General features: G+C 63.7%; 216 protein-coding genes, 1 other RNA gene, 1 pseudogene and 2 riboswitches (1 of these 220 cut by a window edge). Of the genes and pseudogenes, 106 read left to right on the top strand and 112 right to left on the bottom strand.

All coding sequences use genetic code 11. The features are described from left to right. Window positions 1-673: the 5' portion of an AsmA family protein gene (locus tag BM408_RS11050; RefSeq protein ID WP_092129911.1), read on the bottom strand. 653 nt of this gene lie to the left of the window's left edge; only the first 673 of its 1326 coding nucleotides appear in the window; it begins with the start codon at window positions 671-673; its stop codon lies beyond the left edge, outside the window. 143 nt (window positions 674-816) lie between these two features. Here BM408_RS11050 and BM408_RS11045 point away from each other — a divergent pair, with 143 nt between their 5' ends. Together BM408_RS11045 and BM408_RS11040 are read left to right on the top strand one after the other, a co-directional pair. Next, window positions 817-1239 carry a hotdog fold thioesterase gene (locus BM408_RS11045; protein ID WP_092129910.1) on the top strand — a complete coding sequence of 141 codons (423 nt, stop codon included), beginning with the start codon at window positions 817-819 and terminating at the stop codon, window positions 1237-1239. 236 nt (window positions 1240-1475) lie between these two features. Further along, window positions 1476-2420: a CysB family HTH-type transcriptional regulator gene (locus BM408_RS11040; RefSeq protein WP_092129909.1), complete on the top strand. Its 945-nt coding sequence runs from the start codon at window positions 1476-1478 to the stop codon at window positions 2418-2420. Window positions 2421-2432: 12 nt separating this feature from the next. On the opposite strand, the gene BM408_RS11035 is transcribed toward BM408_RS11040, so the two are convergent. Beyond that, window positions 2433-3248: a mechanosensitive ion channel family protein gene (locus BM408_RS11035; protein ID WP_092129908.1), complete on the bottom strand. Its 816-nt coding sequence runs from the start codon at window positions 3246-3248 to the stop codon at window positions 2433-2435. A gap of 129 nt (window positions 3249-3377) precedes the next feature. Continuing rightward, complete coding sequence (locus BM408_RS11030; RefSeq protein WP_092129907.1) at window positions 3378-3944, bottom strand: cob(I)yrinic acid a,c-diamide adenosyltransferase; 567 nt, start codon at window positions 3942-3944, stop codon at window positions 3378-3380. 190 nt (window positions 3945-4134) lie between these two features. On the opposite strand from BM408_RS11030, the gene BM408_RS11025 reads away from it, so the two are divergent. Then, window positions 4135-4530, top strand: coding sequence for an EF-hand domain-containing protein (locus tag BM408_RS11025; RefSeq protein WP_092129906.1), 396 nt, complete (start codon window positions 4135-4137; stop codon window positions 4528-4530). Between the two features lie 151 nt (window positions 4531-4681). Then, window positions 4682-6106 (top strand): FAD-binding oxidoreductase, encoded by a 1425-nt coding sequence (locus BM408_RS11020; RefSeq protein ID WP_092129905.1) that lies wholly within the window; start codon window positions 4682-4684, stop codon window positions 6104-6106. 55 nt (window positions 6107-6161) lie between these two features. Here BM408_RS11020 and BM408_RS11015 read toward each other — a convergent pair whose 3' ends face one another. The 9 genes from BM408_RS11015 to BM408_RS10975 all read right to left on the bottom strand — a co-directional run bounded on the left by BM408_RS11015 (window position 6162) and on the right by BM408_RS10975 (window position 14052). Further along, window positions 6162-7097, bottom strand: a complete 936-nt coding sequence (locus tag BM408_RS11015) for a ParB/RepB/Spo0J family partition protein (protein WP_092129904.1) — start codon at window positions 7095-7097, stop codon at window positions 6162-6164. Between the two features lie 21 nt (window positions 7098-7118). Next, the gene (locus BM408_RS11010) at window positions 7119-8417 is read right to left on the bottom strand and encodes a serine hydrolase domain-containing protein (RefSeq protein WP_092129903.1); all 1299 of its coding nucleotides are present in this window, start codon (window positions 8415-8417) and stop codon (window positions 7119-7121) included. Beyond that, entirely contained in the window at window positions 8414-8974 is a 561-nt protein-coding gene (locus tag BM408_RS11005) for an RBBP9/YdeN family alpha/beta hydrolase (protein WP_092129902.1), read from the bottom strand. Before BM408_RS11005 ends, BM408_RS11010 begins: the two co-directional genes overlap by 4 nt. A 98-nt stretch (window positions 8975-9072) precedes the next feature. Beyond that, window positions 9073-9843 (bottom strand): ParA family protein, encoded by a 771-nt coding sequence (locus BM408_RS11000; RefSeq protein WP_092129901.1) that lies wholly within the window; start codon window positions 9841-9843, stop codon window positions 9073-9075. A 26-nt stretch (window positions 9844-9869) separates the two neighbouring features. Beyond that, a complete protein-coding gene (locus BM408_RS10995; protein WP_092129900.1) occupies window positions 9870-10496 on the bottom strand; it encodes a LysE family translocator in 627 nt (208 codons plus the stop codon). 153 nt (window positions 10497-10649) lie between these two features. Next, complete coding sequence (rsmG, locus tag BM408_RS10990; protein WP_092129899.1) at window positions 10650-11318, bottom strand: 16S rRNA (guanine(527)-N(7))-methyltransferase RsmG; 669 nt, start codon at window positions 11316-11318, stop codon at window positions 10650-10652. Further along, the gene (mnmG, locus tag BM408_RS10985; RefSeq protein WP_092129898.1) at window positions 11318-13303 is read right to left on the bottom strand and encodes a tRNA uridine-5-carboxymethylaminomethyl(34) synthesis enzyme MnmG; all 1986 of its coding nucleotides are present in this window, start codon (window positions 13301-13303) and stop codon (window positions 11318-11320) included. The genes rsmG and mnmG overlap by 1 nt, the downstream gene beginning before the upstream one ends. A gap of 9 nt (window positions 13304-13312) precedes the next feature. After that, window positions 13313-13813 carry a type II toxin-antitoxin system VapC family toxin gene (locus BM408_RS10980; protein WP_092129897.1) on the bottom strand — a complete coding sequence of 167 codons (501 nt, stop codon included), beginning with the start codon at window positions 13811-13813 and terminating at the stop codon, window positions 13313-13315. After that, complete coding sequence (locus BM408_RS10975; protein WP_092130076.1) at window positions 13807-14052, bottom strand: type II toxin-antitoxin system Phd/YefM family antitoxin; 246 nt, start codon at window positions 14050-14052, stop codon at window positions 13807-13809. Before BM408_RS10975 ends, BM408_RS10980 begins: the two co-directional genes overlap by 7 nt. A gap of 101 nt (window positions 14053-14153) precedes the next feature. Here BM408_RS10975 and BM408_RS10970 point away from each other — a divergent pair, with 101 nt between their 5' ends. Next, the gene (locus BM408_RS10970; protein WP_092129896.1) at window positions 14154-14747 is read left to right on the top strand and encodes an NADPH-dependent FMN reductase; all 594 of its coding nucleotides are present in this window, start codon (window positions 14154-14156) and stop codon (window positions 14745-14747) included. Here the strand turns inward: BM408_RS10970 and BM408_RS10965 are convergent, their stop codons facing one another. Next, entirely contained in the window at window positions 14748-15377 is a 630-nt protein-coding gene (locus BM408_RS10965; RefSeq protein WP_092129895.1) for an FMN-dependent NADH-azoreductase, read from the bottom strand. A gap of 13 nt (window positions 15378-15390) precedes the next feature. Continuing rightward, the gene (locus tag BM408_RS10960) at window positions 15391-15714 is read right to left on the bottom strand and encodes a DMT family transporter (RefSeq protein WP_092129894.1); all 324 of its coding nucleotides are present in this window, start codon (window positions 15712-15714) and stop codon (window positions 15391-15393) included. A 103-nt stretch (window positions 15715-15817) separates the two neighbouring features. Between BM408_RS10960 and BM408_RS10955 the strand changes: the two genes are divergently transcribed. The 3 genes from BM408_RS10955 (at window position 15818) to BM408_RS10945 (ending at window position 17637) form a co-directional block, all read left to right on the top strand. After that, window positions 15818-16204 (top strand): winged helix-turn-helix transcriptional regulator, encoded by a 387-nt coding sequence (locus BM408_RS10955; RefSeq protein ID WP_092129893.1) that lies wholly within the window; start codon window positions 15818-15820, stop codon window positions 16202-16204. Between the two features lie 118 nt (window positions 16205-16322). Next, window positions 16323-17333, top strand: coding sequence for a Bug family tripartite tricarboxylate transporter substrate binding protein (locus tag BM408_RS10950; RefSeq protein ID WP_092129892.1), 1011 nt, complete (start codon window positions 16323-16325; stop codon window positions 17331-17333). A 40-nt stretch (window positions 17334-17373) separates the two neighbouring features. Then, window positions 17374-17637, top strand: a complete 264-nt coding sequence (locus tag BM408_RS10945) for a YkgJ family cysteine cluster protein (RefSeq protein WP_092129891.1) — start codon at window positions 17374-17376, stop codon at window positions 17635-17637. 2 nt (window positions 17638-17639) lie between these two features. Here BM408_RS10945 and BM408_RS10940 read toward each other — a convergent pair whose 3' ends face one another. Continuing rightward, window positions 17640-18353 carry a Crp/Fnr family transcriptional regulator gene (locus BM408_RS10940; protein WP_254774775.1) on the bottom strand — a complete coding sequence of 238 codons (714 nt, stop codon included), beginning with the start codon at window positions 18351-18353 and terminating at the stop codon, window positions 17640-17642. A 110-nt stretch (window positions 18354-18463) separates the two neighbouring features. Here BM408_RS10940 and BM408_RS10935 point away from each other — a divergent pair, with 110 nt between their 5' ends. Beyond that, window positions 18464-19234 (top strand): class II aldolase/adducin family protein, encoded by a 771-nt coding sequence (locus BM408_RS10935; RefSeq protein WP_092129890.1) that lies wholly within the window; start codon window positions 18464-18466, stop codon window positions 19232-19234. After that, a complete protein-coding gene (locus tag BM408_RS10930; protein ID WP_092129889.1) occupies window positions 19231-20109 on the top strand; it encodes a bile acid:sodium symporter family protein in 879 nt (292 codons plus the stop codon). The genes BM408_RS10935 and BM408_RS10930 overlap by 4 nt, the downstream gene beginning before the upstream one ends. Here the strand turns inward: BM408_RS10930 and BM408_RS10925 are convergent. From BM408_RS10925 to BM408_RS10910, 4 genes are all read right to left on the bottom strand, one after another. Further along, window positions 20106-20951 carry a transglutaminase-like domain-containing protein gene (locus BM408_RS10925; protein ID WP_092129888.1) on the bottom strand — a complete coding sequence of 282 codons (846 nt, stop codon included), beginning with the start codon at window positions 20949-20951 and terminating at the stop codon, window positions 20106-20108. The two genes, BM408_RS10930 and BM408_RS10925, sit on opposite strands and share 4 nt — an antisense overlap. 19 nt (window positions 20952-20970) lie before the next feature. After that, window positions 20971-21297, bottom strand: a complete 327-nt coding sequence (locus tag BM408_RS10920) for a hypothetical protein (RefSeq protein WP_092129887.1) — start codon at window positions 21295-21297, stop codon at window positions 20971-20973. Continuing rightward, entirely contained in the window at window positions 21298-21483 is a 186-nt protein-coding gene (locus BM408_RS10915) for a DUF1328 family protein (RefSeq protein ID WP_092129886.1), read from the bottom strand. A gap of 177 nt (window positions 21484-21660) precedes the next feature. Further along, the gene (locus BM408_RS10910; protein ID WP_092129885.1) at window positions 21661-23013 is read right to left on the bottom strand and encodes an AsmA family protein; all 1353 of its coding nucleotides are present in this window, start codon (window positions 23011-23013) and stop codon (window positions 21661-21663) included. A 132-nt stretch (window positions 23014-23145) separates the two neighbouring features. Here BM408_RS10910 and gstA point away from each other — a divergent pair, with 132 nt between their 5' ends. From gstA to BM408_RS10860, 10 genes are all read left to right on the top strand, one after another. After that, window positions 23146-23754 (top strand): glutathione transferase GstA, encoded by a 609-nt coding sequence (gene gstA / locus BM408_RS10905; protein ID WP_092129884.1) that lies wholly within the window; start codon window positions 23146-23148, stop codon window positions 23752-23754. A gap of 403 nt (window positions 23755-24157) precedes the next feature. Beyond that, window positions 24158-25264, top strand: coding sequence for an alkene reductase (locus BM408_RS10900; RefSeq protein WP_092129883.1), 1107 nt, complete (start codon window positions 24158-24160; stop codon window positions 25262-25264). A 135-nt stretch (window positions 25265-25399) separates the two neighbouring features. Next, window positions 25400-28678, top strand: coding sequence for an autotransporter outer membrane beta-barrel domain-containing protein (locus BM408_RS10895; RefSeq protein WP_092129882.1), 3279 nt, complete (start codon window positions 25400-25402; stop codon window positions 28676-28678). 22 nt (window positions 28679-28700) lie between these two features. Then, window positions 28701-29564: an alpha/beta fold hydrolase gene (locus BM408_RS10890; protein ID WP_092129881.1), complete on the top strand. Its 864-nt coding sequence runs from the start codon at window positions 28701-28703 to the stop codon at window positions 29562-29564. 38 nt (window positions 29565-29602) lie between these two features. Continuing rightward, the gene (gene creB / locus BM408_RS10885) at window positions 29603-30346 is read left to right on the top strand and encodes a two-component system response regulator CreB (RefSeq protein WP_092129880.1); all 744 of its coding nucleotides are present in this window, start codon (window positions 29603-29605) and stop codon (window positions 30344-30346) included. Continuing rightward, window positions 30343-31779 carry a two-component system sensor histidine kinase CreC gene (gene creC, locus BM408_RS10880; protein WP_092129879.1) on the top strand — a complete coding sequence of 479 codons (1437 nt, stop codon included), beginning with the start codon at window positions 30343-30345 and terminating at the stop codon, window positions 31777-31779. Before creB ends, creC begins: the two co-directional genes overlap by 4 nt. 148 nt (window positions 31780-31927) lie before the next feature. Continuing rightward, window positions 31928-34030, top strand: a complete 2103-nt coding sequence (locus tag BM408_RS10875) for a VIT and vWA domain-containing protein (RefSeq protein ID WP_092129878.1) — start codon at window positions 31928-31930, stop codon at window positions 34028-34030. Between the two features lie 29 nt (window positions 34031-34059). Then, window positions 34060-34941, top strand: a complete 882-nt coding sequence (gene xrtQ / locus BM408_RS10870; RefSeq protein WP_254774773.1) for an exosortase Q — start codon at window positions 34060-34062, stop codon at window positions 34939-34941. Continuing rightward, on the top strand, window positions 34934-35560 hold the full coding sequence (locus BM408_RS10865; protein ID WP_092129877.1) for a hypothetical protein: 627 nt from the start codon (window positions 34934-34936) through the stop codon (window positions 35558-35560). The genes xrtQ and BM408_RS10865 overlap by 8 nt, the downstream gene beginning before the upstream one ends. Then, window positions 35557-36834 carry a biosynthetic peptidoglycan transglycosylase gene (locus BM408_RS10860; protein ID WP_254774772.1) on the top strand — a complete coding sequence of 426 codons (1278 nt, stop codon included), beginning with the start codon at window positions 35557-35559 and terminating at the stop codon, window positions 36832-36834. Before BM408_RS10865 ends, BM408_RS10860 begins: the two co-directional genes overlap by 4 nt. A 7-nt stretch (window positions 36835-36841) precedes the next feature. On the opposite strand, the gene thiE is transcribed toward BM408_RS10860, so the two are convergent. From thiE to BM408_RS10830, 6 genes are all read right to left on the bottom strand, one after another. Then, window positions 36842-37477 carry a thiamine phosphate synthase gene (gene thiE, locus BM408_RS10855; protein WP_092129876.1) on the bottom strand — a complete coding sequence of 212 codons (636 nt, stop codon included), beginning with the start codon at window positions 37475-37477 and terminating at the stop codon, window positions 36842-36844. Between the two features lie 11 nt (window positions 37478-37488). Next, window positions 37489-38310 carry a thiazole synthase gene (locus tag BM408_RS10850; RefSeq protein WP_092129875.1) on the bottom strand — a complete coding sequence of 274 codons (822 nt, stop codon included), beginning with the start codon at window positions 38308-38310 and terminating at the stop codon, window positions 37489-37491. Further along, window positions 38311-38532, bottom strand: a complete 222-nt coding sequence (gene thiS / locus BM408_RS10845; protein ID WP_254774771.1) for a sulfur carrier protein ThiS — start codon at window positions 38530-38532, stop codon at window positions 38311-38313. Next, window positions 38529-39620 carry a glycine oxidase ThiO gene (thiO, locus tag BM408_RS10840; RefSeq protein ID WP_092129873.1) on the bottom strand — a complete coding sequence of 364 codons (1092 nt, stop codon included), beginning with the start codon at window positions 39618-39620 and terminating at the stop codon, window positions 38529-38531. Before thiO ends, thiS begins: the two co-directional genes overlap by 4 nt. A 22-nt stretch (window positions 39621-39642) precedes the next feature. Then, on the bottom strand, window positions 39643-41562 hold the full coding sequence (gene thiC, locus BM408_RS10835) for a phosphomethylpyrimidine synthase ThiC (RefSeq protein WP_092129872.1): 1920 nt from the start codon (window positions 41560-41562) through the stop codon (window positions 39643-39645). Window positions 41563-41643: 81 nt separating this feature from the next. Next, window positions 41644-41767, bottom strand: a riboswitch (TPP riboswitch). Between the two features lie 77 nt (window positions 41768-41844). Continuing rightward, entirely contained in the window at window positions 41845-42909 is a 1065-nt protein-coding gene (locus BM408_RS10830) for a LacI family DNA-binding transcriptional regulator (protein ID WP_092129871.1), read from the bottom strand. Window positions 42910-43023: 114 nt separating this feature from the next. Between BM408_RS10830 and BM408_RS10825 the strand changes: the two genes are divergently transcribed. From BM408_RS10825 to BM408_RS10795, 7 genes are all read left to right on the top strand, one after another. Further along, window positions 43024-44043, top strand: coding sequence for a TRAP transporter substrate-binding protein (locus BM408_RS10825; protein ID WP_092129870.1), 1020 nt, complete (start codon window positions 43024-43026; stop codon window positions 44041-44043). Window positions 44044-44216: 173 nt separating this feature from the next. Then, a complete protein-coding gene (locus tag BM408_RS10820; RefSeq protein WP_092129869.1) occupies window positions 44217-46100 on the top strand; it encodes a TRAP transporter large permease in 1884 nt (627 codons plus the stop codon). A 28-nt stretch (window positions 46101-46128) separates the two neighbouring features. Continuing rightward, on the top strand, window positions 46129-46668 hold the full coding sequence (locus BM408_RS10815; protein WP_092129868.1) for a VOC family protein: 540 nt from the start codon (window positions 46129-46131) through the stop codon (window positions 46666-46668). Between the two features lie 8 nt (window positions 46669-46676). Further along, window positions 46677-47963 carry a ribulose-bisphosphate carboxylase large subunit family protein gene (locus BM408_RS10810; RefSeq protein ID WP_092129866.1) on the top strand — a complete coding sequence of 429 codons (1287 nt, stop codon included), beginning with the start codon at window positions 46677-46679 and terminating at the stop codon, window positions 47961-47963. Between the two features lie 3 nt (window positions 47964-47966). After that, on the top strand, window positions 47967-49271 hold the full coding sequence (locus tag BM408_RS10805) for a four-carbon acid sugar kinase family protein (RefSeq protein WP_092129864.1): 1305 nt from the start codon (window positions 47967-47969) through the stop codon (window positions 49269-49271). Window positions 49272-49442: 171 nt separating this feature from the next. Further along, on the top strand, window positions 49443-50003 hold the full coding sequence (locus tag BM408_RS10800) for a Spy/CpxP family protein refolding chaperone (RefSeq protein WP_092129862.1): 561 nt from the start codon (window positions 49443-49445) through the stop codon (window positions 50001-50003). Between the two features lie 159 nt (window positions 50004-50162). After that, window positions 50163-51233: a flavodoxin family protein gene (locus BM408_RS10795; protein ID WP_092129860.1), complete on the top strand. Its 1071-nt coding sequence runs from the start codon at window positions 50163-50165 to the stop codon at window positions 51231-51233. 129 nt (window positions 51234-51362) lie between these two features. On the opposite strand, the gene BM408_RS10790 is transcribed toward BM408_RS10795, so the two are convergent. Both BM408_RS10790 and BM408_RS10785 read right to left on the bottom strand, forming a co-directional pair. Continuing rightward, a complete protein-coding gene (locus BM408_RS10790) occupies window positions 51363-51899 on the bottom strand; it encodes a hypothetical protein (protein WP_092129858.1) in 537 nt (178 codons plus the stop codon). A 76-nt stretch (window positions 51900-51975) separates the two neighbouring features. Further along, entirely contained in the window at window positions 51976-52299 is a 324-nt protein-coding gene (locus tag BM408_RS10785; protein WP_092129856.1) for a hypothetical protein, read from the bottom strand. 477 nt (window positions 52300-52776) lie between these two features. Between BM408_RS10785 and BM408_RS10780 the strand changes: the two genes are divergently transcribed. From BM408_RS10780 to BM408_RS10765, 4 genes are all read left to right on the top strand, one after another. After that, window positions 52777-53580: an endonuclease/exonuclease/phosphatase family protein gene (locus tag BM408_RS10780; RefSeq protein ID WP_092130072.1), complete on the top strand. Its 804-nt coding sequence runs from the start codon at window positions 52777-52779 to the stop codon at window positions 53578-53580. Between the two features lie 2 nt (window positions 53581-53582). Next, complete coding sequence (gene clsB / locus BM408_RS10775; protein WP_092129854.1) at window positions 53583-54878, top strand: cardiolipin synthase ClsB; 1296 nt, start codon at window positions 53583-53585, stop codon at window positions 54876-54878. 7 nt (window positions 54879-54885) lie between these two features. After that, window positions 54886-55881, top strand: coding sequence for a lysylphosphatidylglycerol synthase domain-containing protein (locus tag BM408_RS10770; RefSeq protein ID WP_092129852.1), 996 nt, complete (start codon window positions 54886-54888; stop codon window positions 55879-55881). Between the two features lie 259 nt (window positions 55882-56140). Beyond that, a complete protein-coding gene (locus BM408_RS10765; RefSeq protein ID WP_092129850.1) occupies window positions 56141-57100 on the top strand; it encodes a TIGR03915 family putative DNA repair protein in 960 nt (319 codons plus the stop codon). A 37-nt stretch (window positions 57101-57137) separates the two neighbouring features. Here BM408_RS10765 and BM408_RS22730 read toward each other — a convergent pair whose 3' ends face one another. The 3 genes from BM408_RS22730 to BM408_RS10755 form a co-directional block, all read right to left on the bottom strand. Further along, window positions 57138-57503: a hypothetical protein gene (locus BM408_RS22730; protein ID WP_139237333.1), complete on the bottom strand. Its 366-nt coding sequence runs from the start codon at window positions 57501-57503 to the stop codon at window positions 57138-57140. Window positions 57504-57603: 100 nt separating this feature from the next. Continuing rightward, a complete protein-coding gene (locus BM408_RS10760; RefSeq protein WP_092129848.1) occupies window positions 57604-58032 on the bottom strand; it encodes a PPC domain-containing DNA-binding protein in 429 nt (142 codons plus the stop codon). A 134-nt stretch (window positions 58033-58166) separates the two neighbouring features. Next, window positions 58167-59324 (bottom strand): metallophosphoesterase, encoded by a 1158-nt coding sequence (locus BM408_RS10755; protein WP_092130071.1) that lies wholly within the window; start codon window positions 59322-59324, stop codon window positions 58167-58169. Between the two features lie 274 nt (window positions 59325-59598). Between BM408_RS10755 and minC the strand changes: the two genes are divergently transcribed. The 3 genes from minC (at window position 59599) to minE (ending at window position 61529) form a co-directional block, all read left to right on the top strand. Then, window positions 59599-60381, top strand: coding sequence for a septum site-determining protein MinC (gene minC / locus BM408_RS10750; protein ID WP_092129846.1), 783 nt, complete (start codon window positions 59599-59601; stop codon window positions 60379-60381). Window positions 60382-60446: 65 nt separating this feature from the next. Next, window positions 60447-61265: a septum site-determining protein MinD gene (gene minD, locus BM408_RS10745; RefSeq protein WP_092129844.1), complete on the top strand. Its 819-nt coding sequence runs from the start codon at window positions 60447-60449 to the stop codon at window positions 61263-61265. A 3-nt stretch (window positions 61266-61268) separates the two neighbouring features. Continuing rightward, the gene (minE, locus tag BM408_RS10740) at window positions 61269-61529 is read left to right on the top strand and encodes a cell division topological specificity factor MinE (RefSeq protein WP_092129842.1); all 261 of its coding nucleotides are present in this window, start codon (window positions 61269-61271) and stop codon (window positions 61527-61529) included. Between the two features lie 329 nt (window positions 61530-61858). Here minE and BM408_RS10735 read toward each other — a convergent pair whose 3' ends face one another. Then, a complete protein-coding gene (locus BM408_RS10735; RefSeq protein WP_092129840.1) occupies window positions 61859-62698 on the bottom strand; it encodes an inositol oxygenase family protein in 840 nt (279 codons plus the stop codon). A 116-nt stretch (window positions 62699-62814) separates the two neighbouring features. Here BM408_RS10735 and BM408_RS10730 point away from each other — a divergent pair, with 116 nt between their 5' ends. Beyond that, a complete protein-coding gene (locus BM408_RS10730; protein ID WP_092129838.1) occupies window positions 62815-63630 on the top strand; it encodes an alpha/beta fold hydrolase in 816 nt (271 codons plus the stop codon). Window positions 63631-63671: 41 nt separating this feature from the next. Further along, complete coding sequence (locus tag BM408_RS10725; protein WP_092129836.1) at window positions 63672-64511, top strand: alpha/beta hydrolase family protein; 840 nt, start codon at window positions 63672-63674, stop codon at window positions 64509-64511. A 37-nt stretch (window positions 64512-64548) separates the two neighbouring features. Here BM408_RS10725 and BM408_RS10720 read toward each other — a convergent pair whose 3' ends face one another. From BM408_RS10720 to BM408_RS10705, 4 genes are all read right to left on the bottom strand, one after another. Further along, on the bottom strand, window positions 64549-64770 hold the full coding sequence (locus BM408_RS10720) for a hypothetical protein (RefSeq protein WP_092129834.1): 222 nt from the start codon (window positions 64768-64770) through the stop codon (window positions 64549-64551). 218 nt (window positions 64771-64988) lie between these two features. Then, complete coding sequence (locus tag BM408_RS10715) at window positions 64989-65261, bottom strand: hypothetical protein (RefSeq protein WP_371327009.1); 273 nt, start codon at window positions 65259-65261, stop codon at window positions 64989-64991. Between the two features lie 173 nt (window positions 65262-65434). Next, on the bottom strand, window positions 65435-65848 hold the full coding sequence (locus BM408_RS10710; RefSeq protein WP_092129832.1) for a VOC family protein: 414 nt from the start codon (window positions 65846-65848) through the stop codon (window positions 65435-65437). Between the two features lie 96 nt (window positions 65849-65944). Beyond that, window positions 65945-66394 (bottom strand): hypothetical protein, encoded by a 450-nt coding sequence (locus tag BM408_RS10705; protein ID WP_175541754.1) that lies wholly within the window; start codon window positions 66392-66394, stop codon window positions 65945-65947. A 271-nt stretch (window positions 66395-66665) separates the two neighbouring features. Here BM408_RS10705 and dcm point away from each other — a divergent pair, with 271 nt between their 5' ends. The 3 genes from dcm to BM408_RS10690 all read left to right on the top strand — a co-directional run bounded on the left by dcm (window position 66666) and on the right by BM408_RS10690 (window position 69954). Beyond that, on the top strand, window positions 66666-67934 hold the full coding sequence (gene dcm / locus BM408_RS10700) for a DNA (cytosine-5-)-methyltransferase (RefSeq protein ID WP_092129830.1): 1269 nt from the start codon (window positions 66666-66668) through the stop codon (window positions 67932-67934). Between the two features lie 139 nt (window positions 67935-68073). Further along, complete coding sequence (locus tag BM408_RS10695; RefSeq protein WP_175541753.1) at window positions 68074-69492, top strand: type II restriction endonuclease; 1419 nt, start codon at window positions 68074-68076, stop codon at window positions 69490-69492. Window positions 69493-69495: 3 nt separating this feature from the next. After that, complete coding sequence (locus tag BM408_RS10690; RefSeq protein WP_092129826.1) at window positions 69496-69954, top strand: very short patch repair endonuclease; 459 nt, start codon at window positions 69496-69498, stop codon at window positions 69952-69954. A gap of 81 nt (window positions 69955-70035) precedes the next feature. On the opposite strand, the pseudogene BM408_RS10685 reads toward BM408_RS10690, so the two are convergent. The 5 genes and pseudogenes from BM408_RS10685 to dnaA all read right to left on the bottom strand — a co-directional run bounded on the left by BM408_RS10685 (window position 70036) and on the right by dnaA (window position 76631). Beyond that, a pseudogene (locus BM408_RS10685) lies at window positions 70036-70654 on the bottom strand (PolC-type DNA polymerase III). 132 nt (window positions 70655-70786) lie between these two features. Continuing rightward, the gene (locus BM408_RS10680; protein WP_092129824.1) at window positions 70787-71044 is read right to left on the bottom strand and encodes a DUF3297 family protein; all 258 of its coding nucleotides are present in this window, start codon (window positions 71042-71044) and stop codon (window positions 70787-70789) included. A 5-nt stretch (window positions 71045-71049) separates the two neighbouring features. After that, complete coding sequence (gene gyrB, locus BM408_RS10675; protein WP_092129822.1) at window positions 71050-73674, bottom strand: DNA topoisomerase (ATP-hydrolyzing) subunit B; 2625 nt, start codon at window positions 73672-73674, stop codon at window positions 71050-71052. Between the two features lie 137 nt (window positions 73675-73811). Next, the gene (gene dnaN, locus BM408_RS10670; protein WP_092129820.1) at window positions 73812-74918 is read right to left on the bottom strand and encodes a DNA polymerase III subunit beta; all 1107 of its coding nucleotides are present in this window, start codon (window positions 74916-74918) and stop codon (window positions 73812-73814) included. 318 nt (window positions 74919-75236) lie between these two features. Beyond that, window positions 75237-76631: a chromosomal replication initiator protein DnaA gene (gene dnaA, locus BM408_RS10665; RefSeq protein WP_092129818.1), complete on the bottom strand. Its 1395-nt coding sequence runs from the start codon at window positions 76629-76631 to the stop codon at window positions 75237-75239. A 456-nt stretch (window positions 76632-77087) separates the two neighbouring features. Between dnaA and rpmH the strand changes: the two genes are divergently transcribed. The 7 genes from rpmH (at window position 77088) to BM408_RS10630 (ending at window position 82930) form a co-directional block, all read left to right on the top strand. Then, complete coding sequence (rpmH, locus tag BM408_RS10660; RefSeq protein WP_007862708.1) at window positions 77088-77222, top strand: 50S ribosomal protein L34; 135 nt, start codon at window positions 77088-77090, stop codon at window positions 77220-77222. Between the two features lie 50 nt (window positions 77223-77272). Continuing rightward, window positions 77273-77692, top strand: coding sequence for a ribonuclease P protein component (locus BM408_RS10655; RefSeq protein ID WP_092129816.1), 420 nt, complete (start codon window positions 77273-77275; stop codon window positions 77690-77692). Next, window positions 77689-78003 carry a membrane protein insertion efficiency factor YidD gene (gene yidD / locus BM408_RS10650; protein WP_092129814.1) on the top strand — a complete coding sequence of 105 codons (315 nt, stop codon included), beginning with the start codon at window positions 77689-77691 and terminating at the stop codon, window positions 78001-78003. Before BM408_RS10655 ends, yidD begins: the two co-directional genes overlap by 4 nt. Beyond that, window positions 78000-79730 (top strand): membrane protein insertase YidC, encoded by a 1731-nt coding sequence (gene yidC, locus BM408_RS10645; RefSeq protein WP_092129811.1) that lies wholly within the window; start codon window positions 78000-78002, stop codon window positions 79728-79730. Before yidD ends, yidC begins: the two co-directional genes overlap by 4 nt. Before the next feature lie 113 nt (window positions 79731-79843). Then, window positions 79844-81244, top strand: a complete 1401-nt coding sequence (mnmE, locus tag BM408_RS10640) for a tRNA uridine-5-carboxymethylaminomethyl(34) synthesis GTPase MnmE (RefSeq protein WP_092129809.1) — start codon at window positions 79844-79846, stop codon at window positions 81242-81244. A gap of 185 nt (window positions 81245-81429) precedes the next feature. Then, window positions 81430-81921 carry a Crp/Fnr family transcriptional regulator gene (locus BM408_RS10635; protein WP_092129807.1) on the top strand — a complete coding sequence of 164 codons (492 nt, stop codon included), beginning with the start codon at window positions 81430-81432 and terminating at the stop codon, window positions 81919-81921. Window positions 81922-82177: 256 nt separating this feature from the next. After that, window positions 82178-82930, top strand: coding sequence for a hypothetical protein (locus BM408_RS10630; RefSeq protein WP_092129805.1), 753 nt, complete (start codon window positions 82178-82180; stop codon window positions 82928-82930). Window positions 82931-82998: 68 nt separating this feature from the next. Here the strand turns inward: BM408_RS10630 and BM408_RS10625 are convergent, their stop codons facing one another. Both BM408_RS10625 and BM408_RS10620 read right to left on the bottom strand, forming a co-directional pair. Beyond that, window positions 82999-83571 carry an adenine phosphoribosyltransferase gene (locus BM408_RS10625; RefSeq protein ID WP_092129803.1) on the bottom strand — a complete coding sequence of 191 codons (573 nt, stop codon included), beginning with the start codon at window positions 83569-83571 and terminating at the stop codon, window positions 82999-83001. Between the two features lie 58 nt (window positions 83572-83629). Beyond that, window positions 83630-85624: a monovalent cation:proton antiporter family protein gene (locus tag BM408_RS10620; RefSeq protein ID WP_092129801.1), complete on the bottom strand. Its 1995-nt coding sequence runs from the start codon at window positions 85622-85624 to the stop codon at window positions 83630-83632. Between the two features lie 128 nt (window positions 85625-85752). On the opposite strand from BM408_RS10620, the gene BM408_RS10615 reads away from it, so the two are divergent. Genes BM408_RS10615 through BM408_RS10600 form a run of 4 tightly spaced genes read left to right on the top strand, consistent with a single transcriptional unit; the run spans window position 85753 to window position 88940 of the window. After that, window positions 85753-86745, top strand: a complete 993-nt coding sequence (locus tag BM408_RS10615; RefSeq protein ID WP_092129800.1) for a KpsF/GutQ family sugar-phosphate isomerase — start codon at window positions 85753-85755, stop codon at window positions 86743-86745. A 20-nt stretch (window positions 86746-86765) separates the two neighbouring features. Beyond that, a complete protein-coding gene (locus BM408_RS10610) occupies window positions 86766-87368 on the top strand; it encodes a KdsC family phosphatase (RefSeq protein ID WP_092130069.1) in 603 nt (200 codons plus the stop codon). Continuing rightward, on the top strand, window positions 87365-88129 hold the full coding sequence (gene lptC, locus BM408_RS10605) for an LPS export ABC transporter periplasmic protein LptC (RefSeq protein ID WP_092129798.1): 765 nt from the start codon (window positions 87365-87367) through the stop codon (window positions 88127-88129). The genes BM408_RS10610 and lptC overlap by 4 nt, the downstream gene beginning before the upstream one ends. 34 nt (window positions 88130-88163) lie before the next feature. Then, window positions 88164-88940, top strand: coding sequence for an SDR family oxidoreductase (locus BM408_RS10600; protein WP_092129796.1), 777 nt, complete (start codon window positions 88164-88166; stop codon window positions 88938-88940). A gap of 165 nt (window positions 88941-89105) precedes the next feature. Here the strand turns inward: BM408_RS10600 and BM408_RS10595 are convergent, their stop codons facing one another. From BM408_RS10595 to BM408_RS10580, 4 genes are all read right to left on the bottom strand, one after another. Next, window positions 89106-89561 carry an RNA recognition motif domain-containing protein gene (locus BM408_RS10595; RefSeq protein WP_092129794.1) on the bottom strand — a complete coding sequence of 152 codons (456 nt, stop codon included), beginning with the start codon at window positions 89559-89561 and terminating at the stop codon, window positions 89106-89108. Between the two features lie 664 nt (window positions 89562-90225). Beyond that, on the bottom strand, window positions 90226-90471 hold the full coding sequence (locus BM408_RS10590; protein ID WP_092129792.1) for a zf-HC2 domain-containing protein: 246 nt from the start codon (window positions 90469-90471) through the stop codon (window positions 90226-90228). A 55-nt stretch (window positions 90472-90526) separates the two neighbouring features. Next, complete coding sequence (locus tag BM408_RS10585; protein ID WP_092129790.1) at window positions 90527-91093, bottom strand: sigma-70 family RNA polymerase sigma factor; 567 nt, start codon at window positions 91091-91093, stop codon at window positions 90527-90529. Window positions 91094-91126: 33 nt separating this feature from the next. After that, a complete protein-coding gene (locus BM408_RS10580; protein WP_092129788.1) occupies window positions 91127-92329 on the bottom strand; it encodes an ammonium transporter in 1203 nt (400 codons plus the stop codon). A 171-nt stretch (window positions 92330-92500) separates the two neighbouring features. Next, a riboswitch (yybP-ykoY riboswitch) is annotated at window positions 92501-92674 on the top strand. A 6-nt stretch (window positions 92675-92680) separates the two neighbouring features. Between BM408_RS10580 and BM408_RS10575 the strand changes: the two genes are divergently transcribed. The 7 genes from BM408_RS10575 (at window position 92681) to otnI (ending at window position 100260) form a co-directional block, all read left to right on the top strand. Then, window positions 92681-93238, top strand: a complete 558-nt coding sequence (locus BM408_RS10575) for a TMEM165/GDT1 family protein (RefSeq protein ID WP_092129786.1) — start codon at window positions 92681-92683, stop codon at window positions 93236-93238. 136 nt (window positions 93239-93374) lie between these two features. Then, a complete protein-coding gene (locus BM408_RS10570) occupies window positions 93375-94535 on the top strand; it encodes a homoserine O-succinyltransferase MetX (protein ID WP_092130068.1) in 1161 nt (386 codons plus the stop codon). Continuing rightward, window positions 94532-95140 carry a methionine biosynthesis protein MetW gene (gene metW / locus BM408_RS10565; RefSeq protein ID WP_092129784.1) on the top strand — a complete coding sequence of 203 codons (609 nt, stop codon included), beginning with the start codon at window positions 94532-94534 and terminating at the stop codon, window positions 95138-95140. The genes BM408_RS10570 and metW overlap by 4 nt, the downstream gene beginning before the upstream one ends. Window positions 95141-95237: 97 nt before the next feature. Next, on the top strand, window positions 95238-96119 hold the full coding sequence (locus tag BM408_RS10560) for a chromate resistance protein ChrB domain-containing protein (protein WP_092130067.1): 882 nt from the start codon (window positions 95238-95240) through the stop codon (window positions 96117-96119). After that, the gene (gene chrA, locus BM408_RS10555; protein WP_092129782.1) at window positions 96116-97501 is read left to right on the top strand and encodes a chromate efflux transporter; all 1386 of its coding nucleotides are present in this window, start codon (window positions 96116-96118) and stop codon (window positions 97499-97501) included. The genes BM408_RS10560 and chrA overlap by 4 nt, the downstream gene beginning before the upstream one ends. A gap of 42 nt (window positions 97502-97543) precedes the next feature. Then, the gene (locus BM408_RS10550; protein ID WP_092129780.1) at window positions 97544-99421 is read left to right on the top strand and encodes a SulP family inorganic anion transporter; all 1878 of its coding nucleotides are present in this window, start codon (window positions 97544-97546) and stop codon (window positions 99419-99421) included. Window positions 99422-99426: 5 nt separating this feature from the next. Then, a complete protein-coding gene (otnI, locus tag BM408_RS10545) occupies window positions 99427-100260 on the top strand; it encodes a 2-oxo-tetronate isomerase (RefSeq protein ID WP_092129778.1) in 834 nt (277 codons plus the stop codon). Between the two features lie 16 nt (window positions 100261-100276). Here otnI and alkB read toward each other — a convergent pair whose 3' ends face one another. The 4 genes from alkB to BM408_RS10525 form a co-directional block, all read right to left on the bottom strand. Continuing rightward, a complete protein-coding gene (alkB, locus tag BM408_RS10540) occupies window positions 100277-100930 on the bottom strand; it encodes a DNA oxidative demethylase AlkB (protein WP_092129776.1) in 654 nt (217 codons plus the stop codon). Between the two features lie 20 nt (window positions 100931-100950). Next, window positions 100951-101694, bottom strand: coding sequence for a 2OG-Fe(II) oxygenase (locus tag BM408_RS10535; RefSeq protein ID WP_092129774.1), 744 nt, complete (start codon window positions 101692-101694; stop codon window positions 100951-100953). Between the two features lie 102 nt (window positions 101695-101796). Next, window positions 101797-102210, bottom strand: a complete 414-nt coding sequence (cueR, locus tag BM408_RS10530; protein ID WP_092129772.1) for a Cu(I)-responsive transcriptional regulator — start codon at window positions 102208-102210, stop codon at window positions 101797-101799. Next, entirely contained in the window at window positions 102203-104644 is a 2442-nt protein-coding gene (locus tag BM408_RS10525) for a heavy metal translocating P-type ATPase (protein WP_092129770.1), read from the bottom strand. The genes cueR and BM408_RS10525 overlap by 8 nt, the downstream gene beginning before the upstream one ends. A 157-nt stretch (window positions 104645-104801) precedes the next feature. On the opposite strand from BM408_RS10525, the gene BM408_RS10520 reads away from it, so the two are divergent. Together BM408_RS10520 and asd are read left to right on the top strand one after the other, a co-directional pair. Continuing rightward, window positions 104802-104990, top strand: coding sequence for a heavy-metal-associated domain-containing protein (locus BM408_RS10520; protein WP_092129768.1), 189 nt, complete (start codon window positions 104802-104804; stop codon window positions 104988-104990). 61 nt (window positions 104991-105051) lie between these two features. Beyond that, window positions 105052-105906: an archaetidylserine decarboxylase gene (gene asd / locus BM408_RS10515; protein ID WP_092129767.1), complete on the top strand. Its 855-nt coding sequence runs from the start codon at window positions 105052-105054 to the stop codon at window positions 105904-105906. Here the strand turns inward: asd and BM408_RS10510 are convergent, their stop codons facing one another. Continuing rightward, window positions 105907-106743: a DUF72 domain-containing protein gene (locus tag BM408_RS10510; protein WP_092129765.1), complete on the bottom strand. Its 837-nt coding sequence runs from the start codon at window positions 106741-106743 to the stop codon at window positions 105907-105909. 211 nt (window positions 106744-106954) lie between these two features. Here BM408_RS10510 and BM408_RS10505 point away from each other — a divergent pair, with 211 nt between their 5' ends. Continuing rightward, a complete protein-coding gene (locus BM408_RS10505) occupies window positions 106955-108430 on the top strand; it encodes a M20 family metallopeptidase (RefSeq protein ID WP_092129763.1) in 1476 nt (491 codons plus the stop codon). 82 nt (window positions 108431-108512) lie between these two features. Further along, window positions 108513-109442: an alpha/beta hydrolase gene (locus BM408_RS10500; RefSeq protein WP_092129761.1), complete on the top strand. Its 930-nt coding sequence runs from the start codon at window positions 108513-108515 to the stop codon at window positions 109440-109442. An 8-nt stretch (window positions 109443-109450) separates the two neighbouring features. On the opposite strand, the gene BM408_RS10495 is transcribed toward BM408_RS10500, so the two are convergent. From BM408_RS10495 to BM408_RS10480, 4 genes are all read right to left on the bottom strand, one after another. Continuing rightward, window positions 109451-109924, bottom strand: a complete 474-nt coding sequence (locus BM408_RS10495; protein WP_092129759.1) for a YidB family protein — start codon at window positions 109922-109924, stop codon at window positions 109451-109453. A 64-nt stretch (window positions 109925-109988) separates the two neighbouring features. Further along, window positions 109989-111158: an MFS transporter gene (locus BM408_RS10490; RefSeq protein ID WP_092129757.1), complete on the bottom strand. Its 1170-nt coding sequence runs from the start codon at window positions 111156-111158 to the stop codon at window positions 109989-109991. A gap of 31 nt (window positions 111159-111189) precedes the next feature. Continuing rightward, window positions 111190-111951 (bottom strand): 16S rRNA (uracil(1498)-N(3))-methyltransferase, encoded by a 762-nt coding sequence (locus BM408_RS10485; RefSeq protein ID WP_092129755.1) that lies wholly within the window; start codon window positions 111949-111951, stop codon window positions 111190-111192. A gap of 100 nt (window positions 111952-112051) precedes the next feature. Continuing rightward, entirely contained in the window at window positions 112052-113158 is a 1107-nt protein-coding gene (locus BM408_RS10480; RefSeq protein WP_092129753.1) for an aminoglycoside phosphotransferase family protein, read from the bottom strand. A 117-nt stretch (window positions 113159-113275) separates the two neighbouring features. Between BM408_RS10480 and BM408_RS10475 the strand changes: the two genes are divergently transcribed. The 3 genes from BM408_RS10475 (at window position 113276) to rsmA (ending at window position 118017) form a co-directional block, all read left to right on the top strand. Continuing rightward, window positions 113276-115726 carry an LPS-assembly protein LptD gene (locus BM408_RS10475; RefSeq protein WP_092129751.1) on the top strand — a complete coding sequence of 817 codons (2451 nt, stop codon included), beginning with the start codon at window positions 113276-113278 and terminating at the stop codon, window positions 115724-115726. Continuing rightward, entirely contained in the window at window positions 115719-117125 is a 1407-nt protein-coding gene (locus tag BM408_RS10470) for a peptidylprolyl isomerase (RefSeq protein ID WP_092129749.1), read from the top strand. The genes BM408_RS10475 and BM408_RS10470 overlap by 8 nt, the downstream gene beginning before the upstream one ends. A gap of 121 nt (window positions 117126-117246) precedes the next feature. Beyond that, window positions 117247-118017 carry a 16S rRNA (adenine(1518)-N(6)/adenine(1519)-N(6))-dimethyltransferase RsmA gene (gene rsmA / locus BM408_RS10465; RefSeq protein ID WP_092129747.1) on the top strand — a complete coding sequence of 257 codons (771 nt, stop codon included), beginning with the start codon at window positions 117247-117249 and terminating at the stop codon, window positions 118015-118017. 249 nt (window positions 118018-118266) lie between these two features. Here the strand turns inward: rsmA and BM408_RS10460 are convergent, their stop codons facing one another. The 11 genes from BM408_RS10460 to BM408_RS10410 form a co-directional block, all read right to left on the bottom strand. Beyond that, the gene (locus BM408_RS10460) at window positions 118267-118716 is read right to left on the bottom strand and encodes a barstar family protein (protein WP_092129745.1); all 450 of its coding nucleotides are present in this window, start codon (window positions 118714-118716) and stop codon (window positions 118267-118269) included. Between the two features lie 54 nt (window positions 118717-118770). Next, complete coding sequence (locus BM408_RS10455) at window positions 118771-119148, bottom strand: guanyl-specific ribonuclease (RefSeq protein ID WP_092129743.1); 378 nt, start codon at window positions 119146-119148, stop codon at window positions 118771-118773. 217 nt (window positions 119149-119365) lie between these two features. Beyond that, window positions 119366-121696, bottom strand: a complete 2331-nt coding sequence (locus BM408_RS10450; RefSeq protein ID WP_092129741.1) for an NADP-dependent malic enzyme — start codon at window positions 121694-121696, stop codon at window positions 119366-119368. Between the two features lie 255 nt (window positions 121697-121951). Further along, a complete protein-coding gene (locus BM408_RS10445; RefSeq protein ID WP_092129739.1) occupies window positions 121952-122668 on the bottom strand; it encodes an ABC transporter ATP-binding protein in 717 nt (238 codons plus the stop codon). Next, window positions 122661-123452, bottom strand: coding sequence for an ABC transporter ATP-binding protein (locus BM408_RS10440; RefSeq protein ID WP_092129737.1), 792 nt, complete (start codon window positions 123450-123452; stop codon window positions 122661-122663). The genes BM408_RS10445 and BM408_RS10440 overlap by 8 nt, the downstream gene beginning before the upstream one ends. Next, window positions 123449-124420 carry a branched-chain amino acid ABC transporter permease gene (locus tag BM408_RS10435; RefSeq protein WP_092129735.1) on the bottom strand — a complete coding sequence of 324 codons (972 nt, stop codon included), beginning with the start codon at window positions 124418-124420 and terminating at the stop codon, window positions 123449-123451. The genes BM408_RS10440 and BM408_RS10435 overlap by 4 nt, the downstream gene beginning before the upstream one ends. Window position 124421: 1 nt before the next feature. Then, complete coding sequence (locus tag BM408_RS10430) at window positions 124422-125294, bottom strand: branched-chain amino acid ABC transporter permease (RefSeq protein WP_092129733.1); 873 nt, start codon at window positions 125292-125294, stop codon at window positions 124422-124424. Between the two features lie 99 nt (window positions 125295-125393). Then, window positions 125394-126566 carry an ABC transporter substrate-binding protein gene (locus tag BM408_RS10425; protein WP_092129731.1) on the bottom strand — a complete coding sequence of 391 codons (1173 nt, stop codon included), beginning with the start codon at window positions 126564-126566 and terminating at the stop codon, window positions 125394-125396. Window positions 126567-126742: 176 nt separating this feature from the next. Beyond that, window positions 126743-127831, bottom strand: a complete 1089-nt coding sequence (locus tag BM408_RS10420; protein ID WP_092129729.1) for a PDR/VanB family oxidoreductase — start codon at window positions 127829-127831, stop codon at window positions 126743-126745. A 10-nt stretch (window positions 127832-127841) separates the two neighbouring features. Continuing rightward, window positions 127842-128612, bottom strand: coding sequence for a GntR family transcriptional regulator (locus BM408_RS10415; RefSeq protein ID WP_371327007.1), 771 nt, complete (start codon window positions 128610-128612; stop codon window positions 127842-127844). 23 nt (window positions 128613-128635) lie between these two features. Next, the gene (locus tag BM408_RS10410; RefSeq protein WP_092129727.1) at window positions 128636-129730 is read right to left on the bottom strand and encodes an aromatic ring-hydroxylating dioxygenase subunit alpha; all 1095 of its coding nucleotides are present in this window, start codon (window positions 129728-129730) and stop codon (window positions 128636-128638) included. A gap of 143 nt (window positions 129731-129873) precedes the next feature. On the opposite strand from BM408_RS10410, the gene BM408_RS10405 reads away from it, so the two are divergent. After that, window positions 129874-130989 carry a 5-methyltetrahydropteroyltriglutamate--homocysteine S-methyltransferase gene (locus BM408_RS10405; RefSeq protein WP_092129725.1) on the top strand — a complete coding sequence of 372 codons (1116 nt, stop codon included), beginning with the start codon at window positions 129874-129876 and terminating at the stop codon, window positions 130987-130989. Window positions 130990-131012: 23 nt separating this feature from the next. Here the strand turns inward: BM408_RS10405 and BM408_RS10400 are convergent, their stop codons facing one another. Beyond that, the gene (locus tag BM408_RS10400; protein WP_092129723.1) at window positions 131013-131249 is read right to left on the bottom strand and encodes a DUF2061 domain-containing protein; all 237 of its coding nucleotides are present in this window, start codon (window positions 131247-131249) and stop codon (window positions 131013-131015) included. A 350-nt stretch (window positions 131250-131599) separates the two neighbouring features. On the opposite strand from BM408_RS10400, the gene BM408_RS10395 reads away from it, so the two are divergent. The 9 genes from BM408_RS10395 to BM408_RS22725 all read left to right on the top strand — a co-directional run bounded on the left by BM408_RS10395 (window position 131600) and on the right by BM408_RS22725 (window position 151194). After that, on the top strand, window positions 131600-133321 hold the full coding sequence (locus tag BM408_RS10395; RefSeq protein ID WP_092129721.1) for a ShlB/FhaC/HecB family hemolysin secretion/activation protein: 1722 nt from the start codon (window positions 131600-131602) through the stop codon (window positions 133319-133321). A 42-nt stretch (window positions 133322-133363) separates the two neighbouring features. Next, window positions 133364-144319, top strand: a complete 10956-nt coding sequence (locus BM408_RS10390) for a YDG domain-containing protein (protein ID WP_175541752.1) — start codon at window positions 133364-133366, stop codon at window positions 144317-144319. 114 nt (window positions 144320-144433) lie between these two features. Further along, a complete protein-coding gene (locus BM408_RS10385) occupies window positions 144434-145468 on the top strand; it encodes an SPFH domain-containing protein (RefSeq protein WP_092129717.1) in 1035 nt (344 codons plus the stop codon). 53 nt (window positions 145469-145521) lie between these two features. Beyond that, window positions 145522-147039 carry a DUF4178 domain-containing protein gene (locus BM408_RS10380; protein WP_092129715.1) on the top strand — a complete coding sequence of 506 codons (1518 nt, stop codon included), beginning with the start codon at window positions 145522-145524 and terminating at the stop codon, window positions 147037-147039. 63 nt (window positions 147040-147102) lie between these two features. Next, the gene (locus tag BM408_RS10375) at window positions 147103-147324 is read left to right on the top strand and encodes a DUF350 domain-containing protein (protein WP_092129713.1); all 222 of its coding nucleotides are present in this window, start codon (window positions 147103-147105) and stop codon (window positions 147322-147324) included. A 59-nt stretch (window positions 147325-147383) separates the two neighbouring features. Beyond that, window positions 147384-147458, top strand: a non-coding RNA gene (locus BM408_RS10370) — sX9 sRNA. Window positions 147459-147511: 53 nt separating this feature from the next. Further along, window positions 147512-149059, top strand: a complete 1548-nt coding sequence (locus BM408_RS10365; protein WP_254774768.1) for a polyamine aminopropyltransferase — start codon at window positions 147512-147514, stop codon at window positions 149057-149059. Next, the gene (locus tag BM408_RS10360; protein WP_175541751.1) at window positions 149038-150660 is read left to right on the top strand and encodes an FAD-dependent oxidoreductase; all 1623 of its coding nucleotides are present in this window, start codon (window positions 149038-149040) and stop codon (window positions 150658-150660) included. The genes BM408_RS10365 and BM408_RS10360 overlap by 22 nt, the downstream gene beginning before the upstream one ends. Window positions 150661-150678: 18 nt before the next feature. After that, complete coding sequence (locus BM408_RS22725) at window positions 150679-151194, top strand: hypothetical protein (RefSeq protein WP_139237331.1); 516 nt, start codon at window positions 150679-150681, stop codon at window positions 151192-151194. A 136-nt stretch (window positions 151195-151330) separates the two neighbouring features. On the opposite strand, the gene BM408_RS10355 is transcribed toward BM408_RS22725, so the two are convergent. From BM408_RS10355 to speD, 5 genes are all read right to left on the bottom strand, one after another. Then, window positions 151331-152140 carry an FkbM family methyltransferase gene (locus tag BM408_RS10355; protein ID WP_092129707.1) on the bottom strand — a complete coding sequence of 270 codons (810 nt, stop codon included), beginning with the start codon at window positions 152138-152140 and terminating at the stop codon, window positions 151331-151333. 51 nt (window positions 152141-152191) lie between these two features. Next, entirely contained in the window at window positions 152192-153613 is a 1422-nt protein-coding gene (locus tag BM408_RS10350) for a hypothetical protein (RefSeq protein ID WP_139237330.1), read from the bottom strand. Window positions 153614-153726: 113 nt separating this feature from the next. Further along, a complete protein-coding gene (locus BM408_RS10345) occupies window positions 153727-155118 on the bottom strand; it encodes an aminopeptidase P N-terminal domain-containing protein (RefSeq protein WP_092129703.1) in 1392 nt (463 codons plus the stop codon). 13 nt (window positions 155119-155131) lie between these two features. Further along, window positions 155132-155887 (bottom strand): N-acetylmuramate alpha-1-phosphate uridylyltransferase MurU, encoded by a 756-nt coding sequence (murU, locus tag BM408_RS10340; protein WP_305790675.1) that lies wholly within the window; start codon window positions 155885-155887, stop codon window positions 155132-155134. Beyond that, window positions 155884-156261: an adenosylmethionine decarboxylase gene (speD, locus tag BM408_RS10335; RefSeq protein ID WP_092129701.1), complete on the bottom strand. Its 378-nt coding sequence runs from the start codon at window positions 156259-156261 to the stop codon at window positions 155884-155886. The genes murU and speD overlap by 4 nt, the downstream gene beginning before the upstream one ends. A 131-nt stretch (window positions 156262-156392) precedes the next feature. Between speD and tkt the strand changes: the two genes are divergently transcribed. Beyond that, window positions 156393-158435, top strand: a complete 2043-nt coding sequence (tkt, locus tag BM408_RS10330) for a transketolase (RefSeq protein WP_092129699.1) — start codon at window positions 156393-156395, stop codon at window positions 158433-158435. A gap of 62 nt (window positions 158436-158497) precedes the next feature. Continuing rightward, on the top strand, window positions 158498-159496 hold the full coding sequence (gap, locus tag BM408_RS10325; RefSeq protein WP_092129697.1) for a type I glyceraldehyde-3-phosphate dehydrogenase: 999 nt from the start codon (window positions 158498-158500) through the stop codon (window positions 159494-159496). 72 nt (window positions 159497-159568) lie between these two features. Here the strand turns inward: gap and BM408_RS10320 are convergent, their stop codons facing one another. Both BM408_RS10320 and BM408_RS10315 read right to left on the bottom strand, forming a co-directional pair. Further along, complete coding sequence (locus tag BM408_RS10320; RefSeq protein ID WP_092129695.1) at window positions 159569-160054, bottom strand: hypothetical protein; 486 nt, start codon at window positions 160052-160054, stop codon at window positions 159569-159571. Between the two features lie 32 nt (window positions 160055-160086). Continuing rightward, window positions 160087-160971 (bottom strand): LysR family transcriptional regulator, encoded by an 885-nt coding sequence (locus tag BM408_RS10315; protein WP_092129693.1) that lies wholly within the window; start codon window positions 160969-160971, stop codon window positions 160087-160089. A gap of 133 nt (window positions 160972-161104) precedes the next feature. Here BM408_RS10315 and BM408_RS10310 point away from each other — a divergent pair, with 133 nt between their 5' ends. Both BM408_RS10310 and dkgB read left to right on the top strand, forming a co-directional pair. Further along, window positions 161105-162307 (top strand): MFS transporter, encoded by a 1203-nt coding sequence (locus BM408_RS10310; protein WP_092129691.1) that lies wholly within the window; start codon window positions 161105-161107, stop codon window positions 162305-162307. A 46-nt stretch (window positions 162308-162353) separates the two neighbouring features. Next, window positions 162354-163178 (top strand): 2,5-didehydrogluconate reductase DkgB, encoded by an 825-nt coding sequence (gene dkgB, locus BM408_RS10305; RefSeq protein WP_092129689.1) that lies wholly within the window; start codon window positions 162354-162356, stop codon window positions 163176-163178. Window positions 163179-163212: 34 nt separating this feature from the next. On the opposite strand, the gene BM408_RS10300 is transcribed toward dkgB, so the two are convergent. The 9 genes from BM408_RS10300 to BM408_RS10260 form a co-directional block, all read right to left on the bottom strand. Further along, entirely contained in the window at window positions 163213-164259 is a 1047-nt protein-coding gene (locus tag BM408_RS10300; RefSeq protein WP_092130064.1) for a pirin family protein, read from the bottom strand. Window positions 164260-164344: 85 nt separating this feature from the next. Beyond that, window positions 164345-165106 (bottom strand): ABC transporter permease, encoded by a 762-nt coding sequence (locus BM408_RS10295; protein ID WP_092129687.1) that lies wholly within the window; start codon window positions 165104-165106, stop codon window positions 164345-164347. Further along, window positions 165103-166053, bottom strand: coding sequence for an ABC transporter ATP-binding protein (locus tag BM408_RS10290; protein ID WP_092129685.1), 951 nt, complete (start codon window positions 166051-166053; stop codon window positions 165103-165105). The genes BM408_RS10295 and BM408_RS10290 overlap by 4 nt, the downstream gene beginning before the upstream one ends. A 140-nt stretch (window positions 166054-166193) precedes the next feature. Then, on the bottom strand, window positions 166194-166700 hold the full coding sequence (locus tag BM408_RS10285; protein ID WP_254774767.1) for a DUF1579 domain-containing protein: 507 nt from the start codon (window positions 166698-166700) through the stop codon (window positions 166194-166196). Between the two features lie 45 nt (window positions 166701-166745). Further along, on the bottom strand, window positions 166746-167366 hold the full coding sequence (locus BM408_RS10280) for a glutathione S-transferase family protein (protein WP_092129683.1): 621 nt from the start codon (window positions 167364-167366) through the stop codon (window positions 166746-166748). A gap of 25 nt (window positions 167367-167391) precedes the next feature. Next, the gene (locus BM408_RS10275; RefSeq protein WP_092129681.1) at window positions 167392-167739 is read right to left on the bottom strand and encodes a YciI family protein; all 348 of its coding nucleotides are present in this window, start codon (window positions 167737-167739) and stop codon (window positions 167392-167394) included. A gap of 15 nt (window positions 167740-167754) precedes the next feature. After that, window positions 167755-168183: a VOC family protein gene (locus BM408_RS10270; protein WP_092129679.1), complete on the bottom strand. Its 429-nt coding sequence runs from the start codon at window positions 168181-168183 to the stop codon at window positions 167755-167757. Between the two features lie 53 nt (window positions 168184-168236). Further along, window positions 168237-168656 carry a nuclear transport factor 2 family protein gene (locus BM408_RS10265; RefSeq protein ID WP_092129677.1) on the bottom strand — a complete coding sequence of 140 codons (420 nt, stop codon included), beginning with the start codon at window positions 168654-168656 and terminating at the stop codon, window positions 168237-168239. A 3-nt stretch (window positions 168657-168659) separates the two neighbouring features. Then, the gene (locus BM408_RS10260) at window positions 168660-169133 is read right to left on the bottom strand and encodes a VOC family protein (protein WP_092129675.1); all 474 of its coding nucleotides are present in this window, start codon (window positions 169131-169133) and stop codon (window positions 168660-168662) included. 180 nt (window positions 169134-169313) lie between these two features. Here BM408_RS10260 and BM408_RS10255 point away from each other — a divergent pair, with 180 nt between their 5' ends. After that, window positions 169314-169973, top strand: a complete 660-nt coding sequence (locus BM408_RS10255; RefSeq protein ID WP_092129673.1) for a TetR/AcrR family transcriptional regulator — start codon at window positions 169314-169316, stop codon at window positions 169971-169973. A gap of 10 nt (window positions 169974-169983) precedes the next feature. Here BM408_RS10255 and BM408_RS10250 read toward each other — a convergent pair whose 3' ends face one another. Then, on the bottom strand, window positions 169984-170931 hold the full coding sequence (locus BM408_RS10250; protein WP_092129671.1) for a LysR family transcriptional regulator: 948 nt from the start codon (window positions 170929-170931) through the stop codon (window positions 169984-169986). 125 nt (window positions 170932-171056) lie between these two features. Here BM408_RS10250 and BM408_RS10245 point away from each other — a divergent pair, with 125 nt between their 5' ends. Beyond that, window positions 171057-172277 carry an MFS transporter gene (locus BM408_RS10245; protein WP_092129669.1) on the top strand — a complete coding sequence of 407 codons (1221 nt, stop codon included), beginning with the start codon at window positions 171057-171059 and terminating at the stop codon, window positions 172275-172277. A gap of 69 nt (window positions 172278-172346) precedes the next feature. On the opposite strand, the gene BM408_RS10240 is transcribed toward BM408_RS10245, so the two are convergent. Continuing rightward, window positions 172347-173222 (bottom strand): oxidoreductase, encoded by an 876-nt coding sequence (locus BM408_RS10240; RefSeq protein ID WP_092129667.1) that lies wholly within the window; start codon window positions 173220-173222, stop codon window positions 172347-172349. A 117-nt stretch (window positions 173223-173339) separates the two neighbouring features. Between BM408_RS10240 and BM408_RS10235 the strand changes: the two genes are divergently transcribed. Next, on the top strand, window positions 173340-174314 hold the full coding sequence (locus BM408_RS10235; RefSeq protein WP_092129665.1) for a LysR family transcriptional regulator: 975 nt from the start codon (window positions 173340-173342) through the stop codon (window positions 174312-174314). A 45-nt stretch (window positions 174315-174359) separates the two neighbouring features. Here BM408_RS10235 and BM408_RS10230 read toward each other — a convergent pair whose 3' ends face one another. Both BM408_RS10230 and BM408_RS10225 read right to left on the bottom strand, forming a co-directional pair. Then, complete coding sequence (locus BM408_RS10230; protein WP_092129663.1) at window positions 174360-175337, bottom strand: alpha/beta fold hydrolase; 978 nt, start codon at window positions 175335-175337, stop codon at window positions 174360-174362. A gap of 164 nt (window positions 175338-175501) precedes the next feature. After that, window positions 175502-176398 carry a LysR family transcriptional regulator gene (locus tag BM408_RS10225; protein WP_092129661.1) on the bottom strand — a complete coding sequence of 299 codons (897 nt, stop codon included), beginning with the start codon at window positions 176396-176398 and terminating at the stop codon, window positions 175502-175504. A 182-nt stretch (window positions 176399-176580) separates the two neighbouring features. On the opposite strand from BM408_RS10225, the gene BM408_RS10220 reads away from it, so the two are divergent. From BM408_RS10220 to BM408_RS10210, 3 genes are all read left to right on the top strand, one after another. Next, complete coding sequence (locus tag BM408_RS10220; protein WP_092129659.1) at window positions 176581-177336, top strand: glucose 1-dehydrogenase; 756 nt, start codon at window positions 176581-176583, stop codon at window positions 177334-177336. Window positions 177337-177400: 64 nt separating this feature from the next. Next, complete coding sequence (locus BM408_RS10215; protein ID WP_092130062.1) at window positions 177401-178300, top strand: SDR family oxidoreductase; 900 nt, start codon at window positions 177401-177403, stop codon at window positions 178298-178300. An 80-nt stretch (window positions 178301-178380) separates the two neighbouring features. After that, window positions 178381-178722, top strand: coding sequence for a DoxX family protein (locus tag BM408_RS10210; RefSeq protein WP_092129657.1), 342 nt, complete (start codon window positions 178381-178383; stop codon window positions 178720-178722). Between the two features lie 12 nt (window positions 178723-178734). Here BM408_RS10210 and BM408_RS10205 read toward each other — a convergent pair whose 3' ends face one another. Then, window positions 178735-179601, bottom strand: coding sequence for an AraC family transcriptional regulator (locus tag BM408_RS10205; protein ID WP_254774766.1), 867 nt, complete (start codon window positions 179599-179601; stop codon window positions 178735-178737). 166 nt (window positions 179602-179767) lie between these two features. Here BM408_RS10205 and BM408_RS10200 point away from each other — a divergent pair, with 166 nt between their 5' ends. Further along, on the top strand, window positions 179768-180322 hold the full coding sequence (locus tag BM408_RS10200) for a carboxymuconolactone decarboxylase family protein (RefSeq protein WP_092129655.1): 555 nt from the start codon (window positions 179768-179770) through the stop codon (window positions 180320-180322). 94 nt (window positions 180323-180416) lie between these two features. Next, window positions 180417-181391, top strand: coding sequence for a S1C family serine protease (locus tag BM408_RS10195; protein WP_092129653.1), 975 nt, complete (start codon window positions 180417-180419; stop codon window positions 181389-181391). A gap of 235 nt (window positions 181392-181626) precedes the next feature. Here the strand turns inward: BM408_RS10195 and BM408_RS10190 are convergent, their stop codons facing one another. Further along, a complete protein-coding gene (locus tag BM408_RS10190) occupies window positions 181627-182556 on the bottom strand; it encodes a LysR family transcriptional regulator (RefSeq protein WP_092129651.1) in 930 nt (309 codons plus the stop codon). Between the two features lie 161 nt (window positions 182557-182717). Here BM408_RS10190 and BM408_RS10185 point away from each other — a divergent pair, with 161 nt between their 5' ends. Continuing rightward, the gene (locus BM408_RS10185) at window positions 182718-183737 is read left to right on the top strand and encodes an aldo/keto reductase (protein WP_092129649.1); all 1020 of its coding nucleotides are present in this window, start codon (window positions 182718-182720) and stop codon (window positions 183735-183737) included. 160 nt (window positions 183738-183897) lie between these two features. On the opposite strand, the gene BM408_RS10180 is transcribed toward BM408_RS10185, so the two are convergent. Next, on the bottom strand, window positions 183898-184875 hold the full coding sequence (locus tag BM408_RS10180) for a GlxA family transcriptional regulator (protein WP_092129647.1): 978 nt from the start codon (window positions 184873-184875) through the stop codon (window positions 183898-183900). A 116-nt stretch (window positions 184876-184991) separates the two neighbouring features. Here BM408_RS10180 and BM408_RS10175 point away from each other — a divergent pair, with 116 nt between their 5' ends. Next, window positions 184992-185999, top strand: a complete 1008-nt coding sequence (locus tag BM408_RS10175) for an SLAC1 anion channel family protein (RefSeq protein ID WP_092129645.1) — start codon at window positions 184992-184994, stop codon at window positions 185997-185999. Here the strand turns inward: BM408_RS10175 and BM408_RS10170 are convergent, their stop codons facing one another. From BM408_RS10170 to BM408_RS10160, 3 genes are all read right to left on the bottom strand, one after another. Further along, on the bottom strand, window positions 186000-187181 hold the full coding sequence (locus tag BM408_RS10170) for an NAD(P)/FAD-dependent oxidoreductase (protein ID WP_092129643.1): 1182 nt from the start codon (window positions 187179-187181) through the stop codon (window positions 186000-186002). Between the two features lie 13 nt (window positions 187182-187194). Then, window positions 187195-189924 (bottom strand): polysaccharide deacetylase family protein, encoded by a 2730-nt coding sequence (locus tag BM408_RS10165; RefSeq protein ID WP_092129641.1) that lies wholly within the window; start codon window positions 189922-189924, stop codon window positions 187195-187197. Between the two features lie 152 nt (window positions 189925-190076). After that, on the bottom strand, window positions 190077-190322 hold the full coding sequence (locus tag BM408_RS10160; protein WP_092129639.1) for a hypothetical protein: 246 nt from the start codon (window positions 190320-190322) through the stop codon (window positions 190077-190079). 251 nt (window positions 190323-190573) lie between these two features. On the opposite strand from BM408_RS10160, the gene BM408_RS10155 reads away from it, so the two are divergent. The 6 genes from BM408_RS10155 (at window position 190574) to BM408_RS10130 (ending at window position 194069) form a co-directional block, all read left to right on the top strand. Then, window positions 190574-190945: a hypothetical protein gene (locus BM408_RS10155; RefSeq protein WP_092129637.1), complete on the top strand. Its 372-nt coding sequence runs from the start codon at window positions 190574-190576 to the stop codon at window positions 190943-190945. A gap of 19 nt (window positions 190946-190964) precedes the next feature. Continuing rightward, window positions 190965-191396: a GNAT family N-acetyltransferase gene (locus BM408_RS10150; RefSeq protein ID WP_092129635.1), complete on the top strand. Its 432-nt coding sequence runs from the start codon at window positions 190965-190967 to the stop codon at window positions 191394-191396. 38 nt (window positions 191397-191434) lie between these two features. Continuing rightward, complete coding sequence (locus tag BM408_RS10145) at window positions 191435-191635, top strand: hypothetical protein (protein ID WP_092129633.1); 201 nt, start codon at window positions 191435-191437, stop codon at window positions 191633-191635. 188 nt (window positions 191636-191823) lie between these two features. Beyond that, window positions 191824-192312: a hypothetical protein gene (locus BM408_RS10140; RefSeq protein WP_092129631.1), complete on the top strand. Its 489-nt coding sequence runs from the start codon at window positions 191824-191826 to the stop codon at window positions 192310-192312. Window positions 192313-192457: 145 nt separating this feature from the next. Beyond that, window positions 192458-193327, top strand: a complete 870-nt coding sequence (locus tag BM408_RS10135; protein WP_092129629.1) for a helix-turn-helix domain-containing protein — start codon at window positions 192458-192460, stop codon at window positions 193325-193327. 40 nt (window positions 193328-193367) lie between these two features. Further along, window positions 193368-194069: a B3/B4 domain-containing protein gene (locus tag BM408_RS10130; RefSeq protein ID WP_092129627.1), complete on the top strand. Its 702-nt coding sequence runs from the start codon at window positions 193368-193370 to the stop codon at window positions 194067-194069. A gap of 31 nt (window positions 194070-194100) precedes the next feature. On the opposite strand, the gene BM408_RS10125 is transcribed toward BM408_RS10130, so the two are convergent. Next, window positions 194101-194682, bottom strand: coding sequence for a DUF1439 domain-containing protein (locus BM408_RS10125; protein ID WP_092129625.1), 582 nt, complete (start codon window positions 194680-194682; stop codon window positions 194101-194103). 146 nt (window positions 194683-194828) lie between these two features. Between BM408_RS10125 and BM408_RS10120 the strand changes: the two genes are divergently transcribed. Further along, entirely contained in the window at window positions 194829-195248 is a 420-nt protein-coding gene (locus BM408_RS10120; RefSeq protein WP_139237329.1) for a hypothetical protein, read from the top strand. An 11-nt stretch (window positions 195249-195259) separates the two neighbouring features. Here the strand turns inward: BM408_RS10120 and BM408_RS10115 are convergent, their stop codons facing one another. Beyond that, a complete protein-coding gene (locus BM408_RS10115; protein WP_092129621.1) occupies window positions 195260-195511 on the bottom strand; it encodes a hypothetical protein in 252 nt (83 codons plus the stop codon). A 158-nt stretch (window positions 195512-195669) separates the two neighbouring features. Between BM408_RS10115 and BM408_RS10110 the strand changes: the two genes are divergently transcribed. The 3 genes from BM408_RS10110 (at window position 195670) to BM408_RS10100 (ending at window position 197665) form a co-directional block, all read left to right on the top strand. Further along, window positions 195670-196110: a universal stress protein gene (locus BM408_RS10110; protein ID WP_092129619.1), complete on the top strand. Its 441-nt coding sequence runs from the start codon at window positions 195670-195672 to the stop codon at window positions 196108-196110. A 100-nt stretch (window positions 196111-196210) separates the two neighbouring features. Continuing rightward, on the top strand, window positions 196211-196618 hold the full coding sequence (locus BM408_RS10105) for a MerR family transcriptional regulator (RefSeq protein ID WP_092129617.1): 408 nt from the start codon (window positions 196211-196213) through the stop codon (window positions 196616-196618). Window positions 196619-196666: 48 nt separating this feature from the next. After that, on the top strand, window positions 196667-197665 hold the full coding sequence (locus BM408_RS10100) for an aldo/keto reductase (protein ID WP_217649426.1): 999 nt from the start codon (window positions 196667-196669) through the stop codon (window positions 197663-197665). A gap of 26 nt (window positions 197666-197691) precedes the next feature. Here BM408_RS10100 and BM408_RS10095 read toward each other — a convergent pair whose 3' ends face one another. The 6 genes from BM408_RS10095 to BM408_RS10070 form a co-directional block, all read right to left on the bottom strand. Next, window positions 197692-198060, bottom strand: coding sequence for a hypothetical protein (locus tag BM408_RS10095; protein WP_139237328.1), 369 nt, complete (start codon window positions 198058-198060; stop codon window positions 197692-197694). A 9-nt stretch (window positions 198061-198069) separates the two neighbouring features. Further along, on the bottom strand, window positions 198070-198831 hold the full coding sequence (locus BM408_RS10090) for a tRNA-uridine aminocarboxypropyltransferase (protein WP_092129613.1): 762 nt from the start codon (window positions 198829-198831) through the stop codon (window positions 198070-198072). A 61-nt stretch (window positions 198832-198892) separates the two neighbouring features. Continuing rightward, complete coding sequence (locus tag BM408_RS10085; RefSeq protein WP_092129611.1) at window positions 198893-199105, bottom strand: KTSC domain-containing protein; 213 nt, start codon at window positions 199103-199105, stop codon at window positions 198893-198895. Further along, the gene (locus tag BM408_RS10080) at window positions 199102-200946 is read right to left on the bottom strand and encodes an ATP-binding protein (protein ID WP_092129609.1); all 1845 of its coding nucleotides are present in this window, start codon (window positions 200944-200946) and stop codon (window positions 199102-199104) included. The genes BM408_RS10085 and BM408_RS10080 overlap by 4 nt, the downstream gene beginning before the upstream one ends. Beyond that, window positions 200936-202168 carry an SIR2 family NAD-dependent protein deacylase gene (locus tag BM408_RS10075; protein ID WP_254774765.1) on the bottom strand — a complete coding sequence of 411 codons (1233 nt, stop codon included), beginning with the start codon at window positions 202166-202168 and terminating at the stop codon, window positions 200936-200938. Before BM408_RS10075 ends, BM408_RS10080 begins: the two co-directional genes overlap by 11 nt. Window positions 202169-202292: 124 nt before the next feature. After that, entirely contained in the window at window positions 202293-204113 is a 1821-nt protein-coding gene (locus BM408_RS10070) for a DEAD/DEAH box helicase (protein WP_175541750.1), read from the bottom strand. 229 nt (window positions 204114-204342) lie between these two features. On the opposite strand from BM408_RS10070, the gene BM408_RS10065 reads away from it, so the two are divergent. Beyond that, window positions 204343-204756, top strand: a complete 414-nt coding sequence (locus BM408_RS10065) for a YybH family protein (RefSeq protein WP_092129603.1) — start codon at window positions 204343-204345, stop codon at window positions 204754-204756. Between the two features lie 62 nt (window positions 204757-204818). Here BM408_RS10065 and BM408_RS10060 read toward each other — a convergent pair whose 3' ends face one another. The 3 genes from BM408_RS10060 to BM408_RS10050 form a co-directional block, all read right to left on the bottom strand. Beyond that, entirely contained in the window at window positions 204819-205448 is a 630-nt protein-coding gene (locus BM408_RS10060) for a LysE family translocator (RefSeq protein WP_092129601.1), read from the bottom strand. A 213-nt stretch (window positions 205449-205661) separates the two neighbouring features. Next, the gene (locus tag BM408_RS10055; RefSeq protein WP_092129599.1) at window positions 205662-206789 is read right to left on the bottom strand and encodes a threonine synthase; all 1128 of its coding nucleotides are present in this window, start codon (window positions 206787-206789) and stop codon (window positions 205662-205664) included. A gap of 15 nt (window positions 206790-206804) precedes the next feature. Beyond that, window positions 206805-207701, bottom strand: a complete 897-nt coding sequence (locus BM408_RS10050) for an amino acid ABC transporter substrate-binding protein (protein ID WP_092129597.1) — start codon at window positions 207699-207701, stop codon at window positions 206805-206807. A gap of 306 nt (window positions 207702-208007) precedes the next feature. On the opposite strand from BM408_RS10050, the gene BM408_RS10045 reads away from it, so the two are divergent. Further along, window positions 208008-208637, top strand: coding sequence for a helix-turn-helix transcriptional regulator (locus BM408_RS10045; RefSeq protein WP_092129595.1), 630 nt, complete (start codon window positions 208008-208010; stop codon window positions 208635-208637). Window positions 208638-208643: 6 nt separating this feature from the next. On the opposite strand, the gene BM408_RS10040 is transcribed toward BM408_RS10045, so the two are convergent. The 7 genes from BM408_RS10040 to BM408_RS10010 form a co-directional block, all read right to left on the bottom strand. Further along, entirely contained in the window at window positions 208644-209930 is a 1287-nt protein-coding gene (locus BM408_RS10040; protein ID WP_092129593.1) for a type II toxin-antitoxin system HipA family toxin, read from the bottom strand. Next, window positions 209927-210208, bottom strand: a complete 282-nt coding sequence (locus BM408_RS10035) for a helix-turn-helix domain-containing protein (protein ID WP_254774764.1) — start codon at window positions 210206-210208, stop codon at window positions 209927-209929. The genes BM408_RS10040 and BM408_RS10035 overlap by 4 nt, the downstream gene beginning before the upstream one ends. 103 nt (window positions 210209-210311) lie before the next feature. Then, window positions 210312-211634, bottom strand: a complete 1323-nt coding sequence (locus BM408_RS10030; protein WP_092129591.1) for a TRAP transporter large permease — start codon at window positions 211632-211634, stop codon at window positions 210312-210314. A 10-nt stretch (window positions 211635-211644) separates the two neighbouring features. Further along, window positions 211645-212175 (bottom strand): TRAP transporter small permease, encoded by a 531-nt coding sequence (locus tag BM408_RS10025; protein ID WP_092129589.1) that lies wholly within the window; start codon window positions 212173-212175, stop codon window positions 211645-211647. Window positions 212176-212178: 3 nt separating this feature from the next. Further along, entirely contained in the window at window positions 212179-213156 is a 978-nt protein-coding gene (gene dctP, locus BM408_RS10020; protein ID WP_092129587.1) for a TRAP transporter substrate-binding protein DctP, read from the bottom strand. Between the two features lie 67 nt (window positions 213157-213223). Then, complete coding sequence (locus tag BM408_RS10015; RefSeq protein WP_092130058.1) at window positions 213224-214765, bottom strand: indolepyruvate oxidoreductase subunit beta family protein; 1542 nt, start codon at window positions 214763-214765, stop codon at window positions 213224-213226. Between the two features lie 32 nt (window positions 214766-214797). Next, entirely contained in the window at window positions 214798-216984 is a 2187-nt protein-coding gene (locus BM408_RS10010; RefSeq protein ID WP_092129585.1) for a thiamine pyrophosphate-dependent enzyme, read from the bottom strand. Window positions 216985-217172: 188 nt separating this feature from the next. Here BM408_RS10010 and BM408_RS10005 point away from each other — a divergent pair, with 188 nt between their 5' ends. The 3 genes from BM408_RS10005 (at window position 217173) to BM408_RS09995 (ending at window position 220845) form a co-directional block, all read left to right on the top strand. Continuing rightward, a complete protein-coding gene (locus tag BM408_RS10005) occupies window positions 217173-218102 on the top strand; it encodes a LysR family transcriptional regulator (RefSeq protein WP_092129583.1) in 930 nt (309 codons plus the stop codon). 115 nt (window positions 218103-218217) lie between these two features. Continuing rightward, on the top strand, window positions 218218-220320 hold the full coding sequence (locus tag BM408_RS10000) for a D-(-)-3-hydroxybutyrate oligomer hydrolase (RefSeq protein WP_092129581.1): 2103 nt from the start codon (window positions 218218-218220) through the stop codon (window positions 220318-220320). 87 nt (window positions 220321-220407) lie between these two features. Then, the gene (locus tag BM408_RS09995) at window positions 220408-220845 is read left to right on the top strand and encodes a helix-turn-helix domain-containing protein (RefSeq protein ID WP_175541749.1); all 438 of its coding nucleotides are present in this window, start codon (window positions 220408-220410) and stop codon (window positions 220843-220845) included. A 23-nt stretch (window positions 220846-220868) separates the two neighbouring features. On the opposite strand, the gene BM408_RS09990 is transcribed toward BM408_RS09995, so the two are convergent. Continuing rightward, window positions 220869-222059 carry an MFS transporter gene (locus BM408_RS09990; protein WP_092130057.1) on the bottom strand — a complete coding sequence of 397 codons (1191 nt, stop codon included), beginning with the start codon at window positions 222057-222059 and terminating at the stop codon, window positions 220869-220871. A 261-nt stretch (window positions 222060-222320) separates the two neighbouring features. Between BM408_RS09990 and BM408_RS09985 the strand changes: the two genes are divergently transcribed. Genes BM408_RS09985 through BM408_RS09975 form a run of 3 tightly spaced genes read left to right on the top strand, consistent with a single transcriptional unit; the run spans window position 222321 to window position 225089 of the window. Beyond that, window positions 222321-223301, top strand: a complete 981-nt coding sequence (locus BM408_RS09985) for a Bug family tripartite tricarboxylate transporter substrate binding protein (RefSeq protein WP_092129577.1) — start codon at window positions 222321-222323, stop codon at window positions 223299-223301. Between the two features lie 19 nt (window positions 223302-223320). Continuing rightward, a complete protein-coding gene (locus tag BM408_RS09980; RefSeq protein WP_092129575.1) occupies window positions 223321-224211 on the top strand; it encodes an alpha/beta hydrolase in 891 nt (296 codons plus the stop codon). After that, window positions 224208-225089: an alpha/beta hydrolase gene (locus BM408_RS09975; protein ID WP_092129573.1), complete on the top strand. Its 882-nt coding sequence runs from the start codon at window positions 224208-224210 to the stop codon at window positions 225087-225089. Before BM408_RS09980 ends, BM408_RS09975 begins: the two co-directional genes overlap by 4 nt. Window positions 225090-225334 lie beyond the last annotated feature (245 nt).

Here is a 225334-nt window from a genome sequence, read left to right as displayed (position 1 = left end):
GGCCGCCGGCGCGGGTGTCCAGTTGTACATCGCCGTGCAGGGTGCCGCCGCCCACCTGGATGCGCGCGGCCCAGCGGTCGTCCGGGCCGTTCCGGGTGAGCGTGAGCTGGGTGGCATCTTTTGCGCCCGGCCGGCGCAACTCTGCCCTGCGCGGCCGCCAGCCCGGGTCGAAATCCACTTCGCCGTCGTACACAACGGGGATGCCGCGGCGCGAAATCCAGGTCACGTCGCGAAACACAAAGCGCGCCAGTGGCAGCTCTTCGGCCATGGCCGCGTCCTCTTTGGGCTGCTTGCTGCCCAGGCCGCGCAGCGACAGCTGTGGCACCACGGCGCCGTCCAGGTCGGCGCGGTCTATCTTCACGCGGCGTTGCAGCAGGGCAAAAAGGTCGGGGTAAGCGGTCAGCTTCTTGATCACAATGGGCTGGGGCTGCTCGGTGGCGGCGTCCTCCATCACCACGGCGGGCGAAGGAAAGAGGCGCCAGTGCAAGGCGCCCACGCGAACCTTGACGCCCAGGGCGGCTTCCAGCTCAGTCGAGGCGCGGCTGGCCAGTTCTTCATCGGACGGCAAGTACCGCAGTGCCGCCACCCAGGCCGCACCAACCAGCAGCAGCACAATGCCCAGCCCCACCAGCCATTTAAGTCCGCGTTTATTCCCGCTTTTTATCGAAGCCATCGAAACGTATCTTTCATCGCTTCAGCTTAAAGGCCCTTGCCTCTGTAGCCGAGGCGACAAGGGCCCCACCTTTTGTAGGCGGCAACCTTATAGTGATCGCTAACCCAGCACTCCCCGTCCCTACCTCTCCCCTGAAATCAATCATGCGCATCTGGAAGCAACCCATCTCCGTCGAACTGCTCACCGCGTCCAACGCCGACTCCGCCGTCACCCACCTGGGCATCGAGTTTCTGGAAGTCGGGGACGACTTCATCCGCGCCCGCGTGCCGGTGGACCGCCGCACGGTGCAGCCCTACGGCCTGCTGCATGGCGGCGTCTCGGTGGTGCTGGCTGAAACGCTGGGCTCCTGCGGCGCGGCCTACGCAGCCCCCGAGGGGCATCGCACCGTGGGGCTGGACATCAACGCCAACCACCTCAAAGGCACGACCAGCGGCTGGGTGACCGGCATCACGCGCCCGGTACACATAGGCCGCAGCACCCAGGTGTGGCAAATCGAGCTCACCAACGACGCCGGCGAGCTGACTTGTGTGTCGCGCAGCACCATGGCCATGTTGCTGCCGAAATAGTGCCGTTTCGGGCTGTAGTCCGCGCGGAGCTTGCGTAAGCCACTCCTGAATTAATAGCGATCGGAACCGGCTCCCAAGTCGCCAAAACTGCCTGAAAAGCCTGCGAACCGCCGTCTTAGGATGTTTTTGTGATTTAGAAGGAACAAATCAGTTGTTCTATAAATAAGGCGGCTTGCCCACAATCCGTGTTCCATCCTCCGAACACCCGCACCTCCCGCGCCCGCACCCCCGCCACCATGAACTTCCAGCAACTGCGTTCCATGCGCGAGGCCGTGCGATGCAACTTCAACCTGACGGACGTCGCCAACGCCCTGCACACCTCGCAACCCGGGGTGAGCCGGCAGATCCGCGAACTCGAAGAAGAGCTGGGCATTGAATTGTTTGTGCGCGCCGGCAAGCGCCTGACGGGCCTGACCGAGCCCGGCGCCCACGTGCTGCCCATCGTCGAGCGCCTGCTGCTGGAAAGCAGCAACCTCAAAAAAGCCGGCCAGGAATTCGTGGGCCGGGAAAACGGGCTGCTCTCCATTGCCGCCACGCACTCACAGGCGCGCTACGCCATGCCGACCGCCGTGCAAGAGTTCCGCGCCCAGTTTCCCGACGTGAAACTGCACCTGCACCAGGGCTCGCCCAAGCAGATAGCCGACATGCTGATCTCAGGCGAGGCCGATGTGGGCATTGCGACTGAAGCGCTGGGCGACTACCCGGAGCTTGTCGCCCTGCCCTGCTTTCGCTGGACGCATTCCGTCATCGTGCCGCCCGGTCACCCGCTGCTGGACAGCCCGCTCACACTGGAAAGCCTGGCGCGCTTTCCGCTGATCACCTACGACACGGGCTTAACCGGCCGCACGCACATTGACGGCGCTTTCACGCAGAGAGGCCTGGCGCCCAACATCGTGCTGACCGCGATGGACGCCGACGTCATCAAGACCTATGTGCAGCTCAACATGGGCGTGGGCATCGTGGCCTCCATCGCCTACGAGGCCGAGCGCGACACCGACTTGCGCGCGCTGGATGCCGGAAGCCTTTTCGGCATCAACTGGACCAAGCTCGCGGTGCGCCGCGGCAGTTACCTGCGCGGCTACGTGTTTGCCTTTATCGAGTCCTTCGCACCCACGCTGAACCGCGCATTGGTCGAGAAGACCTTGAGCGATGCGCCGGGCAGCGAAAACTACGACATTTAGCCCTCGGAAAGATCAGACCGGGTAGACCTTCACCGGCCGCGTCGCCACCGGGAAGCCCGCGGCACCCAGCGTGTCGGCAATCGCCATATTGGTGTCGAAGTAGACCTGCCAGTAGTGGTCGGTGTGGCAATACGGCCGCACGGCCAGCTTGGGGCCGAACTCGTTGAATTCCAGAATCTCCACGTCGACCGCGGGCGCCTTGGTGATGTTGGCCACCTTGGCGACCGACTCCTTGAGCAGGGCGATCGCCTTGTGCACATCGGCGCTGCCCGCCAGCTGCGCGGCCAGCTCGACACGGCGGTAGGGGTTGGCCGTGTAGTTCTTGATGTCGCCGCCCATGATCTTGGCATTGCCCACGATGGTCTTGACGTTGTCGGGGGTGTTGATGCCGGTGCCGAAGAGGCCGATCTCCAGCACCGTGCCTTCCACACCGCCGGCGCTGACGTATTCACCCACCTTGTAGGGCCGCAGCACCAGCAGAAAAATGCCCGCGGCAAAGTTGCTGAGCAAACCGCTCCACGCCGCGCCAATCGCCACGCCAGCACCGGCGACCAAAGCAGCGAAGCTGGTGGTCTCTACCCCGAAGTAGCCGAGGATGGCAACGACCAGCACGATGTTGAGCGCAACGGTGATAAAGCTCACCAGGTAACGCTGCACCGTGGGGTCTATCTCCTGCCGCGTCATGGCCGCGCCGACGAGACGGGTCACCAGGTGAATCAGCCAGCGGCCGATGATGAAGACAATGATCGCGCCTATGACCTTGAGGCCAAAGGCGACCAGAATCGGCTGCGCCTGTTCCACCCAGCTGCCTACTTGTGCGGTGTTCATGTATTCCCCCTGTTCAGTTGTTGATACAGGGCATCTTAGGCAGAGGCTTTGCCGGTGTAAACAAGGGAGATGAGATAGGCGTCGCGACAAGCCCACACGGGGCCGCGAGCGCCTTATGCAAGGCCTTGCTTACTCAGTCGCTGCGCGCGCCATGCGCTCACTCTTCCAGTACACATCGTCACCGCCGTTCATGCGGTTGAGCACACGCGACAGCACAAACAGCAAATCGCTCAGGCGGTTGAGGTACTGGCGCGGCGAGTCCTTGAGGGGCTCGGCCGCACCCAGGGCCACCACTGCGCGTTCAGCGCGGCGCGCCACGGTGCGGCACACGTGCGCGAGCGATGCGGCGCGCGAGCCCGCTGGCAAGATGAACTCAGCCAGGCGCGGCAAGTTCGCGTTGTGTTCGGCCAGTGCGTCATCAAGCAGCGCCACCGCTTCGGGCTTGAGCAATTCAAAGCCGGGGATGGAAAGCTCGCCGCCCAGGTTAAAGAGCTGGTGCTGCACTTCCACCAGCAAGTCGCGCACGCCTGTGGGCAGCTCCTCACACAGCAGCACGCCGATGTGCGAATTCAGTTCATCGACATCGCCCATGGCATGCACGCGCAGGCTGTCTTTGGACACACGCGTGTTGTCGCCCAGGCCGGTGGTGCCGTTGTCGCCGGTGCGCGTTGCGATCTGTGAAAGTCTGTTGGCCATGGTGCAAAGCGCGATGAAGCGCGGTCAATGAAGTCAGTGAAAGTGCATGAAGCCCAAAGCGTTACGCCGGGCAAGGAAATGTGTCGTCGTACGCCCTCATGTGAGTGAGGAAACACCCTGCAAAACTGCTGGCCGCGAGCGGCGGGCTGAGTTGCAATGGCTGCTTGTTAACTCTTGAAGGACTCTTCGCATGACCTTGCACACGACGGCAACACAGCATTCAAAACATTCTATTCCCAGCTTCGAGTTGCGCAGCGTGCTGCTGGTGGCCGCACTGGCTGTGGGCGCTGCCGGCGCCGTGCGGGCCCAAACCGCGCCGCCCTCACCTGCAAGCCCCACCAGCCCGCCTTCCAAGGTAGCCCCAGCTGCCGCGTCAGGCAATGCGGGCGCCGTTCCGCAGAACCGCGCCACCACACAGGACGTGGAAGCGGCTTTCAACCGCGCCGACGTCAACAGGGACGGCAAACTGGACCGCCAGGAAGCTGAACACTTCCCGGCTGTGGCGCAGCGCTTCGAGCAAATCGATACCAACCACGACACCTTTATCTCGCTGGCCGAGCTCGCCAAGGCCGCCGGGGGCTCCTGACGCGCCCTGCGGGGTGGCCACCACCCCGCTTTTTTCCCTTTTTCCCCCGCTTTCATGCACCCCGCAGCTCCGGCCGCGGGCTCCGGGCCTTTCAGTGGCACAAACGATGGACACGTCGTAAACTGTGCCACCGACCCGGAGACAACACAACATGAACGCCCCTCTTCCCCAGCACCTGCTCCCAGAAATCCAGCAACGTGAAACACCCGCGGCGCTGATCGACGCGCTGAAGGCGCGCTTCACTGACCGCTGCTCAACGGCGCTGGTGGTACGCGAGCAGCACGGCCGCGATGAGTCCTCCTTCGCCGCGCCGCCGCCTTCGGCCGTGGTGTTTGCCGAAAGCACGCAGGACGTGGCCGATGCGGTGAAGCTGGCGAGCCAGTACAACGTGCCGGTGATTCCCTTTGGTGTGGGCACGTCCCTTGAAGGCCACCTGCTGGCCGTGCAGGGCGGCATCAGCGTCGACGTGAGCCGCATGAACAAAGTGCTGTCGATCAACGCCGAAGACCTGACCGTCACCGTGCAACCGGGCGTGACACGCAAACAACTCAATGAAGAAGTCAAAAGCACCGGCCTCTTCTTTCCGATAGACCCGGGCGCCGACGCGACCCTGGGCGGCATGAGCGCCACGCGCGCCAGCGGCACGAATGCCGTGCGCTACGGCACCATGCGCGAGAACGTGCTGGCGCTTGAAGTCGTCACCGCCGACGGCAGCGTCATCCGCACCGGCACGCGCGCCAAAAAATCATCGGCCGGCTACGACCTCACGCGCCTCATGGTGGGCAGCGAAGGCACGCTGGGTGTGATCACCGAAGTCACCGTCAGGCTCTACCCGCTGCCCGAAGCGATCTCGGCCGCGATATGTTCGTTCCCAAGCATCGAGGCAGCGGTGCGCACCACGATTGAAGTGATCCAGCTGGGCGTGCCGATCGCACGCGTGGAGCTGATCGACCACAACACCGTGCGCATGGTGAATGCGCATTCCAAACTCACGCTGCGCGAAGAGCCCATGCTGCTGATGGAGTTTCACGGCTCGCCCAACAGCGTGAAGGAACAGGCCGAGCTGGTGCAGGAACTGGCCAGCGGCCACGGCGGCAATGCCTTTGAATGGGCCAGCACGCCGGAAGAGCGCACGCGCCTCTGGACGGCGCGGCACAACGCCTACTTCGCCGCCATCCAGTCGCGGCCAGGCTGCCGCGCGATTTCCACCGACACCTGCGTGCCGATCTCGCGCCTGGCCGACTGCCTGCTTGAGTCGGTGGCGGAAGTCGATGCCAGCGGCATTCCTTATTTCCTCGTCGGCCATGTCGGCGACGGCAATTTCCACTTCGGCTACCTGATCGACCCGACGATCCCGAAAGAGCGCGAAGTCGCCGAGGAGCTGAACCACAAGCTGGTGAGCCGCGCGCTGGCGCTGGAAGGCACTTGCACCGGCGAGCACGGTGTGGGCCTGCACAAAATGGACTTCCTGGTCACCGAAACCGGTGACGGCGCGGTCGACATGATGCGCACCATCAAGCGCGCGCTGGACCCGAAGAACATCATGAACCCGGGCAAGATTTTCTCGCTGTCCTGAGGCATAACCCAAGGGCCGGGCGGTGATTCGCCCGAGCCCCGCCCCTGTTGCGCGTTTACTTGCCGCGCAGCCGTTCGATCAGGCCGTTCAGTTCGTCCATCGACGAAAACTGGATCGCCACCTCGCCCATGTCTTCGCGCTTGCCGTTGCGCTTGACCTGCTTTTTGATGCGCACTTCCACATCGGCCATCAGCAGATCGGCGAGTTCTTCTTCCACGCGGCGGGTGTCGCGGGATTTTTCTTTGGTGGCTTTTTGCGGGGTCAATGAAAACTCGGCGCTGAGTTTTTTGACCAGGCTTTCGGCTTCACGCACCGACATCTTTTTGGCCGAAATTTGATTGGCCGCAGTGATTTGCGCCGCGCGGTCCAGGCCCAGCAGCGCGCGTGCATGGCCCATGTCCAGGTCGCCGGCCATCAGCATGGTTTGCACCGGGTCGGCCAGGTTGAGCAAACGCAGCAGGTTGGAGGCGGCGCTGCGCGAGCGGCCCACGGCCTGCGCGGCCAGCTCGTGCGTGAGGCCGAATTCCTTGACCAGGCGCTGCAGACCGTGCGCTTCTTCCAGCGGGTTGAGGTCTTCGCGCTGGATGTTTTCAATCAGCGACATCGCAGCGGCGGATTCGTCGGGCACGTCGCGCACCAGCACCGGCACGCTGTCCAGGCCCGCGAGTTTCGCCGCGCGGAAGCGCCGCTCGCCGGCGATGATTTCATATTTGCCGTCGTTGGCGCCCGAGGTCAGCCGGCGGACCAGGATGGGCTGCATGATGCCCTGCACCTTGATGGACTCGGCCAGCTCATACAGCGCGCCTTCGTCCATGCGCGTGCGCGGCTGGTACTGGCCGGCGACCATGTCGCTCAGGCGCAGCGAGGCTGGCAGGCCCGGGCTGTTGGCCGTGTTGCTGGCGTTCTCGGCATCGGTCGCGCTTTCGCTCACCTTGGGGCCTAGCAATGCTTCGAGTCCGCGGCCTAGGCCCTTGGGTTTTTTGGTGACCATGGTTTTCTTTCTTTCAATTCGTCAATTCGTTGCGGCGGGCTGGGGCGTGAGGTCGCCGCCCAGCGACTGCAGCACGCCGCGCCAGAGGGCGTCGCGCTCTTCATAAGGTTGCACGTTCTGTTGCCCGCTCGGCATGGCCCAGACCGAGGTCATCGCCATCACGATGCCGGTAGAGGGCTGCACATAAACGGTCTGGCCGTAAATGCCCTGCATTGCAAAGGTACGGGCTTTCAAAGGCATCAGCCAGAACTGGTAGCCGTAGCCGAAATACGGCGTGGCCGTGCGCGGCCGAAAGGCCGGCGGCTGGCGGGCCGGGTCGGTCGCGTCGAGCAGATAGTCGAGCGGCACGACCTGCTGCGCGCCCGGCTTGCCGGTGGTCTTGTCGATGGCGCGGCCGTCATTGGCCAGCAACTGGCCCAGACGGGCCCAGTCGCGCAGGCTGGCGTTGAAAGCGCCGTAAGCCTGCTCCTGCCCGTCGACCGAGATGCGCCAGAACGCATCGTGCTCGGCGCCCATGGGCTGCCACAGCCATTCGGTGGTGAGCACCGCCATGTTCTTGCCGGTGGCATTCACGAGGACGCGGCCCAGCACATCGGTCTCGGCGCTGGCGTAGACAAATTTTTCGCCGGCCGGCGAATGGCGATTGGTGATGGAGCGCAGCACATCCACCGGCTTGCCGCCGCCGGGTGCGCCCGAGGTGGCGCGCGAGAAACGCGAGATGTCGTCCTTGCCGTCGTAGTGCTCGGTGAATGTCAGGCCCGAGCTCATGCGCAACAGCTGGCGAACGGTGGTCGCGCCGTACGGGCTGCCGGCCAGGTCTTTCACATATTTCTCGGCCGGGTCGTCAATCGAAGCGATCAGCCCCATCGCAAGCGCCTTGCCGATGAGCAGCGAGGTCACGCTCTTGGCCATGGAGAAGGACAAAAAGCGCGCGTCGTCTTTGCGGCCGTAGCGGTACTGCTCGGTGATGATCTCGCCGTTTTTCAGCACGATCAAACCGGTGGTGCGCTGGTGGTCGAGGAAATCGGCCAGGGTGTAGGCGGTATTTTTATAGCGGTAGGCCAGCGGCGCAGGCGCTGCCGCGCGCGGCAGCGGGCTGGCTTCGGCCGGGCGCGCAACGGTACGGCCCTGCAGGCCGGGCACCTTGTCGAGCGCCGACCAGGAGCCGACGCGGTAGGGCTCGGTGTACCAGGTGCTGAGGCTGCCGATGGGGTAGCCGTTGGCCTTGTTGAGCGCGGCTTCATCGGGCTCGGCCAGCGAGGGGCCGGCGGCGAATGCGAGAGCAAACAACAAGGGGAGCGTGGCGTGCTTCATGGTCATGGCGCGGTGACGGCCGGGTTCAGATTCTGGAGTTGCTGCAGGCGGGCATGCGCTTCAGGCCAGTCGCCCAGGCCGCTGTCGGCATTGAGGTGGCCGCGCGGCCCCGCGTCGATGAACTCCGCGCCCCAGGCCGCGGCAAACTGGCGCGCGCGCTCGGGCGCGCAGAACGGGTCGTCGCTGCTGCAAAACACCACGGCGGGGAAGGGCAGCTTTTGCATAGGCACTGGCGCCCAGCCCGGCAGCATCTGGCGCACGTCGTCGCGCTCCACATCCGGCGGCGCGATCAGCAAGGCGGCTTTGACGCGCCGCGTGTTTTTCGAGTGCGAGGCCCAGGCGGCCGTCAGCATGCAACCCAGGCTGTGCGCGACCAGCACGGCCGGTTCGTCACACGAGAGCAGCACGTCTTCAAGCCGCGCGCTCCAGTCGCCACGCAGCGGCCGCATCCAGTCGTGCTGCTCGACGCGGGTGTAGCTGTGCGCAGCTTCCCAGCGGCTTTGCCAGTGGCCGGGGCCGCTGTTTTGCCAGCCGGGAAGGATCAGGACGTTGCCGGGCTTCATGTCTCGTAAAAGTATCTTGCTATGATTTTTATAGCTGCTTGTGCCCGTGCCTATTGGGTCGCAAGCACTATTTGCTTATAAACAGGCTGCAAACCGGATCACATGGCCTTGATGCGGTCCACCATCTCTTCGGCAAAAGTGATGAAGGCCTGCGCGCCCCTGGAAGACGGGTCAAACACCACGCCGGGCAGGCCGTAGCTGGGCGCTTCGGCCAGGCGCACATTGCGCGGGATCACGGTGTTGAAGACCTTGTCGGCAAAGTGCTCCTTGAGCTGGTCGCTCACCTGCTGCTGCAAGGTGATGCGCGGGTCGAACATCACGCGCAAGAGGCCGATGATCTGCAGGTCCTTGTTGAGGTTGGCGTGCACCTGCTTGATGGTGTTGACCAGGTCGGTCAGGCCTTCGAGTGCGAAGTACTCGCACTGCATGGGCACGATCACGCCGTGCGCGCAGCACAGGCCGTTAAGCGTCAGCATGCTGAGCGAGGGCGGGCAGTCGATCAGCACGAAGTCGTATTGGCTGTCGACTTCAGCCAGCGCGAGCTTCAGGCGCTTTTCGCGGCGCTCGACATCGACCAGCTCAACCTCGGCACCCGCCAGTTCGCGGTTGGCGCCCAGCACGTCGTAGCCGCACTTTTCACTGTGCACCCGCGCCTCCAGCACCGAGGCCGATTCGAGCAGCACGTCATAAACCGTCATCTCCAGCTGGCGCTTGTCCACGCCCGAGCCCATGGTGGCATTGCCTTGCGGATCCAGGTCGATCATGAGCACCCGCTGGCCGACTTTGGCCAGTCCCGCCGCCAGATTGACCGTTGTGGTTGTCTTGCCGACCCCGCCCTTTTGATTGGCTACACAGAAAATTTTTGCCATCGGCTTCTTTTAGTTATTGTGAGGAGTTACTTGGACACGGCCAGCTTGAGGCCAAAGCCGATCAGGAACACGCCCGCCAGCTTGTTCAAAATCGACGTGATTTTGGGATTGGAGCGGATACGTTCGGCCAGGTGGTAGGTGATCATCACCGAGCACAGGCCGTACAGAAAAGTCAGCCCGGCAATCGTGGCCGCCATCACGGCAAAAGTCTTCAGCCCCTGGTGCTGGGCCGGGTCGACAAACAGCGGGAAGAAAGCCATGTAAAACACGATGGCCTTGGGGTTCAGCAAGGTGATCATCATGGCTTGCTGAAAGTAGTGGCGGGGCTTGATGTTGAGCAAAGGCGCATCGCCGGGCTTGGCCATCAGCATCTTGATGCCCAGCCAGGCCAGGTAAACCGCACCTGCCCACTGGACGATATGAAAAGCCGTGGGGTACGCCGCCATGATGGCCGACACCCCGGCGACCGCCGCCCAGAGCAAAACCTGGTCGCCGGCGATCACGCCGAAAGTTGCACCCAGACCGCCCGCGATACCGCCCTTGCTGGTCGAGGTGATCAGCGCCAGGTTGCCCGGGCCGGGAATCAGCAGAAAAACAATAATGGCGACGACAAAAGCGCCGTAGTCGGCGATGCCGACGAATGAGCCCAACATGGAGGTTCTCCAGAAAGTAGAGAGAAGAGGAACCGAGTTTACGACAGGGGTGTGCCGCCGAAATGCCAAACCGGCCCGATCAAGGCCGATTTGGTGTCCGTGATGGTTTCTTTTTGTGCCCGAACAACGGGCACGGGTGCCAGGCGCAGGTTTTCAGGCCGAAGCGGCGGCGGCCTTCGCCCGCATCCAGACAATGCAGCGCTCGGCATTCAGCCCCGGAACCTGCAGTTGTTCCACGTGAAACACTTCGGCCCCGGCCGGCAAAGCGGCGATTTCATCCGCGGGGTGCTTGCCCTTCATCGCCATCCAGACACCTTGAGGCGCCAAGGCATCTGCCGACCAATTGGTGAAATCGACCAGGGAAGCAAAGGCCCGGGAGCAGATCACATCAAACGGGGTGGTGATGGTTTCAACCCGGGCATGCAGACCGGAGAGGTTGGGTAGCTTCAAAGCCAGCGCCGCCTGTTTGATAAAAGCGGCTTTTTTGGCCACGGTATCTACACAAGTCACCGCCACATTCGGGCAGCAGATGGCAATCACGACACCCGGAAGTCCGGCGCCGGAACCCACATCCAGCAAGCGGGCGCCCTGCCCCAAGCCGGCTTTTTCCAGATAAAGGCGTAAAGGCAAGACAGCCGCCAGGCTGTCGAGCAGATGGTGGGTCATCATTTCTGCCGGGTCGCGCACGGCCGTCAGGTTGTAGACCTTGGTCCACTTACCGATCAAGTCCTGGTAATCCAGCAGCTGGCCGACCTGGGCATCGCCCAGATCCAGCTGCAGCGCCTTGAGGCCGGCGCGCAATTCCTGTTCACCGACCCGCATCAGGCTTGGGCTTTTTCGGTGGAAGCATCGGCCGCCTGAAGCGGAACCGTGTTTTTCCAGAGGTTCTTTTTCAGGTGCACCAGCAGCAAGGACACGGTCGCCGGGGTAATGCCCGAGATGCGCGAAGCCAGCCCCAAGGTTTCAGGCCGGTGTTTGGCCAGGGTTTGGCGCGCCTCAAAGCTCAGGGCCGAGACCTGCAGGTAGTCCAGATCGGCGGGGAGTTTCAGGTTTTCGTAATGCGCCGCCCGCTCGACTTCTGTCTTTTGCAGGTCAATATAGCCTGCGTACTTGGCCGTGATCTCGATCTGCTCAATCACGCTTTTGGCCATATCGTCGCTGGCCGCCGCTTCAGCCGCCAGTTCGGGGTTGGCGTATTTGCCTTCTTCCAGCGACATCAGCCCGGCGTAATTCACATCCGGGCGGCGCAGCAGGTCGAGCAGGTTGTATTCGCGTTCGATGGATTTACCCAAAACCCGCTCGGCTTCAGCCGCCGGCAGGTTGTTGGGGTTGACCCAAATCGCCCGAAGCCGGGCTGTTTCACGTGAAACAGTGTCGCGCTTGCGGTTGAAGGCGTCCCAGCGGGCATCGTCCACCAGACCCAGTTCGCGGCCCTTTTCGGTCAGGCGCATGTCGGCGTTGTCCTCGCGCAGCATCAGGCGGAACTCCGCCCGGCTGGTGAACATGCGGTAAGGCTCGGTCACGCCCTTGGTAATCAGGTCGTCCACCAGCACACCCAAGTAGGCTTCGTTGCGAGCCGGCAGCCAGGCATCTTTGCCCTGGCATTGCAGCGCGGCATTGACCCCGGCGAACAAGCCCTGGGCCGCCGCCTCTTCATAACCGGTGGTGCCGTTGATTTGCCCGGCAAAGAACAGGCCGCCAATCGCCCGGGTTTCAAAACTGGATTTGAGCGCCCGCGGGTCAAAGTAGTCGTACTCAATGGCATAGCCGGGCCGCAGGATATGGGCGTTTTCCATGCCGGCCATGGAGCGCACCAGCTCGTACTGAATGTCAAAAGGCAGGCTGGTCGAGATGCCGTTGGGGTAGATCTCGTGGGTGGTCAGGCCTTCGGGCTCCAGGAAAATCTGGTGGCTTTCCTTGTCGGCAAAGCGGTTGATCTTGTCTTCCACGCTCGGGCAATAGCGCGGGCCGACGCCGTCGATCTTGCCGGTAAACATCGGGCTGCGGTCAAAACCGGAGCGGATGATGTCGTGGGTGCGCTCGTTGGTATGGGTGATCCAGCACGGCACTTGCTGCGGGTGGGCGATGCCGCCACCCATAAAACTGAACACGGGTACCGGCCCTTCGATGCCGCCGGGCATGCCGTCGCCGGGCTGCTCGGTGCACTTGCTGAAGTCGATGGTGCGGCCGTCGATGCGCGGCGGTGTACCGGTTTTGAGCCGGCCCTGCGGCAGCTTGAGCTCTTTCAGCCGGGCCGAGAGCGACACCGCCGGCGGGTCGCCCGCCCTACCGGCCGAGTAGTTGTTAAGCCCCACATGGATCTTGCCGTCCAAAAAAGTCCCGGCCGTCAGCACCACGGTGCGCGAACGAAAGCGGATGCCGACCTGCGTCACGGCGCCCACCACCCGGTCGCCTTCGACCATCAGGTCGTCGACCGCCTGCTGGAACAGCCACAAGTTGGGCTGGTTCTCCAGCCTGCGGCGAATCGCCGCCTTGTACAAAATCCGGTCGGCCTGCGCCCGGGTGGCGCGCACGGCCGGGCCCTTGGAGCTGTTCAGGATGCGGAACTGGATGCCGCCTTCGTCGGTGGCCAGCGCCATCGCGCCGCCCAGGGCGTCCACCTCTTTGACCAGGTGGCCCTTGCCGATGCCGCCGATAGACGGGTTGCAGCTCATCTGGCCTAGCGTCTCAATATTGTGCGAGAGCAGCAAAGTCTTGCAGCCCATGCGCGCCGAAGCCAGGGCGGCCTCGGTGCCGGCATGGCCGCCACCGACCACGATCACGTCAAATTCTTGGGGGTAAAACATATCCAACCTTCAGTTCTCTATCAATTCGGTGGCCAGGCCCATGCCGCGCGCCACCTGTGCCTGGCGCCTGTCCGCCGTGACGAAAAGGTCGACACGGCTGGCCAGCGCGCTGCCCACATGCAAGGCATCCATGCCGCGCAAAGGGCCCTGCTCCATCGCCGCAAACGCAAAGCGCTCGACATGGGTATCCAGCGGCACCAGGGTCATATCAGCCACATCGCGTTGCGCCGCAGCCCAGGCACGGTCAAACTCCTGCGCCGGCAAGCTGCCGTCGCGCTTGCGCCTGAGCAGCGCCGAAGCCACTTCAGTCTTGCAATGCGCGGCCACCAGCAACTCGCTGGCCGCCTCAAACAACATCAGCACCCGGTCGCGCCCGGCCTCACTGGCATAGCGCTTGGTCAGCGCCGAGGCGTCAAACATCAGCCGCGCTTCGCCGTCCCGCGCCACCGCCCGGGTAGTCGAGCCGCCCGCCGACTGGGCCACATAAGCTGCCTGCAGCCGCTTCACCATGGCGATTCATTCCGCTCGTCCAGCACCGCCTGCGACAGCGACACGCCGGGCGGCAACACCACCGGCTCAAACGGGGTTTTCCAGCTGGGCACTTTGGCGGCGTCTTCTTCGGCTTTCAGGGGGACGAGTTCGGCCACCGGCTTGCCGTGCCGGAGTATGCGGACGGTTTCGCCCTGTTCGACCAAATCGACCATGGCTGAGGCATGAGCCCGGAATTCACTGAGGGGAATGGTGCGCATTTTGTACAAAATAAAAGGTTTTGTACATTTTAACGGATTCATGCTTGCACGGTGCTCTGCGCGCAGCTTTTCACCCTGCGCCCTGTGGTGAAATCACCCTCATGACCGCCCCCCAAAAACTCCTGATCTTTGCCGGCAGCACCCGGCAAAACTCCTTTAACCGCAAACTCGCCCATGTCACGGCCGCCCTGGCGCGCGCCAGCGGCGCCGAAGTCACCCACATCGAGCTGGCCGACTTCGACATCCCCATGTACAACGCCGACCTCGAAGCCAAGGGCACGCCGCCCGACGTGATGAAGCTCAAGCAGCTGATGTACGAACACCCGGCCTGGATCATCTGCTCGCCCGAATACAACGGCAGCTACACCGCCTTGCTCAAGAACACCATCGACTGGGTGTCCAGCCCCGTCAAGAGCGACCCGGCCTGGCACGAAGGCTTCAAGTCATTTACCGGCAAAGTGGTGGGCGTGCTCAGCGCCTCGCCCGGCGCACTCGGCGGCCTGCGTTCGCAAAGCCACCTGGTGCCGCTGCTGCTGAACGCGCAATGCTGGGTCGCGCCCAAGGCATTTGCCCTGGGCCGCGCCGGGAGCGCTTTTGACGCGGACGGCAAGTTGCTCGATGAAGCGCACCTGAAGAACGTGCAGGCCGTGATCGACCAGGTGCTGTTTGCCAGCGCCCGGCTCGCGGCCCACTAATTAAAGAGCGGAGGCCAGGGCTCGGGCGCGTTCCACCGCGCCGGCCTTGTTCGCCGCCAGCTCTTCAGGCGGCACCAGCGTCGGCGCGGCGCTGATCTCCGCAGTCACTTCAATATCCAGAAAGCGAAGCCAGCGCCGCATATACGGCTTCTGGAAATCCGACGCGTCTTCATCGGGCGGCAGCGGATACGCGCCGGCGCTTGAATACACCAGCGTCGCGCTTTTGCCCGAAAGCAGCGCCTGGTAACCGGTCTGCCGCGACCAGCTCCAGTTCTGCCCCGGCAGTGTCACCACATCGATGAAGTGCTTGAGCCGGTAAGGGATACCGAAATTCCACATCGGCAGGCTGAAGAGATAACGGTCGGCCGCGTTAAAGCGCTGCGACACCTCCACCGCGCGCGCCCACAGTGCCTGCTGCGGGGCAGTCGCATTCTGCGCCCGCAGCACCGCAAACTTCGCGGCGATCATGTCGGCGTCAAAAGGCGGCAGGTCGATGTCCCAGACGTTGATCACGTCCACCGTGTCGCCGGGGTGCGCTTGCCGATAAGCCTCCAGCCAGGCGGCGGCGACGGAGCTTGATGTGGATGCCGCCTGCATGGGCGAGGCCTCGATATAAACCAGATGCGTCATGTGTTGCTCCCCCTTATGCCGCGCCGTCGAGCAGGCGCAAGCCCACCATGCCGGCCACCACCAGCGCTACACAGGTCAGGCGCAGCGCCGACGCGCTCTCGCCCATCCAGACAATGCCGATCAGCGTGACGCCGACCGAGCCTATGCCCGTCCAGATCGCGTAGGCCGTGCCGACCGGCAGCGTCTTGACGGCATGCGTCAAAAAGAAAATGCTGGCGCCGGCCGCGGCCACGCCCAGCACGCTGGGCCACAGGCGCGTCCAGCCTTCAGAGGATTTGAGGAACAAGGCCATTGCGATTTCGACAATGCTTGCGGCGAGTAAATAGAGCCAGGCCATGGTGAGTCTTTCTTTTAGGAACAGGTTGAAAGGGTTAAAGATTGATGAGCCGCCAGCTTAGGTTTACGATTACCCATAGGCAAGTACGCACCTTTTGGTAACCATGACAATTCCATCCGACCCACCCACCGACAGCTCAACTGTGTTTAGCCAGGCCTGCCCGTCGCGCCAGGCACTGGAGCTGGTCGCCAGCAAATGGGCTTTGCTGGTCATCCCGGCGCTGGCCGACGGCCCGGTGCGCAACAACGAGCTGATGCGCAAGATCGAAGGCATCTCGCAAAAGATGCTGACGCAAACCCTCAAGGAACTGGTGCGCAACGGCCTGGTGCTGCGCGCCGACCACCAGACCGTGCCGCCGCATGTGGAATACCAGCTCAGTGCGCTGGGCGAATCGCTGAGCGCGACCCTGATCCCGCTGGACAACTGGGCCGAGCGCAACCACCAGAGCCTGAAGGCCGCGCGCGAACGCTTTGATGCGTCGTTCAATTAGCGGCTCGTCCAGATCCCGCGTCGAACGCAGGGTTTGCCTCATTAGCGCAACCACGTACCCGGATGCCACACGGGGCGTCCTATATTGACCATCAACACAACGACCAGGGGACAAGACCATGACGCAGCCCACCACGCGCCGCAGCGCACTTCAATCCGGCCTCAAAGCCACCGGCGCACTCGCCGCGGTGTCGGCCTTTCCGGGGCTGCTCAGCTCGGCCCATGCGCAGTCCGCCTGGCCCAGCAAACCAATCCGCCTGCTGGTGCCTTTTGCGCCCGGCGGCAGCTCCGAGATCGTCGCGCGCTCGGCCGCCAATGAGCTCAGCAAAAGCCTGGGCCAGAACGTCTTTGTTGAAAACAAACCCGGCGCCAGCGGCAACATCGCCATGCAGGACTGCGCCGCTTCCACCGACGGCCACACCATCATCCTGGGCCACATCGGCACGCTGGCCGTCAACCCTTTCATCTTCGACAAACTGCCCTTCGACACCAACCGGGACTTCAAGGCCATCTCGCTGCTGGCCAAGGTGCCCAGCCTCTATGTGGTCAACGCCAGCGTGCCGGCCAACAACCTCAAAGAGTTCGTCGCGCTGGCCAAGGCCAAGCCCGGCCAGCTCAACTACGGCTCGGCCGGCAACGGCAGCGCCGGCCACCTGGCGTTTGAGTATCTGAAGATGGCGACCAACACCTTTGTGCTGCATGTGCCCTACCGCGGCACCGGCCCGCAACTCACCGATCTGCTGGCTGGCCGGCTTGAAGCCGCCAGCGTGGGCGCACCGGCCATCCTGGGCCATATCAAGTCGGGCAAGTTGCGCTGCATCGCCACCGGCACCAAAGAACGCCTGCCCCAGCTGCCAGATGTGCCCACTGTGGCCGAAAGCGGTTACCCCGGTTTTGAGATGACGCAGTGGTACGGCCTGAACGCGCCCGCCAACATGCCCCAAGCCAACATAGACCGCATCGCCGAAGCCTGCAGCAAAGCCATGCGCAACCCGCAAGCCACAGAACGCCTGCGCGGCGACACCGCCCAGCCCGTGGGCGACACCCCCGCGCAATACGCCGCCTTCATCAAGACCGAGCAGGCGCGCTGGAAGGAAGTGGCGGCGCGGGCGAAGATCAAACCTGATTGATCACGAAGCCAGGCCGGCGGCACCATGGACAATACAGCCCATGAACTGCCGACCCGGCTGCGGCGCCTGCTGCATCGCGCCTTCCATCAGCTCCGCCATTCCCGGCATGCCGCAAGGCAAGCCGGCCGGCGTGCGCTGCGCGCAGCTCGATGACACCAACCGCTGCCTGATCTTCGGCCGGCCTGAACGGCCCGCGGTCTGCGGGCAGCTCATGGCCTCTGCCGAGATGTGCGGCGCCGACGCGGGCAGCGCCATGGTCTGGCTGACCCGGCTTGAAAGCGACACGCGGCCTGGTGCGCACTGAAACTATCGGGACAAGTTGCCCTGCGCTTCGAGCCGCGCCGCCGACACAATCTCAATGCAGCGATAGCGCAGCGCAATCGCACCCTCCTGCACCATGGCCTTGAGCTCCACCGACAGCGTTTGCCGGCTGATGCCCAGCATCATCGCCAGCGCCTCTTGCGACACCGGCACCACCGGCCGCGCCCTGGGCGCCAGTGTGGCGTCACCGCGCGACAGCAGCAGCAGGCGGCGCGCCACGCGGGCGCGGGTTGAGCGCAGCGCCGCGTCTTCCACCATGCCGTAGAGCGAACGCACGCGCGCGGCCAGCAGCCCCGCGATCGCACGCGCAAACGGCGCGCCCTCCATCAGCGCGGCAAAGGCCGGCTGCGGCACCACCAGCACTTCCGCTGGCGACTGCGCCGTGGCGTCATGTGTGCGTGGCTGGCCGTCCATCAGCGAAATCTCGCCTATCCAGTTGCCGGCCTCCAGCACCACCAGAATGGCTTCGCGCCCATCCTCCCGCAGCGACGAGATTTTCAGCAGGCCGCCCAGCAGCCCATAAAACCCGCCGGGCGCATCGCCCTGGCGAAACAGCATTTCGCCCGGCCGCAGGCGCAACACCTCGGCAGAGGCCAGCAGCGCCTGCCGGTCCGCCAGCGGCAGCGCGCCAAACCACGGGTTGGCCGACATGCGGACCATCATGGAATGCGCTGAAGGTGTCGCGGGAACGATAGGCATATCGCCAATTGTCAAATTTTTGACAGTTCCCCGTCAAGCACCCACGTATCGTGGGCGTATCGGGCCGCAGAGTCCGCCTTTTTCGTCAAACACCACGGAGACAAATCCCGATGCACATCCCCTCCCTCAAAGAAGTCGTCAGCGCCGAAGAATGGCAGCTGCGCTGCGACCTCGCCGCCTGTTACCGCCTGGTCTCGTTCTACGGCTGGAGCGACCTGGTCTTCACCCACATCAGCGCCAAGCTGCCCGAATCGGTCTCCGGCGCGGGCAACCACCATTTCCTCATCAACCCCTACGGCCTGATGTTTGACGAGATCACGGCCTCCAGCCTGGTCAAGGTCGACGGCCAGTGCAACAAGGTGATCGACTCGCCCTTCCCGGTGAACCCGGCCGGCTTCGTCATCCACAGCGCCGTGCATGAGGCGCGCGCCGATGCCGGCTGCGTGCTGCACACCCACACCCGCGCCGGCGTCGCCGTCAGCGCGCAGAAATGCGGCGTGCTGCCCATCAGCCAGCAATCCACCTTTGTGCTGGCCTCGCTGGCGTACCACGAGTACGAAGGCGTGGCCTTTCGCGACGACGAGAAGCCGCGCCTGCAGGCCGACCTGGGCAGCGCCAACTTTTTGATGCTGCGCAACCACGGCCTGCTGGTCGTGGGCAAGACGATTGCCGACGCTTTCCTCAGCATGTACACCTTTGAAAACACCTGCCGCATCCAGCTGGATGCACAGGCGGGTGGTGAGCTCACTCAAGTCAACCCGCTCATCGTCAAAGGCGTGGCCGAAGCCATGCGCGTACAGACCGGCGGCATGGGCGGGGCTTTTGTCTGGCCTTCGCTGATCCGCAAGCTCGACAAACTCGATGAAAGCTACAAATCATGAGCGGCTCCCCCCTTGTTGCACAACTGCTGATCGTCGCACTCGCCCTGGTGATGCTGGGCCTGGGCCTGACGCTCAAGGTCGAGGACTTCACCCGGCTGCTTAAATACCCCAAGGCCGTGGTGGTGGCGCTGGTGCTGCAGGTCATCGTGCTGCCGATTGCCTGCTACGCCATCATCGTGCTGCTCAATGTGCCGCCGGTCTTTGCAGTCGGGCTGATGCTGCTGGCCGCCTCGCCCGGCGGCATTTCGGCCAACCTGTTCAGCCACCTCTTCGGCGGCAATGTGGCGATGAACATCTCGCTCACCGCCATCAACACCCTGCTGTCCATCGTCACCATGCCGGTGATCGCCAACTGGGCCATCAACACCTTCGCCAAAACCGGCCAGGTTGTGCCGCTGCAATTCGGCAAAGTCGTGGAAGTGATCGTCATCGTGCTGGTACCGGTGGCCATCGGCATGTGGCTGCGCACCGTCAAACCGGGCTGGGCCGCGCGCAGCGAGAACCCGACCAAGATCTTCAGCATCATCGTGCTGGTCGTGGTCGCAGTGGGCGCGGTCGTGAAAGAGTGGCAGGCACTCAGCGGCGGCTTTGCAGCCATCGGCCCTGCCGTGCTGGCCTTTAATCTGGTGAGCCTGCTGGCGGGCTACTATGTGGCGCGTGCAACCGGGCTGGACAAACCCATCTCAACCGCCATCAGCTACGAGATCGGCATCCACAACGCCACGCTGGCGATCTTTATCGCGCTGGCCGTGTTGAATAACTTCCAGCTGGCTTTGCCTGCGGCGATTTATTCGTTCAGCATGTACGTAACGGCAACGCTGTTTGGCCTTCTGGTGCTGAAGCGGAAGTCAGCGCCTGTAGTGGCGAACGCTTAAGCCGGCACCACCGTCAACACCGGCGGCGTGACGCTGTCGGTCGGCAGGGGCGTCACATCGCCCTGGTCGACCATCAGTTCCTTGCGTGTCATGCGCACGTCGCCAAAGATGGTGGCAAAGGCCACGTCCTTGGCGTCGCGCCCGGTACCCACGCGCACCAGCCGGTCAATCGGCGCCATACGCGTCGGGTCAAACAGCACCCAGCGGTCGTCCAGCCAGGCCTCGAACACGGCATGAAAGTCCTGCGGCGGCTCTTCAAAATGCACATAGCCCACCACCAGCCGCGCCGGAATGTTCAGCGCCCGGCACAGCGTGATACCCAGGTGCGCAAAGTCGCGGCACACACCCGCCCGTTGCACAAACACCTCTTGCGCGGTGGTGGTCGAATTGCTGAAGCCCGGCAGGTAATAAATCGACTCGTGGATCCAGTTCTCAATCGCGCGCACACGGCCTATGCCAGGCGGCAGCTGGCCAAAGAGCTGCTGCGCCGCGCGGCTCATCACGTCGGACTCGCAATAGCGGCTGGGCATCAAATAGCGCAACACATCGTCGGGCACGCCCGTCACCGGTGTTTCGTCCAGGTGCAGCGGCACGGCCACAGGGCGCAACTCCACCTGCGCGCGGTAGTTGATGCTGAGCATGCCCTTGGGCGCGTCGAGCCGGATAAAACGATTGCCGCTGCGCTCGTCGCAAAAGTTGCGCACCTTCATGCTGGGCGTGATCGTCAGGCGTTCTTCCACCACATGGTGGCCGTCATGGAAGGCGGTCTCGATGTTGAACAGGAAGTGCGCCGTGCTGTTCACCTCGTATTCCAGCAAGGATTCAATCAGGGCAGTGTGCATGGGGAAACTGGGACAAAGATCAAAGATGGGTGCGGTGGTCCGGCCGGCCGCGCTGTGGCGTGGCAAACCAGTTCTGGCAGGTGACGTAGACAATGCGCGAGGCCCGCTCCAGCACATCGGCGGAAGGCGCGGCGCGCTTGCGCGCACGCAGGCGGTTGACCAGCAAAAACTCGGCAATGCTGGCCTGAAATGACATCTTCTTTTGCGCGACGGGGTCAGGCAGCGCTGCCGGCGCACGCGGCCCCGACCACGGCTGGAACAGCCGCTGCCGGAAACGCGAGGCCATGCTGGCCGGTGGCGCAAGCGCCGCGCCGGCTTTTTCTGTGGCACCCGTGCGAGGCGTCATTTACTTCATGACCTTTTTGACCGCGCCCACACCCAATGCGGCCAGCACCACAAAAATGACCGCCAGGATCAGGAACAGGCCGAACAGGATCTTGGCAATGCCGGCGGCGCCCGCCGCCACACCGCCAAAGCCCAGGGCACCGGCAATCAGGGAAATAATCGCAAAAATAATCGCGTACTTGAGCATCTTGGCCTCCGTTGAGGTCACCGGCGCAAAGGTCGCGCGGTGATGGCTTGATGCTAAAAGTCGCGGGGCCGGCCACCCATCAGCAGCGCCCGCTAGCCGCTGTAGGACAAGGGCGCGGCGAACCGCTCACGCTATGATTTCAATAGCTGTCAATGCCCTTCTGGAAAGGGCTGCAGCTTATTTACCAAACAGACTGCGGAAGCCCTCGCCTACACGGTCGCCCAGGTTGGCGCCCGCCCCGGTGCCCACACCCGGCATCAGCACCGTGCCGATGGCCGCGCCCAGCAGCGCCGAGCGCGAGAGCGTGACTTCCGGGTTGTCCAGCGTGCCGCCCACCTGCAGCGGCACACCCACTGCGCCGCCAATGGCGCTGCCGATCTTGCTGTCGCCTGCCAGGTTCACGCTGACCTGCCCGCTCAGCGCCTTGGCGGGCGAAATCGCCACATTGCCGCTGGCGCTCAAGGCGCCCGAGCTCGCCACCAGGTTGGTCAGCTGTGCCGCCTTGCCCTGCGTGTTCACCTGGCCGGCCAGGGTGTCCAGCGGGGTCTGGCCGCCGCGGCTCAGGCCCACGGTCTTGACCGCCTTGGCCAGGTCAATCCCCTGGAGCACCGCATTGCGCACCGTAAAGGTGGTCTGGCTTTGCAGCGCATCGACCAGCGCGCCCGTGGTCGCCGCGCGGGAGTTCAGCGTGGTACTGGCTTCAAGCTTGCCGGTGAGCGACTTGCTGGGCGCCGTCAGCGCCGACACCTCCACATCGCGCGTCTGCAGCTTGCCGTGCAGCTGCAGCTCCTCGCCGGGGCGCGACGCCACGGCCGAGGGCACCTTCTTCAAACCCAGCTTGCCTTCGACCTTGCCGCCGCCCACATTGACCTGCAGCGCCCATTCGTCGCCCGCGGCCCCAGCTTTGGCTTCTTCCCGCTTGAGGCTGGCGGTCAGGCCCTCCAGGTTGCCCTTGAGCAGCTTGAGCGCCACGTCGTCGGGCAGGCCGTCGTCGCCCAGGCGGGCTTCGGCCTGCACCGTGGTGCGTGCGCCCGCGGCGCTGATCCAGGTGACCTCGTCCAGCACGGTGCGGCGCGGCAGCCAGTCCATCTGCGTCGTTTGCGGTTGTTTGTCTGCTGGGGCCGGGACTGGCGTGGCGGCTGCCGCCGGTTTCTTCTTCTTTTGCAGCAGCAGCAACACACCGTCTATGCCCTGCTGCGGCAGCACCGCGCGGCGCACCAGCAAAGTCGACACCACCAGCCGCCCCTGGAGCAGCGGCTGCCACTGCGGCCGCACTTCCACACGCTCTACCGTGATGGCGGGCTTGCTCTGCACCGAGATGCCGCTGAGCGCCACCGCCGGCAGCGGCCAGACGTCCACCGCCACGCGGTCCAGCGCCACCGGCACGCCCAGCGCGGCGCTCGCCTCGCGCTCCACGCGCTGCCTGAAATCGTCGGTGCTCACCCAGCGGTGCAGCGTAAACGCCACCACCGCCAGCAACACCATCAGGCCCAGCGCCAAAAACACCACCCATTTGAAAACTTTTGCCATGCGGCTATTGTGGCGCGCCCATGGTCCATCCGTTACCTGCGCCTTCAGCAAAAATCCGCCGTTCCGGCTAGCATCAGGGGCTCTGCGACATTCCCGCCACACTCCATCCACAACACCCAAGGACGAGACATCATGAAGCTTTATTACTCCCCCGGCGCCTGCTCCCTCTCCCCCCATATCACGCTGCATGAGTCGGGCCTGAAGTTCGAACACGTGCTGGCGCCCACCAAAACCCACCAGCTCGAAGACGGCACCGACTACTACACCATCAATCCTTTGGGTTACGTGCCCCTGCTCGAGCTGGACGACGGCACCCGCATCGCCGAAGGCCCGGCCATCGTGCAGTACATCGCCGACCAGGTGCCCGCCAAAAAACTCGCCCCCGCCAACGGCACGCTGGAGCGCTACAAGATGCAGTCCTGGCTGACCTTTGTCGGCACCGAGCTGCACAAGGGCTTCAGCCCGCTCTTTAATGCCGCCACACCGGCCGAGTACAAAACCATCGTTATTGACAAGCTGCTGTCGCGCCTGAAGTGGGTTGACAGCCAGCTGGCCGGCAAGCAGTACCTGATGGGGGATGCGTTTAGCGTGGCTGATCCTTATCTCTTTACTGTTACCAACTGGGCGCCTCGGGTTGGGGTGGATATTTCGGGTTTTGCCAACCTCGCCGCCTTCCGCGAGCGCGTCGCAGCCCGTCCGGCGGTTCAGGCTGCTATGAAGCATGAAGGCTTGCTGAAATAAGTGACGTAGCGGACGCTGGTTTTGAGTTGCATTCCGGGGCCGGGGTTGCCGGCGGCAACTCACTTTCTTTTGCTTCGCCAAAAGAAAGTAAGCAAAGAAAAGGCGACCCTGCTGTCTGCGTCCCTTCGCTTCACTACGGGCAGCCTGCGGTGCTCGGTCCAGACGGGGTCAAAAACAACTCGCCTTCGGCTCAAACAAGTTTTTGCCCTGATCCGTCTGGACCTGCGCTCCTCGGCGCAGACAGAAGGGGCAATCGGGAGCAGGGTCGGGAGCGGGGTCGGGAGCGGGGGCAAAGGCCTTGCGGGCTGTCAAATAGCATGAAATGAGCAACCCGTGTTGGGCAAGCCATTCCAAACAGGGCCAAACTGGCCCTGTTTTCAATTCAGCCCCCTCAGGACCAACCATGCCCACCTTATTCGACTCCAACAAAGCCGGTGACCTGGCCCTTGCCAACCGCATCGTGATGGCGCCGCTCACGCGCAACCGTTCGCCCAATGCGATCCCGACAGACATCGCGCAGATTTATTACGGCCAGCGTGCCAGCGCCGGCTTGCTGATCACCGAGGCTACCGCCGTCAGCCATCAGGGCCAGGGTTATGCCGACGTGCCGGGCCTCTATGGCACCGAACAGCTCGACGCCTGGAAGAAGGTCACCCACGCGGTGCATGAAAAAGGCGGCAAGATCGTTGTGCAGCTTTGGCATGTGGGCCGTGTCTCGCACAATAAACTCCAACCCGACGGCGGCAAGCCGGTTGCGCCTTCGGCCATCACGGCCAAGACCAAGACGGTGCTGATTGAGGACGGCGTGCCGACTTTTGTCGAAACCTCGGAGCCCCGCGCGCTCACGGCCGCCGAAATCCCCGGCATCGTGCACACCTTTGCCGCCGCGGCGCGCAATGCGGTTGAAACAGCCGGCTTTGACGGTGTCGAGATCCACGGCGCCAATGGTTACCTGCTGGACCAGTTCCTCAAAGACGGCAGCAACAAGCGCACCGACGACTACGGCGGCAGCATTGAAAACCGCGCCCGCCTGCTGCTGGAAATCACCCGCGCCGTCACCGACGCGGTGGGTGGCGGCAAGACCGGCATTCGCCTCTCGCCAGTCACGCCCGCCAACGACGTGCACGACAGCAACCCGCAGCCGCTGTTTGACTACGTGGTCAAGCAGCTCGCCACGCTGAACCTGGCCTACGTCCACATCATTGAAGGCGCCACCGGCGGCCCGCGTGAAATTGAAGACCGCCCCTTTGACTACAAGGCGCTGAAAGCCGCCTACCGCAACGCCGGCGGCAAGGGTGCCTGGATGGTCAACAACGGCTACGACCAGACCCTGGCCGAGCAAGCCGTGGCCGACGGCGCCGACCTGGTGGCCTTCGGCAAGCCCTACATCGCCAACCCTGACCTGGTGGAGCGCCTGCGCGTGAAAGCCCCGCTTAACACGCCCGACAAAGCCACCTTCTACGGCGGCCGCGAAAAGGGCTACACAGACTACCCGACGCTGGCGGGTTAAAAGCGACGGGCGACGGGCAACCGGCCTTCATCGCCGAAACAACAAACCCCGGGTGGCGCAAGGCCGCCCGCCGGGTTTAACGGGACCGTCACATTCGGCCGTCACGATCAGCACTTTGTTACAAAAAGTGCCTTCATGACAAACGTTCGCCGATTCCGCCCCCTGCCCATCGTTGTGGCCTTGCAAGCCCTCTTCGCCCTTCCCGCCTACGCCCAGTTCACCGTCAACACCGGCGTGACGGACACCGCCGGCAAAACCCTCGCAGGCGCGGCCGGCACCGTGCAGGCCGGCGGCACGCTGACCACCACAGGCGCAACCAGCGCCGTCACCGTCAACGCCGGCACATCGTCCATCACCAACTCCGGCACCATCAGCCAGACCGGCACCGGCCGCACGATTGACGCCAACACGGGCACGCCCAACCTCACCATCACCAACAACCTGGGCGGGCTGATCACCGCGCTGGGCGGCGAAGTGATAAGGCTGAACCGGCCCGCCGGCAGCTACATCATCAACAACCAGGGCACCATCTGGCAGATGAGCACCACGCCAGGCGGCAGCCGCGCCATCAAGGCCGACGCCGCCTTTACCTCGACCAACAACCAGATCATCAACGGCTCGGCCAGCAACACCGCGGCCATCATCCGCTCCGATGCCAATGACGCCATCCGCCTGGGCAACAACTTCACGCTGACCAACTACGGCAGCATCTTCTCTACCGGCGTGGTCAACACCAGCTGCCCCGACTACCTGAAGACACCCGTCAACCTGTGCGTGGCCGACCTCTCGGCTGCCGACGGCGTGGCGATTGAAAACGCCCGCTCCAATGTCGTCATCCTCAATTACGGCAGCATCACCGGCCCGCGCCACGGCATTGACGGCGGCGACCCCGTCGCCGCCGCGGCCGACGCCAACCTGCTCGGCGTGGACCGCCTGATCGTGACCTCGACCGGTCCCAACGGCGTGACCTTCGACAAGGTGGTCGGCGGTGTCACCACCTCGGGCGTGAAGATCGTCAACCCGGTCGTCATCAACTACGCCGGCGGCGTGATCACCGGCAACAACGGCTCCGGCGTGGGCCTGGACGGCCATGGCGTGGTCATCAACTACGGCACCATCAGCGGCAAGTACGCCGGCGCCGGCAAGGTCTATGACCACGAAGGCCTGGGCCGCACCACCAGCAACGGCGACGGCGACGGCGTGGACATCGACGGCATCGCCTACGTCGAAAACTACGGCCGCATCGAAGGCCTGGGCGCAGGCGGCTTCGACTCCGGCGGCAACCCCAATGGCGCGGACGGCATCGCCGCAGGCGGCGGCACCATCATCAACCACGCCGGCGCGGTGATCTTCGGGCAGTCCAAGGGCATCCTGGTCGACGACGGCGCCAACGGCAGCGCCATCGCGGCGCGGCGTGGCACCGCCACGGCCACTGGCGGCATCGCCAAAATCTTCAATGAAGGCACGATCACCGCCGAAAAAGGCGCGGCCATCGGCCTGGTCGGCAACTTCAACGACAGCCTCATCAACTACGCCACCGGCGTGATCACCGGCGGCAAAGACGCGGTGCGCGTCGACCAGAACGGCAGCACCACGCCGGCAGCCGCCATCCAGATGGGCGACGGCGACGACACGCTGACCAACTACGGCAAGATCGAAGGCAAGAACGGGCTGGCCATCGACATGGGCGCCGGCAACGACACCGTCTCGCTCTTTAACGGCGGCAGCACCGGCATCATCATCGGCACCGTCGACGGCGGCGCCGGCATCGACACGCTGGAAACCGGCGGCACCCAGACCTTTGCGGCGGGCGCGGTCACCGGTTTTGAAAACTTCACCGTGCGCAACGGCAGCACCACCTTCAACTACGGCCTGGGCCCGGTGGCCAATGTGCAGGTCGACAGCGGCGCCAGCCTGCAGGTCAACGGCGCACTCTCCCTGTCGGGCAACCTCACCGTCAACGGCACCTTCAAGGCATCGACCGGCGCCGATCTGCGCCCCATCACCGTCGCCGGCACCTTCACGCAGGGCGCTGCCGGCGTGCTGGAAAGCGGACTGGGCGCAGGCAACCTGGCCGACAAAATCAGCGTCACCGGCACCGCATCGATTGCCAACGGCGCCACCATTCGCCCGGTGCCGCGCGGCTACGTGAACAACGGCGCCTACACCCTGGTCTCGGCCGCCGGCGGCCTGACCGCCACGCCCGCCAGCCTGGTGGTGGCCAACACGGCCCTCGTCAACTACACGCTGGCCAAATCCGGCAATGACCTGGTGCTCAATGCCCAGCGCTCGACCACGCTGGGCGCCGTCACGCCGTCCAACCTCGGCAGCATGGGCACCACGCTGGAAGCACTGGGCCAAAGCGGCAACGCCGGCGCCAACAGCCTGTTCGCCGCGCTGGATTCATTGCCCACCACGCAAGCTGTCGGCGACGCCCTGCAGCAGATCGCGCCAGACACCAACCGCTCCGCCCAGCAGGCTTCACAGTTCGTCGCAGGCACGCTGTTCTCCGCCCTGGAAGGCCGCATGGAGTCCGCGCGCTCCGGCCCCGTGGCGCAGGCAGCCAGCGGCCTCTCCGCAGGCAATGACAGCAGCCGCCGCACATGGCTGCAAGGCACCGGCGGGCAAGGCGACCAGGACGCCCGCTCCGGCTCGCCCGGCTACAAGCTTTATTCCTACGGCATCGCCGGCGGCATGGAAACCGACCGCTCGGCCAATGAAATCATGGGCGTGTCGCTGGCCTACACACACGCCGGCGCCGACGGCAAGGGCACGGCGCAAAACGACGATGTGCGCGTCAACGCCCTCAACCTGGGCGGCTACTACAGCCAGAGCTTCAGCGACATGACGCTGGATGCCTCGGTGCTGCTGGGCTACAACAGCTACAAGAGCCAGCGCCAGATCAACTTCGCCGGCTTCTCGGAAATCGCCAAGGGCGACTACAAAGGCTGGCAGGTCGGCGGCCGGATTGAGGCGGGCTTTCCTTTCAGCATCAACCCCAGCTGGTCCGGCCGCTGGCTGGTCGGCGGCCGCGCCGGCTACCTGGCTACCGACGGCTACACCGAAACCGGCAGCGTGGCCGCACAGCGCGTGGACTCCAGCAGCGCCACCAGCCTGCAATCCGTGCTGGGCACCGAGCTGACGCACACGCTCTCCGACAACAGCACGCTGCAATTGCGCGCGCGCTACCTGCATGAGTTCGCCAACTCGCCCGACATCAAGGCTTCGTTTGTCGCCGGCGGCCCGGGCTTTACCGTGGCCGGCGCCAAACCGGGCCGCGACTCGCTGCAACTGGGCGTCGGCTGGCGCCGGGTCACGGCGCAAGGCGTGGCCATCACGCTGCGCTACGATGCGGAAGTCAAGGCCAACTACCTGGCCCACCAGTTGTCGGCCCGCGCCGTCTGGTCGTTCTAAACCCGCATTACCAGGAGCCGACATGAAGCCGCGCCTCGCCATCGCAACGCTGCTTTGTACCGGCCTGCTTTTTCTGGCTGGGTGCGCCACGACCTCTCCTGAAGCGCGGCTGCAATCGGCGCTGGCCCTGGCCGCGCCTTCAGGCTGGCAGGCCAGCCGCATTCCGGCAGCGGGCTTTCCGTTGCTGGCCCTGCATCCCAAGCCACAAGTCCCTGGCAAACCCGGCAGCGAGCTGGCCGTGTTCATTGAAGGCGACGGCCTCGCCTGGCTGGACCCGCACACACCGTCGGCCGACCCGACGCCGCGCGACCCGGTGGCCCTGCGCATGGCGCTGGCAGAGCGTTACCGCACCAGCGCCTACCTGGCCCGGCCCTGCCAGTTCGACCCCGCCATCACCGAAGGGCGCTGCCGCACCGGCCACTGGACACAAGCGCGCTATTCGCCGGAGATCATTGCCGCGATGGACGAGGGCGTTTCCAGGCTCAAACAGATGTTCGGCGCCGAACGGCTGGTGCTGGTGGGTTATTCCGGCGGCGGCACCATCGCCACACTGCTGGCCGCGCGGCGCAAGGACGTGTCGCTGCTCGTCACGGTGGCCGCAGTGCTGGACCACCAGGCATGGACGCGCGCCCTCGGCGTTTCCCCGCTCAACGGCTCACTCAATCCCATCAATGAATCGGCCAGCCTGCAAGGCCAGCGGCAAATCCATTTCACCGGGAGTGAAGACCGCGTTGCCGGCAAGACGGCCGTACAGGCTTTTGCCGACCGCTTTCCGGACCGCCCCTTCACTTCAAAGGAGCCGGCCCTCATCGAAGTTCTCGACGTCCAGGGTTTCACTCACACCTGCTGCTGGGCTGAACAGTGGCCGCGGCTCTCGCCGCTCTGAGCCCCACGGCGTGACACGCAGGCGCTACCATAGCGCCCATGCTCAACAAGCCGCGCATCCTTGTGGTCGAAGACGAGTCAGGCATCGCCGACACGATCCAGTATGTCCTCACCACCGATGGCTTTGCGCCGGTGTGGTGCAGCACGGCCCAGCAGGCTTTGCAGGAATTTGCCGCCGAAACGCCGGCCCTGGCCATTCTGGATGTGGGCCTGCCCGACCTCAACGGCTTTGAACTGTTCAAGCGCCTTCAGGCCCTGCCCGGCGGCGCGCAAGTCCCCATGTTGTTCCTGACGGCGCGCAGCGACGAGATCGACCGGGTGGTCGGCCTGGAGCTGGGCGCCGACGACTACATCGCCAAGCCTTTTTCGCCGCGCGAACTGGTGGCCCGGGTTCGCGGCATCCTGCGCCGCGCGGTCCGGCCATCGATAACGCCGATATCACCGCAGGCGGTTGCATCTGCCACGGCACCCTCCTCTTTCACCACGCCTTTTGTGCTTGACGAAGAACGCCGCCAGATCCGCTTTTACGGCCGCACCCTGGAGCTGTCGCGCTATGAGTACGGCATCCTTCGCCTGCTGGTGCTCAAGCCCGGCCGGGTCTACACGCGTGACGAACTGCTGGACAAAGTCTGGGAAGACGGCAGCGGCAGCCTGGACCGCACGGTGGACGCGCACATCAAGACACTGCGCGCCAAACTCAAAGGCGTGGCGCCGCACACCGAGCCGATCCGCACCTCGCGCGGCTCTGGCTACGCGCTGGCTGAAGACCTGCCTGCCCCGTGACCAAAAGAAACCGCATCTTCATCGGCATCCTGCTGATTTATGCGGTGGGCATCGCCTTCATGCTGTACCGTGTCGTGGCCGACATCGACCCGCGCTACCGCGAGTCGGCCGAAGAGTCGCTGGTCGAAAGCTCGCACCTGCTGGCCAGCCTGGTTGAACAGGACGTGCGCGCCGGCGCCATCGACACCACGCGGCTGGATCCCTTGTTCAAGTCGCTGTATGCGCGGCAGTTTCTCTCGCAGATCTATTCGGTCACCAAAACCCGGGTCGAGCTGCGCGCCTACGTCACCGACCGCTCGGGCCGCGTGCTGTTTCATTCCCTGGGCCAGCAGCCGGGCACCGACTTCTCGCAGTGGCGCGACGTCAGCTACACGCTGCGCGGCGACTACGGCGCGCGCACAACACCCGACGTCGAAGGCGACCCGCTCAGCTCGGTGATGTACGTGGGCGCGCCCATCCGCTGGAACAACGAGATCATCGGCGTCGCCTCGGTGGGCAAACCCGTCACGAGTTTTGGACAGTTTGTTTCTGCTGCGCGCGAAAAAACCCTTTACGTCGGCCTGGTGTCCGTGCTCGCGGTGCTGCTGCTGGCCGTCATTGTTTCCGTCTGGCTGGTGCGGCCTTTCGGCCTGATCGCCGACTACGTGCGTTATGTGCGGGCCCAGCGCTCACTCAACTTGCCGCGGCTGGGCCGGCGTGCCCTCGGCGCCCTCGGCGCGGCCTACGACGAAATGCGCGACGCCCTGGCCGGGCGCAACTATGTCGCCGACTATGTGCAGACGCTGACGCACGAAGTGAAGAGCCCCCTGTCGGCCATACGCGGCGCGGCCGAGCTGCTGCAGGAGCCGGGCATGCCGCAGGCCGAGCGTGAGCGCTTTCTGGCCAACATCAGCCGCGAGACCGGCCGCATCCAGGAGATGGTGGACCGGATGATGGAGCTCACCGCGCTGGAAACGCGCCGCTCGCTGGACAAGGTGGTGCCTGTGGCGCTCACGCCCCTGCTGGAAGAGCTGGCGGGCGCCGCGCAGGGCGCCGCCGCAGCGCGCGGCATCCGCATCAAGGTCGACGCGCCGGAAGATGCCACCGTGGAGGGCGACGCCTTTTTGCTGCGGCGCGCCGTCAGCAACCTGCTGGACAACGCCATCGACTTCTCGCCCGAGGGCGGCGAGGTTCAGCTCTCGCTTTACGGCAGCGCGCGTGTGGTGCGCATCCAGGTGCAAGACCGCGGGCAAGGCATCCCCGAGTACGCCCAGGACAAGGTGTTTGAAAAGTTCTACTCACTGGCCCGGCCCCACACCCGCAAAAAAAGCACAGGCCTGGGCTTGGCCTTCGTGAAAGAAATTGCCTCGCTTCACCACGGCCGCATCGAGCTGGCCAACGCACCGGGCGGCGGCGCACTGGCCACGCTGTCGCTGCCGCGCGCGGCGATGTAGCCGGCGGCCGGCCTTCACGGGTTCCTACGGGTTCTCACAGCACTTCACGCAGACTTCATACAGGCTTCCCGAAAGCTTCAAACCGCCTTCCCAGGCGCCGCCGATGCTTGGCTCCGTGCACTGTCGCACGCCTGCCAAGGAGCTTTTTATGGAACCCACCCCCACCCACCACAAGGCGGCAGCGCGCTGGCTGTGGGCCGCCACCGCCGCTGTCGCGGCCGTCTGCTTCATCGCCCTCGCGGTGCAACCCGCACATGCCCAGGAGGCCAGGGACGGCGCCGCCCCCCGGCAAAAAACCGAGAGCCCTTACTTCTTCGTCAAAAGCGACGAGCCCGGCCTGGACCAGCTCCCGCTCAAATCCACCCAGGTCGATGTGCGGATTTCAGGCGTCATCGCCGACGTCACCGTCACGCAGCGCTACAAAAATGAAGGCCAGCGCGCCATTGAAGCGCGCTACGTGTTCCCCGGCTCAACCCGCGCCGCCGTCTACGGCATGAACGTGCGCCTGGCCGACCGGCTGATCACCGCCAACATCCGCGAAAAGCAGCAGGCCCGCATCGAATACGACAGCGCAAAGAAGGAAGGCAAAACCGCCGCGCTGCTGGAGCAGCACCTGCCCAATGTCTTCCAGATGAATGTCGCCAACATCCTGCCCGGCGACGACATCAAGGTCGAGTTGCGCTACACCGAGCTGCTGGTGCCGCAGTCGGGCAACTACCAGTTCGTCTTTCCCACTGTCGTCGGTCCGCGCTACAACAGCCCGCAGTCCGAGCAGGCCCAGGCGAAGTGGATCAGCAAACCCTATCTGCCGGCCGGCCAGGACTCCGCCACGGCCTTCGACATCAAGGTGCAGATCGCCACGCCGATCGGCCTGAAAGAAGTGCGTTCAAGCTCCCATACCGTCGACGTGAAAAAAGACGGCGAAGGCGACCGCCACGCCAGCGTGTCGCTGCGCCCCGGCGAGGCAAAAGGCGCCAACAACCGCGACTTCATCCTCGACTACCGCCTTGCCGGTGATCGCATCGAATCGGGCGTGATGCTCTACCAGGGCGACAAAGCCAACGGCGAGAACTTCTTCCTGGCCATGATCGAGCCGCCCAAGCAGGTGACGGCGCAAACCATCAATCCGCGCGACTACATCTTCGTTGTCGACATCTCGGGCTCGATGCACGGGTTTCCACTGGAGACCGCCAAAGTCCTGCTGCGCGAGCTGATCGGTAACCTGCGCCCCAGCGACACCTTCAACGTGATGCTGTTCTCCGGCAGCAACCGCTTCCTCAGCCCCAAATCCGTGCCCGCCACCCAGGCCAATATCGAGCAGGCCATCCGCACCATCAATGAAATGGGCGGCGGCGGCAGCACCGAGCTGATCCCTGCGCTCAAGCGTGTTTACGCCGAGCCCAAGGCTGCCGACGTCTCGCGCACCGTGGTGGTGGTCACCGACGGCTACGTATCCGTCGAACGTGAAGCCTTCGAGCTGGTGCGGCGCAACCTGTCGCAGGCCAACCTCTTTTCCTTCGGCATCGGTTCCTCGGTGAACCGCCACCTGATGGAAGGCCTGGCCCGCGCCGGCATGGGCGAGCCCTTCATCATCACGCAGCCCTCCGAAGCGCCTGCTGAAGCCAAACGCTTTCGCAAGATGATCGAGTCGCCCGTGCTCACCAGCGTCAAGGCCCGCTTCGAAGGCATCGATGTCTACGACGTCGAGCCGGCCCAGTTGCCCGACGTGCTCGGCGAACGCCCGGTTGTGGTGTTCGGCAAATGGCGCGGTCCCCTGAGCGCCGGCAGCCAGGTGGTCATTGAAGGCCGCAGCGCCAACGGCCCTTACCGCAATGCCGCGCCAGTCACGGCCACGCCGGGGCAGGACATGGCCGCGCTGCGCTACCTGTGGGCCCGCCACCGCATCGCCGGCCTGTCGGACCAGGAGTCGCTGGAAGGCGGCGATGCCCATCGCCAGCGCATCACCGAGCTCGGCCTCCAGTACAACCTGCTGACCCAGTACACCAGCTTCCTGGCCGTGGACCAGGTCGTGCGCAACACACAGCCCGCGGATGCCGCCACCGTGAACCAGCCATCGCCCATGCCCCAGGGCGTGAGCAACCTGGCCATAGGCGCCGAAGTGCCCGGCACGCCCGAGCCCGCCACCTGGGGCGCCGTGATCGTGCTGCTGTCAGTACTGGCCTTGCTGGCGCGCCGCGAACGCCGCCAGCGCAGGGACAGCCGCGAGGGCGTAGTCCGCTTCACCGCGTGAACATGCCCCGGCCCTTAAGGAGAAACCCCATGACGCTGCCTGCCCTTCTTTCCATGCGCTCCATGAGCGATTTACCTCGCCTGGTCAGCGTGCCTGCCTTCGTGCGCTGGGGCATACGCATCGACACCGCGCCCGCCGGGGTCTGGCTGGCCCTGCTGGCCGCAGCCCTGTGGCCAACCTGGCTCTGGATGGGCCGGCGCATGCTGGACGGCTCGGACGACCCGCTCGGGCTGCTGGCGCTGGCCGCACTCGGCTGGCTGGCCTGGCGCAGCCGCCACAGGCTGCGTGCCGCGCCGCCCCTGGGCTGGCTCGCCGTGGCGCTGGCCGGCGCAGTGCTGGCAACTGCCGTTCAAGGCATGCTGCCGGCGCTGGCGGTGTCGCTGCTGGCATTGCTGGCGCTGGCCGCGGGCCTGGCGGCTTTTCTGCCCGCCACCGTGGCAACAGCGCCCATGTTCGGCCTGTCGGTGCTGGCCCTGCCGCTGCTGGCCTCGCTGCAGTTTTATGCGGGCTTTCCGCTACGCGTCATCACCGCCGAAGCCAGCCGCTGGCTGCTGATGGCAAGCCATGTGGTCGAACGCAGCGGCGCCAGCCTGCGCGTGGACGGCCACCTGGTCATCGTCGACGCACCCTGCTCGGGGGTGCAGATGGCCTGGTTCGGCTACTTCACCGCCTGTGCGGTCACGCTGTACCTGGCACGCGGCAACCGCGCCTTTCTCACCCGCCTGCCCGCTGTCAGCGTGCTGGTGCTGGGCGGCAACATCGTGCGCAACACCATCCTGGTGGCGGCCGAGGCCTCGGGCCGACACCTGCCCGGCTGGGCCCACGAAGGCGTCGGCCTGATCGTGCTGGCCGCAGTGTGCGGCGCGATTGCCTGGGTGATGAGCCGCCCCGAAAGGAAACGCCATGTTTGAGAACAGCTTCGTCAACCGCGTGCTGCACAAAACGCTCTGGCTGGCGCTGCTGCCCGCCTGCATGCTGTGGAGCGCGTTCGCCATGCTCTCGCGGCCGGCAGACACGGCACCGCCGCAGCAAGGCGCGGGCCGCGAGCTTCCCGCACAGTGGCAGGGCGCAACACTGCGGCCGCTGGCGCTGAGTGAAGTCGAGCAGCGCTTTACCCGGCACTTTCCCGGTACCCTGGCGCGCTTTGCCATCGAAGCGCCCCCTGCTGAAACAGCGCCTGCGCAGGGCGGCGTTGCCAATGAGTCGATTGCTGCGGGAGGCTGGCAAGTGCTGGTGCTGCGCGGCGTCGACAAACCCACCCGCATGCTGCACCCCGCCGCCGATTGCTACCAGGGCCTGGGCTACCGCATCGCGGCCCAGCAGCTGGAACTGGATCGCCAGCGGCAACTCTGGCGCTGCTTTGAAGCCACGCGCGGGCAGGCCGGCAGCGGCCAGCGCCTGAGGGTGTGCGAGCGCATCGTCGACGCCAACGGCCAGGGCTTCACCGACACCTCGGCCTGGTACTGGTCCGCCGCCATGGGCCAGTCGCAAGGCCCCTGGCAAGCCATCACCGTCGCAAGGCCGCTGTGAAACCGCGGCGGGCCAAGCTATGGGTCTGGGTGCCGCTGGGCATGCTGGCGCTGCTGGCCCTGCTGGCGTCAGCGCTCCTGGCGCTCTACTTCGTGGTCAAGGCGGTGCTCGCGCCGCTTCCCGGCGAGTGGTCCGTGCCGCTGCGCGTCGGCCCCCTGCAAATGCAGGCCGGTGTGCCAACGCTGATCCGCCTGGCCACCGCACCTTGGGTCGGGCCCCTGCTACAGGGGCGGACCTTGCCGGCGCGCACCGGGCCGGTTCACATGACCTGGCTAGCCCGCAGCCAGGTGCTGGCATTGCGCTGCGCCCCGTGCAGGGTGCAGGCCCCCGGGCTGGGCAAAGACCCTCTCACCTTTAACGAAGTGCAGCTCACCGTGCGCCGGCGCGGCGACCAGCTGGATGGCGAAGTGAGCGCCGGCAAGCTGCGCGCCACCTGGCAGGGCGTGCTGGCGCGAGACCAGCTGCGGCTGCGCCTGCAATTGCCGACGACGCCGATTGCCGACGGCTACGCGCTGTTCGGCGCGGCTATTCCCGAGCTTGCGCAGGCGCACATCGAAGGCCGCTTTGCACTACAAGCCACGCTGGTCTTGCCGGGCGCAAGCCTGAGCGTTGTCCCGCAAGTCGAGGGCTTGCAGGTCAGTGGCCTGGGCACCGAAGCGCTGGTCACCGCCCGCTCGGCCTGCGGCAAAAGCGCCAGCCGCCTCACCACCAGCAGCTGGCTCGCGCGCGCCGTGGTGGCCGCCGAGGACCAGCGCTTTTACGAACACAGCGGTTTTGACCTGACTGAACTCACCGCAGCCCTGGCCCGCAACCAGGGCGCCGGGCAAGAAGGCCGCATCGAGCGCGGCGGCAGCACGCTGTCGCAGCAGCTGGCCAAGCTGCTTGTCACCGGTGGCGAGCGCAGCCCCGTGCGCAAGCTGCGCGAGCTGCTTTACGCGGCTGAAATGGAGCGGACGCTGGGCAAGCCGCGCATCCTGCAGCTCTACCTGGCGCATGCGCCCTGGGGCCCGGGCCTTTGCGGCGCCGAGGCCGCGTCAAGGCGCTACTTTGGCCGCGCGGCCCACGAGCTCAGCCCCACGCAAGCCGCGTGGCTGGCCGCCATGCTGCACAACCCCGGGCTGGAAGCACGGCGCTGGGCAGAGACAGGCCAGATCAATGTGGCGCGCACGCAGTGGGTGATCCTGGCGATGCGCCCCCTGCCAAGCCGTCAACGCATCCGCCTGGCCGAAGAGGCAAAGCAGCTGAACTGGCCGGCGCCGGTGCTCGCGCCTTGAGGCCTGCTCAAGAGGCGGCCAGCTGCAAGCCTTGCCGCGCCGCCTGCTCAGGGTCTTGTGCCAGCGTCACCGCACTGACCACCGCCACGCCGTTCACACCGCAGGTCATCACGCCAGGCAGCAGCGCGAGTGAAATGCCGCCAATCGCCACCACCGGGTAAGGCGCTGCATCCTGCGCCAAGGTTTTCAGGCGCTCCAGCCCCACCGGCTCGTAGGGCATGACCTTGAGCGTTGTCGGGTAGATGGGGCCGATGGCCAGGTAAGAGGGTTGCACGGCTTTGGCCCGCGCCAGCTCCGCCGGTGTGTGCGTGCTCAGGCCCAGGCGTATGCCCGCATCGCGTAGCGCGGCAATGTCAGCCGTGTCCAGGTCTTCCTGGCCCAGGTGCACGCCGTAAGCGCCTGCCTGCAGCGCCAGCTGCCAGTGGTCGTTGATAAACACCTGCGCGCCCGGCACTTCGCGCCCGGCTTCAATCGCCGTGCGCACTTCCCACGCGATCTCATCCGCATCGTGGTCCGCCGACTTGATGCGCAGCTGGATGGTGCGCACACCCCAACCCAGCAGGCGCCGCACCCAGGCAGCGTTGGGCACAACAGGGTAAAAGCCGATGGGGCCGGTGAGCGGTGCGAATGCGTCTGTCTTCATGGTGATCTTTTTTAAGGCGCGTGCCAGAACGGCACACCGACTGTGGGAGTGGAAGCCTGTGCCGCCGCACGCTCAGGCATGGGCGTCGACTCATACGCCGCGCGGCCCGCGGCCACGCCGTCGGCAAAGGCGCGCGCCATGCGCACCGGGTCGCCGGCTTGAGCCACCGCGGTGTTCAGCAGCACGGCGTCAAAGCCCAGCTCCATCACCGCTGCAGCGTGCGATGGCCGGCCCAGGCCCGCATCCACCACCAGCACTGTGTCGGGCAGGCGGCGGCGCATGGTCTCCAGTGCAAAGGGGTTGAGCGGCCCCCGGCCTGTGCCTATGGGCGCGGCCCAGGGCATCACGGCCGCGCAGCCCGCATCGCGCAGACGCTGGGCAATCACCAGGTCGTCCGTGGTGTAGGCAAACACGGCAAAGCCCTCTTTGGCCAGCACCGTGGCCGCATGCACCGTGCCATGTGTGTCGGGCTGCAGCGTGTAGTCGTCACCTACAACTTCCAGTTTGATCCAGGTCGTGCCGAAGATCTCGCGCGCCATCTGCGCCAGCGTGATGGCCTCCTCAGCGCTATGGCAGCCCGCCGTGTTGGGCAGGATGTGGCAGCCCAGCGCCTGGATGCGCTGCCAGAAACTGTTGCCGCCGCCGCTTTCAGGCTGCAGGCGGCGCAGGCCCACCGTCAATACTTCGGTGCCGCTGGCGCGCACCGCGTCGCTCATTACCTGCGGCGAAGGGTAGTGCGAGGTGCCGAGAAAGAAGCGGCTCGAGATCGTGGTGCCGGCAACCGTCCAGGGTTGACCGTGGGCAATCGGAGATGAGGTCGTGGGCGTGTCCATTCAACCTCCCGTGATCGGTGTGACTATGTCGATCCGGTCGCCACTTTGCAATGCGCGTTCAGGCCATTGCGGCCGCGGCACAAAAGCGCGGTTGATTGCGCAGGCAAACGCGCCCTGCAATTCATAGCCCCGTGCAATCAGCAGCGCCTGCAAGGTGGGCGCATCCGTCTCAATGGCTTCGCCGTTCAGTGAAATCTTCATCGCGTGTTGTGGTGTTGTCATGTCACTCTCTCTTCTTTCAGGGCCTTCAGGACAGCCGTGCTTCCCGTCAATTGCTGCACCAGCCCGTCGACCAATGCCGGCGCGCACAGGTAGCCGTGGCGGTACAGGCCATTGATATGCCACACGCCGTCGCGCTGCTGCACCGTGGGCCGGTGGTCGTCCAGCGCCGGGCGCAGGGCGGCTGCCAGCCGCAACACACGCGCCTCACCAAAGGCAGGGTGCAGGCTGTGCAGGGCACTGCCCAGCTCCAGGGTAGATCTCAATGTCACCGGGCCGGTGTCTTCCGACTCCAGCTCCGTCGCGCCCACCACAAAACGGTTGCCGGGCCGCGGCGCCACATAGAGCTGGTAGCGCGGATGCATCAGGCGCACCGGGCGCTGCAAAGTCACGCCCGGGCATTCCACCGTGAGCACCTCGCCGCGCACACCGCGCAATTGCGGCCAACTCTCCTTGGCGCCAACGCCACGCGCATCGACCGTGATGTCCATTCCATAGGTCTTGCCCGCGCACTCGATGTGGTCGTCCTCCACCCCGTCGATGGCACAGCCCTCCATCCATGAGCCGCCCAGCCGGTCGATCTCAGTGGCCAGCGCCGCCATCCACTGGTCGTTGGCCAGCTGGCCCTCTCCATCCAGCAACAGCCCGCCACCGAAGCGCCCTGCCAGCGCCGGCTCGGCCACACCCAGCGCGGCTGCATCCAGTGTGTGCACCTGTGCCCGCACGGCCTCTGGCAGCTTGTGCAGCAGCAGGCCTGTGAAATGCGCCAGGGAACTCTGGTCAGGCGCGTGCGCCACCACCAGGGTTCCCTCACGGCGGAAATACACCGGCAAACCTTCAGCCGCCAGCTCGGCAATCCATTGCGGCCACAGCTGCATCGAGCGCTGGCCCATCGCAAACACCGCCTCATCCGACACCGCCAGCTCCGCCAGCGGCGACAGCATGGCCGCCGCCGTCATCGAAGCCGTGGCCACGTCATCGCGGCGGCGCGCATCGAACAGGCTCACGCGGCAGCCGGCGCGCAGCAGGCGCCAGGCCAGCGTGCGGCCAGCCAGGCCCGCGCCCGCGATGCCGATGTGCAAATTGCTCATATCAAAAACAACCCAGGAAACCTCAGGAATAAATCTCGCTGCCGCCTTCGCGGAACTCTTTGGCCTTTTCTTCAAAGCCGGTAGCGATCTGCTTGATGGGGATTGTCGCGGCTGCCGGCGCCAGTGTGGTGGTGGCCGGGTTCAGGCGCGCAAACTCGCGCACCTCCTGCGAGATTTTCATCGAACAGAACTTCGGCCCGCACATCGAGCAGAAGTGCGCCACCTTGGCGTTCTCTTTGGGCAGCGTTTCGTCGTGGTAAGCCATCGCCGTGTCGGGGTCAATCGCCAGGCGGAACTGGTCTTCCCAGCGGAACTCAAAGCGCGCTTTGGACACCGCGTTGTCCCACATCTGCGCGCCCGGGTAACCCTTGGCCAGGTCGCCCGCATGCGCGGCGATCTTGTAGGCGATCAGGCCCTGCTTCACGTCGTCGCGGTTGGGCAGGCCCAGGTGTTCCTTGGGCGTCACGTAGCACAGCATGGCCGTGCCGTACCAGCCGATGTTGGCTGCGCCCATAGCCGAAGAGATGTGGTCATAACCCGGCGAGATGTCGGTGATCAGCGGGCCCAGCGTGTAGAAAGGCGCTTCAAAACAGGCTTCGAGCTGCTTGTCGACGTTTTCCTTCACCAGTTGCAGCGGCACATGGCCGGGGCCTTCAATCATCACCTGCACATCGTGCTTCCAGGCAATCTGCGTCAGCTCGCCCAGCGTATGCAGCTCGGCAAACTGCGCTTCGTCGTTCGCGTCGGCGATCGAGCCCGGGCGCAGGCCGTCGCCCAGCGAGAAGCACACGTCATACGCCTTCATGATTTCGCAGATCTCGTCAAAGCGTTCGTAGAGGAAGCTTTCCTTGTGGTGCGACAGGCACCACTTGGCCATGATGGAGCCGCCACGCGAGACGATGCCCGTCAGGCGATTGGCGGTGAGCGGCACATAGGCCAGGCGCACACCGGCGTGGATGGTGAAGTAATCCACGCCCTGCTCGGCCTGCTCGATCAGTGTGTCGCGGAAGATCTCCCAGGTCAGGTCTTCGGCCTTGCCGTTCACCTTTTCCAGCGCCTGGTAAATCGGCACCGTGCCGATAGGCACCGGCGAGTTGCGCAAAATCCATTCACGCGTTTCATGGATGTTCTCGCCCGTCGAGAGGTCCATCACGGTGTCTGCGCCCCAGCGGATCGACCAGACCAGTTTGTCGACTTCTTCCTCAATGCTGGAGGTAACCGCCGAGTTGCCGATGTTGGCATTGACCTTGATCAGGAAGTTGCGGCCGATGATCATCGGCTCGCTCTCGGGGTGGTTGATGTTGTTCGGAATGACGGCGCGTCCGCGCGCCACTTCGTCACGCACAAATTCGGCCGTGATCTCTTTGGGAATCGCGGCATTGAAAGAATGGCCCGCCTTGGGCATGCGCTCGGTCTTAAGGCGTTCGGCCAGCTGCGCGCGCACCAGGTTCTCGCGCACCGCGATGTACTCCATCTCGGGGGTGATGATGCCCTTGCGCGCGTAATGCATCTGCGACACATTGGCACCCGCCTTGGCGCGGCGCGGCACGGGCGCATGCGCCATGCGCAGCGCGGCCAGGGCCGGGTCGTTCAGGCGCTGGCGGCCGTAGGCGCTGCTGATGCCGGCCAGGGCCTCGGTGTCCTGGCGCTCGTTGATCCAGGCGCCGCGCAAAGGCGGCAGGCCGCGCGTGATGTCGATGGGCGAAGCCGGGTCGGTGTAAACGCCCGAGGCGTCGTACAGGCGCAGCGGCGGGTTGGCCTCGCGGCGCGGCTCACCGGCGCCTTCATGCACCAGCGTGTCGGTCAGCGTGACTTCACGAAAAGGCACGCGGATGTCGGGGCGGGAGCCCTCGATATAAATCTTTGCCGAGCCCGGAAAAGGCGCGCGCGTGATGCGGCTGGTGAGGTCTTGGGTGTCAACGGTAAGTCGGGTTTTGGCCATGTGGTTCTCCAGAAGGTGGGGTGCCTGCTGGGGAGCCGGGGGTCCATCGGTGGCATCTGGGTGTGCCGCTGCGAAAGTTCCGGAGCCAATTGCGTTGTTCCCTACGCGGGGATAATCCCGATCAGGTTCAGCGGGTCTCGCATACTGCGATCTCAGCCTCGAAAGCTTCCTTACGGAAACATCCTTGGCACCCCGACAAGCTGAGGCCATTGTAGGCACGGAGCCAAGCGATGGCAAATGACCAAGGTCAAGAAGTCGACCAGGCCAGTGGGCAGCCCCGAGCTAGGGCAGGTTTTCCCTGAAGATCACCTGGCTGCGTACCGCATCAACCCCACTCATCACATCCCGCCTATCCCGCAGGTTGGTAAACATCCGCACGCAACTCATCATCGCCGTCTGCGGGCTTTGGGTAATCACCGCGTCCATGCTGCCGTCAATCAGCATCGCGCGCGTGTCGGGCGTGAGGCCGTGGCCGATAAACACCACCTTGTGCTCGCGCCCGCTCTCCTTTAACGCCCGAGCCACGCCGTCAGACGCGCCGCCGATGTTGTAAATGCCCGCGAGGTCGGGGTATTGCTCCAGCAGCGTGCGCGTCTGCTCGTAGTTCTTCTGCGCGTCGTCCTGCCCTTCGCGCAGGCCCACCACCTGCAGCGTGGGAAACATCTCTTCAATCACATGCAGGAAACCGGCTTCGCGCTCCTCATGCGCGCGGTAGCTCAGCGAGCCGGCGATCAGCGCCACCTTGCCGGCGCGCGCGCCAGGGCCGATGAAGCGGCCCACCAGGTAGCCCGCCGTACGCCCCGCCGCGCGGTTGTCCAGCCCCACATAACCGGCGCGCTGCGAGCCCGACAGGTCCGAGATCAGCGTGATGGTGGGCACGCCTTTTTCGGCCAGCTCGCTCACCGCTTCGCGCACCGCCGGGTGCTCCAGCGCCATAAAGGCAATGCCCTCGCTGCGCTTGCCCTGTTGCAGCAAGCTGGCGGCCAGCTGCTGCGGGTTGAAGCTTTCAAACAGCTCTGTACGGCACTTCACGTTAAAGGGCGTCAGGTGCTCCTGCGAATAACCCACCGTGTCGCCCAGCATGCGGATAAAGCGGTTGCTGCCGTCGGGCAGCAAAAACGTCAGGCGCATGGGCGGCGCGGCGAGCGCGGCATACAGGCCCGTCTCTGGCAGGTAGTCCATCTCGGCCGCGGCCTTGAGCACTTTTTGCGCGGTGGCCCCGCGCACGCCGGGGCGCTGGTTCAGCACGCGGTCTACAGTGGCGGTGGAAACACCCGCGGCCCGCGCAATGTCGACCACGCGAGCCCGCTGCTGCTGCCCCTCCAATCCATCAGGGATAACCCTCATACATCAAAATCCATCATTTTTCCTGTTTGACGATTGAATACCCCGCGCCTATCGTTGCGCTGCTTTCACCCAATGATGCATCAAATTGCATCAAAACAAAACTGGAGACAAACCATGACCGAAGTCACCCGCCGCAGCGTGCTGCGCACCCTGTCCGCCGCATCCGCCGCCGGCATCGCCGCCGCCCTGCCCTCCATGGCCCGCGCCGCCGAGTTCTCCTACAAGTACGGCAACAACCTGCCCGTCACCCACCCGCTCAACATCCGCGCCCAGCAGGCCGCCGACCGCATCCTCAAAGAAACCAACGGCCGGGTCGAGATCAAGATCTTCCCGAACAACCAGCTGGGCGGCGACACCGACATGCTGGCCCAGGTGCGCTCCGGCGGCATCGAGTTCTTCACACCGTCGGCCCTGGTCATCGCCACCCTGGTGCCGGTGGCCGCCATCAACGCCGTCGGTTTTGCCTTCAGCGACTACAACCAGGTCTGGGGCGCCATGGACGGCAAGCTGGGCGCGCATGTGCGCGAAGCCATCAGCAAATCGCGCCTCTATGCTTTTGAAAAGATGTGGGACAACGGCTTCCGCCAGACCACCAGCAGCAAGGCGCCCGTCACCACAGCCAAAGACATGGACGGCCTGAAGATCCGCGTGCCGGTGAGCCCGCTGTCGATCTCCATGTTCAAGGGCCTGGGCGCCGCGCCCGCCAGCCTGCAGTTCAGCGAGGTGTATTCCTCGCTGCAAACCAAGATCGTCGACGCGCAGGAAAACCCGCTGCCCATCATCCAGGTCGCCAAGCTGTACGAAGTGCAGAAGTTCTGCTCGCTGACCAACCACATCTGGGATGGCTACTGGTTCATCGCCAACGGCCGCGCGTGGGAGAAGCTGCCCGCCGACCTCAAGACCATCGTGGCCCGCGCCATCAACGAAGCCGGCCTGCAACAGCGCGACGACATCAAAAAGCTCAACGAGACCGTGGTCACCGATTTGCAGTCCAAGGGCCTCACCATCAACCGCCCGCAAGCCGATACCTTCCGTGCCAAGCTGCGTGAAGCCGGTTTTTATGGCGAGTGGAAGGAGCGTTTTGGCGCCGAGGCCTGGGGCTTGCTAGAACAGTCAGTCGGCAAACTGGCCTAAGGCTTTCCCCTCTCTTCCCCCCTCTCCCCCTGGGAGAGGGTAGGGGTGAGGGCCAGCGGCGATTGAGCAAGCGCTTTTGCTTCTGCCGCAAGCCCCCATCCCAACCTTCCCCCAGCGGGGGAAGGCGCTAAAACCAGTAGCCGCAATCCTCTCGCCCTCTTCCCGGAGACCTCATGTCCCACGCTTCCCTTCAACCGCCCGCCGACGCACCGCCCGCGAACCCGCTGAGCGGCCTCGCGCACAAGGTCGACCGCGGCCTGGGTTATGTGGTGGAGTCCATCGCCGCCGCCCTGGTGCTGGCCGAAATCATCGTGCTGTTCGCCGGCGTGGTCTCGCGCTACGTCTTCCATTCACCGCTGGTCTGGTCAGACGAGCTCGCGTCCATCATGTTCCTCTGGCTGTCGATGCTGGGTGCGGTCGTCGCGCTGCGCCGCGGCGAACACATGCGCATGACGGCGCTGGTCAACAACGTCAGCCCGCACACCCGCGCGCTGCTCGACACCATCGCCATCACCGCCTCCATCGCCTTCCTGGTGCTGGTGATTTACCCGGCGGGTGAATACGCCTATGAAGAAAGCTTCATCGTCACCGCGGCGATGGAAGTCAACAACGCCTGGCGTGCCTCGGCCATTCCGGTCGGCATGGGGCTCATGGTCGTGGTCGCCGTGCTGCGCCTCTTGCGCATCAGCACCTTCAAACAAACCGGCATCGCGCTGGCCGGCACCGCTGCCGTCGTCGCGCTGTTCTGGTTCGCGCAACCGCTGCTGCAACCGCTGGGCAAGCTCAACCTGATCATCTTCTTTGTCGTCATCGTGGCCGGCACCGTGCTGTCGGGTGTGCCTATCGCGTTCTCGTTCGCGCTGGCCACCTTCGGCTACCTCGCGCTCACCACCTCCACGCCGCTGCTAGTCATGGTCGGCCGCATGGACGAAGGCATGTCGCACATGATCCTGCTGGCGGTGCCGCTCTTTATCTTTCTGGGCGCGCTGATCGAGATGACCGGCATGGCCAAGGCCATGATCCAGTTCCTCGCCAGCCTGCTCGGCCATGTGCGCGGCGGCCTCAGCTATGTGCTGATTGGTGCGATGTACCTGGTCTCGGGTATCTCGGGCTCCAAGATCGCCGACATGGCCGCGATTGCGCCCGTGCTCTTTCCTGAAATGAAAAAGCGCGGCGCCAAGCCCGGCGACCTGGTGGCGCTGCTGTCGGCCACCGGCGCGCAGACCGAAACGATTCCGCCCTCCATCGTGCTCATCACTATCGGCTCCGTCACCGGCGTGTCGATTGCCGCGCTCTTCACCGGCGGCCTGCTGCCCGCCGTGGTGCTGGGGCTGGCGCTCTGCACCGTCGTGTGGTGGCGCTACCGCCATGAAGACCTGAGCGGCGTCGCCCGCTACAGCAAACGCGAAATCGGCAAGCTGCTGCTGATCGCCCTGCCCGCCATCATCCTGCCCTTTGTCATCCGCGCGGCAGTGGTCGAAGGCGTGGCCACCGCCACCGAGGTCTCCACCATCGGCATCATCTATTCGGTACTGGCGGGGCTCTTTCTGTACCGGCAGTTTCCGTGGCGCCGCCTCATGCCCATGCTGATCGAAACCGCCTCGCTCACCGGCGCCATCATGTTCATCATCGGCTGCGCCACCGCCATGGCCTGGGGCCTCACGCAGTCGGGTTTCTCGCAAGACCTGGCGCGCATCATGGGCAGCCTGCCCGGCGGCGCCTACGGCTTCCTCGCCGTGTCCATCGTCGCTTTTGTCATCCTGGGCAGCGTGCTCGAAGGCATCCCCGCCATCGTGCTGTTCGGCCCGCTGCTTTTTCCTATCGCCCGCATGGTCGGCGTGCATGACGTGCACTACGCCATGGTCGTGATCTTCGCCATGGGCATAGGCCTCTTCGCGCCGCCCTTCGGCGTCGGCTACTACGGCGCCTGCGCGGTCAGCAAGGTCGACCCCGACGAAGGCATTCCCTACATCTGGGCTTACATGGGCGCGCTGCTGGTCGGCCTGGCCCTGGTGGCGGCCGTGCCCTGGTTCTCTACCGGTTTCCTCAAAAACTAATCCGTCCATTTCACTGGAGCAAAACAACATGAGCAAATTTTTTGGCGAGATCCGCCAGCTGGGCTACGTCGTGCCCGACATCGAGGCCGCGATGAAGTACTGGAGCGAAACGCTTGGCGTCGGCCCCTGGTTCTACAACCCCAAGGTGCCCATCAAAAACTACAGCTACAAAGGCGAGTCGCATGAGCCGCACAACTCGGTGGCGCTGGCCAACTCAGGCTTTGTGCAGGTCGAGCTGATCCAGACGCGCAACGACGTGCCTTCGATGTACCGCGACTTCCTGCAAGCCGGCCGCACCGGGCTGCAGCACGTCGCCTACTGGACGACCAACTACGACGCCGACCTGGAGCGCCTGCTCAAACAGGGCTTCAAGCCGGTCATGAAGGGCGAGGTCGGCCAGAACGGCCGCTTCATCTACTTCGACACCGAATACCACCCCGGCACCGTGATCGAGCTCTCCGAAGTCGCCGGCCCCAAGGGCAAGATGTTCGACCTGATCCGCAGCTCCAGCGAAGGCTGGGACGGCAGCGACCCGGTGCGCCCCTTCCCAGATCTGAGCAAACTCTGAGCACCGCCATGCAAGCCGACCGCTTTGAAGCCACCTACCTGATCGAAACCCCGCTGGCGCCCGCGCAGGTGGCCGAGGTGATGGCGGGCGAGCAGTCCTGCGGCACCTTCACCCGCGTGGAGGGCGAGACCGACGAGCTGCGCCAGCGCGCCCGCGCCACCGTCGAGCAGATCGACGAGCTGGAATCCGTGAACGCGCCCAGCCTGCCCAACGCCCTGCTGGAACGCAAAGGCCATACCGGACCCAAGGGCGGCCCCTGGCGGCGCGCGCGCGTGCGCATTTCCTTCCCTGTTGCCAATATCGGCGCCAACCTGCCCACACTGGCCGCCACCGTCTCCGGCAACCTCTACGACCTGGGCGAAGCCAGCGGCCTGCGGCTTGAAAGCATGAAGCTGCCCGCCGCCTACCGCGCGCAGTTCGACATGCCCCAGGTCGGCATCGCCGGCACACGCAAGGCCACGGGCGTAGCTGCAGGCGCGCTGGTCGGCACCATCATCAAACCCAATGTCGGCTTCAGCGCCGCGCAAACCGCCGAACTGGTGGCGCGCCTGTGCGCAGCCGGTGTGGACTTCATCAAGGACGACGAAGTCTGCGCCGACCCGGCCCATGCCCCGCTGGCCCAGCGCGTGCCCGCCGTGATGGCCGTGGTGCGCGAGCACCAGCAGCGCACCGGCAAACACGTCATGGTGGCCTTCAACATCACCGATGAAACCGATGCCATGAAACGCCATGCCGACCTTGTCGAGCGCGAAGGCGGCAGCTGCGTCATGGCCAGCCTCAACTGGTGCGGCCATTCAGGCATGCAGACCCTGCGCCGCCACACCGGCCTGGCCATCCATGGCCACCGCAACGGTTATGGCGCGCTGTCGCGGCACCCGCTGCTGGGCATGTCCTTTCAGGCTTATCAAACGCTGTGGCGACTGGCAGGCGTCGACCACATGCATGTGCACGGCTTGCAGGGCAAGTTCTCGCAACCCGACGAAGAGGTCATCGAGTCGGCGCACGACTGCTACACGCCACTGACAGATGGCATCAACAGCGTGGACGATCGCGTCATGCCGGCCTTCTCGTCAGGCCAATGGGCCGGCACCGTGCCCGCCACCTGGGCCGCGGTGAAGAACGACGACCTGCTTTTTATGTCCGGCGGCGGCATCCTCGCGCACCCGGGCGGCCCGGCCGCGGGCGTCGCCAGCATCCGCCAGGCCTGGGCGGCCGCGCGTGCGGGCGTCACGCTGGCCGACCATGCGCGTGAGGCGCCAGAGCTGGCGGCCGCACTCGCCTTCTTCGGCAAGTAAACCATGGCTTCGCACGACGGCCGGCTCAAGGTGGCCTATTACGGTGACGACTTCACCGGCGCCACCGACACGCTGGCCACCGCCGCGCGAGCGGGCCTTCGCACACTGCTCTTCCTCGGCCTGCCAACCGACGCGCAACTGCAGCGCGCAGGCCCGCTCGACTGCCTGGGCATTGCCGGCGCGGCCCGTGCGATGAGCCCCGACGAAATGCGCGCTGAACTCGAACCGGTGGGCCAGCTGTTCGCGCGCCTGGGCGCGCCGGTCATGCACTACAAAACCTGCTCGACCTTCGACAGCGCACCCCACGTCGGCAGCATAGGCGCGGCCATCCGCATCCTGCAGCCGCACGCCGGCAACGCCCTGGTGCCCATCGTGGGCGGCCAGCCCAACCTCAGGCGCTACTGCGTGTTCGGCAACCTGTTCGCAGGCGCCGGTGAAAACATCCACCGCATAGACCGCCACCCCACCATGAGCCGGCACCCCGTCACGCCCATGCACGAAGCCGACCTGCGCAAGCACCTGGCCGCGCAAGGCCTGGCGCAGGTTGCGGGCGTGGACTACCCCAGCTACGACCAGGACGCCGAAGCGCTGAGCCGGCAGCTCGATGCGCTTTTGGCCCGCAAGCCTGACGCGGTCTTGCTCGACGTTGCCCACACCGGCCACCTGGCCACTGTGGGCCGGCTGATCTGGCAACGCGCACAAACCCAGCGCCTGCTGGCCGTCGGCCCCAGCAGCGTTGTGCAGGCCCTGGCCGCGCACTGGCAGGCGAATGCAGAGGCCACCACAACCCGCATCGCTGCGGCCACCGGCCCCGTGCTGGTGCTGGCCGGCAGCCTCTCGCCCATGACGGCGCTGCAGGTCCAGGCAGCCAGCTCTTACCGGCAGGTCGCACTGGACGCTGCCCGCCTTACCGGCGATGCAGACTACGCACAGCAGATGTCGGCGCAAATTGCGGGGCTGCTGGCCCAGGGCCGCCACGTGCTGGCCTGCACTTCAGCGCCAGACCCTGCGCCCGGCAGCGCCGTAGACAGCCGCGCACTCGCGCAAGCCTGTGGCGAGCTGCTGGCGCGCGTGCTCAAAGCCGCTCCCCTGCGCCGCCTCGGCATTGCCGGCGGCGACACCTCCAGCCACGCCGTGCAGGCGCTCAACGCCTGGGGCCTGTCCTACGCGGCGCAACTCGCACCCGGCGTCGCCCTGTGCCGCCTGCACAGCGACGAGGCTGCGCTCGACGGCATGGAGATCATGCTCAAGGGTGGGCAAATGGGCAGCGAAGACCTGTTCCAGACCCTGCTGCACGGCACCGCCTGACGGCGGCAGGCAGCCCAACAGGGGTGAGCGTTCAAGAAACTTTACATACCGTCATCGGCGGGCAATGGCGTGGATACACACGGCCGCCACACTTGCTTTCAACCTGAAGCCAAAAGCCGTATGTCACGGGCGATGGATTTCAGGCTTCTTCTCTTTGAAAGGAAGTTCTCCATGAAATTCGCATTCAACCGCAGTGCTTCACTCAATAGCCTCGTACTCGCCGGCCTGCTGGCAACCGCAGGCGCCGGCGCCATGGCGCAAACCCCTCCCCCCGCACCGGCCGGCTCGCCGCCCGTCGCAGGCAAACCCGCCGGCCACCACGGTGACCGCATGGCGCGCCATGACCCGGCCAAGATGCAGGCATGGATCGCCAAGCGCCAGGCCGAGCTCAAGGCCAAGCTCAAGATCACGCCCGCGCAGGAAGGCGCATGGACCAGCTACACGGCCTCCATGCAGCCGCCCGCACGCGGCGCACGCCCCACGCCTGAGCAGCGCGCCGAGTTCGACAAGCTGACTACGCCCCAGCGCATCGACAAGATGAAGGAAATGCGCACCCAGCGCATGGCCGAGATGAACGCGGCGATGGACAAACGCGGCGAAGCCACCAAGACCTTCTACGCGGCCCTGACGCCTGAGCAGCAAAAGACCTTTGACACCGAGCACAAGAAGTTCGGCCGTCACCACGGCGGCGGCCCGCGCGGCCACGGTGGCCCAGCCCCGCAAAAGGGCTAAACCCCCGGTGCGTTAAAGCGCTCCTGCCCCAGCCCGCACCGCAACCCGGTGCGGGCTTTTTTGTGCCTGGCTGAAGCCGCCCCAGACACCACCGGAAGCCCGCGTAGGACGGCATCGAAACCACCCGTTCAGACCGCGTCGCGTCACTAAACTGATTCGATGATCAAAGTACGCAAGGGCCAGGCGCCGGCCGTCCTCACGCGCAGCGCCTTCCACGAGCGCTTCATGCAGTCCTTCGTCGACCCCGCCTTCCGCAGCGAAGACGAAGCCCTGGCCCGCCTTGAGCAGGTGGCGTGGGAAGCCTATAAAGAAGGCCGCAAGGCGCCGTTCACACGCAAGGCCGGCAAGGGCTTTGCCGACCCCGAGTACGACCTGTCGACGGAGTGGCTTGCAACACGCGCAGCCCTGAAGAAGGCCCAAGCCGCGTGGAAGAAACCCGCCACGCCTTCACGCGTGCTGCTCATCTGCGGCTCGGCCCGCAACGACGGCACCTGCCCCGGCGAAATCTCCAAAACCTGGCGACTGCTGAACACCGCCAAAACCTCGCTCGAAAGCGCGGGCATGGCCTGCGATGTGCTCGACTTGAGCCTGCTCACCTCCAGCTACCACCTCAACATCCACCCCTGCAAGGGCTGCGTCTCTACCGCCATGCCGCTGTGCCACTGGCCCTGCAGCTGCTACCCCAACCACTCACTGGGGCAAACCAGCGACTGGATGGCCGAAATCTACGAACGCTGGACGGCCGCGCACGGCGTCATCATCCTCACGCCGGTGTACTGGTACCAGTCGCCCAGCCCGCTCAAGCTCATGATCGACCGCCTGGTCTGCGCCGACGGCGGCAACCCAGACCCGACCAGCACGCACGGCAAAAAGCCGTCGGAAGCCAAGGCGCTGGAAATGAACGGCTGGGACTACCCCAAGCACCTGGCCGGCCGCGCCTATGGCGTGGTGGTGCACGGCGATGTCGCCGGCATTGAGGGCGCGCGCCGCAGCCTGACGGACTGGCTGGACTGGATGGGCCTCATCGACGCCGGCACCCAGGCGCGGCTGGACCGCTTTATCGGCTACTACGAACCCTATGCCACCAGCCACAGCACGCTGGATGCCGACAAGGCCGTGCTGACCGAGGTGCGCAATGTGGCCAAGGCCGTCGCCGCTGCCGTCAAGTCACTGCGCGCCGGCACGCTTTCGCAGCCGGACAAGAGCCTGCAACGGCCACGGCCAAAATAAAAGCAAGCCGCACATAAAAAAAACCGGGCGGCAGGTTCAACCCGCGCCCGGTATTCGTAAAGTGCTTGTTATCCGGTGGCAAGAACCCAAGCGCACTTAGCGCTTGAATTCAGGCTAAGCGTCTAACGCTTACTTGGTGCCGCCGCTCAGGTCGGCGCCGCCCTGCACGCCGGCCCGCACGCCACCCTGCACACCGCCTGCAGCATTGCTCACACCGTTATAGGTGCGCTTGGCGCCGCTCTTCACGGCGCTGCCCGTGCGGGCAACGGCACGGCCCGTGCCATCTACCACGCCTGCGGCCTGGCCACCCACGTTGCTGGCGCCGGATGCATTCACGCCCACGCCCGCATTGGCGCCTGCGCCCACCCGGCCGCTGCTCATGCCGGAGCCCAGGCCGCTGTCACCGCCGCCGCTGGCGGCCGCATTGGCGCGCACACCGGCATCAATGTTGGTGTTCTGGCCGAGCGACACGCCCAAACCCGCACCCGTGTTGGCGCCAACGCCTGCTGAGCGTGTGCCCGCACCGGCATTCACGCCGACACCGGCACCCACGCCTACGCCGAGGCCCTGTGCGAACACGGCAGGGGAAGCAAACGCCGCAGCCAGCGTCAGGGCAGCAGCAACGGGAATAGAACGAATGGTGGAACGAATAGTGAACTTGGACATATCAATCTCCTTGGAAAAACGATGGGCTTGAAGGTGAGCGTGCCAAAAGGCAGCTTCTCCAGGCGGGTTGGGTTAATTACTTGGTGCCGCCGGCGGCAGGGCCTTGTGCGCCACCTGTGGAGGTGGCAGCGGCGTCACGCGCTGCGGAGTTCTTCGCGCGCTTGGCGGCGCGTTTTTCGCGCTTTTCAGCACGGGCAGCCGCACGTTCAGCCTTGGCGGCCGTGCGCGCTTCAGGTGTTGTGGGCGTGCCGCCCATCGGGGCTGCCTTGACCTGGTCCTGCGCCTTGGTGCTGCCGGGCGGCGTGGCGGTGTCGGTCTGTGCATGGACCTGAGCGCCCACGAGCAGAGCAGCGGCCATTGCAGCGGCGACAGGAATGGATTTCATGGAGAACTTCGTCATGGTTATTTCCTCTTCAGTTAAGCCCCGTTAATAAGGCGCGTTTGATAAACATGCCCTGATGTGATGACGGGGCTGATTTCAATTTAAGTGGCAAGCTGCGGTGAACTTGCCGGAGAGGCACGCCGCACCATGTAGGACACTGCGCCCGCAGCCTGTGGTTGCGCAGCCCCCTCCTCTACGGCGGCATGGAAGGCGCGCCAGCCGGGCGTGCAAATAAGTTTCTGTCCTACACCCCGGGCAAAAGCCCCAGAGACACAATCAACGCCAAGGTCAACATCAAGGTCTCTACCAAGGTGTCCGGCGGGCGCGTATCCTGTTCCTTCTTCTTTTTCTTTACACCGCGCCCCGCCACTTTTGCCTTCTCTTTTTATGCAGCCTCCTGTTCCCGACTCTTCCGATGCCTCCCGCCGCAGCGCGCCCGACGCGCTGTCCGTGGCCGTTCCCGTCAAGCCGCCCAAGGCGGGCACGCGGGTCGACATGGCCGCTGTCGAGGCCGACACGCAAACCGCCCTGGCCGCGGTGAGCCCCGAGTCCTCGTTTTCCTTCAAGGTGCTCACGGTCAACATCCACAAGGGCTTTACCTTCTTCAATCGCAAGTTCATCCTGCCCGAGCTGCGCGAAGCCGTGCGCAGCGTGGGCGCCGACGTGGTCTTCCTGCAAGAGGTCACCGGCAACCACGTCAAGCACCAGGACAAGTTCGACAACTACCCCGAAACCCCGCACTACGAATTCCTGGCCGACACCATCTGGCCGCAGTTCGCCTACGGCCGCAACGCCGTGTACACCAACGGCCACCACGGCAACGCGGTGCTGTCGAAATTTCCCATCGTGCGTTTTGAAAACCGCGACGTCTCCATCAGCGGGCCCGAGCGCCGCGGCCTGCTGCATTGCGAGCTGCAAATCCCCGGCCGCAGCGTGAATGTGCATGCCATCTGCGTGCACCTGGGGCTGATGGAGTCGCACCGCGAGCAGCAGATGGACATGCTCTGCGAGCTGGTGCGCAAAGACATTCCGCCGCATGCACCCGTGGTGGTGGCCGGCGATTTCAACGACTGGCGGCACCGCGCCCATGCGCGGCTTGAAAAAGGCGCCGAGCTGCACGAAGTCTTTGTGCAGGCCAACGGCCAGGCGGCGCGGACCTTCCCCGCGCGCCTGCCCCTGCTGCGCCTGGACCGCATTTATGTGCGCAACGCCATTGGCCATGCGCCCGTGGTGCTGCCATTGCGGCCCTGGTCGCATCTCTCTGACCATGCGCCGCTAGCGGCAGAAATCGAGCTCTAGATATGTCCAGATGGGTGAGTGGCAACCAGTTTCGCTTGCTTGAAAACGGCGAGGAGTTTTTCCCCCGCGTCTTTGAGTGCATCGCCGCGGCCAAGCGCGAAGTGATGGTGGAAACCTTCATCCTGTTTGAAGACAAGGTCGGTGAAGAGCTGCACGCGGCGCTGCATGCGGCCGCGCGGCGCGGCGTGCAGGTCGACCTGACCATAGACGGCTACGGCTCGCCCGATCTTTCGCCCGAATTCATCTCCACCCTCACGCGCGCCGGTGTGCGCATCCATGTATTTGACCCAGGCCCCAAGCTCTGGGGCTGGCGCACCAACGTGTTCCGCCGCATGCATCGCAAGATTGTGGTGGTGGATGGCGAGCGCGCCTTTGTCGGCGGCATCAATTACTCGGCCGACCACCTGGCCGACTTCGGCCCCGAGGCCAAGCAGGATTACGCGGTTGAAATCGAAGGCCCCATCGTCGGCGACATCGACACCTTTGTGCACAAAGCCCTGGCTGCAGGCCACCGCAATGCAGGCGCGGAACCGCCACCCGGCCTGCGCGAGCGTTTTACCAACCGCGCGCGTTCGCTGGCCGGCACCTGGCGCGGCGACAGCGTTCCCACACCCGTGGGCGAGGCCTCGGCGCTTTTTGTGACACGCGACAACCGCAAACACACCAACGACATCGAGCGCCACTACCGCGCCGCCATTCGCACGGCGCGCCAGCGCGTGGTGATCGCCAACGCCTATTTCTTCCCCGGCTACCGGCTGCTGCGGGAAATGCGCCACGCCGCACGGCGCGGCGTTGACGTGCGCCTCATCCTGCAGGGCGAGCCCGACATGGCCATCGTCAAGACGGCAGCCAGCATGCTGTACCACCACCTGCTGGACGCCGGCGTGCGCATTTACGAATACTGCGAGCGGCCGCTGCACGGCAAGGTCGCCGCCATCGACGACGAATGGGCCACCGTGGGCTCCAGCAACCTGGACCCGCTCAGCCTCTCGCTCAACCTCGAGGCCAATGTCGTCATCCGCGACCGCGCCTTCAACCAGCATTTGAACGAGCGGCTGGACGCGCTGATGCAGCACAGCTGCAAGCAGATTGCCCGCGAAGACCTGGTCGAATCGACCTGGTGGCGCAAGCTGCGCAGCTATTTTGTGTTTCACCTGCTGCGCCGCTACCCCGCCTGGGCCGGCTGGCTGCCGGCGCACGCGCCGCGCCTGACGCCCGCCGGCACGCTGATGCCCGCCCCCGCTGCGCCAGCCGCTTCCCCAGCTTCCAAGCCGGTGGGCCAGGCCAAACCGGTGTGAGACCCTGATGGCCCAAAGCCGCACCTTGCCAATACCCGGCCAGGCCCCCGCCCCTCACATCAGCCGTCACAAGCCCTGGTGGACCTGGCTCAAACGCGGCGCCACGCTCGTCTTCTTTGCGCTGGTCGCCGGCCTGCTCGTGTCGCAGGCCCGCACCATAGACTGGAGCCAGGTCCTCACCTCGCTAGAGGACTACCCCGTCACCGCGGCCTGGGGCGCGGTGGTGCTGATGCTGGCCAGCTTCACGCTCTACAGCTGCTTTGACTTGCTGGGCCGCCACTACACCGGCCACACCCTGCGCACCCCCACGGTGATGCTGGTGACCTTTGTGAGTTACGCCTTCAACCTCAACCTGGGCTCGCTGGTGGGCGGCGTGGCCTTTCGCTTTCGCCTCTATTCACGGCTGGGCCTGCGCAATGGCGCCATCACCCGCATCATGTCCATCAGCATGCTCGCCAACTGGATGGGCTACCTGCTGCTGGCAGGCCTGGTGTTCAGCCTCAAGCCGCCCACCCTGCCGCCCGGCTGGCCCATCACCAGTGATCACCTGCGCCTGATCGGTTGTGTGCTGCTGGCCGTTGCCGCCGGCTATCTCGCCATTTGCGCCTTCTCGCGCCGGCGCTCGCTGGGGCTGCGCGGCCATGAGATCGAGCTGCCCTCATTCCGCCTGGCCGCCCTGCAGCTGGTGATGGGCGCGGGCAACTGGCTCATCATGTCGTCGATTATTTTTATCCTGCTGCAGCACCGCATCGAGTTCTCGGCCGTCGTCAGCGTGCTGCTGCTGGCCGCCATCGCCGGCGTCATCACCCACATCCCGGCCGGGCTGGGCGTACTGGAGGCGGTGTTTGTCGCCCTGCTCTCCCACCTGATGCCGCAGGCCGAGCTGCTGGCCGCGCTGGTGGCCTACCGCGTGGTCTATTACCTGGTACCGCTGGGTGTGGCGGCGGCGACTTACCTGGTGATGGAAGCCAAAGCCAGGCAGTTACGCCGCCCGGCACGCTGATCACCCATTTCGCCTGCTTTTAGGCGGTTTTTAGGCGCCAAAGCCACAAGTTGGCCAGGGCCTTGCGCCCACTTTCACACCAAAACCCACAAACACTGTATATTGATACAGTATATTTTGGGCTTTAAGGCTGTGGCCGCCCTCCTTCCCGCTCATGGGTTACGCGCCCCCGGGAACTCGGCCTCTTTGCCTACAGGCGCGGTGCAACCCAACACCGCACCATGAAGTCTGACGTGAAGAAAGAAGAAAGGATGTACGCATGGGTGTGATGAATGACCTGCTGACGAACGACCTCTTTCCCCAGGCGCTGCTGCCCGTCACGCTGCAGGGTCAGGCAGATTACGAGGGCTTTCGCCGTGCCGCGCGCGGCATGCTCGCCCAAAACATCCTGCCCGAGCAGGTGAGCTGGCAGTGCAGCAGCACGCCATTTGGAGGCGCTGAAGGCGCCGAGGCCACCGGCCCCGCGCTCAGCGACGCACCCGCCGTCAGCGTACCGCCCGAATACGTCGCCCTTTGCCAGTTGGCCGTCATGCACAGCAGCCCCCAGCGTTTCAACCTGCTTTACCGCCTGCTGTGGCGCCTGGTGCACGAGCCCGAGCTGCGCCACAACCAGCTAGACGCCGACATGGCGCTGGCCCGCCAGATGGCCGAAGAAGTGCGCCACGACATGCAGAAAATGAAGGCCCAGCTGCGCTTTCACTCGGTGCAAGACGACACCTTCAAAAGCCGGCCCCAGGGCGGGCCGCTGCATGTAGCCTGGTTCGAGCCCGAGCACCACATCATGGACGCCGTCGCACCGCTGTTTGCCAAACGCTTTGCACACATGCGCTGGGCCATCCTCACACCCGAAGGCAGCGTCGAAGCCGACTACCTGGGCCCGCAAAACTTCGGCCACGCCCGGCATGCCGGCGGCGCAGAGTACGCCGTGGCAAAACCCCAGGAGCCGGTGGTCGCCCTGCGCTTTGGCCCGGCAGCCGGCAAAAGCGCCGCGCCCACGCCCGACGCCAGCGAGCAGCGCTGGCTCACCTTCTACGAGCAGGTCTTTCACCCCGACCGCCTGCGCCGGCGGCTGATGCAAAAAGAGCAGCCCCGCCATTACCGCAAAAGCCGGCCACGCGCCAAGCCGTCCTCCACCGGCACGCGCAACACCCATGCAGCCAGAGGCGCATCAGGTGCTTCGGGCAGCGGCCAGGCCTCCGGCCGGTCGCTGTCGATTTAGCAGCGGCGTGCGCTCAGGGCGCTGAACTCAGGGCTACTCAGGGCTGACGCGGCGCCGATGACGCCGCACCCGGCACGGGCGCTTGTCCCGGCTGGGGCAACACCGTGTCACGGCCATCACTCGTGCCCGGCGGTGTCGTCGGCCGGATGCTGGAGTCACGCGGGTCCGGCGGCGGAGGGGGTGCCTCAGGCAACTGCTCACGGAACGCCGGGTTGCGGTTGATGCGATTTGGCCGCGGCGTGCTGGGGCTGGTGGCAGGCTGCGGCTTCACCGCGGGAGCCGACGGGCCCGGCTCTGTCTGGGCTGCCGCCCAGGGAGCGGCCGCCAACATCAGCAAGGCGGCGAGCGAAACGCCAGCGCCTTGCATCACGGCAGCAGTTAATTGTTTCTTTGCTTGTTGCATGGCCATACCTCCTGGGTTGCGTGTAGTGGGTTCACTCGCCTACAAGATAGATCAACAGGCGCGCAATGAAGTTCACTTTACGCCGCTGCCCGCTGGCCCCTCAAACCGTGCGCCGGACCACCAGCTCCTTGAAGCCCGTCTGCGCATCCTGCTCCCGCGTGAACGCCCAGCCCGGCAAAGGCGCCAGCACAATCTCCGCCGTCGTGCGCACCATGCAGCCCGGCATCACATGGCCGCCCCGCACCTGGCCACGCGCGTCGGCCACGCTGGCATGCAGGTGCGCGCCGTCCGCGCTCAACGTGCCCGAGAGCGTGATCAATTCCAGCGCTTCCACCAGCACCGTGCCGCCCGGTTCCGCCGCATAGCGCAGCACCGCGCGGGAAAGACTCCCCACGGCGGAGATGACGCAAGCGGCCTGCGCGCCCTGCTCCGCCTGCAGTTGGGCGAATGCGGCGTCCAGCGCTGTGCGGAGGTCTTCGCCTGGGGCCAGGCGGAGGACCAGGGCTTGGGGGGAGCTGCTTTCCGGCATGTGGGGAGGTTAGCGGACGGGGTTGGGATTGTTCAAGCGGTTTGTTAGGTGCTATTAGATTTATAGCCGCTTAGACCCTTGTCTATTGGCCTGCAGGCCGATTTGGAGGCTTGCTCCAGCGGCCAAACCAGGCCTTAACCCGCCACCAAGCGCAAAACCGTAATCTCCGAAGGCGCCCCAAACCGCTTGGGCGGCCCCCAGTACCCCGTGCCACGGCTGGTGTAAACCCACAGGTTCTGCAGCTTGTGCAAGCCCGCAGTAAACGGCTGCTGAAACCGCACAAACAAATTCCAGGGATAAAACTGCCCGCCATGCGTGTGGCCGGAAAGCTGCAAATCAAACCCGGCCTTGGCCGCAGCAGCCGCACTGCGCGGCTGGTGCGCCAGCAGCACACGTATGGCATTCAGCGGCGCGCCACGCAAGGCCAGCTCCGGGTCGCTGCGATGCAGCGGATCAAAGTGGCCGGCGCTGTAGTCCGTCACACCCGCCAACACCAGTGGCATACCGCCCTGCGACACCTCAGCGGGCGGGCGAATCACCACATGCTGGTTGAGCAGCACCGTCAGCCCCAGGCGGCGCAGCTCATCAATCCAGGCATGCGCGCCAGAGTAGTACTCGTGATTGCCCGTCACAAAGTAAGTGCCGTGGCGTGAGGCCAGATCAGCCAGCGGCGCAACATGGTCCGCCAGCTCGCTCACCTTGCCGTCCACCAGGTCGCCGGTAATCGCCACCACGTCGGCATGCTGTGCGTTGACCTTGTCGACGATGCGGCGCAAGTACGCCGCCTTGATCGTCGGCCCCACATGGATGTCGCTGATCTGCGCCAGAGTAAAGCCCTGCAGCGCGGGCGGCAGGTTTTTGATGGGCACATCGACCTTCACCACGGCGGCGGTGCGCCGCGCATTCAAAAAGCCCAGCACAGTGATGACCACGCCCAGCAGCGGCACGGCTTCGGCCGAGGTGGTGCGCAGCCAGGCCATGGGCAAGTTGCCCGGTGCAGCCATATCCACCAGCCACAGCAGCAGCAAGCCCGCATCGCGCGCCAGCGTCAACACCAGCATCGACGAGAACAGGCCCATAAAGAGCAGGCCCACCCAGGTCAGCACGTCGGCCAGCGGCTGTTTGGCCACACGCCCGGCCATCAGGCCCAGCGGCATCACCAGCGCAGAGATCGCCAGGCCCGCCATCAACAGCCATTGACCCGTGGGGTAGGCGGCCAGCTCAGGCACAAGGCGTGCGCCAATGTAAACATGGAGCAGCGCGGTTACAAGCGCCAGAGGCAGGAAGTTCATAAAAAAGATCCAGGGTGCGAAGCCCTGCATATGGGTGCGGGCCCCGTGCATTCAATGCTTGCGTGGTTTTTTACCGCGGCGCCGGCGCACCACATCAGTGCCGCTTGATGCCGCCGCCCCGGACCACAAACGTTTCACCCACTCACAAGTGCGACAAAGCGTGCGGCTGGATACGCTGCGCCGGCGGCTACCCTCGGCGATCTTTTGATCTCTTCTTTTCTCATTCTTTTGTGCGGCCCTCGCCGGCAGCCCGTTTTCTTTTGCCCATGACTCCATGACCGTTGCCATACAGGCCACCACTCCCGCCACCTTTGAAATCAAGAGCGCCAACCTGCCCCTGGTGGCCTTGCTGCTCAAGTCCACCGACCTTGTTGCGCTGGCGCGCGAGCTTGAAGCCCGCTTTGGCGATATCCCCGACTTCTTCGACCAGGATGCGCTGATCATCGACCTCTCGCCGCTGCAAGCCGCAGCGCAGGCCGGCCAGCCTGTGGGCGAGATCGACTTCCCCTCCCTCATCACCCTGCTGGGCAGCTACCAGTTGGTGCCCATCTCCGCCAAGGGCGGCAACCCGGCGCAAATGGCCGCGGCGCTTCAGGCCGGCTTGCTGCCCGTGCCCGATGCGCACCTGGTGCCCACGCGGCCCGCGCCTGCCGCAACACCCGCAGCAGAGCCTGCACACGCACCCGTCGCCGCCCCTCCCCCGGCACCGCAAGGCGCCATGGTCATCGACAAACCCCTGCGCTCAGGCCAGCAGGTCTATGCGCGCGGCCGCGACCTGGTGGTGCTGGCCATGGTCAATGCCGGGGCTGAAGTGATTGCCGACGGCCACATCCATGTCTATGCGCCACTGCGCGGCAAAGCCATGGCCGGCGCGCGCGGCAATGCGGACGCACGCATCTTCTCGCTGGCGCTGGAGGCCGAGCTGCTGTCGATTGCCGGCGTATACCGAACCAGCGAACATCCGCTGCCTGCCGGCATGGCGGGCAAGCCGACCCAAGTGCGGCTCGTCCCCGGCGAAGAAGGCGACAAGCTGGTCATGAATGTCATGTCGGCATAAGCACGGCAATCCTCCTCCCACCCAACACCTCTCCCGATCTCTCTCGCTTCCAAGGAAATTCAAGCATGGCAAAAATCATCGTGGTCACCTCCGGCAAAGGCGGCGTGGGTAAAACCACCACCAGCGCCAGCTTTGCAACCGGCCTGGCGCTGCGCGGCCACAAAACCGCCGTCATCGACTTCGACGTGGGCCTGCGCAACCTCGATCTCATCATGGGCTGCGAGCGCCGCGTGGTGTATGACCTCATCAACGTCATCCACGGCGAAGCCACCCTCAACCAGGCCCTCATCAAAGACAAGCAATGCCACAACCTCTTTGTGCTGGCCGCCTCGCAAACCCGCGACAAGGACGCGCTTACCAAAGACGGCGTGGAAAAAGTCCTCAAAGACCTGGGCGAGATGGACTTTGAATACATCGTCTGCGACTCCCCCGCCGGCATAGAGACCGGCGCCCTCATGGCCATGCACTTTGCCGACGAGGCGCTGGTGGTGACCAACCCCGAAGTCTCCTCCGTGCGCGACTCCGACCGCATCCTCGGCATGCTCTCCAGCAAAACCAAACGCGCCATAGACGGCGGCGACCCGATCAAAGAGCACTTGCTCATCACCCGCTACAACCCCGGCCGCGTCGACCAGGGGCAGATGCTGTCGCTAGAAGACATCAAAGACATCCTGCGCATCAAACTCATAGGCGTCATCCCCGAGTCTGAGTCCGTACTGCAAGCCTCCAACCAGGGCGTGCCCGCGGTGCACCTGCAAGGCAGCGATGTGTCAGAAGCCTACAAAGACGTGGTCGACCGCTTCCTCGGCGACAAAGACAAACCCATGCGCTTCATCGACGCCCAAAAACCCGGGATCTTCAAGCGCTGGTTTGGAGGCAAATAAAGCATGGCGTCTTTTTTGTCCTTCCTCTTAGGCGAGAAAAAGAAAACCGCCAACGTCGCCAAAGAGCGGCTGCAAATCATCCTCGCCCACGAACGCACAGACCGCAGCCCCAAACCCGACTACCTGCCGGCCCTGCAACGCGACCTGATTGCAGTCATCGCCAAATACATCCCCATCAACCCCGACCACATCAAGCTGCACCTGGAACGGCAAGACAACCTGGATGTGCTGGAAGTGAAGATTGAGTTGCCGGACAAAAAGTGAAGACGGGTTAACTCCGGTATTCGGTTCCCGATCCCGAATCCGAATCCGTTCCCGCACCCGATTGCCCCTTCTGTCTGCGCCGAGGAGCACAGGGCCAGACGGATAAGGGCAAAAACTTGTTTGAGCCGAAGGCGAGTTGTTTTTGACCCCGTCTGGACCGAGCACCGCAGGCTGCCCCGGAGCGAAGCGCAGGGGACGCAGACAGTAGGGTCGCCTTTCTTTTGCTTACTTTTCTTTGGCGAAGCAAAGAAAAGTGAGTTGCCGCCGGGCAACCCCCGGCCAGCCACCCTCAACAGGGCAAGCGCCAGCCGGAACAAGAACCGGGAAAACTAGAGCTTGAGCATCGAAGGCAAATACTTAGCCATCAAGTCCTCGTAATAAGGCTTGAGCTCCGCCAACACAGGCGGCTTGTCATTCTTGGAATACAGGTCATAAGGATTGAACTTATGCACCCATTCGAGGTGAGCCGCATCCTGGGCATCGGTCAGATGCCCATACTGCCCCTCGCGGTGCCAAGCGTAGAACGAGTGATAGCGAATCATGTACAGCGCCGGCAGCGGCAGGTGCGCCTTCATCAGCTGGTACAGGTACTCGTCATGCCCCCAAGACATATGCACCGCATCCAGCCCACAGCCCGGCGCATAAATGCCGTTCTCCGTGTTGTAGCGTGCGTCGCGGCTATCGGGGTTCAGGTCAAAGTATTCCGGGTAAACAACCCGCTCTGAAAACCGGCACCCCACCGGAAACGTATCCCCCACCACCGCCCACTGCGGCTCACCAAACAGGCACAGCACCTTCCCCAGGTCATGGATAAACCCCGTCAGCACAAACCAGTCGGGGTGGCCGTCGGCGCGAATCGCTTCGGCGGTCTGCAGCAGGTGGCTGATCTGCGGCAGCTCGATGTCGGGGTCAGACTCATCCACTAGCGTATTGAGGAATTCCAGCGCCGCCCAGGGCGTCATCTCGCGCTGAGAGAACGTCAACCACTGCGCCTTCTTGGCCAGCACAAAGTCCAGCGTCTGGTGCTGGTGGTTATTGCGGTAAAAAGTGCGCACCCTGTCTATGCCCGGCTGCGCGTAGTCGCGGTAGGCGGCGCGCTCAGGCTCGCTGGCCAGCAGCGTGGTGGGGGCTAAAGGGCTGGCGGCGGCTTGCGGGGCGGCGTTCATCATGATTCAGGCATTGTAGAAAGGCCCACCGCCGCGTGCAAACCCGGCTGCAGGGCGGCAAGCACGCGGGTACGATGCCGCATACCCTCCCGGCAATCCGCCCCCAACCAAAGGCCTTCATGCGCAGCCAGCTCACCCGCCGCCTCATCACCCTCGCCCTGCTCGCCGCCACGGCCCTGCTGGGCGGCATCGCCCAGGCGCAAGACAAGATAGGTGTGCTCATGCTGCACGGCAAAAGCCCGGGCAACAACAACGACCCCAACATGAGCCGCCTCAAACCCGTGCTAGAAGGCGCGGGCATGCTGGTGCTCTACCCCGACATGCCCTGGTCGCGCGGCCGCTACCTCGACGGCAACTGGGACAAGGCCATGGCCGAGATGGCCACGCATGTGCAAAGCCTGCGCAGCCAGGGCGCCACCAAAATCGTCATCGCCGGCCACAGCATGGGCGTGCCCGCCGCCATGGGCTTTGCCGCGCGCGGCGGCGACGTGCAGGCCCTGGTGCTGCTGGCGCCCGGCCATGTTCCCGCGCGCTACTACGCCTTCCAGCAAAACACCTCGGTGCGCGAAAGCGTGGACGAAGCCCGCAAGCTGGTCGCCGCCGGCAAGGGCGATTCGCGTGAGCGCTTCAACGACATCAACCAGGGCAAGCAGCAGCCCGTGGCGGCCACCGCCAAAGACTACCTGAGCTACTTTGACCCCGCCTCAGACGCCGAGATGAGCGTCACCGCGCCGCGCATCCCGCCCGGCACGCCCGTGCTCACCGTGGTGGGTGATGAAGACGGCATCAGCAAATACGCCAAACCCTACTTTGCCGACAAGCTGCCAGCCAACCCCAAAAGCCAGTACCTCGAAGTCAAGGCCACCCACCTGACGACGCCAGTGGTCGCCAGCGAGGCGGTGGCGCAGTGGATCAAGGTGGCCACCGCGCCCTGAAGCCGCAACCCCCTTCAACATCTTCAACAAGGAGCCAGCCCATGAACCCGCTCCCCTCTGCCCGGCGCCTGTGGCTGCGTTACGCCCTGCCCGCGGGCTTGCTGCTGTGCATGGCCGTGGCCGGTCAAAGCGCCCGGGCGCAAACCGCGCCCCGCGTGGTCGACATTCCCACACGTACCGGCGTCACCCAGCGCTTTGTCTATATCGCGCCCGCCACCGCCAACCCGCCCAAGGCAGCCGTCATCCTCTTCGCCGGCGGCAACGGCGGTTTGCAGATCAACGAGAGCGGTGGTTTTGGCGGGCTGGGCGGCAACTTCCTGGTGCGCATGCGCCAGCAGTTTGCCGATGCGGGTTTTGCCGTCGCGGTAATCGATGCGCCGTCAGACAAACAGTCGCCACCCTACCTGGGCGGCAACCGGCAGCGGCCCGAGCACCGCACCGACGTGCTCGCCGTCATCGCCTGGCTCAGGCAGCAATCACCCGCACCCGTGTGGCTGGTCGGCACCAGCCGCGGCACCCAGTCAGCCGCCTACATCGCCACCGAAGCGGGCCCAACGCAAGGCGGCCCCGATGGCCTGGTGCTGACCTCCACCATCCTGGTTGACCCGGGCGGCCGCGCCGTGCCCAAAATGCCGCTTGAAAGCTTGACCATCCCCGTACTGGTGGTGCACCACGAAAACGACGGCTGCAAGGTCTGCCCTTTCAGCGAGATCCCAGCCATGATGGAAAAGCTCGCCAAAACCCCAAAAGCCGAACTCATCAGCGTGACCGGCGGCCAAAGCCGGGGCGACCCCTGCGAACCCCAGGCCTACCACGGCTTTAACGGCATAGAAGCCGACGTGGTCGGCAAGATCAGCCGCTGGATCATCGCGGCCAGGTGATCGCCGCCTGGGTCTAAATTGAACCGCTGAAGCGGGCTCAGGCTTCTTCGGAGGGATCCAGAGGCTTGTCGCCAGGGCTGTTGCCAATGGTGTCATGGCTTAGCGACAGCGTCACGCTGGCCCGCTTCTGCACCGCGTCCGTCATATCCGTATCCGGGTCCGGCGCCACTCCCCAAGCCATCGCGGTCGTCAGCACCACCAGCGAAGGAATGGCCCGCAAATAACGCGGCCGGAACAAAAAGTTGGCAATCTTCTTCATGGCATTCACCTCGGCTCAAAGTCGCCGCCAAGCCGGCAGCAGCAAAGGTTTTATCCTGCGCCGCCAGGCTTAGAGCCGTGCGTCTGCAGTGTTGCGCTATGTATCAAATTGCGCCAATGCCCGCGCGGCGCGGGCCGGCGGGCCATCTTCTTTACAGATTCAAGCCCACGCCCATGCCGGCGGTGCGGGCTTTCAGGGGCCTTTACGCGCTGTCAGCCTCAGCGCGCGCTATTGCCACCCCGGCGCGACTGCAGCTGGTTGCTGCCACCGACGTGGGATTCGCGGTCACTGCGGCTGTTGGCCGTGCGCTGGCCCTCATTGCGCTGCGTGGGCTTTTGCTCACCCACCTGGTTGAAGTCGTTCTCAACCTTGCCGCCGTGGCCCGAGGCCTTGGGCGTGCTGTCCTGCACGCTGCCGTCATCGACGGGCTTGCGCGCGCTGCCCCGCGTGTCCTGCTTGTTGGTTTTGGCGGTATTGGGCTTGTTGGCCATGGTGGGTCTCCAGATAAGGGTTTGAACAAGAGGCCGGCAAACAGCTAATCACTGGTGATGTGCTGCTGAAACCGCCCCGCGTATCAACCATTCTGGAAAGCCGAACTGCCCACCCATGTCAGACAGCACCCCATACCCAGGCGCGACAAGACGAGGCGCCCGGCAGCGTGCGGTCAACCCGCAGAGGTATCCGAAAACTGCGCCTCAATCTTGTGCCCATCCAGGTCCCGCACAAAACAGCCGTAATACTGCGGCCCATACAAAGGCCGCGGGCCAGGCGCGCCATCACCCTGCCCACCCATCTCCAGCGCCTTGGCATAAAACGCATCCACCTGCTCCTTGGACACAGCCAAAAAGCCAAAGTGCGAGCCATTGCCCACATGCGCCTTACCCCCGTCATGCGGCACCCCCACCCAAAACTCTGGATAAGCCCGCCCATAAGCAATAGCGCCAGGGTGCTCCATGATCACCTTGATCTCCATCGCGCCCAACACGGCGGTATAGAAGGCCTTGGCACGATCAAAATCGTTCGTGCCGATGGAGACGTGGGACATGATGCTTTCGGGGAGGGAGGTGGTGTTTGGCATGGGCTGTTTCCTTGTTGATTAAGAAGAAAAAGCTTAGCTTCGCCGATCTGACTTGGCAATGAATTGACCCGCAACTCTGCAGGTCATGTCAGCTCATCACATTCGGCGCAGGCGGTTCGGCAAAATCCGCCGAGCCTTGCTAGGGTTGGCGCTTAGTTGACTCACTTCGTGCCGCAACTTCGCCAGCTGCAACTGAGAGATTTCATCCAACATCGGTTGAATTTCTCTATGCCACTTGGTAAATCCGACCACCATGCCCAACGTTCCGATGCCCCCGATAACAGCACACGCCCATTTATAAAAATCCTTATCCTGCTTCGCCACTTCTATTTGACGTAACAAGATCTCGCGCCTGGCGACGTCTCGATTCGTAGGCGAAGCCATAGCCTTTAGCTCCTCTAGCTCAACGAACGCAGATGACATGAATTCGTTCGTGGTTTTCGTGTTGTAGAGAGTAGTGGCGAAACAAAATATGAAAAGCACTAATCCAAAAAGTGCGTAAAACTTAAAAATGTTGTCGGTTGGTAGCGGTACCCGGTTTTCCATAAGTGAGCCTTGATTAAGTACGGCAATAACGCCTCTCCACATGAGCTGTGACTTTGGGAGCTGTCGCGACAGTACATCGCTCACCCCAAGAAATAGCAACAGCTTCACCAACCATAACGCCAAGACGGTTTACAAGCTGAGAGGCCTGCTGGCAAGTTCAGCAGAAGCGCGCCCTATCCTGCCGCCAATTCACAACACTCAAAATAAAACCACTGGATGGATGTACAAGGGGACAAAAAGCGGACAAAATGTCCGAAATTATTCCCGCCGTATGAAAACCACTGCCCTTACCACCGCCGACCATTCCGCAGCCATCGCCTATTTGGCTGCCGCCCGTAAAACCCATAGCCAAGAATCAGTAGCCAAACATCTCAAGGTAAGTCCACGCCACTTGCGCCGCTGGGAAACAGGCGAGCTGCCCCCGCCAGCCCACATTGCAGCCGAACTGCAGCGCCTCCTCAATTTCGGCCCGCTTCCCGGCAATGGTGACTTCAAGTTCATCGACTTGTTCGCCGGCATCGGCGGCATCCGGCTGGCATTTGAAGCTATTGGCGGCGAATGCGTCTTCACAAGCGAATGGGATTCATACGCCCAGAAGACATACACAGAGAACTTCCAAGGTGGTCATTCCCTGAACGGTGACATTACTCAAATCCACGAAAAAGACATTCCTGAACACGACGTTCTGTTGGGAGGCTTCCCCTGCCAACCCTTCTCCATCGCCGGAGTTTCAAAGAAAAATGCGTTGGGAAGAGCACACGGTTTTGCCGATGCAACCCAAGGCACCCTGTTCTTTGATGTGGCGCGAATCATTGCAGAACAAAAGCCTCGCGCCTTTCTGCTCGAGAACGTCAAAAACCTTCAGTCGCATGACAAAGGGCGCACCTTTGATGTCATCCTGAAAACTCTGCGCGACGAGCTGGGCTACCAAGTTTTCTGCAAGGTAATAGATGGCGCGCACTTTGTGCCGCAGCACCGAGAACGAATCATCATCGTTGGATTCCGTGACCCCGTCATATTTGACTGGGATATGGTTACTCTGCCAGGCAAAGGCCAACATACTCTCGGCGAGATTCTTCACAAAAAGACTGGCGAGCCTGAGCTGGAGTGGGATGGGTCCAAGTATTACGACCATGCAAAACACAAAGTGCTCGACAAGTACACGCTGACTGACAAGCTCTGGGCGTATCTGCAAGCCTACAAAAAGAAGCACCAAGAAGCTGGCAATGGGTTCGGGTTCGGCCTTGTCACTCCAGACAGCGTTACCCGTACGCTGTCTGCCCGCTATTACAAGGATGGCTCCGAGATACTCGTAAGCCAAGGCAGCAAAAAGAACCCTCGTCGACTAACACCTCGGGAATGCGCGCGCCTAATGGGCTTCCCCGACAGTATGAGAATCCCGGTTTCAGATACTCGCGCGTATAAACAATTCGGCAACTCCGTTGTCGTACCCGTCATGAGCGCTGTTGCCCGTGCAATGCAGCCCTTGATTCTTGAATCTATCCGCCAGGAGCAACAGCCTATTCCCCGAGCGGCCTGACCTTGTCGCTTGAAGCGACGCTGTGACCCCTCTTTGAGGCCGTGCTATGGCCTTCGCTTTATAACGTCCACTTGATTAGATCAACTGGCGGCTCAGCTCCATGCGGGTTACATTTGCATGTCAAATCAGCCTCAAAAAAATGCCCGCCTTCACCCCAATTCAATTCGAGCTATCTGAAGAGTCTCCGGAGGATGGGGTCCTCACTGAGGACGACTTGAGACAACTAAAGTTACTCGATCGTCTCTATGAGGTGTCGGATAAGGTAGCGATCAAAAAATTATCGAAAAACGATCGCGCATGGGCTTGGCATGTCCAAGAAGGACACCAAGCCGGCTTTTACGTGCCGCTGGAGTTCAGAGGACCCTTCTTTCCCGCTGATTCAGAAATGGCACGTCGTGAAGACAAGCCGCACATCTACATGGAGGAGATTCGAGCTAAGTGGCCTGCAATCTCCGGTGAGATTCTTACGCATCTCTATCGCCGATTTACCAATAAAGGAACGGAAGGGCACCTTACTGTTCCACCAAAAAAAGCCTTTTCGGATCTGAGTCCTGCATCGTTCTTGGTCATGGGTCGCACGCGCGACGAGAATGGCCAGCTTTATTTCGAATGCCTGACCGTTGACTCTAATTCGACGGTCTATTCCCTCATCGAGGCTCGTTTTGATCTGCAGCATACATTTCTTGCAGGCGTATTTGAAGCACCAAAACCGGACACACTGCCCCAAAGTCTGGTCGATGAGCTAGATCAACTCATCGCTGAATTCATCGCCGCAATACATGCCAAGACGCTCTCCCAGCTTATTGCTAGGTATCGCCAAATACCAAACTCAAGCTTGATTGCCAAACAGGCCCAAGAGGAATGGCTTGCGAAAGACTCAGCAAACTCTTTTGACCCGTTCTCCCAAAAAACTCCCGGCAACTCACTAATGGAGTTAACCACGGAGGTTGAGTTCACGATATATCGGAGACACGAGCTTCGATATAGAGCATCCCAAGTGCTGGAGATTTTGTTTAGAGACGGCATCGCTCCTTCCACGCAGCAAATCGTCACGCGGGTCGTTCGGCATTTCATTCCGCTGTACGAGGTTATGCGCGACGCTTCCCAACAACGTCGCACTCGCGTCGGGGCTGGCTTTGAGGCTCATATAAAAAGAATGTTGGACGAAGGCCAAATTCCTTACGAAGAGCAACTTGTTGTCGGTACTCGTCGCCCAGATTTTGTATTGCCGGTTGGCAGGATGTATTTAGATAACTCACCAGATGCGCTGGTACTGGCCGCCAAAACCACTCTTCGAGAGCGCTGGAAACAAGTGCCCATGGAAGGGCGAAGCTGTTCAATATTCTTGGCAACAATGGATGAAAAGGTTACTCGTTCAGCCGTTCGTGAAATGAATGGAAAATCCGTTCTTCTGGTCGTTCCCGAAGCTTTTAAAGCTCAAGGTACTGTGGTTGAGTACGCTAAGGAACCAAACGTACTTACGTTCTCGGAATTTTTCACCGAGGAATTGATGCAGCGCAGAAAACCCATATGGGGAGCTATGGGTATTTGGAGCTAAGCCATGACTGATGTTGTTTCACCTCAGACCCGAAGTGCAATGATGTCCGGTATAAAAGGAAAAAATACCAAGCCAGAACTTATCATCCGTAAAGCATTATTCGCAGCCGGCTACCGATTTCGGCTACATCGAAAAGACCTGCCAGGCCGTCCAGATATTGTCCTCCCTAAGCGACGTATCGCTATCTTCGTACACGGTTGCTTTTGGCACTTGCATCAAAATTGTTCTCTCTCCAAGTTACCCGCGACAAGAGCTGACTTCTGGAAAAAGAAGCTCGAAGGCAACGTATATCGAGACGAGCAAGCCATTTACGCACTGCAGAAAATGGGATGGCGTGTTTTGACAGTATGGGAGTGCTTTATACGGCCCTCGCAAAGTATCGAGTCGTTAACCACGAGCCTAACCTCGTGGATTGATGGAGTCGAAAGTATTGGGGTCTTAGGCAAAGAACAACGGGTGTAGCGACTTGTGGGGCATAGCTCCCACTCTGCTCCTCGTTTTCTTCTCAGAAACGGATCCAAGGCATCGGAATAATCAAAGGCCTTACCTCACCGGCTCGGCGTATTTCGACATCAGAGCCGAGACGGCCGGCTTCGCACATCGCTGCAGCGCAAGCAGCAAAGCATGGTCAGGCCGAGTCACGCGATGACGGCTACGCAGGTCATCCTGAATCTGACCCAGCAAAGACGCCGCCATCTCCGCATCAGCCATAGCCCTGTGCGCCCGCCCGGCTTTGGGCAGGCAGTGGTAGTCGATCAGCACGCCCAGCTTGTGGCTGGGCGCGTGGGGATAAAGCCTTCTGGCGACGAGCATGGTGCAGGCGAAGGGTTGGGTGGCCTGCTCTCCTGCGCGGCTGAGTTCGGCTTCCCAGAACTTGCGGTCAAAGGAGGCGTTGTGGGCCACCATGGGGGTGTTGCCAACGAAGCGATTGGCCTCGGCCATGATTTTCTCGGCTGCTGGTGCGGCGGCGATCATGGTGTTGCTGATGCCTGTCAGGCTTTCGATGAAGGACGGGATGTAGCGGCCTGCGTTCATCAGGCTTTGGAACCCTGTCGACGACCTGGCCGTGTTCGACGAGCACGATGGCGACTTCGGTGGCGCGGTCGCCCATGGCGGGTGAGAGGCCTGTGGTTTCGAAGTCGATGACGGCAATACGGCTCATGAATGGCTCATGGTTTCTGTGACGTGACTGCCCCAATGAAAAACACCATAAAGTTCACCTGCGGGAGGTTGAAGCTTCATGGTGTTGATCATGATCGGGTAAATAGATGACTAACCCGGGCCAGGCTTTCGCCTATTTGTAAAACGACTCGACCCGCCCCTTGAGCTTGATCATCAGCGGGTTGCCTTTGCGGTCTACCTTGTTGCCGACGGGCACCTTGATCCAGCCTTCGCTGATGCAGTACTCGGCAACGTCGTTGCGTTCTTTGTCGTTAAAGCGGATGCCGATATCGTGCTCAAAGATGGCTCTGACGAAGTGCGGGCTGCGCTCGTCGGTGGAGAGGTGGTCGGGCAGCGCGGGGCGTTCTGCTGTTTTGGTTTCTTCGGTCATGGTGCTTAGACGTCGATGTTGGCGGCGCGCAGGGCGTTTTGTTCAATGAACTCGCGGCGTGGCTCGACCTCATCACCCATCAGCATGGTGAAGACGCGGTCGGCTTCGATGGCGTCGTCGATCTGTACCTTGAGCAGGCGGCGCACGGTCGGGTCCATGGTGGTTTCCCACAGCTGGGCGGGGTTCATTTCGCCCAGGCCTTTGTAGCGCTGGCGTGCGGTGGCGTTCTCAGCCTGGCCGATCAACCAGGCCATGGCCTGGCGGAAGTCGCTGATTTTTTCTTCCTTCTGGCGCTCGCCTTCGCCGCGGGTAACCTTGGCGCCTTCGCTGATGAGGCCCTTGAAGGTGGCAGCGGCTTCAGCCAGGGTGGCGTAGTCCGCGCCGTGCACAAAGTCTTGCGTGAGCACGCTGCTCTTGACGTTGCCATGGTGGCGGCGGCTGATGCGCAGGATGGGTTTGTCGGTGCGGGTGTCAAACTCGCCGGCCACTTCGGCGGGGGCGCCGGTGGTGTTGAGTTCGCGCAGCTTGGCTTGCAAGGTCACGGCTGACACTTCAGCGTCGGCCACGGTGTCCAGGTTCAGGCTCACGCCATCGGCAATGGCGCGCAGGGCTTCCGCGTCCATAAAGCCGCGCAGGCGGGCAATGACGGACTCGGCCAGCTGGTGTTTGCGGGCCAGTTCGGCCAGCGTGTCGCCGGTCAGCACGGTCTTGTCGTCGGCGCCAGGCTGCACGGAGGCATCCTTCAAGGCAATGCGCAGCAGGAAGCCGTCGAGTGCTGCCGTGTCTTTGAGGTACTGCTCTTCTTTGCCGGCCTTGACCTTGTACAGCGGTGGCTGCGCAATGTAGATGTGGCCGCGCTCGACGAGCTCGGGCATCTGGCGATAGAAAAAGGTGAGCAGCAGGGTACGGATGTGCGCGCCGTCAACGTCGGCGTCGGTCATGATGATGATGCGGTGGTAGCGCAGCTTGGCGACGTTGAAGTCGTCGGTGCCTGGCGTGCCGCCAATGCCGCCGGCCTTGCCGATGCCGGTGCCGAGCGCGGTGATCAGCGTCAAGATTTCGTTGCTGGTCAGCAGTTTCTCGTAGCGGGCTTTTTCGACGTTCAGGATCTTGCCGCGCAGGGGCAGGATGGCCTGGAATTTACGGTCACGGCCTTGTTTGGCAGAGCCGCCGGCGGAGTCACCCTCGACCAGGTAGATCTCGCACATGGCGGGGTCTTTTTCCTGGCAGTCGGCGAGCTTGCCGGGCAAGCCCATGCCGTCGAGCACGCCTTTGCGGCGCGTCATGTCGCGGGCCTTGCGGGCGGCTTCACGGGCGCGGGCAGCTTCAATGATCTTGCCGACGATGATCTTGGCGTCGTTGGGGCGCTCTTGCAGGTAGTCGTGCAACAGGCGGCTCACGATGTCTTCGACCGGGCCGCGCACTTCGCTGGAGACCAGCTTGTCTTTGGTCTGGCTTGAGAACTTGGGCTCAGGCACCTTCACGCTCAGCACGCAGCACAGGCCTTCGCGCATGTCGTCGCCGGTGACTTCCACCTTGGCTTTTTTGGCCAGCTCGCTGTCGTCGATGTATTTGTTGATGACGCGGGTCATGGCGGCGCGCAGGCCCGTCAGGTGGGTGCCGCCGTCGCGCTGGGGAATGTTGTTGGTGAAGCACAGCACTTGTTCGCTGTAGCCGCTGTTCCATTGCATGGCGACTTCAACACCGATGTTGGTGCCCTGGTCGCTGGCGCGGTCGCCCATGGCGGCAAACACGTTGGGGTGTAGAACGGTCTTGCCTTTGTTGATGAACTCGACAAAACCCTTCACACCGCCGGCGCCGGCGAAGTCGTCTTCTTTGCCTGTGCGCTCGTCTTTGAGGCGAATGCGCACGCCGTTGTTGAGGAAGCTCAGCTCGCGCAGGCGCTTGCTCAGGATTTCGTAGTGGAAATCGTTGTTCTCTTTGAAGATCTCGGTGTCGGGCAGGAAGTGGACTTCAGTGCCGCGCTTGTCGGTGTCGTCCATCACCTTCATGGGCGAGACGTCAATGCCGTTGACTTGTTCGATGATGCGGTTTTGCACAAAGCCGCGTGAGAACTCCATCACGTGCACTTTGCCGTCGCGGCGAATCGTCAGGCGCAGCATCTTGCTGAGTGCGTTCACGCAGCTCACGCCCACGCCATGCAGGCCGCCTGAAACCTTGTAGCTGTTCTGGTTGAACTTGCCGCCGGCGTGCAGCTCGGTCAAAGCGATTTCAGCGGCCGAGCGCTTGGGCTCGTGCTTGTCGTCCATCTTGATGCCAGTCGGGATGCCGCGGCCGTTGTCGGTGACGCTGACGGAGTTGTCGGTGTGGATGGTGACAACGATGTCATCGCAGTGGCCGGCCAGGGCTTCATCGATGGAGTTGTCGACGACTTCGAACACCAGGTGGTGCAAGCCGGTGCCGTCAGACGTGTCGCCGATGTACATGCCGGGACGCTTGCGCACGGCCTCCAGGCCTTCCAGGATCTGGATGGAGCCTTCGCCATAAGCTTCGGACGCGCCGGCCTGGTTGGTGTCGATCTTGGGCTGGAAATTGGAGCTTTCCTCGCCTGCTGCGCCCTCAGATACGTGCACCTGGTCGGCTTCGTTCACTTTGTTTTCTTCAGTCATATCCAGCTTCTTTTCCGATCTATTGCTCGATCTTCTATCGATCTTTTTTCGAATTGCTTCGATTTCTTCAATCTCTTGAATGACCAAACCCGCGGAAAGTCGCGGGTCTGTCTGTTGGGAGGGGCCTGTTCTGCGCGTTAAATGCGCATCGGCATCACCACGTATTTAAAGGCTGCATCGTCGGGAATGGTGAGCAGCGCGGAGCTGTTGGAGTCGGCCAGCTCGATCTTCACCATGTCCTGGTCCATGTTGGCCAGTGCGTCGATCAGGTAGGTCACGTTGAAGCCGATTTCGATGGCGTCACCGCCGTAGTCGATGTCGAGCTCGTCGACGGCTTCTTCCTGCTCGGCATTGTTGGAGGCCACGCGCAGGGTGCCGGGCTCGATGTTCAGGCGCACGCCCTTGAACTTCTCGCTGGTCAGAATCGCGGTGCGCTGCAGGCTGGCCAGCAAAGGCACGCGGCCCAGGGTGATGATGTTTTTGTGGTTCTTGGGGATCACGCGGTTGTAGTCGGGGAACTTGCCTTCGACCAGCTTGGTGACAAATTCCATGCCTTCAAAGCTGAACTTGGCCTGGTTGCCGGCAAATTGCATCTCGATGGCGCCTTCCTTGTCGCTGAGCAGGCGCTGCATTTCCAGAACCGTCTTGCGCGGCAGGATGACTTCCTGCTTGGGTACTTCAACGTCGAGCATGGCGGAGGAGAAGGCCAGGCGGTGGCCGTCGGTGGCGACCAGGCTCAGTTGCTTGCCTTCAGCGACGAACAGGATGCCGTTGAGGTAGTAGCGGATGTCATGCACCGCCATGGCGAAGGAGACCTGGTTGAGCAGCTCCTTGAGCACCTTTTGCGGCACCGAGAAGCCGGGGCCAAAGTTCGCGGCTTCCTGGACCAGGGGGAAGTCTTCAGCCGGCAGGGTTTGCAGCGTGAAGCGGCTTTTGCCGCCCTTGAGGATCAGCTTGTTTTGCGAGGACTCGAGCGACACGGTCTGGTCGCTGGGCATGGAACGCAGGATGTCGATGAGTTTGCGGGCTCCCACCGTGGTGGTGAAGTTGCCGGCGTCGCCGTCGAGATCGGCGGTGGTGCGGATCTGGATTTCAAGATCGCTCGTGGTGAGCTGCAGCTGTGCGCCGGTTTTGCGGATCAGCACGTTGGCCAGAATCGGCAAGGTGTGGCGGCGCTCCACGATGCCGGCCACGGATTGCAGTACCGACAAAACTTTATCCTGGGTTGCTTTCAGAACGATCATGACTTCCTCTGTATTTATCTTTAATTCTTTAATTCAAATTAGTAGTAGTAGATAAGGGCGGCGCCAATCTGTGGATAGCGCTATTTTCCCCTTTTTGATCAACCACTTGGCGTTTGTTTAACCATGTGTTCAGACGCCTTTGAAGTACCGTGCCGGATATGAACAACTTTCGATTGTCATCTGCTTCTGTGGATAAGCCATGGGTTGTTCAAAAGTTGTCCCCAAACTTATTGAGGGCCTGGTTTGGCCCTGCATATTGCCCGGAAACCAGGGGGATATGAGCGCTAAAGGATTCATTTCACACATGGTGGCCGCTCTTCAGCCTTTCAGGGTTTGTTCGAGCACGTGCAGCTGCTGGTTGAGCTCGGTCATTTGCTGGCGCTCTGCAGACATCTTGCGCACGGCGTGCAGCACGGTGGTGTGGTCACGGCCGCCAAAGAGCTCACCGATCTCGGGCAGGCTCTTCTGGGTCAGTTCCTTGGCCAGGTACATGGCGATCTGCCGCGGCCGGGCAATGCTGGCGGGCCGCTTCTTGGAATACATGTCGGCGACCTTGATCTTGTAATAGTCGGCGACCGTCTTCTGGATGTTTTCGACGGAAATCTGGCGGTTCTGGATGGACAGCAGGTCGCGCAGGGCCTCCCGGGCCAGCTGGATGGAGATTTCCTTCAAGTTAAAGCGTGAGTAAGCCAGGATCTTGCGCAGGGCGCCTTCAAGCTCACGCACGTTGGAGCGGACGTTTTTAGCGACAAAGAAGGCGACTTCTTCAGGCATGGAGGCGCCCTCGGCCTCGGCCTTGCGGATCAGGATGGCGACGCGCATTTCGAGCTCGGGCGGCTCGATGGCGACCGTGAGGCCGGAATCGAAGCGAGAAACCAGGCGTTCGTGGATATCCGTCAGACCCTTGGGATAAGTGTCGCTGGTCATCACAATGTGCGACTTTTTGGTCAGCAAGGCCTCGAAAGCGTTGAAAAACTCTTCCTGGGTGCGGTCCTTGTTGGCGAAGAACTGGACGTCGTCAATCAGCAGCAAATCGAGCGAGTGATAACGCTCTTTAAATTCATCAAAAGTCTTGCGCTGGTAAGCTTTAACCACATCTGAAACAAATTGTTCAGCGTGGATGTAGAGAACTTTGGCGGCCGGGTTGTCCGACAACAATTTATTGCCGATGGCGTGCATCAAATGGGTTTTGCCCAGACCGACGCCGCCATATATAAAGAGCGGGTTGTAAAGCTGCCCCAGGCTGCTGGAAACATGCAGCGCGGCGGCGCGGCCCATGCGGTTGGCCGTGCCTTCAATCAGGGTGTCGAAGGTCAGTGCGCTGTTGAGCCGGTTTTTAAACGGCGCGCCGGCGGCTTCTTCAGGAACGCCCAGGCCAATGGGTTCGGGAATTCCTGATCCTTCAAAATTTCGAACCAAAGATGACGACTTGGCGGCTACTTCACGAGGAGCAAGCGCTAACTCAAGAGGGATGCTCTGGCCGGAAACCTTCTCGAGCAGAGCGGAAATCCGGCCGGCGTATTGGGCCCGGACCCAGTCCAGTTTGAAGCGGTTACCCACCAAAACGGTGACTTTGGAGAGGTCGGGCGCGACGTCCACGACCAGAGGGCGGATCCAGGTATTGAACTGCTGTTCAGGCAGTTCCTGGGCCAGATGGTCGACGCAGCTTTGCCACAAATCCTGGCTCAGGTGTTGGACGGATGCCTCGCTCATGGCTGGTTTTGAGGGGGTTGCTGGCCTGGCAAGAGGCGCCGGGCAGCGGGTTGCTGCTTGTGGATATTGTTAATTTTGAGCACCGGTAATTGTAGTCCGGGCGGGGAGTTATCCACAAAATAATTGCTTCGGGTTTCAACCTATTTTCGGGGCCTGATTGTGGTAGTTGGACGGCCCTGAAATGGCCGTCCGGGCGCATCTCAGTCTTTACCCCAAATGGGCGGGCTAACTTGTTGCCAGCGTTGGGAAATCTGCGATAATCATGGGTTTCCCTGATTCGCAGCGGGTTTGCCCGCTTTTGAAAGACTTGCAGAGTTGGTTGTGTTGTACGGCCACCAAGATCATTTGAATCGCCCAACGGAATTTGGCTCTTGATTACCCCAACCGGGTAACCAAGTAAGGCAAAGCAAAAGGCAAAGGGGAGCTTTGTAGCTAACCGGCTAGTAGGACTCAATCATGAAACGCACATACCAACCCTCCAAAGTCAAACGCGCCCGTACGCACGGCTTCCTCACGCGCATGAAAACGCGCGGCGGCCGCGCAGTGATCGCTGCACGCCGCGCCAAAGGCCGCAAGCGCCTGGCTGTATAAGCCTGTTGTTGCTGGCCACCGCAGTTTCTTTGAACTGACGCCTGGCGCTCGTGCAGCGGCTTCAAAACCGACCACAGTTCCAGGCAGTCCTTGCCGGCGCCATTGTTGCAAAAACAACGCACTTCGCATTGCACCGCAATGCGCTGGACGCAAAGCCCGTGCAAGCCGAACCCGGCGAGCTTGTTGATACATCCAGGGCAAGGCCTCTGTTCCCCATCCAGGATGTCTGGCTCGGGGCGATGGTCCCCAAGCGCTGGGCCAAACGGGCCGTGACGCGCAACGCCATCAAACGACAAATCTATACCGTGAGCGCTGATTTTTCGCATCAGTACCCAGAGGCCGCTTATGTGGTTCGCTTGCGGCGTGATTTTTCCCGTAAAGAATTCATCAGCGCCACCTCCGATCAGCTCAAACAGGCTGTTCGCGCCGAGGTCATCGCGCTGATGCAGGCCGGGGTCAAGGCGTCATGAACCCCGTGATCGCCGCTTTCGTCCGCTTGCCGCAGACCGTTTTGATCGGCATCGTCAAAGGCTACCGCCTGCTGCTCAGCCCCTGGCTGGGCTCCGCCTGCCGGTTTGAGCCCACCTGCTCTGCTTATTCTCTTGAGGCGCTGCAACAGCATGGCGCTGCCATCGGCAGCTACCTGACCTTGCACCGCCTGGCCCGCTGCCAGCCCTGGTGCGAAGGCGGGCACGATCCGGTGCCGCCTGCCCCGATTTCACTTTTCTCCCGCCTGGTCACCCCTGTGGCCCCTACCCCTTCTAAAAAGACGCCGTCATGAACGACATCCGCCGCACCATCTTGTGGGTGATTTTTGGTTTTTCCATGGTCCTTCTGTGGGACCAATGGCAGGTTTATAACGGCCACAAGGCGACCTTCTTCCCCTCAGCCACGCAGAGCGCCAAAGCGCCCGCCGCCGGCGCGCCCGCTTCAGCGCCGGTTGCCGGTGCTGCCGCTTCTTCGGTGCCCGCGCCCCAGGCTGTCAATGCAACGCCGGCAGGCCCTGGTGCGGTGCCCACAGGCGCTGCGACCCCGGCAGCTGCGATCACCCGCGAACGTGTGGTGGTGAGCACCGATGTGCTCACGCTGACCTTCGACAGCGAAGGCGGCACCCTGGTGCACTCGACTTTCAGCAAATACAAGGAAGAAGCCAAGAAGGACGAAGGCTTTGTGCTGCTGGATGAAAGCGCCCACCGCGTTTATGTGGCGCAGACCGGCCTGGTCACGGCGCCTGGCACGACCGGAAGCTTTCCTACCCACAAAACACCGATGAAGCTGGTTCCTGGCGAGCGTTCGCTGAAGGAAGGCCTGAACGAGCTCGAGGTCAAGTTCGAGTCCGCAGACGTCGGCGGCCTCAAGCTGGTGAAGACCTATACGCTCAAGCGCGGTGCTTACGACATTGCCGTGCGCCACGACATCGTCAATACCGGCGCGGCCGCGGTGTCGCCGCAGCTGTACCTCCAGCTGGTGCGTGACGGCAACAAGCCGCCCGGAGAGTCTTCTTTCTATTCCACCTTCACCGGCCCGGCTATCTATACCGAAGCCAAGAAGTACCAGAAGGTGGAATTCAAGGACATCGAAAACAACAAGGTCGACGTCGAAAAGCAGGCAAGCAACGGCTATATCGCCATGGTGCAGCACTACTTTGCAACCGCCTGGATACTGCCGGATGGCCTCAAGCGCGACCTGCTGTTCCAGAAGGTTGCCAACAACCTGTACTCCGTCGTCATGATCACCTCGCTGGACAGCATTGCGCCCGGCGCGACCAAGACCGTTGACGCGAAGTTCTTTGTAGGCCCCCAGGAAGAAAAAACGCTGGAAGCCATTGCCCCCGGCCTCGAACTGGTCAAGGACTATGGCTGGCTCACGATTCTGGCCAAGCCCCTGTACTGGCTGCTCGACAAGCTGCACGGCTTTATCCAGAACTGGGGTTGGTCCATCGTGGCGCTGGTGCTGCTGCTCAAGATCGCCTTCTACTGGCTCAATGCCAAGGCCTACGCCAGCATGGCCAAGATGAAGGCCATCAACCCCAAGATCATGGAAATGCGCGAACGCCTGAAAGACAAGCCGCAGGAAATGCAGCAGGCGATGATGAAGATTTACAAGGAAGAAAAGGTCAACCCGATGGGCGGCTGCTTCCCCATCATGATCCAGATCCCGGTGTTCATCGCGTTGTACTGGGTGCTGCTATCCAGCGTTGAAATGCGCAATGCGCCCTGGATCTTGTGGATCCATGACCTCTCGGCGCCGGATCCTTTCTTCATCCTGCCTGTTCTGATGACGCTCACGACCATGCTGCAGACGGCGCTCAACCCCGCGCCGCCGGACCCGATGCAGGCCAAGCTGATGTGGTTCATGCCGCTGATCTTCAGCGTGATGTTCTTCTTCTTCCCGGCCGGCCTGGTGTTGTACTGGATTACCAACAACATCCTGTCCATCGCGCAGCAGTGGGTGATCAACACACGCATGGGCGTGCCGCCACAGTTCAACTTGCCGAAATTCAAGTAAACGGCGGGTGCGTCTAAAAAATTGGGCCGCTTCGCGGCCCTTTTTCTTGGGAAATAGCGGACGTGCCGCCTCTAAAGGCCAACATTCTGTTTGCCCCTTAACATCTTGTTTTAATGCTGGCCCGACACCACGACCCCATTGTTGCGATCGCCACAGCGCCTGGCCGTGGCGCTGTAGGCATCGTGCGCGTCTCCGGCAAAGATGTAGCGCCCGTGATTGCGGCCGTGTGCGGCCGAAATCTGCAAGCGCGCCAGGCGACTTACCTGCCCTTTCGCGACGCGCAGGCGCAAGTGATCGATCAGGGCCTGGCCATCCATTTCCCGGCGCCGCATTCCTACACCGGCGAAGACGTGCTGGAGCTACAAGCCCATGGCGGACCGGTGGTACTACAACTACTGCTGGCGCGCTGCCTGGAGGCCATGCCGCAGCTGCGTGTGGCGCAACCAGGCGAATTCACCGAGCGGGCTTTCCTCAACGACAAAATCGACCTCGCACAAGCCGAAGCGATTGCTGATCTGATCGACGCCAGCACCGAGACAGCGGCCCGCTCGGCCGCGCGCTCCATGTCTGGCGAGTTCTCGCTGGCGGTCAACACGCTGCTTGAGCAGTTGATCCACCTGCGCATGCTGGTGGAAGCCACGCTGGATTTCCCCGAAGAGGACATCGACTTTCTGCAAAAGGCCGATGCCAAAGGGCAGCTCGAGCGGCTGCAGGCAACGCTTGCAAGCGTGATGCAGCGCGCAACGCAAGGCGCGATCCTGCGCGAAGGCATCAAAGTGGTGATCGCCGGTCAGCCCAACGCCGGCAAGAGCTCGCTGCTCAATGCGCTGGCGGGCGCCGAACTCGCCATCGTCACACCCATTGCAGGCACCACGCGCGACAAGGTCTCGCAGCTGATTCAGATCGAAGGTGTGCCGCTTCACGTGGTGGACACCGCCGGCTTGCGCGAAGCACTGGATGAGGTGGAGAAAATCGGTGTTGAACGCGCGTGGGCCGAGATCGAAAGCGCCGATGCGGTGCTGTTCCTGCACGATCTGACGCGGCAGGAAAACGCGCGCGACAAACAGGACGCTATTAATTACATAGCGGCTGACGCACGAATAGCGGGCGTCCTGAGCCAAAAGCTGCCACAAGGCACGGCGGTTATCGATGTCTGGAACAAATCGGACCTGGCCAATGAGGCAACCCTGAAAAACACGTCAGGCGGGGTATTCATTTCTGCCAAGACCGGCGCCGGCCTGGAGGCACTGCGCCAACAGCTCCTGCAGGTGGTGGGATGGCAGGCCGCGCCTGAAGGCGTGTTCATGGCGCGCGAACGCCACGTGCGTGCGCTGCTGCAGGTCGAGCAGCAGCTCACCAAGGCACACGCGCAGATTGGAGCGGAGCAGCCGGCGCTGGACCTTCTCGCCGAGGATTTGCGCCAGGCGCAACTTCACCTCAGCGAGATCACCGGGGCCTTCACGCCGGACGACTTATTGGGCGAAATTTTTTCCAGATTCTGTATTGGAAAGTAGTAAACCCGCGACAAGCGGGCACTGCATGAGGACAAGCGGTGCCGCGATGCCAAAAACGCGTAAAAACGGTCAAAAATGGCTTTCTGTCGAGGAGAAATTACAACTCCGGATTTCCTGTATCAGGTGTAAGTGGGCGTTAAAGTCCCTTGTCGGCCTTGTAGTGCGAAGGTATCTTCCGTCCCACTATGAACGCTCCACTACCCGCCGCCATCCGTTTTGACATCCAGGGCCTGGCCCAAGCGATCTTGCACTGCCACGCCAGTGATGCATTGCGTTGTCAATTCAACCAGCCGCACTGGGACATCCTGGCCAGCTACATGCAGCCGTTTGCCCTGAACAGTGGCCAGGTGCTGATGGAGCAAGGTGCACTGGACCGCACGCTTTATTTCGTCGAAAGCGGCACGCTCAGCGTTCACTATGAAGACGAAAAAGCGCGTGTACGGATGGCCCTGGTTGGTGCCGGTACGGTGCTCGGTGAAGGCGCATTCTTCTCGCACATGCCGCGCAGCGCGACGGTGCATGCCTCCACGCCATGCAAGCTCTGGTGCCTGACGCCGATGCGCTTTCTTGAAATGGCCAACCGGCACAGCCCGATCGCGCTGGAGCTGACCATGGCCATGGGCTCGGTCATGGCCAAACGCCTTTACAACCGCCCCAAGCGCGTCGCGGTGACCTGACATACCGATCGGGCCGGGGCTGCTGGCGCAGTCATCTGACAACCGGACCCTGATTCTGGCTCTCAAACGGCAGGCGCTTAAATAGCGTCAAACCTGTGGTGGCCGTGATTTTTTACCAGACAGCCGCGCGTGTGATTCGATAAAGTAATCTGCAATATAAATCCGCTGGAAACAACAGCGGTGACGATTTGCCATATTGCTTACTGACATCCCTGCGCGCATTGGTACAAAATGCGAATTCATCACGAGAATACCCATGTCTTTTTTAAACTGGTTTTCTGGCAAGTCAAGCCAGTCCCCCAAATTTGCCGCTAACGAAGGGCAAAGACGCGCCGGTGCCACGGGGCGTGACAGGTCTTCCCCCGCTTCGGTTCCGTCGCGTTTGCCGACAGAGGGCGCCACGCCAGCCGAAACCGGAAAGCTCAAGCGCCATGCCCGCCGCGAACAGCTGTATGTCGCGATTCGTGAAGCCATGACCCGCGCCGGCGTGCTGTCTGCCAGCTACAAATTCAAAGTGCTCTCACTGGACCAGCGCGGCAACGAGTTCATCGTCATGATGGATCTGGCCAAGGCGTTTAACGGCCAGCCCGAGCAGCTCGGCGAGATTGAAACCCTGATCGTGCAAAACGCCAGGGCGCGGTTTGAGATCACGGTTCCTGCGGTCTATTGGCGTATGGACGAAATGATTGCTGTGAGCAAACCCGCCCCCTTGAGCGCCCATGACGCCGCGCAGCCGGCTTCGCAGGGGAATGCCGCGGCGCCCGCGCCGGCCAAGCCGCCCGCCCCACGTTATGAGCCCATCCAGGCCGACGAGGTAGCCGCTTTCAAGCAGGCACTGCTGGCGGCTTCCGCTGAAGGTCCTGCTGTCGCGCCTGAGAAGGGTGTCAAAGTCACGAGCGGCCCGCGTTCACCGCGTTCATACACGCTGCTCACGGGCTTTGAAGACACCGAGATGCCCGAGTCGAACTCGCCGGCGCTGAGCAGCACGCAGTACGGCGACTTGATCTGAAACTCCGGTTGTTTCTGGCTTAGGCCGTTCGAGTGTTGAGTCCGGCCTGGCCTTCACCGCCGAGCCGTTCAATGCCCGGCAAAATCAATCAAGGTGAACAAGGGCAGGTTGGCTTCGCGCAACCTGGCCGACCCGCCAAGCTCCGGCAAATCCACAATCGCAGCGCCTTCCGTCACGGTCGCGCCCAGCTTTTCCAGCAGCTTCTTTCCCGCCATCATGGTTCCGCCTGTGGCGATCAGGTCATCGATCAGCAGAACCCTGTCGCCGGGCTTGACGGCATCGGTGTGCAATTCCACCGTAGCGCTGCCGTACTCCAGCTCGTAGGTTTCCTGCACGGTCGAAAAAGGCAGCTTGCCTTTCTTGCGGATCGGTACAAAACCGACGTTGAGTTCATAGGCCACAACGGCCCCCAAAATAAACCCGCGCGCATCGAGCCCCGCCACCACATCGGGCCGCAGCGCCGGGTCCATGTAGCGGTGCACAAAAGCATCAATCAGCACACGAAACACTTTCGGGTTTTGCAGCAGCGGCGTGATGTCGCGAAACTGCACGCCCGGCGCGGGCCAGTCAGGCACGGTGCGAATGTGGTTCTTCAGGTACTGGCTGACGGTCTGGTGGTTGAGGCTGTTCAGGTCGGGCATGGTGTCTCCAAAGTGGCGGCGCGCCCGTATTGTGCCGTTCGCATCAGGAATGAACGGCTCAGGCCGGACGGCCGCGCAGCAGTTTTTCTTCGGCCTTGGCAAGGGCCTCTGGCTTGCCCGACAGCACGAGTGTGTCGCCGCCCTCCAGCAAGGCCTCATCGTGCGCCGCCACGGCCTTGCCGGTACTGCGGCGCATACTCACCACGCGCACACCGCCGGCTTCCAGCGCCATGGCGCTCAGGGGCTTGCCCAGGGACTTGATCCCCAGCGGAAGCGTGACGTTGGAGAGGCGCTCCTGCTCCAGTTCATTGACCGTGTCGTCGTCCGCACCGCGGAAATAGCCGCGCAGCAGGTTGTAGCGGGCGTCGCGCTGGTCTTGCACCACGCGGATCACTCGGCGCATGGGCACGCCCACCAGTGCCAGCGCGTGGCTGGCCAGCATCAGGCTGCCCTCGATGGCTTCCGGCACGACTTCCGTGGCGCCGGCGGTCTGCAGCTTCTCCAGGTCGTGGTCGTCCACGGTGCGCACAATCACCGGCACCGTGGGTGCATGGGCGCGCGTGTTGGCCAACACCTTCAGCGCGCTGGCCGTGTCCAGGTAGGTGATGACCACCGCACTGGCGCGGGCCAGGCCCGCCGCCATCAGGGCCTGCAGCCGCACCGCGTCGCCGAACACCACGGAGTCGCCGGCGGCGGCGGCTTGCCGCACTCGGTCGGGGTCCAGGTCCAGCGCCATGTACTGGATGCCTTCGCGCTCCAGCATGTGGCCCAGGTTCTGGCCGCAGCGGCCGTAGCCGCAGATGATCACGTGCTTGTTGGCATTGATGGATTTGCGCGCGATGGTCGTCATCTGCAGCGACTGTTGCAGCCATTCGCTGGAGACCAGCTTCATCACAATGCGGTTGCTGTACATGATGATGAAAGGCGTGGCCAACATCGACAGCACCATGCTCGCCAGGATAGGGTTGAGCAAGGCGGGCGGCACCAGGCTGTTTTGCTGCGCCAGCGTGAGTAGCACAAAACCGAACTCGCCGGCCTGCGCGAGATACAGGCCCGTACGCAGGGAAACACCGGCCGTTGCGCCCAGTGCGCGGGCCAGCGCCGTCACCAGCAACAGCTTGAACAGCACGGGCAGCGTCATCAGCAGCAGCACCAGGGGCCAGCGCTCAAGCACCAGCCGCCAGTCCAGCAGCATGCCGATACTGATGAAGAAGAGGCCCAGCAGGACATCGTGAAACGGGCGTATGTCGGTTTCGACCTGGTGTTTGTATTCCGTCTCGGAAATCAGCATGCCGGCGATGAAGGCGCCCAGCGCCAGGCTGAGCCCCGCCCGCTCGGTCAGCCAGGCCAGGGCCAGCGTGACCAGCAGCAGGTTCAGAACAAACAGCTCTTCGCTTTTGCGCCGCGCCACGATGGTGAGCCACCAGCGCATGACGCGCTGGCCGCCGGTGAGCAGCAGGCCGACCAGGACAGTCGCCTTGAGCCCGGCGATCGCCAGCGCCAGGAACAGCGTGTCGGCCGGCGCACCCAATGCGGGAATCAGCACCAGCAAAGGCACCACGGCCAAATCCTGGAACAGCAGCACGCCCATGACGCGCTTGCCGTGCTCCGACTCCAGCTCCAGCCGCTCCGACAGCAGCTTGACGACGATGGCCGTGCTGCTCATCGCAATCGCGCCGGACAAGGCCAGTGCGGTTTGCCAGCCCATCTTCCAGAGGGTGGGCGCCAGGCTGGCCAGAAAGAGCGAGCCCACCGTGGCCAGCACGATGGTCAGCACGACCTGCAGCAGGCCCAAGCCAAACACGTGGCGCCGCATGGAGCGCAGCTTGGGCAGGTTGAATTCGAGCCCGATCACGAACATCAGGAACACCACGCCGAACTCGCCCAGGTGCCGGATGCTGTCGGAGTTTTGCGCCAGCGCCAGCGCGTTGGGCCCGATAACAACCCCCACAGCGAGATAGCCGAGCATGGGCGGCAACTTGAGCGAGCGGCATGCGACCACGCCCAGCACGGCGGCCAGCAGGTACAAAAGGGTCAGCTCAAGCGCACTCATGCTTCGATGGTAGCCGAGGAAGATGCAATTACCTTGGCGGCTTTCTACTCGGGAAAGGCCGCTGGCGCGGCCTCTGGCGAGCCGCCGTGGCCCGCGTAGGCCTTTGCCCGCCTCTATAGAATGCAGCCATGAACCTTGAAGCCGTGAAATTTGATACCGGGCAGGTGCTGAGCCTTGCCCGCAAGACCTTTGAGATAGAAGCGGCGGCCGTTCAGGGTTTGGCCGGACGCGTAGGCCCCGAGTTTGCCGAGGCCGTCAAGCTGATGCTGGCGTGCACTGGCCGTGTGGTGGTCATGGGCATGGGCAAAAGCGGCCACATCGGCCGCAAGATCGCCGCCACGCTGGCATCCACCGGAACGCCCGCGATGTTTGTGCACCCTGCCGAAGCCAGCCACGGCGACCTGGGCATGATCACCGGCCAGGATGTGGTGCTGGCGATCTCCAACAGCGGCGAAAGCGAAGAGCTGACATCCATCCTGCCGGTGCTGAGCCGCCAGGGCGTGCCGATGGTGGCCATTACCGGCGGGATGCAATCCGCGCTGGCCCGCCACGCCCGCGTCGCGCTCGACAGCAGCGTGGCGCAGGAAGCCTGCCCCCTCAATCTGGCACCGACTGCCAGCACCACGGCGCAGCTCGCCCTGGGCGATGCGCTGGCGGTGGCTTTGCTGGAAGTGCGCGGCTTCAAGGAAGAAGACTTTGCCCGTTCGCACCCGGGCGGCGCATTGGGCCGCAAGCTGCTGACGCATGTGAGTGACGTGATGCGCAGCGGCGACGCAGTGCCTAAGGTGCCGCCGGACACCGCTTTCCCGGACCTCATGCGCGAGATGAGCGGCAAGGGGCTGGGCGCTTCTGCCGTGGTCGACGGCGCACAGCGTGTGTTGGGCATCTTTACCGATGGTGATTTGCGCCGCCTGGTTGAAAAAGGCGTCGACTTGCGCAGCAGCAAGGCGGGCGATGTGATGCACGCCAACCCGCGCACCGTGCGGCCGGACGCGCTGGCGGTCGAGGCGGTTGCGCTGATGGAGCAATACCGCATCACCAGCGTGCTGGTTGTCGATGAAGCCGGCGTGCTGTGCGGCGCGCTCAACACCAATGACCTGATGCGCGCCAAAGTCATCTGATGGCGCATCAGTCCGATTCCATGCCACTGCCAGCCCCTGCCCTGAATTTCGCGCCGGAGCTGCTGCTGCGCGCGCAAGGTGTGAAAGTGGCTTTTTTTGACGTGGACGGTGTGCTCACGGACGGTGGCCTGTATTTCTCTGAGTACCCCGACGGCCATGAACTGGCTCTGGCGCCTGGCGGATACCGGGCCGCAGGCGAGATCATCAAGCGCTTCAACACCCTGGACGGTCACGGCCTGAAGCTGTTGCAAAAGGCGGGCATTACCCCGGTGGTCATCACCGGCCGGGACAGCCACGTGCTGCGTGCGCGCCTGCAGGCGCTGGGCATCACGCACGCGCATTTCGGCACCGAAGACAAGCGCCCCGCGGCCGAAATCACCCTGCAGGCCCTGGGCCTGGACTGGTCTGCCGCCGCCGCCATGGGCGACGACTGGCCCGACCTGCCGGTGATGGCCCGCGCAGCGCTGAGCTGCGCGCCGGCCAATGCGCATGCGGAAGTGCGGGCCCGCGCGCACCATGTCACGCAGGCAGCGGGCGGCCACGGCGCAGCGCGCGAATTTTGCGACGTGTTGCTGGTGGCCAGCGGGCGCTACGCCGGGCTGCTGCAGGAGTACAGCGCATGAGCACCGCCCTGCAGGGGGGCGCCCCGGGCCGCGCAGGCCCTGTGCGCCAGTTGAAAAACGCCTGGCGGCGGTTTCTGCGTGTGTGGGACAGCATGGCCATCTACATGCCCTTGCTGATGATGGGCGCGCTGGCGCTGGGCACCTACTGGCTGGTGCGTAATACACCCATTTTCAGCACGCCCGAGCCGGCCAAAGAGGCGAGCCACGACATTGACTATTTCATGCGCAAGTTCACCGTGAAAACGTTTGACGAAGGCGGGCAGCTCAAGAGCGAGATCTATGGCATTGAAGCCCGGCATTTCCCCGACACCGACATCCTGGAAATCGACCAGGCACGCATCCGCAGCATCGGCATTGAAGGGCGCGTCACCACTGCCACGGCCAATCGTGCCTACACCAATGGCGACGGCTCAGAGGTGCAGCTGACGGGCAATGCCCTGGTGGTCAGAGAGGCGACCAGGGACGCCAGCGGAAAGGAAACGCCGCGCATGGAGTTTCGTGGCGAGTTTCTGCACGCCTTTTTGAACGACGAACGCGTCAAGTCGCACAAGCCCGTGCTGCTCATCCGTGGCACCGACCAGTTCACCGGCGACACCTTTGCTTATGACAACCTGGACCAGGTGGCCAACCTGAATGGCCGCGTGCGGGGAATCCTGGTTCCCCGGTCTGCCGCCAATACGGCCGGCCTCCCGACACTGAGCCTGCCGGCGCCGGCAAGCCCTGCGGCAAAACCGGCAGGCAGCGATCCGGCCGCCCGCTAACGCGCTGCCAAGTTTTCAACCCACACGGCCCACTATGTCCAGACTCGTATTCATTACCGGCGCGTCCAGCGGCATCGGTCAGGCGCTGGCCATGCGCTTTTATTCGGCGGGCTATCGCCTGGCGCTTGCCGCCCGCCGGACGGCGGAAGTCCAGGCCTGGGCTGAGGCAAACGCCATCAGCGCCGGGCGGTTTCAGGTTTACAGCGCTGATGTGTCCGACGTCGACAGCATCGTGGCGGCGGGCCAGACCTGTGTTGCGGCGCAGGGCGTGCCGGACGTGGTGATCGCCAACGCGGGCATCAGCATCGGCATGGACACCTCGGTGCGTTCTGACCTGGACGTCATGGCGCAGACCTTCGCCACCAACAACATCGGCGTAGCCGCCACGTTTCATCCCTTTATGGCGGGCATGGTGGCGCGGGGCTCCGGCACCCTGGTGGGCATCGGCAGTGTGGCCGGCATACGCGGGCTTCCCGGCCACGGCGCCTATTGCGCGAGCAAGGCGGCCGTCATCAGTTATTGCGAAAGCCTGCGCGGCGAGCTGCGCCCCAGCGGCGTGAAGGTGGTGACGATCTGCCCGGGCTATATCGACACGCCGCTGACCCAGGAAAACCGTTACGCCATGCCCTTTTTGATGAAGGCCGACGTGTTTGCCGAAAAAGCTTTCGCCACCATCCAGGCGGGGCATAGCTACCGGGTGATTCCCTGGCAAATGGGTGTGGTGGCCAAGCTGCTGCGCCTGCTGCCCAATGCGGTGTTTGACAAGGCTTTGTCGGGCCGCGCGCGCAAGCACCGCCAGGGTGAGCGCTGACCGGCTGCTTGAAGGCTTCTGGAGGCGGTGCGTTACCCGCTATCAAAACAGGAGCTGCTGGCGCCCATATTTATTGGGCTACAAAGCAAAAAGGCTTCAAAACCGAAGTCTTGAAGCCTTTCAAGCGCTCTTCAACCAGAGGCTGAAGAGAGGGTTCAGCAGGGCTTAGTAGCCGCCGCGTCCACCACCGCCGCCGCCGGAACGGCCACCGCCGCTACCGCCGCCGCCGTATGGGCTGCGGAAACCGCCGTCGCTACCGCCGCCGCCGGAGCGACCACCGCCGCCACCGCCGCCGTAACCACCGCCACCACCACCACCACCGTAGCCGCCACCACCGCCGCCGCCGAAGCCGCCGCTACGTGGAGGACGTGCTTCCATTGGGCGGGCTTCGTTCACGACAACGCTACGGCCGCCCAGAGGCTGGCCGTTCATGCCGTTGATAGCTGCCTGGGCTTCTGCATCGCTGCCCATTTCGACAAAGCCAAAGCCTTTGGAGCGACCCGTGTCGCGTTCCATCATGACTTTAGCGCTGGTGACAGCGCCGAATTGGCCAAAAGATTGTTGCAGGTCTTCGTCGCGGACCGAGTACGGCAGGTTGCCGACGTAAAGTTTGTTGCCCATGAAGGGACTCCTCTAAAACACAAAAACAAAAGCGATGGGGTCCCGAAAGCACAACAAATCTTGATACGTACCGCTGTAGCGCGCGAAACTGACCGATCACCTAACGTGTGCGAATGTTGACACCCGCACCAGCATATTATGCTTCAGTTATCCAAAACACAATCCACTATCGTTACTACCTAGACCGCGCCAGCCCGCATGAATGCTGGGTTTCAGGGCCGTTCGGCATATCGGCGCCGCAGCCGGATCCTTTGCGGACCCGCATGCGCCTGGCCCGGTTTTAGCGCAAAAACCGCCGTGTTCTTAAGTCGAACCGCTTACGCCGGCTGCCATGCCTGGCATCACCGAATATCCGCTCACTTCGATTTCCTGAAGCAGACAACTATTGTCTGATTGGATAAATCAACAAGTTAGTGCACACACCCATTGAAGGGCCGTAACCCCGAGCAATGTCGGCAGAAACCGGACGCTTGCCGGGCTGGCAATGCTGGCCTTCATGATCCGGAGAGGTTGAGGAACGCTTCCTCCAGGCACGCCAAACGCCTGCCCAATGCAAAACAAAGGGAAATAGTTACACAAAATTTCAATGACGACGGGTGCTTTAAGCGCATTTCATACGCCAAACCGCGCGTTGCGCGGCCATTGTGACGCCATCAAACGCTATTTAGCGGGGCTTGCCCGGTGTTGCAGCATCGGCGGGCGATTCGGCGCCGCCGTCATACCGCCATTGCTTCATCGCCGCCCGCAGGGTCAAAAGCTGGTTCTCAAACTTGGGGCATGCGTCGCAAGCCATGAGGTGCAGTTTCAGCGCGACGTGATCCGGCAGGTTGAGCGCGCGATCTTCACGCGCGACCAACAGGGCTGCGGCTTCCCGGCAGGTGCGTCTTAGCAGGGTGATGCGGGGTTTCACGTTGAGGGCCGGAAGTAGGAGTGAAAAAAGTCAATAAAAAATGAACGGCTGGCGATCAGGTGGCCGGCTTGCCGAACCAGTGAATGTTCAGGCACTCTTGCAAGCGCAAGCGGGCCCTGTGCAGCTGCACATACAGGTTGGTCGGCGTCAGCGAGAGTTCCTTACAGATCTCTTGCGAAGAAAGCTCCAGCCATTCGCGCATCAGGAACAACCGCCCCAGTGCGGGCGGCAAGCGCTCCATGCAGGCGTCCAGCACCTGGAAGAACTGCACCTGCTGCAGGGTCTGGTCGGGGTTGCCCCAGTCATTGGGTGTTTCGGCAAAGTGGCCGTCGGCTTTGAAGGAGAGCCGGTCCAGCTCATCCCCCTCTTCGTCAGCCTGCGCATCCGGCGCGGCCACTGTGCGCGCGTTGCTGCGAAGCAGGTCAATCACCTTGTGCTTGAGGATGCCGACCAGCCAGGTCTTGAGCTGCGAACGGTTGCCGAAGGACTGAGGCTTGGACAAGGCCGCCAGCAAAGTCTCCGACACCGCGTCTTCCGCCCATGCATCGTTGCGCAGCTGCAGGCGCGCAAAACGAAGGAGGTAGAGCCGGTGCTCCACCAGCTGTTCTTCAAAAGTAGGCATGGCCGGAAGTCTAGCGGCAGGCGGCCGCGGCTGCTACCAGTTGACTTCGCGGTCCGGCGTGGCGCCGATGCGGTGGATCGACAGATCGGCGCCTTCAAACTCTTCTTCCTGGCTGAGCCGCAGCCCCATGGTGGCCTTGAGGATGCCGTAGACGGCAAAGCCCGCGAGCAGCGCCCAGGCCACGCCCATCAGGCTGCCGATCAGCTGCGCGCCAAAGCTCACGCCGCCCAGGCCGCCGAAGGCCTGGCTGCCGAAAATACCGGCCGCAATGCCGCCCCACAGGCCGCACAGGCCGTGCAGCGGCCAGACGCCCAGCACGTCATCGATCTTCCATTTGTTTTGCGTCAGCGTGAACATCACGACGAACACGCCGCCAGCCACACCGCCCGTCACCAGCGCGCCCAGCGGATGCATCAGGTCGGAGCCCGCGCACACCGCCACCAGGCCGGCCAGCGGGCCATTGTGCACAAAGCCCGGGTCGTTTTTGCCGAAGGCCAGCGCCGCCAGCGTGCCGCCCACCATGGCCATCAGGGAGTTGACGGCGACCAGCCCGGAAATCTTGTCGATGGTCTGTGCGCTCATCACGTTAAAGCCGAACCAGCCCACGGTCAGAATCCAGGCGCCCAGCGCCAGGAAGGGAATGTTCGATGGCGGGTGGGCCGACACGGCGCCGTCCTTGCGGTAGCGGTTGCTGCGCGCGCCCAGCAAGATCACCGCCGGCAATGCCAGCCAGCCGCCGACGGCGTGAACCACGATGGAGCCCGCGAAGTCATGAAACTCTGCGCCCGTCAGCGATTTGATCCAGGCCTGCACGCCGAAATGCTGGTTCCAGACAATGCCTTCGAAGAAGGGGTAGACCAGGCCCACAATGACGGCGGTGGCGATGAGCTGCGGGTAAAAGCGCGCCCGCTCGGCAATGCCGCCTGAAATGATGGCCGGGATGGCCGCGGCAAAGGTCAGCAGAAAGAAGAACTTGACCAGCTCATAGCCGTTCCTGGCGGCCAGCTGCTCCGCGCCGACGAAGAAATGGGTGCCGTAAGCCACGCCATAACCCACCAAAAAATACACCACGGTGGACACCGAGAAGTCCACCAGGATCTTGACCAGAGCATTGACCTGGTTCTTTTTGCGAACGGTGCCCAGCTCCAGAAAGGCAAAACCGGCATGCATGGCCAGCACCATGATGCCGCCCAGCAGAATGAACAAGGCGTCCGAGCCCTGTTTTAGTGCTTCCATAAGTCCCTCTTCAGATGAAATGTGATGTATTGGTGCGTTATTGGGTCGATTCCGAGAATCGCACCAAATGCAAGCAAGAAATGCGCCACAAGCGTGCGGAAATGGCTTCCGGCGCGGTCTGGTGGGCTTTAGCGGCGGACGGATGAAGCTTTGAAAGCTAACGATATAATGCAGGCTGTCATTGGGGAGTAGCCAGCCTTTCAATCCTGAAAGGGGCTTGCGTCAACAGACTTGCTCACTCAGAGCATGGCGCAAGCGGTCTTCGGATCACGCGAGACCTTTGACTGCACAGCCTCCGCTTCAGGCCGGGGATGCCGTGCAGTCATGGGTTTTCGGCCGGAGTCTTTTTGAATGGAAGCTTTCCTCGTCTCTACGGGCATCGTCGCCCTCGCCGAAATGGGCGACAAGACGCAACTCCTCGCACTCATCCTCGCCGCCCGCTTTAAAAAGCCTTGGCCCATCGTCGCAGGCATTCTGGTCGCGACCCTGGTCAACCACGCGCTGGCCGGCGCCGCTGGCGCCTGGGTCACGACCCTGATCAGTCCGCAGGTGCTGCGCTGGATCCTGGGCGCCTCCTTCCTGGCCATGGCCGCCTGGATGCTGGTTCCCGACAAGCTCGACGCGGACGAAGATGAAAAGCCCCCGCGCTACGGCGTGTTCTTCACCACCGTCATCGTGTTCTTCCTGGCCGAGATGGGCGACAAAACGCAGATCGCCACCGTAATGCTGGCGGCGCGCTACGACGCCATCGTGGGCGTGGTGGCGGGCACCACGCTGGGCATGATGCTGGCCAACGCGCCTGTGGTCTGGCTGGGCGAGCGCGTTACGCGACTGGTGCCGCTGCGCGCTGTGCATATCGTGTCGGCACTGATCTTTGCCGGGCTTGGGCTGGCCGCGCTCTTGATGTGACCCCAGCTTGGTATACTGCCAGCAGCGCCGATTTGCTCAGCTTGCGGGCGCTTAAAAAGTACAGCTAAAGACGAACTCCAATCGACCCGGACTCGCTTTAGCGATGCCGGGTTTTTTGTTTTCTGCAGGTGATTCCTTGACACTGATTGCCACTCCGCTCAGCATGCATTTTGCAGGGGCGCTGCCTCTGCAAAGCGGCGCGTCGATACGCGCCTACGACCTGAGTTATGAGACTTACGGCGAGCTCAACGCCGACAAATCCAACGCCGTGCTGATCTGCCACGCGCTCAATGCCTCGCACCATGTGGCGGGCGTGTACCTTGACGCGCAGGGCCAGCCCATCGACAAATCCGAAGGCTGGTGGGACACCATGATCGGCCCCGGCAAGCCGGTGGACACCGATCGCTTTTTCGTGATCGGCGTCAACAACCTGGGTTCCTGCTTCGGCTCCACCGGGCCCATGCAGCCCAACCCCGACACGCAAGAGCTCTACGGCGCCGACTTCCCTGTCGTCACCGTGCAGGACTGGGTCAGCGCCCAGGCCCGCCTGCTCGACCGCCTGGGCATACAGACCCTGGCCGCCGTGATGGGCGGCAGCCTGGGCGGCATGCAGGCGCTGGCCTGGACGCTGCAATACCCCGAACGTGTGCGCCACGCCGTGGTGGTGGCCAGCGCGCCCAACCTCACCGCCGAAAACATTGCCTTCAACGAGGTGGCCCGCCGCGCCATCGTGACCGACCCCGACTTTCACGGCGGCCACTTCTACCGCCACGGCGTGCTGCCCAAACGCGGCCTGCGCATCGCCCGCATGATCGGCCACATCACCTACCTGAGCGACGACGTGATGAATGAAAAATTCGGCCGCCAGCTGCGGCAGGCTGTCGCCGAAACCGTGAAGGCCGACGCGCCCTACAAATACACCACGCAGGACATCGAGTTCGAAATCGAAAGCTACCTGCGCTACCAGGGCGACAAGTTCAGCGAGTACTTTGACGCCAACACCTATCTGCTGATCACCCGGGCGCTTGACTACTTCGACCCGGCCCGGGCTCACGGCGGCAGCCTCACCCAGGCGCTGGCCCATGTGACGGCCAAATTCCTGCTGGTGAGCTTCACGACCGACTGGCGCTTTTCCCCCGCGCGCAGCCGCGAAATCGTCAAGGCCCTGCTCGATAACCAGCGCGACGTCAGCTACGCCGAAATCGACGCGCCGCATGGGCATGATGCGTTTTTGCTGGAGGACGACCGTTATCTCGGTGTGGTGCGTTCCTACTTCCAGAGCAAGGTGGCCGTATGAACCTGCCCGTCGAACTCAATGCGCAGCCCTCGGCTGATTTGCTGTCCATCGCGCGGCTGGTGCCGCAAGGCTCTCGTGTGCTGGACTTGGGCTGCGGCACCGGCGAGCTGCTGGACTACCTGATCCGCGAACGCGGCTGCTCGGGCTACGGCGTCGAGATCAACGACGCCAACGTTCAGGCCTGCGTGGCCCGCGGCGTCAATGTGATCCAGCTCAACCTTGAAGCCGGCCTGGCGATGTTTGCTGACCGGTCATTCGACGTGGTGTTGCAGATCGACACCCTGCAGCATTTGCATAATGCCGAAACCATGCTGCGCGAAACCGCACGCGTGGGCCGCGCCGGCATTGTCGTGTTTCCCAACTTCGGCCACTGGCCCAACCGCTTGGCCGTGGCGCGCGGCCGCATGCCGGTGACCAAGGTGCTGCCCTACCAGTGGTACGACACGCCCAACATCCGCGTCGGCACGCTGCAGGACTTTGAAGCGCTCGCGCTGCAAAACCAGCTGCAGATCCTGGATTCGTTTGGCTTGCAGGAAGGCCGTGAAGTCCGCTTCTGGCCGAATGCCCGCGCCAGCCGGGCGGTCTTCAAGTTCCAGCGCAGCTAGGTCGGTGCTAGTATTCGCCCATCGGGATTTCAGCCTCCCGAATCTTCACAGATAGACGGTGTCCCGTCCAAGCGCTGGCAACTCATTGGAGTACTCCGTGGACACCTCTATCCTTTCCGTTCCCTCTGTTTCCCCGCAAGAACTCGCTGCCCGCATGGGCCGCGCGGATGCACCTTTGCTGCTCGATGTGCGGCGCGAAGCCAAATTCCGCGAGAGCCCGCACCTGATGGCCGGCGCCCGGCGCTGCGCGCCGGAAGATGTGGCGGCCTTCGCCGCTTCCCAGCCGCCACGCGAAGCCGTGGTGTATTGCGTCTACGGGCATAACGTCAGCGCAGATGCCGTCACTGAATTGCGCGCGGCGGGCTGGAATGCATACGTGTTGGCCGGTGGCATCGAGGGCGGTGAAGACGGCGCCGATACGCCGCAAAACATCGCCCAATGGCGCGCACCGCGCCCGCCCACCATCGCCAAGCGGCCCGACTGGGGGGTCACCGGCGAACAGGCCTCGCGCTGGATCACACGCGAGCGGCCCAAAATCGACCGCATCGCCTGCCCCTGGCTGATACGCCGTTTCATCGATCCCCGTGCCGAGTTCTTTTACGTGCCGACCTCGCAGGTGCTGGCTGAAGCCAAACGGCTGGGCGCCGTGGCCTACGACATTCCCGGTGCGCCGGTCTCGCATGACGGCGAGCTCTGCAGTTTTGACAGCTTGCTCAAAGCCTTTGGCCTCAATGAACCCGCGTTGAACGTGCTGGCGCGCATCGTGCGCGGCGCCGACACAGACAACCTGGAACTCGCGCCGCAATCGGCAGGCCTGCTGGCGTTCTCGCTCGGCCTGTCGCGCCTGCATGCGGACGATGACCACGCCATGCTCGAGGCAGCCATGCCGCTCTACGACGCGCTCTACGCCTGGTGCCGCGAGGCGCGGGATGAAGCACACAGCTGGAAACCACAAACCATGATCGGAGCCGCCCAGTGAGCGCTGCCTCCCCTCTGCCCTCGCCCGGCGAAAGGCCTGCGGCCGTCTCCTTTGCCGACGCGCTCAAGTTCTGGCTCAAGCTCGGCTTTATCAGTTTTGGTGGGCCCGCCGGGCAGATCGCCATCATGCACCGCGAGCTGGTCGAGCAAAAACGCTGGATCAGCGAGCGGCGCTTTCTGCACGCGCTGAACTACTGCATGCTGCTGCCCGGCCCCGAGGCGCAGCAGCTGGCCACCTACATCGGCTGGTTGATGCACCGCACCTGGGGCGGTGTGGTGGCCGGCGCGCTGTTTGTGCTGCCCTCGCTCTTCATCCTGATTGCACTCAGCTGGGTCTATGTAGCCTTTGGTGATGTGCCGCTGGTCGCGGGCCTCTTTTACGGCATCAAGCCGGCAGTCGCCGCCATCGTGCTGCAGGCCGTGCATCGCATCGGCTCGCGGTCGCTCAGGAAGCCGTCGCAGGCGCCCATCCTGTGGGCGATTGCGGTGATCAGCTTTGCCGCGATCTACCTGCTGAATGTGCCGTTTCCGCTGATCGTGCTGGCAGCGGCCATCGTCGGCTGGCTGGGCGCCCGCCATGCGCCCTCGCAGTTTGCCGGGGGCGCCGGCCACGGCGCGGCTCAGCAAGGCTACGGGCCCGCGCTGATCGACGACGACACGCCGACGCCTGAACACGCCCGCTTCAAGCCCTCACGCCTGGCGGCCGTGCTGGGCGTGGGCGCGGTCTTGTGGCTGCTGCCCATGGGGGCATTGCTGGTCGCGCAGGGCTGGAACGCCACCCTCACGCAAATGGGTTGGTTCTTTACCAAGGCCGCGCTGCTCACCTTCGGCGGGGCCTATGCGGTGCTGCCTTATGTCTACCAGGGCGCGGTGGAGCACTTTCACTGGCTGACCGGTCCGCAGATGATCGACGGCCTGGCGCTGGGCGAGACCACGCCCGGCCCGCTCATCATGGTGGTGGCCTTTGTCGGCTTTATGGGTGGCTGGGCCAAACAGGTGCTGGGGCCGGACATGGTGTTCCTCGGCGCGGCGCTGGCGGCCAGTGTGGCGACCTGGTTCACCTTTCTGCCCTCCTTCCTGTTTATCCTGGCCGGCGGGCCGCTGGTGGAGTCCACGCACGGCAAGCTGCATTTCACCGCGCCGCTCACGGCCATCACGGCGGCGGTGGTTGGCGTGATTGCCAGCCTGGCGCTGTTTTTCCTCGCGCACATTGCCCTGCGGGCCGACACCGGGGGCGCCTGGTGGGCTAGGGTGGATTTCTACGCGCTGGCCATCACGCTGGGCGCTGCGGTGGCCTTGCTGCGCTACAAGCGCGGGGTGATACAGGTCATCTTTGCGTCGGCCCTGGCCGGCCTGCTGCTGCGCCTGTCCGGCCTGGCGTAAGCATTAACGGGGCGCCGGGCGCGGTATGCTCAGGCCCTCGTGATGGAACCCTCAGCCCCCAGCGCAACCCGGTCATCGGCTCCGCTCCTGGAGCGCCTTTTCGGCGACTGGGTGCGCGAGGTCTCGCCCGTCACTTTGCGGGCCGACGCAATGGCGGGTTTGCTGGGCGCGGTGCTGGTGCTGCCGCAAGGCATTGCCTTCGCGACGCTGGCCGGCCTGCCGCCTGCCTACGGCCTCTATACCGCGGTCATTCCCTGCATCATCGCCGCGCTCTTCGGCTCCAGTCGGCATGTCATGTCGGGCCCCACCAATGCCAATTCGCTGGCCCTGTTCGCCATGCTCTCGCCGCTGGCCATGGCCTTCAGCCCGCTCTACATCCAGCTGGCGCTGGCCGTCACCGTCATGGTCGGCGTCATGCAGTGGCTGATAGGCGCGCTGCGCCTGGGCGTGCTGGCCAACTTCATTTCGCCGGCGGTGCTCTTCGGCTTTACCTCGGGCGCGGCCTTGCTGATCGCTGTGCACGCCCTGCCCGACCTGCTGGGCCTGGCGGCGGCGCCTGAACACAGCGCGGCGGCGGTGCTTGGGCATGTGCTCACACACGTCACCTCGGCCCAGCCCATGGCGCTGGGCGTTGCGGCCGTCACGCTGGGTGTTGCGCTGCTGCTGCGTCATCTGCGCCGCAACTGGCCTTACATGCTGATCGGGCTGGCGGCGGCCACCGCGCTGGCCTGGGTGTGGGGCAGTCTTCTTCACCCCGATGCCACGCCATCGGCCTCGCTGCGCACCGTGGGCCAGATCCCAGTACCCTGGCCGAAATTCGAAGTGCCGCGCATCAGCTGGGCGCAGGCCGCCGACCTGATCGGCCTGGCATTCGCGCTGACCATCGTCGCGCTGGGCCAGGCCATCTCGATCGCCAAAACGGTGGCGCTGCGTTCGGGCCAGCGCATAGACGCGAATCGCGAGTTCCGCGGGCAGGGGCTGTCCAACATCGTCGGCGGCTTTTTCTCGAGCTATGTCTCCTGCGGCTCCATGAACCGCTCCATGCCCAACCTGGAAGCCGGGGCGCGCACGCCGATGGCTTCGGTGTTTTCCGCCCTGCTGCTGCTGGCGCTCGTGGCGGTGAGTGCGCCGCTGCTCGCGCAGATCCCCATGGCCGCGCTGGCGGCGCTGCTGGTGCTGGTGGCGTTTGCCTTGCTGGACTTCGCGCGCTGGCGTCAGCTGTTCACCCTGAGCCGCAGCGACTTCGGTGTGGCCCTCGCCACCATGATGGCCACCGTCACCATACGGTTGGAGATTGCAATTTTGCTGGGCATGATTTTGTCGCTCATGTCTTTCCTCTACCGCACCTCAAAGCCCGCGATGCGCACCATGGGCTTTGACAGCCGCGGGCTGGACCGCCAGTTTGTGGTGATCGACAACAGCGTTGACGCGGGGGTCGAGATCACTCCGGCAAAAAAGACCGAGGCGCCGGCGGAAGCCTTGGCCCAGGGCTTGCCGGAATGCCCGCAACTCAAATTGCTACGCATGGAAGGCGAGGTCTACTTCGGCGCGACCCAGCACGTGGCCGACATCCTGCACGCGCTGCGCACCCAGCCCCAGCCGCAAAAACACCTGCTGGTCATGGGCAAAAGCATGAACTTCATCGATCTCGCCGGCGCCGAGCTGTGGGAGGCCGAGCTCGCTGCGCGCCGTGCCATGGGCGGCGATCTGTACTTTCATCGGCCGCGGCCCGAGGTGATCCGCATGTGGCGCAAGACCGGCTTTACCAGCGTGCTCGGGCCCGAGCACCAGTTCCCCGATAAATTCACCGCCATCGCCACCATCTTCAACAAGCTGGACCCGGAGATTTGCCGGCATTGCACCGCGCGGATATTCTGGGAATGCCAGTCCGCACCCGGCCCTGACACACCCACTTCCTGACTGCCATGCCTCAATTTGCCGCCAACCTCAGCTGGATGTACACCGAGCTACCCATGGCCGAACGCTTTGCCGCCGCTGCACGCGACGGCTTCAAGGCGGTGGAAATTCTTTCGCCCTACGCCTGGGTGCCGCAAGAACTCAAAGCCATCCTGCAGCAGCACGGCCAGCAGCTGGTGCTGTTCAACGCGCCGCCGGGTGGTACGGATGTGGCCAGCATTGAGAAGGCCTGGGCTTCCTCGCAAAAAGGCACGGCCTGCCTGCCGGGCCATGAGGCCGAGTTCCGTGCCGGCATTGCCATTGCGCTGGACTACGCGCAGGCCCTGGGTTGCCCGCGTATCCACGTGATGGCGGGCGTGTTGCCTGAAGGCATGGAGCGTGAAGCCGTGCAGCCCACCTATGTGAACAACCTGCGCGAGGCGGCCGCGCAGGCGGCCAAGGTGGGCGTGGACCTGTTGATCGAACCCATCAACCTGCGCGACATTCCGCGTTTCTTCCTGAACCGGCAAGACCACGCGCATGAAATCATCCGTGAAGTGGGCGCGGCCAACGTCAAGGTGCAGATGGATCTCTATCACTGTCAGGTTGTGGAAGGCGACCTGGCGATGAAGCTGCGCAAATACCTGCCCACTGGCCATATCGGTCATTTGCAGATTGCAGGCGCTCCGGGCCGCAATGAGCCGGATGTCGGCGAGATCAACTACCCCTACCTGTTTGCGTTGCTGGATGAACTGGGCTACAGCGGCTGGGTGGGTTGCGAGTACAAACCGCTGCGCGGCGCAGAAGCCGGCGCCACACCAGCCGGGTTGGGCTGGCTGAAAAAAATTCGCGAACGCGCCTGAGCGCGTTCGCACTCCTTCAGCGTGCGCAGCGAAATGTCAGGTTGATGCGTTGCGCGCCCAGACGCGCATGCTCGCCCTTTGCCAGCGGCGCCACACCGTGATAAGCCAGCCGCGAGGGGCCACCCCATACAGCGACGTCGCCATGCTGCAGCCGATACCGCGCGGTGCAATCACTGCGCCTCAAACCACCGAACAGAAACACCGCGGGCAGGCCTAGCGATACCGACACGATGGGCGCGTCCATGCTGCCTTCGTCCTTGTCCTGGTGCAGCGACAGCCGCGCGCCGGGTTCGTAGCGGTTGATCAGGCAGGCGTCCGGGCGGAAGTTATCGAAGCCCGCTTCTGCGGCGGCACGCAAGGCCAGCTCGGCAAAGCAGGCCGGCATGGACGGCCAGGCCTGGCCTGAAAGCGGATCTTTCGCGTCATAGCGGTAGCCGCTGCGGTCTGAGACCCAGCCCAGCGCGCCGCAGTTCGTCATGGCGACCGACATGGTGTAGCCGCCTGGCGTGACCAGGTGGCGCAGCGGTGCGGCGGCGACCACGCCTTCCACAGCTTGCAGCAAGGCCTCGTCCACCCCGAGGGCAAAGCCGCGCAGCAGCATCGCGCCCGGCGCGATCACCTCGGGCGCCACGTAAGGCGCCGGCGTTTCATCGAAAAGCCTCAGGGTCACACCATCTCCTTTACGCCGTGTTACGCCGCGTCGTGAAAAATAATGCCCAGCGTATGCCGGTGCCCGCTGCGCACCGTGCTCACGCCATGCCGCATGTTGACGCGGTAAAAACCGCGGCTGCCCTGCACCGGCCGGTGGTGCACGGCAAACACCACGGCATCGCCCTGCCGCAGCGGCACCACTTCGGGCCGCGACTGCATGCGCGGGCGTTGCTCGGTCAGCACAAATTCGCCGCCGGTGAAGTCTTCGCCAGGCCGGGACAGCAGCACCGCGACCTGGACCGGAAACACGTGTTCGCCATACAGGTCCTGGTGCAGGCAGTTGTAGTCACCCGGCCCATATTGCAAGAGCAGTGGCGTGGGCCGCTGCTGGCCGGCCTCATGGCAGCGTGCGAGGAAATCGGCATGGGCAGCGGGATAACGCACGTCAATTCCCATGGCCTGGTTCCAGGCATTGGCCACGCCAACCAGCCGGGGGTAAAGCGTGGTGCGCAGCCGGGCCACGATGTCCGGCAGCGGGTAGCTGAAGTACTGGTATTCGCCCTGGCCGAAGCCGTGGCGCTGCATCACCACGCGGCTGCGAAAGCGGCGCGCGTCGGCATACATCCCTGCCAAGGCCTGACACTCCTTTTGACTCAGCAATTGCGGGAGCACCGCGCTGCCATCGCGGTTCAGCGTCGACGTGATGCGGGCCCAGCTGTCCGTGTCGGTACCGGCATCAACCGACTCGGGCAAAAGAGAGGCTGTTTCAGAAGCAAGTGGCATGCGCTAGTCCGTGAAGGTGATGGAACGTCCATCAAGATCCCTCAGGATAAATCCGGCGGCTCGCTATCGCTCGCCGGATTCGGACATTTCATTGAAGCAACTTCAGGCCGCCAGCTCGGTCAGGATGGGGCAGTCGGGCCGGCTATTGCCCTGGCAGCAGTGCGCCAGATGGCTCAGCGTCTGCTTCATTGCTTCCATCTCGGCGATGCGGCGCTCCAGGTCGGCCACATGGGCCAGCGCGATGCGTTTGACATCCGCGCTGGCACGGCGCTTGTTTTGCCACAGCTTGAGCAGCTCGGTGATCTCGGCCATGCTGAAACCCAGCGCGCGGGCGCGGCGTATGAAGCGCAGCGTGTGCACTTCTTTTTCGCCGTACTGGCGGTAGCCCGCGTCGGTGCGGTGCACAGTGGGCAGCAGGCCCAGCGATTCATAGTGGCGGATCATCTTGGCCGACACGCCGGATTGCACGGCGGCCTGGCCGATGTTGAGGGGTCCGATCGTGATGGCATCAGTCATGGGTGTTTCCTTTCCAGCGGCGCAGCAGCAAGGCATTCATCACCACGCTGGCGCTGCTGAGCGCCATAGCCGCGCCGGCAATGACCGGGCTCAGCAGGCCCAGCGCGGCCAGCGGAATGCCGACCACGTTGTAAACAAAAGCCCAGAACAGGTTCTGGCGAATCTTGGCGTAGGTGCGGCGTGAAATGGCTATGGCATCGGCAACCAGCGCCGGGTTGCCGCGCATCAGCGTGATGCCGGCCGCATGCATGGCCACGTCGGTGCCGGTAGACATTGCAATGCCCACATCGGCGGCCGCCAGGGCTGGCGCGTCATTGATGCCGTCGCCGACCATGGCCACACGTCCGTTCTGCGCCTGCACGCCGGCCTTTAGCTGCCCGATGATGGCGGCCTTGTCCTCAGGCAGAACCTGGCTGTGCACCAGGTCTATCCCCAGTTGCTGCGCCACCGCTTCAGCACTGCCGCGGTTGTCGCCGGTCACCAAAGCGGTCTGAATGCCCAGTGCATGAAGGCGCGCAATCGCCGGCGCGGCACTGCTTTTAAGGGTGTCGCCAAATGCCATCAGTCCGAGCAATCGCGGGGTAGCGCTGATCTCGGTCAGCCACGACACCGTGCGGCCCTGGGTTTCCAGTTCTTTGGCACGCGCATTTAAGGACGTAAAAGTGGTGAGGTCCAGGCCCAGCTCCTGCATGAAGCGCGGGCTGCCGAGCCGGAGTTCACGGCCTGCCACCACGGCGGCCATGCCGCGGCCGGCAACGGCACGCAGCCCCGTTGCCGCAGGAATCTCAAGCCGCTGCTGCATCGCGCGCTGCATTACTGCGCGGGCCAGCGGATGCTCGCTACCCGACTGAATGGCGGCGGCCCAGGCCAGCAGCTCATCGGCCGTGATCGCGTGGGGCTCCAGCGCCACCAGCTCGGGCTTGCCTTCGGTCAAGGTGCCGGTCTTGTCGAAAGCTACGACTTTGACGCTGTGCGCCACCTCCAGCGCTTCCGCATCCTTGATCAGAATGCCCTGACGCGCCGCAGCCCCGGTGCCCACCATGATGGCGGTGGGCGTGGCCAGGCCCAGCGCGCAGGGGCAGGCAATCACCAGCACGGCAACCGCATTGAGAATGGCGGCCTCCCAATCCTGCGTCGCCAGGCCCCAGCCCAGCAGCGTCACCAGGGCAATGACTATCACCACGGGTACAAACACCGCGCTTACCTGGTCCACCAGGCGCTGTATCGGGGCTTTTTTGGCCTGGGCCGATTCGACCATGCGCACGATGCGGGCCAGGGTGGATTCCGCGCCTATGGCCGTGGTGTGCACCACGATCAGGCCTTCGGCGTTGACCGCGCCGCCTGTCACGCGGTCGCCTGCATGTTTGGCCACAGGCAGGCTTTCGCCGGTGATCAGCGACTCGTCCACCTGGGTGCTGCCTTCCACGATCTCGCCGTCCACCGCGATGCGTTCACCGGGGCGCACCACCACCAGGTCGCCTAGCTGTATGTCTTGCAAAGGCACATCTTCATCGCTTCCGTCGCGCCGCCGGCGCGCGGTGTCGGGCCGTAGTGCCTGCAACGCACGGATCGCCGCCGTCGTCTGGTGTTTGGCGCGCGCCTCCATCCATTTACCCAGCAACACCAGTGTGATCACAACCGCCGAGGCCTCGAAATACAAGTGGGCCATGCCATGGTCACCATGCCGCCACAGCTGATACACGCTCAGTCCGTAGGCGGCCGATGTGCCCAGCGCCACCAGCAAGTCCATATTGCCGGTACGGGCGCGCAAGGCAGCCCAGCCGGCGCGGTAAAAGCGCGCGCCCAACCAGAATTGCACCGGCGTGGCCAGCAGCCATTGCAGCCAGCCATTCAGCATCCAGTCCTTGCCGAACAGTGCGCCCACCATGGGCAGCGCCAGCGGCGCTGACAAAGCGGCGGCCAGTGCAATAGGCCACCAGGCGGTAGCGGGCTTGTCGGCAGGGGCGCCGGTAGCTGGGATTTCACGCGCCTGGTAGCCGGCCTTGGCCACTGCGGCCGTGAGCGCAGGCAATAGGGCCGCGCCACCCACCGCGCTGACTTCAGCAGTTTCTGTCGCCAGGTTGACGCTGGCCGACAGCACGCCCGGCACCTGCTTGAGGGCTTTCTCGACCCGCGACACGCAGGACGCGCAAGTCATGCCGTCTATCTGGAGTTGCAGGGATTGCTCGGCCACGCGGTAGCCCGCTTGTGTGACGGCGGCCTTCAGCGTGTCCATGCCGACGTCGCCGCGCGCCTTGAGGTTGGCCCGCTCGGTCGCAAAATTCACGCTGACATCCTGCACGCCATCGACATTGGCGAGGGAGCGCTCCACACGCGCCACGCAGGACGCGCAGCTCATGCCTTCGATGGGAAGCTGCCACTCGGTCAGTGCTGGTGCGGCGGAAGGCGTGTTCAAGGTGTGTGTGGTGTTCATGGATGGCAGTCTGAACCTTACCACCATGGGAGGGTCAAGCGCCGCAAGGCAATAGCCCTGAACGGACGCAGGATTTCCTGGGCGCCGCTTGACCCTGCCCCCATGGGAAGGTTCAGACTCTCGTCCAAAGCTGTATTAACTTTAAGGAAACAGGTTTATGGAATTCACCATCCCCGCCATGAGCTGCGGCCACTGCGCCGGCGTCATCACCCAGACCGTCAAGTCACTGGACCCGGCCGCGCAGGTCAACATCGACCTGGCATCCAAAAAGGTCGTGGTGCAGTCCTCGCAAGACCAGCCGACCGTAGCGGCGGCGCTTGCCCAGGCGGGTTATCCCGCACAGTGATCAGTCTGCACGGCGGCCGGCGTCGATAGAATGGCCCTTCCCTCACCATTCAAGCCGCCTAGTGTCCGACCGATTCGCCGTCCTTCCCCAATACCTGTTCCCCAAGCAGGCGCTGACTGCCTTTGCCGGTTTCGTGGCTTCGCGTGAGCGCGGCTGGGTCACCACCGAAATCATCCGCCGCTTTGTTGCCAAGTACCAGGTCAACATGGACGAGGCGCTCAATTCCGACATCGCCAGCTACGCCACCTTCAACGATTTCTTCACGCGCGCGCTCAAGCCCGGTGCGCGGCCCCTGGCCAGCGCCGAGCTGATTTCGCCGGTGGACGGCGCGATCAGCCAGTTCGGCGCGATCGAGAAAGACCAGATCTTCCAGGCCAAGGGCCACAGTTATTCGACCACCGCGCTGGTGGGCGGCGACGCGGCGCTGGCGGCGCAGTACCAGGACGGCCATTTCGCCACGCTCTACCTGAGCCCCAAGGATTACCACCGCATCCATATGCCCACAGGCGGCAGGCTGGTGCGCATGATTTATGTGCCGGGTGATTTGTTCTCGGTCAACCCGGTCACCGCGCGCGGCGTGCCGGGGCTGTTTGCGCGCAACGAGCGTGTGGTCTGCGTTTTTGAATCGGCGCGCGGGCCTTTTGTGTTGGTGCTGGTCGGCGCAACGATTGTCGGCAGCATGGCCACGGTGTGGCACGGCGTGGTCAACCCGCCGCGCGGCAAGGTGGTGAAGCAGTGGGACTATCCCAATGAGCCGACCTCCGCCGTCCGTTTGCAGCAGGGCGATGAAATGGGCCGCTTTTTGCTCGGCTCCACGGTGGTCATGTTGTTCCCCAAAGGGCCGCTTACGTTCAACCCTGAGTGGGCGCCTGGCCGCGGCATCCGGTTGGGTGAGGCCATGGCTTCTTACGCCTGATCAAACGGCGGGCTTAAAGCCCAGCCGGTCCAGAAAAGCCATAGCGGCCGCAGGCGCCCTCTCCTTGGCGCCATTGATGAAATACACAAACACGTCGCGCGGCTGGCCTTGTGCAGGCACGTCTTCCAGTGCCGGCAGGTCGGCCGGCGCATTGCCTGCCGCCCATTGCCGCGCACGCTCAGCCCAGGCGTCGAGTGCGCTGCCTTCGTAGCCCGTTTCCAGATCTGCATCGCTCATCATCAGCCGTGTATAGGCAAAGTCGCCCGTCAGGTCGGCAAACGACGGAAATTTGTCAGCGTCCGTAAATACCGTGGCGACCTTGTAACGGCGCGCCAGCGCCAGGTAGTCGGGCGACATGAAACTCTCGTGGCGTACGTCGACCACATGCCGCAGCGCGCGGCCGTCCACCTGTTTGGGCAGGAGCGCCAGAAATGCCTCGAAATCCTCTGGGTCAAACACCTTGCCGGGCATGAACTGCCAGACGATGGGCCCCAATTTGCGGCCCAGTTCGCTGATGCCGCTGTCGATGAAGCGCTGGATGGAGTCGCCCGCTTCGGCCAGCACCCGGCGGTTGGTGGCGTAGCGTGAGGCCTTCAGGGAAAACACGAAGTCGTCAGGTGTCTCGTCGTGCCATTTTTTGAAGCTGGCCGGTTTGAGCGTGCCGTAGTAGGTGCCGTTGACCTCGATGGCGCTGAGTTTGCGGCTGGCGTATTCCAGCTCCCGGCTGTGCGGCAGGCCGGGCGGAAAGAAGTTGCTGCGCCAGGGCTCGAAAGTCCAGCCGCCTACGCCTGCGCGGATGCGGTGGGGGGCCGGTGCGAAAGTGCTTGCTGGTGTCATGTCGGCTCCGTGATGTGCTGGCCTGTTCTCTCATCCCTCTCATCCAAATAGAGGGGATATCTTTGCCCTCGCCGGCCGGGCGCTACAGGTTGAAACCGCCAATTGCGGGTCTTCCTGAGCTCAGTGGCGCGGTCTGTGTCGGAAGCGTACAGTAGCAGGTACCGCAGCAAAACGCTGTCCTAAAAAGCTGATTTTCCCCGGAGTCCCCCCAATGAACGCCCCACTGCACCGTGAAATCCCCGCCAGCATCCTTAACGCCGCCCAGGCCCTTTCACAGGTCACCGCGCAATGGGACGGCGACATCGTCAAGCAGATCACCGACTACATCTCCATTCCCGCCAAGTCCCCCACCTTTGACAGCAACTGGGCGCAGCACGGTTATATCGACACCGTCATGCGCAATGCGGCAGCCTGGGTTGAAGCGCAAAAGGTCGAAGGCCTGACGCTCGAGGTTGTGCGGCTCGAAGGCCGCACACCGGTGCTGTTTTTTGAAATCCCGGCCACCCGCCCCGACTCGACGCAAACCGTGCTGATGTACGGCCACCTCGACAAGCAGCCCGAGTTCACCGGCTGGCGCAATGACCTGAGCCCGTGGACGGCCAAGTATGAAGACGGCAAGCTCTACGGCCGCGGCGCCGCCGATGACGGCTATGCCGTCTACGCCAGCATTGCCGCCGTGCAAGCCCTCAAGGCGCAAAACGTGCCGCACCCGCGCATCGTCGGCCTGATCGAAACCTGCGAAGAAAGCGGCTCGTACGACTTGCTGCCCTACGTCAACGCGCTGCGCGAGCGCCTGGGTGATGTCGCCCTGGTGGTGTGCCTGGACTCCGGCGCGGGCAACTACGACCAGCTGTGGCTGACGACCAGCCTGCGCGGCAATGCGGCCGGTGTGCTCAAGGTTGAAGTGCTCACCGAAGGTGTGCATTCCGGTGACGCCAGCGGCCTGGTGCCGTCGAGCTTTCGCATCATGCGCCAGGTGCTGGACCGCCTGGAAGACAGCAAGACCGGGCGTCTGCTGCCGCAAAGCTTTCACTGCGAAGTCCCGGCCGACCGCCTGGCCCAGGCGCAGGCTACCGCCAAAATCCTCGGCGAAGAAATCTACAAGCGCTTTCCGTGGGCGCACTACGACTGCGAAGGCTCCAGCGCCTTTGCCTTGCCCACGACGACCGACCCGGTCGAAGCTTTGCTCAACCGCACCTGGCGCCCTACGCTCAGCGTGACGGGCGCCGAAGGCTTTCCGGCGCTTAAGGACGCTGGCAATGTGCTGCGCCCTTACACCGCCTTCAAGCTGTCGCTGCGTTTCCCTCCGCTGATCGATGCGGCCGCGGCTGTGCAGGAACTCAAAACCCTGCTGGAAGACAACGCGCCTTACCAGGCCAAGGTCACCTTCGAAAGCAACGGCGGCGCCACCGGCTGGAACGCACCCAGCACCGTGCCCTGGTTTGAAAACGCGCTCAACGATGCCTCGCAAAGCTTTTTCGGCGCTCCCTGCGGCACCATCGGCCAGGGCGGCACCATTCCGCTGATGAACATGCTGAGCAAAGGTTTCCCCAAGGCGCAGATGATGGTTTGCGGCGTGCTGGGCCCCAAGAGCAATGCGCACGGCCCCAACGAATTCCTGAACGTGCCCTATGCCAAGAAGCTGACCGCCGCGGTCGCGCATGTGATGGCCCGCGTTCCCGGTTGATGCGGATGCACCGCCTTTCTTCGCTCCGCGGCTTGCCGGCGGTGCATGTCCCAGCTGTGCCAGGCCAGGTTTGCGCCGCCGCATGCAGTCGACAGTCCTAGCGCCCTTCACCGCCCGCGACGGCGAGAACCTGGCCCTGTACGAGTGGCCGCTGGATGCCTGGGCGCACGAGATGGGCCAATATGCGCCGCCGCCGCGCGCCATCGTGTTGCTGGTGCACGGCCTGGGCGAGCATGCCAGCCGCTATGACCACGTTGCGCACCAACTGATGGAATGGGGCTTCGCCGTGCGCGCTTACGACCAGCGCGGCCATGGCGAGTCGGGCGGCGCCCGTGGCGCGCTGCCCAATGAGACCGCGCTGCTCGATGACCTGGCCGAGGTGGTCGACGACACGCGTTTGCGCGGCATGCGCCTTCTGGAGGCGGCTTATGCGGACAGGCGGCATCCGGAGTCTTCCACACACCTGCCCCTGATCCTGCTGGGCCACAGCATGGGCGGCCTGGTTGTGAGCCGCTTTGTGTCGCTCGGCATACGCCCCGTCGAAGGCCTTGTCATGTCTTCCCCGGCGCTGGACCCGGGCCTGGGGCCCCTGCAAAAGTTTCTGCTGAGCTTCATGCCCAGGCTGGCGCCCGACCTGTGTGTGGGCAACGGCCTGGACGCGCGCTATATCTCGCACGATCAGGAGGTGGTCAGAAAATACCTGGCCGATCGGCAGGTGCACAACAGGATTTCGCCGCGCCTGGGCAAGTTCATCGCCACCGCCGGCCCGGCAACGGTGGCCGCCGCCGCCCAGTGGCATACGCCCACGCTGCTGATGTATGCCGGCGCGGACAAGCTCGTCAACCCGGCCGGCAGCCGCGCCTTTGCGGAAAACGCAGCCAACTCAGCGGCAGTCAAACCCGGAACGGTGACGGCGCGGTGTTTTGACGGGCTTTATCACGAGATCTTCAACGAAGTCGACTCGACGCCGGTGTTTGACACGCTCAAAGCCTGGCTGGACGCCCGCTTTTAGTTTTTGAATCAACGCGGTTGAAGCAGGCCGCCCAGCATTCCCATCAGATCGTCGCCGTTGCCCAGCCCTTGCGCGGGTGCCTGGCCTTCTGGCGTGAGGTGGTTGATAAGGCCCGGCAGCATCTGGGACAGCTGGCTGGCGGCGTCGGCCGGGTCCACGCCCAGCCTGGCGGCAATGTCGGACACCGTGCCCGCGCCCAGCGCGTTTGTGATCTGGTCGCCCGAAACGGGCTGGTTGGCCCCGCTGCCTATCCAGGAATTGATGGCATCGCCCAGGCCGGCTTGCTCAAACTTGCTGACCAGGCCGCCAAGGCCGCCCTGCCCGCCGTTGTTGGCCAGCATGCCGGTAACGATCTGGATCAGCTGCGGATTGCTGGCGAGCATGCCGATGAGGCCGCCCAGGCCGCCGGCGGCAGCTGCGCCTTCGCCGGGTTGCTGCGTGTTCTTGAGGACGCTGCCCAATACGGAATCGAGTAAACCCATGACAAACTCCTCGGGTGTGGTTCAGGTGTGGTGAATGAAGCGGAGCACTAGAAGCGAAAGTGGCTCAGGCATTCTGGCCCTTGCGTTGTCCGAGTGCAAGCCAGGCCAGCGCCGCCGCGGTAAGCCCCAGCGGCAGCAGTGAACCCAGGTTGAGCAGCGCCCAACCTTGCGTGGTCACTAATACGCCGGAGGCCAGCGAAGACACCGCCAGCACGGCAAAAATGCAGAAATTGAGCGCACCCTGCGCCTTGTCTTTTTCTTCCGGGCGGTAGGCGGTGAGCGCCAGCGTGGTGGCGCCGGTGAAAAGAAAATTCCAGCCCAGGCCCAGCACAAAAAGCGCGATGAGAAATTCTTTCAGCTCCACGCCCGACAGCGCAATCAGCACGCACAGCACATTGAGCGCCAATCCCACCGCCATGATGGGCAAGGTGCCGAAGCGCCGTATCAGGTGGCCGGTGAAAAAACCCGGCGCGAACATGCCGATCACATGCCACTCCAGCACCAGCGCGACGCTGGAAAACGGCAGCCCGCAGACCTGCATGGCAATCGGCGTGGCCGCCATCAGCAGGTTCATCACGCCAAAGCCCAGCGCGCCGGCGGCCGCGGCCACGATGAAGACCGGCTGCCGCATGATTTCGCCAAGGGGCCGGCCTCCGCGGGCGGTATGTGCTTCGGGCGGTGGCGGAAATTCAATGAAGGCCAGCAGCGCCATGGACAGCAGCGCCACACCGGCCAGCGCGAGGTAGGCACCCGCAAAGGGCACTTCAGTCAGGCTTTGTGTGCGCGCCGCCAGATTGGGCCCGGCGACGGCGCCCAGCAGGCCGCCCGCCATCACGAGGGAAATGGCTTTTTCACGAAACGCCGGCAGGGCGAGTTCGGCCGCGGCAAACCGGTAAAGCTGGGCATTGGCGCTGTAATAGCCCGCCACCACCGTGGCGGTCACCAGCAGCCAGAAGTTCCTGCTGTAAGCCGCATAGCAGCACAGCAGGGCCGAGGCGACAGCCACCATCAGGCCCATCTGGAAGGATATCTTGCGCCCGAAGCGCGCTTGCGTGCGCGCCACCACGGCCGTGGAGAGCGCCCCGCCCACCACATAGCCCATCACGGGCAAAGTCGCCATCCAGCCCAGCGGCGCCAGGTTCAGGCCGACCAGGCCGTTGATGGCGATAAAGGTGACGTTGTTGGTGAGAAAGAGGCCCTGGCAGATGGCCAGCAGCCAGAGGTTGCGGTTCATGGCTGCTGCTGCATCAGGTGCATCCCGTTCGTTAGACAGAGGCCAATGCCAGAAACGACAGGCAGGCCAGCGGCGCGGTTTCAGCGCGCAGCACGCGCGGGCCCAGGGTCACGGGCGTAAAACCGCTGGCGATGGCCGCGGCTTCCTCGGCGGGGCCGAGGCCGCCCTCGGGGCCGCTCAGGAAGGTCAGCGCACCGCCGCCGGCTGCCGCGACTGCTTCAGCCAATGGCCGCGTACCGCCTTGCAGCGACAGCAGCAGCCGGGCGCCGCCGTCAGCCGTGCCCTGCCCTGCGCCTTTGAGCCAGTCGGCCAGGTTGGCGGCGTCGTGAATGAGCGGCACGCGGCTGCGGCCGCATTGCTCACAGGCCGCGATGGCAACGCCGCGCCAGTGCGCCAGTTTTTTGTCGGCCCGTTCGCCCTTGACGCGCAGCACGCTGCGCTCGCACATCAGGGGCTGGATGCTGGCCACGCCCAGCTCGGCGGCCTTTTCGATCAGCCAGTCCATGCGCTCATTGGCGGGCATGCCGACGGCCAGGTGCACCGCGCGGCTGGCCTCACGCGTCGTGGCGGTGTAGGCGCCGACCATGACGTCAACCTCGCTGCGGCCCATGCGCTCAACGGTGGCGGCGAATTCACCTTCGCTGCCGGGCTGGCCGTCTCCCCGGCCGTTGAACAGCGTGAGGGCGTCGCCGGGCTGCATGCGCAAGACCTGCACATGGCGCGCCGCATGCGCGGGCAGGCTGACGGAAGTGCCGGGCGACAGGGCGATGTCGGCGTAGAAGCGGGCGGTCACGAAGTTGGCCTGGGTGTGGGTGAAGTATGGGAAAGGCGTGTTGCTATAAAAACAAGAGCTACTTGCGCAATCCTGATAAGGCTAAACGCCCTATTTGGCATCAGAAAGTGTAGCCCACGCGGGTTTCATTGCCTTCAATCTCGTCCAGCAGCACCATCAGCGGCCCGAGCTGGCGGTAGCGCGCGGCGGTGTTGCGGGCGTATTTGATGAAGCGGGGCGTATCGGCCAGGTACTTGGGCTTGCCGTCGCGCAGCGTGAGCCGCGCAAAAATACCGAGGATCTTGAGGTGGCGCTGCAAGCCCATCCACTCGACGGCGCGGTAGAACTCGCCAAAATCGTCGCCTACGGGAAGGCCCGCCTTGCGGGCCTTTTGCCAGTAGCGCACGGTGATGTCCAGCACAAAATCCTCTTCCCAGGTCAGGAAGGCATCGCGCATCAGGCTGGCGATGTCATAGGTGATGGGGCCGTAGACCGCGTCCTGGAAGTCGAGCACGCCGAGTGGCGGCGCATCCGCCTGAGCGGCCGCCGCTGCATTTGGAATCATCAGATTGCGCGGCATGAAGTCGCGGTGCACAAACACCCGTGCGCCATCGAGCGAGTTCAGGTTGCTGGCCTTGATTTGTTCGAAGATGACGTTCAGCTTGTCCTGAAGCCCGGTGTCCAGCGCGATGCCGCGGTGTTTGGCGACATACCAGTCCGGAAAGAGCGCCAGCTCGCGCGACAGCAAGGCATCGTCGTAGGGAGGCAGCACGCCGGGCTGCGAGGCGAGCTGCCAGCGCACCAGGGCGTCCACCGCATTCACATACAAGTCGTAGTGCGCAGGGGTCGGGCTGGCAATCGCGTCGACTTCGGCGGGCGGGGCGATGGCTTCCATCATGGTCTGCGCACCCAGGTCGCTCAGCAGCATGAAACCCAGCGGTTCATCCCATGCCAGCACGCGCGGGGCGATCAAGCCGGCGTCTGCCATCAGGCCGGCCACCTTGACGAAGGGTTTGCAATCTTCCTTCGCGGGCGGCGCGTCCATCACGATATAACTTGCATCGCCCGCTACGGCGTCGACCCTGAAGTAGCGGCGAAAGCTGGCGTCGGCGGAAGCCGGCCTGAGGGTATCGGCTTGCAGGTGGTGCTGGCTGGCGGCGGCCGCCAGCCAGTTGCCGAAGGCGCCGGCACGGGCGGCGTCGGCCCAGGCAATGGGAGGGAGATTCATGTTTGCGAGGCCTTTGGCCGCCCTGCGATGACGCCCTGGTCTGGCGGCGCGGGGAGGATGTGGAGGGTCATGGATAATCAGGCCTGATTTTACAAACGGGTTTATCTCACATAAACGATGCGCCGCGCATCCCCCTCGCCTTTTATTCTCTCCCCGATAGCGAACGCTGTCTCCAGGCTGATGGTTTGCGCCACGCTGGGAATGGCCGCTGCCGGGACGGCGCACGCCCAGACTGCGCCGGCGCCGGCACGTGCGGCCAAAGCCGCCACGCCGGCCGAGATGGCGCAGACCGATAGCGCGTTAAAACTGAAGTCTTCGGCCCAGCTGGCCGAAGAAGTCTCCAACGACCCGCAAGACCGGGGTCCGACGTTTGTGTATGGCGACCGCGTGTCGGGCCGGCCCGATCTGGACACCCTGATCGACGGCAACGCTGAACTGCGCCGCGGCGCGACCTCCATCCGCGCAGACCGCATCGAGTATTACCAGCCCGACGACCAGGTGAAAAGCCGCGGCAACGTCCGCATCAACCGGGCCGGCAACCGGTTTGAAGGCCCTGAGCTGGAAATCAAGCTCGACAGGTTTGAAGGCTTCTTCACCACGCCCGGCTACCGCTTCCTGAGCAACGGCGGCAACGGCCGGGCCGAGCGCGTGGACTTCCTCGACGAGAACCACCTGACGGCCCGCACCGCCACCTACACCACGTGTGAGCGTGACGACGAGGAGAGCTGGAAGCCTGCCTGGATACTGCGCGCCGACAGCTTCGAGTTCGACTTCGACAGTGAGGTCGGTGTGGCCAGGGGGGCGGTCGTCCGCTTCAAGGAAGTGCCTATCCTTGCCTTTCCCAAGTTCAGCTTTCCCCTGAGCGACAAGCGCAAGTCGGGTTTGCTGCCGCCGACCGTGAGCATGGGGTCGACCAACGGTTTTGAGTTTCGCCAGCCCTATTACTTTGACATCGCGCCCAACCGGGATGCGACGTTTTCCCCCGCGATCCTCAGCAAGCGCGGCCTGGACCTGGCGGGCGAGTTCCGCTACCTGGAGCCCAGCTACAGGGGCGAGGTGCGTGCCAACTACCTCCCGGGCGACAAGCTGCGTGACCGGGACCGCTGGTCTTATGCCTACCAGCATTCCGGCACCATCAATACCGGCCTGTCTTCCATTGGCTCCCTGGGGCTCAATCTGAACCTGAACCGGGTCAGTGACAACGATTACTGGCGTGACTTCCCGGCCCGTTCCGGTTCAACCACCCAGCGGCTGTTGTCCCAGGACGCCACCGTTTCCTGGAGCCAGGGTTATCTGGCCACTACCATGCGGACGCTGAAGTGGCAAACCCTGCAGGATGTGACTTCTCCTATCGTCCCGCCGTATGACCGTCTCCCGCAGTTCACGGCGACCTATTCGCGGGTGGATGCGCCCCTGGGGCGCCTGGGCAATGGCTTTGACTGGTCTATCGAGGGCGACTACACACGTTTTTCGGCGGACAGCAGCCTGACCAACCAGCCCAACAGCAACCGCGCATTCACCAGGTGGCAGGTCAGCCGGCCCTGGCTGTCGTCTTCGGGATTCATCACGCCCAAGATACAGCTGCATGCCACAAGCTACCAGTTTGATTCGATGCTGCCCAATGGCTCGAAAACCGCGTCGCGCGTCGTGCCGACCTTCAGCCTGGACAGCGGCCTGCAGTTTGAGCGCAATGCCAGCTTCCTGGGCCGCAGCTTTACGCAAACGCTGGAGCCGCGGGCCTTTTACGTGCGCACGCCCTACCGCGACCAGAGCCTCTTGCCCAACTACGATTCGGGCATCAACGACTTCAACTTTGCGACGGTGTTCACCGAGAACGCTTTTGTCGGCAACGACCGGATTTCAGACGCGAATCTGCTGACGCTGGGCGTGACGTCCCGTTTGCTGGATCCCGCCACCGGCGCCGAGGCCATGCGTGTCGGGGTTGCACAGCGCCTGCGGTTTGAAGACCAGCGGGTCACGCTGCCGGGTGCGCTGCCGGTCACCGACCGCATCAGCGATCTGCTGGTCGGCGCGTCGATCAATTGGGTGCCGCAATGGTCTTTTGACAGCACGGTGCAGTACAACCCGAAAACCAGGCAGTCCGAGCGGGCGTCCATCGGCGTGCGCTACAACCCCGGCAATTACCGCGTCATCAGCGCCGCATTCCGCCGCCAGCGCAACGTCAGCGAGCAAATCGACGTGGGCTGGCAATGGCCCATCAATGATTTGTGGGGCGACAAGGGCAAAGACCTGGGCGCCGGACAGGGCCAGGGCGCGGGGCGCTATTACGCTGTCGGCCGGCTCAACTACAGCGTGCTGGACAAGCGGCTTGTCGACTCGATCGTCGGCGTCGAATACGACGGCTGCTGCTGGATCGGCCGGGTCGTGCTGCAGCGCTCACAGACCGGCACGGGCACGTCGGACACGCGGATCATGTTCCAGCTGGAGCTGGTAGGCTTCTCCCGCATCGGCGCCAACCCCCTGGAAACCCTCAAGTCAAATGTTCCGCGCTACCAGTACCTGCGTGAGAAAATCGATGCTCCAAGCCGCTTTACCACTTATGACTAATACCCGTTTTTCCCCAGAATTCTTTTCGGGCTTTGCACCAGCCGCTGCAATGACGCTGGCGCTCTCGATTCTGTTGACGGCGGGAGCGCAGGCCCAGGGCCTCAGGCCCTCCGCCCCCCTGCGTTTTTCGGACCCGATCACGCGGCCGGCCCAGGGCACGGCACAACGCCAGGCCGACTTCATCGTCGCGGTGGTGAATTCCGAACCCATTACCAACAGCGAAGTCCGCCTCAAGGTGATTCGTACCGAGCAACAGATCGCCCAGCAAGGGGCAGCCATGCCGCCGCGCAGCGAGCTGGTCAAGCAACTGCTGGAGCGCATGATCAGCGACAAGGCGCAATTGCAGATGGCAACCGCCTCCGGTATCCGGATTGAAGAAAACGCCATCGACGCCGCAGTCCAGACGGTGGCCAGCCAGAACCAGGTCACGGTGGACGAGTTGCGCAGCCGCTTGAGGGCGGACGGCGTCGACTACGCCCAGTTCCGCTCTGAAGTGCGCGACGAACTGCTGGTCGGCCGCCTGCGCGCGCGTGAAGTGGATTCGAAGGTTGTTGTGACGGACCAGGAGATAGACCAGTTCCTGCGTGACCAGGGCGGCGCCAGCGCCGATGCATCGCCGGTTGCGCTCAATCTGGCCGAGATTCTGGTGGCGGTGCCCGAGAACGCTACGCCGGAACAAGTCGCCGCGCTGCAGGCCAGGGCCCAGCAGGTGGTCGACCGCGCGCGCAGCGGCACCGACTTCACAGCCCTGGCGGCCGAATTCTCTGCGTCTCCCACCCGTGCTGCCGGCGGTTTGATGGGCCTGCGCAGTGTGGACCGTTATCCTCAGCTTTTTGTGGATGCAACCCAGAGTTTGCAGGCCGGTGGCCTGGCCGGCCCCGTGCGAAGCGGCGCCGGATTCCACATCCTGAAGGTAATTGAAAAGCGGCAAGCCGGCATGCCCAGTGCGCTCGTGACGCAGACGCACTCCAGGCACATCCTGTTGCGTCTGAATGCCAGGTTGACTGAAGCTGCTGCGATCGAAAAACTGGCCGAGGTCAAAAAGCGCATTCAGGCCGGGCAAGCCGATTTTGCAGCTACGGCCCGCGAGATCAGTGAAGACGGATCGGCCAAAGAAGGCGGTGACCTGGGCTGGGTGAGCCCCGGCGTGTTTGTGCCCGAATTCGAAACAGTCATGAACGGCCTGGCGCCCAACCAGGTATCCGATCCTGTGGTGTCCCGGTTTGGCGTGCACCTGATTCAGGTGCTTGAGCGCCGTGAGACCCAGCTCTCGCAAAAAGACCAACGTGAGATCGCGCGTAATGCGCTGCGCGAGAAAAAGCAGAACGAAGCCTATGCGCTGTGGGCGCAGGACGTTCGTGGCCGCGCGTATGTGGAGTACCGTGAGCCGCCGCAGTGAGATGGCCCCCACGGTCATTCACTTCGTGTAATTCCCTGCCCCCCGAGGGGGCCGCCCGCCTGCGGCCCGGCAAAGCCGGTTCCGCGGCTCATGCTGGGTTAACGCATAAGGCCGCTCTACTGTGAAGCACATCGCACGCAAACGCTTTGGCCAGCACTTCCTGACCGACCAGGGCATCATCGAGGGCATCGTGCACGCGATTGCTCCGAAGGCCGGCCAGGCCATGGTGGAAATTGGCCCCGGCCTGGCTGCCTTGACCCAACCGCTGGTGGAGCGGCTCGGGCGCCTGACGGTCATCGAGCTGGACCGCGACCTCGCCCGGCAGTTGCGGGAGCATCCCCAATTGAATGTGGTCGAGTCAGATGTGCTGAAAGTGGACTTTAGGCAGCTGGCGGAAACTGCCGGCGCGCAGGGGCAAAAGTTGCGGGTTGTCGGCAACCTCCCGTACAACATCTCGACGCCCATCCTGTTTCACCTGCTCGATGCGGTCGACGTGATTGAAGACCAGCACTTCATGCTGCAAAAAGAAGTGATAGACCGCATGGTGGCGTCTCCTGCCACCAGCGACTATGGGCGGCTGAGCGTGATGCTGCAATGGCGCTACGCCATGGAAAACGTTCTTTTTGTGCCGCCGCAGAGTTTCGACCCGCCTCCGCGGGTAGACAGCGCGGTGGTGCGCATGGTGCCGCATGCGGTTCCGGTGGCGCTGGACGTCAAACTTCTCAGTGAACTGGTGCAAGTGGCTTTCAGCCAGCGCCGAAAGTTGCTGCGCCATACGCTGGGGCAATGGCTTGCGGCGCGGGCCTTTGGCGGTGTTTTTGATGTGCAGCGCCGGGCTGAGGAAGTGCCGGTGGCCGAGTATGTCGCCCTGGCGCAAGCGCTCGCCGGCTGAAAGGCCTTCAGCGTCCGGCATAAAAAAAGCCCGTCAGAGACGGGCTTTTTTACGGGTGCCCGGTGGGCACCGATGTCGTTTTGCTTTAAGCAGCTGCGAGCCAATAACCCGCATTAAACGGGCTGCTCATGCGCAGCGCCAGTGGTGACACGTCTACCAGTTTGTCGGTAGGCATGGCTTCTTCACCTTCTGCAACTGCTTGCTGGGCCTCATTCGCCCGATCCCCTTGGCCGATGTCTGGGGAGCGGGCTACAGAAAAGAATAGAAACATCTGAACGGTATCTTGCGATCCGCCCAGTAGTCCGAGGCGTCCCGGAAGATATCGAGCAGCTGCTCGCGCGCTTCTTTGTCAAATTTGGCGTTGGCCGGAATCTGCTCAAGCACGACGATGAAGCCGGGCTGCGGGCCGGACTTGTGGACCAGGTCCGTCATGCAGTCATACAGGGCGTCAAAATTTTTGCCGAAATGAGCAGGAAAGGTGTACTGCGCGGCAATCATGTCCAGGACGTCCTGCTTGCTCTGGGCATTGCCCAGATTGGCATACAGGAAGTGCTGGTTCAATTGTGTCGCGGCATCCTGCAGATCCTGCACACGGAAGGCCCGTATCGATTGAACGATGTTGGGACGCACGCCGCGCAACGGCGTTTCACCGTCCTTGCGCAAAGGCGTCTCGTTGTCCCGACGAAGTGGTGTATCCATCTCCGCTACTCTTTCTCTTAAGTCAAAAACTCAAAATAACAACCACAGTTCAATTTACTGAACGATTCTGCGAAAACTCGCATAGTGGTCGTCGGTGTAATAACAGGCGTCCGGAACGGCGGGTCTCATGCCACCGCAAACGATGCGCCGGGCGCCCCGGCTGCGCTCATTGGGCGTTCTGACGGTGTACTCACGGTAGTAGCCGCGATTTTTGGCGGGAAGAAGTCGCTCCCGGTTGCCAAACACCACGCCGTCCTTCTCATGCCTGAACGGCCCACCCTGGTAAATCAGCGTCATCATGTCGCGCCCCTGCGGGGGCAATTGGGCCACTGCAATGGTGTCAGCCGAGGCCGAATAAACCGGGCCTTTGGCTTGCACCATGCTGGGGATCAGCCCGCTAAGGCCTGTTGCCAAGACCAGCAGTGCTGCCATTCTGGCTGCCTGCCGATGCCCCCACCCATTGCGCAACATGAAAAAGAAGCCTTTCCTGGAGCCTAAGGTCAACCCGCCGATTTCGGGTTAACCCTTAAATTTCAAGAGAGGTAGTTTGCCGCATATGGGCAAAAAACGCAAGTGGCTGCTGAAAATTTAGGCAGTAAAGGTGGGGACTTAAGTCTCAATAAGTTAGTGCTAGCTATCTAATTGGGGCTTATCTGGCCGCATTCGCATCGGCAACAGTCAGTGCTGTCATGTTGACGATGCGGCGCACGGTAGCGGTGGCAGTCAGGATGTGCATGGGTTTGTTGGCGCCCAGCAGCACGGGGCCAATGGCGATGTTGCCGCCTGCTGCGGTCTTGAGCAGGTTGTACGAGATATTGGCCGCATCAATATTGGGCAGCACCAGCAGGTTGGCCTCGCCGGCCAGCGTGCTGTTGGGCATGATGAGCGCGCGCGCGTCGGCGTCCAGCGCCATATCGCCGTGCATTTCACCGTCAACCTCGAGCCAGGGGGCACGTTCGCGCAGCAACTCCAGTGTCCGGCGCATCTTCAATGCGCTGGGTGAGTTGGTCGAGCCGAAGTTCGAATGCGACAGCAAAGCCGCTTTGGGCTTGATGCCGAAGCGCATCATTTCTTCGGCTGCCATGGTGGTGATCTCAGCCAGCTGTTCCGCCGTCGGGTCGCAATTGACGTGCGTGTCGAGCAGGAAGACCTGGCGATTGGGCAGCAGCAAGCCGTTCATGCATGCGTAGGTGTTGACGCCTTCGCGCTTGCCGATGACCTGGTCCAGATAGTCCAGGTGATGGGCCGTCGTGCCCCAGGTGCCGCAGATCAGGCCGTCCACGTCGCCCTTGTGCAACAGCATGCCGGCGATCAAGGTGAGGCGGCGGCGCATTTCGATCTTGGCGATCTGCACCGTGACGCCGCGGCGCTCCATCATGCGGTGGTAGGTCTGCCAGAAATCGCGGTAGCGATGGTCCTGCTCGACGTTGACCACGTCGTAGTCAAGTTCTTCCTTCAGGCGCAAGCCGAATTTTTCGATGCGCTGGGCAATGATGGCGGGCCGGCCAATCAGTGTGGGCCGTGCGAGCCCTTCGTCCACCACGATCTGGCACGCGCGCAGAACGCGCTCTTCTTCGCCTTCGGCATAGGCCACACGCTTGCGGGTTGCTGCTTTGGCCGCCGCAAAGATCGGCTTCATCACGGTGCCCGAGGCGTAGACAAAGCTTTGCAGCTTCTCGCGATAGGCATTCATGTCCTGGATGGGCCGCAAGGCCACGCCGCTGTCGGCCGCAGCCTGGGCTACCGCAGGCGCGATCTTCATCATGAGGCGCGGATCGAAGGGCTTGGGAATCAGGTATTCCGGGCCGAACGCGAGTTTTTCACCCACATAGGCGGCCGCCACGACCTCGCTTTGCTCGGCTTGCGCCAGCTCGGCAATGGCGTGAACCGCAGCGATTTCCATCTCAACCGTGATGGTGGAGGCGCCGGCATCCAGTGCTCCGCGGAAGATATAAGGGAAGCACAGGACGTTGTTGACCTGATTGGGGTAATCGGTGCGGCCGGTTGCCATGATGGCGTCGTCGCGCACGGTCCGCACGTCTTCCGGTGTGATTTCCGGGTTGGGATTGGCCAGCGCCAGGATGATGGGCTTGGCAGCCATTTTGGCGACCATGTCTTTCTTGAGCACGCCGCCGGCCGACAGCCCCAGGAAAATATCCGCGCCGGCGATCACGTCGGCGAGCGTGCGCGCATCGGTCTTCTGCGCGAACTGGATCTTGTCTTCATCCATCAGCTCGGTGCGGCCTTCGTACACCACGCCGGCCAGGTCGGTCACAAACACGTTTTCGCGCTGGATGCCCAGCTTGAGCAGCAAATTCAGGCAGGCCAGGGCCGCCGCGCCCGCGCCGGACGTCACCAGTTTGACCTGGCCCGGGCCTTTGCCGACGATCTTGAGTGCATTCAGCACCGCTGCACCCACGGTGATGGCGGTGCCGTGCTGGTCGTCGTGGAACACCGGGATCTTCATGCGCTTGCGCAACTCGCGCTCTACATAAAAGCAGTCGGGCGCCTTGATGTCTTCGAGGTTGATCGCGCCGAAAGTCGGCTCAAGTGAAGCGATGATGTCGACCAGCTTGGCCGGGTCTTTTTCGTCGATTTCGATGTCGAACACGTCGACGCCGGCAAACTTCTTGAAGAGGACGCCTTTGCCTTCCATCACCGGCTTGGCGGCGAGCGGGCCGATGTCACCCAGGCCCAGCACGGCGGTGCCGTTGGTCACCACAGCCACCAGGTTGCCGCGGCTGGTGTATTTAAAGGCATTGTTCGGGTCCTTGACGATCTCTTCGCAAGGAGCCGCTACGCCGGGGGAGTAAGCCAAAGCCAGGTCGCGCTGATTGGTCAGCTGCTTGGTGGCCGCGATGGCTATCTTGCCGGGGGTAGGAAGCTCGTGGTATTCAAGTGCGGCGCGGCGCAGCTCTGCGCGTTTTTCTTCGCGGTTGGCTTCACCGTTATTGGGCGTCGCAGCGGATGGTGTCGGCATCAGGAAAGTCTCCAGCGGAAACGGTCGGGGTGACCGTCAATTTCTTGTAAGGTCTGCGATTGTAGGCCCCTGGACGGGAAAACCCTAGTAAGTGAATCTACGCAAAAAGGTGCATCGCTTTTGACTTTTCAGCACCCAAAGCCGTTTTACCGCAAAACTGTTTCACGATAGCGGCGCGTAGTCGCTTTTTGAGTGATTTAAGCGGAAAAAGCAGAGGCCGCCCGCAATGCTGCGAGTCAGCCCCCTCAGTCCTTCTCAGCGCGCCACGCCCAGCAAATGGTCCAGGCGCTCAGGCTGCTCACGCAGCGCCTGCGCCTTGCCCGTGTGCACAACCATGCCGCGGTCCAGCACCACGGCGCTGTCGGAAATGGCCAGGATGGCTTGCGGGTGTTGCTCCACGATGATGGCGCTCAGGCCTTCTTCGCGGGTGATGCGGCGTATGGCGCGCAGCAGCTCTTCCACGATGATGGGCGCCAGGCCTTCCAGCGGCTCGTCAAGCAGCAGCAGCCTTGGGTTGAGCACCAGCGCCCGGCCCACGGCCAGCATCTGCTGCTCGCCGCCCGACAGCTGTGTGCCCAGGTTGCCTTTGCGCTCGGCCAGGCGCGGGAACATCGCGTACACGCCGTCGGTGTTCCATTTGCCCGGCCGCGCCACTGCCGTCAGGTTCTCATGCACTGTCAGCGACTTGAAGATGTTGCGCTCCTGCGGCACCCAGCCTATGCCGGCCGCCGCGCGCTCATGTGAGGGCAACTGGTGCAGCGCGACCGTGGATGCGCCCGCACCGAAGCTGATGGCGCCGCCGTGCTGCCGCGTCGCGCCTGCCAGCGTGTTGATCAGTGTGGTTTTGCCGGTGCCGTTGCGTCCCAGCAGCGCCAGGGTCTGGCCTTCGCCCAGCGTGAACGACACCTCGTGCAGCACCACGGCCTCGCCGTAGCCGGCGCGCAGTTTGTCGACCTTGAGCAGCTCAGCCATGGGCCACCTCCTCCCCATGCTCCTCGCCATGGCCCAGATAGACCGCCTTGACCCGCGGATCGGCGGCGATTTCCTCGGGCTTGCCTTCAGTCAGTACCGCGCCGTTGACCAGCACCGTCATGGTGGTAGCAAAGCTGAATACCAGGTCCATATCGTGTTCAATCAGCAGCACCGACACATCGGCGGGCAGCGCGGCCACGGTTTGCAGCAGCTCCTCACGCTCACCGGCCGGCACGCCGGCTACGGGTTCGTCGAGCAGCAGCACGCGCGGCTCACAGGCCAGCGCCACCGCGATTTCGAGCAGGCGGCGCTTGCCGTAGGCCAGCACGCGGGTCGGCTGGTCCATCACCTCGCTCAGGTGAAACTGCTCCAGCAATTGTTCGCAGCGCTCGGCTACGGCCCGGTTGCGTCCCAGCGGCTGCCACCACTTCGCGCCCAGGCCCGCCTGTTGCGACACGGCCAGCGCCAGTGTCTGCAGCGGCGTGAGCGAGTCGAACAACTGGTTGATCTGGAAGGTGCGCACCATGCCGCGCTTGACGCGCTGGTGCGGCGCCAGGCGTGTGATGTCTTCGCCGTCAAGGACGATGCGGCCCTCGGTCGGTTGCAGCACGCCCGTCAGCAGGTTGACCAGCGTGGTCTTGCCCGCACCGTTGGGACCGATCAGCGCGTGGCGCGCGCCCCGCTGCAAATCCAGGCTCACGTTGTGGGTGGCGGTGATGCCGCCAAAGCGCATCACCAGGCCTTGCGCGGACAGCACCGCGTTGCCTTGCGGCGCCGCGCTCATGGCCGGCCTCCTTGCCCGCGCCGGATCCAGGTCCAGGGCCGCACCAGGCGCTCGCGCCCCACCAGCACCAGTACCACCAGGAAGAGGCCTATCCAGAAAGTCCAGTACTGCGGCGTGATGGACGACAGCGCGTCCTGCATCAGCTTGAACACAATCGCCCCGGCCACGCCGCCGTAGAGCCAGCCTACGCCGCCCACCACCAGGATCAACAGCACGTCGGCGGACCGGTGGAACTCAAACAAATCCAGCGAGGCAAAGCCCGTGGTCTGCGTCAGCAGCGCGCCCGCCGCGCCGGCCACGCCGGCCGCGACTGTGTAGACGATGGCCAGCCGGGACGCGACCGGTATGCCGATGGCCATCGCGCGCAGGCGGTTGTCGCGTATCGCTTTGAGCGTCGCGCCCAGGGGCGAATGCACCAGGCGGCGCATCAGCACGAACAAAATCAGCAGCACCGCCAGCGAATAGTAGGCGGCCGTGCGGCCCGAAAGGTCGAACTCGAAGCGGCCCAGCAGCGGGCCCATGACCACGCCTTGCAGGCCGTCGGCGCCGCCGGTCAGCCAGTCAAGCTTGTTGGCCAGTTCCAGCAGGATCAAGGCCACGCCCAGCGTGACCATGAGCCGCGTCAGGTCGCTGCCGCGCAGGATGGTGAGCGAGCAGACGGCGCCCAGCAGCGTAGCGGCGCCAATGCCCACGGCCAGGCCCACCAGCGGGTCGGGCATGACCAGCTTGGCGAACAGCGCCGCCGCGTAGCCGCCTATGCCGAAGAAGGCCGCATGGCCCAGCGAGACGATGCCGGTATAGCCCAGCACCAGGTCCAGCGACACCGCGAACAGCGCGACGATGGCGATCTCGTTGATGATGAGCGCGTGGCTGGGCAGCAGCACAGGCGCGATGAAAGCGATGAGCCAGAGCACCGGCTCCCAGGGCTTCCAGCGGCTGCTTTTGAGCAGCGATGTCTGGGTATTCATATTATTTGCCCGCCTTGCGCACAAAGAGGCCCTGCGGCCGCCAGATCAGGATCACGATCATCAGGCTGTAGACGATGAAGGCGCCGAGCTTGGGGATGTAGTACTTGCCGGCCACGTCGGCAATGCCCAGCAGCAGCGCGGCCAGCAGCGGGCCGGTGATGGACGTGGTGCCGCCCACGGCCACCACGATCAGGAAATAGATCATGAACTTGAGTGGAAAGCCCGGGTCCAGCCCCAGCACCTCGGCGCCCAGCGCGCCGCCCAGGCCAGCCAGGCCGGAGCCGATGGCGAAGGTCGAGAGGAACACGATGTTCACATTGATGCCCAGGCCGGCCGCCACGCGCTGGTCGTCGACCGAAGCGCGCAGGCGGCTGCCGAAGCGCGTGCGCGTCAGCACGTACTGCAGGCCCACCGTCAGTGCGGCGCACACCGCGATGATGAACAGCCGGTAGTGGCCCATGCCCAGTGTCCAGGCGCCGCTGCCGAGCTCGGTGCGGCCTTTGAGCCATTCGGGCAGGTGCACGATCTGCTGCGTCGAGCCGACGAAGTAGTCCACACTGGCCACCGCCATAAACACCAGGCCGATGGAAAACAGCACCTGGTCCAGGTGCGGCTTGTTGTACAGCGGCCGGTACAGCGTGCGTTCCAGCACCGCGCCCAGCAGCGCCGAGCCGATGAAGGCCAGCGGCAGGCACAGCAAGAAAGGCACGCCGAAGTGCTGCATCAGCAGCACTGTGATGTAGCCGCCGGCCATGGCGAAGGCGCCGTGCGCGAGGTTGATGAAATTCATCAAGCCCATGGTCACCGCCAGGCCGACTGCCAGGATGAACAGCAGCATGCCGTAGGCGATACCGTCAAAAAGAAGAGTGAGCATGTGTCTTTACCAGGAACACCGCGGAACCGGCTTTGCCGGGCCGCTGGTGTTGCCCCCTGCAAGGGGGAGGGCGGCTACGCCGCCTTCGGGGGTGTGCAATTACTTTGCCTTGCCGGGGTCCTTGACGTCCTTGATCACGTCAAATTCCACGTTGTAAAGCTGGCCGTCTTTCTTCTCGACCTTGCGCAGGTAGACGTCCTGCACGATGTCGCGCGTCTGCGCGTCGATAAAGATCTTGCCGCGCGGACTTTCAAACAGCTGGCCCTTCATGGCTGCGAGCAGCGCATCGCCGCCGCCCTGGCCCTTGCTGGTTTTGAGCGCTTCGTAAATCACCCGCATGCCGTCATAGCCGCCCACGGCCATGAAGTTGGGGCGCAGGCCCTTGTTCGCCTTGGAGAAAGCTTCCACGAACTTCTTGTTCATGGCCGACGGGTGCGCCGCCGAGTAGTGGTGTGAGGTCACCACGCCCAGTGCGCCGTCGCCCATGTCGTTGAGCTGGTCGTCGTCCGTCACGTCGCCGGTGGCGATCAGCCTGATGCCGGCCTTGTCCAGGCCGCGCTCGAGGAACTGTTTCATCACCGCGGCGCCCGCGCCGGACGGCACGAAGACGAACAGCGCATCAGGTTTGTTGTCCCGCACCTTTTGCAGGAAGGGCGCGAAGTCCGGATTGCGCAGCGGCACGCGCAGTGCGTCGGTCACCTGCCCGCCGTTGAAGGTCAGGCGGTCCTTGAAGAATTTTTCGGCGTCGATGCCGGGGCCGTAGTCGGACACCAGCGTGACCACCGTCTTGATGCCGTTTTTGGGCGCCCAGTCGGCCAGCGCGACCGAGACCTGCGGCAGCGTGAAGCTGCTGCGCACGATGTAGGGCGAAGCCTGCGTGATGCTCGAAGTCGCCGCCGCCATCACCACCATGGGCGTCTTGGACTGCGTGGCGATGGGCGCGGTGGCCAGGGCCGAGGGCGTGATGCCGAAGCCTGCCAGCACATTAACCTTGTCGTTGACCACCAGCTCCTGCGCCAGGCGGCGGGTAACGTCCGGCAGCGAGGTGTCGTCTTTGATGATGAGCTGGATTTTCTTGCCCGCCACGGTGTCGCCGTTTTGTGCCATGTAAAGCCGGGCGGCTGCTTCGATCTGCCGGCCGGTGGTGGCTTGCTGGCCCGTCATCGGCAGGATGAGGCCGATCTTGAAGGTGTTGTCCTGGGCCAGCACGGGGCCGGCGGCCAATGTGGCGGCCGCCAGTGCGGCGGCGGTAAGAAAGCTGCGTTTTTTCATGTTTGTCTCCTGGTGATTTTTCAGTGCTTGCCGCCTGCGGCCCGGCATGCGGCTGCAAAACGGTGCGAGTCTAGTCTGAGTGCGGTATCTGCACAAATGTTCTTTATGCGAACGCCAGCAGCGTCGTCATAAGAAGCAATTGAGAAGTAAATCGAAATCGGTACTGCCCATGGCTTTTATTCTGTCGTTGGCTGTCCCCCGGTTTGGCGCCCGCCTGCCGACGTTGCGCGATCATCGCGCGCATGGCCCGGTGATCGCACACAAGTTGTGCTGCCAAAGTCGGGCCGGTAGGAGGAGTCCAGCGTCACCGAACCCACCACGCGTGAGACACAGGCGCACAGCCGCGTGTTCCCCTGTTTCTCGTGCTCGCTCAAAAATACGTCGCGGTGGTCGATCTCGCCGTCCAGCGCCAGCACGTCCAGTGTGCACAGGCCGCACTCGCCGCGCTTGCAGTCAAACACGGCCTCCACGCCCGCCTGCTCCAGCGCGTCCAGCAGGCTGCAGTCGGCCGGCACGGTGATGTCCAGCGCGTGGCGCGGAATCCGCACGCGAAAAGCCTGCGGCGCAAGACGCCCACTGTTGCCGAAGGTCTCATAACGCAGGTCGGCCGGCGGCCGGCCCGAGGCCTCCCAGGCATGGCGCGCGGCGTCCAGCATGGGCACGGGGCCGCAGACATACATTTGCGCACCCGGCGGCAGCGCCGCGATTTCGGCGGCAAAGTTGATGCGTGTGGCGGCGGCCGCATGCAGCCGCTCGCCCAGGCAGTGCCGCAACGCATCAACGTAAGCCAGCTCGGCCTCGCTGCGCGCGCTGTACAGCATGCGCAGCGGCCTGCCCGACCGGTCACAGCGTCCGGCCAGCGCCTGGGCCATGCCAACGAGCGGCGTGATGCCTATGCCCCCGGCCACCAGCAGGTAGGCCGGCGCATTGAAGTCCAGCGGGAAATGGTTGTGCGGCCCGCTGACCTGCAGGCGATCGCCGGCGGCCAACTGCCACATCGCGCGGGAACCGCCCCGGCCGCCGTCAGCGTCGTCCAGCCGCTTCACGCCAATGCGCCATGTTTGCCCGTCAGGCTCACCGACCAGCGAGTAGAAACGCAGCTGCGGCTTGCCGTTCACGAGCAACTGCACCTGCAAGTGGCTGCCGGGTTCATGGCGCGACACACCCTCGCTGCCGGCGGGACGGATACGGAACTCGCGCACCGTCGGCGTGAGGTCTTCAAAAGAATCAATGACCGCATCGGTCCAGCTGGCGTTGCTTCGCATGGTGGTGCGCTCAGCTGCGTTTTCGGATGAGGCGCACGCCGGGCATCTGGTCCAGGTTGTGGCTGGCCACCGCGGCGCGCAGGTTGCGCTGTGCGATGCGCGAATGCTCGCGCATGATGGCCTCGGCGCGCGAGCCTTCGCGCTGCTCAATCGCGTCCAGCACCTGGCGGTGCTGGTCTTGCGCCACGATCAGCATGTCGCGCGCTCCCGGTGAGTTGGCCTGCACCACCACAAAGCCCGAAGCCGAGGCAAAGGGCAGGCTGGACACACGGTCCAGCTCCTTGGCGATCACCTCGCTGCCCGCCATCTCGCTGAGCAGCGCGTGAAAGCGCTCATTGAGGGCCACATAGCTGGAGAACGCTTCGTCGTTGAGGGCCGGCTGGCTCAGCACCGCGTCGATGCGGTTCAGGCATTCACGCGCTTCGTTCAGCACCACCGAGGGCGCGCCGCGCTCAGCCGCCAGCCGCGCCGACAGGCCTTCAATCGTGCCGCGCAGCTCTATCGCTTCGGACACGTCGCGTTCGGAGAACGTGCGCACCGCGAAGCCGCCGTTGGGCAGCGATTCCAGCAGGCCCTCCTGCTCCAGCCGCATCAGCGCCGCGCGTATCGGTGTGCGCGAAACGCCCAGCTTTTCCACGATGGACAGCTCGGCGATGCGCGCGCCGCCGGGCAGCTCGCCCGCCAGGATCATTTCGCGCAACTGCAGTTGCGCCCTCACCTGCGCGCTTTCCAGGCTGTTGGGGGTAGCGGAAGCTGTGGCTGAATTGTTGGCGGTGGCCATGTGCAGTACTTTCGTCATTCGTGTCAGGCCGCAAGGCGGATCGGGATCACCGGCGCCGGCGGCGCCTCTTGCGCGATCATGCGGTCAATCAGCCGCCGCGCCCACATGGAGCCGGCATCGATATTGAGGTTGTAGAACTTGTGGTCCGGGTGCTCGTCAATGGCGATCTGCTGGGCTTCCAGCACGAGTTCGTCCTCGCGGAAGATGCCGGCCACGCCTTCGCGCAACTGGTGCGTCAGGCGCTGCTCGCCCAGGCAGTAATTGCGCGCGAAGGCCCAGAAGTAGTGGCAGCTGCCATCGGTTTCGGGCGTCACTGTGTTCAGCACAAAGCCGTTGACGCCCTTGCTGCGGTCGCCCGGTCGCCCGTCCTCGGGCGGCGCACCCGATCCGGCTTCGGCCACGCCGACGTCGATGTTCACCGTGCAGGGCGCTTCAAATCGGATGATCTGCCAGCGGTCCACCTTGCCGCGGTAGCCGCGTGCATGTTCGATTTGCCCGGCCCAGAAAGGCGGCGCGTCAATGTTTTCCATCCAGCGTGTCACAGTGGCTGTGCGGTCGCCGTGCGTGGCCACAAAGGGCGCTTCAGCCACGGCGCGCTGGCCTATGCTGGAGCCGTGCACAAAGGTCTCGTGGGTCAGGTCCATCAGGTTGTCCACCACCAGGCGGTAGTCGCACTTCACGGTGATCAGCTTGCCGTCGCCGGCCCAGTCCGGGTCGTCGTTCCAGTGCATGTCGGGCACCAGCGCCGGGTCGGCCTTGGCCGGGTCACCGGGCCAGATCCAGATGAAGCGGTGTTTTTCCACCACCGGGAAGGCGCGTACGCAGGCCGACGGGTTCAGCGTTTCCTGGCTGGGCATATGGGTGCAGCGGCCCTGGGCGTTGTAGACCAGGCCGTGGTAGCCGCAGGTCAGCTCGTCGCCTTCCAGCGTGCCCATGGACAGCGGCAGCAACCGGTGCCAGCAGGCGTCTTCCAGTGCGGCTACCTGGCCATCGGTGCGGCGGAACATCACGATCTTTTGCTTGCAAATCGTGCGCGCCAGCAGCTTGCGGCCGACTTCCACGTCATAGGCGGCGGCATACCAGGCGTTCAGCGGAAAAGTCGATTTCGTAGCATTCATGAATACTCAATGTATACATAAATCGCTTAAAACTCCAGTAGAAGCCCAAAATTCAGGGTAAATACGGAGTTTATGTATTCAATGAGGATTGTTCTGAGTGGCATACCATGGGGCCTTGTACTTGTTAGCACGGAGACTTTCTCATGACCGCCAAACTACCCGCCCGCTACGACCACGTCGGCAGCTTTCTGCGCCCGCAATACCTGCTGGAAGCCCGCGAGCAAAAAGCCAAAGGCCAGATCACGCCCGAACAACTGCGCAAGGTCGAGGACCAGGCCATCACCGAGATCGTGAAGTTCCAGGAAGACGTGGGCCTTAAAAGCATCACCGACGGCGAATTCCGCCGCACCTACTTTCACATCGATTTCCTGGAGCAGATCGGCGGCGTGAAGACCGACATCCCGGTCACCATCCTGCGGCCCGACGGCACGATGGAACTGGCGCCGCCTGTGATGCGCGTCATCGACAAGGTTCGCCATGTCAAGGACATCCAGCTCGCCGACTTCCAGTACCTCAAGAGCCAGGTCAGCGCGGGCAACACGCCCAAGGTCACCATCCCCTCGCCCACCATGCTGCACTTTCGCGGCGGCCGCGCCGGCATCAGCAAGGAAGCCTATCCCGAGCTGGACCCGGCCTTTTATGACGACGTGGCCAAAGCCTATGGCGACGAGCTGCGCAGCCTGGCCGCCGCCGGTTGCACCTATGTGCAGATGGACGACACCAACCTGGCCTACCTGTGCGACGAGAAGATGCGCGAAGCGGCGCGCCAGCGCGGCGATGACCCCAATGAGCTGCCGCACCGCTACGCCAAGTTCATCAACAAGGTCGTTGCGCAAAAACCCGCCGGCATGACGCTGGCCATGCACCTGTGCCGCGGCAACTTCAAAAGCACACATGCTGCGGCCGGCAACTACGAGCCGGTGGCCGAGGCGCTGCTTAAGGAGATGGACCTGGACGCCTACTTCCTCGAGTACGACGACAGCCGCAGCGGCGACTTCCGCCCGCTGCGCTACCTGCCCAAGGGCAAGACGGTGGTGCTGGGCCTGGTCACTACCAAGTTCGGCGAGATGGAAAGCAAAGACGACCTCAAACGCCGTATCGAAGACGCCGCCAAATACGCGCCGCTGGAGCAGCTGGCGCTGTCACCGCAGTGCGGCTTCAGCAGCACGGTGCACGGCAACAACATCGCCGTGGAGGCGCAGCGCAACAAGCTGCGGCTGGTGGTCGAGACCGCACGCGAGGTCTGGGGCACGGCCTGAGCCGCGCGTAGCCCCCCGTCGCGCTAGGCGCGAGCCGCCACGGGGTCGGCCACGCGCTGGCCGCCCCAGCGCTGCCAGGCTTTTTCATGGAAGAAAAAGGCAAAAGCCTGCACGGTCGGCTCCAGCAGGCTCAGTGTGATCGCGAGCAGGAAATTGCCCGTCACCGCATAGGCCACCAGCGCCGCCACCGTCACGTGCACCACGTAATAACTGGCGGTCTTCTTCAAAGTCGGCAGGTTGGTGCGTACAAGTTCAGTCATTGGCGGCTCCTTCAAAATAGCTAAAAGCAATTGATTCTTAGTCAATGGTAGTTATTGACTAATCTTTGCGCCAATTGATTTGAGCTAAGCCATCCATAGGCCGGCCGGCTCCGTGGCCGGTTAATTGCGCACAAGACCGTGTGCTTACACATCGAAACATCTAGGCGCCGCTCATCCCTGCTTGCGCTCCGGCCGTCAAATAAGTGTGAAAAAACAAACACATACGAGGTAAACCGACGTAATTTCGGAGGAAAGCGTTGGACATGATGAGTCCAAAAGACTACAACCAGAGAGCAACATTTTGTTGCACTCTGATCTGAAAGGTCCTGCTCTTGTCTTGTCCCCCTGTTATGGCGCTCCGGCTTCTGGTCTGGGGGATATTTGGCGCGTTTGCCGCCGGGGCTGCGCCCGTGCTTGCGCAGGCAAGGGTCGATGTGCGGCCCGACGCCGGCACTTTGCTGGAGTCGCCAAGCCCCTTACCCCTGCTCCCGCCCCGCAGCAGCCCGCCGCTGGAGCTGCGCCAGCCCCAGGCCGCAGTGCCCGCTGCGGGCACTGTGCTCACCACGCCGGCGGCCTTCAGCTTTACCGGCAACACGGTTTTCTCCGGCGAGCTGCTCGCCGCCTTGCTGGCGAGCCGGCTTAACCAGGCCACAGACCTCGCCGGCCTGACCGAAGCGGCCAACACCATCAGTGCCTACTACCGGCAAAAAGGCTACCTGCTCACACAGGCCTACCTGCCCCAGCAGGTCTTTCCCGCCCAGGGCGGAACCATCACCATCGCCGTCCTCGAAGCGCGCGTGGGCCGCGTCACCGTGCGGGTAGAGGGCGCGGGCATTTCACAGGCTTTCGCCGAAGACCTGGTGGTCGGGCAGCTCCGGCCGGGCGATGCCGTCACTGAATACGCACTCGACAAACCCGTGCTGCTGCTGCGCGACCTGGCGGGCTACGAGGCCGGCGCCACCGTGCAGCCAGGCGAGCGCCCGGGCCAGGCCGATGTGCTGGTCACCGTGCAGGCCAAAGGCCCGCGCTTTGACGGCTCCGTGAGCGTGGACAACCACGGCGCGCGCGCGGCCGGCGCGGCACGCGCGGTGCTCAACGGCAACGTCAACAACCTGCTGGGCCGCGGCGACGTGCTGGCCTTGAGCGTGCAGCAAAGCGATCAAGCCGGCTCGGAGCTGTACCGCCTGGGCTACACCCTGCCGGTCGGCGCCTACGGCACCCGCGTTGCCCTCAGTGCGGCGCGCCTTGACTACGCGCTGGGCAAACAATTCGAGGCGCTGGGCGCCAGCGGCCGGGCTGACATCGTCGGCCTCAGCGTGTCCCACCCCCTGCTGCGCGGGCGCACGACAAATCTGTACGGCTTTGTCAGCGCGGAGCAAAAAACGCTGGTGGACGAAATACGCACCCCGGTACTGAAAAGCGAGCGCGACATCCTGGCGCTCCGGGTCGGTCTGGCCGGCAATTTCACCGACAGCCTGGCGGGCGGCAGCGGCCTGAACAGCTACACAGCCAACGCCACCTTCGGCCGCCTCACGCTCAATGCGGCCGACCAGTTGCTGGACGACGGCCTGGGCGGTCTGCGCACCGCAGGCGGCTTCAGCAAGCTGAACCTGGAATACCAGCGCGGCCAGTACCTTGATTCGGCCGTGAGCTTTCACTTTGCAGCCCAGGCCCAGCTGGCATCGAAAAATCTCAGCTCCGCCGAAAAAATGGTGCTGGGCGGGCCCAGCGGCGTGCGCGGCTACCCCGTGGGCGAAGGCGTGGGTGACGCCGGCTTCCTGCTGAACCTTGAGTCGCGCTACCAGTTCCCGCAAGCGCCCTGGGGCGAGCCGCTGAACCTGCTCGCCTTTTACGACTTCGGCCGCGTGCACTTCAACCAGAACGGCGCCACCGTACCCGGCAACGCCAACACGCTGAGCCTGGGCTCCTTCGGTGTGGGCGCCACGCTGGGCCGCCCCGGCAAGTTCCTCGTCAAAACCTACCTGGCCTGGCGCACCACGCCTGCGCAGCCTTCTACCGGTGACCCGGACCGCGCGCCCCGCGCCTGGCTCTCGGCCCAAACCTGGTTTTAACCGGGCTCACTCCGATCTGACCCCGACCTCTGAATGCCCACCATGACCGCACCCGCTGCTTCGACCCACGCCGCTTACCGCCCCTGGTCCGTGCGCACCGTGGTGGTCCGCCTGTCCCGCAAACTCTCGGCCACATACCGCATTCGCAGCGGCCGCCGGCTGTCACACCTGCTGGCTGTTTTGCTGGCTGCCGTGTCGCCCTGGGCTACAGCACTTCCTGAAGGCGGCCAGGTGGTGGCCGGGCAAGCCAGCGTCAGCACACCCTCGGCCAACGCCATGGTGGTCAACCAGTCCAGCGACAAGGCGGTGCTGAACTGGCAAAGCTTCAACATCGGCGCGGGCCAGTCCATGCAGTTCGTGCAGCCCGGCGCCTCTTCCGTTGCGCTTAACCGCGTTATCGGCAACGGCGCCTCGTCCATCTTCGGCTCACTGAGTGCCAACGGCCAGGTCTTCCTCATCAACCCCTCCGGCGTCATGTTCGCGCCCGGTGCGCAGGTCAATGTGGGCGGCCTGGTGGCTTCCAGCCTGGATATCAGCAACGGCGACTTCATGGCCGGGCGCTACAGCTTCAGCGGCATTGGCGCGGGCGCCGTCAGCAACCATGGCAGCATCAATGCCGCACGCGGCGGCTATGTGCTGCTGGCCGCGCCGCAAGTCACCAACACCGGCGCCATCAGCGCCGAGGCCGGCTCTGTGGGCCTGCTGGCGGGCTCCCGCGTGTCGGTCGACACCTCGGGTGTGGGGCTTGTCCGCTTCTCGGTAGACGCCGCAGCCGCGCAGGCCGCCATCAACAACAGCGGCAGCATCACCGCCACAGGCGGTAATGTCGCCGTGCTGGCCAGTGCCATGGGCGACGCGATGGCGACGGTGGTCAACCAGTCCGGCGTGATACGCGCCAACTCGGCTTCTGAGCGCAACGGCATGATCGTGCTGAGCGGCGGCGCCACCGGCGTGGTGCAGGTCTCCGGCACGCTTGACGCCAGCGGCACGGCCCCCGGCCAAAGCGGCGGTACGGTACAGGTGCTGGGCGACAAGGTGGCGCTGAACGCCGGCGCGTCCATTGACGTCTCCGGCCCCGCCGGCGGCGGCACGGCGCTGGTGGGCGGCGACTACCAGGGCGGCAATGCGGCCGTGCAGAATGCCTCGCGCACCTACATCGCGGCAGATGCCTCGATACGCGCCGACGCCACAGACAGCGGCAAGGGCGGCAAGGTCGTGGTTTGGGCCAACGGCGACACGCGCCACAGCGGCGCCATCAGCGCGCGCGGCGGTGCGAACGGCGGCGACGGCGGTTTTGTCGAAGTCTCGGGCAAACAGCAGCTGGACCTGCGCGGCAGCATTGATGTGGCCGCCCCCGCAGGCACCGGCGGCACGGTGCTGCTGGATCCACAGGACATCGTCCTCAACACCACGGCGCAGCCCTCGCCACCCAACAACGCCGACGGCACGCCCGACGTGGCCTTCGCGGATCCTCCTGCCGCTGGCACCTACACCGTCCAGGTCGCCGACGTGACCGGCTACAGCGAGCTCTACCTGCAGGCCACAAACAACATCACCCTGGCCAACGCATTGGCCATGGCTTCGGGTGGCAAGGTCCGCTTTGAAGCCGGCAACACGATTGCCCTCAATGCCGCGCTGACAGCCTCCGGCGGCGTCAACCTCTCCGCCGCCAGCATCACCAGCACCGCAGCCGGCACCATCACCACCACCGGCGCGGGCAACACCAATGCGGGCAGCGTCGCCCTCCTCGCCACCGGCGTCATCAATCTTGCTGGCGCCATCACCGCCACCGGCGGCACGGCCAGTGCCGGCAACGCGGGCCGCAGCGGCGGCGTTGTCAGCATCACGGGCGCGGGCGTCACGACAGCTGCCATCACGGCCAACGGCTCTGCCGGATCGGGCGCAGGCCAAACCGGCGGCGCGGGCGGCAGCATCAGCGTCACCTCCACCAACGGCATCGCCGCCACAGGCACGCTCACGGCCAGCGGTGGCGCAGGCGGAGCCGGCCCATCGGTGGGCGGCAACGCGGGCAGCATCACGCTGTCCAACAGCGCCGTGGGCAATATCGCCGTCGCCGGCTTGACGGCGAGCACCGGCAATGCGCTGACCACGGGCGCGGGCGGCGTGGCCGGCAGCATTTCGGTGACCAACAGCGCCACGGGCGCCAGCCTGGGCACCGGCAACATCACCACCGTGGGCGGCAACAACGGCGACGGCGGCGCAATCACGCTCAACTCCGCCGGCGCATTGAGCGCGGGCACCGTCACCAGCACCGGCGGCACGGCGCTGGCCAATACCTCAGGCCGCAATGCCGGCGCGATCAACATCACGGCGGCCGGCGCCATCGCTGCCCTCGGCGCTGTGACAGCCAGCGGCACCGCCGGCACCACGGCCGGCAACGGCGGTAACGCGGGCGCAATCACCATAGGCGCCACAGGCGGTATTGCCGGCGCGGCCATCACGGCCAGCGGCGGCGCAGGCGTGGGCGCCAGTGGCTCGGGCGGCAATGCCGGCGCCATTGCGGTCACCAACAACACAAGCGGCAACATCGTCACGGCGAACCTGACGGCGCAAACCGGCGCGGCCACGGGCACAGGCGTGGGCGGCACGGCCGGCAGCATCAACATCACCAACAATGCGGCCGGCGCAGACCTGAACACCCTGGCCATCAACACGGCGGGCGGCGCGGGCGGCAACGGCGGCGCGGTCACGCTGGCCTCGCAGGCCGGCGTCACGGTGACCGGCGCATTGGGCACCAGCGGCACGGTGCTGGCCGCGGGCACGCGCGCCGGCAGCAACGCCGGCAACATCACGATCACCGGCGTCAACCGCTCCGTCACCGGCCTCATCACTGCCAGCGGCAGCGTGGGCAACGGCGCGGGCCAGGCCGGCGGCAATGCCGGTGTGGTGAGCATCACCGGCGGCGGCACGCTGGGCACGAACAACATCACTGCCTCGACAGGCGGCGCCACCACCACGGGCGCAGGCGGCACGGCCGGCGGCATCACACTCAGCGGCAGCGCCGTGACGGCCGGCGCGCTGACCACCACAGGCGGCGCCAATGGTCACGGCGGCGCGGTGAGCGTCACATCGACCTCTGGCGTGTTGACGACGGGCGCCATCATTGCCAGCGGCGGCGCGGCCAATGCCGGTACGGCCGGCCGCAATGCGGGCGCCGTGACATTGCAGGCCACCGGCGGCTTGCTGACCGGCACGACTATCACCGCCAGCGGCACGGGCGGCACACTCACGGGTGACCAGGCCGGCGGCAACGGCGCGGCGATTTCCATCACCGGCGACAACGGCATCACCGTCACCAATCTCGCAGCCAGCGGCGGCGCCGGCGTGGGCACGAATGCCGCGGGCGGCAACGCCGGCAGCATCACCGTCAACAACAGCGGCAGCGGCAATGTCGCCACCGGCACCCTGATCGCGCAAACCGGCAATGCAGTGGGCACAGGCGCGGGCGGCACAGCCGGCAGCGTCAGCGTCACCAACACCGCTGCTGCAGGAACGCTTTCTACCGCAGCCATCACCACCACCGGCGGCACCAAAGGCAATGGCGGCAATGTGAGCCTGTCGGCTTTGGGCCAGGTGTCCATCGTCAACAACAACATCGTCACCAGCGGCGGCGCCACCATCAGCGGCCTGGCCGGCCGCAATGCCGGCACCGTCACCATCAGCGGCGGCGGCCTCAACATGGGCACAGGCACCATCACGGCCTCAGGCGGTGCGGCTGCAGCCACGTCCAATCAAAAGGGCGGCAGCGGCGCGGCCATCAGCATCACAACGACCGATGCGGTGACGGCCGCCGCCCTCACCGCAAGCGGCGGCGCAGGCGGCACGACCAACGGCGACGGCGGTGACGCCGGCAGCATCACCGTGCTGAACAATTCAACAACGACAGGCGCCATCGGGCTGGGCGCCCTCACGGCGCGCACCGGTGCGGCGCTGGGCACAGGCGCGGGCGGCGCGGCCGGCAGCATCAGCGTCACCAACAATGCAGCCGGCGCCAACCTGAGCACCCTGGCCATCGACAGCAGCGGCGGCGCGGGCGGTAACGGCGGCGCGGTCACCTTGGCCTCACAGGCCGGCGTCACCGTCACCGGCACGCTAAACACCAGCGGCACAGTGCTGGCCGCGGGCACACGCGCCGGCAGCAACGCAGGCAACATCACCGTCACCGGCGCCAACCGCTCCGTCACCGGCCTCATCACCGCCAGCGGCAGCGTGGCCAACGGCACCAACCAGGCCGGCGGCAATGCCGGCGTGGTCAGCCTGACCGGCAGCGGCACGCTGGGCGCGGCCGCGGGCATCACCGCCTCAACGGGCGGCGCCACCGGCACAGGCGCAGGCGGCACGGCCGGCAGCATCACACTGACTGGCACAGCGGTAACGACCGGCGCCTTGACCACCACAGGCGGCGCCAATGGCCACGGCGGCGCGGTGAGCGCCACGTCGACAGCCGGCGTGTTGACGACCGGCGCCATCATCGCCAGCGGCGGCGCGGCCAATGCCGCCACCGCCGGCCGCAACGCGGGCGCTGTGACGCTGCAGGCCACAGGCGGCCTGCTCACGGCCACCACCGTCACTGCCAGCGGCACGGGCGGAACGCTCACGGGCGACCAGGCCGGCGGCAACGGCGCGGCAATTTCCATCACCGGCAACAGCGGTGTCACCGTCACCAACCTCGCCGCCAGCGGCGGGGCCGCGGCCGGCACCAACGCGGCTGGCGGCAACGCCGGCAGCATCACGGTCAACAACAGCGGCAGCGGCAACATCAGCACCGGAACGCTGACAGCGCAGACCGGCAATGCGCTCGGTGCAGGTGCGGGCGGCACAGCCGGCAGCGTCAGCGTGACCAACACCGCCGCAGCTGGAACGCTTTCCACTGCCGCCATTGCCACCAACGGCGGCACCAAGGGCAACGGCGGCAACGTCAGCCTCTCCGCCGCCGGCCAGGTGTCCGTGCTCAACAGCAACATCACCACCAGCGGCGGCGCCACGGTCAGTGGCCTGGCCGGCCGCGATGCCGGCAGCGTCACCATCAGCGGCGCCGGCCTCAACATGGGAACCGGCGTCATCACGGCCTCAGGCGGCGCGGCTGCTGCCACGTCGAGCCAAAAGGGCGGCAGCGGCGCTACCGTCAGCATCACGTCGACCGGAACCGTCGCCACGGCGGCCATCACGGCCAGCGGCGGCGCGGGCGGCACTACCGACGGTGACGGCGGCAACGCCGGCAGCATTAACGTGGCCAACACGGTTGCGGGCACCGTCACGGTGGGTGCGCTGGCCGCGCAAAGCGGCAATGCCGTCGGCGCGGGCGCAGGCGGCGTGGCGGGCAGCATCACCTTGAGCAACACCGCAGGCAACCTCACGGCGGGCACGCTGACCACCACGGGCGGCACCTCGGGCAACGGCGGCAATGTCAGCGTCACAGCGGCCAGCGGCGCAGTGGCAGTCGGCGCCATTACCGCCAGCGGCGGCGGGGCCACCGGCACGGCCGGCGGGCGCAATGCCGGCACGGTGGACATCTCGGGCGCAGGCGTCACCACAGCGGCCATCACGGCCAATGGCACCAACGGCAGCACCACAGGCGCCGGCGGTAACGGCGGCGCGGTCACCGTCAGTTCCACGGCGGCCATCAGCAGCACCGGCGCCATCAGCGCGATAGGCGGCAACGGCGCAGGCGCTAACCAGTCCGGCGGGCAGGGCGCGGCGGTGTCGCTGGCCTCCACCGGCGGCAATGTGTCGGTCGCGGCGATCACCACCACCGGCGGCAATGGCGGAACCGGTGTGGCGGCAGGCGGCAACGCCGGCGCCATCACGCTCGACGCAGCCGGGGGTGCGCCCACCATCACTCTGGCGGGCAGCCTCACGGCGCTGGGCGGCAACCAGGCCGGCGGAGCCACCTCCGGCAACGGCGGCGCGATCCAGGTCAAGGACGACGCACTGCTCAACGCCGCCACCGTGACGGTCGACTCACGCGGCGGCAATGCCGGCGCAGGCGCCGGCGCCAACATCCAGTTCGACGGCGCCATCAACAGCCTGACTTCCGGCCGCGCGCTGATACTGCAGGCAGGCAAGGGCGACGTCGGCGTGACAGGCACGATGGGCGGCACGCTGGCGCTGTCGGCATTGACCGTGACGGCCAACGACATTGCCGTGGGCGCCATAGGCGGCGCGGCGGCCGGCGTCACCGGCGCAACTTCGCTCACCGCCACCACGGCCGGCGCCGATATCGGCGACATCGCGCTCAACGGCGCGCTGAACGTCAACGCCCTCACGCTGTCTGCCGCCAGTTCGCTCACGCAGGCCAACGCCATCAAGGCGACCACGGCCTCGCTGACCGTCGGCGCCCTGAACGACATCACGCTGAACAACGCCGGCAACGATTTCACCGGCGCGGTGTCGGTGGTGTCGGGCCGCAACGTCGTCCTCACGGATGCGAACGCCTTGGCTCTCGGTGCGTCCACTGTCTCAGGCACCCTGGCGGTGAACACAAGCGGTGCGATTACCCAAACCGGCGCGCTGGCCGTGACCGGCGCCACCACGCTGGCCGCCGGCGCAGCAAACGACATCACACTGGCAACGGCCACCAATAATTTCTCCAGCGTCGCCGTCACCAGCGGCAACGCCGTCTCCCTGCGCGACAGCAATGCCATCGTGCTGGGCACGTCCACGGCCGCCACCAGCCTCACGGTGGTAGCCGGCGGAACCATCACCCAGACAGGCGCCATCACCACGCCAGCGCTCAGCGCGAAGACACTGATCAATGCCGGCGCAGCCATCACACTGAACAACGCCGCCAATGACGTGAGCTCCGTCAACCTGCAGGCCCGCAATGGCGCCGACACGGCCAATGCCGCCGGTGCGATTTCCTATCGCGATGCAACGGGCTTTGATGTGGCCGCCGTCAACACCACGGCTGCGCTGACGCTGCAATCGAACGGCGCCATCACCCAGACGGGCGCCGTCAATGCGGCATCACTGGCGGTTGCCGGCACCGGCGCCGGTTCATTGAACCTCGGCACCCAGGCCAACAGCATCGCCACGCTCAACGCCATCACGGCGGCAGGCGGCTTTGCGCTGAACAACGGCAACAACGGCGTGACGGTGGCGGGCAACCTCAGCACCACCAACAGCGCTGTTTCCATAGACACCGGCACGGGCGCCTATACCCAGAACACCAACATCGACGTGTCGGCCGGCAGCGGCCCCATCACCGTCACGGCCGATACCGTCAACATCGGCGCCAACACCGGCAACAATGCCCTGACCACCAGCGGCGTGCTGACGCTGAAAGCCAAGACCGCTGCACGCACCATGTCGCTGGCAGGCGCCGCCGGGTTTGACCTCACGGCCGCGGAACTCACCGCCATTGCCACAGGCGCCACCGGCCCCATCGTCATCGGCGATGCAGCCAGCACCGGCGCGATGACGATTGGCGGCGCGGTCAACCTGGCCGGCAGGACGCTGACGCTCAACGCCGGCTCCATCAGCGATGTGGGTGCGCAAACCATCACCGCGCAAAACATCACCCTCAACGCCAACGGCCAGATCGGCACCGACGCCAGCAACGGCATCGACGTGGCGGCCACCAACCTCAGCGTCAACACCACCGGCAATGCCAGCGCTTTTGTGCGCAGCACCGGCGCTGTCAACCTGGGCGCGGGCGGCGCGGCATCGAACGTCGGCAGCGGCACGCTGGACCTGACGGCGCTCGGTGCCGTCACCCAGACCGCCGGCACCGGCAACGTCACCGCCGGCACGCTGAAGGTGAAAACGCTGGTCAATGCCGGCGGCGCCATCACACTGAACAACGCCGGCAACAGCAACACCGCCATCAACCTGCAGGCACGCAATGCCGCAGACACGGCCGACGCGGCCGGCGCTATCCGGTACGGAACCGCCGCCGGGTTTGACGTGGCGGCGATTGCCACAACAAGCAACGCCACCCTGTCTGCCGGCGGCGCCGTCACGCAGTCCGGCGCCATCGCGGCCTCAGGTCTTGCGCTGACAGGCGCGGGCGGCGCTTACACCCTGACGAATGCGGGCAATGCTGTCACCACGCTGGCCGCCAATACCGCCAGCGTGGACTACAAACAGGCGGGCGCGCTCATCGTGGGAACCGTCGGTGCTACCACCGGCGTGACGGCTACGGGCACGGTCAAAATCGAAACCACCGGCGCAGCCTCCAACCTCACGCTGAACAATGCCGTGAGCTCATCCGCCACCGGCAACGCCGTGGTCCTCAAGGCCGGCAGCGCCAATGCGGCCGGCGTCAGCACCGGTGGCCAGCTGGTCAACAATGTGGGCGCGGGCGGCATTGTGGCCGCTTCCGGCCGCTACCTCGTCTACAGCGGCGACCCAGGCGCCACGCTCGAAGGCGTCGCAGGCTACAGCAAGCGCTACAACAGCGACGCCAGTTATGTGCCTGCCGGCAGCGCCAACACCTTCCTCTATCGCATCGCACCGACCCTGACCGTCACAGCCGACAACAAGACCAAAGTCTATGGCGATGCCAACCCTGTGCTGACCGGTGTGGTGAGCGGCCTGATCGACGGTGATACCGCCGCCGGCCTGGGCGTGAACTACACCACCACCGCTGTTGACCGCACTGCAGTGGCGGCCGGCCCCGTGGCCATTACCGCAGGCACGGGTGCCAACAGCGAAAACTACACCCTGGCCCTGACCAACGGCGCGCTCACCATCACCCCGCGCGCGCTGACAGTCAGCGCCACCGGCCAGAACCGCGTCTATGACGGCGGTGTTACCGCCACCGTCACGCTCACTGACAACCGCCTCAGCGGCGACGTGCTCACCGCTACGAATACCGCCGCCAGCTTCCTCGATAAAAACGTCGGCACCGGCAAGGCCGTGAACGTCAGCGGCATCGCCCTCACCGGCACCGACGCCGGCAACTACACGGCCAACACCACGGCGGCCACCACGGCAGACATCACCCAGCGCGCGCTCACAGTGAGCGCCGCGGGCCAGAACCGCGTTTACGACGGCGGCACCGTCGCTACTGTCACGCTGAGCGACAACCGCGTCGCCGGTGATGTGCTGACGGCCAGCAACACCGCCGCCAGCTTCCTCGACAAAAACGTTGGCGTCGGCAAGACAGTGAATGTCAGCGGCATCGCCCTCACCGGCACCGACGCTGGCAACTACAGCGTTAACACCACGGCGGCCACCGCGGCAGACATCACCCAGCGCGCGCTCACAGTGAGCGCCACGGGCCAGAACCGCGTTTACGACGGCGGCACCGTCGCTACCGTCACGCTCGGCGACAACCGGGTCGCTGGCGATGTGCTCACGGCCAGCAACACAGCCGCCAGCTTTGGCGACAAGAACGTGGGCACCGGCAAGGCCGTGAGCGTCAGCGGCATTGCCATCACCGGCACCGATGCCGGCAACTACACGGCCAACACCACAGCGGCCACCACCGCCGACATCACCCAGCGCGCGCTCACAGTGAGCGCCACGGGCCAGAACCGGGTGTACGACGGCGGCACGGCTGCCACCGTGACCCTCAACGACAACCGTGTCGCCGGCGATGTGCTCACGGCCAGCAACACAGCCGCCAGCTTTGGCGACAAAAACGTCGGCGTCGGCAAGGCCGTGAATGTCAGCGGCATCGCCCTCACGGGCACGGATGCGGGTAATTACAGCGTTAACACGACGGCAGCTACCACGGCAGACATCACCCAGCGCGCCCTCACCGTCAGCGCCACCGGCCAGAACCGGGTGTACGACGGCGGCACCGTCGCTACGGTCACGCTTGGCGACAACCGGGTCGCCGGCGATGTACTGACCACCAGCAACACGGCAGCCAGTTTTGGTGACAAGAACGTGGGCACCGGCAAAACAGTCAGCGTCAGTGGCATTGCCGTCACCGGCACCGACGCCGGCAACTACAGCTTCAACACTACGGCGGCCACCACGGCCAACATCACGCAGCGTGCTCTTACGGTCGGCGCCACAGGGCAAAACAAGGTGTACGACGGCGGCACTAATGCCACCGTGACGCTCAGCGACAACCGGGTCGCCGGTGATGTGCTCACGGCCAGCAACACCGCCGCCAGCTTTGGCGACAAGAACGTCGGCACAGGCAAGGCCGTGAATGTCAGCGGTATCGCCCTCACGGGCACCGACGCCGGCAACTACAGCGTTAACACCACAGCGGCCACCACGGCAGACATCACCCAGCGCGCCCTCACCGTCAGCGCCACGGGCCAGAACCGTGTTTACGACGGCGGCACCGTCGCTACCGTCACGCTGAGCGACAACCGGGTCGTCGGCGACGTACTCGCCACCAGCAACACCTCGGCCAGCTTTGTCGACAAGAATGCCGGCGTGGGCAAAACCGTCAACGTCGGCGGCATCGCCATCACCGGCACCGATGCGGGCAATTACAGCGCGAACACCACCGCCGTGACGGCCGCCAACATCACACCGGCCTCCATTGCCAATGTCAGCGGCATCACCGCCGCCGACAAGATGCAGGACGGCACCACGGCCGCCACGCTGGCGACCGGCGGCGCGGCCTTTGCCGGCCGCATAGGCGCGGATGTGCTGTCGGTGGGCGCGGCGACCGGCAACTTCGACACGCCCGGCGTCGGCAGCGGCAAACCCGTCAGCATTACCGGCATCACGCTGTCGGGCGCAGATGCCGGCAACTATGTGCTGCTGAACAACACGGCCGGCGCCACCGCCAGCATCACGGCGGCCCCGGCCAATATGGCTGAGCGTGCCGGCGATTTGCGCGTCGTCGGCGGCACCGCCCTGCCGGTGCTGGAGGCCGACGACAAGCGTGAGCAGGCCTTCCGCCGCGCAGCCGGCATACGGCGCGCCGAAGAACAGGCCGCCACGGCGCAAACGCCCACTTTCCGCCTGGCGGGCTTTCCCGATGCGTCCGTCGCCGGCGATTGCGCCGCCGCAGGCCAGGGTTCCAGCTGCCTTGGAGAGGCGCAGGCAGGACAAGGCCAGTAAATAAGCGCCACCTTGGGGCGCCACCGTGGCCTGTGAGCAGGCTGCGGCTGCCATTCCCGTTGCGTTTTCGGCGGGTATCATGTGGCCGACAACTCACTTCAAAGGGAGCGCGCCATGGCCTTAATGGACTTCATCAAGAAACAGTTCATCGACATCATCCAGTGGACCGAGGCCGACGACGGCACTTTGGCCTGGCGGTTCCCGATGGCCGACATGGAAATCCAGTACGGCGCCTCGCTCACCGTACGCGAGTCGCAGATGGCGGTCTTCGTCAACGAGGGCAAGGTCGCCGACGTGTTCGGCCCCGGCATGTACAAGCTGACGACGCAAACCATCCCGGTCCTGACTTACCTCAAGAACTGGGACAAGCTGTTTGAGTCGCCCTTCAAGAGCGACGTCTACTTTTTCAGCACCCGCCAGCAGATCGACCAGAAGTGGGGCACGCCCCAGCCCATCACCATCCGCGACAAGGACTTCGGCGCGGTGCGCCTGCGCGCCTTCGGCAACTACAACTTCCGCGTCGCCGACCCCAAGCTGTTCCATACCGAAATCTCCGGCACGCGCGACCGCTACACCACCGCAGACCTGGACGGCCAGCTGCGCGGCCTGGTGCTGCAGAACATCTCCAACGCAATTGCCTCCAGCGACATCGCCTTCCTGGACCTGGCGGCCAACCAGCTCGCCTTTGCCCAGGCGCTGGTGACGCAGCTCACGCCGGAGTTCGCCAAGATAGGCCTGAAGCTCGAAGGCATGACGGTGCAGAACGTCTCCCTGCCCGAAGAGCTGCAAAAAATCCTCGACCAGAAAATCGGCATGGGCATGGTCGGCAACGACATGGGCAAATTCATGCAGTACCAGACGGCGCAGGCGATTCCGAAATTTGCCGAAGGCGCCGGCGGTGGCGGCGGCATTGCCGGCGACGCCATGGGCCTGGGCGCCGGCGTGGCGCTGGGCCAGGTGCTGGCGCAAAACCTGCAGCAAGGCCTTCAGGGCAATGCAGCCCCGGCCGCCCCGGCCGCTGCGGCGGCGGTCAAGCCCGACGATGTCATGGCCACCCTCGAAAAGCTGGGCGACCTCAAGACCAAAGGCATCCTCACGCAGGAAGAGTTCGAGGCCAAGAAGGCCGAGTTGCTCAAGAAGCTGGTTTGATGCCCGGCTTTCCGCGCATCGTTCACTGACCGCTTCTTCACCACAGGCCCATCTTGGCATCCGAGCCTCAGCAACGCGCGTACCGCGCGCCGTGCCCAGGGTGCGGCGCGCCCGTTGAATTTCGCAGCGCGCAGTCCACCCATGCGGTGTGCGGCTATTGCCAGAGCACCGTCGTGCGCGACGGCGACACCTTGTCCCGCATCGGCAAGATGGCCGAGCTGTTCAACGATTTCAGCCCGCTTCAATTGCAGGCTTCGGGCGTTTACAACGGCCGCAATTTCACCCTGGTGGGCCGGCTGCAATACAAGTACGCCCAGGGCACCTGGACCGAGTGGTACGCCGTGCTGGACGACGGCAGCCCGGCCTTCCTGAGCGAAGACAACGGCGCTTATGTTTTCAGCCTGCCCACCAGCTTGCAGCGCGCCGTGCCGCCGGCCGGCAATTTCCGCGTCGGTGCCACCACGGCCATCAATGCCAAACCGTTCAGCGTGGCGTCCAACGAAAGCGTGTCGCTGCTGTCGGCGCAAGGCGAGTTGCCTCGCCTGCCTGCACTGGGTGCGCCTTTTGCGATGGTGGAGCTGCGCAGCGCCGACGGCGACGTGCTCAGCGTCGACTACGGCACCGCGGCCGACAGCGGCGCACCCGCCTTGTCGCTGGGCCGCTCGGTGCTGCTCGACGAACTCAAGCTCACGGGCCTGAAGGAAGAATCCGCCAAGGACGAAAAAGGCAAGCAGTTCAGTTGCCCCAACTGCGGGGCACCGGTCGAAGTCACGCTGGCCGGCAGCAAAAGCATCACCTGCCGTTCCTGCAACAGCATCATTGACCTGACACAGGGCACAGGCGCTGCGCTGAAACACGCCATCCAGGACGAGCCCGTCAGCCCGCTGATTGCGCTGGGCACGGTGGGCCAGTTGTCGGGTGCGCAATGGCAGGTGGTGGGCTTTCAGCACCGCATGGGCTATGAGCCCGATGACCCGGATGAGCAATTCGGCTGGGACGAATACCTGCTCTACAACCAGAAGCGCGGCTTTACCTTTCTGGTGGACGCCGAGGGCGGCTGGAGCCTGGTCAAGCCACTCACCGGCGCCCCAATCTTCAGGTCCGGCGACAACAGTGCCGTTTATCTCAAGACGAACTACCCGCTGCAAAGCAGCTATCGCGCTGAGACCACGTATGTGGCGGGTGAGTTTTATTGGCAGGTCGAGCGCGGGCAAAAAACGTTTAACCGCGATTTCACCAGCGGCAGCTTCTTGTTGTCCCAGGAAGAGGCGCCGAATGAAATCACCTGGTCCAGCGGCAGCAAGCTGGACGGCGACCTGGTCGCCAAGGCCTTCAAGCTTGAAGGAAAAAAAGACCTCTTCAAGCGCGCGGATGCCCAGCCCCTGAGCAGCGCGTCAGGCATGGGCTGCGTCACCATCATCGTGATCGTGCTGCTGATACTGGTGTTTCTTTTCCTGATCGGCCGCTGCTCACAGTGCGACCCGAAAGTCGAAAACTGTTCTTCGTCCAGCAGTTCGCGCAGCTCCGGCGGCTCGTTCGGTGGATTTTCCGGCGGAGGCGGCCACAAATGAGCGCCGCCCCTTTCTTCTTCTACGCCTTCTATTCAACCTGGCAGATTTTTTCTGGAGAACATCATGGGACTTGAATGGCTTAAACCCGCCGCTTTCCTCGGCTCAATCCTGTTCGCGCTGATCGGCGTGATCATCTTCTGGGTCAGCTTTGTCATCATCGACAAGGTCACGCCTTATGACCTGTGGCAGGAGATTGTTGAGAAGCAGAATCTGGCACTGGCTGTGGTTGTGGCCGCGATGGCGCTAGGCATCTGCGTAATAGTAGCCGCCGCCATCCACGGGTAGGCTCGTTCCCGGCTACTGCGCGAGCCGGGGGCGGCGTTGGTCCGGTGCTCCGAATCCTCACGTACCGCAAGTACGTTCCGGTTCGTCCGCTCCGTCCGCCTTGCCCGCGGCCCGCTCGCTACGCCCTTGACGCCGTCGTGATTCGGCTCGCTTCGCATCGCGTTTCATCTTCACTGCCCATTTCATTTTGAACACTGAGTCAACCTCCATTTCCACCCCGCGCCCTCTCGAGGTCGCGCTGCTCGCCAGCGTCTTCGTGGTGGCAGCATGCGGGCTGGTGTATGAGCTGGCGGCAGGTGCACTGGCGTCTTACCTGCTGGGTGATTCGGTGTTGCAGTTCTCGACCATCATCGGCAGCTATCTGTTTGCGATGGGTATCGGCTCATGGCTGTCGCGGTTTTTTGAGCGGCAGCTGCCGGCGCATTTTTTGCGCATAGAACTGCTGGTGGCGCTGATCGGCGGTTTGCTTCCAGCGACGCTTTTTATTGCCAATGCCTATGTGCCGGGCGCCTTCCGTTTCCTGCTGTATGCCATGGTGCTGCTGGTGGGCACGCTGGTGGGGCTGGAGATCCCGCTGGTCATGCGCATCCTGCGGCGCAATGTCGCGCTCAAGGAGCTGGTGTCGCAGGTGCTCACGTTTGACTACCTGGGTGCGCTGGCCGTGTCGCTGGCATTTCCGCTGGTGCTGGTGCCGCATTTGGGTTTGATTCGCACCGGCCTCTTGTTCGGCTTGATGAATGCGGCGGTTGCGGTGTGGGCGCTGTGGCTGTTTCGCCATGAGCTGCGCCACTTCAAGGCGCACCTCACCGCCTGCTTCCTGGTGATGGGAACATTGGGCGCAGGTTTTGTGGGCGCCGAGCAGATCACCACGCTGGCTGAAGATCACTTCTACCAGGACCGCGTGGTTTTCACCGCCACCACGCCTTACCAGCGCATCGTCGTGACCAATGGCCGTGGCGGCCACCGGCTGTTCCTCAACGGCAACCTGCAGTTCGCCGAGCGCGACGAATACCGCTACCACGAGGCGCTCGTGCACCCTGTGATGAGCGCGCACGGCGCGCCGAAAAAAGTCGCGGTACTGGGCGGCGGCGACGGCATGGCGGTGCGCGAAGCGCTCAAGTACCCCAGCGTGGAAAGCATCACCCTGGTCGAGCTGGACCCGGCCATGACCAATCTCTTCAGCCAGCAGCCGGCCTTGCGGCGCCTCAATGGCGACGCGTTGCTCTCACCCAAGGTGCATGTCGTGAATACCGACGCCTTCCAGTGGCTGGACAAAACCGAAGACATGTTCGACATCATCATCGTGGACTTCCCCGACCCGACGAATTTTTCCATCGGCAAGCTCTACACCAACTCGTTTTACGCGCTGCTAGACCGCCATCTGGCGGCCAGTGGTTACGCCGTGATCCAGACCACCTCGCCGCTGGTGGCGCGCCGCAGCTACTGGACGGTGGTCAGCACACTGGAGTCGGTGGGGCTGAAAGCCGCGCCGTATCACGCCAATGTGCCCAGCTTCGGGGAATGGGGTTTTGTGGTGGCCGGCCGCCGGCCCTTCAGCCCCACCACCCAGACGGCCGCGTTGCCGGCAGGCCTGAAGTTTCTTGATACCCAAACACTGCCGCTGCTCTTTGATTTTCCGAAAGACATGGCACGCGTGCCGGCGCCGGTCAACCGGCTATCCAGCCAGGAGCTGGTGCACAGCTACGAGCAGGAATGGGGCAAGGTGCTGCATTGAAGCGCCGGCATTTTCTGGCGGCATCTGCGCTGCCGCTGCTGGGTTGCCGGGAGGCCAGGCATATCGAAGGCGGCTTTGCCGGCATCAGCCACGAGCGCGGCCACACGCTGCGGCCGGAGCCCGGCAAGCCGCGCAGCTGGCCCGCCCCCTCCACCACCCAGCGCACCCGTGTGCTGATTGCCGGCGGCGGCGTTGCCGGCCTGGCGGCAGCCCGCGCGCTGCGCCTGCGCGGCATCGATGACTTCGTGATGCTGGAGCTGGAAGACAGCGCCGGCGGCAACAGCCGCGGCGGCATGGTGGGCGGTGTGCCCTGCCCGCTGGGCGCGCACTACCTGCCGGTGCCCGGTGATGGCGCGCGCGATGTGCAGGACCTGCTGGAAGAACTCTCGCTGCGCCGGCGCGTGGCCGGCCGCTGGGAGTACGACGAGCGCCACCTGTGCCACAGCCCGCAGGAGCGCCTCTTCATCGACGGGCAGTGGCAGGAAGGCCTGCTGCCCCTGCATGACATGGACGTGGGCCTGCTCGCCGACTACCAGCGCTTTGCCCGCCTGGTGCAAGAGGCCTCGGCGGCCGCGCCTTTTTCAATTCCCGTCTCAAACGATTCACCGGCGCCGCTGCATCGCGCGCTAGACGCCCTGACGTTTGAAGCCTGGCTGGACCAGCAGCAGCTGACACGCGCGCCGCTGCGCTGGTACCTCGACTACTGCTGCCGCGACGACTACGGCGCGGGCCTGGGCGCCGTGTCGGCCTGGGCCGGCATTCATTACTTCGCCAGCCGCCACGGCTTTCACGCGCCCGGCGAGGCCTCCGCCGCCGAACGCGAAGCCGGCGTCCTCACCTGGCCCGAAGGCAACGGCTGGTTGACGCGGCAACTGGCCGCGCCGCTGGGCGAGCGCCTGCGCACAGGCCGCGTGGTGATGCGTGTGGCCGCAGGCAGGCACGGCGTTGAAGTTGACGCATTCAATGCCGCCACGCAAGCCGTCGAGCGCTGGCAGGCCGACCAGTGCATCATCGCGCTGCCGCTTTTTGTCGCCGCCCGCGTGGTGGAAAACCCGCCGCCCGCCTTGCAGCAGGCCGCCGCTGCGCTGCGCTACGCGCCATGGCTGGTCGCCAACCTGCATATCGATGCCGCGCTGCACGACCGGCCCGGCGCCGCTCCCAGCTGGGACAACGTGATCTACGGCGACGGCACACCCGGCAGTTATCCGGGGTTGGGCTATGTCGACGCCAAGCACCAGAGCCTTCAATCCGTGCCCGGCGCCACGGTGCTGACTTATTACCGCGCCTTCGGCATCGAAGCGGCCCAGCGCAAGGCGCTTTATGAGCGGCCCTGGACGCACTGGCGCGACACCATGCTGGCCGAGCTCTCAGTGCCCCACCCCGACCTGCCCGAAAAAGCCACGCGGCTGGAAGTCATGCGCTACGGCCACGCCATGAGCACGCCCGTGCCCGGCATCCGCAGCAACGCGGCGCTGCGGGCCTTACAGCGGCCTTTGCAGGCGCCGTGGCAGCGGCTGCATTTTGCGCACAGCGATTTGTCGGGCTACTCGGTGTTTGAAGAGGCGTTTACTCAGGGACATATCAGGGGGATGTCGCTATAGTCCAGCGCAGGGGCCTCCATGTATAACCAAAAAGATCTTCAGGCGTCACTGCTGTTTACCGCTTTGTTTGTCGGCTTGTGTATGGTGCCGGGCGCTTTGATTGGTTTTGCCACGGGACTGTTTGCGATCTGGAGAGGGCTACAGGACAAGAGCGCTTTTTTTGCCGTCCTCGGAGTTCCTGCTCTTATTTTTGGCCCCTTTTTTACAGCCGTGATATTTGCCGTGATGTCGATGGGCGTTGCATTTCTATCTGGCTTGGTCTTTTTTCTTGTTTCACCGCTACTTCGTGGTGCGATGGTTAATCGTTCGATATGGTTGCTTGCGGTGGCAGGTGCCGTTTGCGGTGCTTCCGGGGGTGCTATGTGGTCAATCAATTTCCCATTCGGAGACAGGGCGCATGGTTGGTCGGGTCCGGCACTCACCATGGTTCTGGGTTGTATTGCTGCGATGGTGTTACCTTACCTGCAGCCATATGCGTTTGGGGATAACACGACTTTTCGTTCTTCAGAGCACCCAAAACCGCCGTTTCAATAGACCGGCATCCGTGCGAGCGAATGCGTGGTGCTTTCCATTGTCGGCATCGGCATCCTGGCGATTCCGGCGACGGCGTTCATGATGAGCCAGTTCCCGCTGCAGGCGGCCCCTGGCAAGGCTTGAACCACAAGCGCCGTTAAGCTGAATACGGGGTAATCGTCATCTTGCTGAGCGTGGGATCGTTCGCGTGAATGGCAAGAACGTTGATTCCCATCTGGTATTGCTTGTAACCGTGCCGCTCAAGCAGGCTGCGCAAGGCCTGTGCGTCGGTCTTGAGCGATTCGATCAACATCTGGGGTTTATGAGCTTCGATCGTTTTGAACGCCCCCGCCAGACCTTCGAGTTCCATACCCTCGATGTCCATTTTGATGAAATCCAGGCGGGATAACTGAAGGCCGTCTACCGTGATCATCCTGACCGTTTGGCTGCCCTGGGCCGAATAGTCAATGGGCTGGCCGATGAATTCGTTTCTGGCGCTCTGGCGTAATTCGAGAGAGCCGAAACTTGCGGGCTTGAGGTAGTCGGGCCTGGGAATCTTCAGCTCACCCTCTTTTGCACCAAGCGCGGCGTAGCGCGCCGATGCGTTAAAGCAGTTGTTGATGGCGATGTTGCCGGCCAGCGCGTAGTAAATCCTTTCCTGGGCCTCGATGGCGATCACCTCCCCCCAGCCGTGCATGTGCCTGGCCCATTCAATGGTGTGAACGCCGATGTTCGCGCCGGTGTCCAGCGCGACCACCCCCTCACCGAAGACCTCCCGGCGCAAAGTCAGCAACTGCAGCACCATGGCGACTTCATGCGGGTCGAACTGGGAGCTCTGGAAGATCTGGTGCCCGACGCCGTAGCCTTGCGTCTCGTTGAGCATGTGGTAATCGTTGCGGTTGACGATCATGGTTCCGTGATTGGACGAAGCCAGCACAAAAGGAAGGGGGCGGGAGATGAAGGTCATGGCTAGGCTTTCTGGTGGCGCTAAGAATCCTGAAACAACATAGGTCGGGTGTTAGGGGCCGGGCGCCAACGGCAAGCCCGTATTGGAGGGCTGCCTGAATTGCCGGCGCAGGGCATCGCGGGCAATACCTGCCGCTTCTTCCCAGCCACCCAGAAAGGGGGCTCTTGCAATGAACATTTCCGGGTACCACGGCGTTGTGTCAGGGTGCTTTTCCCAGCGCCACTCCGCCGCATGGTTTGCCAGCAGGATAGCCGGAGTCCCCATGGCTGCTGCACCATGAAGAAGCCCGCTGTCGATGCTGACCAGCGCATCCAGCCCGCCTGTCAGGGCGATGCTGCTGCTGAAAGACAGCGTCAGGGGAAGCATTGTGAAATGCTCCGTGTCCCGGCTGCGGGAATCGTCAAGCCAGCGCTCGCGCTGGTAACCCCGCTGAAAAATCACCCAGTGCACATCCTGCATTGCGAACAATTCGTGGAGTTGCTGCAGTTTCAGGCTCCTGCCGCCGAATGTGGTCGGGCTTTCATTGGCCGACCAGAAAAGCCCCACGCAGGGCTTGCCTGCGGCGCTTGCGCGAATCTGGTTCAGCAGCTCCGTTTCCTGGCAAGCGGGCAAGCTGGAGACATACCTGCTTCGGGCGGCGTACCCGAAGTCTGGAAAGAGAGCCGAAAACAAGGTGAACGGATCCGACCACATGGGTTCATCGGAATGCCCGAGGTGATATCCCTGCTGCGCCAGCAGCGGCGCGAACTCATCACGATCAGCCGGCAAAAGTTGCAGCACCTCCGGGTTCCAGTCGTTCAGCTCTACATGCACGCCCGCACACGCGAGGATCGCGGCGTACCGCACCCACTGCAACTGGTCTCCTATGCCGCCACGGCTCTCCAGCTTCAAAACCCGGGGCAAGGCCTTCTGGCCGTTCCAGTAGTTGCCGGTGTCGAATTGGGGGTACATGCAGTTCCAGGCCGCCGGCGTGCAATAACTTTCGTGATACGCCGAAAGGCCGCTGGCAATGCCATGCAGGCGCATCTGGCTCTGCGCCGCCACCATGATCCGCACATGATGATTAAGATCCCCGCAGGAGTTCCCCGGCTCCAGTGCCAGGATTTCCTTGTCGAGCCCCAGCGGCGCCCACCCTTCAGCAAAAATCTGCGCCTCAATGCCCGGATGCAGGCTGGCGCGGCCCACCATGCGGGTCAGTTCCGCCCGGCCCAACTCGGCCATTCCCAACTGGGCACAGGCATCGGTCAGCAAGTAGCGATGGTTGATATAGCCGGGGGAGTCGTTGCCGATCTTGAGGCACAGGTCAAGGGCCTGTGTGAACTCGCTGGCACGGTAATGCGTGTTCGCCCGGCCGGCCCAGTATCTCGGCGTGCCGGACTCCACCGCATGCACGCCATCAAGAAAGGCGTGGCAGGCCTGTAGACGGCCCTGCAAAAGACAGTCATGGAATGTCTCCCAGGTCACTGCGTCCATCAACTCGAACTCCCCGGCGCGGTATGGGCGGCGGCACGCACGCGCAGGGACGGCATGAGAGCAGGCAATCCTGGTTTTTCAGCAAGAGATTTGTGCATGGCAGCTGATGGGCTTCAGCCGCGCATCAAGGCCTCAATCTCGTCTCCATCCACAGGCACACCCCGCGTCATCAGCTCGCATCCCTTGGCCGTGACAAGCGCATCGTCTTCGATCCGGATGCCGATGTTCCAGAACTCCCTGGGCACGTTTTTGGCGGGCCGCACGTAGATGCCGGGCTCGATGGTCAGCACCATGCCGGGCCGCAGGATGCGTGAAGGCCGGCGCAGTATGGGCTGGCCCATGGCGTCCTTGTCTTCGCGGGGTTTGGTGCCGGGCTCGCCGTAGTCGCCGCAGTCGTGCACGTCCATGCCCATCCAGTGGCTGGTTCGGTGCATATAAAACTGGCGGTAGGCGCCGGACTCCAGCACGTCGTCGACCTTGCCGTGTTTGGCTTTTGGTAGCAGGCCGGTGTCGAGCATGCCTTGCGCCAGCACGCGCAGGGCGGCTTCGTGCGGGTCGTTAAAACGCTTGCCGGGTTTGGTTGCTTTCACCGCGGCGTACTGGGACTCGACCACGATGTCATACAGCCTGCGCTGCGCCGGCGTGAACTTGCCGTCTGCGGGGAAGGTGCGGGTGATGTCGCTGGCATAACCGTCCAGCTCGCAGCCGGCGTCGATCAGGCACAGCTCGCCGGCTTTGAGCTCGGCGTCGCCGGCGCGGTAGTGCAGCACGCAGGCATTGGCGCCCGCGGCCACGATGCTGGTGTAGGCCGGAAACTGCGAGCCGTGGCGGCGGAACTCGTGCAGCAGCTCGGCCTCCAGGTGGTATTCACGCAGGCCGCCCTTGATGGGTTTGCGCAGCATGGCCGCAGATGTTTGCATGGCGCGCACATGCGCACCGGCCGAAATCTTGCCGGCGCGCCGCAGTATGGCGATCTCGTGGCTGTCTTTAAAGAGGCGCATCTCGTCCAGCACGCCGCACAGGTCGTGCTGGCTGGGCGGGGGTTCGTCGCCCAGGCGCACGCGGGTGCGTACCTTGTCCAGCCAGCCGTCTACCCGTGCGCCCAGGCCTTCGTGCGTGGCGAAGGGAAACCACACCGATTTCTGGTTGGCCAGCAGTGCCGGCATTTTCTCGTCCAGCGCGTCGGTGCTGAAGGCGGCATCAACGCCGAGCCGGGCCGGCGCGGCCTTGGGCCCCAGGCGGATGCCGTCCCAGATTTCCCGTTCCAGGTCCTTGGGCCGGCAAAACAGCGTGGTCTTGCCGCTGGACGCTATCACCAGCCAGGACTGCGGTTCGTCAAAGCCGGTCAGGTAATAGAAGTAACTGTCGTGGCGGTAGGGAAAGTCGCTGTCGCGGTTGCGCGGGTATTCCGGCGCGGTCGGCAGCAGGGCAATGCCGCCGCCGGCGGCCTTCAGCGCGCGGGCAACGGCGGCGCGGCGTTTTTCGTAGATCGTGGAGGTGCTCATGGCGCGTTCCGCTTCAGTTCGTGGTGGTTTGGTTCAGCTCGTCCAGGCGGGCCGGCGTGCCCACGTCGGTCCAGGCGCCTTCATACAGCTCGGCGCTGACCCGGCCATTGTCCATCGCGGCCCGCAGCAAGGGCGCCAGCGGGGCTTTGAGGCCCTGCGGGTTGCCGGCAGGCAGGCTGTCGAACAGTTCGCGCCTGTACAGGCCTATGGTGCTGTAAGTGAATTTGGGCTGGGTGCTGTCCTTGGGCAGGCTCAGCGCCAGGCCGCCGGCGCCAAGGCCGAAGTCGCCCTTGGGGTTGTGCGCCGGGTTGGGCACCAGCCAGAGGTGGGCCAGCTTGTTGCCGGCGGCAAACCGGGTGGCGGCGGCCTGGGTGAATTCAAAACCCGGCACAAACACATCACCCGCCAGCACCCAGAACACCTCGCCCAGCAGCGGCAACGCGCGGGCAATGCCGCCGGCGGTTTCCAGTGCGCCGCCAAAATCCAGGCCTTCGTGGGAGTATGAAATTGATAGCGGCTTGCGCCCGTCCTGATTGGCCTGCAGCCCGAAATGACCTGAAAAGTACGCCTCAAGCTGCTCGCCCAGCCAGGCGGTGTTGATCACCAGATCGGTGAAGCCGCCCCGCGCCAGCGCCTCGGCATGCCAGCCAATCAGCGGTTTGCCGCGCACCGGCAGCAGCGGTTTGGGCGTCGTGTCGGTCAGCGGGCGCATGCGCTCGCCGCGCCCGGCGGCAAGAATCATGGCTTTGATGGGTGCGCCGCTGTTCATGCGGTATCGCCCCGGTCCAGCGAGCGTTGCTCGGTCCATTCCGGGTTAAAGCGCCGCACCAGCGCGTCCATCAGCCCGCGCGCCCGGGTCGAATGGTCGCCGCCGAAATTGCAGACATAAACGTCCAGCGTCACGGCTTTTTGTTCGGGCCAGGTGTGCACGCACACATGCGATTCGGCCAGCAGCACTGTGGCTGTGATGCCGCCCGGGCCGTGCACGGTGTCGGGAAAGGTGTGAAACAGCTGGTTGACGGCCTGAAGGCCGGCCGCCTGCACTGCCTGCACGCACCAGTCGCCGAGTTTCGCGGCGTCGGTCAGCCAGGCCGGGTCGCAGCGGCATTTGTACAGGTCGGCGGTCAGGTGAAGGCCTTGCATCCCCCGACTTTAGTTCATGGCGGGTGGCCGCCCGGCCAAATCCGGGGCAAACCCCCGCCAAACCGGTGGGGAGGGGGCTAACGGTAAAATACCGGGTTACCCCTGATCTTTCCCCCTCCGGAGCTGCCTACATGGCCAATACCCCAATGATGGCGAATGCGATACGCGCACTCGCAATGGACGCCGTTCAACAAGCCAATTCCGGACATCCCGGCGCCCCCATGGGCATGGCCGACATGGCAGTCGCCCTCTGGGGCAGCCACCTCAAGCACAGCCCGCACAACCCCAACTGGTTCGACCGCGACCGTTTTGTGCTCTCCAACGGCCACGGCTCCATGCTGATTTATGCCGTGCTGCATCTCACCGGCTACAAGCTGCCGATCAGCGAGCTCAAGAACTTCCGCCAGCTGCACAGCAAAACCCCCGGCCACCCCGAATACGGTTACACCCCCGGCGTTGAAACCACCACCGGCCCGCTGGGCCAGGGCCTGACCAATGCCGTCGGCATGGCGCTGGCTGAAAAGCTGCTCGCCAAGGAATTCAACCGCGAAGGCCACACCGTCGTCGACCACAACACCTATGTGTTCATGGGCGACGGCTGCCTGATGGAAGGCATCAGCCACGAAGCCGCGGCCCTGGCCGGTGCCTGGAAGCTCAACAAGCTGATCGCGCTTTATGACGACAACGGTATCTCCATCGACGGCCAGGTCGCGCCCTGGTTCATCGACAACACCGCCGTGCGCTTTGCCGCCTACGGCTGGAACGTGCTGGGCCCCATTGACGGCCACGACGCCGAGCTGGTTTCGCAAGCCATCGAAGGCGCGAAAAAGTCCAACGACAAACCTACGCTGATCATCTGCAAGACGCACATCGGCAAAGGATCGCCCAACCGTGCCAACACCGCCAAGGCCCACGGCGAACCACTGGGCGCCGAAGAAATCAAGCTCACGCGCGAAGCCCTCAACTGGCCGCATGCGCCGTTTGAAGTGCCGAAAGAGGTCTACGACGCCTGGGACGCCAAGGCCAAGGGCCTGGCCGCTGAAACCGCCTGGGACGCCAAATTTGCCGCCTACAAGGCCGCGCACCCCGAACTCGCTGCCGAGCTGGCCCGCCGCATGAAGGGCGAGCTGCCCAAGAGCTTTGCGCAACTGGCTGTGGACACCGTCATCGGCGCGCACGAAAAGGCCGAAACCGTCGCGTCCCGCAAGGCCTCGCAGCTCGCACTCGAAGCCTTCACCGCCGGCCTGCCCGAGCTGCTGGGCGGCTCGGCCGACCTGACCGGCTCTAACCTCACCAACACCAAGTCCACGCCCAACCTGCGTTTTGACATGAACGGTGAAGTCGTGCTGACCGCCAACGCGGAAGGCGTAAGCGCCGGTGGCCGCCACATCAACTACGGCGTGCGTGAATTCGGCATGGCCGCCATCATGAACGGCATCGCGCTGCACGGCGGCTACATCCCCTACGGCGGCACCTTCCTCACCTTCAGCGACTACAGCCGCAACGCCATCCGCATGGCTGCGCTGATGAAGCTGCGCGTCATCCACGTCTTCACCCACGACTCCATCGGCCTGGGCGAAGACGGCCCGACGCACCAGTCCATCGAGCACGCCGCCAGCCTGCGCCTGATCCCCAACCTGGACGTCTGGCGTCCGGGCGATACGGCTGAAACGGCCGTCGCCTGGGCCGTCGCGCTTGAGAACAAGAACAAGCCCACCGCGCTGCTGCTCAGCCGCCAGAACTTGCCTTACGCGCCCAAGCACGACCTCGGTGAAATCAGCCGCGGCGCCTATGTGCTGGCCGAGCCCGCCGAAGTGGGCCTGAACAAAAAGGCCCAGGCCGTCATCATCGCCACCGGCTCTGAAGTGCAACTCGCGCTCAAGGCGCAAGAGCTGCTGGCCGCCCACAAGATCGCCGTGCGCGTGGTCTCCATGCCCAGCAACACGACCTTCGACAAACAAAAGACGGCCTACAAGTCCGAAGTGCTGCCCGAAGGCATCCCCCGCATCGCGGTGGAAATGGGCGTGACCGACGGCTGGTGGAAATACGGCTGCGCAGCCGTGGTCGGCATCGACACCTACGGTGAGTCGGCGCCTGCGCCCGTGCTGTTCAAGCACTTCGGCTTCACCGCCGAGAACGTCGCCGACACCGTGCGCAAGGTGCTGCGCAAGTAAGCGCATAACAACGCAACGCCCCGCCGATTCAACAAGATTTCAACTTCCAGGAGCAACAGAGAATGACTATCAAACTTGGCATTAATGGTTTTGGCCGGATCGGCCGCAATGTGTTCCGCTCGGCGATCAAGAGCTTTGGCGACATCGAAATCGTCGGCATCAACGATTTGCTCGAGCCCGAGTACCTGGTCTACATGCTCAAGTACGACTCGGTGCACGGCCGCTTTGAGGGCGACGTGTCCGTCGACGGCAACACGCTGATCGTCAACGGCAAGAAAATCCGCTTGACGCAAGAGCGCGACCCCGCCAACCTCAAGTGGGGCGACATCGGCGCTACCGTGGTGCTGGAGTCCACCGGCCTCTTCCTCGACAAAGCCTCGGGTGAAAAGCACCTGGCCGCCGGCGCCAAGAAGGTGATCTTCTCGGCACCCTCCAAAGACGACACCCCGATGTTTGTTTTCGGCGTCAATGACAAGACCTACAAGGGCGAAGCCATCATCTCCAACGCCAGCTGCACCACCAACTGCCTGGCGCCTGTTGCCAAGGTGCTGAATGACAAGTGGGGCATCAAGCGCGGCCTGATGACGACTGTGCACGCCGCTACCGCCACGCAAAAAACCGTGGACGGCCCGTCGAACAAAGACTGGCGCGGCGGCCGCGGCATTCTGGAAAACATCATCCCTTCCAGCACCGGCGCTGCCAAGGCTGTGGGCGTGGTGATTCCCGAGCTCAACAAGAAGCTGACCGGCATGTCGTTCCGCGTGCCAACGTCCGATGTGTCGGTGGTTGACCTGACCTGCGAGCTCAACAAGGAAGCCACGCTGAAAGAAATCTGCGCCGAAATGAAGGCGCAAAGCGAAGGCGCCCTCAAGGGCATCCTCGGCTACACCGAAGACAAGGTCGTCGCCACCGACTTCCGCGGTGATGCACGCACGTCGATCTTCGACGCCGACGCCAGCATCGCGCTGGACGGCACTTTCATCAAGGTCGTCGCCTGGTACGACAACGAATGGGGCTACTCCAACAAGTGCCTGGAGATGGTGCGCGTCGTTTCGAAGTAAGCGATGCCAACGTCAAAAAAGCACCTTCGGGTGCTTTTTTTTCGGCTGTGCACATCACAAGGCTGCAAGGCATCATGTTCTGCGCCAAAGCGTCATGTAGCCCGTCCAGAGCACGCCGGCAAGACAGAAAAGCAGGTATTCCCAATGAATCCTGATTCCCGGTTTGGCGTAGCGGTAAACGTCTGAGTAGTCCCGCTGGAATCCGCTGTCAGTGCTGACCGTCCAGATCAGCGATGGCCCGAGGATGTTTTCTTTCGACGTCACGCCCATCCGGGCACGCGTCCCCTCGCGAAGCTCCGGCAGCAGCGACAGGTCTTCGCTTTGGAGACGGTAGGTGTTGTTTCCGCTGCGAAGCCAGACAACCGCATGGGCGGCAGGGTAGTTCCGGCGTTTGCGCTCGGCTTCAGCCTTGATGACCCGGCCTTCCAGCTGCACGAGCTGCTCCGGGCCCGTGGGTGTGGCGGGCGACACCGCCTCAAGCCAGACATAGCCCGCAGCCAGAGCGAGTGTGACGCAGAGGAGCGGCAGGTGGCGCCTGGTGGTGTCCAAAAGGGTCATGGCGCACTATAACTTTTCATTTTCGGTATCTCTCAGGCCAGCCGCTCCGCCATGAAATCCAGAAACGCCGTGATCCGCGACGACAGCGCCGTATTGCGGTAGTACACCGCGTTCACCGCCTGCCGCACGTCCAGTGTGTCTTTGCCCAGCACTTGCACCAGTTCGCCGCGTTCGCGGTCGCCCTCGGTCATGAAGTCGGCCAGGCAGACGATGCCCATGCCGGTGAGCGCCAGGTGGCGCATGGTCTCGCCGCTGGAGGCGCTGAAAGCCGGTGCAGCGCTGTAGCTGTCGCCCTGCGGCCCGCGCAGCGGCCAGTCATTGAGCGAGGCGACCTGGCTGTTGGTGATGAGTGCGTGGCGCGCCAAATCAGCTACGCGTTTGGGTTTGCCGTGCTCCTCCAGGTAGGCGGGGCTGGCCAGCACGCGCAGGCGGCTGGTGCACAGCGGCCGCGCGTGCAGGGTGGAGTCGCGCAGCGCGCCTATGCGGATCGCGATATCGGTGCGCTGGGCCAGCAGGTCGACGTTCAGGTCGTCGGTGTTGAGTTCCAGCCTGATCTTGGGGTAGAGCGCGCTGAACTCCGGCACCAGCGGCACGATGGCGTGCAGCATAAAGGGCGGGGCCGCGTTCACCCGCAGCAGCCCGGCGGGCGCCTCGCGCCGCGTGGCCACCTCTTCTTCGGCTTCATCCATCGCATCGAGGATGGCGCGCGTGCGGGCGAGAAAGCCGCGCCCTTCTTCCGTCAGCTCCAGCCGGCGTGTCGTGCGGCGCAGCAAGGTGGCGCCCAGCTTTTTCTCAAGCCGGCCCAGCGCGCGGCTCACGCCCGAGACGGTTTGGTCCAGCTGGTCGGCCGCCGCGGTGATGGAGCCGGTGTCGACCACCGCGCGGAACGCCAGCAGTTCTTCTATCGTCGTTTTCATGGGGTTCCGCTAGGCATTGTTGATTCTGAGTCAACTATATTCTGCGCGTTAGGGGCTTATTCTGCAAAGGTCAAACGCGCAAACTTCGGGCTTCCTTGTTCTTTTTGTCCGTTTTGGACACCCGGAGCCCCTCATGCCCATTGCCCTTCTTGCGCTGACGATCAGCGCCTTCGCCATCGGAACGACAGAGTTCGTCATCGTCGGCCTGCTGCCCATCGTGGCGGCCGATCTTCACATCAGCCTGCCCTCAGCCGGCCTGCTGGTCAGCCTTTACGCACTGGGCGTCGCCATCGGCGCGCCGCTGCTGACGGCGCTCACCGGCAAGCTGCCGCGCAAAACCCTGCTGCTCGGCCTGATGGCCCTGTTCACGCTGGGCAACCTGCTGGCCTGGCAGTCACCGGGCTACAACTCGCTGATCGCTGCGCGCATCCTCACGGGCCTGGCCCACGGTGTGTTCTTCTCCATAGGCTCCACCATTGCCACCGGCCTGGTGCCCAAAGAAAAAGCCGCCAGCGCGATCGCCATCATGTTCACCGGCCTCACCGTGGCGCTGGTCACTGGCGTGCCGCTGGGCACCTTTATCGGCCAGCACTTCGGCTGGCGCGAAACCTTCCTGGCCGTGTCGGCGCTGGGCGCCATCGCCTTTGTGGTCAGCCTGCTCTTTGTGCCGCGTAGCATCAAGCACACACCGCCCGCATCGGTGGCCCAGCAGCTCAAGGTGCTGGCCCAGCCGCGCCTCTTGCTGGTGTATGCCACCACGGCCGTGGGTTACGGCGGCTCTTTCATCCCGTTCACCTTTCTTGCGCCCATCCTGCAGCAGTCCGGCTTTGGCGCCGGTGCGGTGGGCTGGGTGATGCTGGTCTATGGCGTGTCCGTGGCCGCCGGCAATATCTGGGGCGGCAAGCTGGCCGACCGCAAGGGCCCCATCGCCGCACTGAAGATCATCTTTGCGCTGCTGGCCGCCGTGCTGTTTGTCTTCAACTTCACTGCGCCGCACCCCTGGCTGGCCGTGGCCACCGTGATGCTCTGGGGCGCCGTGGCTTTCGGCAATGTGCCTGGCCTGCAGGTTTATGTGGTGCGCCAGGCTGAGCGCCACACGCCCCATGCGGTCGACGTGGCCTCGGGCTTGAACATCGCCGCCTTCAACCTCGGCATCGCCTTTGCAGCCTGGGCCGGCGGCCTGGTGGTCACGCATCTGGGTCTGATGCATACGCCATGGATTGGCGCGGTAGTAGTGCTGGGCGCATTGGCCCTCACTTACTGGAGCGGTCGCCTTGACGTGCGTGAGGGCTTTGCGCCCCGCGCAGCAGGCAACAGCCCAGTCGTTGCACACTGATTTCATCCACTCACAACTTCAAACCCGTCAAACACAGGACATCACCATGAACACCACCGTTACCCACAAAAACATCCCCGCATTCGGCGTCGGCACCTTCCGGCTCAAAGACCAGGTCGTCATCGACTCCGTCAAGAACGCGCTGGACCTCGGCTACCGCGTCATCGACACCGCACAGATCTACGGCAACGAAGCCCAGGTGGGCCAGGCCATTGCTGAAAGCGGCGTGCCGCGCAGCGAGCTCTTTATCACCACCAAAATCTGGACCGACAACTTCGCGGGCGACAAAGTCATTCCCAGCCTCAAGGAAAGCCTGCGCAAGCTCGGCACCGACCACGTCGATCTGACCTTGATTCACTGGCCCGCGCCCAAGCAACCCGTGCCGCTGGAAGACACCCTGGGCGCCTTGATGGAAGCCAAGGCCCAGAAGCTCACACGCAAGATCGGCGTGTCCAATTTCAATATCGACTACCTCACCCGCTCCATCGAGGCTGTGGGCGCGGCCAACATCGCCACCAACCAGATCGAACTGAGCCCCTACCTGCAAAACCGCAAGGTGGTGGATTTCGCGCAGAGCCAGGGCATCCACATCACGTCTTACATGACGCTGGCTTACGGCAAGGTGCTGCAAGACCCGGTGCTGCTGGAGATCGCGAAGCGCCATAACGCCAGCACGGCACAAGTAGCGCTGGCCTGGGCGATGCAGCTGGGTTACGCGGTGATCCCGTCGTCAACAAAACGAGCCAACCTTGAGAGCAACCTGAAGGCACAGCAACTGCGCCTGACGGACGCCGACATGGCCGCCATCGCCGCGCTCGAGCGCGGCGACCGTCTGGTGAACCCCGAAGGCCTGGCGCCGAAGTGGGATTGAGAAAAGCAGCAAGCCGGCAAGGCGCCGGCCAGCCTCAGCGGCTGGGCAGCTCCGCCGGCTTTTCTTCACGCCCGCCCGGGTGCCGCGCAAAGCGCGCCGGGTCGCGGCCGTGCACCGGCGCTTCGTCGGCAAACGACCAGCCGCCGAACTGCGTGCGCCGGTAGTCGGCCACGGTCTGCGCGATTTCGGCCTGGGTGTTCATCACAAACGGGCCGTACTGCACCACCGGCTCACCGATAGGCCTGCCTTGCAGCATGAGGAACTCGGCCTCCTCGCTGCCGTTGACCAGCTCTGCATCCATGCCGGCGCGCAATTCAATGGCGCTGCCGGCCTCCACGGCTTGCCCGTCTATCGCCACCGATTGGCCCTTGAAGAAATACAGCTGGCGACGTGTGCCGTCACCAGTCGCGGCAGGCAGCGTCCAGCGCGCGCCGGGCGCCATGCGTATCGTCCAGATCGCCACGTCGGCATCGGCCTGCGACGCCCAGGAGTCGGGCGGCGGCGCCAGCGGCGCGGCTTCGGCGCCTTGCACCCGGCCCGCAATGATGGCCACTTCGGTGCCGCGGCCATCGGCGTCCTTCACGCTCAGGCGCGGAATGTCCTGCGACCAGAACATGGTGAAGTGCGGCTCGCTCATCTTGCCGGCGGCTGGCAGGTTCAGCCAGATCTGGAACAGCTCCAGCGGGTTCGGGTTCTGCGCGTCCAGCAAAGGAAACATCTCGGAATGCACGATGCCTTTGCCGGCGGTCAGCCACTGCACATCGCCGCGGCCAAAGCGCGCGGTCGCGCCCAGCGAGTCGGAATGGTCGATCAGCCCCTTGCGCGCGATGGTCACGGTCTCAAAGCCGCGGTGCGGGTGCGCCGGAAAGCCCGGCACCGTGCTGCCGTGGTACATATTCCAGCCGTCCTTGCGGGCAAAGTCCTGGCCGATGTCGCGGCCGGCCAGCGAAGCGTCCGGGCCCATCTGCGCATTGGCTTTGGGATAGGCGTCGTCGTGATAGACGCAAAAGAGGAAAGGGTCGAGCGTCGTCCACGGAAAACCGAGCGGGCTGACTTTAACGACGAGGTGGCTGGCGGGCATGATGCGGCCTTTCTGACGTGAGATTTTCAAACAACATATATGCGCTTGAACGCCGCGCTTTCAAGCTTGACCGCGTGCTACGTACTCAGGCCTTGAGCTTCCATCCCGTACGGAAGATCCACCACACCGCCCCCAGGCACAGCGCCAGAAAGCCCAGGATGGCCGCCACGCTGATGCCCACATTGACATCGGCCACGCCGTAAAAGCTCCAGCGGAATCCGCTGATCAGGTAGACCACCGGGTTGAACAGGGCGATGTTTTGCCACAGCGGCGGCAGCATGTTGATGGAGTAAAACGCGCCGCCCAGAAAGGTCAGCGGCGTCACCACCATCATGGGCACCACCTGCAGTTTCTGGAAGTTGTCCGCCCACAGCCCGATGATGAAACCGAAGAGGCTGAAGGTCAGCGCTGTGAGCAGCAGAAAGCACAGCATCCAGAAAGGATGCGCGATCTCGTACGGCACAAACAGGCGCGCCGTCGCCAGGATCAGCAGGCCCAGCAAAACGGATTTGCTCGCCGCCGCGCCCACATAGCCCATCACCACCTCCATCGACGACACCGGCGCCGACAGCAGTTCGTAAATCGTCCCCGACCATTTAGGCATGTAGATGCCGAAAGCGGCATTGGAGATGCTTTCGTTCAGCAGCGACAGCATGACGAGGCCGGGGATGATGAAGGCGCCGTAGCGGATGCCGTCGATGTCGCCCATGCGGGAGCCGATGGCCGCACCGAACACCACAAAGTAGAGCGAGGTCGAGATTACCGGCGAGGCGATGGACTGCATCAGCGTGCGGAAGGTGCGCGCCATTTCAAAGCGGTAGATCGCGCGTATGGCGTGCCAGTTCATGCGGCCTCCTTCTGCGCGGCAGGGGCGTCCCCATGCACCAGGCTCACAAAGATGTCCTCGAGCGAACTCTCGCTCGAATGCAAGTCCTTGAAGTCAATGCCAAGCCCGGCCAGCTGTTTGAGCAATGCCGCGATACCGGTTTCCTCGGTCTGCGAGTCGAAGGTATAGACCAGGGTGTGACCTTCTTTCGTCAGCTCAAGCGGCAGCCCGGCCAGCTCGGCTGGAATGCTTTGCAGCGGCGTTTGCAGCTGCAGGCTCAGTTGTTTCTTGCCCAGCTTGCGCATCAGCACCGCCTTGTCTTCGACCACGATCAGCTCGCCCTTGTTGATCACGCCTATGCGGTCGGCCATCTCTTCGGCTTCCTCGATGTAGTGCGTGGTCAGGATGATGGTGACGCCGCTGTCGCGCAGTTCACGCACCATTTGCCACATGCCCTTGCGCAGCTCGACATCGACGCCCGCGCTGGGCTCATCCAGGAACAGGATGGCCGGCTCATGCGACAGGGCTTTGGCAATCAATACCCGGCGCTTCATGCCGCCTGAGAGCGTCATGATCTTGCTGTCTTTCTTCTCCCACAGCGACAGGTCGCGCAGCACCTTCTCGATGTAGGCCGGGTTGGGCGGTTTGCCGAAAAGGCCGCGGCTGAAGCTCACCGTGGACCACACGGTCTCAAAGGCATCGGTTGAAAGCTCTTGCGGCACCAGGCCGATCTTGGCGCGGGCGGCGCGGTAGTCACTCACGGTGTCGTGCCCGTCGGCGAGCACACGGCCCGAGCTGGGGTTGACGATGCCGCAGACGATGCTGATCAAAGTCGTCTTGCCCGCGCCGTTGGGGCCGAGCAGGGCAAAAATCTCGCCGCGCTGGATGTCCAGGTTGACCGACTTGAGCGCATGAAAGCCCGAGGCGTAGGTTTTACTCAGTTGCTGGATGGAAATAATGGCTTGCACGCGGCATCCTGATGTGAAGGTGGCGCCTGAATGGCGTCTTCATGACGCCTGAGGAGGCCCGGGTCATTCTATAGAGCGCGGGTGAAAACGCCGGGACTAGGGTTTTCAGGGCATTGCCGCCTCGCGCACAGGCCCGACGCCTACTTCACACGCCGGTAGGTCGCGATCATGAAGCGTTTCCAGCTGCCGTCGTCCTGCCGCACCTGTGAGTGCAGCGTGCGCTCGTCCTTGTTTTTGATGGTGAGCACGTCCTGGTAGCGGGCCAGCTTGCCGTCGCCGCTGAAGCTGGGGCCTTCGGTGTCCAGCGTCAGCACTTTTTGCGATGCATCCAGCTTGCCTTTGTAGACCCACATATTGGTCATCATCGAGCCGACCCAGGTTCCCACAAAAGCATTTTGCTTGGGGTCGTAGCCCAGAGTGGTCAGCATGATTCCCTTGTCGCCGCCGTCGCTGCCGGGCATCTGGCAGCTGCCTTCGCTCAGCACCCAAAAGCCGCCGATGGCGCGTACGCTTTCGCTGCCACCGCCTTTCATGGCGGGCTGGCCCGGGGCCATTTCCATTTCGCTGGTAAATGTCCAGTCGCCCAGCAGCTGTTGCAACCAGAGGTGTTCTTTTTGCGGTGCTTCGATTTTCATCTCGTTGTCCATGCCGGTCTCCTGTCTTGCGTTGAGGGTTGATGGGCGCAGCCAGCCTTATGCCGCCTGCAATCTGGCTGCCGGAAAAGGCTCACGCCAGGCGGGCAGCGCATTGAGCCCCTCGTGCCAGCGGCGAATCTCGGGGAAGTTGCCTAGCGGCAGCCGGGTTTTCTCGGCGTAGGGCAGTGTGATGGCCACCGCAAAGTCGGCGATGCTCAGCGCGTCGCCCACCAGGTAGCGGCGCCCTTTCAGGTGCGCATCCAGCACCTTGGCGAAACGCTCAAAGCCCGGCGTCGCCTTGCCGGTTTCCGCGGCGTCGGGCTCGCCGATGCCAAAGCGCGGCTTGATGATGTGCTCGAAATAAAACACGCTGGCCAGCGGCGCAAACTCGGTCGCGTCCCACATCAGCCAGCGCATCACGTCGATGCGGCGCGCGTCCTGGGGCCACAAGTCCGAGCCGGCTTTTTCGGCCAGGTGGCACATGATGGCGTTCGATTCCCACAGCACCAGGTCGCCATCGACCAGCACCTTGGCGTTCGGGTTCATCGCGCGGAAGGCCGGGCTGCGGTGCTCGCCCGTGCCCAGCTCCACCCGGATGAATTCCACCGGCGACTTCAGGTGTTGCGCCACGGCGCAGACTTTTCGCGGGTTCAGCGTGTCGGAGTAATAAAGCTTCATGGCGTGTCTTTCGGTTCCTGAATCGTCATGCCGCCATGCGCGGCAGGTCGGCCCACACAGGCCGCACTTCAATCGTCGCCTCGCGGGCCATGGGGTGGCCGGCCGCGATGTCGATGGCCTCCTGGGGGCTGGCGCATTCAATCAGGCCGTAGGCGGCCATCTTTTCGCGGCTCTGTGAAAACGGCCCGCTGCTCACGCGCCGCCGGCCCTCCCGCACCCGCACCGTCATGGCGTCGGCGGGCGGGCGCAGCGGGTTGCCGTGCTTGAGGATGCCGCGGCCTTCCATGGTTTTTACCCAGGCGCCGATCTCGGTGACCAGCGCCGGCGTGGGCACGAAGCTCGCGTCGTGGCAGATGATCAGCAGGTATTGCATGCGCTACCGCCGGGCTCAGGGCATCGGCAGCGGGTTGATCACCATCCACGACACGCCGAAGCGGTCGGCCACCATGCCGAAGGACGACGCGAAGAAGGTCTTGTCCATCGGCATTTCAATCTTGCCGCCGTCGGCAAGCGCGTTAAAGAGGCGCTTGGCTTCGGCGTCGCTGGGCGCGGTGAGCGACAGCGAAATGCCCTTGAACTCCGGCTTGCCGCCGCCCATGCCGTCGGAGGCCATCAACTCCGTCTCGCCAATCTTGAAGCTGGCGTGCATGACGCTGTTCGGGTCAGGCGCGGGGCCGCCGGCGCAACCGTCGGCCATCGGCTCGGGGTTTTCCTTGAAGCGCATCATCATCGTGACTTGCGCGCCTAGCGCCTTGCGGTAGAACTCGATGGCCTCTTCGCAGCGGCCGTTGAACATGAGGTAGGACTGGACGATCATGGTGATTTCCTTTTGGTGGGTGAGTGGGATAGCGTTGGTGGGTGGGTGAAGATTCAGCGCGGAAACAGCGCGGCCGTGGCCGGCCATTCGTTGCGGCGCGTGGTGGTGGTTGAAGTAGCGGCAGCAGGCAGGGCCGGCCGGGTGTCGCGGCCGAAAAACACCTGCACTTCCATCAGCTTGCCGCCTTCAAAGCGAAACCACTCCGTGTTGCGAAACTTTTTGCCCGTGGTGCTTTCGGCTTCGTAACGTACAAAAGCCTCGTCGCCTTGTTCAAAAATTTTCTCGACCGTGAAGCGGCGCAGCGTCCGGCTGTTGGGCCAGCAGCGGGCGAAGTAGGCGGCGCGGTCGATGCGGTCGTCCAGCGGGCTGCTGAAGGCGAAGCTCTCATGAAGCATGCCTTCAAGGACTAGCCTGTCCTTTGTTTCGTAGGCCGAGAAATAGCGGCGCACGAGGCTGGCGATGGGCGTTGTCATGCTTCAGGCCCTGTCGTAGGCTTCCTGCAGGCCCTTGAGGTTGATCTTGTGCATGCCCAGCATGGCCTTCATCACCGCGCCGGATTTGGCGGGGTTCTTGTCGCCCAGCAGCTCGCCGAGCAAGCTGGGGATGATCTGCCACGACAGGCCGTACTTGTCTTGCACCCAGCCGCACTGGTTGGGCGCGCCGCCGGTCGAGAGCTTGTCCCAGAGATCGTCGACCTCGGCCTGCGTCTTGCAGTCCACAAACAGCGAGATGGCGGGCGTGAAGTGGAAATGCGGGCCGCCGTTCAGCGCCATGAATTCCTGGCCTTCCAGCACAAAGCTGCCGGTCATGACCGAGCCTTCCGGCCCCGGGCCTTCCTTGCCGTAGCGCCTGAGCATGGTGATCTTCGAGTTCTTGAAGATCGAGACATAAAAGTTCATGGCTTCCTCGGCCTGGTCGTTAAACCAGAGGAAAGGGGTGATTTTCTGCATGGTCCGGGCTCCTGAAATCAATGGTTATGTGGACAGGCTGACGGGTCAAAAAGGCTTCAAACGGGTCCAAAAATGCGTTTTGAAGGCTTGCGCGGTGGCTGGATCAGCAGTATTGTGTACACCGTCCACAAAAGAATAGCAAAGATAATGAACACTGTCCACATAAATACGTAACAGGTCATGTCCAGCGCGCCCCAGTCCCCGCCACCCCGCAGCACTTACCGCCACGGGGACCTGCGGCGCGCCCTGCTGGAAGCCGGCGTGGAGCTGGCCCGCGCCGGCGGGCCCGAGGCGGTGGTGCTGCGCGAAGCCACCCGGCGCGCGGGCGTGGCGCCCAATGCCGCCTATCGGCATTTCGACAGCCGCCAGGCCTTGCTGTATTCCGTCCGGTCCGCCGCGCTGGCGGCCGTGGCCCGCGCCATGGAGGCCGAGCTGGCCACCGTGCCGGCCGATTTGCCGCCGGCCGAATTCGCCCGGGCGAATGTGCGCGCGGTGGGTGCGGGTTACCTGCGTTTCGCGCAGGCCGAGAGCGGCTTGTTCCGCACGGCGTTCGGCCCTTCAGACGACCTGAAGGAACGGGCCGAGGGCCGGCCGGCTGATAGCGAGCGCAAAGGCCAAAGCGGCCTGGACCCGTTCGAGCTGCTCAGCGCCGCGCTCGACAAACTGGCGGCCGCCGGTGTGCTGCCACCCGAGCGCCGCCCCGGCGCCGAGTTTCTGGCCTGGTCGGCGGTGCACGGCCTGGCCATGCTGGTCATTGACGGCCCGCTGGGCCCCGTCCTGGGCCCGCAGATGCAGCAGATCGGCCAGCGGCTGCTGGACATGGTCGAAAAAGGCCTTTGAGAAGGCCTCTTCAACGCCCCGCCGCGCGCACAGGCAAGCCCATGCCCGTGGGCAACCCGTCGCGCAGCGCCTCCACAAAGCGGCGCAGCTTGGCCGGGTAAAAATTCGAATACGGGTACACCAGATAAACCGGCAAGGGCGACGCACACCACTCGGGCGCCAGGTGCAGCAGCCGGCCCTCGGCCACATCGTCAGCCACCAGCCAGGTCGAGGCGATGCTCGCGCCCAGGCCCAGCAACGTGGCGTTGCGCAGCGCAAACAGGCTGTCGGTGCCCAGGCGCGGCTTGATGGCAAAGCGCTGCTCTTCGTCCGGGTTGCCGTCTTTGCTGCCGTGGTGGATCAGCGTCACCTCGCTGCGGTAAAAAGTCTGCAGCGCCAGCCAGGGCAGCGCCTGCAAGTCGGCCGGTTGCAGCGGCAGCGGCTTGCCTTTAAGCAGCGAAGGCGCGGCCACCACAATGCGCCGCACCTCGGCGATCTTCACCGCCACCAGCGACGGGTCTTCCACCGTGCCCACGTGCACCGCGCAGTCAATGCCCTGGGCGATGAAGTCAGGCGTGCCGTCATGCAGCAGCCACTCCACCGTCACGCGGTCGTGGCGCCGCAAATAGTCCACCAGCGGCCCCACCAGCCGCTGCTGGCCCAGCGCATGCGGCACCACCACGCGCAGCGTGCCCTCCGGCACGTCTTTCGGGCCGCGCAAGTCGGCCTCAAACGCGTCCCAGTTGCCCAGCAGCTCCTTGGCGCGGGCAAAGCAGCGTTCGCCGTCTTCCGTCAGCTTCATCGCATGGGTTGAGCGCTGCAGCAGCTTGAGCCCCAGCGAGCGCTCCAGCGCCTGCAGGCGCCGGCTCACCGTGGGCTGGGCGGTGTTCATCTGCGCGGCGGCGGCCGACAGGCTGCCTGCCTCCACGATGCGCACAAAGGTCTGCATCAGCTCGATCCGGTCGGGGGCGGTTTTCATGGCGTTTCCATCCAATTAGGCGTCTTGTATGCGTACAGCGTATGACCATTGTGCCCATTGGCCGCCTTCACAGGATAAAAGCCGCCCCGCATACTCGCTTTCAGTCTCAAAACAGGATCCGCCCCATGGCTTCAAGCACCCCCTCCAGCACCCACCCGCCCGAGCAAATCGGGCCGGGGCTGCCTTTCTCGCTGATTCTTCTACTCGCCACCGGCGCGGGCCTGGCCGTCGCGGCCCTCTATTACAGCCAGCCCATGCTGGCCCTGCTGGCCGGTGAGTTCAGCGCCACCCCAGCCGCCATCGGCCTTGTGCCCACGCTCACCACGCTGGGCTACGCACTCGGCATTGGCCTGCTTGCGCCGCTGGGCGACCGTTATGACCGCCGCCGCATCATCCTCGGCAAGGCTGCGGCGCTGGTACTGGCGCTGCTGGTGGCCGCCGCCGCGCCTTCGGTGACGGTGCTCGCGCTGGCCAGCCTGGCCATCGGCCTCTCCGCCACCCTGGCGCAAGACATCGTGCCGGCAGCCGCCACGCTCGCGCCTGAATCGCAGCGCGGCAAAACCGTCGGCACCGTGATGACCGGCTTGTTGCTCGGCATCCTGCTCTCACGCGTGGTGGCCGGTGTGGTGGCTGAGCAGTTCGGCTGGCGCAGCATGTTTGTGGCGGCTGCCGTCAGCATCGCGCTGCTGGGCGTGGCCGTGTGGCGCCGCCTGCCGCGCTTTGCGGCAACCACGCAGCTGCCTTATTTGGCGCTGCTCGGGTCACTCGCCACGCTGTGGAAGCGCCACGGCGCACTGCGCCGCGCCGCCATCGCCCAGGGGCTGATCAGCATCGGCTTCAGCGCCTTCTGGTCCACGCTGGCCATCATGCTGCATGCCGAGCCCTTTAACCTGGGCAGCAGCGCAGCCGGCGCCTTCGGCCTGGCCGGCGCTGCCGGTGCATTGGCCGCGCCGCTGGCGGGCCGCATTGCCGACAGCCGCGGCCCCGAAGTCGTCACGCGCCTGGGCGCTGCGCTGGTGGCCGCCGCATTTATCGCGATGGCGTTTGGCCCCAACCAGCTGTGGCTGATCGCGCTGGGCGCGGTGGTGTTTGATCTGGGCGCGCAGGCCACGTTGATCGCGCACCAAACCATCATCTACGGCATCGAGCCCGCCGCGCGCAGCCGCCTCAACGCAGTGCTTTTTATCGGCATGTTCAGCGGCATGGCCAGCGGCGCCTGGCTGGGCAGCGTGGTGCTGGCCCACGCCGGCTGGCAGGGCGTGTGTGTGATGGCGGCGGTCTCGGGTGTGGCCGCGCTGGTGGTGCGGCTGTGGCCTGTAAAGAAACTGGCACCCTGCGCTGCGTGAAATCCGGCGTAGACGTGCAGCCAAAAAAAGGGCCTCGTGAGAGGCCCTTTTTTATTTGAACGCTGCAGCTCAAGCCGCCAGCGCTTCTTTCGGAAAGTCCGTCGAAGCAGACAGTGCCCGCCATGCTTTCACTTCGGCCTCCACAAACGCATGCTTGTCGGCAATCGTCTGCAGCGTGTCCGTGCCCATCGCCAGACGCAGCGGCGGCTTAGCGGCATCCACCAGCGTCAGCATTGCCTGCGCCAGACGCAGCGGGTCACCCGGCTGGTTCAGGCTGATCTGCGTGGCGGCCACGCGCACCTTGCCCGCGCTGGCGGCATAGTCGTCCAGAATGCGCGGCGACACCACCAGCGAATTGCTTTCCAGAAAATCGGTGCGGAAGTAACCGGGCTCCACCGTCGTCACATGAATGCCCAGCGGCGCAAGCTCGCCGTGCAGTGCTTCGGTCAGCCCTTCCACCGCGAACTTGGTCGAGCAATAAACACCAAAGCCCGGAGCCGACTGGTAGCCGCCCAGCGACGAGATATTGATCACATGGCCGCTGCGGCGCGCGCGCATCGCCGGCAGCACGGCGCGCGTCACATTGAGCAGGCCGAACACATTGGTCTCATAAAGCCGGCGCACTTCATCGGCCGTGGCTTCTTCCACCGCGCCCAGCAGGCCAAAGCCCGCGTTGTTGACCAGCACGTCGATGCGGCCAAAGCGCGCCAGCGCGGCTTGCACGGCAGTGGCGGCCTGCGCCTCATTGGTCACGTCCAGCGGCAGCGCAAGCAGCGCCGCGCTGTCCGGGAACCGCTTTTGCACCGAGGCGGCGTCGCGCGAGGTCGCCACCACCGCGTCGCCGTGCGCAAGCGCCGCTTCGGCGATGCGGGCGCCAATGCCGCGCGCCGCGCCGGTGATCATCCATACACGTTTGAAATCAGCTTTCGCCGTTACTGCATTCATGGTCTTGCCCTTTAAAAAATGTTGCTGAGGAGGGCAATGTAGGTTTTCGATTGCGTGCCGAATAGATAGCAATCGCTGGGTTCATAATCAAGCAAATCATGACAATGAGGGGCCGCTATGGCTTTCAATGAACTGCGCGCCGTGTCCACCTTCGTCAAGGCCGCCGAGCTGGGCAGCCTGCGCCAGGCCGCTGCCGCCCAGGCCATCACACCACAGGCCGCCAGCCAGGCGCTGGTGCAGCTTGAGCAGCACCTGGGCGTGCGCCTGTTTCACCGCACCACCCGCAGCCTGAGCCTGACCGAAGAGGGCGAGCAATTCCTGCAGGCCGCGCAGCCGGGGCTGACCACGCTGCAGCGCGCACTGCACGGCGCAAGGCGCGGCCGCGAAGACATCGCCGGGCCGTTGCGCATCGTCGCGCCGCGTTCCATCATGCTCGAGGTGCTGTGGCCGGTGCTTGAAGAATATTGCCGCCGCCATCCGCAGGTCGACCCCGACATCCAGATGGACGACCGTATCGGCAACTGGGTGGAAGACCGCGTTGACGTCGGCTTTCGCGCCGGCTCGCCGCCCGAGGGCGGCGTCATCTCGCGGCGCATCATGCCGCTGCAACTCATCGTCTGCGCCTCACCCGCCTACATCGCGCAGCACGGCGCACCGCAAACCATCGCCGAACTCGCCGGCCACCGCTGCAGCGGCTTCCGGCACACCGGCACCGGCAAGGCCATGCCCTGGGAATTCAAGGTGGGTGAAGAAGTCGTGGGCCACAACATCGCGGCTGCTTTTCTCACCAACGACGTGGACCTTGAAGCCCGCACCGTGGTGGCCGGCCAGGTGGTGGGCCAGCTCATAGGCGTCACCGCCGCGCCACTGGTGCGCGCGGGCAAGCTGGTGCCGCTGCTCACGCAGCATGTCACCGAGCACCTGGGCCTGCATGTGTATTACGGCAGCCGCAACGCGCAGCCGGCGCGTGCGCGGGCCTTCATCGACCTGGCCGTGGAGCGGCTGGTGGGCAACAAGGCGTTTTTTCTCGAGCCACATGAGTTGGTGCCCGCAAAACCCAACGCCCGGCGCGCACGGACGGCGTCAACATAAAAAAGGCCGCGCACCGCGCGGCCCTTCGCTACGAGATGCTCGTGCTCAGTTCAGGAACTGCAGCAACTCCGGAATCACCTGCTCAGGCGCTTCTTCCATCAGCCAGTGGCCTGAGCCTTTGACGACCACGCCCTTGACGTCTTTTGCCACCAGCCGGCCCTGGTCAATCAGGAATGTGCCGCCGGCTTTTTCGCCCGAGAGCACCAGCATGGGCATGGTCAGCTTGGTGTTGCCCAGCGCCGCGAAATCAGCCGCGTCTTTTTCAAAGTTCTTGAAGTACTCAAAGCCCGCACGCATGCCGCCCTCTTGCGCATAGGCCGCGGCGTAGATGCGCCTGTCGGCTTCGGGGATCGAGTGTGTGGCGTCGGCCGCGAAGTCGTTCCAGAAGTGTTCAAAGTAAGTGCGCTCGCGGCCCTTGACCAATGCCAGCGGCGTCTTGCCATGGAAGTGAAAGTGCCACAGGTCGCGCAGCAGCCACACATTGGTCCAGTTGCCGATGCCGGGCAGAAAGGCGTCCATCAGCACGACGCGGCTGGTCTCGGTGGGGAATTGCGCGGCATAGGCATAGGCCACCATCAGGCCGATGTCGTGGCCCACGATGGCGGCGCTGTTGATGCCCAGCGACTTCACCAGTTCATGAATATCGACCGCCATGTTTTTCTTGTCGTAGCCGCCTTCGGGCTTGGCCGAACCGCCGGCGCCGCGCAGGTCCGGCACGATGACCGTGTGCGTCTTGGCCAGCAGCGGCATCAGCGGGTTCCACATATGGCTGGTTTCGGCATAGCCGTGCAGCAGCACCACGGCCGGGCCTTTGCCGCCCACACGGTAGTGAATGGTGGTGCCGTTCACCTTGGCATTGCGCGCGGTGAAGCCGGGTACCCGGCCTTCGTTGGCGAGCAGGGGCGTGGCGGCCAAAGCGGGTGTTGCAGCGGCCAGCAGGCCGGCTGTTGCAGCGCCCAGGGTGGCGGCGCTTGCCAGCAATTGGCGGCGGGTGGCTGCAAGCGTGGAAGAAGCGGTGGTCATGACGATTTCCTGGTGAGGTGAATAAAAGTTGAAGAAGAGCCTCCAATGTAGGTTTCAGCTTTTATTTCAGGAAGACCGTTTGGCTGTTTTACTCATTCAGTTTTTATGAATAATCAAGGCTTTTTGGCTGCCAATGCAGCGTTTGGGGAGGGCGCCCCGGCGTGTCAGCGTGCGCGGCCCATCACGTCCGCCACCCAATCAACAAATACTCGCACGCGTGGCGAGAGCTGCCGGTGGTGCGGGTACAGCACCGACACCGGCATGGGCGCTGGCCGAAACGCCTGCAGCACTTCAACCAGTGCGCCCACCTCCAGCTGCGCGGCCAGGTGGTAGCGCGGCACTTGTATGAAGCCCAGGTGCGCGGCGCAGCAGACCTTGTAGGCATCGGCATCCGTCACCGCGACGGAGCCCTTCAGGTAAACCTGCCGCGGCGCGCCGTCCACGATGAAATCAAAAGGCAGCGCCTTGCCGGTGCGGCTGGAGAGAAAGTTGACGGCGCGGTGCCCGCGCAGCGCTTCTATCGTGTCGGGCGTGCCGTGTTTGGCCAGGTACTCGCGGCTTGCGCAGGTCACCTGCTCCAGCAGCGCCACACGCCGGCCCACCATGCTGGACTCCGCCAGCTCGCCCACACGCAGCACGCAGTCCACCCCTTCACGCACCAGGTCCACCAGCCGGTCGCCCATGCCGATCTCCAGCTCGATGTCGGGGTAACGCTCAAAAAAATCGCCGATCACCGGCAGCAAAAAGTGTTTGGCCAAGGTGCCGTGCAAATCCACCCGCAGCTTGCCGCGCGGCTTGCTGCCGGTGTTGACGAAAGCCGATTCGGCTTCTTCCAGGTCGGTCAGGAGGCGCAGGCAGCGCTCGTAATACGCCGCGCCGTCCTGCGTGGGGCTCACATGCCGCGTCGTGCGGTGCAACAGGCGCGCGCCCAGGCGTTTTTCAAGCTGCTGCACGGCGTGCGTCACGGTGGCGCGCGGCAGCAAGAGGTCGTCAGCCGCCTTCGTAAAACTGCCCAGCTCCACGATTCGCGTGAAGAGCTGCATCGAGCTGAAACGGTCCATGGAGCGCGCCTCTATTGTTGATATTCATTGAACAGTGATGGCAATTTTACGGTATTTATCGCGCGTAGATTGAATAGAACAATACCTTCACTGACTCACCAAAAGCGCACAACACACCCAGCGCCCCGGGCGGTCAGAGCCAACCAACCCCTTACCAAGTTCATCAATCTCAGGAGTTCCAAATGACCGCTTCCGCAAACCAAGTCACTCAAACCGCCATCGTCACCGGCGCCTCGCGCGGCATAGGCGCCGCCATTGCCCAGCGTCTGGCCAAAGAAGGCTATGCCGTCGTCGTCAACTACGCCGGCCAGGCCGGCGAAGCCCAGGCCGTGGTGCAGTCCATCACGGCCGCCGGCGGCAAGGCCGTTGCCATCCAGGCCGATGTGGCCAGCTCAGCGGCAGTGAAGCAGCTGTTTGAGGGCAGCATCAAGGCCTTCGGCCGCGTCGACGTGCTCGTCAACAACGCCGGCATCATGCCGCCCACGCTGCCGGCACTGGCCGACACCGACGACGACACCTTTGACCGCCTCTTCGCCGTCAACGTCAAAGGCACTTTCAACACCCTGCGTGAAGCCGCAACGCGCCTGCAGCCCGGTGGCCGCATCGTCAACTTCTCGACCAGCGTGATTGGCCTGGCCCTGCCCGGCTACGCGATCTACGGCGCCACCAAGAGCGCGGTGGAAACCTTCACCAACATCATGGCCAAAGAGCTGCGAGGCAAAAACATCCGCGTCAACGCGATCGCTCCCGGCCCCACCGCCACGGCCTTGTTCCTCAACGGCAAGACGCCCGAGACGATTGAGCGCATGGCAAAGATGGCGCCGCTTGAGCGCCTGGGCACGCCTGAGGACATCGCCAGTGCGGTTGCATTTCTCGTGAGTGAGAACTCTGCGTGGGTGAACGGCCAAACGCTTCGGGCAAATGGCGGCGTTGTTTGAACGCAAGCACTTTCACCAACCCATCAAACACTCTTTTCAAACCATATTCAGAAAGACACACATCATGAAATCCGTCATCCTCGTCACCGGTGCAGGCACCGGCATCGGCCACCTCACTGCCCGTTCACTCGCACAAGCCGGCCACACGGTGTATGCCAGCATGCGCGACATCCAGGGCCGCAATGCGCCCAAGGTGCGTGAGCTGCGCGACTGGAGTTTTGCCAATGGCTTCGACTTGCGCGCCGTTGAACTCGACGTGCTCTCGCAAGCTTCAGCCGACGCCGCCGTGGCGCACATCATGGCCGAGCAGGGCCGCCTCGATGTCATCGTGCACAACGCCGGCCATCTGGTCGTCGGCCCCGCCGAGGCCTATACGCCTGAAGAAATCATCAAGGTGCTGGACACCAATTTCCTGGGCAGCCAGCGCGTGAACCGCGCCGTGCTGCCGGTGATGCGCAAGGCTGAAGCGGGCCTGGTGCTGTGGGTTAGCAGCAGCACGGTGCGCGGCGGCTTCCCGCCTTTCCTCGGCCCCTACGCCGCTGCCAAGGCCGCGATGGATTCGATGGCTGTGACCATGTCGTATGAGCTCGCCCGCTTCGGCATCGAGACCTCCATCGTCGTGCCCGGCGCCTTCACCAAAGGCACGGACCATTTCCCCAGCGCCGGCAAGCCTGCTGATGCTGCGACCGCGTCCGCCTATGCCCGTTATGACGGCGTGATGGATAAAGTCGGCGAGCGCCTCTCGGCCCTGAGCCCCGATCACGCCGACCCGCAGGCCGTGGCCGACGACATCACCCGCATCGTGGGCCTGCCCGCCGGCACGCGCCCCTTCCGCTCGGTGACCGACTTCATCGACGACGGCGCCGGTGAAGTCACCGTGGTGGCTGAGCGCGTGCGCGAAGAATTCGCCCACCGCATCGGCATCGCCGACATGCTCAAGCCTGCGGTGCGCCGCGCGGCCTGAGGGTGTTCATCACACGGCTTGGGTGACCCTGGGCCGTGTGATGCCTTATTCACTGACTTATCACCTTTAGAGGCAACACCATGCAACCCGTCGTCATCCTCTCTCTCGCCCGCATCCTCATGGCCTTGGCCTTCATCGGCCCCGGCGCCTCGCACTTCATTGAATCGGCCCGCCTGCGCAACTACACCGCAGCGGCGATAGGCGCCATCGAAGTCAGCGCCGGCCTGGCGCTGGCCTTTGGCTGGCAGGTGCGCTGGTTCGCCCTCGCCGCCGCGGCCTTCCTGCTGGTCGACGCCTTTATCGCCCACGGCTTCTGGGCCGCCACACCGCAAGAACTGCGCAACCAGGTCCTGCATTTCTTCAAGAACCTCGCGCTGGCGGGCGGCTTTGTGCTGCTGGCCCTGGCGCCGCAAGGCCGCTAAAAAAAGCCGCGCCTACGAAGACGCCTTGACCCACTCACGCGGCGACACCCCCGTCTTCTGCACAAACAGGCGCGACAGCGCCGACGCGTTGGCATAGCCCAGCTGCGCCGCAATGGCTTTGAGCGACTGGCCGCCGCGCAGCTCGGCCTGTGCAATCGCCAGCCGCCATGTGGCGAGGTAGTCGGCAGGCGTTTGCCCCACCTTCTGCTTGAACAGCACCGCAAACGCGCTGCGCGACATGCCGGCCGATTGCGCCAGCCGCTCCAGGCTCCAGGCCTCGCCCGGCGCTTCGTGCACCGCCACCAGCGCGCGCGCCAGGCGCGGCTCGCCCAGGCCGGCCAGCAGGCCTTCGGGTGCGCTGCCATCTTCTGGGTGATCGAGCAGCCAGCGCAGCAGTTGCAGCAGCAACACCTCAAACAGCCGGTCGGCCAGCAGCCGCTGGCCGCAGCGCACCTGCTCGGTCTCGGCAAAGAGCAGGGCCAGCGTGTGCTCCAGCCCCTGCACACGCGCGAGCGGCAACACCACCAGCGCCGGCAGCGCACGCGCCAGCGGGTGGTTGGCGCCGCCGTCAAAGGCCAGCGTCGCGCAGGTGAAGTCGGCGCCTTCCACCGGCGCGTTGTGAAAGTCGTGCGCCAAAGGCCGTGGGTAAAACACCAGGCTGGGCTCGCTCACCTCGACCCGCTTGGGTGCGCCCGCGCCCGCGCGGTGCGTCACCACCATGGTGCCGCGCCGCATCACATGCAAAAAGCCCAGCCCGGCTTCGGGTGTGAAGCGCGTGACGCCGCACAGCGGCCCGTTGTGAAACATATGGGCCCGCACGCGAAAGCGGTCCATCAGGGCGGAGAGGCGGTCGAGTCCGTCGGTCATGGCGATGTTCATGATTTGGGGCGCTTTGTACGATAAGGATGATTTGATGGACGAATTCATCCATTAAGTCCGGATTGTCGCGCGAAACTTCTTCCTGTGCAGCGAAGGCATCAACAAGCCCCGCCGCGCAGATGTCTTCCCCTTAACCGCGACTCTCCAACTTCCAAAGGACTTCACCATGTCACGCATTCCATTGATCGACCGCACTGCTGCTTCCACCTCAGCCGACCGCAAGGCCCTGCTCGACCAGCTGACCCAGGCCATGGGCGCCACGCCCAATATGTTCAAGGTGGTTGCCAATTCGCCTGCCGCGCTCAAAAGCATGTGGGGCTCGTTCGGCGCACTGGGCGGCGGTGTCATCGGTGCCAAACTCGGTGAGCAGATCGCGGTGGCGGTCGCCGACCGCAATGCCTGCGAATACTGCCTGGCCGCCCACACCGCGCTCGGCCGCAAAGCCGGCGTCAGCGCCGACGCCCTGGCCGCCGCGCAGCGCGGCGAGTCTGGCGACCCGGCCACGGCAGCGGCGCTGGCGTTTGCGCTCAAGCTGGTGAACGAGCGCGGCAATGTGTCTGAGGCCGACGTGCAAGCCGTCCGCCAGGCCGGTTTTAACGACGAGCAGATTGTGGAAATCCTCGCGCATGTGGCGCTCAACCTGTTCACCAACTACGTCAATGTGGCGTTTGCGGTGCCGGTCGATTTCCCGGCGGTCAAGCTCAGCCGCGCGGCGGCCTGAGGCGGCTGAAGACAGCGTAGGGCGAGGCAGATAAGGCTGCTTGTCGGCGCGCCAGCCTACACCGGCCGGCTTGCACCGCGCCCTACACTGGCTTATGAAGACTGCCCGCCTGCTGATCGTCCTTGCCGCCACGGCCTTAGCCACCAGCGCGTTCGCGCTGGAGCCCGAAGATATCTTCAAGCGTGCAGCACCCGCCGTGTGGACGGTCAAGGCGGACCTCGGCAACAACCAGGCCGGCATCGGCAGCGCGGTGGCCATCACGCCCAACCTGCTGGTCACGGCCTGCCATGTGGTCACCAAGGCCATCACCGTCAAGCTCACGCAGCTGCAGCGCGAAGTCAAAGTCATCCGCATCACACGCGACCCGGTGCCCGAGCACGACCTCTGCGTGCTGCACGCCGAGCCGGGCGTGGCGCTCACGCCCGTGGCCATCGCACCCATCAGCACCGTGCAGGTGGGCGCCAAGGCCTATGCCATCGGCAGCCCGCACGGGCTGGAGCTCACACTGTCTGAGGGCCTGGTGTCGTCCCTGCGCGCCAACGCCACCAGCAACCTGCCCACCATCCAGACCTCGGCCTCCATCTCGGCAGGTTCCAGTGGCGGCGGTTTGTTTGATGTTGAGGCGCGCCTGATGGGCGTGACCATCAACATCTCGCCCGGCGGCGAGAACCTGGGCTTTGCCTACCCCGCGCAGCTGGTGATGGAGCTGCCCCAGCGCATAGACGCCGAACTTGTGCAGTGGCGCGAGCGCCTGAAAAACCTGGGTGTGGTGATGGGCGCCAACGGCGAGCCCACGCCCTCGGGCCATGCCGATCTGGAGAACGATGCGGCCCTGCCCGTGCTGGGCGGCGGCAGCGACCCGGCCGCGCTGCGCCTGGCCTACAAACAGTTTTTGCTGCAGTCGCAGCCGCGCGCTTTTTTGATCACCGGCGACGGCCACTTCGGCACCGTCACCAGCCTGGCCGGCCTGAACGAGCAGCTCACCGGCTGCGCGCAAAAGAAGATCACCTGCGCCGTCTACGCCGTCAACGGCACCGTGGTGTGGGGCAAGCAGCAGCCGGCCCGCTGAGGCCGGTCAGTTGCCTCTTTCCCCTCTTGCTCCCTCTCCCTCTGGGAGAGGGTTAGGGTGAGGGCCGGCGGCCTCGCAGGTATACGCAGCTCAAACTCCAAGTGCCGACAGCCCTCATCCCCACCTTCTCCCAGAGGGAGAAGGAGTAAATCCGGGTTTAAGTGAAATTAATCACCAATCCAATATTTGCCTTGGCCATGCGCTACTGAAAAGACAGCTGACGTATGACGGCGCCTTATGGGTAATACCCCGCCCCCGCCGCAAATTCAGCCTTGAACACCTCGGCCACCCAGTCGGCAAAGGCCCGCACCTTGGCCGTCAGGTGGCGGTTGCGCGGGTACATCACCACCATCGCCAGGTCTTCGGGCTGCCAGTCGGGCAGCACGCGCACCAGCTCGCCGCTGGCCAGCAGCGCGCAGGTGCGGCGCGTCAGCGGCGGCTGCGCAAGGCCCAGGCCGGCCAGCACCGCGCCCATGTGGCTGTCGGCGTCGTTGCAGCTTACCCAGTGCGGGCGGTGTATCTGCCGCACATCCTTGCCTTTGGCAAATTCGAAGGGAAACACCCGGCCTGTCTTGGCCGAGTGAAAGTTCACAAAGCGGTGCTGCTCCAGGTCTTCCAGCGTCTGCGGTGTGCCGTGCTGCGCCAGGTAAGAAGGCGCGGCGCAGGTCACCACCTTGAGCCGGCCCAGCGGCCGCGCCACCAGTGTCTCGTCGTGCAGCAGGCCGCCGCGTATCACGCAGTCCACGCCCTCGGCCACCAGGTCCACCGGCCTGTCGCTGCTGCCCAGTTCCAGCACCATGTCGGGGTAGCGTTTAAAAAACTCCGGCAGCGCCGGTGAGATCACATGCCGGCCCACGGCGGCCGGCACATCCACCCGCAGCCGCCCGGCCGGCGTAGCCACGGCGCGCCGCAGCGTGCCCTCCAGCTCGCCCATGTCCTGCAGCATGGCCATCGCGCGCTGGTGGTACAGCGCGCCGTCGTCCGTCAGGTTCAGCCGGCGCGTGGTGCGGTTCAGCAGGCGCACACCCAGGTGCGCTTCCAGCTCCTGCACGGTTGTGGTCACGCGGGCCTTGGGCATGTGCAGCGCCGTGGCGGCGGCGGTAAAGCTGCCCAGCTCCACCACCTGGTTAAACACTTCCATTGCTCTGTAGCGGTCAACGCTCATGTTGTGCTCACCCTTTTTGTTCTTGAATGTTCTTGAAATTAGTAACAGTTATTTTGAAATACAGCAGTTTATTCTTCTATTTGAAATCAATACAGTCCTTCTACCGCTTCATTGATCTCTCCACCCCTGCATTGATTCCGAATTCACGAAAAGGCTCCCCAATGACTACCACTCCTGTTGCCACTCTCTCCTCCACCCGCCTCGGCTTTCGCGGCCCGCAATCCGTCTCGGCCATCAGCCTGGGCGCGATGGGCATGTCGGGCATGTATGGCGCCAACGACGAAGCCGCAAGCATCGCCACCATCCACGCAGCGTTAGACGCCGGCGTTAACCTCATCGACACCGGCGACTTCTACGGCATGGGCCACAACGAAATGCTGATAGGCCGCGCGCTCAAGGGCCGGCGCGACGAAGCGCTGATCTCCGTCAAGTTCGGCGCGCTGCGCGACCCCAGCGCCGGCTGGATCGGTATGGACGGCCGGCCCGCCGCCGTCAAAAACTTCCTGGCCTACACGCTGCAGCGCTTGGGCACCGACCACATCGACATCTACCGCATCGCGCGGCTGGACCCCAACGTGCCGATTGAAGACACGATTGGCGCCATGGCCGACATGGTCAAAGCCGGCTTTGTGCGCCACATCGGCCTGAGCGAAGTCGGTGTCGACACCATCAAAAAAGCGCACGCGGTGCACCCCATCAGCGACTTGCAGATCGAGTACTCACTCATCAGCCGCGGGCCCGAGGCGCAGATCTTCCCCGTTCTCAAGCAACTGGGCATAGGCGTCACCGCTTACGGCGTGCTGTCGCGCGGCTTGCTGTCAGGCTCCAAACCTACAGGGCCCGGCGACTTCCGCGCCCACCTGCCGCGCTTTACCGGCGACAACGCGGCAAAGAACCAGCAGCTTGTCGATGTGCTGCAGCAACTGGCCGGCGGCCTGGGCGCCACCGCCTCACAGGTGGCGATTGCCTGGGTGCTCGCGCGCGGCAAGGCGCTGGGTATCGACATGGTCGCGCTGGTCGGCTCGCGCACGCTGAAGCAGCTGGATGAATCGCTGGGCGCGCTCAAGCTCACGCTCAGCGCCGAAGACCTGCAGCGCATCGAAGCAGCGCTGCCGGCCGATGCGATTGCCGGCACCCGTTATGGGGCTGAGCAGATGGCGCATCTGGACAGTGAGAAGTAAGACGAACAATACGGCTCACGCCTGATTTCCCCGGCTCAACTCCCTCCCCCGCTGGGGGAGGGTTGGGGTGGGGGCCAACCGGCCTTCAAATAGGCGCGGCGAAGGATCAGCCGCCGACAGCCCCCATCCCAACCTTCCCCCAGCGGGGGAAGGAGCAAGATCACCCCGCGCGCTGGTCCGCAAAGCGCTTGCGGTAGTCATTGGGGCTCACACCCAGCCGCCGCGTGAAGGCGCGTCTGAAGCCGTCCACATTGCCGTAGCCCAGCGAGTCGGCCAGTTTTTTGAGCGGCACGTCGGAAGCCTCCACTTGCCGGCGCGCTTCATCAATGCGCGCCGCTTCGACAAAACCCGCCGGCGTCACGCCTGTCGCCGCGCGGAAGACCCGCGCAAAGTTGCGCTCGCTCATCGCGGCGCGTTCGCACAGCGCCGGCACCGAGAGGTCCGCGCCCAGGTGCGCCAGCACATAGTCCTGGATCTCACGCACCACCGACTTGTCGGCCGTCTGCGCCGCCAGGTGCGCGCTGAACTGCGACTGCCCGCCCGGCCGCTTCAAAAACATCACCATCTTGCGCGCCACCCGCAGGGCAACATCGCGCCCGTGGTCTTCCTCCACCAGGTGCAGCGCCAGGTCCATGCCCGCCGTCACACCGGCAGAGGTGTAGGTGCTGCCGTCCTTCACGTAGATGGCATCGGCCTCGACCTGCAAGGCGGGAAAGCATGCGGCCAGCCGCTCGGTCGAGTTCCAGTGCGTCGCCACGCGCTTGCCATCGAGCAGGCCCGCCTCGGCCAGCAAAAAAGCACCCGTGCAGACCGAACCCAGCCGCCGCACCGAGCGCGCCTGGCGTTGAAGCCAGGCGCTGGTCTCGGCCCTGCCGGCCAGCTCTTCGGGCAGCGGGCTGCCGGCCACCAGCAGGGTGTCTATGCGGCCGCGATGAGTCTGGATGGTGCTGTCCACCGTCATGCGCATGCCGTTGCTGCCTTTGAGGTCGCCCGCCTGCGTGCCGATCAACTGCAGCCGGTAGGCGCGCGGGTTGCCCAGCTGCTGGGCCGCCTCGGCAAAGACGTCCGCCGGCCCGATCACGTCCAGCAGCTGGACGCGCGGCACGGCGAGGATGGAAACGGTGTGTGTGGCTGACATGGGCGCCTCTTTGGCTGGATTCGCCGGTTTTGCCGGCTTGAATAGAAGGCAGCATAGCCGAAAATAACGTACACGACAAATTCGGCCAGTTCTCTCCGATTTCCATAAAGGCTTTTATGAGCACCACCACCGCCTCCATCGCAGCCGGCCCCGCTTCCGGCACGGGCGCCTCCGCTTCATATTCCATCCGCCAGTTGCCCATCAACCTCTACGGCGCCGTCATGGGCCTGGCCGGCATGGCGCTCGCCTGGCGCCTGGCCGCGCCGGCCTTTGGCGCACCCGCTGGTATCGGCGAGGCTATGGGCTTCTTCGCGCTGGCCGTGTTCGTCGCGCACTCGGCCGGCTACCTCGCCAAGCTCGCGCTGCACCCCGATGCCGTGCGCCAGGAATTCACCGACCCGGTCACCGGCAACTTCTTCGGCCAGCTCGCCATCTCCTTGCTGCTGCTGTCGTCGGTGCTAATGCCATACGGCCAGGCGTTTGCCCAGGGCCTGTGGACGGTGGGCGTGGTGGTGACGCTTGCGCTCGCGTTGCTGGTCGGCAGCCGCCTGCTCAAGGGCAAGCTGGACGCCGCCCATATGCTGCCGGTGTGGATCATCCCCGGCGTCGGTGTGCTCGACATCGGCGTCACCGGCGGCCACATGCCCATGGCCTGGGCCGGTGAAATCAATCTGCTCGCGCTGGCCGTTGGCACCATGGTGGCGCTGGTGTTGTGGACGCTTATCGTTCACCGCCTGGCCCATGGCGAGCCGCTGCCCCTGCGCATGCGGCCTTCGCTGATGATTTTGATGGCACCCTTTGCCGTGGGTTTTCTCGCCTGGGTCAATGTGTTCGGCCATGTCGACCACTTTGCCGGCGCGCTGTTTTATTTCGCGCTCTTTGTCCTGGTGGTCGTGTCGCCCAAGGTGTTCCGCCGTGACGTGCCTTTCTCACCAGGCTGGTGGGCCATCAGCTTTCCGCTGGCTGCGCTGGCCAATGCCGCCATCGTTTATGCCCAGGCGCAAGGCGGCGCGGTGCTGCACGGGCTGGCCGGCGTGTTGCTGGCGGTGTTGACTGTGGCACTGGCGGTACTCACCGTGCGCACGCTGCACTGGGTGTTCACCGGCAAGCTCTTTGCGGTTTGATCAGATAACGTTCTTCTCCAGCAAAGCCGTGCCCTGCACCAGCCGCTGCGCCGCCAGCGGCGACAAGTCCAGGCTGGTGTAGCGGCCCTCTGCGATCCACTCCGCCAGGCCGCGCCCCACCGCAGGTGACTGCTGCAAGCCGTGGCCGCTAAAGCCATTGGCCAGCAGCAAGTTAGGCAGTTGCGGGTGCGGCCCCAGCAGCGCGTTGTGGTCGTGGGTGTTGTATTCGTAATAGCCGGCCCAGGCACGCTGCAGGCGCAGCGCCTCAAAGCCCGGCACCCGGTGCGCCAGCGTCAGCCAGGCTTTGTCAAAGAGTTCATGGTCCACGTCGAGCGGCGCATCGTTGTCGTCTTGCTCAGGCGGCAGTCCGCAAATCCAGATATCACCCTCGGGCCGGAACCACAGGCCGCCCGGATCAATCACCAGCGGGCAATGCGGTGTTTTGGCGGGGCTGGCAAACGCATACACACAGCGCCTGCGTCCAAACACCGGCAAGTCAAAGCCCGTGCCCGCCAGCAGCGGCCGCGCCCACGCGCCTGCCGCGTTCACTGCCCAGTCGCAAGGCAGCTGCTCGCCGCCCTGCAACGCCACCGCAGTCACGCGGCCCGCGCCATGCACAAAGCCCGTGGCCTCGGCCTTCACATACTGCACACCCAGGCTGCGCGCCTTTTGCTTGAAGGCCATCAGCAAACCATAACCGTCAAACCAGCCCTCACCCGAAAGCCCCAGCGACGCCAGCGCGAGGTCGTCGACTTGCAGCCACGGAAAGCGCTGCCGTGTCTCCGCCGGCGTCAGCAGCGCCACGTCTACGCCTTGCGCGCGCTGCGTGGCGTGGTTCTCTTGCAAGGTGGCCGCACCCGCCTCAGTCGCCAAATACAAATAGCCGCGTTCCGTCAAACCAATATCAGGCACGTCGCCATCCACCGCCAGGTGCCGGTGGATGTTGCGCAAGAACTCAATGCCGAACTGCGATACCGCAATATTCACCGGTTGCGAAAACTGCTGCCGTATCGAACTGGCCGACAACGCCGATGAGGCCTGCGTGTACGTCGGGTCGCGCTCAATCACCGTGATGTTGCCGTCAAAGCGCGGGTGCACCGCGAGGAAGTACGCAATGGCGCTGCCGATCACGCCACCGCCGACGATGACGACCTGTTGCGAGGATGTTGGTGTCTGGCCCATGCCGCCCCTGGGTTCAGGCCTTCCCAAGCTGCTGCTTGGCGTGGGCAGCGCCCGGCCCAGTGGGCGCCAGCTCCAGGTAGTTGCGAAAGGCTTTCTGGGCTTTCTCGGTGTCTCCGGCCTTGGCGTGTGCATCGCCCAGGTTCAGGTAGGCAATGGCGCGTGAAGGGTCTATCTTCACCGTGTTCTCAAACCAGCGCGCGGCCTCCTTGAACTTGTCCTGCTTGAAGTAAACAAAGCCCAGGTTGTTGGCCGCCAGCGCAAAGTCGGGGCGCAGCTTCAGCGCTTCGGTGAACTGCACCTCGGCTTCGGCATATTGCTTTTCCTTGTAGAGCTGCAGGCCGCGGTCGTTGGCCCGCTGGGCCAGCTGGCGCGCAGAGCTGGGCACGGCCAGCGGTGTGACGATTTTTTGCTCTCCGCCTTGCAGGTCTTTCACCACCACGGTGGTCGACGCGGCCAAAACCACGGGGCTCTCGTTGCCGGCGGTGGGTACGACGACTGGTGTGGGGGCTGGCTGGCGGCTTGCATCCAGTTTGCTGTTCAGCGCAATCGCTTCACCCGACAACTGGCTTGTCTGCGCGCTCAGAAACTCCGCGTCCGCCGGCAGCGCGAAGACAAAATCGCCTCCTTCGGAGCCCGGCAGGCTGCCAAAGGCGGGTGTCTGGCGCGACACGGACGCCACCGCCGGCGCCACATAGGCGGCCAGCTCGGTTGCGGTAATCAGGCCGTCGCCATTCAGGTCGGCCTTGCCGGCCAGCGCCTGCAGCAGCGTCCAGGTGAAGACCGAGTGCCCGTTGGGCCCGCCGTCGGCCACCAGCTGGTCGGCGCCACCGGCTGTCAGCATCTGCCGGCCCAGGCGCCTGGCGTTGTCGCGCAAGAAGTTGCCGGGGCCCGCGCCACGCGTCAAGCCCAGCCCGCTGTAGCAGGCGTCCATCACAAACAGCACATGCTTGGCCGTCAGGCTCTCGGCAATGTTTTGCAGCTCGGTCATGGGCACCGCGTCGGTGGCGAGTTTGTTCGGGTCCGAGTCGGCCGGGATGATATAGCCCAGGTCGCGGCCCGAGCTGAGCTGCCGTGTGGCGCCGTGGCCGGCGAAGAAAACAAACAGCCTGTCGTTTTTCTTCATGCCGCTGTGCGCCAGCTTGTCGTGAAAAGCCCCGAGGATGCCGGCGCGCGTCGCTTCGCGGTTCTCCAGCGACAGCACATGGTCGGCGCTGAAGCCAAAGCGCTGGATCAGCGTCTCGCGAATCGCTCGCGCATCACGCACCGCGTATTGCAGCTTGGGCCAGCTCGCATAGTCGTCAATGCCGATCACAATGGCCCACGAATCGCTGTAGCCCGGGTTGGCCGCCACCGGAGTTGCCACTGCGGCGTTGCCCTTGGCGGCGCTAAAGCCATTGCCGTCCCAACCGGCAAACTGGTAGCCCTCGGCCACCAGCCGGTCCAGGATGGCGGGCAGCGCCTTCACCGTGCGCTCGTGAATGTCGTGAAACAGGATGATGCCGCGGCCCTCTTTGTCCACCGTGCGCAGCACGCGCTCCACGATGGAGCTGGGCACCGGGTCGGCCCAGTCCAGCGAATCGATGTTCCACATCACCGAGCGCAGGTGCGCGGCCGACAGCACGTCCAGGCCCTCGTCATTGCGCGCGCCGTATGGAAACCGGAACAGCGGCGAACGCCGCGCGTCCACCGCCTTGAGCAGATCGTCGGTGCCCAGCACTTCCGACTTGAGCCCCTGGCCGTTGAGCTTTGACAGTTGCGCATGCGTCATGCTGTGGTTGGCCAGCGTGTGGCCTGCCTCCAGCAGCTTGCGGCTGACCTCCGCGCGAGGGCCCAGCTTGGTCTTGCCGTCCGCCGCCACCGTGCCCAGGTTGCTGCCCACCTGAAAGAAGATGCCCGGCGCACCATACTGCTTGAGGATGGCGGCAATCTCGCTGGTGTACACGCCGTGTGGGCCGTCATCAAAGGTCAGCACGATGGTCTTGGGCGGCAGGCTGTAGCCGAACACCTCGCCCTCTTCTTCACCTTTGGCCTTGCGCGCCGGCGCCTTGGGCACCGCATAAGGCATCACCACACCGAAGTCTTTCAAAATCTGCGCGCGCGCATAGAGCTTCTTCAGGCTGGCGACATAGTCCTCCCAGCGCTCGCGCTTGAGCTCGATGGCGCGCGGCTCAAACCGGCCAAAGACCAGGCGGATTTCCTTTTCGTAATTGCGCTCTATCTCCAGCAGGGCGTCCAGGTCCTCACCGATGCGCTTGTGCAGCTTGATCGCCGGCAGTGAAGAATCCGCCGCCACGGCGGCCTGCAGGCTGCGCAGCAATTCGCGAAAGGCCAGCCGGTCCGCGTCGAACAGACTCTTGTCGCTTTCGATGTAGTCCAGCAGGCCGGCCAGCGCATCAAAGCGCTGCGGGCTGCCCGAAGCCACCAGGGCCGCCATCTGCGTTTCAAGCTCCGCCACGCGCTGACGGTTCTCATGAAACAGCCCCTGGCCCACCTGGTTGGCCATGGCCTTCTCACCGGCGGCCAGCGTTTTCTCATCGGCAAACAGCACGATGATCTTGCGGTAGCCGGCCAGCACCTCCTGCATGCCCGCGAGGATCTTGCCGGTATCCAGCGGCGCCGCCGCTGCGGCAGCAGCTGGGGGTGGTGCTTCGTCTTTCTTCCCGTTGATGCCGAGAATGACGGCTGTACCCAGCGCCAGCAAAGTCACCGCGGCCGCAACAGCCAATTTGGTCTTGTTATTCATGATTTTTTATGGCGAGCCTGCGCAAGCAGGTGGTTGAATCTTGCCCCCGGTGCGCCGCAAACCTGGCTTGCGGCGGCGCGCCTCTCCAGAAAATCATCATAGCTTTGCCTGGCAGATCCATGCCCGGGAATTGGCGCCTGACCCATGCAGTCTTATTGCAGCCAGACGGCCAGCAGAGCGCTGACTCCCGCGATAACCAGGGACAGCCATGAACCGATGGCATACCGGGCGCCAGCATTCCCGGCCCTGGCCTGCTTCCAGATCAGGCCGATGTCATATGGGAGTTTTTTGACCATGCAAAAAATGGCCGGCGCGAGAAGCCCATGGGCGAAAACCAGAAGCCATACCGCCGGAAGCACGGGATGCAACTTGTACAGCGCAACGAATAGGGTTTGCATCGTTAACTCAAGATTGTGTGATTCAGGGGTGGTGTTTGCCGTGCGCCTCGTTGCGCCACATCCTACATGGCGCCTGAGCCACCAAGCGACGCCTCGTTCAGGCAACGGTGCTGTGCGTAACGTGGCCATCTCATATGATCGTGTCAACTTATGCCGTCTAAAGCCCACTTTCCAGATGGAGTGCCGTGTTATTCGGCCGCCTCTGATGGCGTTCCGTATCTCTGCGGCAAATTACAAAGCTAGTTTTCTAGATGGAAACCGCATTGCTTCTATTTTTGGGGTTCCTGATTTGCCTTGGCTTTGCTTTACTCATGCATGAAGCGAGAGGGAACACCATCAAGGATCTATGCAAACGCAACGAAGCGGTGTTTCAAAAGCAGGCGCAGCAATATCCCGCTCTTTTGACAGCAAGATTGGTGCGGCAAAAAGACGAAGCAAGTGGCGACAATGCCGTGGTGGTCCTCACCGAGCGCATTTACCAGTGCGAGGATGGCTCCTATTGGTTGTTTATTTGCCAGTCGGGCGAGCCCAGACACCTGATCCAGCTTCACCTGGAACGGGCTAAAAATTTGCTCCGATCGACCCCGGATATTTTTGTGAAAGAGTTTCCTGAGGAAACATGAATCACCGGCCCGAAACCCCATGCAAACACTCCGCATCTCCACCGACAAAGCCGAACTCGACGTTCCGCTGATCCACGGCTTTCTTGCCGAACAATCCACCTGGGCAAAAGGCATTCCCCTGGCCACGGTTGAGCGTGCCATTGAACATTCCCTGTGTTTTGGCGGCTACCTGGGCAGCTCGCAGGTGGCGTTTGCCCGTGTGATCTCCGACTACGCCACCTTTGGCAACCTGGTCGATGTGTTTGTCTTGCCCGCGTATCGCGGCAAGGGTTTCAGCAAAGTCATCACGCAGGCTGTACTGGATCACCCACAGCTTCAGGGCTTGCGCCGCTTCACCCTCGCCACGGGCGACGCGCATGGTCTCTATGCCCAATTCGGATTCACCCCGCCCTTGCGGCCGCAGTCGCTCATGGAGCGCTACTTTCCGAACATCTATCAGAGCGCACCGTAATCCTTCCCTCAAGCAAACCTCAAACCTTCAATACGCCCATGGATTCCTTCAAACCCAGAGTCGGTAAACCCATCACGCCCGAGCAGTTCGACGAGCTCAGCGACGAGCAGCTGGTGCGGCTCATCCCCAAGGCGTATCGCGAGTTCTTTCCCGGCAAGGACTTCTGTGCCGATGGGCATTTCTATCTGCACGATGGAACGGCCTGGAGTTTCTATCGAGGTGATTTGCTTGATGAGTAGTGTCTGCCTGAGATACAGACGGCAACGCGCATTTGTCGCCGCACAGCGACAAATCCTGTAAAGCGCGGGTGTGTTGTGCAACGTTGTGTGTGTTGGGTCAACAAGGCGGCAAGCGGTGCCGTTGAACACACGGCTATGTGATTTCAACATTCTTATCAGCCATTTCATCATCCATTCAAAGGACTCTCATGAACAAACTGCTCGCTTCCCTGATCGCCACCCTGTTCGTTGGCGTTGCTGCCGCACAAACGCCTGCGCCTGTCGCACCGGCCACCCCCGCAGTCGTCAAAGCAGAAGCCAAGGCTGAAAAGTCTGACGCAGCTGCTGTGAAGAGCGAAGCCAAAGTCGCTGCCAAGGCTGACGCCAAGGTCGTGAAGGCCGAAGCCGCTGCCACCGAGAAAACCAACAAGGCTGATGCCAAGGCCGCCAAAGCCAAAGCAAAGGCTGATGCCAAGGTTGCCAAGGCAGATGCTGGTGACAAAGCCAAGGCCACCGCCAAAGCTGAAAAGACTGCCGTCAACGCAGACACCAAGGCAGCTACCACCGCTGTGGACGCCAACGCCAAGGTCAACTCCGTGAAGATCGACGCAACGGCCGACAAGACCAAGGCCAAGCTCGACACCAATGCCGTCAAGGCAGAAGGCAAGGCCGACGTAAAGGCTGCTGCCAGCAAGTAAGCGGCAACGCGGGCCACAAACCCGCCGCCCCTGAAAAAGACAGGCCCAGGCCTGTCTTTTTTTTGCCTGTACATGCACGGGCAAACGCAGGCTGGTATGCCGCGAGGGCATGGCGCGGCGGACCGGCGGGTGGCATCATCCACCCATGCCTGCATCGCCCCATCACCAAAGCCGCGTTCTGGCCTCTCCGTGGGAAGGCGTCTACGGCACGCACATTGACAGCGCCCGCCACTACGGCCGCCATTCGCACGCGGTCTATGGCGTGGGGTTGCTGGAGCACGGCGCGCAAAAGTCGGCCAGCGGGCGCGGCCAGGTCGAGGCCTATGCCGGTGACATCCTCATGTGCAACCCCGGTGAAGTGCACGACGGCCAGCCGCTGGGTGGCCCTTCGCGCCGCTGGCGCATGGTGTACCTGGAGCCGGCCGCCATGGCTGCCGCGATGAATGCGCCCGGAGCCACGTCCGAGCTTGAACTCACCCACGCCGTCGCGCAAGACGCGCGGCTGCGCCTGGCCTTGCAGCGCCTGCTGGGGCAGCTTCAACAATGGAGTGACGGTGGGCGCAGCCCGGGCGCCGAAGCGCTCGCTTGCGAAGAGTCGCTGGCGCGGGTGTGCGGCTTGCTGCTGGGCCGTCACGCCGTTTCCACCGCCCGTTCCGCGGAGTCTTCCAACGCCATCACCCCGCAGATCCGGCAGGTGCGCGACCGCCTGGCCGCCGGCCTGCTCGCGCCGCCCACCCTGGGCGAGATGGCGCTTATGGCCGGGCTCAGCAGGTTTCAGCTGCTGCGCCACTTTGAAAAAGCCTTTGGCGTCACGCCCCATGCCTGGCTGCAGCAACAGCGCGCCGAACGTGCGCGCGGCCTGATCCGCAGCGGCGCCAGCCTGGCCGCGGCCGCCGCGTCCAGCGGCTATGCAGACCAGAGTCACATGACGCGGCTCTTCGCGCGCCAGTTCGGGTTTACGCCCGGCGCGTGGCTGCAGGCAACATCGCGCAGGGTACAAAGCCGCCTGCAATAACGTTCAAGACACGCGTCCGGCGCAGCGGCACACTGCGCGCATGTTCTTTCGCCATTCAGAAGCCCTTTGGGCCGATTACCCCGAGCTGGTGCCCGGCGTGCTGTACGCCGGTGGCATCACACCCAACGCAGATGTCGGCCCGCAGGTCGTCCGCTTCAACGCCATCGCCCAGGCCCGGCTGGCTACGGGCCCCGAGGGCGAGTTTGCTGAAGTGCAGGCCTGGCGGCGCACCTTCTCCAAAATGGGGCTCAAGCCCACGCAATACCGCTGCGCGTCCGAGTCGCTGCTGCGCCGCTTCCGCAAAGAAGGGTCCTTGCCCCAGCTGCATCCGCTGGTCGATTTGTGCAACGCCATCTCGCTGGCCTTTGCGATTCCGATTGCGGTGTTTGACGTGGCCAAGGTGTCGCAGCATCTGGAAGTGCGCTACGCCACCGGTGCTGAAAACTACCTCACTTTTGGAGGCGACGTTGAACATCCCGAAATGGGTGAGGTGATCTTTGCCGACGCCACCCAGCCTGCCGCCAACGCGCATGCCCGCCGCTGGACCAACCGGCAAAGCGGTTTGTCTGCCGTCAGTCCGGATACCCGCGACGTACTGATCGTGGCGGAAGCCTTGCATACCTCGGCCGGTGACGATGTGGCGCGGCTGGTGAGCACGCTCGTCCATGAACTGACCGCTGTCTGGCCCACAGAACCCAAGACCCAATTGCTGAGCCGGTCCTCACCGCACTTCGAGTTCTAGCTCTCCCAGCGGGGAAAGAGAAAGAAAACTCTCAGCTCACCGGCTTGTTCACAAACGCAATCACCAGCCCCTTGTCCGTCACGGTGATCGTGCTGGGCTGCACGCCCATGCTGTCGGGCAGCGCCAGGTCTTGCGGTTTGAGGGTATGCAGCACCGCACCCTGCAACGCCTGCTCTGCCAGCTGCGGCCCGTAGCTGCCCAGCAGCATGGATGCCTGTGGCGGCAGGCCATCAAACTGCAGCGCGTTCACCCGCAGCTCATGGGCGCGAATCGTCATGTCGCTTGCCTCATAGCGCAGCGCAAAGTCCAGGTCAAAAGTGCCGGGGTAAGCGCGGCGTAGCACCGGGCCGCCGGCTTCTACCGCCATCACCGCGCCCAGCCGGTTCTGCGCGGTCAGCATGCGCAGCTGCGGCGCCTGCACGGTGATATCCAGAATGCCTTCGGCGCGTTTGCGCAGCGGAAAACGTTTGGCAATCGCATCCTGCAGCTGTGCGGTGGTCACGGTGTAGCTGGGCTGGCTGTGCGTGGCAAACAGCGCAAAGTACGCCGCGCCGCCCAGGGCCAACCGTGTGGAGGTGGCCAGCGATGCGGCAAGCAGCAGTCTTCGTTTCATTCGGTGTCCTTTCACGCTTTCAGGCTGTAAATGGTGACGCGGGGCCGGCGCCGCTTGTGTCATTCAAAAGCCCGTATTGCAGTCAGCGCTCAACCGATGGGAGCCCAAGGGCCATGTAAAGGTTCAATTCCTGTATGGTCGGTGTGATGCGAACTCTCCTGCTCCTTCTATTGCTCTCGACCTGCACCTTGGCCGGCGCACAAGCCAACAAGGCCGAACAAGACGCGCTGGCCCTGGCGCTCAAGTCGCAGCGCATCCTGAATGAGTACGCCTTCGGGGCGACAGACCCGGACACCATGAAGTATGCGCAGCGCTTGCGGCTGACCAAAGCCGCGCTGGATGGGCAACGCAAAGAATGGCCCACCGTCACCAGCGGCCCGGACCCATGGGACAACTTTCGCCCCTGCAAAAGTGCACTCGAAAAAGCGTCTTATGTGGCCGGGCTTTCAGCCATGAAGGCCGTCAGCAAGCTCGACGACCAAGTCTTTAACGCCGAGAAGGGCCAGCTGCGGCAACTTCGCACCGAATGCGATGCCCAGGTGAAGCAAGGCCAGACAGGCCGCTGAGGCAAAGAGGCTCAGCGCCCCACCACCGACCAGCCCGCCTTCTGGTTGGTCTTGTCGTTCTCGTATTCCCAGCGTGTGCCGCAGCGGTCGCACTGGTAGCTGGTAATCGTTACCAGCCCGTGGCGGCGCGTCTCGTGGCGCGGGTCGCCCTGCACCAGCTCCGCATGGCCCGGCGCCTTGCGCCAGTTGCGCTGAATGCCCGCGCACGAGTCGCAGAGCTCCATTTTTTTGAGTTCTTGTGCGCGTTGGGGGTCTTGGGTCATGGTGGTGCTCTGAAATCGGATGTTGGCCCCGATTGTCGCCGCTGCGGCTCCTCCCGAAAATCGGGGCGACCACGTTGGCGCAGTGGCAATCGATTGACCGCCTCTCACGGCAGGCCTATTCTTGAAATTGCCCAGTCACCTTATTCGGGAGATACATCATGTACAAGCGAATTTTGCTGGCTTACGACGGCTCGCAACCGGGCCAAAAAGCCCTGCTTGACTGCCGCGAGATCGCGCAGTGGAGCCAGGCCTCCCTGACGCTCATTGCCGTGATGCCTCCGCAGCGGCAGCTGGTCGCGCCCGAGGGCTACATCTACGAAAAAAGCGTCATCGACCAGGAGCGAACCAGGTACCAGGGCATCCTCAACGACGGCTTGCGCCAGCTGATAGAGGCAGGCCATGAGGCCAGCGGCGGTGAAGTGGTGTACGGCGAAACCGTCGATGAAATCGCCAGGTACGCCCGGCAGATCGAAGCCGACCTCATCGTGGTCGGCCACAAGCACCTGGACAGCTGGGCCGCGCGCTGGTGGCGCGGCTCCGTGTCCAAATCGCTGATCGAACATGCGCCCTGCAGTGTGCTGGTGGTGATTACCCGCTGAGCACCAGAACACCCGCGCGGCAGGCGGGGCACAACGCCAGAAGGGTTTTATGAAAGGGGTCGCTTGACTTCGAGTGCGCTCGAAGTTTTAAAGTCCCTCCATGACCGACGCACCCATCGCTTCTCCCACCGTTTCCCTAAGCATTGCCGAAGCCGCAGAAGCCTCAGGCCTGAGCGCCTACACCCTGCGCTACTACGAGCAGATCGGCCTCATCGCCCCCATAGACAGGCGCAGCGGCGCACGCCGCTACAACGACGCCGACATGCGCTGGCTCGACTTCCTGGTGCGCCTGCGTGCCACCGGCATGTCGATGCGCGACATGCAGCGCTACGCCAAGTTGTTGCGCATGGGCAATGCCGCCGGCAGCGTGGCCGAGCGCCAGGCCATGCTGGAAGACCACGCCGCTCGCCTGGAGGCCGACATCCGCGCCCAGCGCGAGACCCTGCAATACATCCGCAAAAAGATCCGCTCATACGAAGAGCTGCGCGCCATACCCAAACGCGCCTGACCCAGCTACCCCATTCACGTCACCTCACATACCCACACAAAGGACACCATGATCAAAACCCGCACTCTGGGCCGCAACGGCCCCGCCATCTCTGCCATCGGCCTCGGCTGCATGGGCATGAGCGAGTTCTATAGCAACCGCGACGACGCCGAGTCCATCGCCACCATCCACCATGCACTGGACCGCGGCCTTAACTTTCTGGACACCTCAGACATCTACGGCCCGCACACCAACGAGCTGCTCATAGGCAAAGCCATCGCTGGCCGGCGGCAGGACGTGTTCATCGCCACCAAGTTCGGCATCACCCGCGACCCGGCCAACGATGCGGTGCGCGGCGTCAACGGCCGGCCCGAGTACGTCAAAGCCAGCTGCGACGCCAGCCTCAAGCGCTTGGGCATAGACCAGATCGACCTCTATTACCAGCACCGCGTCGACAAGACCGTGCCCATTGAAGACACCGTGGGCGCCATGGCAGAGCTGGTGAAGGCCGGCAAGGTGCGCTACCTGGGCTTGTCTGAAGCCTCTGCCGCTACCCTTACCCGCGCCTGCAAGGTGCACCCCATTGCCGCGCTGCAAAGCGAATATTCACTATGGACGCGCGACCCCGAAGCCACCGGCACCCTGGCCGCCTGCCGTGAGCACGGCGTGAGTTTTGTCGCCTATTCACCGCTGGGCCGTGGTTTTCTCACCGGCGCTTTCAGCAAGCCCGAAGACCTGCCCGCCGACGACTACCGCCGCAAGTTCTCACCCCGCTTTGCCGAAGAGAACTTCAAGCGCAACCTGGCGCTGGTCGATGCCGTCAAACAGCTGGCCGCTACCAAAGGCGTCACAGCCTCGCAAATCGCGCTGGCCTGGGTGTTGGCGCTGGGGGCAGACATCATTCCCATCCCGGGCACCAAGCGCCGCAGCTACCTTGACCAGAACATCGCCGCGCTGGATGTGGTGCTCAGCCCGGCAGAGTTGGCGGCGCTGGACAAAGCCTTCCCGCCAGACGCCGCCGCCGGCCTGCGTTACCCCGAGTCATTTCTCGGCCTGGTCAACGTCTGAGGCCCGCAGGCCCCGGGGCCTGGCAGCTAGGCCACGTAGTGCGAGGCCACAAAGGCCAGCCCCAGGAACCCGCCCCAGAGCAGAAAGGTGATCACCTTGTTCTGCTCGTTCTCATGGTGCGTCAGAAACAGGTGGCCCAGCAGCCAGGTAATGCCCTTGAAACCAAACACCAAACCCACCACCGCCGCCGCACCGGCATACACCGCATGCATCCACAGCGGAATGGCCATCAAAAGGTAAGCCAGGTCACGCGACGGGAAGACAAGGTAAGTACCCAAATACAGGGAGATCTCAAAAACCGGTATCGCCACCAGCGCCGCCACAAGGCGCCAGACAATGCCCTCACTCTCGTCAGAGGGGGTTCGCCGCTTGCGCAGGTAAGTAGGTCTGTCCATGGGGTCGGACTATAGCGGCAAGTCAGCGTTCGAGGGGCGAGCCAGTTCTTGCAGGCGCTGGTGAGCTGCGTCGTCCATATCCAGGGGCTGCTGTTGCTTGGCCTTTAAATAGTGATTGGTAAACACATCCAGATAAGCCTCCAGCGTGTCAGCCACCTGCACCTCACCCGCCAGCGCCATGCACAGCGCCGCCACTTCCGAAGTGCAAAAGTGCTCATCCCGCTGCGAGCGCCGCAGCTTGTAGCGAGACAGCTGCTCACTCTGCAAACTCAACACCGGCAAGTGGTTCAGGTAAGGGCTCTTGCGAAACATCTTCCGTGCCTCAGGCCACGTCGCGTCCAGCAATACAAACAGCGGACGCCTGGTGGCGTTGTTGCCGGTTGATGCGCCGGCAGACGCCACATCCATCACCACCCGCTCAGCCGCCACAAACTCACCAGGGAAGACCAGATAAGGCTGCCACTGCGGGTCAGCCAGCAAGGCCAGCAGCGCAGGGTCCACCTCGGTACGCGCCCACTCAAACGCAAACGTATCCGCCACCACATCGGCAATCAACCACCCCGTGTTGCTGGGCTTCAGCGCCTCAATATCCGCCATCACCAGGCACACCCCCGCACGCGAAGGCACGGCCGGGCGCAAGGCGCACATGCAATGACTGGGAATCAGCCGGCAGCCGTCACAGCGAACGTTGCGCGGGCCGCCGCGGGCTAGGAAGGGTTTGGAGGCGCGCGCCAGGCGCGCGGTGCGTAGGCGGGAAACGGCGTGGGGCATCGGATGGGTTTTAAGCGATCGTTCCCACGGGCACGATTGACAGCGTACTAATGACGCATAACTAGCCAACTCGTGAAAACGGGTAACTATTTTTCAGATAAATGTTTAAGAACTGACCTTTTGACGGTGCTTCCATAAACTGGTCAAAAAGAGCCTGCGAAACGTTGTAGTACTGATAAACCGTTCCGTTAGAGAACTCTATCTCCAACGTTTGAGCTTGATCGTCATAGCCAACGGATATTAGATTGGACGATGCTACGGGATCGCGATTCATAGTTCTTCTTTCTTATCTGGGGTATCAGATACGCGTTGCCGTTGCTTGGTGAATGGCACTGCAGTCGCGGTAGTCCTCTGCGCTCGCCACGAAGCCACTACTCGGTCATAGCCTTCCGCAACCCGACGCTTAGACCACGCACCAGTGACGTCTGGATCTGAACTCTGAGGTTGATGCTCCTTGGAAGGCAAAGTCACGCGACATCGTACGGGAAGTCTCGCAGCCTCTCCCGCGATGATTGCCTCCCCGGTGCGCAACACAGGAAGTAGATCCATGAATCCAGCAAGATTGTCTGGGAGGGCACCCTTAACTCTTGCTCTATCGGCGGGATTGGAAAGTCGAAGCGCAATAATCGTTCCGCATTGAGAGAGAACAGTTTCGTCAATTTCCGCCGGACGCTGAGAAATGATCATAGCCCCCATCCCATATTTTCGACCCTCTTTTGCTATGCGTTTCACAATCTCAGAAGCGACGTTGTTCTTCTCATCTTGGCCAAGATACCGATGTGCTTCTTCCATGACCATTAAGAGCGGGCGAAGCATTCCACCCTCTGTTTTTTCTCTACTCCAAAAAAGCGCCTCGTAGACAATGCGCAGAATTGAACCAATTAGCCGAGTTAGCACCGTACTCGGTACTCCTGAAAGATCAAGGATGGTTAGTGGTCTATCGTGACCAAGCCAACCTTCGAGTAATTTGTCTAGGTCTAGTTTGGTTTCGCCTGCCTCGTTCGGCTCCCAAGGGCCAGGGTGGAGTATGAAGTCGTATCTTCGGTCTAGTAATCGTGACCGAAGCAATCCCAGCGGGCGCTTAATACCTTTTGCTGCTGCATTGGTGAAAGGACCTGAGGATCCCATCGCATGAGGTGTATATCGCGGCGGTACTAAGGTCGCCACGTCGCCCACTTTTTCCAAAGCAGGCTGATCCCGCTGTGGACCGACGTATGTGGTCATTTCAAAATCGACCAAGTCGTACCACAATTGTTTCAGGCTGAAGGGCACTGGGCTATCAACTGTTAAAGATAGTGGAACCAATCCAGCTAGCTCGCTTAGTTCAAGCCTCGCCGATTTCATTTCCTGGATCTTGTCTGTGAATGCAATCTCATGATTCTCAGTCAAGGGACCAACAACAAAGTTGAGAAGGTCTCCGGCCTCTAGAGCCCAGTAAGGGATATAAAGAGAAGATTCTCCTGGTCGCGGCGTTGCACTGAAAACTCGAGCAATGTCAGACAGGGCGGAAGTGTATTCACCGTGGATATCTAACAGCAACACGCGGGCACCGGGCGAACCATTCCCATGCGATGGCTTTACGATGGAACGAAGGATACTTGCAACCGTAGTGGATTTTCCTGAGCCAGTTGATCCAAGGATCGCCGAGTGCCGAGTAACTAGTGCGTCAAGTGAAAGTCGGACTCCGATGTTCTCTGCACTAGAAAGGGCTCCTACTAATACTTGATCATCACCACCGTATCCATAGATCCTATGAAGATCGGATTCAGTCACTAAATGAACTGTGTCATTTATGTTTGGATGTTGGCTAATGCCACGCTCAAAATGCGTCCCGATTGCTTCCCCCGCAAGTTGAACGCGCATCCATCGACCTGATTCAATCGATTCCGAACTCAGGTTCTGAGGCGCAGCAGTGGCCCCAACCTCGCTCACAACTCCGTATAGATCTTGATACCCTTGGGGAATACGCACGAAGCTGCCAACTTGACCAACGCGATAAGTGGTTCCATCAATAATTGCGAGTCCTGATGCGAGAGATTCTGCAAGTTTTACTGTGATTGTCGATCCCGCAACGGCGCTAACGCTGCCTAAGAACGTTGGATTTTTATCCTGCATCGATGTCTCCCTTTTGTACATCAACCAACTCTTCGCTCTTTACAGCTTGAGTAACGTTAGATAAATCTGTTGCTTGAGCGAGTGCGCAGAATCGTGTGAAGTGAGAGAAGTCTCCTAGAAGGAAGACTGAGGGGTCGCCAGCGCGTCGTGTGCCCCAAAAGGTGGCTCTAATATCTTGCCAGTTTTTCGGTAGTTCGCCCGGTCGCCACTTGCCAGGAATGCCGTTGATTACTGCCCCGTCCGATGCATACACCGACAAGTTGGGGTGGTCGTAAGCAAGGCGGCAGGCTGCGTTTTCGGCTTCGAGCGACTGGTATTGGAAGGCAAATACTGCGGTATTTGAGTTCATCGCCAACGCCTCATCCAAAATGGCGCAGACATGCGCGTCTCGAAATGAAAAACCTGTCGCAAGAAGCAGCGTGTCCGGTGTAAGGACGAAGCGCTTTAACCTTTCAAACAAAGCTGCATACGGTTGCTTTTGGGTCAGGTCGTACTTGAGATGATCTGGGTATACAAGTTGAGTGGCATCTCTACCGCGGCCTCGAACCACGTTTCCGTCCTCCAAGGCCCAGCCGATCGAACCGTGAAGCTTCCAAAGGCGAGACCATCGTGAGGGGAGGTCATCCCCCGCAACTGTCACGGGATCAAAAAATGGTGAGGCACCACCTGAAAAGCCGTCAAAGTAAGGTGCACGTGCACGCTCCAAAGCTTCTTCAAAAAGAAGATCGTAATTTGTGGTGAATATCTCTACAGCATTGGTTCGTAAGGTGCCGCTAATCCAAGAAATTAACTCGCTGTAAGCATTTCGTTGTTTGGGTAGATTGGGCCCTACAACCAGTCCAATGGCTTTGCAAATGGCTTTGCTAAGTTCGCTATATCCATGTCCATTCAACCCGTTGATTTCAGCTTGTCCCAGTGCTTGAGACAGGAGTCGGATATGAGAAAGAATCGTTTCAATATTGGCTTTATCCCCTAGGAGATCTCTAACTGAACTTGCTGCCGTAGTTTGGATGGGATCAAGATTAGAAAGCGCAACTCTGGTTAGTTCTTCCACTCCGGGAATTAGCGGCGCGCCGCTGAAGTCATCTAAGTTGCCAGCTGAATCCACCTTAATTGAAAGAGGAGCGCCAGCCCCTACTAGCAACCCTATGCGTTTACGGCCCTGAGAGAGAATTTGCCGCAAATCTCCCATAAAGCGGTCTGGATTGTGAAAAGTTTCCAAGGCAAATCCTTTGTTAAATCACGCGAGTACATGTATCAGTGGCAATAAGGTGCCGTTGGCGGAAGTGCAGGGCGTGGATGCTGTGTAGTCGCAACATTGTGCTGACGCGTCCTCTCTGAAGTGTTCATTCGGCGGTTAATCTCGCTCCAAATCCGCAGTTTCCACCCGCTCCTATGATCAATCGTTGCGTGGCCCGTGTAGCAGCCACATAAAACACCCGTGAGACTTCCTTCTCGTCTTCCCCTGCCGCGGGCATATTCCCCACACCGGGTAGCGCCACCACGGGGAACTCTAAGCCCTTGCTGACCTTCATGGTCATGACTTTGATCTTGTTGCTGGTGGGATCGAAGTCCCCAGGGCCGAGTCGGTTCTCAACGGGCAACTTGCGTTGTGCCAGTGCTTGTGCGCACAGATCGCGTGTCCTCGTGTCAGCGCAGAGTACCGCCATGTCTCCCCAAGCAAAGCCTTCCTTGTGGGCGTTGGCCAGGTGGTCGGCAATGGCGAACGCTTCTTCGCGCAAGCTGGGCAGTTTGATGATGATGGGCGCTTGGCCTTCTCGTCCGCAGCTGATGGGTTTGACCAGCGGTATGCCGTCGTCGTCTTTGTCGTCCGCCGTCAGCAGGTCGGCCGCAATGAGGTTGGCGGTTTGCAGGATCTGCTTTGTATTGCGGTAGTTGACTTTCAGAATCGTCGTGCGGCCTTGCGCTTGTACGCCCACGCTCTTGAAGCTGAATTGTTTGGTGCGACTGCGGTCGTAAATGCTTTGCGCATCGTCAAAGAGCAGTAGCAAGCTATTGGTGGCCGGGTCAACCATCTGTGTGATGAGTTTGAGCCATTCAGGCGCAAAGTCGTGGCCCTCGTCAATCATGACCGCCTGGTACTGGCCACCTGGAATGTGCTTGCGGTCTACGGATGCAATGACGCGCTGCACCAGCTCTTCCACAAACTGCTTGCTACTCACCTGCCCCGGCAGGGTTTGCCCAAAGGCCACTAACTGATCGCGGCACCATTTGTGAAAGTGGCGCACGTGCACCTTGCCGCCCAAGCCCTTGGCGTTCATCACGCTGTGGAGTTTCACGCCCAGTGGTTCGTTAAAACACAGGATGAGGATGGGCTTCGATGTGGGTGTGTGCGCCTTGGCCAGGTACTCGGCGCGATAGCCGAGGATCATGGTTTTGCCTGAGCCTGCGACCCCATGAATCACGCGGTGGCCATCGCCCAGGCTGCGGGCCAGTTGCTCTTGTTGCAAATCCATCACGCGCATGATGTCGGGCATCTCGGCGCCTGCATCGCTGTCATCGAACAAGTTGCCACTGGTTTGAACGCGCACTTCAGGAAACATGATCCAGCGTACGCGGTCAAGCTGCGGCAACGACATGATGCCGCCCATCATGTAGGGGAACATGTCCCATAGCCGGCTTTGGAGTTCCTCTGCGCTTGCCGACTCCAGCATCTCGTCCTGGCAGATAACGCGGTGGGGTTCTATGGCGTTGCCCAGTTCGGCGTCGTTGAACTGCTTGCGGGTGATATTGGCAAAGACAACCCCGTAGCTCCATGGAAAGGCCAGCTTGCTTTTGTATTTACCCTCCTGCTCCACCAATTGCGGGTCGCGCTGGAGGGCATCAACAACCTGGTGCGCGTACTGACGCGCCTGCTCAAGTGGATTGATCACGCTTTTGGGAATGCCGTCTGGAATGATTTCCCAGCTCTGCTTGTCCGCGCGCTGAATGGTGCTGAGCCGCCAGTCTTTGACTTCCAGCACCAGCAATCCGCGCCGAGGATGAATTACCACGAAGTCCGGATGCGAGTACTTGGGGCCAACCGGCACGTCGTACCAAAGGAGGTAATCGTCATCGAGCTTTTGCTCCAGCCGCTCCGCCAGCCGCCTTTCACCGCTGGTCATGCGGGAGACGCAGGTACCGATCGAAGGAATAAGAATCGCCATCCGGAAGTCACTCGTTCTATTAACACTTTGTGACAGCCATCATGAGCCTGAATTGGCTAAGTCGCTAGGGTGCTTCTGCGGTTTCGAGAATCAGAACGTAGTCAGTTGGTAGGTAAATATTCACAAAAATGGCCGCCGCACAGTCCCTTCTCCGTTTTCCCCCTCATCCCTTGTCCTACGCCGCGCCTCATACCCCAGGCGTAACTTGCTCTCTTTAAGGAGAAGCAAAATGAGCAAACACCAGGACTTCGATACCTTTATGAAAGCGCGGCAGCATGCCGCGAGCGCGTATGTCAGTGGCAACGCGACGCCGCTGGCGCGGGTGGTGGCGCTGGAGTCACCGGCTACTTTTATGGGGCCGGGTGGCGGGGCGGTGCAGGGGGCGGATGCGGTGTGGTCGCGCTATGAGCGGGATGCTGATGCGTTTGAGGCGGGTAGCACGACGGAGTTTGAGATTCTGGACATGGCGGCCGGTGACACGGTGGCTTACTGGACGGGTTACCAGAAGGCGCTGGCCCATATGAAGGGCAAGGACGAGGCGATTGCCATGAAGCTGCGGGTGACTGAGGTGTTTCGGCTGGAGGGGGATGCGTGGAAATTAGTGCATCGGCATGCGGACCCGCTGGCTGAGGTGAAGCATTAGGCGCATTAGGCGCCGTCGGCCCTCACCCTAGCCCTCTCCCAGGGGGAGAGGGGACAAGATTTTCAGGGTTTGCGTTCGAAGGCCAGCTTGATACCCAGCCCCACCAGCACCGCGCCGCTGGAGCGGTACACCCACTTCAACACACCTGGCCGCTCGCGCAGCCAGCCTGAGAGCATGCCGGCGCCGTAGCCCACCGGGCCTTTGACGAGAAAGGTCAGTGCGGCAAATGTCAGGCCCAGCACAAACACGGCGAGTGTCGGCTGCGTGGCGCCGGGGGTGACGAACTGCGGCAAAAAGGCGAAGTAAAACACCGCGACTTTGGGGTTGGAGACGTTGGACAGTGCGCCGTCCCAAAACAGCCGGCTCCTGGAGCGCGTTGAAGACGCTTCGACCAGCAGCGCCGTGTCTTTGGTGCGCAGCAGGCTGATGCCTATGTAGATAAGGTACGCCGCGCCGACCAGCTTGAGGGCGGTGAAGAGCCACTCGGACGCAAGCAGGATGGCGCCCAGGCCCAGCGTGGCCAGGAGGGTGTGGCCGATCAGGCCGACGCTGACGCCCGCGGCTGTGGCCACGCCGGCTGATGCGCCTTGCGCGATGGAGCGTGACATGACGAGCACCATGTCTTGCCCGGGCGTGATGATGATGACGAGCGAGGTGGCGATGAAGAGGAGCCAGGAGACTTCGATGTGCATGGCGGGGTCCTTTGGGTAGTCTCCCACTATATCTGCGCGACTCTCTGCTGTGGCGCTTATGCGTTACTCCTTCTCCCCCTGGGAGAAGGCGGGGATGAGGGGCGGCGGCGGTTGAGGCCCGGCTGAGCGTGCTTGATGGCCGCTGGCCCTCACCCCAACCCTCTCCCAAAGGGAGAGGGAGCTGAGTTGAGGGAGAGATCGAGAAGAGCTGACCTAGCCGCCAAACAGCTCCGTCATGAACTGCGTCGACTTCAAGCCCGTACCCGTCAGCAACACCACCGTCGTTTCACTCGCCTTGATCGCACCAGACTTATGCAGCAGCTCCAGCGCCGCAGCAGCCGAGGCGCTGGTGGGCTCGGGGTAGAGGCCGGTCTGCGCCAGCTGGCGCACGGCGGCGGTGATCTGCTCTTCGGTCAGCGCCACGGTTTGCCCGCCGGATTCGCGGATGGCGTGGAGCAGCTCGACCAGGCGTATCGGGCGCTTGATGGCTGTGCCTTCTGCAATCGTCGGTTTGACGATGCGCTCCACCGGCGCATTGCTGCCGGCGGTAAAGCTCGCGTCTATGGGTGAGCAATTTAGCGGCTGGGCGATAAACAGCTTGGGCAGCTTTTTGATCTGGCCCGCGGCCAGCAGCTCGCTAAAGCCGATGTGGCAGCCCAGCACATTGCTGCCCGCGCCGGTCGGGATGATGATGTTGTCGGGTGCCTTGAAGCCCAGGTCTTCCCACAGCTCATAGGCCAGCGACTTGGTGCCCTGCAAAAAGAAGGGGTGCCAGTTGTGGCTGGCGTAGAAGATCTTTTCAGACTGGCGAATAGCCTCGTGCTCGGACTCTTCGCGCGGGCCTTCGACCAGCTGCACCTCTGCGCCAAAGGCGCGTATCTGCGCCACCTTGGGCATGGGTGTGTAGCTGGGCGCGAGGATTTTCACCTTGATGCCGGCCGCCGCGCCCGCCGCCGCAATGGCCGCGCCGCCGTTGCCGGAGCTGTCTTCCAGGATGTGGTCAACGCCGAGCTGCTTGAGGAAAGACACCATCACCGACGCGCCGCGGTCTTTAAAACTGCTGGTGGGGTTGAACCATTCGAGCTTGAAGAGTGGCGACAAACCGCCCCAGGCTTTCTCAACCAGCGGCGTGCAGCCTTCGCCCATGCTGGCGCGGCTGTCGATCTGCACCGGCAGCGCAGCGCGGTAGCGCCAGATGGAGCGCTCGCGCGTGTCGATGTCGGCGCGGCTGATGCCGGGCAGGGCGCTCATCATCATGGGGTTGCCGTCGTCAGAGCGCCAGCGGCGGTCTGTCAGGGGGTAGTGCTTGCCCGTGCGTGGGTCGATGTAGTGCGGCTGCATGAAGGGGTCCTTTCTTTACTTGGCCTGGTAGCTTTCGGCGGGCTTGTCGTTGGGCTTGGCCACCAGCTCTTTGAGCGTGGGGCTCATGGGCAGCTTCATGCCCACATTGCGCGGCGGAATCGGCTCGACCAGCCACTTGTTGTACGTCCTCGTGAGCTCGCCGCTTTTCATCATGGCAGCCAGCTGGTCGTCCACCGCCTTTTTGAAGGCCGGGTCGTCTTTGCGGAACATGATGGCGATGGGCTCGACCGCCAGCACTTCGCCGACGATCTTGAAGTCTTGCGGGTTCTTGGCGGCGGCGATGTTGCCGGCCAGGATGTTGTCGTCAATCACCATGGCGTCGGCGCGGCCGGTTTCCAGCAGCAGGAAGGATTCGCCGTGGTCTTTGCCGTAGATCTCTTTGAAGTCAAGCGCGGCGGCGCGTTTGTGCAGGCGCAGGGTTTTGACGGCGGTGGAGCCCGTGGTGGTGGCCACGACTTTGCCGGCCAGCTGCGCGACGGACGTGATGCCCGACTTGGCGTTGACGGCCATGCGCACCTCCGTCACAAAAGTCGTCAGGCCAAAGGCCACGTCTTTTTGCCGGGCCAGGTTGTTGGTGGTGGTGCCGCATTCCAGGTCGACCGTGCCGTTTTGTACCAGCGGCAGCCGGTTGGTGGAGGTGACGGGCACGTACTTGATGTCCAGCTCCGTCAGCTTGAGCTGGCGGCGTATGCCGGAGATGATTTTTTCGCACAGCTCGACGTGGTAGCCCACGTACTGGCCGTTGCCCAGTGTGTACGACAGCGGCGCGCCGGAGTCGCGCACGCCCATGACGACGGTTTTGCTGTCGCTGATTTTTTTGAGTGTGTTGGCGTGGGCGGGCAGCCAGGCCATGAGAAGGGCAGTGAGGGTGAGGGTGAAACGGGTGGTCATGAATGTCTCCTGGGGAACGGTTTCAAACGGGTGGTTTGCTGAAGTTGCCGGGCTGGGTTGTCTAATTGTTTTGGATAATATATCCAGTATTGGACAAATCGTCAAACAACTCGCTTCCCCATTCCAGATGCCGGGGTGAAATGGCCGAAAGCCCATGAAGCCATCGAAATGGCCGGTTTCAGAGGAGAGTTGCAGAAAAGTGGAGGTGAGCCAAGCCCCAAAAACAACGCCAAACGTGCCATGGCAGCCCTGCTGGGATACGATCAAGCGCCAGACAATTTGTCTGAAGTTTGAAAATCCACCGCCATGCCCAAAGCCTCCAACGCCTCCAACCAGCACCTGCTCGCCGAACTCAAAAACATCGCCGAAGGCCTGGGCAAAACCTTTGCGCCGTTTTGTGAAGTGGTGGTGCACGACCTGACGCACCCCAAGAACGCCATCCTGGCGATTGAAAACAATTTGAGCGGCCGCCGCGTGGGCCAGCCCGCCACAGAGCTGGGCCTGGCGCGCATCCAGGACCCGGACTACCCGGCGGTGATCGCCAACTACGCCAACCAGTTTGCCGACGGCCGCAAGGTCAAAAGCACCTCGGTCGGCATTCGCAATGAAGACGGTGACTATGTGGCGGCGATCTGCCTGAATGTGGATTTGACGCTCTTCAACGGCTTCCAGGCGGCGATGTCGCAATTCACCGCGATTGAAAGCAGCGCCGTGACGGAGACGCTGGACGCGGCCAACGCCGACCGCATACGCCAGTGCATCGACGAATTCGCCGCCGCACGCGCCACCACTTCGCGCTCGCTCAAGCCTTCAGACCGCAAGCAGCTGGTGCACGACCTCAAGCGCGCCGGCTACCTGGAGATACGCCGCGGCGCGGAGATCGCGGCGGCGCATATGGGTGTGTCGCGGGCTACGGTGTACAGCGACGCGAAGTAGGGGTGGCTACTTCTCCAGGATGCGTTTGAGCGTCTGGCGGGTGGACTTCAGTATCAGCTTCTGCACGCGGCCCACCAGCGTCTGAGCGCCATGCGGCAAGGCGGGTAGCAAGGCTGCGGCAGCGCCTTCCAGCGCACCGGGGATTTTTTCGGCGATGTCTTTGGCCGTGGCCAATGCAAAGGCGGGGCCTATGCCCAGGTCTGCGGCCATTTGCCGCACATGGGCCTGCGCAACATTGCCGGGCCGGGTCTCGCCGCCAATGGCAAAGGCGAACTCGCCCGAGAGCCCGGGATAGACGCGTGTGCACATCAGGTCGTAGAACGGCGTCAGGCGCACGCCCTGGCCGGGCGGCTGGTAGACCGACAGGTTTTTGGCATGGCTGTCGTTGTTGCCGGTATAGAGGTTGAAGAACACCCAGCGCAGCAGGTTCATCAAATCCGGCGCGGGCGCCGAGCTGAACTGGCGCACCAGTTGCGCGCACTGCGCCAGGGCTGGGCCGCCTTCCTTCTCGTATTTTTTTTCCGATACCACGCCGCTGAGCTGGCACAGGTCGTATTGAACCAGGCGGCCCAGTCCGCCCCCTTCTTGCGGCACGCGGTCAAAGCGCTTGACGACGCAGGCGCCGGTGTGCGGCTCAAAAAACACCTCGGCCGTGGGCAGGCCGCAGCGTGCAGCGGTGAGCATGAGCAGGGTTTCGTTCGCGGCCGAATGCCACACATCGGGCAAGCGCTTGATGTCGGGTTTGAGGATGTGGCTGGAAGGTGATGTGCCGCGCGCCAGCTGCGGCACGCCGTCGGCAAAAATCGCAATCGAGGTTTTGTCTTGCGCGCCGGCCAGCGAGATACGGGTTTCGCGGCTGCGAATGTCGATGGCCGCTGCCGACGTGCCGGCCAGGCGCTTGGCCAGCGCTTCCCAACTGGTGGGCTCGTAACGCGGCGCCTGGGGCTTGAAACCCGCCGGCAGGATGACAAAGCCGCCGGCCGTGTCACCGGCGGTTTCGAACAGCAACCCGAACAGTGTCGAGGCCTTGCGGCTGATAGTCAGGTAGCTGCGCAAATCGCCCTCGGGCAGCAGGTTCTCAAAAAAAGCCTGCACGGTCGGGGCGTCGCTGCGGCCCGTTGCCAGGGTAATAGCGGCTAGCTGGGCAGGCTCGCGCCGCGTCAGCCATTCGGCGGAATACTCGAAAGAAAGCGGTGAGGTGTCGTGAACGGACCCGACCCGCTCTTCGTTGAAGAAAACGTCGAGGCGGTAGGGTTGATCGGGGAAAGCGGGCGTGCCCGCTGCCGCCGTCATGGCTGGCCACCCGCTTTGGGCCGCACCAGCACTTCCAGGCCCAGCAGGCTCAGCACATCGAGCGCCTTTTGCAGCTGCACGGTGGGCTTGCCGCGTTCCAGCTCAATGATGAAACGGTTGCCCGTGCTGCCCAGCCCCGCCACGTCGGTCTGCTTGAGCGCCAGCGCGCGCCGGCGCTCGCGCACCAGTTCGCCAAGGTCGGCAGCGGTTTGAACGACGGTGGCGCCTTGCGTGACGCCTGAATTACCGCTCGGGATGTTTTTGCCGGTGGATGCCATGTGAAAACCCAATAGTTACCGTTCGGTAAGTTTATGGGGCTTTCACGTGATCTGTCAATCAAAAGTTACCTATCGGTAACTTTAAAGCTTGGCCGACCAGCCGCTACCCAATCAACTTCGGCAACCAGGTCGCAATCGCCGGTATCCAGAACACAGCGGCCAGCAAGATCAGGCTCATCGCCACATAAGGCACCACCGCCATAAAGATATGGCCCATGCTGACCGAAGGCGGCGCCACGCCGCGCATGGTCATCAAGAGCAAACCATGCGGCGGCAGCAACAGGCCCAGCTGCATGCAGATGAGGAACATCACACCGAACCAGATCGGGTCTATGCCCAGCGCCTGCACGATGGGCATGAAGATGGGCAGGGTGATCATCATCATGCTGACCTGGTCGACAAAGATGCCCAGGAAAATCAGCATCAGCATCATGCCGACCACAATCATGTTGGTCGACAGGCCCTGGCCGGTGATGAACTGCACCAGGCCACTACTGGCGCCTGAGAAGGAGAGGATCTGCGCAAAGGTCGTCGCGCCCAGGATGATGAACAAAATCATGCCCGAGATGCCCGCCGTGCCTTTCAGCGCCTTGAGCACGGCCTCCCAGGTCAGCGCGCGGTAGCACAGCGCCAGCAGCATGGTGGCAAAGGCGCCCAGTGCCGCGCATTCGGTGGGCGTGGCCCAGCCGGCGGCCAGCGCGCCCACCACCACGCCAAAGATCGACAGCGTGGGCAGCACATAGCCAAAGAAGAGGCTCCAGCGCGCCCAGCCTGTGTGTTTCACTTCATCGTCTTTGTCGGCCGGGGCCAGGTGCGGACTGATGCTGACGCGCAGCACGATCCACAACACAAAGGCGATGGAAAGAATCACGCCCGGCAGCACGCCGCCAATCAGCAGCTTGGAAATCGAGATACCCGAGAGTGAGCCCAGCAGCACTGTCAGCGCCGAGGGCGGGATCAGCATGTCGACCGCGCCTATGGCCATGATGGGGCCGGCGGCAATCGTCGGGTGGTAGCCGCGTGAAAGCATCACCGGCAGCATCAGCGAGCCCAGCATGGCGGTGGTGGCGATGGTGGAGCCCGAGATTGCCGAGAACACCGTGCCCGCGACAACGGCCACCACAGCCAGGCGGCCGGGCACGTGTTTGATCAGGCGCTCAACGCCTTCAATCACCTTGAGCGCCAGACCGGTATGAAACAGGATCTCGCCCATCAGCACAAAGAGCGGAATCGGCGTGAGCGAAAACGCGGTGACGGAGCTGACGCTGCTGCGCGCCAGCTGCATCAGCCCGGGCTCGCCGCCCATATAGAGCCATGCACCGATGAGGTTGATGGTGATGAAGGTCAGCGCCACCGGCATGCCGATAAACAGCAGCACGGTGGAGCCACCCAACATCAGCCAGGCGGCTATGCCCCAGGAACTCATGACAGTACCCTCATGCTGCACTCACCGCGTCATGCCGCGGGCCGCGCACACCGCGCTGCAAACGGACCATTCGAAAAATCATTTCTATCGCCAGCAAAACAAATACAAAAGGCAAGGGCGCCAGCGCCCACCATTCAGGCGTCACCAGCGTTTTGATGTTGACCGCACCCGATGCATAGCTGGACCACGCCGCCTGCGCGCCAAACCAGGCAATCGCCACGCAGCAGGCAAAACCAATCAGGTCACCCAGCCATTCCAGGTACCACGCCAGCTGCGGCGGTATGGCCTGCAGCATGATGTCGACGCGGATGTGCTGGCCCTGGCGCAGCAGCCAGGGCGCCACGCACATGGTGATGAGGTAAAGCATGAGCTCGGAGATTTCATTGCTCCAGGCCAGGCCTTGCGGCAGGCCGCGAATGGCCAGGTTGCGCAGGGCCACATCGGCCACGATGATGAACATCATGGCCAGCAGGATGGCGCAGCCCAGCAGGGACAAGCCCGCCAGAAAGCGGCCATAAGCGTTGGAGAGCCGGTCTGTCACGGCTTATTTGGAGAAGAGGGCTTTAAAGCGGGGTGCGATCTCGGGGCTTTGCTTGATGGCGCCGGCCCAGCCCACGTCATAGGCTTTGTCGCGGAAGGCCTTGGAGGTGGCCGCATCAAACTTGATGGTTTCGATGCCGGCCTTTTCCTGGCGGGCGGTTTCGTCTATCGTGTACTTGGCCCAGAAGGTGTTTTCAGCTTCGAGCGCCAGCAACTGCTTTTGCAGATAGTTGCGCTGCGCGTCGGTGAGCTTTTTGTAGGCTGGCAGGTTCATGATGAGCGAGACCTCGGCATCGTAAAAGCCCGGGTCGATGCGGAATTTGGTCTTCTCGTGCCAGTTCAGGTCAAAAATGCCGCCAATCGGCCAGCCGTAGCCGTCCACCACGCCGCGCTCGAGTGCGGTGTAGACCTCGCCGGGCGGTGTGGTGATGACGTTGGCGTTCAGCGCCTGGAAGAAGTCGCGGTACACCGGTGTGATGCGGATCTTCTGGCCGGTCAGGTCGGGCTTGTCGACCTTTTTGTTGGTGTAGATGTGAAAGGGCTGGTTCTCGACCATGCGGGCGAGATATTGCATATTGCCCTTCTCGTTCCAGACCTTGTTGATCGCGTCGAAAGCGCCGTTCTTGCGCTGCTCGGCCACGGGGATCTGCGTGAGCTTGAGGAAGTCGGCTTCGGGCATCACGTTGGTATAGAAAGCGCCGGTGTTCAGCGCCATGTCGACCACGCCGGTTTTCACCGCATTGCCGGCTTCAAAGGTGGGGATGGCCTTGGGCCCGCCCAGGAAGTTGATCTGCAGCACGCCCTTGCCTTCGGCGTTGACCTTGGTAATCCACGGCTGCAGGCGCTGCACGTAAATGCCGTTTTCGGCAAACGCACTGACGAGGCGCAGCGTGACTTCCTGCGCGAGTGCGCCGGCGGAAAAGCCGGCGGCCACCAGCAGGGCCACTGTGGGCTTGAGGACTTTGAAATAGTGGGTCTTCATGGTCTTGTCTCCTGTTTTTGGTTTGAAATCGATGATCGGTGCGGCGCGGTATCCCGTCAATTCGTGATTACGTGGTGACTGTGGTGGCCGTGGTGGCAGCCAGAAGCTTGCCCAGCGCGTCGCCGCTGTCGTCGGCCAGCGCGGCCTGCACCAGCGCCTTGAGTTGCGCTGGGCCATTCGGCATGGCTTGCAGCTGCGGCAGTTTGGCCATGATCTTTTGAAAGTTGCCCCAGCCGCGCGCGTGCGTGTCGCCATAACCTTTGACGAGGCGCTGTGCGCGCGCCACTTCCAGCGCCAAAGCGGCTTGCATGGGCGCCAGTTGCACGATGCTGCCCAGCCAATTGCTGATGCGCTGGTGTTCGACTTCAAAACGCAATGAACGGGGCCGCAGCGGCCGCATCGCGGCAATCACATACAACAGCAGGTAGCCGCGAATCGAGCTGGTCTGCACCACACGGCCTTTGCGTGTGAAGGGCTCAACACAGGCGCGCGCCCAGCCCGTGGCCAGCAGCCAGCGGCCCATGCCGGCGGGCAGGGTGTCGGCGATCTCTTCGATGCGCGGGTGCAAAAACTCGTTGATGCCCAGGTGTTGCGCCTGGCTGAGTTTGACTTCGCCGCCCACGCGGTTGAAACGCGAGCGCCGGGTTTTGAGGTCGGCCACGCGCACCGTGTCTTCGTAAGACATCCACAACGCCAGGTGGCGCGCGCTGTCGTCCATCAGCTCGGCGGCGATGGCGGCCTGTACGGGGTCAACGGGCAGGGCGCGCGCCAGTGGCTGCAGCAGATCGAGGTAGCGCGTCGCGTAGTCCACATCCTGGTAATCCGCCAGGCGCAGGATGCCGGCGGTCAGCGTGGCGTGGTTGGCAAGCGCAAAGCCGGACTGGATGCGGTGACTGAGCGCAGCGAGCTTGGGGCCGACCGGTGGCACGGGCGTGGCGGATGCGATGACAGCAGGCGCGGCGGGTTTCAACGCCTGCACGGCCGCATCAAACCCGGCGGCAAAAGCCTTGAGGCTGGACTTCACGCCTACGCCGCCGCGCGAGATGGTGTCTTCAAACTGCGCGCGGGTAAAAGGCAGACGGCCGGTGGCGGCCAGCGCCCCATACAGCGCGGGGCTGATCAGGCTGCCGGTGGTTTCGGCCAGCAGTGCAAAGTCGGCGGTGATGAATTGTTTGGCCGCAGCCTGGCCGCCGGCCAGCAACTTTTCGGCGCTGACGCGGCCGTCGCCCATGGCGGTGCGCTCGGTCATTGAATACACGCGGTGGGTTGAGGCGACAAAGGTGGTGCGGTCGGCGGTGACCAGGCCGCGTTGCAGTGCGCGGCCGGCCTCCATCAGCTCTGAGGCAATGACCACGTCCACATCACCCGGCACGGGGCTGAGCGCCATCACCGGCATGCGGCCGGCGGGCGTGGCGGCCTCGGGGAACATTTCAAGGTAGTACACGGTGGCGCCTGTGCGTTGCGCTACGCCGGGCACCGAGGTGGTTTGTGCGTAGTAGCCATTTTGCTCGGCCAGGTCGACCAGCCAGTCGGCCAGCACGCCGCCGCCTTCGCCGCCCATGGCGAGGATGGCGATGGTGATGCCGTGCTTGACCGGAGCCGGCTGCATCGAAGCCGCTGCGGGTTTGTCCAGAACGGCGCTCATGCGGCTATCCCTTCCAGCCGGCGCTCAATACGGCTTTGCAGCCAGCCGATTACTTTGGTCCGAAGGCCTAGCTTGAAGCGGTCCCAGCCCGTCGGGTTGTTGATGATCTCGGCGCGATAGAACGAGGGGCACAGCACGGCGGCATGGGCCACCTCGCCGCACAGGCCGCAGCCCACGCAGCTGTCGATCACCGTGGCAATCGGGTCGCGGCGCAGCGGGTCGGGGTTGGGTTTGATGGTGAGTGAGGGGCAGCCCGACAGGCGTATGCAGGAGTGGTCGCCGGTGCAGGTGTCGGGGTCTATGCCGAAGCGTTCGCGCACCACGCGTTCACCGCCTTCAATGCGTTTGCGGATCTGCGGTTTGATACGGCGCTGGCGGTTGAGTTGGCATTCGCTTTGCGCAACGATGACTTTGGGCCCCTTCTCTTTGGTCGTCAACGCCTCGCGCAGCACATCGCGCATCTGCGTCAGGCTGTAGGTGTTGGTCACCGTTTTCGCCCAGGTCACGCCCACGCCGCGCACGGCTTTCTCAATCGGGTTGTTGGTGCTGCGGATGGCATTGACGGCGCGTGAGGAGAGCACGTCTTGCCCGCCGGTGGCGGCCGAATAGCCGTTGTCGACGACCAGCAGCAGGTTGTCGGTCTGGTTAAAAACGGCATTGCCCACGCCGCTGGTCAGGCCGTTGTGCCAGAAGCCGCCGTCGCCCATCATGGCGATGGTGCGCTTTTGCGTCTCGGGTGTGTTGAAGGCCGAGGCGCCGGCCCAGCCCAAGCCGTAGCCCATGGTGGTGGCGCCTATGTTGAAGGGCGGCAGCACCGAGAACAAATGGCAGCCGATGTCGCAGCTGATGTGGTGCTTGCCGAGCTCGCGCTCCAGCAGTTTCATCGCGGTGAAGATGGGGCGCTCGGGGCAGCCGGTGCAAAACGAGGGTGGACGGCCCTGCACCTGGTCGGCCGCGGCCTTGATGGCAAAGGCCTTGGGGTTGCCTTCCATCACGGCCAGGCTGGCGGAGGCCTTTTGCGCGGAGGCGGGCAGCTCGCGGCCCTCCAGCAGCTGCGGCGCATACATCTCGATAAAACGCGCCACGCCCTTGAGCACCACACCGCCGGTGTATTCGCCGGCCATGGGCAGCACGTCTTTGCCGTGCACCTTGGTCTGCACATCGGCCTTGCGCAGCAGTGAATTGAGGCTTTGCTCGATAAAGTCGGGCTGGCCTTCTTCGACCAGCAGGATGCTGCGCTTGCCGATGCAAAAGCGCTTGAATTCATCGTCGATCAGCGGATAGGTGATGTTGAGCACATACAGCGGCACCTGCGACTGGCCAAAGGCATCGGCCAGGCCCAGCATTTCGAGCGAGCGCAGCACGCTGTTGTAGAGGCCGCCCTGCATGACGATGCCGAAGTCTTTCGCGCCTTCGGCAAAGAACTCGTTGAACTCGCGCTCCTGTATGAACTTGACGGCGGCAGGCCAGCGGTCGGTGATCTTTTCCTGCTCTTGCGCGTAGCTGGCGGGCGGCAGCACCACACGGCTGGTGTCGCGCTGGGGGTTTTCCATCGCGTCTTTGAGGGTGAAGCTGGGGCGCTTGTTCGCCTTGGTGGCAAAGCGGCCGTGCACATGGCAGGCGCGTATGCGCAGCTCCAGCATCACCGGCGTGCGGCTGGCTTCAGAGAGTTCAAAGCCCAGCTCCACTGCGCGGACTATGCTTTCCAGGTTGGGCCGCGGGTCGATCAGCCAGACCTGCGACTTCATCGCAAACGCGTGTGATCGCTCCTGCATGATGCTGGAGCCCTCGCCGTAGTCCTCACCCACGATCAGCATCGCGCCGCCGGTAACGCCGCCCGAAGCCAGGTTGGCCAGCGCGTCGGACGCCACATTGGTGCCGACGGTGGCCTTGAAGGTGACGGCGCCGCGCAGCGGGTAGTGCACCGAGGCCGCCAGCGTGGCGGTGGCCGTGGCCTCCGAGGCGCTGTGCTCAAAGTGCACGCCCAGCTCGGCCAGGATGTCGTTGGCGTCGGTCAGCACATCCATCAGGTGCGAAATCGGCGCGCCCTGGTAGCCGGCCACATAAGACACGCCGGCTTGCAGCAGCGCCTTGGTCACGGCCAGGATGCCTTCGCCGCGAAACTCGTCGCCCTCGCCCAGGCGCAGTTTCTGCACCTCTTGTGTGAACGAGCGCTCAGCCATGGTGCGGGCCTTGGGCAGGTGATGGCGGTGTGAATCTCATCGTGTTGTCTCTGTTGCTGGCCGCAGTCTGGGTGAGCGGCGTCTTGTTTTTATGCAATTTACGCAGGCGCAAGGCATACGGCAAATGGATTTTTCTGATGAGGCACATCCATCTGGTGAATAATTCGGGACAACCCGGAGACAGCAAAATGAACTTCCGCCAGCTCGACCTGAATCTTCTGCGTGTGCTCGCGGCCATTCACCGCACCGGCTCGGTCACGCTGGCCGGCAAGGCGCTGTCGCTCTCGCAGCCGGCCACCAGCAATGCACTCTCACGCCTGCGTGACTACTTTGAAGACGAGCTCTTTGTCCGCGCGCCCTCGGGCCTCAAGCCCACGCGCCTGTGTGAGCAGCTCGCGCCCGCCGTGCTGGCGCAACTGCTGGCGCTGGAAACAGTGGTCACCGGCCATGAAGACTTTGAACCCGCGCACAGCGACATGCACTGGCGGCTGTCGCTGTCGGACCTGGGCGAGATGCTGTTTTTGCCCGGCCTGGCCGGTGCGCTGCGCAGTCAGGCGCCGGGGGCGCGGCTGTCCAACATCTCGGTCGCGGCAGACGAGGTGGCGGCGGCGCTGGAGGCGCGTGAGATAGATCTCGCCATAGGCATCCTGCAGCCCAAACACCGCGGCATACGCACCGAGCTGCTGTTTCGTGAGAACTATGTGGCCGTGGCTTCGCCGCAATGGCGCCCTGCCTCAGGCCGCAGCGGCCGCACACTGACCACGCGGCAGCTGGCCGAGTCGGCCTTTGTGGTGGCCTCGCCCACGGCCACCTTTCACGGCAGCGTCGAGCAGATGCTGGTGCGCATGAAGCTGGAGGACCGCATCGTGCTGCGGGCGCGCCACTTCGGCGCGCTGCCCGAGCTGGCGCTGACGACCGACCTGCTCTCCATCGTGCCCGAGATGTATGCGCGCAACCTGCGCCAGCGCTATGACTTTCGGGTCTGGGGCATTCCCGGCGCGCCGGGTTATGAGGTGCGGCTGGTCTGGCACAGCAGCACCGACAAGGACCCGGCCCACCAGTGGATGCGGGCGCTGGTGCACCAGCTGTTCCGGCGGCCGGTGCGGGCCGAGGCCTGAGTCCGGCTGAGCAAAACGCTTACAAATCAAATCGGCGAAAGCGTGCAGACGGGCCCTGCTCGCTTGATGATGATGGCCACACGGGACAGTGCGGATTAACCAATCGGAGGACGACATGAAATACACAAGAACCACCAGCTTCATGACCATGGCCATCATGGCTGCTGTGCTGGCCGGCTGCGGCGGCGGCGCGGGCGAGCAGGTCAATCTCAAGCCGCCCTATGTGGGCGTGATCACCGTCGGCGTGTACGACGGCGGCAACGACGATTTGCTGACCGCCGGCCTGGGCAAGACCGGCCTGGCCGCGCCGGCGCCGCAGCCTGTTGATCCGCTCAACCCCAGCGCCGCCGAGCTGCGCCGCATCGCCATCTATAACAACTACCGCGCCATCCTTGATATCTCTCCGGGCGGCGGCTACGGAACGCTCTATGGCCCCAATGTGGATGCCCGGGGCAATGTCACCGCCGGCGAAGGCAAGATCGCCGGCACCGAATACATCACCTATTCCGACGACGGCAGCGGCCGGCAGAACGTGACCCTGATGGTGCAGGTGCCGGCCGGCTTCAACCCGGCCAGCCCCTGCATCGTGACCGGCACCTCCAGCGGCTCGCGCGGCATTTACGGTGCGATCGGCTCTTCAGGGGAATGGGGCCTGAAAAACGGCTGCGCCGTGGCCTATACCGACAAGGGCACGGGCAGCGGCATGCACGACCTGCAGAACAACACCGTGCATTTGCAAAACGGCTTGCGCGCCGACGCGGGCGCGGCGGGCACCGTCTCCAACTTCACCGCGGCCTTGAGCCCCGCCGAGCGCACAGCCTTTAATGCCGCCTGGCCCTACCGCTTTGCGGTGAAGCACGCGCATTCGCAGCAGAACTCTGAAAAAGATTGGGGCCGCTTTACCTTGCAGTCGGTGGAGTTCGCCTACTTCGTCCTCAACGAGCGCTATGGCAAGCCCTCGCGTGACGGCGGCGCACGCCTGAGGACGCTGAACCCCTCCAACACCATCGTGATCGCTTCCAGCGTTTCCAACGGCGCGGGCGCGGCGCTGGCCGCGGCTGAGCTCGACACGCAGGGCTTGATTAGCGGCGTGGCCGTGGGTGAGCCACAGATCCAGCTGGTGCCCGATGCACGGCTGAGTGTGCGGCGCGGCAACAGCGTGCTGGCCGGCACCGGCAAGCCGCTGTACGACTACACCACGCTGGCCAACCTGCTGCAACCCTGCGCGGCGCTGGCATCGCCTGCCACCAATGTCTTTAACACCATCAACCCGATGATTGCCGCGAATCGCTGCGCGGTACTCAAGGCCAACGGCATGGTCAACGGCAACACCACGGCCGAGCAGGCCGGCAGCGCCATGGCCACGCTGGTGCAGGCGGGCTGGCAGCCCGAGGGCAATGACCTGCAGGCCTCGCACTATTCATTTGCCACGCTGCCGGTGGCGTTGACCTATGCCAACGCTTACGGCCGCGCCGGTGTGCAAGACAACCTCTGCGGCTACAGCTTTGCCGCTACCGCGCCGGCGGCATCGCCCACCCCCAATCTGGTGGTGCCTGCGCTGGCGGGCCCGCTGGCCACGTCGTTTGGCACCGGCAACGGCGTGCCGCCGACGGCAGGCATCAACATCGTCAACAACGGCAGTGTGGGCGGCCCCATGCTGGACGCGGCCTCCATCTCGCCCGGCAATGTGCAGGACTACAACAGCCCCGGCGCGCTGTGCCTGCGCGCGCTGGTCACCGGCACCACGCCCGACGCGCTGCGCGTGCGCGAAGGCATACAGCAGGTGCTGCGCACGGCCAACCTGCAGGGCAAGCCGGCACTCATCGTGCATGGCCGCTCCGATACGCTGGTGCCCGTGGCCTTCACATCACGCCCCTATCTGGGCTTGAACAAGATGGTGGAAGGCCGCAGCAGCAAGCTGTCGTACATCGAAGTCACCAACGCGCAGCACTTTGACGCTTTCCTGGGATTTCCGGGTTACAGCCACCGGCTGGTGCCGCTGCACCGTTACTTCATCCAGGCCATGGACATGATGTATGCCCACCTGAAGACCGGCGCGCCCCTGCCCGACAGCCAGGTGGTGCGCACCCTGCCGCGCGGCCTCAGCGGCTCGGCGCCCAACCCGATCACATTGGCCAATGTGCCGCCCATTCAGGTGGTGCCTGCTGCGGCCAACCGAATTAGCTATGCCAACAATGTAGTGACAGTGGCTGATTGAGCCGGGAAATAGCCCCGGCATTTCGGCTGGCCTGGTGCGACTTTTACGCACGCCATAATCACGAATCGCTGTTTTATCTGGAATCGAATGAATATTGCCACCGTACTCAAGAACGAAATAGCCCGGGTTGCACGCAAAGAGGTTCGAAGCGAAACCCAGCAACTCAAAAAATCGGTCGTTCATTACAGAGCTGAAATCGCCGCGCTGAAAAGGCGTGTTGCCGAACTTGAACGCGCCGTCAAACGGGGCGGCAAGGCGCAGGGCAAGCCGGCGGTGGTGGCCGAGGCTTCTGAAAAGCCCCAGCGCATGACCTTCAGCGCCTCCGGCCTGGCCGCCCAGCGCAAGAAGCTGGGCCTGTCGGCCAATGAGATGGGCGCTTTGGTGGGTGTCACCGGCCAGTCCATCTACAAGTGGGAACAGGGCAAAGCTAAACCACGCGCCGCGCAATTGATGACGCTTCGCGCGATGCGGGGGCTCGGCAAAAAAGCGATAGCGGCCAGGCTCGCCGAACTCGCAGCCGGCTGAGCGTACGCCGCAGTTGTCACGGCCTAAGCTGCGGCGGCAGCGGGTGGCGCCGGCAGCAGCCGGTAGGCCACCGCCCCGACCGCCAGCAGCGCGGCGATGCAGGCCAGCACGGCCGTGAATGGGTCAAGGCCGCGCTGCGTGGCCAGAGATGCGACCAGGCCCGTGAGCCACTGCATGCCCGCCACACCCAGAAACATCGCCATGGTGAAGACCGCCATCGCGCGACCCGTGAGCGCGGCGGGGTAGGCGGCGCGCACATCGGCGTACTGCAGCACCAGGTAGCCTGAGAGCAGGCCGATGACCACCGGCCCGGCCACGTCGATCAGCGTGCTGTGGGTAAAGGCAAACACGGCGAAGAGCCCGGCCAGCAGCAGCGTCAGCGCGGTGATCCAGCGGCGGCGGTGTGCGGGCCCCGGGTCGAGCCGGCCAAAGAGCGGCGGGCCGAAGAGCGAAACCACCGACATCGCCAGCGCAACGTTGCCGCTTTGCACCAGCGAGAACTCATGCCGCTGCATCAGCATGGGCCCCAGCCACAGGCCGCGCAGCGAGATGAAAGACGCATAGCCCACGGCCGACATGATGAGGATGCCCCAGCTGTGGGGCAAGGTGAGCAGTGCACCGAATTTGGCAAAGGCCTCGCGCACCGATTCGCGCGGCGCTGTGGCGACGGCATGCTGCGCGGGCTCGTGTACAAAGATAAAAATCAGCAGCCACGCCAGCGCGGCCATCGCGCCCAGCACCCAGAAGCCCATGCGCCACGAGGTCGCCTCGATCAGCCAGGCCAGCGGCGTGCCGGTGAGCAGCATGCCCAGGCCGCCCAGCCCCAGCGTGAGACCCGACACGGCGGCGAAGCGGCCGGTGGGAAAGTGCCGCGCGATGAACACCGTGCACACAAGAAATGCCGGCGCGCAGCCCATGCCTATCAGCACCTGGCCCGCCACCAGCACGCCGTAGCTGCCGGCCAGCGCCGACAGTGCAGAGCCCGCAATCGCCAGCGGAAACGCCGCCAGCACGGTGCGCCGCACGCCGTGCAAGTCGATGCCTATGCCCATGAAAAGCTGCATCGCGCCGAACGGAAAATGGAACGCGCCGGCAAACAGGCCCAGCGCCTGTGCCGTCAAATGAAAGTCGGCCTGCAGCGGCGCGGCCATGATGGCGGCCACGGTGCGAAAGGATTGGCTAAGCGCGACGGCGGTGGTTAGCGCAAACAGCATGACCCAGGTGGCGCGTGGGGTTTGCGGAGAACTGTGTGTGGGTTCGGCCAAGGGAGTTCCTGAAGAGCTGCTGCCAGTTTAGGCCGGAGACGTCGCCCGTGAAGTCCCGCGTTGACAAATTACTTTAGCCGTGAATAATTAAATCGCGAACTGTGCATGGCACAGATGCTGCAAGGGGATGGGTGTCATCACGGCAACCGGCAAAGTACCGGCGAGCCGCGATCCATGGCGTGACAGCCTGTTCTTCTCTGGAGCGACCGCATGACCGTGTTCAAGTCTTCCCTGGCAGCGCTGCTGCTGGCAGTTGCCGCTGTGGGCGCCGCGCCCGCGCTGGCGCAAAACTACCCCAACAAGCCGATACGCATCGTCGTGCCCTACCCAGCAGGCGGCGGCATCGACGTGATCTCGCGCGTGATCGGCGAGCGCCTGGGCCGCAGCCTGGGCCAGCCGGTGCTGGTCGACAACAAACCCGGCGCCGGCACGCTGCTGGCAGCCGAGTTTGTGGCGCGCGCGCCGGCAGACGGCTACACGCTGATGGTCACCACCGACTCGACGATGACCATCAACCAGCACCTCTATGCCAAGCTGCCCTATGACCCGGTGAAAGACTTCGCGCCCATCACGCAGCTGGTGCTGCTCAACCAGTTGCTGCTGGCCAACCCGGCCGTGCCCGCGAACAACCTCAAGGAGTTGATCGCCTACGCCAAGGCCAACCCGGGCAAGCTCAATTACGCGTCGTACGGCAGCGGCAGCCAGCCGCACCTGGCGATGGAAACCCTGAAGGCCCAGGCCGGCATCGACATCGTGCATGTGCCCTACAAGGGCATTCCGCAGGCTGTGCCCGCGGCGCTGGCCGGCGAGGTGCAGCTGACCTTCTCCGGCGCGGCCTCGTCGCAGGCCCATATCAAGGCGGGCAAGCTCAAGGCGCTGGCTGTGGGCGGCAAGACGCGCATGCCACTGCTGCCCGACGTGCCCACCTTCACCGAGTCGGGTTTTCCGGACGTGCCGTCGAATGCCTGGTTCGGTCTTTTTGCGCCGGCCGGCACGCCGCGTGATGTGGTCATGAAGCTGCACGCCGAGGTCACGCGCATCTTGAAAGACCCGGACTTTGTGCAGAAAGAAATCGTCGCCAAATCGTATGACCTGGTGGCCAGCACGCCCGAAGAGTTCACCGCCTTCCTGGTGGCCGACAGCGTGCGCAATGCGCGCGCCGTGAAGATTTCCGGCGCCAAGGTCGAATAGCTTGGCGGTGGACACAGGGATGGAACACAAGGCCGTCTGGCGCGGCTACAACCAGGCGGAACTCGATCGCCAGTACAACAGCCGCGGCACCGTGCCCGACGTGACGGTCTACCTGCGTGAATACGCTGAACGCAGTGCGGCGGCCAAGGCTTCAATGGCCTGCATGGAAAACATCGCCTACGGCCTGGGTGATGACGACCGGCTCGATCTTTTCCCCGTGCCCGGCGCGCGCGGCCCGGCGCCGGTGATCGTGTTTTTGCATGGCGGCGACTGGCGCGCTCTCTCCAAAGATGAAAGCGCTTTTGCCGCGCCCGCCTATGTGGGCGCCGGTGCGATGTACGTTGCGCTCGACTTCACGCTGGTGCCGCAAGCGACCTTGCCCGAAATGGGCGCGCAGGTGCGCCGCGCGCTGCACTGGCTGTGGCTCAACGTGGCGCTGCATGGCGGCGACCCGGCGCGCATCCATATCGCCGGGCATTCATCGGGCGCCAACCTGGTCGGTCAGGTGCTGATGACGGACTGGGTGCGCGAGTTTGATGCGCCGGAAGACCTCGTCAAAAGCGCCTGCTTTATGAGCGGCCTCGGCGACCTTGAGCCCGTGCGCCTGTCGTTTCGCAACGAGAAACTCAACCTCACGCCGGAGGTGGTGGCCGAGGTGTCACTGCTGCGCCGCGGCGCGGTGGTACGCTGCCCTCTGCTGGTGGCCGTGGGCGGCAACGAGACCGAAGACTACCTGCGCCAGAGCCGTGAAGTCGCCAAGTGGTGGGCTTCACGCGGTGAAGTGGCGCAGCTGATCGCGCCCGCCGGGCGGCATCACTTTGACGTGGTGCTCGAATGGGCCGACCCGGCGAGCGATCTCTTTAGTGAGCAGCTCGCGTTGATGGGCCTTGGCGCAGAGGCCTCGCCATGAAAGGCCCGGCCGTCTGGCTGGACATGGACCAGGCCGAGCTGGACGCGGCCTACAACCAGGCGGTGTACGCGCCCAATATGGCCGAGGTGCTGCAACGCTACGCCGACCACAGCGAAGCCGCGCGCGCCGTGGTGGGCGAGCCGCTGCGCTTTGTGTATGGCGACAGCGCCATCGAAGGCCTGGACGTGTATCCCACCGCCAGGCCGGATGCACCGATTGCCATCTTTATCCACGGCGGCGCCTGGCGCTCGGGCCGGGCGCGTGATTACGGATTTCCGGCCGGGTTGTTTACACGCGCCGGCGCACACCTGGTGGTGCCCGACTTCACGGCGGTGCAAGACGTGGACGGCAACCTGATGACGATGGCCGGCCAGGTCAGGCGCGCAGTGGCCTGGGTGCATGCGAATGCGGGGCGCTTTGACGGCAACCCTGGGCGCATTCACGTGCTGGGGCATTCGTCGGGGGCGCATCTGGCGGGGGTGGTGTTGACCACCGACTGGGCCGGGCGCTTTGGCCTGCCGCCGGATGTCATCAAAGGCGGTTTATGTTGCAGCGGTATTTTTGATTTGAAGCCGCCCAGGCTTTCGGCGCGGAGCAGTTATGTGCGGTTTACGGATGAGATTGAAGAGGCGCTGAGCCCGCAGCGGCATTTGGGGCTGCTCACGGCGCCGGTCATCGTGGCTTATGGGACGCTGGAGACGCCGGAGTTTCAGCGGCAATCTCGGGATTTCGCGGCTGCCGTGGCGAGTGCTGGCAAGTCTGTGCAGTTGCTGGTGGGGGAGGGGCGGAATCATTTTGAAATGATTGAAAGTCTGGCGGAGGGTAAGGGGTTGTTGGGGGAGGCGGTTTTGGGGCAGATGGGGTTGGGGAACGGTTGAAGCTCTTGTCGGCTTCGGACACGGAGGTGGTTTTAGCTCCGGAGCCGGGGTCGCCCGGCGGCGACTCACTTTTCTTTGCTTCGCCAAAGAAAAGTAAGCAAAAGAAAGGCGACCCTACTGTCTGCGTCCCCTGCGCTTCGCTCCGGGGCAACCTGTGGTGCTCGGTCCAGCCGGGGTCAAAAACAACTCGCTTCGCTCAAACAAGTTTTTGCCCTTATCCGTCTGGACCTCCGCTCCTCGGCGCA

Source organism: Polaromonas sp. YR568 (assembly GCF_900116715.1).
In the GTDB taxonomy this organism is placed as follows: Bacteria; Pseudomonadota; Gammaproteobacteria; order Burkholderiales; family Burkholderiaceae_C; genus Polaromonas.
This window is presented reverse-complemented; position numbering and strand designations above follow the sequence as displayed.

Coding starts and splice junctions, on each gene's coding strand:
- BM408_RS10805 (WP_092129864.1), top strand. CDS start 47,967: ATGGCTTCGCACGACGGCCGGCTCAAGGTGGCCTATTACGGTGACGAC.
- BM408_RS10035 (WP_254774764.1), bottom strand. CDS start 210,208: ATGGCATCCACCGGCAAAAACATCCCGAGCGGTAATTCAGGCGTCACG.
- lptC (WP_092129798.1), top strand. CDS start 87,365: ATGAGCACCGCCCTGCAGGGGGGCGCCCCGGGCCGCGCAGGCCCTGTG.
- BM408_RS10890 (WP_092129881.1), top strand. CDS start 28,701: ATGAAGCCGCGCCTCGCCATCGCAACGCTGCTTTGTACCGGCCTGCTT.
- BM408_RS10355 (WP_092129707.1), bottom strand. CDS start 152,140: ATGACCTTCATCTCCCGCCCCCTTCCTTTTGTGCTGGCTTCGTCCAAT.
- BM408_RS10285 (WP_254774767.1), bottom strand. CDS start 166,700: ATGGACAACGAGATGAAAATCGAAGCACCGCAAAAAGAACACCTCTGG.
- BM408_RS10175 (WP_092129645.1), top strand. CDS start 184,992: ATGAGCACCACCACCGCCTCCATCGCAGCCGGCCCCGCTTCCGGCACG.
- BM408_RS10765 (WP_092129850.1), top strand. CDS start 56,141: ATGGGTGTGATGAATGACCTGCTGACGAACGACCTCTTTCCCCAGGCG.
- dnaA (WP_092129818.1), bottom strand. CDS start 76,631: ATGAGCGAGGCATCCGTCCAACACCTGAGCCAGGATTTGTGGCAAAGC.
- minC (WP_092129846.1), top strand. CDS start 59,599: ATGACCGTTGCCATACAGGCCACCACTCCCGCCACCTTTGAAATCAAG.
- gyrB (WP_092129822.1), bottom strand. CDS start 73,674: ATGACTGAAGAAAACAAAGTGAACGAAGCCGACCAGGTGCACGTATCT.
- dkgB (WP_092129689.1), top strand. CDS start 162,354: ATGAACACCACCGTTACCCACAAAAACATCCCCGCATTCGGCGTCGGC.
- BM408_RS10735 (WP_092129840.1), bottom strand. CDS start 62,698: ATGATGAACGCCGCCCCGCAAGCCGCCGCCAGCCCTTTAGCCCCCACC.
- BM408_RS10575 (WP_092129786.1), top strand. CDS start 92,681: ATGGAAGCTTTCCTCGTCTCTACGGGCATCGTCGCCCTCGCCGAAATG.
- BM408_RS10360 (WP_175541751.1), top strand. CDS start 149,038: ATGGGGCAAGGTGCTGCATTGAAGCGCCGGCATTTTCTGGCGGCATCT.
- BM408_RS10955 (WP_092129893.1), top strand. CDS start 15,818: ATGACAATTCCATCCGACCCACCCACCGACAGCTCAACTGTGTTTAGC.
- BM408_RS10795 (WP_092129860.1), top strand. CDS start 50,163: ATGATCAAAGTACGCAAGGGCCAGGCGCCGGCCGTCCTCACGCGCAGC.
- BM408_RS10085 (WP_092129611.1), bottom strand. CDS start 199,105: ATGAATCGCGATCCCGTAGCATCGTCCAATCTAATATCCGTTGGCTAT.
- BM408_RS09985 (WP_092129577.1), top strand. CDS start 222,321: ATGACCGTGTTCAAGTCTTCCCTGGCAGCGCTGCTGCTGGCAGTTGCC.
- BM408_RS10140 (WP_092129631.1), top strand. CDS start 191,824: ATGAACAAACTGCTCGCTTCCCTGATCGCCACCCTGTTCGTTGGCGTT.
- BM408_RS10770 (WP_092129852.1), top strand. CDS start 54,886: ATGGCCCAAAGCCGCACCTTGCCAATACCCGGCCAGGCCCCCGCCCCT.
- BM408_RS10455 (WP_092129743.1), bottom strand. CDS start 119,148: ATGGCAGCACTGCTGGTCTTGGCAACAGGCCTTAGCGGGCTGATCCCC.
- BM408_RS10500 (WP_092129761.1), top strand. CDS start 108,513: ATGCAGTCGACAGTCCTAGCGCCCTTCACCGCCCGCGACGGCGAGAAC.
- BM408_RS10920 (WP_092129887.1), bottom strand. CDS start 21,297: ATGACGCCTCGCACGGGTGCCACAGAAAAAGCCGGCGCGGCGCTTGCG.
- BM408_RS10420 (WP_092129729.1), bottom strand. CDS start 127,831: ATGCGAAGCAACGCCAGCTGGACCGATGCGGTCATTGATTCTTTTGAA.
- BM408_RS10450 (WP_092129741.1), bottom strand. CDS start 121,696: ATGCCGACACCATCCGCTGCGACGCCCAATAACGGTGAAGCCAACCGC.
- gap (WP_092129697.1), top strand. CDS start 158,498: ATGACTATCAAACTTGGCATTAATGGTTTTGGCCGGATCGGCCGCAAT.
- BM408_RS10925 (WP_092129888.1), bottom strand. CDS start 20,951: ATGCACACTGCCCTGATTGAATCCTTGCTGGAATACGAGGTGAACAGC.
- BM408_RS22725 (WP_139237331.1), top strand. CDS start 150,679: ATGTATAACCAAAAAGATCTTCAGGCGTCACTGCTGTTTACCGCTTTG.
- BM408_RS10220 (WP_092129659.1), top strand. CDS start 176,581: ATGACCGCTTCCGCAAACCAAGTCACTCAAACCGCCATCGTCACCGGC.
- BM408_RS10695 (WP_175541753.1), top strand. CDS start 68,074: ATGCCCGCCTTCACCCCAATTCAATTCGAGCTATCTGAAGAGTCTCCG.
- BM408_RS10005 (WP_092129583.1), top strand. CDS start 217,173: ATGAACTTCCGCCAGCTCGACCTGAATCTTCTGCGTGTGCTCGCGGCC.
- BM408_RS10960 (WP_092129894.1), bottom strand. CDS start 15,714: ATGGCCTGGCTCTATTTACTCGCCGCAAGCATTGTCGAAATCGCAATG.
- BM408_RS10405 (WP_092129725.1), top strand. CDS start 129,874: ATGACCGCCAAACTACCCGCCCGCTACGACCACGTCGGCAGCTTTCTG.
- BM408_RS10310 (WP_092129691.1), top strand. CDS start 161,105: ATGCCCATTGCCCTTCTTGCGCTGACGATCAGCGCCTTCGCCATCGGA.
- BM408_RS11010 (WP_092129903.1), bottom strand. CDS start 8,417: ATGACCATGAAGCACGCCACGCTCCCCTTGTTGTTTGCTCTCGCATTC.
- BM408_RS10165 (WP_092129641.1), bottom strand. CDS start 189,924: ATGAATAACAAGACCAAATTGGCTGTTGCGGCCGCGGTGACTTTGCTG.
- BM408_RS10050 (WP_092129597.1), bottom strand. CDS start 207,701: ATGACCACCCGTTTCACCCTCACCCTCACTGCCCTTCTCATGGCCTGG.
- BM408_RS10390 (WP_175541752.1), top strand. CDS start 133,364: ATGACCGCACCCGCTGCTTCGACCCACGCCGCTTACCGCCCCTGGTCC.
- BM408_RS10825 (WP_092129870.1), top strand. CDS start 43,024: ATGACCGAAGTCACCCGCCGCAGCGTGCTGCGCACCCTGTCCGCCGCA.
- BM408_RS10090 (WP_092129613.1), bottom strand. CDS start 198,831: ATGCCCCACGCCGTTTCCCGCCTACGCACCGCGCGCCTGGCGCGCGCC.
- BM408_RS09975 (WP_092129573.1), top strand. CDS start 224,208: ATGAAAGGCCCGGCCGTCTGGCTGGACATGGACCAGGCCGAGCTGGAC.
- BM408_RS10725 (WP_092129836.1), top strand. CDS start 63,672: ATGAACCCGCTCCCCTCTGCCCGGCGCCTGTGGCTGCGTTACGCCCTG.
- BM408_RS10785 (WP_092129856.1), bottom strand. CDS start 52,299: ATGACGAAGTTCTCCATGAAATCCATTCCTGTCGCCGCTGCAATGGCC.
- BM408_RS10580 (WP_092129788.1), bottom strand. CDS start 92,329: ATGGAAGCACTAAAACAGGGCTCGGACGCCTTGTTCATTCTGCTGGGC.
- BM408_RS10270 (WP_092129679.1), bottom strand. CDS start 168,183: ATGATCGTCCAGTCCTACCTCATGTTCAACGGCCGCTGCGAAGAGGCC.
- BM408_RS10910 (WP_092129885.1), bottom strand. CDS start 23,013: ATGGCAAAAGTTTTCAAATGGGTGGTGTTTTTGGCGCTGGGCCTGATG.
- BM408_RS10155 (WP_092129637.1), top strand. CDS start 190,574: ATGGAAACCGCATTGCTTCTATTTTTGGGGTTCCTGATTTGCCTTGGC.
- BM408_RS10225 (WP_092129661.1), bottom strand. CDS start 176,398: ATGGACCGTTTCAGCTCGATGCAGCTCTTCACGCGAATCGTGGAGCTG.
- BM408_RS10790 (WP_092129858.1), bottom strand. CDS start 51,899: ATGTCCAAGTTCACTATTCGTTCCACCATTCGTTCTATTCCCGTTGCT.
- BM408_RS10110 (WP_092129619.1), top strand. CDS start 195,670: ATGTACAAGCGAATTTTGCTGGCTTACGACGGCTCGCAACCGGGCCAA.
- xrtQ (WP_254774773.1), top strand. CDS start 34,060: ATGACGCTGCCTGCCCTTCTTTCCATGCGCTCCATGAGCGATTTACCT.
- cueR (WP_092129772.1), bottom strand. CDS start 102,210: ATGACTGATGCCATCACGATCGGACCCCTCAACATCGGCCAGGCCGCC.
- BM408_RS10185 (WP_092129649.1), top strand. CDS start 182,718: ATGACTACCACTCCTGTTGCCACTCTCTCCTCCACCCGCCTCGGCTTT.
- BM408_RS10620 (WP_092129801.1), bottom strand. CDS start 85,624: ATGAGTGCGCTTGAGCTGACCCTTTTGTACCTGCTGGCCGCCGTGCTG.
- mnmG (WP_092129898.1), bottom strand. CDS start 13,303: ATGTTTTACCCCCAAGAATTTGACGTGATCGTGGTCGGTGGCGGCCAT.
- BM408_RS10215 (WP_092130062.1), top strand. CDS start 177,401: ATGAAATCCGTCATCCTCGTCACCGGTGCAGGCACCGGCATCGGCCAC.
- BM408_RS10120 (WP_139237329.1), top strand. CDS start 194,829: ATGCGAACTCTCCTGCTCCTTCTATTGCTCTCGACCTGCACCTTGGCC.
- BM408_RS10415 (WP_371327007.1), bottom strand. CDS start 128,612: ATGGCCACCGCCAACAATTCAGCCACAGCTTCCGCTACCCCCAACAGC.
- BM408_RS10980 (WP_092129897.1), bottom strand. CDS start 13,813: ATGGTGAAGCGGCTGCAGGCAGCTTATGTGGCCCAGTCGGCGGGCGGC.
- BM408_RS10375 (WP_092129713.1), top strand. CDS start 147,103: ATGGGACTTGAATGGCTTAAACCCGCCGCTTTCCTCGGCTCAATCCTG.
- BM408_RS10435 (WP_092129735.1), bottom strand. CDS start 124,420: ATGAATACCCAGACATCGCTGCTCAAAAGCAGCCGCTGGAAGCCCTGG.
- BM408_RS10160 (WP_092129639.1), bottom strand. CDS start 190,322: ATGCAAACCCTATTCGTTGCGCTGTACAAGTTGCATCCCGTGCTTCCG.
- BM408_RS11020 (WP_092129905.1), top strand. CDS start 4,682: ATGAACGCCCCTCTTCCCCAGCACCTGCTCCCAGAAATCCAGCAACGT.
- clsB (WP_092129854.1), top strand. CDS start 53,583: ATGTCCAGATGGGTGAGTGGCAACCAGTTTCGCTTGCTTGAAAACGGC.
- BM408_RS10610 (WP_092130069.1), top strand. CDS start 86,766: ATGCCACTGCCAGCCCCTGCCCTGAATTTCGCGCCGGAGCTGCTGCTG.
- BM408_RS10950 (WP_092129892.1), top strand. CDS start 16,323: ATGACGCAGCCCACCACGCGCCGCAGCGCACTTCAATCCGGCCTCAAA.
- BM408_RS10600 (WP_092129796.1), top strand. CDS start 88,164: ATGTCCAGACTCGTATTCATTACCGGCGCGTCCAGCGGCATCGGTCAG.
- BM408_RS10865 (WP_092129877.1), top strand. CDS start 34,934: ATGTTTGAGAACAGCTTCGTCAACCGCGTGCTGCACAAAACGCTCTGG.
- BM408_RS10510 (WP_092129765.1), bottom strand. CDS start 106,743: ATGACACCAGCAAGCACTTTCGCACCGGCCCCCCACCGCATCCGCGCA.
- BM408_RS10440 (WP_092129737.1), bottom strand. CDS start 123,452: ATGAGCGCGGCGCCGCAAGGCAACGCGGTGCTGTCCGCGCAAGGCCTG.
- BM408_RS10060 (WP_092129601.1), bottom strand. CDS start 205,448: ATGCACATCGAAGTCTCCTGGCTCCTCTTCATCGCCACCTCGCTCGTC.
- minE (WP_092129842.1), top strand. CDS start 61,269: ATGGCGTCTTTTTTGTCCTTCCTCTTAGGCGAGAAAAAGAAAACCGCC.
- BM408_RS10145 (WP_092129633.1), top strand. CDS start 191,435: ATGGATTCCTTCAAACCCAGAGTCGGTAAACCCATCACGCCCGAGCAG.
- thiC (WP_092129872.1), bottom strand. CDS start 41,562: ATGGCCAAAACCCGACTTACCGTTGACACCCAAGACCTCACCAGCCGC.
- BM408_RS10040 (WP_092129593.1), bottom strand. CDS start 209,930: ATGACGGCGGCAGCGGGCACGCCCGCTTTCCCCGATCAACCCTACCGC.
- BM408_RS10045 (WP_092129595.1), top strand. CDS start 208,008: ATGCCCAAAGCCTCCAACGCCTCCAACCAGCACCTGCTCGCCGAACTC.
- BM408_RS10350 (WP_139237330.1), bottom strand. CDS start 153,613: ATGGACGCAGTGACCTGGGAGACATTCCATGACTGTCTTTTGCAGGGC.
- BM408_RS10030 (WP_092129591.1), bottom strand. CDS start 211,634: ATGAGTTCCTGGGGCATAGCCGCCTGGCTGATGTTGGGTGGCTCCACC.
- BM408_RS10480 (WP_092129753.1), bottom strand. CDS start 113,158: ATGAATCTCCCTCCCATTGCCTGGGCCGACGCCGCCCGTGCCGGCGCC.
- murU (WP_305790675.1), bottom strand. CDS start 155,887: ATGAACAGCGGCGCACCCATCAAAGCCATGATTCTTGCCGCCGGGCGC.
- BM408_RS10295 (WP_092129687.1), bottom strand. CDS start 165,106: ATGAACTGGCACGCCATACGCGCGATCTACCGCTTTGAAATGGCGCGC.
- rpmH (WP_007862708.1), top strand. CDS start 77,088: ATGAAACGCACATACCAACCCTCCAAAGTCAAACGCGCCCGTACGCAC.
- BM408_RS10875 (WP_092129878.1), top strand. CDS start 31,928: ATGGAACCCACCCCCACCCACCACAAGGCGGCAGCGCGCTGGCTGTGG.
- BM408_RS10065 (WP_092129603.1), top strand. CDS start 204,343: ATGAGCAAACACCAGGACTTCGATACCTTTATGAAAGCGCGGCAGCAT.
- BM408_RS10630 (WP_092129805.1), top strand. CDS start 82,178: ATGTCTTTTTTAAACTGGTTTTCTGGCAAGTCAAGCCAGTCCCCCAAA.
- BM408_RS10815 (WP_092129868.1), top strand. CDS start 46,129: ATGAGCAAATTTTTTGGCGAGATCCGCCAGCTGGGCTACGTCGTGCCC.
- BM408_RS10000 (WP_092129581.1), top strand. CDS start 218,218: ATGAAATACACAAGAACCACCAGCTTCATGACCATGGCCATCATGGCT.
- BM408_RS10830 (WP_092129871.1), bottom strand. CDS start 42,909: ATGAGGGTTATCCCTGATGGATTGGAGGGGCAGCAGCAGCGGGCTCGC.
- BM408_RS22730 (WP_139237333.1), bottom strand. CDS start 57,503: ATGCAACAAGCAAAGAAACAATTAACTGCTGCCGTGATGCAAGGCGCT.
- BM408_RS10130 (WP_092129627.1), top strand. CDS start 193,368: ATGTTCTTTCGCCATTCAGAAGCCCTTTGGGCCGATTACCCCGAGCTG.
- BM408_RS10470 (WP_092129749.1), top strand. CDS start 115,719: ATGACTAATACCCGTTTTTCCCCAGAATTCTTTTCGGGCTTTGCACCA.
- BM408_RS11035 (WP_092129908.1), bottom strand. CDS start 3,248: ATGAACACCGCACAAGTAGGCAGCTGGGTGGAACAGGCGCAGCCGATT.
- rsmG (WP_092129899.1), bottom strand. CDS start 11,318: ATGCGGGTCGGTGAACAGGAATTGCGCGCCGGCCTCAAGGCGCTGCAG.
- BM408_RS10975 (WP_092130076.1), bottom strand. CDS start 14,052: ATGCGCACCATTCCCCTCAGTGAATTCCGGGCTCATGCCTCAGCCATG.
- BM408_RS10055 (WP_092129599.1), bottom strand. CDS start 206,789: ATGCAGCCGCACTACATCGACCCACGCACGGGCAAGCACTACCCCCTG.
- BM408_RS10635 (WP_092129807.1), top strand. CDS start 81,430: ATGAACGCTCCACTACCCGCCGCCATCCGTTTTGACATCCAGGGCCTG.
- BM408_RS10425 (WP_092129731.1), bottom strand. CDS start 126,566: ATGAAAAAACGCAGCTTTCTTACCGCCGCCGCACTGGCGGCCGCCACA.
- BM408_RS10275 (WP_092129681.1), bottom strand. CDS start 167,739: ATGCAATACCTGCTGATCATCTGCCACGACGCGAGCTTCGTGCCCACG.
- BM408_RS10180 (WP_092129647.1), bottom strand. CDS start 184,875: ATGTCAGCCACACACACCGTTTCCATCCTCGCCGTGCCGCGCGTCCAG.
- BM408_RS10680 (WP_092129824.1), bottom strand. CDS start 71,044: ATGACCGAAGAAACCAAAACAGCAGAACGCCCCGCGCTGCCCGACCAC.
- BM408_RS10395 (WP_092129721.1), top strand. CDS start 131,600: ATGGCGCTCCGGCTTCTGGTCTGGGGGATATTTGGCGCGTTTGCCGCC.
- BM408_RS10410 (WP_092129727.1), bottom strand. CDS start 129,730: ATGAATGCTACGAAATCGACTTTTCCGCTGAACGCCTGGTATGCCGCC.
- BM408_RS10525 (WP_092129770.1), bottom strand. CDS start 104,644: ATGAACACCACACACACCTTGAACACGCCTTCCGCCGCACCAGCACTG.
- yidD (WP_092129814.1), top strand. CDS start 77,689: ATGAACCCCGTGATCGCCGCTTTCGTCCGCTTGCCGCAGACCGTTTTG.
- BM408_RS10315 (WP_092129693.1), bottom strand. CDS start 160,971: ATGAAAACGACGATAGAAGAACTGCTGGCGTTCCGCGCGGTGGTCGAC.
- BM408_RS10895 (WP_092129882.1), top strand. CDS start 25,400: ATGACAAACGTTCGCCGATTCCGCCCCCTGCCCATCGTTGTGGCCTTG.
- tkt (WP_092129699.1), top strand. CDS start 156,393: ATGGCCAATACCCCAATGATGGCGAATGCGATACGCGCACTCGCAATG.
- BM408_RS10070 (WP_175541750.1), bottom strand. CDS start 204,113: ATGGCGATTCTTATTCCTTCGATCGGTACCTGCGTCTCCCGCATGACC.
- BM408_RS10945 (WP_092129891.1), top strand. CDS start 17,374: ATGAACTGCCGACCCGGCTGCGGCGCCTGCTGCATCGCGCCTTCCATC.
- gstA (WP_092129884.1), top strand. CDS start 23,146: ATGAAGCTTTATTACTCCCCCGGCGCCTGCTCCCTCTCCCCCCATATC.
- thiO (WP_092129873.1), bottom strand. CDS start 39,620: ATGAGCAATTTGCACATCGGCATCGCGGGCGCGGGCCTGGCTGGCCGC.
- thiE (WP_092129876.1), bottom strand. CDS start 37,477: ATGAAGACAGACGCATTCGCACCGCTCACCGGCCCCATCGGCTTTTAC.
- BM408_RS10095 (WP_139237328.1), bottom strand. CDS start 198,060: ATGGACAGACCTACTTACCTGCGCAAGCGGCGAACCCCCTCTGACGAG.
- BM408_RS09990 (WP_092130057.1), bottom strand. CDS start 222,059: ATGCTGTTTGCGCTAACCACCGCCGTCGCGCTTAGCCAATCCTTTCGC.
- BM408_RS10995 (WP_092129900.1), bottom strand. CDS start 10,496: ATGTTGGGCTCATTCGTCGGCATCGCCGACTACGGCGCTTTTGTCGTC.
- BM408_RS10250 (WP_092129671.1), bottom strand. CDS start 170,931: ATGAAAACCGCCCCCGACCGGATCGAGCTGATGCAGACCTTTGTGCGC.
- BM408_RS10150 (WP_092129635.1), top strand. CDS start 190,965: ATGCAAACACTCCGCATCTCCACCGACAAAGCCGAACTCGACGTTCCG.
- BM408_RS10170 (WP_092129643.1), bottom strand. CDS start 187,181: ATGGGCCAGACACCAACATCCTCGCAACAGGTCGTCATCGTCGGCGGT.
- otnI (WP_092129778.1), top strand. CDS start 99,427: ATGCCTCAATTTGCCGCCAACCTCAGCTGGATGTACACCGAGCTACCC.
- BM408_RS11040 (WP_092129909.1), top strand. CDS start 1,476: ATGAACTTCCAGCAACTGCGTTCCATGCGCGAGGCCGTGCGATGCAAC.
- BM408_RS10015 (WP_092130058.1), bottom strand. CDS start 214,765: ATGCAGCCGGCTCCGGTCAAGCACGGCATCACCATCGCCATCCTCGCC.
- BM408_RS10690 (WP_092129826.1), top strand. CDS start 69,496: ATGACTGATGTTGTTTCACCTCAGACCCGAAGTGCAATGATGTCCGGT.
- BM408_RS10705 (WP_175541754.1), bottom strand. CDS start 66,394: ATGGAAAACCGGGTACCGCTACCAACCGACAACATTTTTAAGTTTTAC.
- BM408_RS10195 (WP_092129653.1), top strand. CDS start 180,417: ATGAAGACTGCCCGCCTGCTGATCGTCCTTGCCGCCACGGCCTTAGCC.
- BM408_RS10445 (WP_092129739.1), bottom strand. CDS start 122,668: ATGGCTGAGCTGCTCAAGGTCGACAAACTGCGCGCCGGCTACGGCGAG.
- yidC (WP_092129811.1), top strand. CDS start 78,000: ATGAACGACATCCGCCGCACCATCTTGTGGGTGATTTTTGGTTTTTCC.
- BM408_RS10280 (WP_092129683.1), bottom strand. CDS start 167,366: ATGAAGCTTTATTACTCCGACACGCTGAACCCGCGAAAAGTCTGCGCC.
- BM408_RS10320 (WP_092129695.1), bottom strand. CDS start 160,054: ATGACCCTTTTGGACACCACCAGGCGCCACCTGCCGCTCCTCTGCGTC.
- BM408_RS09995 (WP_175541749.1), top strand. CDS start 220,408: ATGAATATTGCCACCGTACTCAAGAACGAAATAGCCCGGGTTGCACGC.
- BM408_RS10710 (WP_092129832.1), bottom strand. CDS start 65,848: ATGCCAAACACCACCTCCCTCCCCGAAAGCATCATGTCCCACGTCTCC.
- BM408_RS10230 (WP_092129663.1), bottom strand. CDS start 175,337: ATGACCACCGCTTCTTCCACGCTTGCAGCCACCCGCCGCCAATTGCTG.
- BM408_RS10115 (WP_092129621.1), bottom strand. CDS start 195,511: ATGACCCAAGACCCCCAACGCGCACAAGAACTCAAAAAAATGGAGCTC.
- BM408_RS10105 (WP_092129617.1), top strand. CDS start 196,211: ATGACCGACGCACCCATCGCTTCTCCCACCGTTTCCCTAAGCATTGCC.
- BM408_RS10520 (WP_092129768.1), top strand. CDS start 104,802: ATGGAATTCACCATCCCCGCCATGAGCTGCGGCCACTGCGCCGGCGTC.
- BM408_RS10810 (WP_092129866.1), top strand. CDS start 46,677: ATGCAAGCCGACCGCTTTGAAGCCACCTACCTGATCGAAACCCCGCTG.
- BM408_RS10535 (WP_092129774.1), bottom strand. CDS start 101,694: ATGCCACTTGCTTCTGAAACAGCCTCTCTTTTGCCCGAGTCGGTTGAT.
- BM408_RS10505 (WP_092129763.1), top strand. CDS start 106,955: ATGAACGCCCCACTGCACCGTGAAATCCCCGCCAGCATCCTTAACGCC.
- BM408_RS10585 (WP_092129790.1), bottom strand. CDS start 91,093: ATGCCTACTTTTGAAGAACAGCTGGTGGAGCACCGGCTCTACCTCCTT.
- BM408_RS11015 (WP_092129904.1), bottom strand. CDS start 7,097: ATGGTCACCAAAAAACCCAAGGGCCTAGGCCGCGGACTCGAAGCATTG.
- BM408_RS10385 (WP_092129717.1), top strand. CDS start 144,434: ATGGCCTTAATGGACTTCATCAAGAAACAGTTCATCGACATCATCCAG.
- BM408_RS10080 (WP_092129609.1), bottom strand. CDS start 200,946: ATGCAGGATAAAAATCCAACGTTCTTAGGCAGCGTTAGCGCCGTTGCG.
- BM408_RS10720 (WP_092129834.1), bottom strand. CDS start 64,770: ATGAAGAAGATTGCCAACTTTTTGTTCCGGCCGCGTTATTTGCGGGCC.
- BM408_RS10100 (WP_217649426.1), top strand. CDS start 196,667: ATGATCAAAACCCGCACTCTGGGCCGCAACGGCCCCGCCATCTCTGCC.
- BM408_RS11005 (WP_092129902.1), bottom strand. CDS start 8,974: ATGAAGCCCGGCAACGTCCTGATCCTTCCCGGCTGGCAAAACAGCGGC.
- BM408_RS10210 (WP_092129657.1), top strand. CDS start 178,381: ATGCAACCCGTCGTCATCCTCTCTCTCGCCCGCATCCTCATGGCCTTG.
- BM408_RS10730 (WP_092129838.1), top strand. CDS start 62,815: ATGCGCAGCCAGCTCACCCGCCGCCTCATCACCCTCGCCCTGCTCGCC.
- BM408_RS10240 (WP_092129667.1), bottom strand. CDS start 173,222: ATGAATGCAGTAACGGCGAAAGCTGATTTCAAACGTGTATGGATGATC.
- BM408_RS10800 (WP_092129862.1), top strand. CDS start 49,443: ATGAAATTCGCATTCAACCGCAGTGCTTCACTCAATAGCCTCGTACTC.
- BM408_RS10260 (WP_092129675.1), bottom strand. CDS start 169,133: ATGCAGAAAATCACCCCTTTCCTCTGGTTTAACGACCAGGCCGAGGAA.
- BM408_RS10760 (WP_092129848.1), bottom strand. CDS start 58,032: ATGCCGGAAAGCAGCTCCCCCCAAGCCCTGGTCCTCCGCCTGGCCCCA.
- BM408_RS10900 (WP_092129883.1), top strand. CDS start 24,158: ATGCCCACCTTATTCGACTCCAACAAAGCCGGTGACCTGGCCCTTGCC.
- metW (WP_092129784.1), top strand. CDS start 94,532: ATGAACCTGCCCGTCGAACTCAATGCGCAGCCCTCGGCTGATTTGCTG.
- dnaN (WP_092129820.1), bottom strand. CDS start 74,918: ATGATCGTTCTGAAAGCAACCCAGGATAAAGTTTTGTCGGTACTGCAA.
- BM408_RS10715 (WP_371327009.1), bottom strand. CDS start 65,261: ATGGCCAACAAGCCCAATACCGCCAAAACCAACAAGCAGGACACGCGG.
- BM408_RS10550 (WP_092129780.1), top strand. CDS start 97,544: ATGGAACCCTCAGCCCCCAGCGCAACCCGGTCATCGGCTCCGCTCCTG.
- BM408_RS10125 (WP_092129625.1), bottom strand. CDS start 194,682: ATGAAACGAAGACTGCTGCTTGCCGCATCGCTGGCCACCTCCACACGG.
- thiS (WP_254774771.1), bottom strand. CDS start 38,532: ATGACAACACCACAACACGCGATGAAGATTTCACTGAACGGCGAAGCC.
- BM408_RS10205 (WP_254774766.1), bottom strand. CDS start 179,601: ATGAACATCGCCATGACCGACGGACTCGACCGCCTCTCCGCCCTGATG.
- BM408_RS10235 (WP_092129665.1), top strand. CDS start 173,340: ATGGCTTTCAATGAACTGCGCGCCGTGTCCACCTTCGTCAAGGCCGCC.
- BM408_RS10625 (WP_092129803.1), bottom strand. CDS start 83,571: ATGCCCGACCTGAACAGCCTCAACCACCAGACCGTCAGCCAGTACCTG.
- BM408_RS10915 (WP_092129886.1), bottom strand. CDS start 21,483: ATGCTCAAGTACGCGATTATTTTTGCGATTATTTCCCTGATTGCCGGT.
- dctP (WP_092129587.1), bottom strand. CDS start 213,156: ATGAAGACCCACTATTTCAAAGTCCTCAAGCCCACAGTGGCCCTGCTG.
- BM408_RS11030 (WP_092129907.1), bottom strand. CDS start 3,944: ATGGCCAACAGACTTTCACAGATCGCAACGCGCACCGGCGACAACGGC.
- BM408_RS10780 (WP_092130072.1), top strand. CDS start 52,777: ATGGCCGCTGTCGAGGCCGACACGCAAACCGCCCTGGCCGCGGTGAGC.
- BM408_RS10970 (WP_092129896.1), top strand. CDS start 14,154: ATGACCGCCCCCCAAAAACTCCTGATCTTTGCCGGCAGCACCCGGCAA.
- BM408_RS10475 (WP_092129751.1), top strand. CDS start 113,276: ATGCGCCGCGCATCCCCCTCGCCTTTTATTCTCTCCCCGATAGCGAAC.
- creB (WP_092129880.1), top strand. CDS start 29,603: ATGCTCAACAAGCCGCGCATCCTTGTGGTCGAAGACGAGTCAGGCATC.
- BM408_RS10255 (WP_092129673.1), top strand. CDS start 169,314: ATGTCCAGCGCGCCCCAGTCCCCGCCACCCCGCAGCACTTACCGCCAC.
- BM408_RS10300 (WP_092130064.1), bottom strand. CDS start 164,259: ATGCCCGCCAGCCACCTCGTCGTTAAAGTCAGCCCGCTCGGTTTTCCG.
- minD (WP_092129844.1), top strand. CDS start 60,447: ATGGCAAAAATCATCGTGGTCACCTCCGGCAAAGGCGGCGTGGGTAAA.
- mnmE (WP_092129809.1), top strand. CDS start 79,844: ATGCTGGCCCGACACCACGACCCCATTGTTGCGATCGCCACAGCGCCT.
- BM408_RS10345 (WP_092129703.1), bottom strand. CDS start 155,118: ATGAGCACCTCCACGATCTACGAAAAACGCCGCGCCGCCGTTGCCCGC.
- BM408_RS11000 (WP_092129901.1), bottom strand. CDS start 9,843: ATGGCAAAAATTTTCTGTGTAGCCAATCAAAAGGGCGGGGTCGGCAAG.
- BM408_RS10615 (WP_092129800.1), top strand. CDS start 85,753: ATGAACCTTGAAGCCGTGAAATTTGATACCGGGCAGGTGCTGAGCCTT.
- speD (WP_092129701.1), bottom strand. CDS start 156,261: ATGCAAGGCCTTCACCTGACCGCCGACCTGTACAAATGCCGCTGCGAC.
- BM408_RS10490 (WP_092129757.1), bottom strand. CDS start 111,158: ATGAACCGCAACCTCTGGCTGCTGGCCATCTGCCAGGGCCTCTTTCTC.
- BM408_RS10930 (WP_092129889.1), top strand. CDS start 19,231: ATGAGCGGCTCCCCCCTTGTTGCACAACTGCTGATCGTCGCACTCGCC.
- BM408_RS10935 (WP_092129890.1), top strand. CDS start 18,464: ATGCACATCCCCTCCCTCAAAGAAGTCGTCAGCGCCGAAGAATGGCAG.
- BM408_RS10495 (WP_092129759.1), bottom strand. CDS start 109,924: ATGGGTTTACTCGATTCCGTATTGGGCAGCGTCCTCAAGAACACGCAG.
- BM408_RS10245 (WP_092129669.1), top strand. CDS start 171,057: ATGGCTTCAAGCACCCCCTCCAGCACCCACCCGCCCGAGCAAATCGGG.
- BM408_RS10200 (WP_092129655.1), top strand. CDS start 179,768: ATGTCACGCATTCCATTGATCGACCGCACTGCTGCTTCCACCTCAGCC.
- BM408_RS11045 (WP_092129910.1), top strand. CDS start 817: ATGCGCATCTGGAAGCAACCCATCTCCGTCGAACTGCTCACCGCGTCC.
- BM408_RS10400 (WP_092129723.1), bottom strand. CDS start 131,249: ATGACTGAACTTGTACGCACCAACCTGCCGACTTTGAAGAAGACCGCC.
- BM408_RS11025 (WP_092129906.1), top strand. CDS start 4,135: ATGACCTTGCACACGACGGCAACACAGCATTCAAAACATTCTATTCCC.
- BM408_RS10135 (WP_092129629.1), top strand. CDS start 192,458: ATGCCTGCATCGCCCCATCACCAAAGCCGCGTTCTGGCCTCTCCGTGG.
- BM408_RS10595 (WP_092129794.1), bottom strand. CDS start 89,561: ATGGGCAACAAACTTTACGTCGGCAACCTGCCGTACTCGGTCCGCGAC.
- BM408_RS10850 (WP_092129875.1), bottom strand. CDS start 38,310: ATGGACACGCCCACGACCTCATCTCCGATTGCCCACGGTCAACCCTGG.
- dcm (WP_092129830.1), top strand. CDS start 66,666: ATGAAAACCACTGCCCTTACCACCGCCGACCATTCCGCAGCCATCGCC.
- BM408_RS10010 (WP_092129585.1), bottom strand. CDS start 216,984: ATGGCTGAGCGCTCGTTCACACAAGAGGTGCAGAAACTGCGCCTGGGC.
- BM408_RS10265 (WP_092129677.1), bottom strand. CDS start 168,656: ATGACAACGCCCATCGCCAGCCTCGTGCGCCGCTATTTCTCGGCCTAC.
- BM408_RS10190 (WP_092129651.1), bottom strand. CDS start 182,556: ATGAGCGTTGACCGCTACAGAGCAATGGAAGTGTTTAACCAGGTGGTG.
- BM408_RS10430 (WP_092129733.1), bottom strand. CDS start 125,294: ATGCTCACTCTTCTTTTTGACGGTATCGCCTACGGCATGCTGCTGTTC.
- BM408_RS09980 (WP_092129575.1), top strand. CDS start 223,321: ATGGAACACAAGGCCGTCTGGCGCGGCTACAACCAGGCGGAACTCGAT.
- BM408_RS10965 (WP_092129895.1), bottom strand. CDS start 15,377: ATGACGCATCTGGTTTATATCGAGGCCTCGCCCATGCAGGCGGCATCC.
- BM408_RS10755 (WP_092130071.1), bottom strand. CDS start 59,324: ATGAACTTCCTGCCTCTGGCGCTTGTAACCGCGCTGCTCCATGTTTAC.
- BM408_RS10460 (WP_092129745.1), bottom strand. CDS start 118,716: ATGGATACACCACTTCGTCGGGACAACGAGACGCCTTTGCGCAAGGAC.
- BM408_RS10940 (WP_254774775.1), bottom strand. CDS start 18,353: ATGCCTATCGTTCCCGCGACACCTTCAGCGCATTCCATGATGGTCCGC.
- BM408_RS10820 (WP_092129869.1), top strand. CDS start 44,217: ATGTCCCACGCTTCCCTTCAACCGCCCGCCGACGCACCGCCCGCGAAC.